The sequence below is a fragment of the Pedobacter sp. genome, assembly GCF_965249885.1.
Lineage (GTDB): Bacteria > Bacteroidota > Bacteroidia > Sphingobacteriales > Sphingobacteriaceae > Pedobacter.
The window spans coordinates 1,211,100-1,441,785 of record NZ_OZ252254.1 but is presented as its reverse complement, the minus strand read 5'-3'; the positions used below and the strand labels follow the sequence as shown (position 1 = coordinate 1,441,785).

General features: G+C 38.7%; 187 protein-coding genes, 2 pseudogenes and 1 riboswitch (2 of these 190 only partly in view). Of the genes and pseudogenes, 95 read left to right on the top strand and 94 right to left on the bottom strand.

Annotated elements, in window-relative coordinates:
• The 4 genes from ACY2A0_RS06100 to ACY2A0_RS06085 form a co-directional block, all read left to right on the top strand.
• A protein-coding gene (locus tag ACY2A0_RS06100; RefSeq protein ID WP_461788679.1) for a protein-disulfide reductase DsbD N-terminal domain-containing protein crosses the window boundary here: on the top strand, nt 1–92 show its 3' portion. The gene continues 358 nt to the left of window position 1, outside the view; 92 of the gene's 450 nt are visible here — the last part of the coding sequence; the start codon falls outside the window, past its left edge; the stop codon is at nt 90–92.
• A 240-nt stretch (nt 93–332) separates the two neighbouring features.
• Nucleotides 333–2,033 (top strand): protein-disulfide reductase DsbD family protein, encoded by a 1,701-nt coding sequence (locus ACY2A0_RS06095; RefSeq protein ID WP_461788678.1) that lies wholly within the window; start codon nt 333–335, stop codon nt 2,031–2,033.
• Nucleotides 2,033–3,016, top strand: a complete 984-nt coding sequence (gene pfkA / locus ACY2A0_RS06090; protein ID WP_461788677.1) for a 6-phosphofructokinase — start codon at nt 2,033–2,035, stop codon at nt 3,014–3,016. Before ACY2A0_RS06095 ends, pfkA begins: the two co-directional genes overlap by 1 nt.
• Before the next feature lie 99 nt (nt 3,017–3,115).
• Nucleotides 3,116–4,654: a YifB family Mg chelatase-like AAA ATPase gene (locus ACY2A0_RS06085; protein ID WP_461791290.1), complete on the top strand. Its 1,539-nt coding sequence runs from the start codon at nt 3,116–3,118 to the stop codon at nt 4,652–4,654.
• A gap of 44 nt (nt 4,655–4,698) precedes the next feature.
• Here ACY2A0_RS06085 and ACY2A0_RS06080 read toward each other — a convergent pair whose 3' ends face one another.
• Genes ACY2A0_RS06080 through ACY2A0_RS06070 form a run of 3 tightly spaced genes read right to left on the bottom strand, consistent with a single transcriptional unit; the run spans nt 4,699 to nt 8,110 of the window.
• On the bottom strand, nt 4,699–4,926 hold the full coding sequence (locus ACY2A0_RS06080; RefSeq protein ID WP_461788658.1) for a hypothetical protein: 228 nt from the start codon (nt 4,924–4,926) through the stop codon (nt 4,699–4,701).
• Nucleotides 4,926–5,183 (bottom strand): hypothetical protein, encoded by a 258-nt coding sequence (locus ACY2A0_RS06075; RefSeq protein WP_461788657.1) that lies wholly within the window; start codon nt 5,181–5,183, stop codon nt 4,926–4,928. The genes ACY2A0_RS06080 and ACY2A0_RS06075 overlap by 1 nt, the downstream gene beginning before the upstream one ends.
• Nucleotides 5,184–5,212: 29 nt before the next feature.
• Nucleotides 5,213–8,110: a DEAD/DEAH box helicase gene (locus ACY2A0_RS06070; RefSeq protein WP_461788656.1), complete on the bottom strand. Its 2,898-nt coding sequence runs from the start codon at nt 8,108–8,110 to the stop codon at nt 5,213–5,215.
• A 729-nt stretch (nt 8,111–8,839) separates the two neighbouring features.
• Here ACY2A0_RS06070 and ACY2A0_RS06065 point away from each other — a divergent pair.
• The 8 genes from ACY2A0_RS06065 (at nt 8,840) to ACY2A0_RS06030 (ending at nt 15,360) form a co-directional block, all read left to right on the top strand.
• On the top strand, nt 8,840–9,511 hold the full coding sequence (locus tag ACY2A0_RS06065) for a GIN domain-containing protein (RefSeq protein ID WP_461788655.1): 672 nt from the start codon (nt 8,840–8,842) through the stop codon (nt 9,509–9,511).
• Nucleotides 9,512–9,621: 110 nt separating this feature from the next.
• On the top strand, nt 9,622–10,221 hold the full coding sequence (locus ACY2A0_RS06060) for a Crp/Fnr family transcriptional regulator (RefSeq protein ID WP_461791289.1): 600 nt from the start codon (nt 9,622–9,624) through the stop codon (nt 10,219–10,221).
• A 60-nt stretch (nt 10,222–10,281) separates the two neighbouring features.
• Nucleotides 10,282–11,466 (top strand): hypothetical protein, encoded by a 1,185-nt coding sequence (locus ACY2A0_RS06055; RefSeq protein ID WP_461788653.1) that lies wholly within the window; start codon nt 10,282–10,284, stop codon nt 11,464–11,466.
• Between the two features lie 245 nt (nt 11,467–11,711).
• A complete protein-coding gene (locus tag ACY2A0_RS06050; protein WP_461788652.1) occupies nt 11,712–12,173 on the top strand; it encodes a hypothetical protein in 462 nt (153 codons plus the stop codon).
• 89 nt (nt 12,174–12,262) lie between these two features.
• Nucleotides 12,263–12,790: a hypothetical protein gene (locus ACY2A0_RS06045; RefSeq protein ID WP_461788651.1), complete on the top strand. Its 528-nt coding sequence runs from the start codon at nt 12,263–12,265 to the stop codon at nt 12,788–12,790.
• 279 nt (nt 12,791–13,069) lie between these two features.
• The gene (locus ACY2A0_RS06040) at nt 13,070–13,423 is read left to right on the top strand and encodes a hypothetical protein (RefSeq protein ID WP_461791288.1); all 354 of its coding nucleotides are present in this window, start codon (nt 13,070–13,072) and stop codon (nt 13,421–13,423) included.
• A gap of 293 nt (nt 13,424–13,716) precedes the next feature.
• Entirely contained in the window at nt 13,717–13,869 is a 153-nt protein-coding gene (locus tag ACY2A0_RS06035; RefSeq protein ID WP_461788650.1) for a hypothetical protein, read from the top strand.
• A gap of 30 nt (nt 13,870–13,899) precedes the next feature.
• Nucleotides 13,900–15,360: an FAD-binding protein gene (locus ACY2A0_RS06030; protein ID WP_461788649.1), complete on the top strand. Its 1,461-nt coding sequence runs from the start codon at nt 13,900–13,902 to the stop codon at nt 15,358–15,360.
• Between the two features lie 74 nt (nt 15,361–15,434).
• On the opposite strand, the gene amaB is transcribed toward ACY2A0_RS06030, so the two are convergent.
• From amaB to ACY2A0_RS06015, 3 genes are all read right to left on the bottom strand, one after another.
• Nucleotides 15,435–16,976: an L-piperidine-6-carboxylate dehydrogenase gene (amaB, locus tag ACY2A0_RS06025; RefSeq protein ID WP_461788648.1), complete on the bottom strand. Its 1,542-nt coding sequence runs from the start codon at nt 16,974–16,976 to the stop codon at nt 15,435–15,437.
• 109 nt (nt 16,977–17,085) lie between these two features.
• Entirely contained in the window at nt 17,086–18,162 is a 1,077-nt protein-coding gene (locus ACY2A0_RS06020; RefSeq protein ID WP_461788647.1) for a nuclease-related domain-containing protein, read from the bottom strand.
• A 52-nt stretch (nt 18,163–18,214) separates the two neighbouring features.
• Entirely contained in the window at nt 18,215–18,676 is a 462-nt protein-coding gene (locus ACY2A0_RS06015; RefSeq protein WP_461788646.1) for a nuclear transport factor 2 family protein, read from the bottom strand.
• A 234-nt stretch (nt 18,677–18,910) separates the two neighbouring features.
• Between ACY2A0_RS06015 and ACY2A0_RS06010 the strand changes: the two genes are divergently transcribed.
• From ACY2A0_RS06010 to ACY2A0_RS05990, 5 genes are all read left to right on the top strand, one after another.
• Nucleotides 18,911–20,314 (top strand): tetratricopeptide repeat protein, encoded by a 1,404-nt coding sequence (locus ACY2A0_RS06010; protein WP_461788645.1) that lies wholly within the window; start codon nt 18,911–18,913, stop codon nt 20,312–20,314.
• Nucleotides 20,315–20,449: 135 nt separating this feature from the next.
• Nucleotides 20,450–21,211, top strand: coding sequence for a phosphosulfolactate synthase (locus ACY2A0_RS06005; protein ID WP_461788644.1), 762 nt, complete (start codon nt 20,450–20,452; stop codon nt 21,209–21,211).
• Nucleotides 21,212–21,322: 111 nt separating this feature from the next.
• The gene (locus ACY2A0_RS06000; protein WP_461788643.1) at nt 21,323–22,072 is read left to right on the top strand and encodes a shikimate dehydrogenase family protein; all 750 of its coding nucleotides are present in this window, start codon (nt 21,323–21,325) and stop codon (nt 22,070–22,072) included.
• 84 nt (nt 22,073–22,156) lie between these two features.
• On the top strand, nt 22,157–22,744 hold the full coding sequence (gene gldD / locus ACY2A0_RS05995; protein WP_461788642.1) for a gliding motility lipoprotein GldD: 588 nt from the start codon (nt 22,157–22,159) through the stop codon (nt 22,742–22,744).
• An 86-nt stretch (nt 22,745–22,830) separates the two neighbouring features.
• Complete coding sequence (locus ACY2A0_RS05990) at nt 22,831–23,472, top strand: MBL fold metallo-hydrolase (protein WP_461788641.1); 642 nt, start codon at nt 22,831–22,833, stop codon at nt 23,470–23,472.
• Between the two features lie 4 nt (nt 23,473–23,476).
• On the opposite strand, the gene ACY2A0_RS05985 is transcribed toward ACY2A0_RS05990, so the two are convergent.
• From ACY2A0_RS05985 to ACY2A0_RS05965, 5 genes and pseudogenes are all read right to left on the bottom strand, one after another.
• Entirely contained in the window at nt 23,477–25,237 is a 1,761-nt protein-coding gene (locus ACY2A0_RS05985; RefSeq protein WP_461791042.1) for a peptidase domain-containing ABC transporter, read from the bottom strand.
• 6 nt (nt 25,238–25,243) lie between these two features.
• Nucleotides 25,244–25,672, bottom strand: a pseudogene (locus ACY2A0_RS05980) (cysteine peptidase family C39 domain-containing protein); the annotation flags it as partial.
• Nucleotides 25,662–26,165: a TlpA family protein disulfide reductase gene (locus tag ACY2A0_RS05975; protein ID WP_461788640.1), complete on the bottom strand. Its 504-nt coding sequence runs from the start codon at nt 26,163–26,165 to the stop codon at nt 25,662–25,664. The pseudogene ACY2A0_RS05980 and the gene ACY2A0_RS05975, both read right to left, overlap by 11 nt.
• 573 nt (nt 26,166–26,738) lie before the next feature.
• Nucleotides 26,739–27,635: a hypothetical protein gene (locus ACY2A0_RS05970; protein WP_461788639.1), complete on the bottom strand. Its 897-nt coding sequence runs from the start codon at nt 27,633–27,635 to the stop codon at nt 26,739–26,741.
• 72 nt (nt 27,636–27,707) lie between these two features.
• Nucleotides 27,708–27,935, bottom strand: a complete 228-nt coding sequence (locus ACY2A0_RS05965) for a hypothetical protein (RefSeq protein ID WP_461788638.1) — start codon at nt 27,933–27,935, stop codon at nt 27,708–27,710.
• Nucleotides 27,936–28,122: 187 nt separating this feature from the next.
• On the opposite strand from ACY2A0_RS05965, the gene ACY2A0_RS05960 reads away from it, so the two are divergent.
• A complete protein-coding gene (locus ACY2A0_RS05960) occupies nt 28,123–29,361 on the top strand; it encodes an FtsX-like permease family protein (RefSeq protein WP_461788637.1) in 1,239 nt (412 codons plus the stop codon).
• 4 nt (nt 29,362–29,365) lie between these two features.
• Nucleotides 29,366–29,746: a hypothetical protein gene (locus ACY2A0_RS05955; RefSeq protein ID WP_461788636.1), complete on the top strand. Its 381-nt coding sequence runs from the start codon at nt 29,366–29,368 to the stop codon at nt 29,744–29,746.
• Nucleotides 29,747–29,752: 6 nt separating this feature from the next.
• Here ACY2A0_RS05955 and ACY2A0_RS05950 read toward each other — a convergent pair whose 3' ends face one another.
• From ACY2A0_RS05950 to ACY2A0_RS05940, 3 genes are all read right to left on the bottom strand, one after another.
• Nucleotides 29,753–30,628: a 1,4-dihydroxy-6-naphthoate synthase gene (locus ACY2A0_RS05950; protein WP_461788635.1), complete on the bottom strand. Its 876-nt coding sequence runs from the start codon at nt 30,626–30,628 to the stop codon at nt 29,753–29,755.
• 79 nt (nt 30,629–30,707) lie between these two features.
• Nucleotides 30,708–31,328, bottom strand: a complete 621-nt coding sequence (gene mqnB / locus ACY2A0_RS05945) for a futalosine hydrolase (protein ID WP_461788634.1) — start codon at nt 31,326–31,328, stop codon at nt 30,708–30,710.
• A gap of 116 nt (nt 31,329–31,444) precedes the next feature.
• Entirely contained in the window at nt 31,445–32,998 is a 1,554-nt protein-coding gene (locus tag ACY2A0_RS05940) for a trypsin-like peptidase domain-containing protein (RefSeq protein ID WP_461788633.1), read from the bottom strand.
• 181 nt (nt 32,999–33,179) lie between these two features.
• Between ACY2A0_RS05940 and dapF the strand changes: the two genes are divergently transcribed.
• From dapF to ACY2A0_RS05895, 9 genes are all read left to right on the top strand, one after another.
• Nucleotides 33,180–33,965, top strand: a complete 786-nt coding sequence (gene dapF / locus ACY2A0_RS05935; RefSeq protein WP_461788632.1) for a diaminopimelate epimerase — start codon at nt 33,180–33,182, stop codon at nt 33,963–33,965.
• Nucleotides 33,966–33,985: 20 nt separating this feature from the next.
• Complete coding sequence (locus tag ACY2A0_RS05930; protein WP_461788631.1) at nt 33,986–34,564, top strand: Crp/Fnr family transcriptional regulator; 579 nt, start codon at nt 33,986–33,988, stop codon at nt 34,562–34,564.
• Between the two features lie 79 nt (nt 34,565–34,643).
• Nucleotides 34,644–35,261, top strand: a complete 618-nt coding sequence (locus ACY2A0_RS05925) for a hypothetical protein (protein ID WP_461788630.1) — start codon at nt 34,644–34,646, stop codon at nt 35,259–35,261.
• Nucleotides 35,262–35,329: 68 nt separating this feature from the next.
• Nucleotides 35,330–35,959, top strand: coding sequence for a hypothetical protein (locus ACY2A0_RS05920; protein WP_461788629.1), 630 nt, complete (start codon nt 35,330–35,332; stop codon nt 35,957–35,959).
• Nucleotides 35,960–36,110: 151 nt separating this feature from the next.
• Nucleotides 36,111–36,494: an MmpS family transport accessory protein gene (locus ACY2A0_RS05915; protein ID WP_461788628.1), complete on the top strand. Its 384-nt coding sequence runs from the start codon at nt 36,111–36,113 to the stop codon at nt 36,492–36,494.
• Between the two features lie 409 nt (nt 36,495–36,903).
• Nucleotides 36,904–37,479 (top strand): TetR/AcrR family transcriptional regulator, encoded by a 576-nt coding sequence (locus tag ACY2A0_RS05910; protein WP_461788627.1) that lies wholly within the window; start codon nt 36,904–36,906, stop codon nt 37,477–37,479.
• 23 nt (nt 37,480–37,502) lie between these two features.
• A complete protein-coding gene (locus ACY2A0_RS05905; RefSeq protein WP_461788626.1) occupies nt 37,503–38,669 on the top strand; it encodes an efflux RND transporter periplasmic adaptor subunit in 1,167 nt (388 codons plus the stop codon).
• A 74-nt stretch (nt 38,670–38,743) separates the two neighbouring features.
• The gene (locus ACY2A0_RS05900) at nt 38,744–41,920 is read left to right on the top strand and encodes an efflux RND transporter permease subunit (protein WP_461788625.1); all 3,177 of its coding nucleotides are present in this window, start codon (nt 38,744–38,746) and stop codon (nt 41,918–41,920) included.
• A 13-nt stretch (nt 41,921–41,933) separates the two neighbouring features.
• The gene (locus ACY2A0_RS05895; protein WP_461788624.1) at nt 41,934–43,343 is read left to right on the top strand and encodes an efflux transporter outer membrane subunit; all 1,410 of its coding nucleotides are present in this window, start codon (nt 41,934–41,936) and stop codon (nt 43,341–43,343) included.
• Nucleotides 43,344–43,568: 225 nt separating this feature from the next.
• Here the strand turns inward: ACY2A0_RS05895 and ACY2A0_RS05890 are convergent, their stop codons facing one another.
• Nucleotides 43,569–45,857: a helix-turn-helix domain-containing protein gene (locus ACY2A0_RS05890; protein WP_461788623.1), complete on the bottom strand. Its 2,289-nt coding sequence runs from the start codon at nt 45,855–45,857 to the stop codon at nt 43,569–43,571.
• 204 nt (nt 45,858–46,061) lie between these two features.
• Here ACY2A0_RS05890 and ACY2A0_RS05885 point away from each other — a divergent pair, with 204 nt between their 5' ends.
• Both ACY2A0_RS05885 and ACY2A0_RS05880 read left to right on the top strand, forming a co-directional pair.
• Nucleotides 46,062–48,851, top strand: a complete 2,790-nt coding sequence (locus ACY2A0_RS05885) for an outer membrane beta-barrel protein (protein ID WP_461788622.1) — start codon at nt 46,062–46,064, stop codon at nt 48,849–48,851.
• 11 nt (nt 48,852–48,862) lie between these two features.
• On the top strand, nt 48,863–49,645 hold the full coding sequence (locus ACY2A0_RS05880) for a GLPGLI family protein (RefSeq protein WP_461788621.1): 783 nt from the start codon (nt 48,863–48,865) through the stop codon (nt 49,643–49,645).
• A 148-nt stretch (nt 49,646–49,793) separates the two neighbouring features.
• Here ACY2A0_RS05880 and ACY2A0_RS05875 read toward each other — a convergent pair whose 3' ends face one another.
• The 3 genes from ACY2A0_RS05875 to ACY2A0_RS05865 all read right to left on the bottom strand — a co-directional run bounded on the left by ACY2A0_RS05875 (nt 49,794) and on the right by ACY2A0_RS05865 (nt 52,891).
• A complete protein-coding gene (locus tag ACY2A0_RS05875) occupies nt 49,794–50,486 on the bottom strand; it encodes a response regulator transcription factor (protein ID WP_461788620.1) in 693 nt (230 codons plus the stop codon).
• 48 nt (nt 50,487–50,534) lie between these two features.
• Complete coding sequence (locus ACY2A0_RS05870; protein WP_461788619.1) at nt 50,535–52,379, bottom strand: sensor histidine kinase; 1,845 nt, start codon at nt 52,377–52,379, stop codon at nt 50,535–50,537.
• 140 nt (nt 52,380–52,519) lie between these two features.
• On the bottom strand, nt 52,520–52,891 hold the full coding sequence (locus ACY2A0_RS05865; RefSeq protein ID WP_461791041.1) for a DUF3127 domain-containing protein: 372 nt from the start codon (nt 52,889–52,891) through the stop codon (nt 52,520–52,522).
• Between the two features lie 66 nt (nt 52,892–52,957).
• On the opposite strand from ACY2A0_RS05865, the gene ACY2A0_RS05860 reads away from it, so the two are divergent.
• The 8 genes from ACY2A0_RS05860 to ACY2A0_RS05825 all read left to right on the top strand — a co-directional run bounded on the left by ACY2A0_RS05860 (nt 52,958) and on the right by ACY2A0_RS05825 (nt 60,654).
• The gene (locus tag ACY2A0_RS05860; RefSeq protein ID WP_461788618.1) at nt 52,958–54,151 is read left to right on the top strand and encodes a THUMP domain-containing class I SAM-dependent RNA methyltransferase; all 1,194 of its coding nucleotides are present in this window, start codon (nt 52,958–52,960) and stop codon (nt 54,149–54,151) included.
• Nucleotides 54,152–54,246: 95 nt separating this feature from the next.
• Entirely contained in the window at nt 54,247–54,483 is a 237-nt protein-coding gene (locus ACY2A0_RS05855; protein ID WP_461788617.1) for a helix-turn-helix domain-containing protein, read from the top strand.
• 115 nt (nt 54,484–54,598) lie between these two features.
• Nucleotides 54,599–55,246 carry an HD domain-containing protein gene (locus tag ACY2A0_RS05850; protein ID WP_461788616.1) on the top strand — a complete coding sequence of 216 codons (648 nt, stop codon included), beginning with the start codon at nt 54,599–54,601 and terminating at the stop codon, nt 55,244–55,246.
• Nucleotides 55,247–55,298: 52 nt separating this feature from the next.
• Complete coding sequence (locus ACY2A0_RS05845) at nt 55,299–56,555, top strand: putative DNA modification/repair radical SAM protein (RefSeq protein ID WP_461788615.1); 1,257 nt, start codon at nt 55,299–55,301, stop codon at nt 56,553–56,555.
• A 72-nt stretch (nt 56,556–56,627) separates the two neighbouring features.
• The gene (locus ACY2A0_RS05840) at nt 56,628–57,383 is read left to right on the top strand and encodes a TIGR03915 family putative DNA repair protein (RefSeq protein ID WP_461788614.1); all 756 of its coding nucleotides are present in this window, start codon (nt 56,628–56,630) and stop codon (nt 57,381–57,383) included.
• A gap of 131 nt (nt 57,384–57,514) precedes the next feature.
• On the top strand, nt 57,515–58,567 hold the full coding sequence (locus ACY2A0_RS05835; RefSeq protein ID WP_461788613.1) for a sensor histidine kinase: 1,053 nt from the start codon (nt 57,515–57,517) through the stop codon (nt 58,565–58,567).
• 146 nt (nt 58,568–58,713) lie between these two features.
• Complete coding sequence (locus tag ACY2A0_RS05830) at nt 58,714–59,355, top strand: DUF47 domain-containing protein (protein WP_461788612.1); 642 nt, start codon at nt 58,714–58,716, stop codon at nt 59,353–59,355.
• 6 nt (nt 59,356–59,361) lie between these two features.
• Nucleotides 59,362–60,654: an inorganic phosphate transporter gene (locus tag ACY2A0_RS05825; protein ID WP_461788611.1), complete on the top strand. Its 1,293-nt coding sequence runs from the start codon at nt 59,362–59,364 to the stop codon at nt 60,652–60,654.
• A gap of 482 nt (nt 60,655–61,136) precedes the next feature.
• Here ACY2A0_RS05825 and ACY2A0_RS05820 read toward each other — a convergent pair whose 3' ends face one another.
• The 3 genes from ACY2A0_RS05820 to ACY2A0_RS05810 all read right to left on the bottom strand — a co-directional run bounded on the left by ACY2A0_RS05820 (nt 61,137) and on the right by ACY2A0_RS05810 (nt 64,101).
• Entirely contained in the window at nt 61,137–61,685 is a 549-nt protein-coding gene (locus tag ACY2A0_RS05820) for an AAA family ATPase (protein WP_461788610.1), read from the bottom strand.
• The gene (gene pnuC, locus ACY2A0_RS05815; protein ID WP_461788609.1) at nt 61,666–62,286 is read right to left on the bottom strand and encodes a nicotinamide riboside transporter PnuC; all 621 of its coding nucleotides are present in this window, start codon (nt 62,284–62,286) and stop codon (nt 61,666–61,668) included. Before pnuC ends, ACY2A0_RS05820 begins: the two co-directional genes overlap by 20 nt.
• Nucleotides 62,287–62,778: 492 nt before the next feature.
• Nucleotides 62,779–64,101 (bottom strand): PQQ-dependent sugar dehydrogenase, encoded by a 1,323-nt coding sequence (locus ACY2A0_RS05810; protein ID WP_461788608.1) that lies wholly within the window; start codon nt 64,099–64,101, stop codon nt 62,779–62,781.
• Between the two features lie 261 nt (nt 64,102–64,362).
• Between ACY2A0_RS05810 and carB the strand changes: the two genes are divergently transcribed.
• On the top strand, nt 64,363–67,260 hold the full coding sequence (gene carB, locus ACY2A0_RS05805; RefSeq protein WP_461788607.1) for a carbamoyl-phosphate synthase large subunit: 2,898 nt from the start codon (nt 64,363–64,365) through the stop codon (nt 67,258–67,260).
• Between the two features lie 463 nt (nt 67,261–67,723).
• Here the strand turns inward: carB and ACY2A0_RS05800 are convergent.
• From ACY2A0_RS05800 to ACY2A0_RS05790, 3 genes and pseudogenes are all read right to left on the bottom strand, one after another.
• Nucleotides 67,724–68,331 (bottom strand): annotated as a pseudogene (locus ACY2A0_RS05800) (DUF3137 domain-containing protein).
• A 301-nt stretch (nt 68,332–68,632) separates the two neighbouring features.
• Nucleotides 68,633–69,565: a DUF3137 domain-containing protein gene (locus ACY2A0_RS05795; RefSeq protein WP_461791287.1), complete on the bottom strand. Its 933-nt coding sequence runs from the start codon at nt 69,563–69,565 to the stop codon at nt 68,633–68,635.
• Complete coding sequence (locus tag ACY2A0_RS05790) at nt 69,565–70,122, bottom strand: LemA family protein (protein ID WP_461788605.1); 558 nt, start codon at nt 70,120–70,122, stop codon at nt 69,565–69,567. Before ACY2A0_RS05790 ends, ACY2A0_RS05795 begins: the two co-directional genes overlap by 1 nt.
• Nucleotides 70,123–70,762: 640 nt before the next feature.
• Between ACY2A0_RS05790 and ACY2A0_RS05785 the strand changes: the two genes are divergently transcribed.
• Nucleotides 70,763–72,343, top strand: a complete 1,581-nt coding sequence (locus tag ACY2A0_RS05785) for a peptide chain release factor 3 (protein ID WP_461788604.1) — start codon at nt 70,763–70,765, stop codon at nt 72,341–72,343.
• A gap of 61 nt (nt 72,344–72,404) precedes the next feature.
• Here ACY2A0_RS05785 and ACY2A0_RS05780 read toward each other — a convergent pair whose 3' ends face one another.
• From ACY2A0_RS05780 to ACY2A0_RS05740, 9 genes are all read right to left on the bottom strand, one after another.
• Nucleotides 72,405–75,848: a hypothetical protein gene (locus ACY2A0_RS05780; RefSeq protein WP_461788603.1), complete on the bottom strand. Its 3,444-nt coding sequence runs from the start codon at nt 75,846–75,848 to the stop codon at nt 72,405–72,407.
• Complete coding sequence (locus tag ACY2A0_RS05775; RefSeq protein ID WP_461791286.1) at nt 75,848–77,743, bottom strand: sensor histidine kinase; 1,896 nt, start codon at nt 77,741–77,743, stop codon at nt 75,848–75,850. Before ACY2A0_RS05775 ends, ACY2A0_RS05780 begins: the two co-directional genes overlap by 1 nt.
• 35 nt (nt 77,744–77,778) lie before the next feature.
• Nucleotides 77,779–79,545 (bottom strand): hypothetical protein, encoded by a 1,767-nt coding sequence (locus ACY2A0_RS05770; protein ID WP_461791285.1) that lies wholly within the window; start codon nt 79,543–79,545, stop codon nt 77,779–77,781.
• A 192-nt stretch (nt 79,546–79,737) separates the two neighbouring features.
• On the bottom strand, nt 79,738–80,622 hold the full coding sequence (fabD, locus tag ACY2A0_RS05765; protein WP_461788601.1) for an ACP S-malonyltransferase: 885 nt from the start codon (nt 80,620–80,622) through the stop codon (nt 79,738–79,740).
• A 188-nt stretch (nt 80,623–80,810) separates the two neighbouring features.
• A complete protein-coding gene (gene folE, locus ACY2A0_RS05760) occupies nt 80,811–81,446 on the bottom strand; it encodes a GTP cyclohydrolase I FolE (RefSeq protein WP_461788600.1) in 636 nt (211 codons plus the stop codon).
• Nucleotides 81,447–81,458: 12 nt separating this feature from the next.
• Complete coding sequence (locus ACY2A0_RS05755) at nt 81,459–81,869, bottom strand: 6-pyruvoyl trahydropterin synthase family protein (RefSeq protein ID WP_461788599.1); 411 nt, start codon at nt 81,867–81,869, stop codon at nt 81,459–81,461.
• Between the two features lie 456 nt (nt 81,870–82,325).
• Complete coding sequence (locus tag ACY2A0_RS05750; RefSeq protein ID WP_461788598.1) at nt 82,326–83,063, bottom strand: DUF4197 domain-containing protein; 738 nt, start codon at nt 83,061–83,063, stop codon at nt 82,326–82,328.
• Between the two features lie 30 nt (nt 83,064–83,093).
• A complete protein-coding gene (locus ACY2A0_RS05745; protein ID WP_461788597.1) occupies nt 83,094–84,998 on the bottom strand; it encodes a vWA domain-containing protein in 1,905 nt (634 codons plus the stop codon).
• Between the two features lie 31 nt (nt 84,999–85,029).
• Nucleotides 85,030–85,887: a DUF4349 domain-containing protein gene (locus ACY2A0_RS05740; protein ID WP_461788596.1), complete on the bottom strand. Its 858-nt coding sequence runs from the start codon at nt 85,885–85,887 to the stop codon at nt 85,030–85,032.
• Between the two features lie 156 nt (nt 85,888–86,043).
• Here ACY2A0_RS05740 and ACY2A0_RS05735 point away from each other — a divergent pair, with 156 nt between their 5' ends.
• The 3 genes from ACY2A0_RS05735 to ACY2A0_RS05725 are packed head-to-tail and all read left to right on the top strand — an operon-like array spanning nt 86,044 to nt 88,497.
• Nucleotides 86,044–86,637, top strand: coding sequence for an RNA polymerase sigma factor (locus tag ACY2A0_RS05735; protein WP_461791040.1), 594 nt, complete (start codon nt 86,044–86,046; stop codon nt 86,635–86,637).
• A complete protein-coding gene (locus ACY2A0_RS05730) occupies nt 86,615–87,883 on the top strand; it encodes a carboxypeptidase-like regulatory domain-containing protein (RefSeq protein WP_461788595.1) in 1,269 nt (422 codons plus the stop codon). Before ACY2A0_RS05735 ends, ACY2A0_RS05730 begins: the two co-directional genes overlap by 23 nt.
• A 2-nt stretch (nt 87,884–87,885) precedes the next feature.
• Nucleotides 87,886–88,497 (top strand): FMN-binding negative transcriptional regulator, encoded by a 612-nt coding sequence (locus tag ACY2A0_RS05725; protein WP_461788594.1) that lies wholly within the window; start codon nt 87,886–87,888, stop codon nt 88,495–88,497.
• 62 nt (nt 88,498–88,559) lie between these two features.
• On the opposite strand, the gene ACY2A0_RS05720 is transcribed toward ACY2A0_RS05725, so the two are convergent.
• Complete coding sequence (locus tag ACY2A0_RS05720; protein WP_461788593.1) at nt 88,560–89,987, bottom strand: L-serine ammonia-lyase; 1,428 nt, start codon at nt 89,985–89,987, stop codon at nt 88,560–88,562.
• A gap of 98 nt (nt 89,988–90,085) precedes the next feature.
• On the opposite strand from ACY2A0_RS05720, the gene ACY2A0_RS05715 reads away from it, so the two are divergent.
• Nucleotides 90,086–90,631 carry an RDD family protein gene (locus tag ACY2A0_RS05715; RefSeq protein ID WP_461788592.1) on the top strand — a complete coding sequence of 182 codons (546 nt, stop codon included), beginning with the start codon at nt 90,086–90,088 and terminating at the stop codon, nt 90,629–90,631.
• Here ACY2A0_RS05715 and ACY2A0_RS05710 read toward each other — a convergent pair.
• The 8 genes from ACY2A0_RS05710 to ACY2A0_RS05675 all read right to left on the bottom strand — a co-directional run bounded on the left by ACY2A0_RS05710 (nt 90,612) and on the right by ACY2A0_RS05675 (nt 99,547).
• Complete coding sequence (locus tag ACY2A0_RS05710; protein WP_461788591.1) at nt 90,612–91,271, bottom strand: MgtC/SapB family protein; 660 nt, start codon at nt 91,269–91,271, stop codon at nt 90,612–90,614. The genes ACY2A0_RS05715 and ACY2A0_RS05710 overlap by 20 nt on opposite strands.
• A gap of 605 nt (nt 91,272–91,876) precedes the next feature.
• Nucleotides 91,877–93,517: a chaperonin GroEL gene (gene groL / locus ACY2A0_RS05705; RefSeq protein WP_461788590.1), complete on the bottom strand. Its 1,641-nt coding sequence runs from the start codon at nt 93,515–93,517 to the stop codon at nt 91,877–91,879.
• A gap of 102 nt (nt 93,518–93,619) precedes the next feature.
• Entirely contained in the window at nt 93,620–93,898 is a 279-nt protein-coding gene (locus ACY2A0_RS05700; RefSeq protein ID WP_113636866.1) for a co-chaperone GroES, read from the bottom strand.
• Nucleotides 93,899–94,335: 437 nt separating this feature from the next.
• Nucleotides 94,336–94,695 carry a preprotein translocase subunit SecG gene (gene secG, locus ACY2A0_RS05695; RefSeq protein WP_461788589.1) on the bottom strand — a complete coding sequence of 120 codons (360 nt, stop codon included), beginning with the start codon at nt 94,693–94,695 and terminating at the stop codon, nt 94,336–94,338.
• A 14-nt stretch (nt 94,696–94,709) separates the two neighbouring features.
• Nucleotides 94,710–96,086 carry a hypothetical protein gene (locus ACY2A0_RS05690; protein WP_461788588.1) on the bottom strand — a complete coding sequence of 459 codons (1,377 nt, stop codon included), beginning with the start codon at nt 96,084–96,086 and terminating at the stop codon, nt 94,710–94,712.
• Nucleotides 96,087–96,117: 31 nt separating this feature from the next.
• Entirely contained in the window at nt 96,118–96,630 is a 513-nt protein-coding gene (locus tag ACY2A0_RS05685; RefSeq protein ID WP_461788587.1) for an LptE family protein, read from the bottom strand.
• 4 nt (nt 96,631–96,634) lie between these two features.
• Entirely contained in the window at nt 96,635–97,870 is a 1,236-nt protein-coding gene (locus tag ACY2A0_RS05680) for a sigma-54 interaction domain-containing protein (RefSeq protein ID WP_461788586.1), read from the bottom strand.
• A gap of 141 nt (nt 97,871–98,011) precedes the next feature.
• Nucleotides 98,012–99,547, bottom strand: coding sequence for a MiaB/RimO family radical SAM methylthiotransferase (locus ACY2A0_RS05675; protein WP_461788585.1), 1,536 nt, complete (start codon nt 99,545–99,547; stop codon nt 98,012–98,014).
• Nucleotides 99,548–99,816: 269 nt separating this feature from the next.
• On the opposite strand from ACY2A0_RS05675, the gene ACY2A0_RS05670 reads away from it, so the two are divergent.
• Nucleotides 99,817–101,526, top strand: coding sequence for an AsmA family protein (locus ACY2A0_RS05670; protein ID WP_461788584.1), 1,710 nt, complete (start codon nt 99,817–99,819; stop codon nt 101,524–101,526).
• Nucleotides 101,527–101,528: 2 nt separating this feature from the next.
• Here ACY2A0_RS05670 and ACY2A0_RS05665 read toward each other — a convergent pair whose 3' ends face one another.
• Nucleotides 101,529–101,831, bottom strand: a complete 303-nt coding sequence (locus ACY2A0_RS05665) for a helix-turn-helix domain-containing protein (RefSeq protein WP_461788583.1) — start codon at nt 101,829–101,831, stop codon at nt 101,529–101,531.
• Nucleotides 101,815–101,946 carry a type II toxin-antitoxin system RelE/ParE family toxin gene (locus ACY2A0_RS05660; RefSeq protein WP_461791039.1) on the bottom strand — a complete coding sequence of 44 codons (132 nt, stop codon included), beginning with the start codon at nt 101,944–101,946 and terminating at the stop codon, nt 101,815–101,817. The genes ACY2A0_RS05665 and ACY2A0_RS05660 overlap by 17 nt, the downstream gene beginning before the upstream one ends.
• Nucleotides 101,947–102,239: 293 nt before the next feature.
• Here ACY2A0_RS05660 and ACY2A0_RS05655 point away from each other — a divergent pair, with 293 nt between their 5' ends.
• Entirely contained in the window at nt 102,240–104,033 is a 1,794-nt protein-coding gene (locus ACY2A0_RS05655) for a hypothetical protein (protein WP_461788582.1), read from the top strand.
• 42 nt (nt 104,034–104,075) lie between these two features.
• Here ACY2A0_RS05655 and ACY2A0_RS05650 read toward each other — a convergent pair whose 3' ends face one another.
• The 4 genes from ACY2A0_RS05650 to ACY2A0_RS05635 form a co-directional block, all read right to left on the bottom strand.
• On the bottom strand, nt 104,076–105,143 hold the full coding sequence (locus tag ACY2A0_RS05650) for a branched-chain amino acid aminotransferase (RefSeq protein ID WP_461788581.1): 1,068 nt from the start codon (nt 105,141–105,143) through the stop codon (nt 104,076–104,078).
• Nucleotides 105,144–105,246: 103 nt separating this feature from the next.
• Nucleotides 105,247–106,212 carry a tryptophan 2,3-dioxygenase family protein gene (locus ACY2A0_RS05645; RefSeq protein WP_461788580.1) on the bottom strand — a complete coding sequence of 322 codons (966 nt, stop codon included), beginning with the start codon at nt 106,210–106,212 and terminating at the stop codon, nt 105,247–105,249.
• Nucleotides 106,213–106,560: 348 nt separating this feature from the next.
• On the bottom strand, nt 106,561–107,859 hold the full coding sequence (locus ACY2A0_RS05640; RefSeq protein ID WP_461788579.1) for an HAD family hydrolase: 1,299 nt from the start codon (nt 107,857–107,859) through the stop codon (nt 106,561–106,563).
• Nucleotides 107,859–108,821: an NAD-dependent epimerase/dehydratase family protein gene (locus ACY2A0_RS05635; protein WP_461788578.1), complete on the bottom strand. Its 963-nt coding sequence runs from the start codon at nt 108,819–108,821 to the stop codon at nt 107,859–107,861. The genes ACY2A0_RS05640 and ACY2A0_RS05635 overlap by 1 nt, the downstream gene beginning before the upstream one ends.
• A gap of 65 nt (nt 108,822–108,886) precedes the next feature.
• On the opposite strand from ACY2A0_RS05635, the gene ACY2A0_RS05630 reads away from it, so the two are divergent.
• Nucleotides 108,887–110,068: a formimidoylglutamase gene (locus tag ACY2A0_RS05630; RefSeq protein WP_461788577.1), complete on the top strand. Its 1,182-nt coding sequence runs from the start codon at nt 108,887–108,889 to the stop codon at nt 110,066–110,068.
• Between the two features lie 111 nt (nt 110,069–110,179).
• The gene (locus tag ACY2A0_RS05625) at nt 110,180–111,331 is read left to right on the top strand and encodes a redoxin domain-containing protein (RefSeq protein ID WP_461788576.1); all 1,152 of its coding nucleotides are present in this window, start codon (nt 110,180–110,182) and stop codon (nt 111,329–111,331) included.
• Nucleotides 111,332–111,384: 53 nt separating this feature from the next.
• Here ACY2A0_RS05625 and ACY2A0_RS05620 read toward each other — a convergent pair whose 3' ends face one another.
• The 7 genes from ACY2A0_RS05620 to ACY2A0_RS05590 form a co-directional block, all read right to left on the bottom strand.
• The gene (locus ACY2A0_RS05620; protein ID WP_461788575.1) at nt 111,385–112,089 is read right to left on the bottom strand and encodes a hypothetical protein; all 705 of its coding nucleotides are present in this window, start codon (nt 112,087–112,089) and stop codon (nt 111,385–111,387) included.
• Nucleotides 112,090–112,272: 183 nt separating this feature from the next.
• Nucleotides 112,273–113,544, bottom strand: coding sequence for a phosphoribosylamine--glycine ligase (gene purD, locus ACY2A0_RS05615; RefSeq protein WP_461788574.1), 1,272 nt, complete (start codon nt 113,542–113,544; stop codon nt 112,273–112,275).
• Between the two features lie 51 nt (nt 113,545–113,595).
• Nucleotides 113,596–114,273 carry a pirin family protein gene (locus ACY2A0_RS05610; protein WP_461788573.1) on the bottom strand — a complete coding sequence of 226 codons (678 nt, stop codon included), beginning with the start codon at nt 114,271–114,273 and terminating at the stop codon, nt 113,596–113,598.
• Nucleotides 114,270–114,779: a hypothetical protein gene (locus ACY2A0_RS05605; RefSeq protein ID WP_461788572.1), complete on the bottom strand. Its 510-nt coding sequence runs from the start codon at nt 114,777–114,779 to the stop codon at nt 114,270–114,272. Before ACY2A0_RS05605 ends, ACY2A0_RS05610 begins: the two co-directional genes overlap by 4 nt.
• A gap of 58 nt (nt 114,780–114,837) precedes the next feature.
• Nucleotides 114,838–115,554, bottom strand: a complete 717-nt coding sequence (locus ACY2A0_RS05600; protein ID WP_461788571.1) for a dioxygenase family protein — start codon at nt 115,552–115,554, stop codon at nt 114,838–114,840.
• A gap of 115 nt (nt 115,555–115,669) precedes the next feature.
• Nucleotides 115,670–116,380 carry a LytR/AlgR family response regulator transcription factor gene (locus ACY2A0_RS05595; RefSeq protein WP_461788570.1) on the bottom strand — a complete coding sequence of 237 codons (711 nt, stop codon included), beginning with the start codon at nt 116,378–116,380 and terminating at the stop codon, nt 115,670–115,672.
• Nucleotides 116,377–117,453 (bottom strand): sensor histidine kinase, encoded by a 1,077-nt coding sequence (locus tag ACY2A0_RS05590; RefSeq protein ID WP_461788569.1) that lies wholly within the window; start codon nt 117,451–117,453, stop codon nt 116,377–116,379. Before ACY2A0_RS05590 ends, ACY2A0_RS05595 begins: the two co-directional genes overlap by 4 nt.
• 154 nt (nt 117,454–117,607) lie before the next feature.
• Here ACY2A0_RS05590 and ACY2A0_RS05585 point away from each other — a divergent pair, with 154 nt between their 5' ends.
• From ACY2A0_RS05585 to ACY2A0_RS05565, 5 genes are all read left to right on the top strand, one after another.
• Nucleotides 117,608–117,910: a hypothetical protein gene (locus ACY2A0_RS05585; protein WP_461788568.1), complete on the top strand. Its 303-nt coding sequence runs from the start codon at nt 117,608–117,610 to the stop codon at nt 117,908–117,910.
• A gap of 231 nt (nt 117,911–118,141) precedes the next feature.
• Nucleotides 118,142–121,447 carry a preprotein translocase subunit SecA gene (gene secA, locus ACY2A0_RS05580; protein WP_461788567.1) on the top strand — a complete coding sequence of 1,102 codons (3,306 nt, stop codon included), beginning with the start codon at nt 118,142–118,144 and terminating at the stop codon, nt 121,445–121,447.
• A 559-nt stretch (nt 121,448–122,006) separates the two neighbouring features.
• Nucleotides 122,007–122,432, top strand: coding sequence for an SPOR domain-containing protein (locus ACY2A0_RS05575; RefSeq protein WP_461788566.1), 426 nt, complete (start codon nt 122,007–122,009; stop codon nt 122,430–122,432).
• A 130-nt stretch (nt 122,433–122,562) separates the two neighbouring features.
• A complete protein-coding gene (locus ACY2A0_RS05570; RefSeq protein WP_461788565.1) occupies nt 122,563–123,747 on the top strand; it encodes a M20 metallopeptidase family protein in 1,185 nt (394 codons plus the stop codon).
• 81 nt (nt 123,748–123,828) lie between these two features.
• Complete coding sequence (locus tag ACY2A0_RS05565) at nt 123,829–124,782, top strand: hypothetical protein (RefSeq protein ID WP_461788564.1); 954 nt, start codon at nt 123,829–123,831, stop codon at nt 124,780–124,782.
• Nucleotides 124,783–124,861: 79 nt separating this feature from the next.
• Here ACY2A0_RS05565 and ACY2A0_RS05560 read toward each other — a convergent pair whose 3' ends face one another.
• Entirely contained in the window at nt 124,862–125,347 is a 486-nt protein-coding gene (locus ACY2A0_RS05560; RefSeq protein WP_461791284.1) for a hypothetical protein, read from the bottom strand.
• 95 nt (nt 125,348–125,442) lie between these two features.
• Here ACY2A0_RS05560 and ACY2A0_RS05555 point away from each other — a divergent pair, with 95 nt between their 5' ends.
• From ACY2A0_RS05555 to ACY2A0_RS05540, 4 genes are all read left to right on the top strand, one after another.
• A complete protein-coding gene (locus ACY2A0_RS05555) occupies nt 125,443–126,099 on the top strand; it encodes an SGNH/GDSL hydrolase family protein (RefSeq protein ID WP_461788562.1) in 657 nt (218 codons plus the stop codon).
• 1,726 nt (nt 126,100–127,825) lie between these two features.
• Nucleotides 127,826–129,781: a DNA primase gene (dnaG, locus tag ACY2A0_RS05550; protein WP_461788561.1), complete on the top strand. Its 1,956-nt coding sequence runs from the start codon at nt 127,826–127,828 to the stop codon at nt 129,779–129,781.
• Nucleotides 129,782–129,872: 91 nt separating this feature from the next.
• Nucleotides 129,873–130,238 carry a YraN family protein gene (locus ACY2A0_RS05545; RefSeq protein ID WP_461788560.1) on the top strand — a complete coding sequence of 122 codons (366 nt, stop codon included), beginning with the start codon at nt 129,873–129,875 and terminating at the stop codon, nt 130,236–130,238.
• Nucleotides 130,216–131,289, top strand: coding sequence for a glutaminyl-peptide cyclotransferase (locus ACY2A0_RS05540; protein ID WP_461791038.1), 1,074 nt, complete (start codon nt 130,216–130,218; stop codon nt 131,287–131,289). The genes ACY2A0_RS05545 and ACY2A0_RS05540 overlap by 23 nt, the downstream gene beginning before the upstream one ends.
• Before the next feature lie 2 nt (nt 131,290–131,291).
• On the opposite strand, the gene ACY2A0_RS05535 is transcribed toward ACY2A0_RS05540, so the two are convergent.
• Both ACY2A0_RS05535 and ACY2A0_RS05530 read right to left on the bottom strand, forming a co-directional pair.
• Complete coding sequence (locus ACY2A0_RS05535) at nt 131,292–132,932, bottom strand: NAD+ synthase (protein WP_461788559.1); 1,641 nt, start codon at nt 132,930–132,932, stop codon at nt 131,292–131,294.
• A gap of 24 nt (nt 132,933–132,956) precedes the next feature.
• A complete protein-coding gene (locus tag ACY2A0_RS05530; protein WP_461788558.1) occupies nt 132,957–133,601 on the bottom strand; it encodes a porin family protein in 645 nt (214 codons plus the stop codon).
• Between the two features lie 144 nt (nt 133,602–133,745).
• Between ACY2A0_RS05530 and gldB the strand changes: the two genes are divergently transcribed.
• Together gldB and ACY2A0_RS05520 are read left to right on the top strand one after the other, a co-directional pair.
• Entirely contained in the window at nt 133,746–134,783 is a 1,038-nt protein-coding gene (gene gldB / locus ACY2A0_RS05525) for a gliding motility lipoprotein GldB (RefSeq protein WP_461791037.1), read from the top strand.
• Between the two features lie 56 nt (nt 134,784–134,839).
• Nucleotides 134,840–135,616 (top strand): patatin-like phospholipase family protein, encoded by a 777-nt coding sequence (locus tag ACY2A0_RS05520; RefSeq protein WP_461788557.1) that lies wholly within the window; start codon nt 134,840–134,842, stop codon nt 135,614–135,616.
• A 7-nt stretch (nt 135,617–135,623) separates the two neighbouring features.
• On the opposite strand, the gene ACY2A0_RS05515 is transcribed toward ACY2A0_RS05520, so the two are convergent.
• Nucleotides 135,624–136,337 carry a 2-phosphosulfolactate phosphatase gene (locus ACY2A0_RS05515; protein ID WP_461788556.1) on the bottom strand — a complete coding sequence of 238 codons (714 nt, stop codon included), beginning with the start codon at nt 136,335–136,337 and terminating at the stop codon, nt 135,624–135,626.
• Between the two features lie 71 nt (nt 136,338–136,408).
• Nucleotides 136,409–137,491: a glycine cleavage system aminomethyltransferase GcvT gene (gene gcvT / locus ACY2A0_RS05510; protein WP_461791036.1), complete on the bottom strand. Its 1,083-nt coding sequence runs from the start codon at nt 137,489–137,491 to the stop codon at nt 136,409–136,411.
• A gap of 357 nt (nt 137,492–137,848) precedes the next feature.
• On the opposite strand from gcvT, the gene ACY2A0_RS05505 reads away from it, so the two are divergent.
• The 5 genes from ACY2A0_RS05505 to thrC all read left to right on the top strand — a co-directional run bounded on the left by ACY2A0_RS05505 (nt 137,849) and on the right by thrC (nt 143,545).
• Complete coding sequence (locus tag ACY2A0_RS05505; protein WP_461788555.1) at nt 137,849–138,301, top strand: GNAT family N-acetyltransferase; 453 nt, start codon at nt 137,849–137,851, stop codon at nt 138,299–138,301.
• Between the two features lie 59 nt (nt 138,302–138,360).
• On the top strand, nt 138,361–138,564 hold the full coding sequence (locus ACY2A0_RS05500) for a hypothetical protein (protein WP_461788554.1): 204 nt from the start codon (nt 138,361–138,363) through the stop codon (nt 138,562–138,564).
• A 71-nt stretch (nt 138,565–138,635) separates the two neighbouring features.
• Nucleotides 138,636–141,083 (top strand): bifunctional aspartate kinase/homoserine dehydrogenase I, encoded by a 2,448-nt coding sequence (thrA, locus tag ACY2A0_RS05495; RefSeq protein ID WP_461788553.1) that lies wholly within the window; start codon nt 138,636–138,638, stop codon nt 141,081–141,083.
• Between the two features lie 93 nt (nt 141,084–141,176).
• Nucleotides 141,177–142,157 carry a homoserine kinase gene (locus tag ACY2A0_RS05490; protein ID WP_461788552.1) on the top strand — a complete coding sequence of 327 codons (981 nt, stop codon included), beginning with the start codon at nt 141,177–141,179 and terminating at the stop codon, nt 142,155–142,157.
• A gap of 83 nt (nt 142,158–142,240) precedes the next feature.
• On the top strand, nt 142,241–143,545 hold the full coding sequence (gene thrC / locus ACY2A0_RS05485) for a threonine synthase (protein ID WP_461788551.1): 1,305 nt from the start codon (nt 142,241–142,243) through the stop codon (nt 143,543–143,545).
• 135 nt (nt 143,546–143,680) lie between these two features.
• Here thrC and ACY2A0_RS05480 read toward each other — a convergent pair whose 3' ends face one another.
• Nucleotides 143,681–144,604: a helix-turn-helix domain-containing protein gene (locus ACY2A0_RS05480; RefSeq protein WP_461788550.1), complete on the bottom strand. Its 924-nt coding sequence runs from the start codon at nt 144,602–144,604 to the stop codon at nt 143,681–143,683.
• A 145-nt stretch (nt 144,605–144,749) separates the two neighbouring features.
• Between ACY2A0_RS05480 and ACY2A0_RS05475 the strand changes: the two genes are divergently transcribed.
• From ACY2A0_RS05475 to ACY2A0_RS05455, 5 genes are all read left to right on the top strand, one after another.
• Nucleotides 144,750–145,985, top strand: coding sequence for an MFS transporter (locus ACY2A0_RS05475; protein ID WP_461788549.1), 1,236 nt, complete (start codon nt 144,750–144,752; stop codon nt 145,983–145,985).
• Between the two features lie 10 nt (nt 145,986–145,995).
• Nucleotides 145,996–147,489: an alpha,alpha-trehalase TreF gene (gene treF / locus ACY2A0_RS05470; protein ID WP_461788548.1), complete on the top strand. Its 1,494-nt coding sequence runs from the start codon at nt 145,996–145,998 to the stop codon at nt 147,487–147,489.
• A gap of 92 nt (nt 147,490–147,581) precedes the next feature.
• The gene (locus ACY2A0_RS05465; protein ID WP_461788547.1) at nt 147,582–150,584 is read left to right on the top strand and encodes a SusC/RagA family TonB-linked outer membrane protein; all 3,003 of its coding nucleotides are present in this window, start codon (nt 147,582–147,584) and stop codon (nt 150,582–150,584) included.
• 20 nt (nt 150,585–150,604) lie between these two features.
• Nucleotides 150,605–152,140: a RagB/SusD family nutrient uptake outer membrane protein gene (locus ACY2A0_RS05460; RefSeq protein ID WP_461788546.1), complete on the top strand. Its 1,536-nt coding sequence runs from the start codon at nt 150,605–150,607 to the stop codon at nt 152,138–152,140.
• A 54-nt stretch (nt 152,141–152,194) separates the two neighbouring features.
• Nucleotides 152,195–154,234, top strand: coding sequence for a glycoside hydrolase family 65 protein (locus tag ACY2A0_RS05455; protein ID WP_461788545.1), 2,040 nt, complete (start codon nt 152,195–152,197; stop codon nt 154,232–154,234).
• Nucleotides 154,235–154,321: 87 nt separating this feature from the next.
• On the opposite strand, the gene ACY2A0_RS05450 is transcribed toward ACY2A0_RS05455, so the two are convergent.
• The 3 genes from ACY2A0_RS05450 to ACY2A0_RS05440 form a co-directional block, all read right to left on the bottom strand.
• Complete coding sequence (locus tag ACY2A0_RS05450; RefSeq protein WP_461788544.1) at nt 154,322–155,812, bottom strand: glycoside hydrolase family 10 protein; 1,491 nt, start codon at nt 155,810–155,812, stop codon at nt 154,322–154,324.
• A 117-nt stretch (nt 155,813–155,929) separates the two neighbouring features.
• Nucleotides 155,930–156,340 (bottom strand): tail fiber domain-containing protein, encoded by a 411-nt coding sequence (locus ACY2A0_RS05445; protein WP_461788543.1) that lies wholly within the window; start codon nt 156,338–156,340, stop codon nt 155,930–155,932.
• Between the two features lie 56 nt (nt 156,341–156,396).
• A complete protein-coding gene (locus ACY2A0_RS05440; protein WP_461788542.1) occupies nt 156,397–156,705 on the bottom strand; it encodes a hypothetical protein in 309 nt (102 codons plus the stop codon).
• Between the two features lie 170 nt (nt 156,706–156,875).
• Between ACY2A0_RS05440 and ACY2A0_RS05435 the strand changes: the two genes are divergently transcribed.
• The 6 genes from ACY2A0_RS05435 (at nt 156,876) to ACY2A0_RS05410 (ending at nt 164,973) form a co-directional block, all read left to right on the top strand.
• Nucleotides 156,876–157,409: an RNA polymerase sigma factor gene (locus ACY2A0_RS05435; RefSeq protein ID WP_461788541.1), complete on the top strand. Its 534-nt coding sequence runs from the start codon at nt 156,876–156,878 to the stop codon at nt 157,407–157,409.
• An 83-nt stretch (nt 157,410–157,492) separates the two neighbouring features.
• Nucleotides 157,493–158,506, top strand: a complete 1,014-nt coding sequence (locus ACY2A0_RS05430; protein WP_461788540.1) for a FecR family protein — start codon at nt 157,493–157,495, stop codon at nt 158,504–158,506.
• A gap of 1 nt (nt 158,507) precedes the next feature.
• On the top strand, nt 158,508–161,771 hold the full coding sequence (locus tag ACY2A0_RS05425) for a SusC/RagA family TonB-linked outer membrane protein (protein ID WP_461788539.1): 3,264 nt from the start codon (nt 158,508–158,510) through the stop codon (nt 161,769–161,771).
• Nucleotides 161,772–161,781: 10 nt separating this feature from the next.
• Nucleotides 161,782–163,215, top strand: a complete 1,434-nt coding sequence (locus ACY2A0_RS05420) for a RagB/SusD family nutrient uptake outer membrane protein (RefSeq protein ID WP_461788538.1) — start codon at nt 161,782–161,784, stop codon at nt 163,213–163,215.
• Between the two features lie 10 nt (nt 163,216–163,225).
• Nucleotides 163,226–163,840 (top strand): hypothetical protein, encoded by a 615-nt coding sequence (locus ACY2A0_RS05415; protein ID WP_461788537.1) that lies wholly within the window; start codon nt 163,226–163,228, stop codon nt 163,838–163,840.
• Between the two features lie 2 nt (nt 163,841–163,842).
• A complete protein-coding gene (locus ACY2A0_RS05410) occupies nt 163,843–164,973 on the top strand; it encodes a cytochrome-c peroxidase (RefSeq protein ID WP_461788536.1) in 1,131 nt (376 codons plus the stop codon).
• Between the two features lie 272 nt (nt 164,974–165,245).
• Here ACY2A0_RS05410 and ACY2A0_RS05405 read toward each other — a convergent pair whose 3' ends face one another.
• The 5 genes from ACY2A0_RS05405 to murQ all read right to left on the bottom strand — a co-directional run bounded on the left by ACY2A0_RS05405 (nt 165,246) and on the right by murQ (nt 172,796).
• The gene (locus ACY2A0_RS05405) at nt 165,246–166,199 is read right to left on the bottom strand and encodes a methylenetetrahydrofolate reductase (protein WP_461788535.1); all 954 of its coding nucleotides are present in this window, start codon (nt 166,197–166,199) and stop codon (nt 165,246–165,248) included.
• Nucleotides 166,200–166,456: 257 nt separating this feature from the next.
• Nucleotides 166,457–170,158, bottom strand: coding sequence for a methionine synthase (gene metH, locus ACY2A0_RS05400; RefSeq protein ID WP_461788534.1), 3,702 nt, complete (start codon nt 170,156–170,158; stop codon nt 166,457–166,459).
• 169 nt (nt 170,159–170,327) lie between these two features.
• Nucleotides 170,328–170,441, bottom strand: a riboswitch (SAM riboswitch).
• A gap of 117 nt (nt 170,442–170,558) precedes the next feature.
• Complete coding sequence (locus ACY2A0_RS05395; RefSeq protein WP_461788533.1) at nt 170,559–171,314, bottom strand: Bax inhibitor-1/YccA family protein; 756 nt, start codon at nt 171,312–171,314, stop codon at nt 170,559–170,561.
• Nucleotides 171,315–171,352: 38 nt separating this feature from the next.
• Nucleotides 171,353–171,925, bottom strand: a complete 573-nt coding sequence (locus ACY2A0_RS05390) for a hypothetical protein (RefSeq protein ID WP_461788532.1) — start codon at nt 171,923–171,925, stop codon at nt 171,353–171,355.
• 67 nt (nt 171,926–171,992) lie between these two features.
• Nucleotides 171,993–172,796, bottom strand: a complete 804-nt coding sequence (gene murQ / locus ACY2A0_RS05385; protein ID WP_461788531.1) for an N-acetylmuramic acid 6-phosphate etherase — start codon at nt 172,794–172,796, stop codon at nt 171,993–171,995.
• Nucleotides 172,797–172,961: 165 nt separating this feature from the next.
• Here murQ and ACY2A0_RS05380 point away from each other — a divergent pair, with 165 nt between their 5' ends.
• Nucleotides 172,962–174,572, top strand: a complete 1,611-nt coding sequence (locus tag ACY2A0_RS05380) for a S41 family peptidase (RefSeq protein ID WP_461788530.1) — start codon at nt 172,962–172,964, stop codon at nt 174,570–174,572.
• A gap of 291 nt (nt 174,573–174,863) precedes the next feature.
• On the opposite strand, the gene ACY2A0_RS05375 is transcribed toward ACY2A0_RS05380, so the two are convergent.
• The gene (locus ACY2A0_RS05375) at nt 174,864–175,784 is read right to left on the bottom strand and encodes an alpha/beta hydrolase (RefSeq protein ID WP_461788529.1); all 921 of its coding nucleotides are present in this window, start codon (nt 175,782–175,784) and stop codon (nt 174,864–174,866) included.
• A gap of 102 nt (nt 175,785–175,886) precedes the next feature.
• A protein-coding gene (prfB, locus tag ACY2A0_RS05370) for a peptide chain release factor 2 (RefSeq protein ID WP_461788528.1) occupies nt 175,887–176,961 on the bottom strand; the annotation gives its coding sequence in 2 pieces (ribosomal slippage) (nt 175,887–176,900 and nt 176,902–176,961; 1,074 coding nt in all).
• 498 nt (nt 176,962–177,459) lie between these two features.
• Between prfB and ACY2A0_RS05365 the strand changes: the two genes are divergently transcribed.
• Nucleotides 177,460–177,909 carry a hypothetical protein gene (locus ACY2A0_RS05365; RefSeq protein ID WP_461788527.1) on the top strand — a complete coding sequence of 150 codons (450 nt, stop codon included), beginning with the start codon at nt 177,460–177,462 and terminating at the stop codon, nt 177,907–177,909.
• Between the two features lie 48 nt (nt 177,910–177,957).
• On the opposite strand, the gene ACY2A0_RS05360 is transcribed toward ACY2A0_RS05365, so the two are convergent.
• Complete coding sequence (locus tag ACY2A0_RS05360) at nt 177,958–179,259, bottom strand: amidohydrolase (protein WP_461788526.1); 1,302 nt, start codon at nt 179,257–179,259, stop codon at nt 177,958–177,960.
• Between the two features lie 150 nt (nt 179,260–179,409).
• Here ACY2A0_RS05360 and pgi point away from each other — a divergent pair, with 150 nt between their 5' ends.
• On the top strand, nt 179,410–181,056 hold the full coding sequence (gene pgi / locus ACY2A0_RS05355; protein ID WP_461788525.1) for a glucose-6-phosphate isomerase: 1,647 nt from the start codon (nt 179,410–179,412) through the stop codon (nt 181,054–181,056).
• A 174-nt stretch (nt 181,057–181,230) separates the two neighbouring features.
• Entirely contained in the window at nt 181,231–181,761 is a 531-nt protein-coding gene (locus ACY2A0_RS05350; protein ID WP_461788524.1) for a DUF4251 domain-containing protein, read from the top strand.
• Between the two features lies 1 nt (nt 181,762).
• Here the strand turns inward: ACY2A0_RS05350 and ACY2A0_RS05345 are convergent, their stop codons facing one another.
• Nucleotides 181,763–182,416 carry a polysaccharide deacetylase family protein gene (locus ACY2A0_RS05345; protein ID WP_461788523.1) on the bottom strand — a complete coding sequence of 218 codons (654 nt, stop codon included), beginning with the start codon at nt 182,414–182,416 and terminating at the stop codon, nt 181,763–181,765.
• A gap of 113 nt (nt 182,417–182,529) precedes the next feature.
• Between ACY2A0_RS05345 and ACY2A0_RS05340 the strand changes: the two genes are divergently transcribed.
• The 4 genes from ACY2A0_RS05340 (at nt 182,530) to ACY2A0_RS05325 (ending at nt 186,913) form a co-directional block, all read left to right on the top strand.
• Nucleotides 182,530–183,957, top strand: coding sequence for a TolC family protein (locus tag ACY2A0_RS05340; RefSeq protein ID WP_461788522.1), 1,428 nt, complete (start codon nt 182,530–182,532; stop codon nt 183,955–183,957).
• A 30-nt stretch (nt 183,958–183,987) separates the two neighbouring features.
• The gene (locus tag ACY2A0_RS05335) at nt 183,988–185,340 is read left to right on the top strand and encodes an efflux RND transporter periplasmic adaptor subunit (RefSeq protein WP_461788521.1); all 1,353 of its coding nucleotides are present in this window, start codon (nt 183,988–183,990) and stop codon (nt 185,338–185,340) included.
• 121 nt (nt 185,341–185,461) lie between these two features.
• Nucleotides 185,462–186,460: an NAD(P)H-dependent glycerol-3-phosphate dehydrogenase gene (locus tag ACY2A0_RS05330; RefSeq protein WP_461788520.1), complete on the top strand. Its 999-nt coding sequence runs from the start codon at nt 185,462–185,464 to the stop codon at nt 186,458–186,460.
• A gap of 117 nt (nt 186,461–186,577) precedes the next feature.
• On the top strand, nt 186,578–186,913 hold the full coding sequence (locus ACY2A0_RS05325) for a hypothetical protein (RefSeq protein WP_461788519.1): 336 nt from the start codon (nt 186,578–186,580) through the stop codon (nt 186,911–186,913).
• A 119-nt stretch (nt 186,914–187,032) separates the two neighbouring features.
• On the opposite strand, the gene ACY2A0_RS05320 is transcribed toward ACY2A0_RS05325, so the two are convergent.
• From ACY2A0_RS05320 to ACY2A0_RS05310, 3 genes are all read right to left on the bottom strand, one after another.
• Nucleotides 187,033–188,985, bottom strand: a complete 1,953-nt coding sequence (locus tag ACY2A0_RS05320; RefSeq protein ID WP_461788518.1) for a DEAD/DEAH box helicase — start codon at nt 188,983–188,985, stop codon at nt 187,033–187,035.
• A gap of 499 nt (nt 188,986–189,484) precedes the next feature.
• Nucleotides 189,485–190,774, bottom strand: a complete 1,290-nt coding sequence (locus tag ACY2A0_RS05315; RefSeq protein ID WP_461788517.1) for a T9SS type A sorting domain-containing protein — start codon at nt 190,772–190,774, stop codon at nt 189,485–189,487.
• Nucleotides 190,775–190,857: 83 nt separating this feature from the next.
• Nucleotides 190,858–191,301, bottom strand: a complete 444-nt coding sequence (locus tag ACY2A0_RS05310; RefSeq protein WP_461788516.1) for a DUF4293 family protein — start codon at nt 191,299–191,301, stop codon at nt 190,858–190,860.
• Between the two features lie 116 nt (nt 191,302–191,417).
• Here ACY2A0_RS05310 and truA point away from each other — a divergent pair, with 116 nt between their 5' ends.
• On the top strand, nt 191,418–192,188 hold the full coding sequence (gene truA, locus ACY2A0_RS05305; RefSeq protein WP_461788515.1) for a tRNA pseudouridine(38-40) synthase TruA: 771 nt from the start codon (nt 191,418–191,420) through the stop codon (nt 192,186–192,188).
• 154 nt (nt 192,189–192,342) lie between these two features.
• Nucleotides 192,343–194,121: an ABC transporter ATP-binding protein gene (locus ACY2A0_RS05300; RefSeq protein WP_461788514.1), complete on the top strand. Its 1,779-nt coding sequence runs from the start codon at nt 192,343–192,345 to the stop codon at nt 194,119–194,121.
• A gap of 316 nt (nt 194,122–194,437) precedes the next feature.
• On the opposite strand, the gene ACY2A0_RS05295 is transcribed toward ACY2A0_RS05300, so the two are convergent.
• On the bottom strand, nt 194,438–194,869 hold the full coding sequence (locus ACY2A0_RS05295; protein WP_461788513.1) for a hypothetical protein: 432 nt from the start codon (nt 194,867–194,869) through the stop codon (nt 194,438–194,440).
• Between the two features lie 143 nt (nt 194,870–195,012).
• Between ACY2A0_RS05295 and dctA the strand changes: the two genes are divergently transcribed.
• Nucleotides 195,013–196,281 (top strand): C4-dicarboxylate transporter DctA, encoded by a 1,269-nt coding sequence (gene dctA / locus ACY2A0_RS05290; RefSeq protein WP_461788512.1) that lies wholly within the window; start codon nt 195,013–195,015, stop codon nt 196,279–196,281.
• Nucleotides 196,282–196,359: 78 nt separating this feature from the next.
• On the opposite strand, the gene ACY2A0_RS05285 is transcribed toward dctA, so the two are convergent.
• On the bottom strand, nt 196,360–197,061 hold the full coding sequence (locus ACY2A0_RS05285) for a 4'-phosphopantetheinyl transferase family protein (protein ID WP_461788511.1): 702 nt from the start codon (nt 197,059–197,061) through the stop codon (nt 196,360–196,362).
• 1,163 nt (nt 197,062–198,224) lie between these two features.
• On the opposite strand from ACY2A0_RS05285, the gene sucD reads away from it, so the two are divergent.
• Both sucD and ACY2A0_RS05275 read left to right on the top strand, forming a co-directional pair.
• Entirely contained in the window at nt 198,225–199,097 is an 873-nt protein-coding gene (gene sucD, locus ACY2A0_RS05280; protein ID WP_461788510.1) for a succinate--CoA ligase subunit alpha, read from the top strand.
• A gap of 148 nt (nt 199,098–199,245) precedes the next feature.
• Nucleotides 199,246–199,764, top strand: coding sequence for a methionine-R-sulfoxide reductase (locus ACY2A0_RS05275; RefSeq protein WP_461788509.1), 519 nt, complete (start codon nt 199,246–199,248; stop codon nt 199,762–199,764).
• A gap of 129 nt (nt 199,765–199,893) precedes the next feature.
• Here ACY2A0_RS05275 and ACY2A0_RS05270 read toward each other — a convergent pair whose 3' ends face one another.
• Nucleotides 199,894–201,051: an MFS transporter gene (locus ACY2A0_RS05270; RefSeq protein ID WP_461788508.1), complete on the bottom strand. Its 1,158-nt coding sequence runs from the start codon at nt 201,049–201,051 to the stop codon at nt 199,894–199,896.
• Nucleotides 201,052–201,758: 707 nt separating this feature from the next.
• On the opposite strand from ACY2A0_RS05270, the gene ACY2A0_RS05265 reads away from it, so the two are divergent.
• Nucleotides 201,759–205,118: a T9SS type A sorting domain-containing protein gene (locus ACY2A0_RS05265; protein ID WP_461788507.1), complete on the top strand. Its 3,360-nt coding sequence runs from the start codon at nt 201,759–201,761 to the stop codon at nt 205,116–205,118.
• A 30-nt stretch (nt 205,119–205,148) separates the two neighbouring features.
• Here ACY2A0_RS05265 and ACY2A0_RS05260 read toward each other — a convergent pair whose 3' ends face one another.
• Both ACY2A0_RS05260 and ACY2A0_RS05255 read right to left on the bottom strand, forming a co-directional pair.
• Nucleotides 205,149–205,328, bottom strand: coding sequence for a hypothetical protein (locus ACY2A0_RS05260; RefSeq protein WP_461788506.1), 180 nt, complete (start codon nt 205,326–205,328; stop codon nt 205,149–205,151).
• A gap of 174 nt (nt 205,329–205,502) precedes the next feature.
• Nucleotides 205,503–206,102: an RNA polymerase sigma factor gene (locus ACY2A0_RS05255; RefSeq protein ID WP_461788505.1), complete on the bottom strand. Its 600-nt coding sequence runs from the start codon at nt 206,100–206,102 to the stop codon at nt 205,503–205,505.
• Between the two features lie 434 nt (nt 206,103–206,536).
• On the opposite strand from ACY2A0_RS05255, the gene uvrA reads away from it, so the two are divergent.
• Complete coding sequence (gene uvrA / locus ACY2A0_RS05250; protein WP_461788504.1) at nt 206,537–209,338, top strand: excinuclease ABC subunit UvrA; 2,802 nt, start codon at nt 206,537–206,539, stop codon at nt 209,336–209,338.
• A gap of 94 nt (nt 209,339–209,432) precedes the next feature.
• Nucleotides 209,433–210,089, top strand: coding sequence for a LysE family transporter (locus tag ACY2A0_RS05245; protein ID WP_461788503.1), 657 nt, complete (start codon nt 209,433–209,435; stop codon nt 210,087–210,089).
• Here the strand turns inward: ACY2A0_RS05245 and ACY2A0_RS05240 are convergent.
• The 10 genes from ACY2A0_RS05240 to ACY2A0_RS05195 form a co-directional block, all read right to left on the bottom strand.
• Complete coding sequence (locus ACY2A0_RS05240) at nt 210,061–210,540, bottom strand: hypothetical protein (protein ID WP_461788502.1); 480 nt, start codon at nt 210,538–210,540, stop codon at nt 210,061–210,063. The two genes, ACY2A0_RS05245 and ACY2A0_RS05240, sit on opposite strands and share 29 nt — an antisense overlap.
• A 21-nt stretch (nt 210,541–210,561) precedes the next feature.
• Nucleotides 210,562–210,954, bottom strand: a complete 393-nt coding sequence (locus ACY2A0_RS05235; protein WP_461788501.1) for a group III truncated hemoglobin — start codon at nt 210,952–210,954, stop codon at nt 210,562–210,564.
• A 140-nt stretch (nt 210,955–211,094) separates the two neighbouring features.
• On the bottom strand, nt 211,095–212,135 hold the full coding sequence (locus ACY2A0_RS05230) for a DUF2157 domain-containing protein (RefSeq protein WP_461788500.1): 1,041 nt from the start codon (nt 212,133–212,135) through the stop codon (nt 211,095–211,097).
• A gap of 42 nt (nt 212,136–212,177) precedes the next feature.
• The gene (locus ACY2A0_RS05225) at nt 212,178–214,403 is read right to left on the bottom strand and encodes a cation:proton antiporter domain-containing protein (RefSeq protein ID WP_461788499.1); all 2,226 of its coding nucleotides are present in this window, start codon (nt 214,401–214,403) and stop codon (nt 212,178–212,180) included.
• A gap of 467 nt (nt 214,404–214,870) precedes the next feature.
• Nucleotides 214,871–215,842, bottom strand: coding sequence for a bifunctional riboflavin kinase/FAD synthetase (locus ACY2A0_RS05220; protein WP_461788498.1), 972 nt, complete (start codon nt 215,840–215,842; stop codon nt 214,871–214,873).
• A 144-nt stretch (nt 215,843–215,986) separates the two neighbouring features.
• Entirely contained in the window at nt 215,987–216,853 is an 867-nt protein-coding gene (locus tag ACY2A0_RS05215; RefSeq protein WP_461788497.1) for a YitT family protein, read from the bottom strand.
• Nucleotides 216,837–217,577 (bottom strand): tRNA pseudouridine(55) synthase TruB, encoded by a 741-nt coding sequence (truB, locus tag ACY2A0_RS05210; RefSeq protein ID WP_461788496.1) that lies wholly within the window; start codon nt 217,575–217,577, stop codon nt 216,837–216,839. Before truB ends, ACY2A0_RS05215 begins: the two co-directional genes overlap by 17 nt.
• A 43-nt stretch (nt 217,578–217,620) precedes the next feature.
• Nucleotides 217,621–218,415: an undecaprenyl-diphosphate phosphatase gene (locus tag ACY2A0_RS05205; RefSeq protein ID WP_461788495.1), complete on the bottom strand. Its 795-nt coding sequence runs from the start codon at nt 218,413–218,415 to the stop codon at nt 217,621–217,623.
• Nucleotides 218,416–218,483: 68 nt separating this feature from the next.
• Complete coding sequence (locus ACY2A0_RS05200) at nt 218,484–218,711, bottom strand: DUF3098 domain-containing protein (RefSeq protein ID WP_461788494.1); 228 nt, start codon at nt 218,709–218,711, stop codon at nt 218,484–218,486.
• Nucleotides 218,711–219,589, bottom strand: coding sequence for a cell division protein FtsX (locus tag ACY2A0_RS05195; RefSeq protein WP_461788493.1), 879 nt, complete (start codon nt 219,587–219,589; stop codon nt 218,711–218,713). Before ACY2A0_RS05195 ends, ACY2A0_RS05200 begins: the two co-directional genes overlap by 1 nt.
• A gap of 320 nt (nt 219,590–219,909) precedes the next feature.
• Here ACY2A0_RS05195 and leuS point away from each other — a divergent pair, with 320 nt between their 5' ends.
• Nucleotides 219,910–222,732, top strand: a complete 2,823-nt coding sequence (leuS, locus tag ACY2A0_RS05190; protein WP_461788492.1) for a leucine--tRNA ligase — start codon at nt 219,910–219,912, stop codon at nt 222,730–222,732.
• Between the two features lie 242 nt (nt 222,733–222,974).
• Complete coding sequence (locus ACY2A0_RS05185; protein WP_461788491.1) at nt 222,975–225,419, top strand: TonB-dependent receptor; 2,445 nt, start codon at nt 222,975–222,977, stop codon at nt 225,417–225,419.
• A 163-nt stretch (nt 225,420–225,582) separates the two neighbouring features.
• Here the strand turns inward: ACY2A0_RS05185 and ACY2A0_RS05180 are convergent, their stop codons facing one another.
• The 3 genes from ACY2A0_RS05180 to ACY2A0_RS05170 are packed head-to-tail and all read right to left on the bottom strand — an operon-like array spanning nt 225,583 to nt 228,788.
• Nucleotides 225,583–226,929, bottom strand: coding sequence for a deoxyguanosinetriphosphate triphosphohydrolase (locus tag ACY2A0_RS05180; protein ID WP_461788490.1), 1,347 nt, complete (start codon nt 226,927–226,929; stop codon nt 225,583–225,585).
• Between the two features lie 36 nt (nt 226,930–226,965).
• Entirely contained in the window at nt 226,966–227,802 is an 837-nt protein-coding gene (locus ACY2A0_RS05175) for a patatin-like phospholipase family protein (protein ID WP_461791283.1), read from the bottom strand.
• Nucleotides 227,802–228,788: an alpha/beta hydrolase gene (locus ACY2A0_RS05170; RefSeq protein ID WP_461788488.1), complete on the bottom strand. Its 987-nt coding sequence runs from the start codon at nt 228,786–228,788 to the stop codon at nt 227,802–227,804. The genes ACY2A0_RS05175 and ACY2A0_RS05170 overlap by 1 nt, the downstream gene beginning before the upstream one ends.
• Nucleotides 228,789–228,915: 127 nt before the next feature.
• Between ACY2A0_RS05170 and ACY2A0_RS05165 the strand changes: the two genes are divergently transcribed.
• Both ACY2A0_RS05165 and ACY2A0_RS05160 read left to right on the top strand, forming a co-directional pair.
• Nucleotides 228,916–229,887, top strand: a complete 972-nt coding sequence (locus ACY2A0_RS05165; protein WP_461788487.1) for a polyprenyl synthetase family protein — start codon at nt 228,916–228,918, stop codon at nt 229,885–229,887.
• Nucleotides 229,887–230,686: the 5' portion of a TerC family protein gene (locus ACY2A0_RS05160; RefSeq protein ID WP_461788486.1), read on the top strand. 253 nt of this gene lie beyond the right edge of the window; 800 of the gene's 1,053 nt are visible here — the first part of the coding sequence; it begins with the start codon at nt 229,887–229,889; its stop codon lies off the right edge, out of view. Before ACY2A0_RS05165 ends, ACY2A0_RS05160 begins: the two co-directional genes overlap by 1 nt.

Sequence of the window (230,686 nt, the reverse complement as noted above, 5' to 3'; positions counted from 1 at the left end):
CTACAGTTAAAGGTAAGGTAGAATTCATGGTGTGTAATGATACCTCTTGCTTGCCACCTAGCGAAGTGAGCTTTAGCATTCCGGTTAAGTAAAAATAGTTGAAGAAAGAAGGGGTGTTTAGCATTCCTTCTTTTTTACATTTAATAACTCACTTTTTCTACAAGTAGTAGATTTTACCAATGTCGCAATATGGTAAATGTTTACTAAAGTAATTCCTTTAAGCTTTTAGTGAGAACAACAACCAAACTTTAGCTAAGCTTCTATGACATAAGTGTGATACGCTGATAATTAGAAAATTATGGCTAATTTCACACCCTCAACACAACACACAAATGAAGAAATTTAACTTATTGATGGTGCTATTACTAGCGCTATTCATGCTATTCAACGTTGGCGAAAGTTACAGCCAACAATCTACTCAAGACACTAGCGCTACATCAACTGATATGGGCGATATCGAGTTTACTACGATAGGCTCAAAAGAGGATAGTTTGGCCAATAGCCAAGTAACTGGGGCAACTGACACCACAGACGCAACAAAAATTGATACTTCGGCAAATAAAGCGGTTACGGCCGTTAAATCAGCTGATGCTAAACCGAATTCGCTTTGGGTAACTTTTGGTTTGGGTTTGTTGGCTGGTTTGGCAGCATTCTTTTTACCTTGTATTTTCCCGATGGTACCTTTAACGGTAGGATTTTTTACCAAACGAGCTGAAAGCAGAGCTAAAGGGATCAGAAGCGCCATAATTTACGGTTTGTCAATTATTTTGATTTACGTGGGCTTAGGCGTAATTATTACATTAATTTGGGGAGCTAGCGCATTGAACCAAATTTCAACGGATGGATTTTTTAACATTTTCATCTTCATTATCCTATTGATTTTTGGAATATCTTTTTTAGGGGCATTCGAAATTATGCTCCCAAGTTCGGTAGTGAATAAGTTGGATGCTAAATCAGACTCAAAAGGTTTGGGAGGTATTTTCTTTATGGCAGCTACTTTAGCGGTAGTTTCATTTTCTTGTACTGGACCGCTTATCGGAACTTCCTTAGTGGCTATCAACACCGACTTGCTTACGCCAATAGTGGTAATGTTCGGTTTCTCTTTATCTTTGGCCTTGATTTTCACCACTTTCGCAATCTTTCCTAGCTTAATGACAGGTTTGCCTAAGTCAGGAGGATGGCTAAACGCAGTGAAAGTGGTATTGGGATTTTTAGAATTGGGATTATCATTAAAGTTTTTATCTACGGCAGATTTAGCTTACCACTGGGGCATTTTAGATAGAGAGATTTTCCTTGCCATTTGGATTGTACTGGCAATTTTATTGGGCGTGTACTTGCTGGGTAAAATCAAGTTTTCGCATGATAGTGATTTGCCTTATGTGTCGGTACCTCGTTTGTTTTTAGCAACTGCTTCTTTTGTTTTTGCGGTTTACTTAATTCCAGGGCTTTGGGGTGCTCCGTTAAAAGCAGTTAGTTCATTGGTTCCGCCTTTATCTACCCAAGATTTTGTAATTGGTGAAGGCAGTGCGGTAAGTTCATCGGCTGATCATTCTGGCAAGAAGAAAAAGTATGCTGATTTTCTGCATATCCCACATGGCATTGATGGCTACTTTGACTATGAAGAAGCATTAGCTTATGCTAAAGAAGTTAAAAAGCCGTTATTTCTAGATTTTACCGGTCACGGATGCGTTAATTGTAGGGAGATGGAAGCCAAAGTTTGGTCGGATAAAAATGTATTAAAGCGATTAAAAGAAGATTATATCGTTGTTTCTTTATATACGGATGATAAAACGGCTTTACCTGAAGCAGAACAATTTTATTCAAAAGTCTTGAAAACTCAAGTGAACACAGTTGGAAAAAAATTCCAACATTTGCAGGCGGAGAGATTTGGAACTGTTGCTCAACCTTATTATGTTTTATTAGATACGAAAGGCGAAGTATTAGTTTCTCCTCCAATAGGTGTAGAATATAATATTGATGCTTACTTAGGTTATCTTGACAAAGGATTATCAGAGTTCGCTAACAGAAAATAATGAGTAAAATACAAAATATAGGAGTACTTACTTCGGGTGGCGACGCTCCCGGGATGAATGCTGCAATTAGAGCAGTAGTTAGGGGTAGTTTGTACTATCAACTGAAAGTAACGGGAATTTTAAGAGGCTACGATGGATTAATAAATGCTGATTTTATTCCAATGGAAGGTAAATCGGTTGCCAACATTATCCAACGTGGAGGCACCATTTTGAAAACGGCTCGTTGCGATGAATTCAGAACAAAAGAAGGAAGGGCTAAAGCTTACAAAAATTTAGTAGACCATCAAATTGATGCTTTAGTTGTAATTGGAGGCGATGGGACTTTCACAGGCGCAAATATCTTTTCACAAGAATATGATTTCCCGATCATCGGTTTGCCCGGCACAATAGATAACGATTTAGAAGGTACCGATTTAACGATAGGTTACGATACTGCCATTAATACAGTAGTAAATGCAGTGGATAAGATCAGAGATACTGCAGAATCACATGATCGTCTGTTTATCGTTGAGGTAATGGGTCGCGACTCGGGGTTGATTGCGTTGAGAAGTGGTATTGGCGTAGGTGCTGAGGCTATTTTAATTCCAGAAGCTAAGATGACTACCGAAGATTTAGTGAATCGTGTAGAGCATGGTCGTAAAGATAAGGCATCAAAAATTATTGTGGTAGCCGAAGGCGATGAAGCAGGAGGTGCCTATAATGTTGGAGAAATTTTAAAGAAAAACTTCCCTCATCACGATATTCGCGTATCCGTACTGGGGCACATTCAACGTGGCGGGAAACCAAGTTGTATGGATAGAGTTTTGGCCAGTCGGTTGGGTGTTGCCGCTATAGAAGGTTTGCTGGAAGGTAAATCCAAAATGATGGTAGGACAAATTAATAAAGAGATTGTTTTTACTCCTTTTGAAAAGGCAATCAAGCACATTGATGCGGCCCAGATTTCACCGGCATGGTTGCGTTTAGCGGAAATTTTATCTTTATAAAAAGTATTTATATTTAGTAGGATAAAGCTGGCATGTTGATGCCGGCTTTTTTTTATTGTTCGAAAAAGCATATATTGAGCATGAAAAACATCTCTATCTATGCTTGTTAAAACCTATGGGAGTGCCGTTTATGGCGTTGATGCCATTACTATTACGATTGAGGTAAACGTTGGCGCTGGCAATAAATATTATATGGTTGGCCTGCCCGATAATGCCGTAAAAGAAAGTCTGTTTAGGGTTGAAAGCGCCATCCGTCTAGCCGGCTATCACATGCCACGGCAAAAAATCCTCGTTAACTTGGCACCAGCCGATATCAGGAAAGAAGGATCTGCCTACGATTTACCTATCGCTATTGGTATTTTAGCGGCCTCCGGGCAAATTGATGGTGCTAAATTAGAAGAATACATTATCATGGGCGAACTGTCTCTCGATGGCGGTTTACAGAGTATTAAGGGTGCCTTGCCTATTGCCATACAAGCTCGCAAAGAAGGTTTTCAAGGATTAGTTATTCCAAAAGTTAACGCCAATGAGGCAGCAATAGTAAATGATTTGGCTGTTTATGGCATGGATACTTTGTCTGAAGTAATTGAGTTTTTTACTGGCAAATCGCAGCCGCAACCCATTAAAGTGGATACCAGAGCCGAGTTTTATAAGCAAATTAACAGCTACGAACAGGATTTTTCGGACGTAAAGGGACAGGAAAATATCAAAAGAGCTTTGGAAATTGCAGCCGCAGGAGGCCATAACGTGATTTTGATTGGTCCGCCGGGAGCTGGTAAAACCATGCTGGCCAAGCGCTTGCCAACCATACTGCCACCATTGAATTTGCAGGAAGCATTAGAAAGCACAAAAATCTATTCGGTAGCAGGTAGGCTCAACACGGCTACTGCTTTGATGACCGAGCGGCCTTATCGTGATCCTCACCATACCATTTCCGATGTGGCATTGGTAGGCGGCGGAATGCACCCTCAGCCAGGAGAAATTTCTTTAGCGCATAATGGCGTTTTGTTTCTCGATGAATTGCCCGAATTTAAGCGGACCGTGCTAGAAGTAATGAGGCAACCTTTGGAAGATAGAAAAGTGAGCATTTCGCGAGCTAAATTTTCTGTGGAATATCCAGCCAGTTTTATGTTGGTAGCTTCTATGAATCCATGTCCTTGCGGCTTTTACAATCATCCTGAAAAAGAATGTCTATGCGGACCTGGCGTAGTGCAAAAGTACTTAAGCAAAATTTCAGGGCCGCTTTTGGATAGGATCGACTTGCATGTAGAAGTTACACCGGTTAATTTCTCAGAGCTTTCTTCTTCACGGCCTGCCGAAAAGAGCAGCTTGATAAGAGAACGAGTAATTAAAGCAAGAGGTCTGCAGGATGTACGTTTTGCAGATGTAGAAGGGATGCATAGCAACGCACAAATGAGCGCAAATATGGTGAGAAGAATATGCGAAGTAGATGAAGTTGGTAGGGGTTTAATTAAGCAAGCGATGGAGAAATTGGGCTTATCAGCAAGGGCTTACGATAGGATATTAAAAGTTTCCCGCACCATCGCTGATTTGGCAGGTAGCGAAAAAATTGAAATAGAACATTTAGCCGAAGCAATACATTATAGAAGCTTGGACAGGGAAAGCTGGGCGGGTTAATGATTATTTCCTTGCCGATGGAATCAATCTAACGGCAAGGAAAATCAGTCTTTTAAAAACTTATCGATGATAATCCCAAGATCCTCTACTTCATCATTATCTTCGATCACAGGTTCGTTGGTTTTATAGTCAATTCGGACCCATTTTTTACCGTTAAGTTTAGTGATGAGCAGGTATTCTTCTTCCATTTTGAAAACGGTAAAACAGTTGTCTTCTTCTACAACTACTTCGTAAATCGAACCTCGAAGTTTAAACTGAAAACTATCTTCCACTAAAATTCCTCCTCCTCTTCCTCTTCGTCTTCAGGATTTTCTTTGTGCCACTCGATTAATTTACCTAGCGCATTTACTTCCTCATCCGGCTCAAAAACAGGAGTGCCAGTTTCGTTATCAAACTTGATCCATTGTTCTCCGTCATCTTTTTGAATTTGAAGATATTCCTTTCCCTCTTTATAAATGGTATAAGTTTCATTCCCCTCGGGAAAAATGGCATAATTGGTATTGTTGTATTCTAAATCAAAAGGCTGCATTTTGTAAAGTAAAAAGTAAAAAAGTAAAATTAACTTAGGAGCTCCCGGATATCATCCTTGCTTAAAGATTTAAAGAAACTTTCTTCCGTAGTGATTAACGAACTTGCTAACGATTTCTTTCTTCGCTGTAAGGCTAGGATCTTTTCCTCAACTGTATCTTTGGAGATAAATTTATAGATGAACACTTTTTTGTCCTGGCCAATACGATGTGTACGGTCAATAGCTTGCTGCTCAATCGCTGGGTTCCACCACGGGTCGAGGATAAATACGTAGTCGGCCTGCGTTAAATTTAAACCCACACCACCCGCTTTTATCGAAATCAAGAATACCCTCACCTGCTCATTTTGCTGGAATTCGGCTACAATTTCGCCCCTGTTTCTGGTGGCGCCGTCTAAATAAGCATAGCTGATATTCTCTCTTTCCATATACTGCTTGAAAATCTCCAAATGCTTTACAAACTGAGAAAAAATCAGCACTTTGTGTCCGCCCTTCAGCACATTATCCAACGTATGAATTACATTTTCAAATTTGCCCGAATCCGAGTGATACTCATCGTCAATCATTACAGGATGATTAGCGAGCTGGCGTAGAGCGGTTAAGCCCTGCAAAATTTGGATCTGCTTTTTAGCGTAAGTTCCGTTGTCCATACTGCTCAGCAAATCGTTACGGTAGGCCGATTTAGTTTTTTCGTAGTATGCCGCTTGGTCTTCGCTCATGTCGCAGTAAAAAATATGCTCTGTTTTAGGGGGCAATTCAGCAGCAACTTGCTCTTTCGTACGTCGTAAAACAAAAGGTTTTATGATAGCCTGCAACTTTCTAGCTTTATCTTCATCCTTCTTCTTTTCAATAGCCTGGACATATTCTTCATTAAAAAAAGATTGTGTGCCAAGCAAGCCCGGGTTGAGGAAAGTGAGCTGTGTCCATAAATCACTTACAGAGTTTTCAATTGGCGTACCGCTCAGCACCAAACGATGTCTAGATTTCAACTGTCGTACTGCTTTGAAAGATTTCGAAGAAGGATTTTTGATGTTTTGACTCTCATCTAAAATGATGTAATTGAAGTAAAAGCCTTGCAGTAAATCGGCATCTACACGAGTTACTCCATAAGTAGTTATTACAACATCATATTTGCTAAAGCGAGAAATTTCCTTGTTCCTGTTGGTGCCAGTATGTGAAAGTATTTTTAACGATGGCGTGAATTTTTTAGCTTCGTTAAGCCAGTTGTAAATTAAAGAAGTTGGCATTATAATTAAAGAGGTGCTATGCTTTTCTTGTTGTGCATCCTCCTCTTTCATTTTTTGCAGCATGGCCAACGTTTGAATGGTTTTACCCAAACCCATATCATCGGCTAGGCAACCTCCAAAATTATATTCGCGTAAGAAGCTAAACCAATTGTAGCCAGCCTTTTGGTAATGCCTTAAATCGCCTTTAAAATTAACCGGCATCGAAAAATCTTCTATTTGCTCAAAGTCGTTTAATTTTTGCAGTTTTCTGTCCAACGCAATGTTGGCGATACTATCCTCGGCTAAATCATTAATTAAACCTACGTGAAACTTTTTAAGCTTTAAGTTTTTGCCTGCATCAGCTAAGCTAAAAAGGCTGCTGTATTGTGTAAACCATTTTTCAGGAATAATGGCAATCTCTCCATCCGGTAAAACAAATTCTCTTTTTTTATGGAGGATATGCTGTTTTAACGATATAAATGGTATAGGATGCACTCCAAAATAAACGATGGCATTGATGTCAAACCAATCATTGTCTTCCTTAATTTCGAAATCAATTTTGTTGCTGCCCAATACAAAACGTTTGGCGCTGTTAGCTTGCTCAATATCGAAATCTTGCTCTTTTAACAGTTCAATATGTTCGTTTACCCAGCTGATGATCGCATAGGCAGGATCTTGATTTTCATTTACGACGGGCAGCTCTAAATGATGAAATAATGCACTCACTTTTTTAAGTCCAAGTGAGGTTAAAGTGCTAAATTTTTGCTGCTCCCATTCGAGGTTTCGTTTTACTCTGGTAAAGGTGTAATTGTCGCCATCTTTATGCAAACGCACCGTTACTTTATGATCGTTTCCCATGGCAAAAGTGTACTGCCCATATTTGAAATAAAGCTGTATTTGCGATATGCCGTTTTCTACGTAAATTACCTTTATCGTTGCTTTAGGCTCGTGTTTTTCGGTTTTAATTTCAAAGCCCTCAGCGTAAACGTGATATTTTTCGATTAATGGCGCTACAAATTTTTCAAAATAAGTGGCTTCGGTAGCTTTGGGGATGGTAATGTAACGTTTGTTGAGGAAAGGAGTGAGCTTTTTACCTTCAAAATCCTGTTCGAAAAAATATAGTACGTCATTTAAAAAAAGCCATGCTGGTTGGTTGCAAATCACCTGCGCTTCTTTAAACATGAAGTCTATCCTTAAGCCTTGGTATTTGATGGTAGGGAAGTACCTAGTTTCTACCTCGTTTCTTCTAAAGTGAAACAAAATGGTAGCAGGTTCGGTAGCCAATTCTATTTTCCTTTCGGCAGGCCAACCATCTTTATCCATCAGATACAAACCTCCCTTAGTTTTTAAAATTTCGAGCACTTCTGCCAAACGCTTTTCAATTTTTGGCCTTACGCTATCGTAAAATTTCTGGTCGTAAAATTTGCTGAAAAACTCAAATGGCCTAATTACCTTTTTGTAGTATTTCTTGATAATGACATCTTGCTCGGTTTCATCTAAAATTTTAATCAGTTTAAAATCTAAATCGCTCAGATGTTTAGCAAACTCTTTTGCCGTGTGGGTAAATAAGCGCTGGTAAGTAAGCGAAAAATCGCCTTGTGGATTTAGCTGAACAATGTGCGGTTCAATTAGATAGCCCAAATAATCATGTTTGCATAATGAATATACAATTTGACACGGGGCTGAACTATTTACTCGCAACATCGATGGTTAATGAAAATTATTAAAAGGTAAGCTGATTAAAATTTTTAAACTTACAGTAAATAGTTGTTTTTTCAAAGAGAAAGCTAAAAACGTTATTTGATTTTTGTAGCGCTTAAATTATCTGAAAAGCAGTTTTAGTGCTGCTGTTCGTTGTTTTCCCGCAACACGCTTTATACCGAACTGGCGTCGGGATGTCCGCTGCTATCGGCTGACAATGTCTGTGAAAGGCTTTGCGTTCTTTGCGTAACTCTTACTTTCTTTGCATTAAAAAAACCGCAAAATTTTGAAAGTTTTCGCAACGAACGCGAAGATGATTTGGCGACATGAGTATTTGTAGCGTAGTTTCAATGGTTTGGTTTTTTTAAATCCTTTCAGATAGCTACCAGTAGAAGTGGAAATACTTTTTGTGTGAGATTGCTTCGTAATAGATTTCTCTCTGCGTTCGAAATGACAGAACAGCGTATAAAAAGATTGTAACGAAAAGGGAGGTGCATTTGCCAATAAACACTAACATTCTTTCCCTAAAACTAAACATCTACACGAAATTCCTTAAAAAAATCGATGCCCGTTGGTCGAAAAATTACAGGCGTTGGTCTAAGCTTAACTACCTGTGGTATAAAACACTAAATGGGCATGCAACCTTTTGTGATTCTGCAAGTCTTATTACCGAAAGCTTTCCAAAATGGACAGCGATAAACAGAAATTTTAACAAATAAAAATATTAAGGTTATGAAAACTTCTATTAAAAATTTATTCTCAGTAGTATTAGGTGTAATCACTATTTCTACTTCGGCTTTTGCAACAGATGGCATCACTAACAATGTAAAAACTACTGCAAGTGTAAAAGCAGTAACCATCCTAAACGAGGTTAAAAACATCAACAAAATTGTAGCTACAGGTAATGTAGAGATTTACTTGGTGCAGGCGCCAACGGAAAGCGTAAAAGTTTACGACAGCTACTATTCAAAAAATGCTTTGGTGCAGCAAAAAGATGGCGTGTTGCGTATCAGTTCCTTCGAGAAAGAGCCATTGGCAGTAACGGTTTATGTACGCAATATTTCGGCTATTGAAGCAAGCGATAATGCAGTGGTGAAAACTTACGGAAAAGTGAATTTCTTGAGCCTAGATGTGCTATTGAAAGATAAAGCTTCGGCAGAAATTGATGCAAAAACGGTAAACCTTTATACTTCGGTAAAAGATGAGGCAAGCTTAAAGTTGAGCGGTAGCACTGAGCAACACTATGCATTAATGGGCACATCAGCAAAAATGAGTACTGGAAACTTTATTGCTGCAAGTGCTGATGTAAAATCAATTGCACCAGCCTACAGGGCACAGGCTAAAGTGGTAGCTAAAACTTTAGAAGCAATTGCGAGTAACGATGAACATTTGTTAGCTAAATAAAAATCCGCTCCCGCAAAGGGATTCCATATAAATGTAAAAGGCAGTTTCTGAATGAGGAACTGCCTTTTTGGTTATGTAATAAAAAGCTAAATTGCTTCAAAATCTGTCTTATGCAAAACTTAAACTTATACCAAAACTTATTTGGAGTATTTGCCGCTATAGGCCCGCTATCTGCTGAACTGAAAAATGCTATCATTGAAAATAGTAGCATCGCAACTTATTCTAAAGGTCGGATATTGTTGTCTGAAGGTGAAAAAAGCGACACCATTTATTTTATCATAAGCGGTGCAGTAAGAATTTACTATCTAAATAGCAATGGTGAAGAAACCAACACATGGTTCTTGTTTGAAAACGAACTGCTAATTTCTGTCTATAGCTTTTTTACTTCGAATCCTAGTTTCGAGTACATGCAAGCAATGGAGGACTGTACGCTGATAGTGGTAAAAAAAGAAAGACTAGATTGGCTCTATAAAAACTTTTTGGAATTTAATATTATTGGACGCAGATTGACGGAACTTTACTACGTACGTAATGAGGCGCAAACAAATGCGCTACGCATGCTTTCAGCGAAGGAACGTTATCAACAACTTATTGTGGCGCAGCCAAAAATATTGCAGAGAGTTTCGTTGACTCACATTGCTTCTTATTTGGGAATTAGCAGAGAGACTTTAAGCCGTATTACAAAAATTAGCACATTTTTCATTTTGTGACATTTGTCAAAAGTTAGCTTTTAGCAGCATGATATCTTTGAAGTACAAAAATCAGATATCATGAAAAAACATTTATTGAAGATTAGCGTGGTAGCGCTATTGCTGGTCGGCAACTGGGGCTGTAGAAAGGACGGGCCTATTTTAGTTACAGATGAGTTAAAGGAACTAAAGAGCTTTTATAACCAAAACAAGCCGGATGCAAGTAGTATTTTCAGGAATACTAGCCCAAACTGGTCGGAGGTCAGTACATTGGGAACGGATGGATTTACGGTTTATGAGGTACATTTAGATAATCCCGATAGGGTTGGATTAATGTCCAATATTTCCAAAACTAAGGAGCCCACTGAATTTGAAAATACACATGGGCTTAAAATGCTGTTCTTTGTGGAGGGGAATGGAAAAGTTGCCAAGGGCTGCTATATGGCTGTCGAGGCAAGTACAACAGCCGAACTAGCAGAAGTGCATTACAAGAATGCTGGAGGACTTAACGGCAACGTAATCTACTATAAGCTGGATGGCACCATGAGCAATGGCATAGCCTATGTCGGAGGAAGAGCCAGGCATCGCATTTCATACCTGCCAGATAGCGAAATGTTTGCAATAAAGAACGGCGATGGCAGTAGGATGGCACATGGCTGTACCATGCGCTACATTGAAACTGGATATTACTACTGTGTATTTACACCCTACAGTGAAAATTGCGGTTGGCAGAGCACTGGTTACTCTGGATTTCCTGTGTGCGATAATAGTGGTGGATATGTAGATAACGATGTTGAACAGGGGTTTGAGGGTGGCAGTGGTGATAATGTAAATAGTAGCTCTAATATTATTCCTTTAAACCCATACCTGCCAGGCTACGATAAATCACCTATAGATCCAAAAAAATACGCAAATTGTTTCAAAAATATTCAAAACGCTGGAGCGACCTATAAAGTTGTTGTACAAGTACAAGAACCAACACCTGGAATACGTTTAAATTATGGTGTCAACGGTGTCGGTCATACTGCTATAACATTGATAAAAAAAGGCAGCAATGGTGTAACAGTTTCACAAACCATCGGGTTTTATCCTTCAGGGAATAAGTTCAGCAGCCCATCAAAAATGGTGGATAATGCTAAAAAATCTGATGAAAATAACAATATAGAATTTACCGTTAGTATGGAATTTGACTTAGCGGGAAATGTACAAGCGTTCAACAAGATATTGGATGGTATTTCGAATCCTCCAGCTGAGTATGAACTTTAGGTATGAATTGCACAGCATTTGTAGTAGGAGTTTGCAACTTAGGAGGAATACTCTTCCTAATGCATTAAACGGCGTGGCTACCTTTTATGATCCATTAAATTTAGTTCAGGCTATGACACCTAGTGAGTTAGGAGCTAGTATGCGAGAGGCTAAAGCAAATGGCGATAGCAGAGTTAAATCAAATCCGGCGCCGACTCAAAATCACGGGCCTTATAATTAATTACGATACCATCATCAGTGAAATTATGATAACAAAACAAATCTCGAAATTGGTTTATATTCTGAACATCGTGATGTTCATCTTCATATTATGGCTTAGTTATAAGCATTATTTAAACAGTCCAGGAAAAGGTATCGATGATTTTCTTTTGGCACTTTCTATCTGTGTTTTGAGTTCGTCATTTGTAGTTAAATCCTTGAACCACAACAACAGCAGACAAATGTTGAACTGGCTAATTGGAGGGTTAATATTTACTTCATTGAGTGGCGCTTTTATATTTTATGAGTTAGATATTTATGTTGCGGCTATTAGCATGACGCAGTCATTATTTATGGTATTTATTATTTTAATTAGATGCAACGTGAAGAAAATAAAAATCTGCAGCACAGTGTATTTAGTTTCAAGTCTCATTATTGCGGTACTACCCTTATGTGCTATTGGTCTCATAGTTTTTGGGACGCTAAAACGTATTTTTCTTGGGGTTTAATCAGATTGTGATGTTGTCAACCTCATTCGTTTTCAATAGGTTGCCTATAGCATTTTAAGTAAGCATCGTAAAAGAATAACATTTTCAATATGAAGAAACTAATTAGTATTTATTTGCTTTTAATTATAGCAACATCCTGTCTTGCTCAGAAAGAGAAATTTACAGTAGACGAAGAAAGATATTATCAAACAGTTGTCTCTTTATTTCAGCAGTTTAAAAACAAACAATATGATACTACTCAAAGAGCTGCTGTATTTAAGCAGTATGTTTATTTTGATAATATATTAGCTGATACTTCAAAAAACACAATTCTACAGAGGATAAAATTTTTTGATGAAGTTTTTCCGCGAATGCTACATTACGTTGATTCTGTAGGCATGGAGAATTTGGATGCCGCACCAACCAGATTATTCAAAGCGGATAAAAATTTCTTTAAACCATTTGAGTCCGAGGAATTAAAGGACCTTCTTCCTTTTACGTTAACCTACTATGATAAAAATACGCCTGAAAAGCCAATTGGAGTATTGTTGTTTGAACCTAAAACTCACAAACTGTTAGCTTGGATTTTGTTAAACCAAGGAGGATATTATTACTTTCTTACATTTAACATGGTTTAATGACAATTTCTTTAAATTGAAACTTAAATACGAAAGTAGAGAGCTGTTCAGTAATAAATTTTACGAACATTATAAGTAATAATATAGGCCCAAAGAAACTCGATATTCTGCTCATTAACTATGAAAAATAAAATACTCTTTTATTTGGTATTCCTACTCCATATTATTACGCCGATACTTTTAATTCAGTTGTATCTATTTAAGGCTTACTGGTTTCCAATATTGCTAATACTGTCAATAATTATATCAATATTTTATTTATGCATCTTTATACGTGGGTTGAATAAAAAAATAAAAAGTTATATCCTATCATTTCCAGTTTATATCATCTCTTTTTTTTGTTTTTTTAAGGTTGTTCAATTTCAAGACGAGAGGAATTTTACAACTGCGAATAAGCTGATTGCCCTGATTGAAGATCATAAAAAGAGTAACTTAAATTATCCTAATGCGTTGTCTGAGCTTGAGGGTAAATACATAAACTGTACTCCTAAAATTTGGAGAGGATTAATGGCGTCAGATTACCTTTATTACTATGATAAAGTCAACCACTCATTTTCACTTACAATAAAATTAGGGAATGCAGGTAAAACTTGGCAGAGTTCTATCGGGAGTTGGGACTATTTTGGAGAATAACTTTTGAGAAATTAAGAATGAAAGAAAAAGTAACGGAAGAAACAGGATGTCTTACGGAGTTTTAATTATTCTTTTGGTTATAGTAAATAATCTCCATCCCTTCAGTTGTGTTTTTGACTATGTTTCTGATGAGAAGCAGTTCGACTACGAATCCATATTGCTTCTTATTTGGGAATTAGCAGAGAGACTTTAAGCCGTATTAGAAAAAAGTGGCTGCATTTTTCATTTTGTGACATTTGTCAAAAGTTAGCTTTTAGCAGCATGATATCTTTGAAGTACAAAAATCAGATATCATGAAAAAACATTTATTAAAAATTAGTGTCATAGCGCCTAAAACTTCTGATAGAATTTTGTATCGCACATTTTGGAAAAATCCTTTTGCTTTTTGGCGCTGGCATACCTATTTCAATGGAGATGAAAGGTACAAGCTGCCGTATAAGTGGTGATCGGATTTTGATAAAACATTCATAGGAAAAATGGCTAAAAAACTTATTTGCATAGTTGGAATACTTGCGATTATTATAGTTTCAATTCCAATTTTGTATCTCTTCAAAACAAAGTGGAAAGAAAATGCTGTAGAAGTAAAAGCACCAAAAGGGTATGCTAATGATGCTAGCCATCTCAACTTAACTAAGATTGATACCATCATTCAAGTCCCAAATGATAAAGGGCAGATTGAGCTTCAACTAAGAGAGATCTTAAAATATGCAAGTCAGAAAAGGTTGAAGATATCCATTGCTGGAGCGCAACATAGCATGGGTGGGCATACGATTTACCCTGGCGGAGTTGTATTGAACATGCTTCCATATAAGCAAATGAAACTCGATCCCACAACTAATATGCTAACGATAGGTGCAGGTGCTCTATGGGAAGATGCGATAAATTATTTAGATGGATATGGGAAATCTATTGCAGTAATGCAATCGTTCAGCTCTTTCTCCATTGGAGGATCTATTAGTGTAAATGGTCATGGATGGCAAAAAGATTCGCCTCCAATATCCTCCAGTGTAATTTCATTTACGCTAATGAAAGCTGATGGAGAGATTGTGAATTGCAGTAGGCAAGAAAATGAGGAGCTCTTTCATTTAGTAATTGGCGGCTATGGCTTATTCGGAATTATTCTAGAAGTTAAACTAAAAGTTGTGGACAATGTGGCGCTTAAATATAAACAGGTCCGTATAAATCCAGATGATTATATAAAGTATTATAATAAGTATATTTTGGGAAACGATAAAGTAAACCTTGTTTTCGGTCGTTTGCGTGTATCTGATAAACATTTTCTTGAGGAAGCTACCTTAAATTTTTTTGAAGAAAGTGAAAGCGACATACCAACGCTTGCGGAGCCAAAAGGCGTAGAGATCAAACGTCTAATTTTTAGGGGAAGTGTTGGTAACGAGTATGGTAAAAAGCTACGATGGGATTTGGAAACTACAGCTAGTAAAGTAATAAAAAATCTAACGTTTTCTCGAAACGAGCTTTTAATTGAAAGAGCTTCGTTAATAGAAAATAAAGATAGTTTGTCTACAGATTTGCTTCAAGAATATTTTATTCCCGAACAAAACTTTAATGATTACATCAAGGCTATTAAGCCGATATTAAAAAGCAGTCAAATAGATCTTTTGAATATCACAATCAGGTCGGTAAAAAGAGATAGTGATGCTTACTTAAATTATGCTAAACAAAATGTTTTTGGTTTTGTGATGTTGTTCAATCAAAAGAAAACGAAGATGCAGGAAGAAGATATGATAACCTTAACGAATAATCTTGTAGATGTTGCAATAAAAAATGGTGGAACGTTTTATCTGCCTTATAGGTTACACATTAACCGTGATAAGATGAGAATAGCTTATCCTCAAGCGGAAATTTTCTTTCAGCTGAAACGCAAGTATGACCCAGACGAGCTATTTAACAATAAGTTTTACCAGCATTACAAGTAAAAGATATAGCCTTACGAAGTTTTTGATACTCCGTAAGGCGTCTTGTTTTTAAGTTTCTTTTAGGGCATTTAGGGTTACAAATCAAACTTAATGCCCTGTGCTAATGGCAAAGTATCAGCGTAGTTAATAGTGTTGGTTTGTCGGCGCATGTAGGCTTTCCAAGCGTCGGAGCCACTTTCTCTACCACCACCGGTTTCTTTTTCTCCGCCAAAAGCACCACCAATTTCAGCGCCTGAAGTACCAATGTTCACATTAGCAATGCCGCAATCAGAACCTTGTGCCGATAGGAATTGTTCCGCCTCACGCAAGTTCAAAGTCATAATAGCAGAAGATAAACCTTGCGGAACTGCATTCTGCAAAGCAATGGCCTCTTCCAAATCGTTATATTTAATGAGGTACAAAATTGGAGCAAAAGTTTCGTGCTGTACAATTTCGTAATGGTTTTCTACCTCGGCAATGCAAGGTTTTACGTAGCAGCCTGAGCTGTAAGCGTCACCTTCCAATACACCGCCTTCTACCACAAATTTGCCGCCTTCAGCTTTGCATTTTTCAATGGAGGTTAAGTAAGCGTTTACTGCATCTTTATCAATTAGTGGACCTACGTGGTTATTTTGATCCAATGGGTTGCCAATGCGCAACTGTCCATAAGCTTTTACCAATTTTGCCTTGAAAGTTTCGTATACACTTTCGTGGATAATCAAACGTCTAGTGGTAGTGCAACGTTGTCCGGCAGTACCTACAGCACCAAACACGGCACCAATTAGCGACATGTCCAAATCAGCATCTTTTGAAATGATGATGGCGTTATTGCCACCTAATTCTAAAATGGTCTTGCCTAAGCGGTTAGCTACTGCCATGGCCACGGCTTTGCCCATCCTGGTTGAACCTGTTGCCGAAACCAAGGGAACACGAGTGTCGTTGCTTAGCAGCTCTCCAATTTCTCTATCGCCGATGATTAGACAAGAGACGCCTTCAGGGATATCGTTTGCAGCAAAAACTTCTTCTGCAATGCGCTGACAGGCGATGGCTGTAATAGGTGTTTTTTCAGATGGTTTCCACACGCACACATTACCACAAACCCAAGCTAAGGCAGCATTCCAACTCCACACGGCAACAGGGAAATTAAATGCTGATATAATACCTACAATTCCTAGCGGGTGCCACTGCTCGTACATGCGGTGGTTTGGGCGTTCGCTGTGCATGGTTAAACCGTATAACTGTCTTGACAAGCCTACGGCGAAATCACAGATATCAATCATTTCCTGCACTTCACCCAAACCTTCTTGCAAGCTTTTGCCCATTTCGTAAGAAACCAAAGTTCCCAAAGCTGTTTTTTGTTTTCTTAAGGCGTCACCAAACTGACGAACAATTTCGCCACGTTTAGGTGCTGGGACTTTGTTCCAATACTTATACGCTTCTTGTGCAGTAGAAATTACATGATCGTACTCTTTCATGGAAGCCGCAAATACGGACGCAATTTTTTCGCCATCAACAGGCGACATGCTATGGATATGGGCGCCATCGGCCGCATGGCTCCACTTGCTACCTGTACTATATGAAGGGTTAAAACCGGCAATGCCAAGTTGTGCTAAAATCGAACTGATATCTGGTTTCATGATTTCTATATTTAAATAAGGATATCTACAAATGAACAAAAAATAAGACAAAATCAGTTATTAAAATGTCTAAAGCTTCTTTGAGATGTATTGATGAACTTGGACTAATTTAGTCTTGTAGCCACAACAACATATCAACTATTTGTTTGATTTCTTGTGAAGAAAAAATAGGTTTAAAATAATTTACATAACCTATAAGCTCGTTAACAGTTAGAATTTTAACATGCTGAAAATCTTCTTTCGGCTTTGCGTTAGTCAAAACAACTAAATTTTTGATTGGTATTTTTTTATTTCCCCAATGGTGATTATTTAATCTTATGTGGTAACTACTCCTTTCATTATTTAAAATGTTGAATATCGCGAAGTTCATTCTCCGAATTTGATCTACAGGGGATCGTAAATTTAAACTTTCTAGGGATTTTTCGCTCCAGTTTTTTGTCTCAATAAGAAATAAACCTGAAGGCCCAACAAGTATATGGTCAATTTGTACAGACTTTATATAATCATTTTCTTGCCTGTTATAAATTGCTGGGGAAAATGAGGCAACAAAATCATTGATTAAATAATAATCGTCAGATAGCTTTTCTAGCGCTTTAACTACTTTATGTTCTCCAATTGCACCGTAAATAGAATTGTTCAAACTATCAATTACTGATTTTTTTCTTTCTAGTTCTAGTAAAATATTTCCGGCGCTCTTTTTTACCGCTTTGTCGAAGTTTGAACCTAAAAAATTTAGTCTGTTACTCTTTTGTTTTTGTTGTTTAGAGAGTTCGCTCACAGAAATATCAACCTCAATCTCTAAACTGTTTTCCTTGCCTTTAATTTTTCTATTGATATTCCAATTAGTGAACCGAGTCTCGACTCTATTAAAGAAATTTGAAGCTATTTTATCCGTATGAGATTTGACTTTTTCCTTTAGAAAGTGAATTTCGGTTAATATTTGTTGCTTCGACTCCTCTCGCTTTATTTCAATAACTTTGGCTAAATTCGAGAGTTCAGCCATAAGCTGACTTTTTTCTTCCTCAATTAATTTTTCATGAACATTTATTAGTTGATTGATTGTTGATTGATAAGAGTTTCGGAAATTTATAATTTCTTTTATCGAACTAAAATCATAAATTTTATTTTGTTCTAAACTTAATTTTATGGTTTTTAAGCAGCCAATTGAATTGTAGATTCTACACATCTTTTGTTCGATATTAGAAATGGAGTTGTTGATTTGACGTCAAGATCAAATCTCAATTACATTTATCTTTTCTTCTGGTATCTATCAAATAAACAATTTTCCATTCATCGTTTACTTTTACTAACTGGAATGAGTTTACGCCACAATGGCTAAATTTATCGACGATATAAAATTGATAATCCGTCCAAACACTTGCCAGGTTATCATCAACTAAAATTCTAGAAAATACAATGCGCTCATCGTAAACTTCCGGATGTGGCTTAGCAATACTTGCAATGAAAGCATTTAAATCGGTTGAACGAACAACGACATTGCCTTCCTTTGTTTTGCCAATAGTTTGCAAAATTGCACCCTGATTAAAAGCACTTTTCACCATGCTGCTATCAGCATTTCGCATGCCGGTAAATAAATTATTAATGGTCTTTTTAATCGCTTCTTCCTCAGCCAAGTTTTGTGCAAATAGCTTTACACTTAAACAACTTAGTAACAAAATGAAAATAGTTAGGTGTTTCATGACTTTGGTGTTACCTTTTTAAAACTAAATATATCGAAATTTGTCATATTAAAGAACCTGCCTGAGGAGAGGCATTCGGTATCCGCACCTTACACAGCCTAAATCATTTATTTATAAACATTTGAGCAGCATATTGTGTGTATGTTGAAAATTATTTTATCGTGTTGATTGATAATTAGTGTAAACTTATGATGAGATAATACATTAGGGCTGTTCTTTTAAATATTCAAAACCATGGAAGAAGAATTTGAATTTGATTTTAATGAAGATGCGCAAAACTCGGTTGAACGCTACGAAGAAATGATTCGTAACGAAGACCAATATTTTTTTGATGCGCAAGCTTTTGAATATATCATAGATAACTACATAGAGAAGAACGACCCCGTAAAGGCATTGGAAGTAATTGACTTTGCATTGAGCCAACATCCGTATGCTGCGGTTTTTTTAATCAAACAAGCACAATTGCTGTTGTTTACCAATCAGGTGGGCAAAGCATTTAATGCACTTGAAAAAGCCGAAATGTTGGAGCCTTCAGAAGCAGATATTTATGTACTGCGAGGAAATATCTACCAAAACATGGATAGGCACTCAGAAGCCCTGGAGAACTATGAAAAGGCATTAACCTTAGCCGAAGTAACAGACGAAATTTTAATCCAAATTGCCTACGTTTACCAAAACATGCAGGATTATGAAAGTGCGGTAATCTATATCAAGCGCAGCTTAGAACAAAATATGGAAAACAAAGATGCGCTTTATGAGTTGGCATTTTGTTACGATATTTTGGATAAGCAGGAAGAAAGCATCCGTTTTTACCAAGAGTATATTGATAGCGATCCTTACTCTTACTCTGCTTGGTACAATTTGGCCAATTCTTACCATAAGTTGGAACTTTATGAAAAAGCGATTGATGCCTACGATTATGCCATTTTAATTAAAGAAAACTTTGCTTCGGCGTACTTTAATAAAGGTAATGCCTTGGTGCAGTTGGATAAATATGAAGAAGCTATAGAGGTTTATAAGCAAACTTTTGAGTATGAGCCGCCAACAGCCGATACCTACTGTGCTATAGGTGAATGCTACGAGAAATTGGAGCAAATGGGCGAGGCTAGGTCATACTACAAAAAGTCGGTAAAAATGGATCCGCAAATGGCCGATGCTTGGTTTGGGATTGGTGTAACGTTAAACTTTGAGGAGCGTTACTTCGAGTCCTTGCATTTTTATAAAAAAGCATTGGATTTGGACGAAGAAAATCCAGATTTCTGGTTTGCGATGGCTGATGCCTATTACAAATTAGGACAGGTAGAAGAGTCGATCGAAGCTTATTATAAGGTAGTGGAATATAATCCTATTGACGTAGAAGCTTGGTTGGATTTTTCGACCGTACTTTACGAACAAGGCAAACTATTGGAGGCTTCTGAGGCGATGTTGGATGCCATCAAAAACAATCCAGATGCGGCAGAATTGTACTACAGAATGGTAGCTTATATGTTTGCTTTAGGTAAAACACAGGAGGGGATCGATTATTTAGAAACTGCACTTCAGATTGATTCTTCTAAACATTATATCCTTTTCGAATATCTCCCTCAATTGTCTAATAATAGCACAATTGTAGCAATCATTAGCAAGTATATCAATTAACATAAACAAAACGTAGCGCTATACCAAAAAAAAGGGATAGTTTTTTAACTTTGCAGCCAGTAAATACATAGGGGTATTTATGCTGCAGTATTGAATCAGCCTGTGGCAAAACCTTGGTAATAGCATAACAATTAAATGAATTATAGTTTAAACAACATTCCTGAACGTACAGCAAAACCACGCCAAAAAGGGTTAACCATGGTAATGGATAAGGGTTTAAGTTTAAGGCAGGTTGAAGATTTTATAGAAGTAGCCGGTGTACATACCGATATCGTAAAATTGGGTTGGGCAACGTCGTTTGTTACCCCAAACCTGACGGAAAAATTAGCGTTATACCGTAGTGCTGGTATCCCTGTTTATTTTGGAGGTACTTTATTTGAAGCTTTCGCAATTAGGAACCAATTTGATGATTACCAAAGAGTACTCGAAAAATATGGGATGGAATATGCTGAAGTTTCTGATGGTTCAATGGACATTGATCACGAAGAAAAATGCAACTACATTGCAAAATTAGCTAAACAGGTTACTGTAATTTCAGAGGTTGGGTCAAAAGATGCAACTAAAATCTTTGCACCTTATAAATGGATCCAGTTGATGAAAGCAGAGATAGAGGCGGGTTCTTGGAAAGTAATTGCTGAAGCCAGAGAAGGTGGTAATGTTGGAATTTATCGTGGTACAGGTGAAGTTAGGGAAGGTTTAGTAGATGAGATTTTAACTCAAATACCTGACGAGCGTATCATTTGGGAAGCGCCCCAAAAAGAACAACAGGTGTGGTTCATTAAGTTAATTGGTACCAATGTTAATTTAGGAAATATTGCCCCTGCCGAAGTTATTCCCCTGGAGACTATACGATTAGGTTTGCGAGGTGATACCTTTGATTATTTCTTGAATAAATAAACACAATATTCATTTTTCATTCCTGCATTTAGGAGGAATCAATTGCTCAGCGGGTAAAAGATCTGCTGCGTTTCAAAAAGAGAGAGCGACTATATTGTCGATAATGATTTTATGAGAACTTTTGGACTAATAGGATTTCCACTTTCTGCTTCTTTTTCTAAGCAGTTTTTTGCAGATAAATTTGCTGCCGAAGGCATTTCAAATTGCAAATATGAACTTCATCCTATTCCGCAAGCTAAGGAAATACTTGATTTAATTGAAGCCGATCCAAAGTTATGTGGCTTAAATGTAACTATACCTCATAAGGTGAGCGTAATGCCATACCTCACCGAAATGGATGATGCTGCTGAAAAAATTGGAGCAGTAAATTGCATCTCCATTGATCAGTCGGGTGCACAACCTGAGTTGAAAGGTTACAATACTGATGTGTATGGTTTTGAAGAGTCCTTGAAACCCTTATTGAAATCTCATCACCGAAAAGCTTTAATATTTGGCGATGGAGGAGCAGCGCAAGCGGTGAAGTATGTGTTTAACCAGCTAGGAATTCCGTTTATATCTGTAGTGAGAAATGCACAACCTAATGCGGTGCTATATTCTAGCGTAACCAAAGACGTGCTTGAAGAGTATACAATCCTGGTGAATACTACTCCTTTGGGAATGTTCCCTAATTTAGAATCGTTTCCTCCAATTCCCTATCAGCATTTATCTGATCAACATTTAGCTTACGATTTGGTTTACAATCCTGAGGAAACTCAGTTTTTAGCAAAAGCAAAAGCACAGGGAGCGGCTATAAAAAACGGTTTAGAAATGCTACATTTACAAGCAGAGCGCTCTTGGGAAATTTGGAACAAGCAGATTTGATAATGAGCAAATGCGATGATTTGACAATGTAATTGGAAGTAAGGGCAACAATCTCGAATTATCAAATCATCATTACATATAATTATGGCATCACTTCGTTTTTTCTGTTTGGTTTTATCTATAGCGCTATTGTCAGCCTGCAGTGGCGAAAAGGTATCAACTCCAAAGCCTAAAGGATATTTCCGTATTAATTTTCCGAAAAAAGAATACCAGATTTTTAATGATGGTTGTGCGTATAGCTTTAGCTATCCAACTTACGCCAAGCTCAGTACAGACACCGATAAAAATGCTCAACCCTGTTGGAAAAATTTAGAATTTCCACAGTTTAATGGCGTATTGCATATCACCTATTATGACGTTTTTTCGCCGAAGACGTATAACGAAATGACGGAGAACGCCCGTACATTGGCCATGAAACATACCATTAAAGCTGATGCGATAGATCAACGTTTAATTAATTTCCCTGATAAAAAAGTTTACGGCATTTACTACAGCATAGAAGGTAATACCGCATCGTCAGTGCAATTTTTTTTAACGGATAGTGTAAACCACTATTTGCGGGGCGCCCTCTATTTTAATGAGCGGCCGCAATATGATTCAATCCAGCCAGTGGTTAAATTTATAAAGAAAGATATCGATCAATTGATTGAGACGTTTCAGTGGAAGAGGTAATTTTTGTTAAAATGTTATAAAGTTGTAAAGTTGTAAAGTTGTAAAGTTGCAACGTTAAACCCTTCCAAATTTAAAAAGGCAGCAAAATGATTAATCTAAAACAGTTTACCTTTAATCCTTACCAAGAAAATACCTACGTTTTGTTCGATGATACGAAAGAATGTGCCATTATTGATCCGGGAATGTATGAAGGTTTTGAGCAAAATGAATTAGTAGATTTTATTAGGAATCAGGGTTTAAAACCAGTGCTGTTGCTTAATACGCATTGCCATATTGATCATGTATTGGGAAATAAATTTGTTTACGATCAATGGGGGTTAAAACCTCAATTTCACGCTGGCGAATTGCCTTTACTTCACCGTGTGGTGAGCTATGCACCACAAATGGGATTTAGATACGAAGTTTCTCCCGAGCCAGAAGTGTTTTTGGGTGAAACCGGCAAGGTTAGCTTTGGCAATAGCGAGCTTGAATTAATGTTCGCTCCGGGTCATTCTCCGGCGCATCTGTGTTTTTATGCTAAGAACGAAAATTTTCTCATAGGTGGCGATGTGCTTTTTTTCCGAAGCATAGGCCGTACAGATTTGCCGGGCGGCAACCATCAACAATTGATAGAAAGCATAAAGAACAACTTGTTTGTGTTGCCAGATGACTGCGAAGTTTTCCCGGGGCATGGTCCAAGCACAACTATTGGGTACGAAAAGGTAAACAATCCTTTTTTAGTGGGATAGTTTATTAAATCGTCGTTTCCGATATCAATTGGCTGAAAAAATTATCGGTCGCTGCCAATTCCGTCGGAGTACCATGTACATTAGTTACACCATTTTCAATCACATAAATACGATCAGCCAATTTCGCAACAGATGCTTTGTGTGTAACCATTAATACCGAAAGACCTTTAATTTGTTCTTTCTTTATGAGATTAAGTATAAAGTTTTCCATGTTTCTATCCATGGCGCTAGTGGCTTCATCTAAGAGCAAAACTTGTGGGTTTTTATAAAGTGCTCGGCATATCGCTATAACCTTCTTTTGCCCACCAGATAAGGTCACCCCTTCTTCTCCGATAATTGTGGTGTAACCTCGAGCGAATTGCATTATGAATGACTCTATACCTAAATCCCGACAAAAGCGTACAACTTTGTTCATCTCTTCTAAAGGATTTAGACCCAGTGCAATATTTTCTATTACAGTGCCGTTAAATAATTTTATTTCTTGTGGGACTACTGCAATGATATTTCGCCATGACGGTGTGTAAAGCTGGTTTAAATCTATTCCGTTAATGGTAATTTTTCCTTGTTCAATTTCATAGAATTTTTCTAAAATAGTCAAAGTCGTACTTTTGCCACATCCGCTTTCGCCAAGCAGCGCAACTATTTCGCCTTTTCTTAGATTAATGCTTACATCTTTTAATATTGGTTTTCGTCCAGCAAACCTGAAAGAGATGTTTTTTGCCTCTAGTTGATTAAACTCTATATGTGCAATTTTTTCTTCAACAAATTCTGGCTGTATAGAGCTGAAATCATACATTCTGTCGAAAGCCACCTTAGCTTCTTGTAACTGCAAGTTAATTTGAGATAATCTTGCCACTGCCGGAATTAAAGATCCTGAGAGCGAAATAACTGCCATCATCTCACCAATTTTGAGTTGCTTATTCAGCACCATAAAAGAAGCAGTGCCTATCAGCACTATGTTTAAGATGATACCAAGTATATCATTTGCCATTGTAAAACGATTACCCGTTTTACCCATAGCCAATGTTTTTTCTTGAAGACTACCATATACGGTTTTTATCTTTTGTGTAAATGTAGTTTCGAGTAGGTGTTGTTTAATAACCGAAATACCATTAAAAGTGTCTATGTAATTACTTTGGTTAATGCCGCCATAAGCCATTACTTCTTGTTGATGTTTTTTAATCGGCTTGCTATAACTCAGTATTAGCAAAACAATTGCAGGAATAAAGCAAAAAGTAATAATCGCAATTGTTTTAGAGTAGGTAATCAAAAAAAATGAAGTAGAAAGTAAGACAATAATATCTATAAAAAATGAGCCGGTAACAAAGCCAATGTTACGCTGAATGCGTGAAGTATCCTGCATTCGCGTAATCATATCTCCCGTTTTTCGGGTGTCAAAAAAAGATTTTGGCAGATAAACCAAAGCATTAAAAAAATTGCCAACTATACGATTGTTAAAATCTTTGCTTTGTAGCAAAAGAAAATGTGTTCTAACATAGCTCATTCCTGTGCGTATTAATAAAACGAAAAATAAAACAATTAGGGAAGTAATTAGTTTAGTTATGTTTCCAGAAGGTATAATTTGGTCTATGAGTTTTTGCGAAAATATGGCAATTGCCAGCCCGAGTATGGTTGAAATAATGCCCAATAGCATCGTCAGACCTAAAATATTTACGTCTGGTTTGATTAATGTTTTAAACCATTGCCATTTTGCTTTATTTGCTTGAGTAGAAAGGATAAAACTTTGATTGGGGCTTAAAGTCAATAAGGCTTTACTTTGCCAAATTTTTTCTAATTCTTTTTCGCTGAGCGTTATGATGCCTTTTGCGGGGTCGCCAATAGTGAACGTTCCTTCTAGGCTACCTAAAGAGGGCGGATTGTAGGAGAAGCAAACAATATAATGTTGTAGGTTGCCTTCGTTTATAACATGTAATATGCAATGCTTCTCAACTAATTTGAGCTGAAGCAGGCCTATTTCGTAGGCATCTGTGTCGAAGCCAATTTTTTGTGCACATTGGTATAAGCCTAGCAAAGTTGTGCCTACAGTGTTAGTACCACTAAGTTCACGGAGTTTTTCAAGATTGCTATTACCTCCATGAAAATTTACCAAGCTAAGTAGACAAGCTACACCGCAATCAGTCTGGTCTTGCTGTAAAACCAAAGCCCTTTTGTATTTTTTTAATATTGACTTATTTGGCATTGATAAATGAGTAGATGTTTTTTGCCGTAGTGCCACCATTGAATTTTTTGACTAGGCGCTTATTTCTTGAATATAAATAAATTGTAGGTATGTTCGCTGGTCCGAAATAATGGGAGAATTGATATTTGCTATCATTTAAAATTTCGTAGTTGATGCCTTTGTTGGCGAGGTATTGATGATAAGCGTTGAGTTGTTGAATGGTTGACGGCGATACGAGCAGAACGTAACAATTGGCAAACCATTGTTTTTGCTTAATTATATCATCCATTTCATCTGTGCAATAATGGCAATCTGTCGAAAAGTAAAGTACTAAATAATATTCTTTTTCTGGTAATTGTCTTTGGGTATATAGCTGGCCATTTAAAGTTTGAAAAGTAAAATTGGGTAATTGCGCTGCATTAGGTTGAGCTTTTATTTTAATAATGATAAAATAAAGTAGTATCGCTGATACACAAATTACAAAGAAACAAAATAGATAGAATTTTTTACTCATGACGGTTGGTTAATTAAATTGATAAACGTCACAATAACAAACCAAGAGAAAAGCCCTAAAAAATAAGTGATAGCCAAAGTACGTCCTAATTTAGAGATTTGATTTTCGGTTAGCTTTTTTGCTATAAATGCTATGGTTAGTATATAAATTACCTCCCAAAGGTTGATGATCTGCATAGGATAAATAAGGTAACTAGGCAAATCTATTGGATGGTATAATTGGTAAAGCGATAGCGAACTAAAATTATGAAGGTAGTACGGTTGGTAGTGTTGTTTGTTATAAATTAGCCAAATCAACTCTGCTAAATATTGCAGCAAGTATATCGTTGTTCCAGCTAGGATAGCCTTAAAAAGAATGCTTTTTCTTAGGCTGATGTTGTTGACTTTTAACGTGGAAAAAAGTAATAGGAATGTAATTGCCGAACTCCAAAAAACCAGAGTGGGAACAATAAATATTTTGTAAGAGAAATGGTATACATTGAAGACGTATAACGAGGCTAGGTAGGAAATGCAAAAAAAGCTTAATGTTAGAAAACCCAAACAGTAAAGGGAAAAACTACGATGCTGAAATATTTTATTCATCGTATGTTAAAATTTTAGCTTGAAATTGGTATTCGGTTTTGCTGTTTAAAAACCATCTTTTACTTCTTGTCGACATAGTTATGCTATAATTATCTTTATTATAAGCCTTCGGAAAAGTGGTTTCAGCGAAATTAGGAATTTGACTGACGTATGAGCCAAACGACTTTACCAATTTGCCGCTATAATATTCTTTATCTAATATTTCAACAACAATAAAAAATCCTTCTTCGGGTAGCTTAATGCCTAAGTGAGATAAATCAATATTAAACCATCGCTTTTTTTTAACATTTTGCAAAATCATCGGTTCCATTAGTTCTAGCCTTGGAAAGGTTTCCCCCAATTCCTTTTTATATAGCCTCAGTCTGAATGGCATTTCTATACCGTTTGAACGGTCAAACATCTTAATATTAACCGCATTGATAAATCCTGTTTGTTTATCCTTATTATTGATGTAAAGTCCAAAACTACTATCGTAATATACACCATTACTGGTAATGCTAAAGGCTTGTGTCCCAACGGTTATTTCCTTTAATTTATTTTTTGACTTTGAAATTTTAACCTCTTTAAGGCCATAACTTACTGGTGTAAGTTCAATTATATGGAGTAAGTTTTTTTTGTTTTGAACAAATAAATTCAATGTTTTAAATCCCATACAGCTAATGAAAATACTATCTCCCTCATTAATACTTTCTAATGGGATGTTTGCAACACCTTGACTATTGATAGGATAGTCAATTTTTCTATTGATTGATATGTTGGCAGTCTCTAATACAACTAAGCTATTGGCATCAACTATTCTCGGTTGCCAAAGAGGATTACCTTTTGTTTGTGCTTGGCAGATAAAACCTAGTGCACAAAGAAATAGAATTAGGAACGAATTGTTTCTCATCTCATAATCATAAATGTTAATCAAACCAATTAAACGTTAGTTTCAACTGGTTTGATTAAATAGAGTTTATTGTTACCAACCTGAAGGACAAGTTCCAAATGCATCTGGTCTATCACCAACTTTTACCCCCAATACATAATATCCACAAGAGTACCAACAAAATTCTTGATAATTACCCCCGCCTACTTCTCCAACTTCATTAATTGAGTAATCGACAACTTTACTGTAATCACAATAAGTTCCCCACCAAGGAAATCCTCCCTCAATTTTTTCCATTTGTTCTAAGTTTAATTTTTTCATGCTTAAAAGGTTTTTAGTTAAACAAAAATTATTTGGCGAAACTTCAAAAAAAAAAACTATAATTCCAAAAATGTGACTTTTTAGCTCACAACTGAAATGTTTAATCGGTTAAATTCATGTTTTATTTCTGTTGTATCTATAGTTTTAACCTTAAACACCCTCCACCTTTTTTCCCTATCTTTACCAAGTGAACACTGCGTTTTATATAGCCCGTAGGTATCTCTTTGCGAAAAAGTCTACCAATGCCATTAATATCATTTCTGCAATTTCAATGTTGGGAGTAATGGTAGGAAGTGCAGCATTGATTATTATTCTATCCGTATTTAATGGTTTTGAGGAAGTGGTGCTAAAGATGTTCAACAGTTTTACTCCGCAAATTGTAATTTCGCCTGCCGAGGGGAAGACTTTCAATCCAAATACTCAATATTTTGGACAGCTAAAAAAAGATCATTCTATTTATTCGTTTAGCGAAGTGCTTGCTCAAAATGTGTTGGTTCGCTATGATGAGAAACAAACACCTGCATTACTCAAAGGTGTAAGTGACGATTTTTTGAAAAACAACAGCTTGGATAGCGTTACCATGGATGGTGTTTTTGTGCTGCACAATAAGATAGGGCAGCCGCAGGCAGTCGTGGGCTCTGCATTGCAAGCTTTTTTGGGCGTTAACCCTGCTGATCCATTTGAGCAGTTACAAATTTTTTCGCCCAAAAAGGGCGCCACGGGTAACACTGTAAATCCCTTAGATGAGTTTACCGCGTTGAGTATATCTCCAGCCGGAGTTTTTCAAGTGCAACAAGATTTCGACGGACAGTTAATAGTGCCGCTTAGCTTTGCAAGAGAATTGTTGGGAGAGCCAGTTAATGTATCAGCTATTGAGATAAATGTAAAGCCAAACATCGATGCTGAAAAATTGAAATTAGACATAGCCGAGCAATTGGGTGCGAAATATGTAGTGAAAAACAGAATCGAACAGAACCAAGCACTATACAATTTGCTAGGATCAGAAAAATGGATGGTTTATATTATTCTCACTTTCATCCTAATAATAGCAATTTTTAATATCATTGGATCGTTAACTATGTTAGTGATAGATAAGCAAAAAGATATTTCGGTACTGATAAGTTTAGGGGCGGGTAAAAGGTTGATTAAAAGAATTTTTTTAGCTGAGGGTATGATGATTACAATCACAGGTTGTATATTTGGCATATTGATAGGATTTGTTTTTTGCCAATTGCAGAAAACTTATGGCATGATAAAAATGGGGGGAGAGGCAGATTTTGCCATTTCTAATGCTTATCCTGTAGCGTTAAATTGGAAGGATTTTGTTTTAGTTTTTATTACAGTTAGCTTTTTTTCGTTTATTGCCGCAGGTTTGGCATCAAATTTAAGCGTGAAGAAAACAGATCATATCAATCAAGATCTTTAAGCATATGTGTACTAGTAAAAAGTTCGTTTTTATATTGTTTGCGTTAGGTTTGTTGTGGGCATGTAGTGGTAACGAAAAATCTCAGGAACAACAAGGTAAAACATTAGTCTTTAAAGGGCTTTATAGTTATGGTCCAGAGGTGAAATCGTTTACCGATTGCGACGAAGGACGTGAATACTGGGTGGCAGATAGTGCAAAAAATCTGGAGCTAGAGTACACTGAGCAAGGTTTCGAAAAGCCTTATACTCCCGTTTATATCGAAGTTGAAGCACATTTAGTTAAATCTGACACTACCACAATTACCGGCGGTTACGACTCGACGATGGTGGTTACCAAAGTGCTTAAATTAACTAAAACCATACCTGAAGGCCCTTGCAACCAGTAATGGTTTTTACTCGCTGACAGAAGAAGAATTCACATATAAGCCTTTCGACAGCTGTGGAATTACCTGTTTTTCGGCGGCAACCTTAAAAAGCGTATTTATTGCTTTTTTCCCTTCAATTCCTAAATCTACAGAGTATTTGTTGACATACAACTCAATATGTTTATACATCACATCTTCCTCCATGGCTTGGGCATGTTGACGTATAAAGGAAAGGGAGGATTTTGGATCCGCGAAAGCAAACTCAACAGACTTTCTAATCAAGCTATTTACTTTTTGTTGAATTTCGATAGGTAGATTTCTATTTACTACAATGCCGCCCAATGGAATAGCACAACCGGAAAATTCTTCCCAATACGTACCTAAATCCGTCACTTTGTGCAAACCTTTTGCCTGATAAGTAAATCTGTTTTCGTGGATAATCAGTCCCAGATCAATTTCATCGTTTACTAAAGCGTCTTCAATAGCTGAAAACACCATTTCAACTTTGTTGGTCAGCTGCGGATATGCTATCCCTAATAAAAAATTCGCTGTGGTATATTTGCCAGGAATTGCAACCCTGAGTTGAGCGGCTCTTTCTCCGTTTTGCAACTCTTTCAGTATATTTTCAGCATTTTCTTTTTTGCAAATTAGTAGCGGTCCAACACCAAAGCCTAAAGCGCTGCCAGCATCTAATAGAGCATATTTTTCTGCCACGTAGGCCAAGGCATGGAAGCTCAATTTAGTGATATCCAGCTCGCCATTTAATGCTTTTTGATTAAGTGTTTCTACATCATCAAAATAAACTTTAAAACTTAAACCTTCGGTATCTATCTTATGATGAATTAAAGCATCGAAAATAAAGGTATCGTTTGGACAGGGAGAAAAGCCGAGTGTAAGTTGCATGTGGTAAAATTACTTGTTCGTTGTAAACTTGCCAATCTTTTTATCGTGTTATGCATTTAACATGACAATTAAATCATGCCTATATTTTTGCTAAGTATTCGATCAGCCAATCGTTCAGGTTTTTAATTGCCAAGCCAATATTCCAGTTAGCCCTATTTCTAGGTTCAACATAATTGGAAATGCTACGCACCTGCAAAACCGGAATGCCCATACGCTGACAAGCGAAAAATACCGCGGCTCCTTCCATGCTTTCAGTTTGCGGTTGGTATAACTCTTCGATTTTGGCAATGCTTGATGCATTCCCGTGTACCTTATTCACGGTTATTCCCTTCACCTTTTTCAAATGAGGTATGTTATTTTGCAAAGAATGAAATGTATTTTCCCCAAACCCTAGCTGAGGCAGACTAATAAAATCTTGATGATCTTCGGCGCCCAATTCTGAAAATGTATCTTCGGTTACGTTCACCAATTCACCTAATGAAATCAATCGGTCGAAGCTTCCAGCAATACCAACGTTAAGTACTACATCATATTTTTTGCTTAGATGCCGCCCTAGCGCAAATGCAGTAGCTACCATTCCTACACCAGTAATTAAGATATCAAACTTTTCGGATTCCATAAAATGATCTCCAGTACAAGAAAATTGGTCAATAGTTAATTCAACTTCATTTTTGGTGGCTGCTACTACTAATGTTTTCATTATGCTAATTAACGAATATTTTGTGTTGACTGGAGTTTGCAAGAAATTCAGCGCTCCGAAAAATAAAAAAAGGATATCCGTTAAACGAATATCCCTTAAATATATATGTTGTGCAATTAGTTTCCGTTGAACGAGAAAGTAAAGGCTCCTTCGTCGCTTACGCCAGCAATGGTGGTTCTTCCATCTCTCGATGTTGGCAATGCTTTTTCGATATCTGCTGCGCTATTTACCTCTTTACCATTAATTTTTGTAATGATTAGGCCTTTTTTAACGCCCCAATAATCGAACATTTGACCAGGAACTACATTAGTTACCACTACGCCATTTTTAACGCCGTATTTAGCTTTTTGTGCTGCAGTAGCCGGTGCAAAGCTTGCGCCCAACTTACTAATGCTAGCGCCTGTAGACTTACTGCTTTCTGTTTTTGCAGCTAAGGCTACTGAGCTTTCACCTTTCAAAGTCACATTGATGTTCTTAGTAGAGCCATCTGCTTTAAGTACGGTTAGAGCTACTTTATCACCAGGACTCATACGACCAATACGCTCTTGCAAATCCGGAGAATCATAGATAGAGATACCTTCTACCTTCTTGATGATATCACCTTCTTTGATGCCTGCAGCTGCCGCAGCACCACCTGGCAATACATCTCTAACGTATAAACCAGTATTCTCTTTGATTTTCAATTCTTCAGCTACATCGGCATCTAAGGCGGTAAAAGTTACCCCAATAAAACCACGTTTAACTGAACCAAATTTTTTGAAATCTTCCAATACCTTTTTAGCCAAATTAATTGGGATAGCAAAGCCATAACCTTCATTTCTGCCGCTTTGAGATGCAATGGCCGCGTTGATGCCAACTAGTTCTCCATTAGCGTTAACCAAGGCACCACCGCTATTCCCCGGATTGATAGCCGCATCGGTTTGAATGAAGGATTCAATTGAGTTGTTTGTTCTTGACGGCTGTTTGCCAGTTCTTCTAAATTCATCGTATTCTTCTTCGGTCATCATCCCGTTATCACGGTTTAAAATACCAATATTACGAGCTTTAGCGCTTACAATACCTGCAGTTACGGTAGTTTGTAAATCCAGCGGGAAGCCAACTGCTAATACCCACTCGCCTACTTGAACGTTATCGGAATTACCCATTTTTACATAAGGTAAATTATCTACGTCTACTTTAATTAGAGCTAAATCAGTATTTGGATCTTTACCAATTACTTTAGCGGTAGCCTTACGGCGGTTAGATAAAATTACTTCGATTTTATCGGCATTATCTACCACGTGGTTATTGGTTACAATATAACCATCAGGCGTTAAAATTACCCCCGAGCCCGATGCTGCTTGTGGTTGGCGAGGGCCACGTTGCATACCACCACCAAAACCAAAAAATTGCTCAAACATATCTGGCATGCCGCTGTCTCTGCTTGATTTACCTTGGTAAGTAGTTTTAATATGCACTACCGCAGGCGAAACAGCAGCGGCAGCCTGTACAAAATCAGGCGCACCAGCTGATGAAATCCCTGATACGTTACTAGCAAACATGGTCTTTTGTCTGTCGGCCAATGTAAAGCTATCATTTGGGCGCTCTATTAATTTATAGGCGCCAATTGCAGCTGCACCACCTATAAAAGAGGCAGCCAAAGCAATTAATCCTATTTTTTTAATTTCCATTGTATGTTAATTTTTAAAATGAAATCTTTTTTAAAGTTGTTTAGTCAAATTTAATACCATATGAACGATATTTGTATCATAATAAGGTCTGATTACATGTTAAAAAATGTTAAAGTAATTAGCTCAAATTTTTATTCATTTTTTGCATATAAAAATATCACCATCTAACTCTAATCGTATAATGAACATCAAATTTTATAAATATCAGGGTGCCGGAAATGATTTTATATTGATAGATCACCGTGAAACTCCCTTAAAAAACATTGATAATAACGTTGTAGCTCAACTTTGCGATCGGAGATTTGGCATTGGAGCTGATGGTTTGATGTTTTTATTGGATAGCAAAGATTATGATTTTGAGATGGTTTACCACAACTCTGACGGAAATGTAGGCAGCATGTGCGGCAATGGAGGAAGATGCATCGTTGCTTTTGCAAAGTATCTAGGAATTTTTGACACGGAGACTAATTTTTTGGCAGTTGATGGTCCTCATTATGCCAAAATTTCAGCGGAAGGAAATTGGGTTGAACTACAAATGATTGATGTAGAGGCTATCCATACCGATGGTGACGCTTTTGTTTTGAATACTGGCTCACCACATTATGTACAAGAGGTAAGCGGCTTGGAAAGCTTAGATGTTTACGAGGCGGGCTATCAAATTAGAAACAACGAGACTTATAAAACCGAAGGTATTAACGTCAACTTTGTAGAGCGTAAACCTTCACATTTGTTTGTAAGAACTTTTGAGCGTGGCGTGGAAGATGAAACCTATGCTTGCGGAACAGGAGTAACAGCCGTAGCGATGGCTATGGCAAAAAAGCAGAACCAAATAGGGCAGGTCGTAACACCAGTAACCGTACTTGGAGGTAATTTGGAAATCAATTTTAGTTACGATGGACAAAAGTTTACCGAGGTGTTTTTATGCGGCCCGGCAGAGAAAGTTTTTGAAGGCGAAATCAATTTATAGTACAAGGTAATTTTACAACAATGGAAGAAATCTTGTTTGATTTTATATCAAAATACATTTCAATTAATGAAGATGAAAAGAATGCTATACTATCGTTAAATCTATTTCACTCCGTTAAGAAAGGGACGATTTTGTTAAAAGAGGGGCAGAGGTCAAGGGATAACTACTTTGTATTAAAAGGATGTATCAGAACCTACTACATCATAGATGGGGAAGAGAAAACAACTGCTTTTTACACTGAACTGGACGCCTTAACACCTCACTGCGTTACCAATAATACCCCGTCCGATTATTTTATCAGCTGTGTGGAAGATAGTATTATTTTAATTTCAGACGCGGATGTTGGAATGGAAATCAACAGCAAATTTCCGAAGTTTGATACCATGTGTAGGATTTTATCCGAAGAGCTATTGGCGAAAGAACGAGTAGACTTTGATGAATTTAAAACTTCTTCACCAGAACAGAGGTATCTCAACCTTATCAAGAATAGGCCTGATCTTATTCAAAGGGTTCCACAGCATCAATTGGCAAGCTATTTAGGCATCAAGCCGCAATCTCTGAGTAGAATACGGGCAAGGATTTTTGAAAAAAAGAACTGACGCTCATTTCTAAACTTAAGTTAACGAGTTATCATATCTCGCCAATCTACTTTTGCATTATCATTAAATCCAAAAAGATATGCAGAAAAATTTACTATGGCTTGCATTTACCGTTCTGATAGCGAGCGCCTCCCCAATTAAAGCACAAAATAGCGTACCAGACAGCACCTCTAAAAAGTGGTTCATCGGAAGCACCCTTTTACTCCTTGGTAATTTCGATAAAACAAACAATCCAGCGTATATTCAATTAAATGCCGGATACAGGATTACTCCTAAAGATGTTGTTCATGTTAGGTTCAAAAGATCGGTTTACGCATGGCCATTAGGTATTCCTTTCGGCCCATCATTTGATGCGCCAGGGCTCAATTATCCTGGAAGTGCCCGTATCATTGCGCCTCAAATAGGTTATCAAAGGTTTTGGTGGAAAGGAATATATACTTCACTTTATGCTTTAAATGCCTTTGAGAAATACATGGACGAGGATAAAAAGAAAATTGGAAACGGGTTCACGTTATATTTAGATTTCTATTTAGGCTACCAATTCAAATTTCTCAAAAACCGATTCTTTTTTGAGCCAGCTATTGGATGCAGTTATTGGCCGCTGCGAACCAATGTACCAGCATCTTTTAAATCAGTAGAGAAAAAATGGCCTAATTATTTTATTCAACCAGGGCTTGATTTTGGGTTTAACTTCTAAAATCCTTTAAAAGAACCTGGGAACCCACCTAATCACTTTAAATTATAGTATAACAATAGGCTAAAAAAATGCAAAAGAGAATTTTATTCCTTGGCTTCATTGTGCTGCTTATAGCAAGTACTTTTCAACTTAAAGCACAATACACCAAAACAGACAGCACATATAAACGCTGGTTCATTGGCAGCACATTATTTCTATTGGGCAATTTGTCTACCACTAATCCCCCTAATTTTGTGCAGCTCAATATAGGTTATCGTATTACAGCAAAAGATGTTATTTCCCTTGAACCAAAAACGTGGAAATATGCTTGGCCAAATGGCATCAATCCTATTTTTAACAAATCGTACGGAAAGGCAGAAGAGAAATTTCCAGGCTATGTGCGTGAGTATGGCATTTCATTAGTTTACCAGCGTTTTTTTTGGCAAGGCATTTATGCTGAACTCAATGTAATGCCTACTTTGCAAGTATTTAAAAACGAACAGGGAAGACAAATTGACAATGGATTTCAGATTTTCAATACCTACCGTTTGGGTTACCATATCAAACTTTTAAAAGATAAATTTTTCATTCAGCCTTCCGTAGCAATTACGCATCGTGCCTATCATACCCAATTGCCTAACGGATTTAAGGAGCTAGACGATAAATGGTCAAAATTTGTATTTGGAGAGCCAGGATTTCATTTCGGATTCAACTTTTAGCCCGAAAATAACCAACGCTGTATTTTATCATATGCCCAAATTAAGATGGACTTGTTAAAATACCAGTTGAACAAGTAGGAATGCTTAAGCCGTGTGCCCCCGTATCATTACCTAAAAAACAATTCAACCCCATTATTTAAATTAAAAATCGATGAAAAAGTTATTATTTACACTTATTGTGCCATTTGCAATTTTAGTTTCTTGCAAGAAGAAAGATCCTGATCAAAACACCTTGTCCCGTAAAATTAGATATGAAATAACCGGGAATTTTACTGGAAAATTTGACGTGATTTATAGCGACAATATTAACGGAGCGACAAGGATTGCCAATGTTGCGTTACCTTGGTCAAAGGAAGTAACCTATGAAAGCAAGGTGTTAAGTGTTGGCATAGGTGCGCAAGCTTCTACCACAGGAGCACCGGCACAAACGGCTACAATCAAAATTTACCGAGATGAAACAGTAGTGAAAACAACCAGTGCCACATCTGGTTCGCTAGGCGAAATGGTACTGCCTACAATCTCCTATATTTTCTAAAGTTCGCAAAGATCCTACATCTACCTATTGCGCTATTCCAGTGCACATTTCAAACTCCTCCAATGTTTGATAAATTACCGAGGGGAAAAAAACACGGTACCATAGAATTTTGTAGGTCGAAATAATTTAAACGCATAAGATTGGTGGTGAGCTATAAATATTGTCTTGATAAAATAATCTCACTTCCATAATCGCATGCAGTACAATCGATAAAATAATACGCTTACTAAATTAAGCTCTTCATTGTAAGTAAAATACAAAACGGATTGCGAATGTCTTCCGATATGGTTCGTGTAACATTTACACGACAAAAATTAATCAAACGATTAAATGAGATTTCCCTGACTTTGCAAATCAAACTCAAAACTAATTTTGGCGTTTAACAATTTTGTTAAACAAAAAAGTCAACATGTTGAGCAAGGAAGAACTGATTAAACAAACCGCCAAGGAGCTTTTTTTTAGTAAAGGCTACCTACATGCTACTACGCAAGAAATTGCCGATGCAGCTGGCGTTAACCGTTCCTTGATCAATTATTATTTCCGCTCCCGCGATTTACTTTTTCAAACCGTTTACAGGGAAGCGGTTGATGGTTTGAAATTACAATTGGATAAGGTGCTTTACGATAAGATACCTTTTAAAGAAAAGCTAAATCTGTTTATTGATGTTTACATGAAAGAACTCATGAAATATCCGTACAGAGAATCGTTTTTGATCACCGAAATATGCAGCAAAAATTTTGCGTTGAAGGAGAAGAAAAAAAGTGCTGCTTTAGCGCATTTTCTACAAGAAATAGCGCAAGAAATGGAAAAAGGAACCATTAAAAAAGGTGATCCAATTCAGTTTATGTTCAACCTCTTCTCATTGATGGCATTTCCGGTGATCATGACACCGCTTTATCAAAAGCTATTAGATATCTCCAAAGAAAAATACAACAAACTTATTGCTGACCGGAAGCAAATTATTTTAGAAAGTATATTCCATTAAACAACCTCAATTACAATACATATATGAAACAATCCTCAATTTATTTATCGCTGATGGGCACAGCCCTATTTTTGGCAGCTTGCAGTTCGGGAAATAAAGATCCGAAGGCGGGTGCACCCACTGGTCCACAGAATTATCCGGTAGTGCAAATTGACGCCATGAATACTACACTGGAAAGCGATTATCCTGCTACGCTAGAAGGACAACAAAATGTAGACATCAGACCAAAAATTGATGGTTTTATTGAGAAAATTTATGTAGATGAAGGTGCAACCGTAAAGCAAGGACAGCCTTTATTTAAAATTAATGCTCCACAATATGAGCAAGCAGTACGTACTGCACAAGCGGCTATTAGCAGTGCCGAAGCAGAAGTAAATGCAGCGCAACTGCAATACAATAAAACTAAGCCACTGGTTGAAAAAGATATCATCAGTAAATTCGACTTAGATAATGCTGCCCTAACCCTTACTGCAAAGAAGGCAAATTTGGCTCAAGCTAAAGCTGCTTTGGTTAATGCAAAGGTAAACTTGGGCTACACTGTGGTGAGCAGTCCTACCAATGGTGTAATTGGCACCATCCCTTACAAAGTGGGAGCTTTGGTAAGCAGCACAAGTCAAGAGCCATTAACAACAGTTTCGAGCATTAGCAAAGTTTATGCTTATTTCTCTTTGAATGAAAAGCAGCTGCTACAAATTGCAAGAAATACTAAAGGGCGTACGCTAGAAGACAAAATCAAGCAAATTCCAAGTGTAACTTTGGTGTTGGCTGATGGTAGCATTTACACAGAAAAAGGAAAGATAGAAACTGTTAGCGGGCAAATCAACACCGCTACTGGTTCATCTAGTTTAAGAGCTACGTTTCCTAATCCTAACGGTTTGCTGCGCTCTGGCTCCAGCGCCTCTATTCGCATCCCACAATATGTGGAAAATGCTTTGTTGGTACCGCAAAAATCGACTACCGATATCCAGGGTAAAAAATTTGTTTACCTAGTGACCGATACCGGTGGCGTTAAATCAACCAACGTGGAAATTATGGAGCTTACCAAAGGCAATTACTATGTGGTTACTAAAGGCTTAAAACCTGGAAATAAAATTGTATTGGAAGGTTTTGCTTCATTAAAAGATGGCGATAAAATTAAGCAACAAGTAAAATCGGCAGACTCTGTATTTGCGGAGGCGAAAAATAAATAAGTTACATTTTTTGTAAAGTAGAAAGGTTGCGAATTTAACAACGTTTCAACTTTCAAACATTCCAACAAAGTCTCATGTTTAAAAAATTTATCGAAAGGCCAGTACTTTCTACCGTAATCTCCATCATCATTTTGATTTTGGGTGTATTGGGTATCATTACTTTGCCTGTTTCACAATATCCAGAAATTGCGCCGCCAACGGTGCAGGTTTCAGCGTCTTACCAAGGTGCCAATGCCGATGTAGTAATGAGTAGTGTGGTAGTACCGCTGGAGGAACAAATTAACGGTGTGGAAGACATGACCTACATGACTTCATCTGCAGGAAACGATGGTTCGGCTACCATTACCGTAAACTTTAAATTGGGCACTAACCCCGATCTAGCTGCCGTAAACGTACAAAACCGTGTGGCTAGGGCTACCAGTTTACTTCCTGCTGAGGTAACTAGAGCTGGTGTGATTACCGCAAAAAGACAATCCAGTAACGTATTGATTTTTGCCCTTAACAGTGAAGATCCAGCTTATGATCAGAAATTTTTGCAGAACTATGCAGAAATCAACATCATTCCTCAAATTAAAAGGGTGACCGGCGTAGGTGATGTAAACGCATTTGGACAGTCAATTTACACCATGCGTTTATGGCTTAAGCCTGATGTGATGGCGGCTTATCGACTAATCCCAAGTGATATTAGTGCTGCGCTTGCGGATCAAAATATTGAAGCCGCTCCCGGACAACTAGGGGAGCAAGGACAGCAATCTTTCCAATACACGTTAAAATATACCGGCCGCTTAAAAGATGAGACCCAATTTGGCGACATCATCATCAGAACTGCAGAAAATGGGCAAGTCCTAAAGCTGAAGGATGTTGCAAGAATTGAATTGGGTGCGCAAAGTTATGCTTCGTCAGTTAAATTAAATGGTAAATCCGCACTAGGTTTTGCCGTGAACCAAACGGCCGGCTCTAATGCAAAAGAGGTAATTGACGGTGCACTAAAGGCCTTGCAAACAGCTGAAGGCAATTTTCCTACTGGTATTAAATATGAAGTGTTAACCAATGTAAACGACTTCTTAGACGCTTCCATTGAGAAAGTACTGCACACTTTAGTGGAAGCTTTTATCTTAGTGTTTATCGTAGTATTTATTTTCTTACAGGATTTTAAATCTACTTTAATTCCGGCTATTTCTGTGCCGGTAGCTATTGTTGGTACGTTCTTTTTCTTGAGTCTGTTTGGATTTACCATTAACCTACTTACTTTATTTGCCTTGGTACTAGCCATTGGTATTGTTGTGGATGATGCCATTGTAGTAGTGGAAGCAGTGCACTCCAAATTGGACAAAGGCTATAAATCGGCACGTAAAGCTACTTTGGACGCCATGGATGAGATTACTGGCGCCATCATCTCCATCACTTTGGTTATGGCAGCGGTATTTGTTCCTGTAAGTTTCATTGCAGGTTCGTCAGGGGTATTCTTTAAACAGTTTGGTTTAACACTGGCCATATCCATCATTTTATCAGCCGTTAACGCCTTAACATTAAGTCCGGCGCTTTGTGCTTTATTGCTTAAACCACATAAAGATGATCACGAGGAGAAAAAAGGGTTCATGAAACGCTTTTATGCGGCATTCAACGCTTCTTTTGAAACCATGACACGCCGTTACAAAGGAGCCGTTTACTTCTTCTCCAAGAAAAAATGGTTGGCCGGATTGGGCTTGTTAGCGTTCGTTGCAGCATTTGTATGGGCATTTAACACTACTCCAAAAGGTTTTGTTCCTAACGAAGATTTAGGTGCAATCATGTCGGATATTTCGTTGCCACCAGGAACATCACAAGAAAGAACCGATCAAGTAGTGAGTAAAATAGATAGTATTGTAAGAACAGTACCTGAAGTGAGATTAACACTGAAAGTGGTGGGCAGAGCAATGATCAGCGGTTCGGGAAGTTCGTACGGAATGGTAATTAGCCGTTTAAAACCTTGGGACGAGCGTAAACGCGATGTGAAAACCATTATTGGAGAACTATTCGCCAAAACGGCCAACATGAAAGAAGCGAAAATCATCTTCTTTGCACCTCCAACCATCCAAGGTTTTGGTACAGGCGGTGGTTTCGAGTTCCAGTTGCAAGACAGAACAGGTGGTACCATCCAAAATTTTGCTCAGGTATCTAATCAGTTTTTAGCAGCCTTAAATCAACGTCCTGAAATTCAGTACGCAGCTACCTCTTTCAACCCTAATTTTCCTCAATATTTAATTACAGCCAATGTTGCCAAAATTAAACAGGCAGGTTTAAATGTGAATGATGTAATGAGCGTAATGCAAGGTTATTATGGTGGTGTTTACGCTTCAAACTTCAATAAATTTGGTAAGCAATATCGTGTAGTTTACCAAGCCGACCCTCAATACAGAGCTAATCTGGAAAGCTTGAACAACGTTTATGTACGTACGCCGAGCGGTGTGATGGCACCGATTACAGGTTTTATTTCTACCGAGCGAGTTTACGGTCCACAGGCAATTTCGAGGTTTAATCTTTATACCTCTATCGCTATTACTGGTAATCCTAAACCTGGCTATAGCTCCGGCGATGCCTTGAAAGCCGTACAAGAAGAAGCAGCTAAAATTTTACCGCAAGGTTATGGCTATGAGTTCTCAGGCTTGTCTAGAGAGGAGCAATCCAGCGGAAACCAAACCGTTTTCATTTTCTTGCTGTGTTTGATTTTCGTTTATTTCTTGCTTTGTGCGCAGTACGAAAGTTATGTACTGCCTTTAGCGGTAATTTTATCCTTGCCGGTAGGTTTGGCAGGTGTATTTATTTTCGATAAAATTTTCGGAATTGATAACAACATCTACACCCAAATTACCTTGATTATGCTGATAGGCTTGTTAGCTAAAAATGCCATTTTAATTGTTGAGTTTGCCGCAGAGCGGAGAAGAAATGGAATGACCATTTTGCAAGCCGCTTTGGAAGGTGCTACCGCTAGGTTACGTCCAATTTTGATGACATCCTTCGCATTCATATTGGGTATTTTACCATTGATGTTGTCATTTGGTGTGGGTGCTGCTGGTAACAATTCAATTGGTACAGGCGCTGTAGGAGGAATGCTTTTTGGTACTGTTTTCGGGATTTTCATTATCCCCGTACTATTTATTGTGTTCCAAACTTTACAGGAAAAAGTGAGCAGCAAATCGCCTTTTGATGATAGCGTTATGGAAAAGCAAACGCATCTAAATTTTGAGCAAACCGGAAATCCAGAGGATTAATTTAACCATCGACATGAAAAGAAATCATAAAATATCGATACTATTTGCAAGCATTTTGATGCTGAGTTTAGGTGCTTGCGTAACACAACAATATAAACGCCCGGCAGAATTAAAATCCGATGCTTTATATCGTGATGTGCAAAGTGCCGACAGTACCAATATTGCCAATTTGCCAACTAGTACTTTATTTACCGACCCTCAATTACAGGTTTTAATTAAAGAGGGGATTGAAAATAATTTAGATTTGAAAAGTGCTATTGAACGCATGAATAGTGCCGCTGCAAATTTAAGATTAAGTAAAGATGCATTTTTGCCTAGTTTAAACTTGGATCTTTCGGCTACCGATAATAAGCAATCAAGAGCTGCCCTAAACTTACCTTCCAACATTGCTATACCATTGGAGACCCAACTTTACAGAGCGCAATTGAGCACTGCTTGGGAACTGGATATTTGGGGTAAGTTAGGAAGTGCCAAACGTTCGGCTTTAGCGTCTTACCTACAAACAGAGGCGGCAAAACGAGCGGTGCAGACACAATTGGTAAGTTCCATTGCAAACAATTATTACACACTACTTGCGCTAGATTTGCAACTGAAAATTACGGAGCAAACCTTAGCAAGCAGGATTAAAAATGTAGAAGCCATCAGAGCATTGAAGGAAGCTGGAATTGTAAATGGTGCTGCGGTTGTGCAAAGTGAAGCTAACAGATATGCGGCTGAAGTGAGCATTCCTGATTTGAAACGTAGCATCAGAGAAACTGAAAACGCACTTAATGTTTTGCTTGGAAAATCGGCTGGACCTATCGCAAGAACCAGCTTTGAAGCACAGCAAGATTACAAGGATTTACAAGTTGGTCTTTCTTCTTTATTGCTGAAAAACCGTCCGGATGTGCAACAGGCAGAATTTGCGTTTAGAACTGCATTTGAGAACACTAACGTGGCTAAAACTTATTTTTATCCGCAGCTTACCTTAACTGCAAACGGGGGTTTGTCTTCGCTTACACTAGAAAACTTCTTCAATAACTCGATATTTTACAGTATTGTTGGCGGCTTAACTCAGCCTATCTTTAACAAAGGGCAAAACAGGGCCAGGTTAGCAACCGCAAAAGCTGCGCAGCAGGAATCTTTCTATAGTTTCCAAAAAACAATGTTAACTGCAGGATCGGAAGTATCAAATGCGCTTTATGCTTACCAAACTGCTGTTGAAAAAGAAAATTCTAGAGCTAATCAAATCGCATCCTTAGAAAAAGCCGTTGACTATACCAAGGAGTTGCTGAAATACAGCTCTGCAACTAATTATACCGATGTATTGACTTCTGAACAAAGTTTATTGACAGCACAACTAAATGCGGTGAATGATAAATTACAGAAACTTCAGGCTGTTGTGAACCTGTACCGTGCATTAGGCGGAGGCTGGAGGGAATAGCGCAAATATTATAATTTTGATAAAGGCTCCGGAGAAATTCGGAGCTTTTTATTTAGGTACCTTCATTGCGATTATAAGCGCTACGTCGTTGCGAGCTTTGCGAAGCAATCTTAATGCAATTGTATGCTATCTAAGTTGTAAGATTGCTTCGTCGTCCCTCCTCGCAATGACGGAACGTTGTTTACAGCGCTGCGCACTCTACCCCTTTGAGAGCGTGGGTCGCATCTATCCCCCTTCCGCTAAATAGGCCGCAATCGCAATTTTGATTTCACCAAAGTCATAAGCTTTACCCACATGGTCGCGTATTTCATTAAGCTTTAAACTTTTCAGTTCCCTTATGGCGTGCAACAAAACCTCTAGTTTATGTTTGGCAATCACCTTATCCGCGCTAATTTGATTTTGGGAGATGTAATGCGCCAAATGCCCTTCAATTGTTCCTTTTGTCATTTTGCGTTCAAAGGCAATTCCACTAGGCGTTTTGCCCTCATTAAATAAAGCTAAAGTAACCTCTTTCGTATCTATCTTTGGCTTTTTCTCCTTTTCTGCTTTTTTTCTGAACCTATTTATTGGTGTACTTTCCTCCCTTTCCAAATGTTCCTTATCTGGCAAGTTACGGGCTTTTTTCATTTGTTCTTCACGCTTAGCCAAGCCAAACAATGCATTTAAGCTTTCTTTGCTCAACTCCTGATTTGACACTTTTGCACTTAGCATTTCTTTAGCTCGCACCACTTTTTTGAACTGTTCGTAGTACATCGCCTCTAGGTCTAGCAGTTCATTTAAATACTCTTTAGTTTGTTTTTGCTGTTTTACCAGCTCAATGTGCTCAAAAATAAGTTCGCTTTGCGAGGTTAAAATCGGCAGAAAATAGTTTGCGCCAGCCTCCACCCGTTCAATTAATTTGCTAAAATCATGGGTTTCGTTCGGTACAAAAAGCTGGTCAAGTTGCCTCAAAAATTTATCAGCATGTACTTTGGCCCCTATCAAATTTTGTTGAAGCTGAGTTGCCCAAAGTAAATGCGTTTGTTTTACCGATCGCTTTTCATCCTTGCTGTAACTAAATACATGCTCATAGACAAAATTGTCCAGCAAGCTAAAATCAAATGCCTGTATTAACGACTGTTTTAAAAATAAATCGGCTTCTTTTACCACCTGCGTTAACAAACTTTCCTGTTGTTCTTTGGTACGTGAATAGTAGGCCACATTCTGATCGGCTTTCATGCCCCGACTGTTCAAATGAGAAGTAAGAATCAAACCGTCTAAAGACCTTAAACGAGAAAGTGCAACGTAAATTTGTCCCGGTGCAAAGGCATCACCAATGTCAACTATAGCTTTATCAAACGTTAACCCTTGGCTTTTGTGCACCGTAATTGCCCAAGCCAATTTTAATGGATATTGGGTAAACGTCCCGATTTCTTCCTCCTCAATCTCATTGGTGTTTTTATTGGTCGTGTATCTGATGTTCTTCCAAATATAGCGCTCCACGTTAATGGGATAGGTGTTCCCTTCGGGCAATACCTCAATGCTATCGCTTTTTAAAGCAGTAACTACAGCCAGTTTGCCATTAAAAAAACGCTGTTCGCCCGTCTGGTCATTTTTAATGAACATCACTTGGGCACCAACTTTTAGTTCCAAAGTTTTCTCCAACGGAAACGCACTCTCTGGAAACTCCTTTTCAATGGTTGACGTATAGCGGTAGGCTCTTCCCTCTAACTCCGCCAAGGCATGTTTGTTCATTGCATCGGCTTTGCTGTTATGTGTTGTTAGGGTAATGTAGTTTTCGTTGATATCTGGCTTAAAATTTTCTCGGTAATGACTTTTAAGCAAAGCGATATCTTTTTCGGTAGGCGTATTATTGCGTAGGTTATTCAGTAGGTCTACAAAAGTTTGGTCAGATTGACGGTAAATTTTATCTAACTCAATATAAATTGGCGGATGACTTTGCAGGCATAAGGCATCAAAGAAAAATGGACTCTGATAAAATTTAGCCAACAGCTCTTGTTCCTGATTTTTAACCACTGGAGGCAGCTGGTACAAATCGCCGATAAACAGCAGCTGAACACCTCCAAAATTTTGGTTGTTTTTGCGCACATACCTAAGCACAAAATCAATGGCATCCAACAAATCAGCACGCAACATACTTACCTCATCGATAATCAGAAGCTCCAAATCGAGTAAAATACGACGCTTAACGGCATTCATGCTTAAATGGCGCACAATACTTTTAGGGGTATTGTATGGCACACCTGATGGCAAATCCTGGTTAGGCACAATACGCGGAACAAAAGCACCAAACGGCAATTGAAATAACGAGTGTATGGTTACACCAGCCGCATTAATAGCAGCAATACCGGTAGGGGCAACAATCACACTGCGCTTGTGCGTACGCGAAATAATTCCACGCAAAAAGGTAGTTTTTCCCGTTCCGGCCTTTCCTGTTAAAAAGATGTGCCGCGATGTTTGATTGATAAATCTCGCTGCAAGTTCGGCAGGCTGAAGCTGTTCGTTTTCTTCCAAGGCTTTTGTTTAAATGGCTCTATGTTGTTTAAAGTACAAATTTAGTGTTAATCAGCAGCTTTTTTGTTAAAAAATCCTGCAACTAAAAGGAGTGAAATAATGGATATAGTACAAAAATCGAATACTTAAATAATGTTAAAATTGTTAAAACACACGTCAACTAACAATTTAGTTTATATATTAGCGATTCATCAAACTAAACAAATGAAGAAAACGTTTCTCTCTCTCATCATCTTATTGCTATTTACTGTGATAGCAAAAGCGCAAAGCAACTCAGTAAAAGGCTTCATTATCGATCTCTCCTCAAACGCAAAATTGCACAACGCTACGGTAAGTGTACTTAATGCAAAAGATTCTACGCTCTACAAATTTACTAGGGCCGCTCAAAATGGTAGCTTTAATTTTGAAAACATTAAAAAAGGAGATTTCATCCTTTTAGTTACTTATCCCGAGTATGCTGATTTTGTCAATAAATTTTCTATCGACTCCGTTAATAACGCTATAGATTTTAACGCCATTGATATGAAGACTAAGGCAAAACTGCTGAACGAAGTGATTATCAAAGGGCAAGCCGCTGCCATAAAGATCAAAGGTGATACCACAGAATTTAATGCCGCAGCGTATAAAATACAACCCAACGACCGGGTGGAAGATTTGCTTAAAAAGTTTCCGGGCGTAACAGTGGATGCACAGGGAAAAATTACTGCACAAGGTAAAACGGTAGAAAAAGTGTTGGTAGATGGCGAAGAGTTTTTTGGAGATGATCCTACTTTAGTCACCAAAAACTTAAGGGCCGATATGGTTGACAAGGTACAGCTGTTTGAGAAATCAAGTGACCAAGCTGCTTTCACTGGCGTGGATGATGGGCAAAAAAAGCAAACCTTAAATATTGTATTGAAGGAAGATAAAAAGCATGGCTACTTCGGTAAAGTAGATGTTGGTTATGGTACCGACGATTTTTATCAGGTGCAGGCCATGATCAATAAGTTCAAAAATAAGGAGAAAATTGCAGCTTACTTTACCTCAAGCAATACTGGGAAAACTGGCTTAGGATGGGAAGATGCCGGAAAATATGGCTCATCAAGTAATGTAGAGATGAACGATGATGGCATGATTTTCATTGGTGGCGGCGATGATTTAGATGAAGGAGGACGTTACTGGGGCGAAGGAATACCACGTGCCAACAACGGCGGTGTACATTACGAAAATAAGTGGAATGATGGTAAGCAAGGCATCAATGCCAACTACAAAGCTGGCGGCTTAAATGTGAAAATCAACAAAAACACCATTAACCAACGGAATTTGCCTAATGCTATCTTTAATACCAATAGCGATGAAGATACCAATAACGATACATTCAGGCAAAAAATTGATGCGACGTATAATGTCAAGATAGACACTACCTCTACTTTAAAAGTTGCGGTAGATGCGACGTTGAAAAACACAGAAAGTAGTGTAATCAATAATTCGATTGGAAGGAGAGGCGATAATACGCTGCTTAATACAGGCAATCGTAACACCACTAATGAAGGCGAGCAGCAATTATTTAACTTAAGTGCACTTTACACCAAAAAACTTAAAAAGCTTGGTCGAAATTATACAGTTAATTTGAGCCAAAATTACAGTAAGTTAAATAGCGAAGGATATCTAAAATCGCTCAATAAATTTTTCGACGAAGATGAAAATGAGAAGTTATCGGAACGTCAAAATATAGATCAGTTAAAAGATAACAACATTACAACTAATAAACTAGCAACAAATATTACCTATAATGAGCCTATCTCCAAGTTTTTTAGTTTATTGGCAAATTACGGGCTTACCTACACTACCAACAGCGCAGATCGTGTGACCTACGATGCAAGTTCACCCGGAGTGTACAATAGATTCAACGACGAATTTAGCAACAACTTTGAAGCTGATCAACTTATCAATCAATTGGGTGCAATTTTTAGTTATAAAAAGGGGAAAAAAGTAGTCACGTTTGGTACCAAAACCAGCTTCATTAATTTTGATCAAACTGAAGTTTACAGTAATAACAACTTCAAAAGAAGCTTCATCAATTGGCTACCTCAGGCGTCTTATCAATATAAATTTTCAGCTCAAAAATCATTTAATATCAATTATAATGGTTCAAATACACAACCTAGTGTTACACAATTACAGCCTGTTAGAACCAATGACGATCCACTGAACATCGTTGAAGGTAATGAAAATTTAAAGCCAGCATACAATAACCGCATTTCGGCAAGGTACAATAGTTACAAGGTCATCAGTAGCCAAAATTTCTATATTAGTGGAAATTTGAATTTTACCAACAACCAGATAGTAAGTAACAATACTACGGATGCCAGTGGTAAAACCATCTACAAATCTGTTAACTTGGAGAACCACACACCTTTTAACTATTATGTTTACAGTGGTTATTCTCGCAAACTTTCTTTTCTGGCAGATATCAATGCTGGTATTGATTTAAGTTCAAACGGATCTAGAGTTTACAACTATGTAAATGGCGAGTTAAATATCACTAATAGTGTTACCTATAGGCCATCTATCAATATGAACAAGTACAATGATAAAGGACAACTTTATCTCTCATTCGGCCCTACATATACCTCCCAGCAAGCTTCTTTACAACAGCAGAACAATAACAAAGGCTGGGGATATAACGGTTACTTAGACTTCAGCATAAAACTGCCGAAAAAGATCTCCATAACATCAAGTTCCGAATACACCTATCAACCAAGCACAGCAACGTTTGACAATAAGTTGGAACGTTTGGTTATAAACGCATCGTTAAGCAAAGCTTTTTTTAAGGAAGAGAAGTTAAAGCTAATGTTAAGTGCTAACGATATCCTTAAGCAAAATGTTGGATTTAGAAGGTCTGTTTCAACCAACTCTATCATCCAAACCACATATAACAATATCAGTCGATACTTTTTATTCTCATTAATTTGGGATTTTAACAAAATGGGCGGCGCCGCAAAAACAAATTAATTCTCCAACCAATGAACGCATTAAAATACATTATCATTACAAGTTTAATTCTCTTAAGCTTTAAATCGAGAGCACAGAACGTACGTTTTGTTACGCAAGGAACCGTAGAGTTCGAGAAACGAGTAAATGCCTATGCTTTAATTAAACAACAAATTAAATTTTGGGGCGACGATTCCTTTTCCGCGTCAGCTTTTGAAAGCTATCAAAAAAACAATCCGCAGTTTAAAGTTGCTAAGAGTAAATTAGTGTTTTCCAATCAGGTTACGGCTTTTTTACCTGAAGAAGATGCCATTGCGCCTTCAAATAATTGGTTTTCCAACATGGTTGAATTTAAACAGTCTAACCACATTCAAACCAACTTAGCGGCAGGTACAAGCAAAACATCAAAGAAAGTTTATGATGAAACTTATTTGGTGACTGACAGCATCAGAAAAATCAACTGGAAAATAACTGACGAGTTCAGAAATATAGCCGGTTATAATTGTCGTCGTGCCAATGCCCTGATAATGGATTCCATTTATGTAGTTGCATTTTACGCAGAAGAAATTGCTGTAAGTGGTGGGCCTGAATCTTTTAGTGGTTTGCCAGGTATGATTTTAGGCTTAGCCTTACCACATGATCACGTTACTTGGTTCGCTACTGCTGTAACAGATGTTCCAGTAACAGAAGATAAGTTGAAAATTCCAACTAAAGGGAAGCCAGTAGACAACAAGCAGCTCTATGATATTTTGAAAAAGGCTTTGAAAAATTGGGGAAAATCTGCCAATCAAACCTTTAAGTGGGCAATGCTTTAAAGTATTGTAATCACATAAAACGGTTAACTGTAAAATTGCGGTTAACCGTTTTTTATTTACTGCACTTTAAAAGATTAAATTTTTTCAATTATAGAAGAAAAGGCGCTAACAAGTCAATAAAACGATTTTGAGAGGCCCCTTAAACTTATCAATTTACCACTAACTTGTAGCCTTTGCCATGTACATTAATAATCTCCACCTTGGGGTCTTCCTTTAGGTATTTGCGTAATTTGCTCAGGAAAACATCCATACTACGCCCATTAAAGTAGTTGTCGTCATGCCAAATACTAATTAGCGCTTCTTCTCTTGTCAATACACTATTTTTCTTTAAACAAAGTAATCTTAACAGTTCCGCTTCTTTAGTAGAAAGCTTTTGTTGGCTTCCATTAAAATGAATTAGCTGCGTAGTATAATCGAAGGTATAACTTCCAATTTCAAACTGTTTTGGTTCTTCTTCTTGCGAAACTTGGGCTGATGAAACTCTTTTCAATAGTGCGTTTATGCGTAGCAAAAGCTCTTCAATCCTAAATGGTTTGGTAATGTAATCGTCGCCGCCTAAGTCGTAAGCTGCGGATTTATCTTCCATCATGGATTTAGCCGTTGCGAAAATAATAGGAACATGTTGGTCTATTTTTCTAATTTCAGCACCCAAAGTGAAACCATCTTTTTTAGGCATCATCACGTCCAATATGCACATGTCAAACTGTTGTTTGGCAAAAGCGGCAAGCCCTTCTTCGCCATCAGCGCAAAGCACAACATCAAAACTACCTTTTATCTGCAGGTAATCTTGCAATAATAATCCTAAATTCGGGTCATCTTCAACCAACAGTATTTTTTTCATTGATATTATTTTTAATGGTCATAAAGCAAATGAGTTGAATGTTCTCTATCAATTGCTTAATTTAAATGGCAGATAAATAGTGAACGTTGTTCCCTTATCTTTTTCGCTGTAAACTTTAATATTGCCGTTCATTTGTTCAACAATATCGCTTACATAGCTCAATCCTAAACCAAAACCTTTTACGTCATGTAAGTTTCCAGTAGGCACTCGGTAAAACTGATCAAATATTCTTTTTGCCTGTTCTTTTGTCATTCCAATACCTTCATCACTTACCTCAATAACAATACCGTTAGCTTGATTTTTGGTTTTGATATTGATCACTGGCGCCTCAGGACTGTATTTGTTTGCATTGTCAACCAAATTATAAATCATATTCGACAAATGGAGCTCATCACCAATTACTAAATCATTGGTAGCATCAAGCTGCAGATTAACCTGAGCTTGTTTCTTTTGCAATTGCAGGCTCATGCTATCCACAACCACTGCAATTAAATCATTCATGTTAACTGGGTTTCGTTCTAATTTAAGTTCTTTTTTATCCAGTTTGGCAACATTAAGTACTCGCTCTATGTGGTTGCCCAAGCGTACATTCTCGTCATAGATGATGCCTGCTAATCGGTTAATTCGAGCCTTGTCGGGAGTTAAATCAGGGTCTTTTAAGGCCTCGCTAGCTATCATAATGGTGGCAACTGGAGTTTTAAATTCATGTGTCATGTTGTTGATGAAATCTGTTTTCATTTCAGACAACTTCTTCTGTCTAATAATGGCATAGATCGTATATGCAAAAATCGAAACCAACACCAATAGCAGTCCAATAGAAGAGGCCAAGGTGGCGAACATGTTGTTAAAGATCAGAGCGTTTTTATTAGGGAAACTTACGTAAAGCATCCCTGGATCTTTAATTAATAAATCGTTGCTAAAAATAACTGTACTGAAAGTGTTTTTAGGCAACATTTGACCGCCAGCTAAAGAAACATTTCTATAAATCACTTTGCCGGTGTGTTGCGAAGGCGTTACCCAATAGTTATAATCTAAATCGATGTTTCGGCTAAGAAGTTCCTTTTTGATAAGTGTATCCACTATTTCCTGGCTAGGCATTCTTTCTATAAGCGGGATATCTTTTGATGCTATTTCCTTTGCAACATCCTGCAAAAGCCTCACATCACTTCTATTGTTAATTAAGCTTACAGTATCTGCATAAAGCCGTTCCAGTTCCATTTTATAACTGTGCTCAGCTTTGGCTTCTTCCATTTTGAATTTGACCTTAAGCTCAGGCTCTATCGTTGGTAAAATGATAAATTGAGGTCTGAAATCCGTTGGATTATAAGCTAAATAAATAATCGAATCGGGAAGTTTATCTAACCTGATAATTGGACGTTTGCGATTAAAATTTGCTGAAACTTTGCGGCCTACGATGATGCCATCTCGTGTTCTAAATTCATCTACCTTGTAGGTTAGTGTACTTTTGTTAGGATTTGGATTAGAAAGTATAGCGTAGTCTTCTTCGCTAATAATCTCAGGCTCCAGATAGTTGGCATGGATAATACTATCCTGCTCATTTAGGTACTTGATGACTTGTTGTTGCTGTTTAAGTGTTCGGCGAACTTTGTTTTCCTTATATCTTTCCTTAAATGCAACTATGCTGTCTGTTTTGCTCCGAATGTTACCTACTTCAAGCTCTTTTAGCTCAATATCTCTTTTGTTGAAGCGGTTGATTACGTTTTTCTTTTGAATTTTGTTGACTACCGCCGTAAGTGCTTGATTAACATTTTGTTCAAAAAGCTGCAATTTTAAATTGTACGATTCCCTGATGTAATACATTTGCATTACAAAAACGCCAAGTAAAGCTAGCGTCATTAAGGCTGTAATTATCCAAAGGCTCTTCTTCTTCATGCCAACATACCAAAGTTAAGTAACGCCAATACAAAACCGACTACGCTTTAACAATTTTTAACACTACAGTTACGTAAAAAAGCCGCTCAGTATATATTACTGAACGGCTTAATATGATGTTTATTCTCTTAAAAAGCGATTTAAAATGGCAAATCGTCGTCTTCGCCAGCTGCAGTATTTACGTCCACTGGAGCCGCATATTGAGGAGCAGCAGCAGGAGCGGCGGCAGTATTTGTCAATGCAGTGATGCGCCAAACTACCAAACTATTAAAATATGAAGTAACTCCATCTTTGTTGGTCCATGGACGGCCACGTAAATTGAACGATACCTCTATGTCATCTCCTTGCTTAAGTGTATCAAACAAAGCGGTTTTATCCTGTAAAGCTTCAAATCTAATATACTCTGGATAAGTAGGATTTTCTGCGTATTCAACAATTAAATCACGTTTTTTGAACGTCTCGCTCACTTGCTGTATGGCACCAATTTCGTGCACCTTCCCTTTAATTTCCATATCTGTACTAATATATTTCTCTTCCTCCCAAATCTCTATATTTTTATTGATAACTTCGCAAATCATATGACACAAGTTTTCCACACTAAGAGTAAGGTAATCATTACCTGTAATAAAAGGCTATCATCTTACCTAGCTAATGAAGTTGAAGAGTTAGGTTATGATATTGTTCGTGTTTTTCCGACAGGGGTTGAACTCAATATTACACTTAACGAATGTATTAAGCTCAACCTCAATCTGCGTTGTGCCAGTCAAATCTTGTATAGCTTAAAAAGTTTCAGCGCCAATAATCCCGATGAGCTCTACGAAGCGCTACGTGCCATGGCATGGGAAGATTTGATAGATTTTTCAGGGTATTTCTCTGTAACTTCCAATGTAGATAACGATTTTATCACAACACCGCTCTTTGCAAATTTAAAGGTTAAAGATGCTATTGTTGATAGAATTAAAGAGAAAAAAGGCATGCGTCCCAATAGCGGCTCTGACGCCAATAAAACTGTAGTTCATTTGTATTGGAAAGGTGCTGATGCGAATATATTTTTAGATACTAGTGGCGAAACTTTAAGCAAGCACAGCTACAGGAAAATCCCTGGGAAAGCGCCAATGTTGGAAGCTTTAGCGGCAAGTGTAATTATGGCAACAAAATGGGACAAAAAATCCCCCTTTATAAATCCGATGTGTGGATCTGGCACCTTAGCTATAGAGGCAGCTTTAATCGCTACTAACCGTAGGCCAGGCTTATTTCGGATGAACTATGGCTTTATGCACATAATAGGCTATGAAGAGGAAGTTTTTTTTGCAGAGCGAAGGATTTTAAAAGATCAAGTAATTAAGGAAGTTGATCTTAAAATTGTAGCGACAGATCTTTCCGAAGACGCAGTTGAAATTAGCCAAAAAAATGCTAAAACAGCAGGTGTTGACCAGTTAATACAATTTAGTGTCTGTGATTTTGCCGATACTCCTGTTCCGGAAAACACGAACGGAGTTGTTGTTTTTAACCCCGAATATGGTGAAAGGCTGGGAACGCACCATAAGTTGGAAATTACCTATAAGCGCATGGGCGATTTTATGAAAAGCCAATGTAAAGGATACTATGGATACATCTTTACAGGAAATCCTGATTTAGCGAAGAAAATAGGGCTGAAAGCTGATAAAAAGATTGAATTTTACAATGGAAAATTAGACTGTAGAATGTTAGAATATGAACTTTATGATGGGAGTCGTCGCCCCGAAAGTGAGAGACCCAAAAAGCACTTGTAAAGCCCTTAAAACTTTATTCCCGCGTTTGCTAATTAACCTAGTTGTGGATTGGCAAAGTTTTTGTAAAATCCTTCCAACATTTAACTACCTACACTATGAAGGAAACTTACAAAAAGGAGATGCAACGCATTGCGCTTCGCATTAGAAAAGTGAGAGAATACAAGAATTATTCTCAGGAGTATTTAGCCAAAAAAATCGGGATCTCACAAAATGCTTATAGCAAAATTGAATTAGGCTACAGCAAAATTACGTTGGACCGACTTTTTCACATTGCTAAATTACTTGATGTGGATACTAATGAACTCCTCACAACTAGACGAAACGCAATTTAAACGGAGTTATCTCTAGCGACCTAAGATATGCTTGCACAAAATGTGAGCATATTTTTTTTGTCCAATCTTTTGCCATACGCGATTTTCTAAAGCAATTATAACCTACCTTTGCGGCATGGAAAATGTCATTGCTCAAACCATTTCCTTTGTGAAGGAAACATTGGCCACTGCCGAAGCTGGTCATGATTGGTTTCATATCGAAAGGGTTTACAAAACAGCGCAAAACATTAATCGAGTTGAAAAAGCAGATGATTTAATTGTAGCGTTGGCCGCATTACTACACGATATTGCAGATAGTAAATTTAATAACGGGGACGAGGAGATTGGCCCACAAAAAGCTGGGGATTTTTTGGAAAAAATTGGGGTAGACCCAAATGTGATTAATGAAGTAAAGTTAATTATCAAAAATTTATCATTTAAAGCAAGCTTGGGTGATGTATCCTATTCCTCGCCAGAGTTAAATGTAGTGCAAGATGCGGACAGGCTTGATGCAATAGGAGCTATCGGTATAGCAAGAGCGTTTACTTACGGAGGTTTTAAAAACAGGGTGTTGTACAACCCAGACGTAAAACCTAATCTTCATATGAGCAAAGAAGAATACAAAAATACAACTGCACCCACCATTAATCACTTTTACGAAAAACTCTTGTTGCTTAAAAGTTTAATGAAAACAGATACTGGCCGAGCTTTAGCCGAAAAACGTCATGACTTTATGCTGGCTTACCTTGACCAGTTTTATGCCGAATGGGAAGGTGAAAAATAATACTAAAATTAATAGCTATTTTTACTATATTTGTTAGTAATAATAGTTTTGTATGTCTGATAGATTAATTGAAAAGTTAAATATACTAGCCGATGCAGCCAAATATGACGTGTCTTGTTCGTCGAGTGGCAGCGATAGAAAAAATACGAACAAAGGGTTAGGTAATGGTCACCACTCGGGAATTTGTCATACCTACACTGAAGATGGCCGTTGTGTATCACTACTGAAAATCTTACTTACCAACCACTGCATTTTCGATTGTGCTTATTGCGTTTCCAGACGTAGTAACGATATAGAAAGGGCGGCGTTTACAGTGGATGAAGTGGTAGAACTGACGATGAATTTTTACCGTCGAAACTATATAGAAGGTTTGTTCTTGAGCTCCGGAATTTTTAAAAATGCCGATTTTACTATGGAGAGGCTGTTGCGGGTAGTGAAAAAGCTCCGACTGGAAGAAAATTATAATGGTTACATTCATTTAAAGACAATTCCTGGTGCAAGCGATGAGCTAATTACCGAGGCTGGCCTTTATGCCGATAGGATGAGCATCAATTTGGAAATGCCCACAGAAACCGGACTTAAGCTACTGGCTCCAGAAAAAAGCCATGACGATGTAGTGAAACCATTGGGCTTTGTAAAAAATCAAATCATCCAATTTAGGGAAGAAAAGAAGCTGATTAAGAGCGTTCCAAAATTTGTTCCAGCCGGGCAAAGTACGCAAATGGTAATTGGAGCCACGCCAGAAACTGATAAGGATATCATGTACACTGCGGCAAAGTTCTACAAAAACTTTTCTTTAAAGAGAGTTTATTACTCTGGCTACATTCCGATAAGCAACGATAGTAGAATGCCAGTTTTAGGTACACAGCCGCCTTTACTTAGAGAAAATAGATTGTATCAAACCGATTGGCTAATGCGATTTTATGGATTTGACGTAAGGGAATTATTGAATGAAGAAAACCCGCATTTGGATACTGATGTTGATCCTAAATTAAGTTGGGCGTTACGAAACTTGCATCATTTCCCTATTGATATTAATACTGCCGATTATCAAATGATTTTGCGGGTTCCGGGCATAGGAGTGGGGTCGGCGCAAAAAATTGTACAAGCTCGTAAGTTTGGAAAGCTTTACATTCATCAACTTAAAAAAATCGGCATTGCCTATAATCGAGCTAAGCATTTCATCACTTGTGCTGATAGCCCTTTTCAATTAAAAGATTTTCAAGGACATCAAATTAAGGGTTTTATTTTAGCTGAAAGTCAAAGTAAATATTTGAAAACCGCTAACAATCAAATGCTATTATTTTAAGTCGTTGCAACGCAATTTGAAGATGGTAGGTGTCATCACCAAAAATTCAATTTCAAAAAAGTTCAAACTAAGATGATTTACATTTATGATGGAAGTTTAGAAGGCTTGCTTACCGCTGTTTTCGAATGGTTTGAGCGAAAGCCAGGAGCGATTAGGCTGATAGCTGAAGATCGATATCAGCCAGATGCTTTTACCAGCTGTTTTACAGTTTTAACGGAAAGAGCCAAGGCAGATAGGGTTTGGAAGGGGTTGGCCCAACGTTTAGACAGAGACTGGATGCGCAAAGCCTATTGCACTTTTCTTTCTGAAATACCAGAAATGCAGCAAGAGCTTTTCCTATTCATTTGCTACATTTTCCAGCATCAGGCAGGTGCCGAAAAAAATTACGGCAATAGCCACGTTTTAAATATTGCGCAAACCGCAAGAAAGGTGGAGCGAGAAAAACACAGAATGGAAGCGTTCATCAGGTTTCAAAAAACTGCTGATGGCATTTTCTATTGCGGCATTGATCCAGATTTTAATGTCATTCCATTAATAGTCAATCATTTTAAAAACAGATATGCAGATCAAAAATGGGTTATCTATGATTTAAAGCGACATTACGGCATTTTTTATGATTTGGATACAGTAGAGGAAATTGAAATGAACGTGGATATTCAGCAATTGAAACACGCTAAACAAACCTTGATGGATCAAAAAGAAGAGCTCTACGCTGATTTGTGGAAAAACTATTTCAAAAGCACCAACATCGTAGCAAGAAAAAACACTAAGCTGCATACACAACATGTGCCTAAACGCTATTGGAAATACCTCACTGAAAAATTATAGCCAGCCATGATGCCATAAAGCGTAGCAATAAGTAAAGAACTCGGCTATCTTAAATTTAATGGTTTTCTTCAGCCAACAAAATTCGGCAAACAGTTAACAATTTCTTAACTTAATAGCTTTAGTTTTGCATTATGAAGTTTAGTGTACTAGTTCTTATAACTGCCTTAGCTGTAGGCTTGTCTATCGGTTTGGTTAATTATCATTTCCAACAAAGCTGGTATTATCTGCTAATTTCATTTGGCGTATCATTTGGCACCAGTTTTTTGGTGTTCTATTATCTTTTAGAGAAATACATTTACAGTAAAATTAAACTCATTTACAAGCTTATCCATAATTTAAAATTAGGTAAAGATTTAAAAGAAGCGCTTGGCGAATATGTAAGTGCTGATCCTATTAACGACGTGCAGCAGGAAGTTGAAGAATGGGCTGGTGCGAAGAAAAAAGAAATTGAGCTGCTCAAAAAGCAAGAACAATTTAGAAGAGAATTTCTTTCCAATGTATCTCATGAATTTAAAACGCCACTTTTTGCAATTCAGGGTTATATCGAAACCTTGCAGGACTGCCTTACCGACGATCCTGAGATGGCGCTTAAGTTCTTGAAAAAGGCCGAAAATAATATCGAGAGACTAAGCTATTTAATTAAGGATTTGGATTCTATTTCCAAACTAGAAACCGGAGAAATACCCATTAACTACACCAAGTTTGATGTTGTTCCTTTAGTGAAAGAGGTATTCGAAATTTTAGAAGACAGGGCCATAAGTACCGGAACTAGACTGATCTTTAAGGACAAATATACCACGCCTACCATTGTACATGCAGATCGTGAAAAAGTGAGGCAAGTAATGATTAATTTAATTCAGAACTCCATAAAATACGGACGTGAGAATGGCTCAACCTCTGTTAAAATATTTGAATTGCACGATCAATATCTGATAGAAGTTACGGATGACGGTATGGGTATTGAAGAAAAACACTTACCTCGCCTATTCGAACGATTTTATCGCATAGACACCCACCGATCAAGAAAAGAAGGTGGTACTGGTTTGGGGCTAGCTATTGTAAAACACATTTTGGAAGCGCACCAGCAAACAATTTCGGTAAGGAGTACCCCAAATATTGGAACTACCTTTGCCTTTACGCTGCAGAAAAGTGTAGAGCCATTGTTACCGTACGGTAAAAAATAAGCACATGCCAATCGTCAATTATTTCAGTTAAAGGCTGATTTTGCAGATTTTCAATTGTTTACAGACTGAGCAACATTTAAAATAGTAGTCAAAGTTAACATTAACTTAACATTGCGGTTTTACTTTTGCATCATATTAAATAAGATATGAATAACATTTTTAGCTTCTTTACACCTAAGGATAAAAAATTTCAGCCATTATTTGAACAAGCTGGAAGTAACGTTAGGAAAATTGCAGAAGCCCTTTTAACGGTAGTAACTGTTAGCGACATTGAAAAAAGAAAAGAAGCCATTAAAGAGGTGGAGCGTCTTGAACACGTTGGCGACGATATTACCCATACCATCTTTATAGAGCTAAGCAAAAACTTTATTACTCCGTTTGACCGCGAAGATATCCATGCTTTAGCAAGTGCTATTGATGATATTGCCGATTATATCCACGCTTCGGCCGGAAACATTGAACTTTATAACGTACAAAACATTGGCGAGCCGATGGTAAAATTAGCTGAATTGCTAGTGGAAATGTGTACTGACTTAGAAAAAGCAATCAAAGAATTAAGAAGCTTTAAAAATATTAGAGTAATTGCTGATGCTTGCGTAAGAATCAACAGTGCTGAAAACCAAGCTGACTACACTTGTAACTTAGCTATTGCACGTTTGTTTGAATTTGAAACTAACGCTATTGAACTAATTAGACAGAAAGAAGTGCTACAAACTTTGGAAATCGCAACAGATAAATGTGAAGATGCAGCCAACGTACTTGAATCTATCTTAGTTAAAAACGCATAATCAATTATGACTATACTATTAACTATTATTGTTTTAGCCCTCATCTTTGATTACATCAACGGTTTTCATGATGCGGCTAATGCAATTGCAACCATTGTAGCTACTAAGGTGCTTACACCTTTTCAAGCGGTAGTATGGGCTGCATTTTTCAACTTCCTGGCGTATTGGGTTTTTGGTTTTGGCGTTGCCGATACCGTAGCTAAAACTGCCAATACCATGGAAATCAACTTGACGGTTATTTTAGCTGGTGTTATTGCAGCAATTATTTGGAACCTACTCACTTGGTGGTTTGGTATACCTTCTAGTTCTTCACACACACTTATTGGTGGTTTTGCTGGTGCAGCAATTGCACACGCTGGCCTAGATGTGGTGAATTGGTACAAAGAAGGTAAGGCGGGAGAACTTCCAACAGGAGTTTTGGTGATTATTGGATTTATTGTGCTTGCGCCACTAATTGGTGCTGTAGTTTCGTACTGTATATCGGTTTGGCTACTGCATTCGGCTAAAAAAAGCATAGGCCCTAAGCTTTTTACGCTTACGCTGATGATTGCTACGGTGGTTTTTGTTTACTATCAGATGGTGCCATATGATAAAATTCATAAACCTAGGTTTGAATCACATTTTTGGAGCGTTGCATTTGAATCTCATAATATTAAATGGTTTTTGGTTGCGTTCATCGTGCTTACCATCAGTTCTTTCTGCTTAATTTTTAGTTTCCTAAGCCATCACCAGTCAACTAAATGGCTTAAAAAAATGCAGCTTTTATCATCTGCAGCATTCAGTTTAGGTCACGGTGGAAATGATTCCCAAAAAGTAATGGGGATTATTGCCGCTGCGGTAGTGGTTTACATTCATCAAAGCGGTTCTACACTTGCGGATATGCCCGAATGGTTAAGGGTGGTTTTACCTTCTAAGGATGCATTAGGAGAAGACATTCCTGGACACATGCCTTCTTGGATTCCATTGGCATGTTATAGCGCTATAGCAGTGGGTACATTAAGCGGTGGCTGGAAAATTGTTAAAACAATGGGTTCTAAAATCACTAAAGTTACACCATTTGAGGGCGTAACTGCTGAAACTGCAGGTGCATTAACCTTATATTTTACAGAACATTTAAAAGTTCCTGTAAGTACTACTCATACTATTACTGGTTCAATTATCGGATCGGGATTAACCAAAGGTACATCAGCTGTTAAATGGGGGGTTACCGTAAAGCTAGTTTGGGCTTGGGTATTAACAATTCCTGTTTCTGCAGCACTTGCCGCTATCATTTACTACATCCTTAAGGTATTCATTTAAACTCAGTTTTTTAAAATAACGAACGGTAGCTAGTATAAAATTAGCTGCCGTTTTTGTTTTATATATTAAGTAATGCTTAAAATTAATTTAATTGTCCGTTATTAGTAATAATCTGCATTTTGTAATTCTTGAAAAGATTAAGAGTCTATTCCCATAGTTGCCGAGTATAGATTCCTTATAACCTCGGAATGATAAAACGCTTAAAACAGTGTGTTGTATTGTAAGAATTACCGTTAGTTTGTCATTTCGAACGCAGTGAAATCTATAACGCTCCATTTAAATGACAGATTCCTCCTAACGTCGGAATGACAGGCGGGACATGACTACCCAAAAAGCGGCTTCGACTAACAAGCTTATGGTTTTGTCATATCGAACGCAGTGAGAAGTCCATAACACGCCATTAAATGACAGATTCCTCCTAACGTCGGAATGACAAAACGCTTAAAAAATAGGCTTATTAGAAATCACGGACATTCAAAAAATTAATTGTCATTTAACAAAAACTCATCAATTGCTGCAATTGCATTTTTTAAACGTTCTTCTCCAAGTCCTGACACCACACTGTATGTAGCACCAAGCTGTTTAAGTTCTTTATGCCAAACCTCCATGAAGTGCTCCCTCTGATTTGGAAAATCTCTCAACGGATCATCTTCCCAGGGCAAATCAATGTCAAGCAATACATAAAAGTCATAAGGATGTTTCGGAAGGGCATCCAGCACTATCTGCGGGGTTTCACCAAAAAATGCGTCACTCCAAATTTTTACCGTTAAAAAAGTGGTATCGCAAATTACGAAGTCAGTTTCGGCCATCACCAAAACAGATTGTTCCAACGCCAGCTGACCGTGAAACATATTTACTTCATCCTGCATGGTGCAGGGGGCTGTCAGCGCCTCGCAGTAATATCTAGAATATTCAGGTACCCAAGGCACTTGGTAATACTTGGCTAAATCTATTGCCATAGTAGATTTGCCAGTACTTTCAGGCCCAACTATAGCTATTTTTTTGATCTGCTTATGAAGATGTTTGTTCACGATATGTTTTTTTCCAATCTAGATATCCAACTATTGCAATGATTACTAAAATCGCATATAAAACAGCATAAAGGTTAAGCTGTTTGTAAATTAACAATGGCACATAACAAATATCAACGAATATCCACAATATCCAGTTTTCTAAAATCTTGCGTGTTAACATGATTTGAGCTACGAAACTAACGGCGGTACAAAACCCATCTTCGTAAGGCACGTTAGTAGGCGTATAACGATCAAGAAAATAACCCAACACTACGGTTAATAACAATATAGCTGCAATTGCGATAGCCCAATGTTTTGCGGCTATAGTGACAATTGGTTTTTCACTTTCTTTTTTCCTTTTTATCCAAAACCACCAACCATAAAATGCAGTAAATAAGAAGTAAAACTGGAGGATAAAATCGCCAAATAGCTGGCTTTGGAAAAAAAGCAATGCGCTAATAACGATGCTTAAAATAGAAACAGCCCAATTCCAAATATTCTCCTTGGCTGCTAAATAAATACATGCGATAGTGCTAAAAAAACCAGCCCACTCTAACCAAGAAGTTTGATTAAGCTGCTTTAGAAGCAATTGCCAAAAGGAAGTGTCGGCTAATAACATTTGCCAAATATAGAGGGTATTTTATTTATTGCAACAAGACCTTTAATTTTTGAAATGTTGTTGGCAAATTACGGGAAGCCCATAAAAAAAGAATTCCGGTAGGACACTCCATCCTACCGGAAAATAAACCAAACAAACTATTTATGAAGAATACCCTCTTGCGAGGATGCTTTTGATCAATTTTTAAATTTTAATTGCTGCTGTCATCAATCTGTTTCAACAACAATTATAAAACTGTATTTGTTTTCCTTTATTGCAACATGTCTGCCAATTATTTCGATTTTTAGTTTTCATGACGCTCTAATGACCTTTAAACTTACAAGTTTTAATTTGGAGCTTATTATGCACGCATAATTTTATTTAAAACTTTAAAATCAAATAGGTAATTGTACATAATACACACCAGCGCCAGCAAAGTATAGTCTATTAAAACAGACAGTGAATAATAAAGTATACACTTGTTAACTGATTTACAATCAAAAAGTTACACTATTATTTAGCTGCAACTCTCCAAATTATGCCACTTACATCATCTGCTATAAGTAGCGAGCCGTCATTTGCAACTGCTACGCCAACAGGTCTGCCGTAAACTTCACTTTTATCGGCATTAGCTATAAAACCGGTTAAAAAATCTTGCATCGGGCCAGTGGGTTTACCATCTTTAAACGGAACAAAGCCAACTTTGTAACCAGCCAACACCGAACGATTCCATGATCCATGCTGCCCTATGAAAGCACCATCTTGGTATTTGGCCGGAAACTTTGAGCCAGTATAAAAAGCCAGGCCTAATGATGCAGTATGAGAACCCACGGCCACATCGGGTTTAATGGTTTTTTTCACTGCTTCTGGGTTGGCATTTTTTAGCCTCGGATCTTCATGCTGTCCGAAATAAGCATAAGGCCAACCATAAAAACCTCCAGGCTTTACACTAGTGATGTAATCAGGAACTAAATCATCTCCCAAGCCATCACGCTCATTAACAGCCGTCCAAAGCATATTGGTAGATGGCGCCCAATCCATCCCAACAGGATTTCTCAAGCCGCTTGCATAGATTTTTTCGCCAGTGCCATCTGGATTTACTTCCAATATTGCCGCCCTGCGCACTTCATGTTCCATCCCGTTTTCACCAACGTTGCTGCCAGAGCCTACAGAAATGTAGATTTTGTCTTTGGCCTTACTTACTAAGAGGTTTCTAGTCCAGTGGTTGTTGTAGCCTCCCGCAGGTAAGGTCACAATTTTTTTCCCTACGGTAGTAATTTTTGTGTCTCCTGATTTGTAAGGAAACATCCAAAGGCCATCGGTATTTGCAACATAAAAGTTATTGCCAATAAATGCCATTCCATAAGGCTGATTTAGGCCAGTTAAAAAAGTTTCGATAAGCTCTGGCTTGCCGTCTTGATTAGCGTCTCGGAATAGCATAATTGTATTTACGCTTTTTCCACCCACTTCCGATTTAGATTTGCCTGAAATAGCATTGGCAATTTTTTCTTTAGTGCTTCTCTCTGAATTAGACAGTGCTACCAAAATATCTCCGTTAGGGGCAATTACAATATTTCTCGGGCTCTTCATTCCGTCGGCAAATCTGGTAACAACAAAACCTTCGGGAGCCATCGGCATTTTTCCTGCGGGCCAATCTATTACCTTGCTGAAATTAGTTTTAGAAGCAGTAGTATCTGGTGCGGGTAAGGTCATGGTATCTACCTCAGTTGTCACGTTATGAACGGTATCTGCAGAATTATCTGATTTGTTGGCACTGTTACAAGCTTCAAAAACAAAAGCTGATAATGCAATGAGTGATAAGTATTTTATTTTCATTTCTATTGAATTTGATTAGACAATACTGAATTAACACCGTAATAAACAAGTTGTTTTCGTCTCGCATTTGCGCCATCACTATGCGGAATATTACGTTGTTTTTGCAAATCAATATATTTTAAAATAATCGTCCAAAAATTGAGCAGCAAATTGTATCTTTGCATCCCGACAGAGATGTTGGGATTTTCATTTTATAGCAAGAGGAATTCTCCCAGCTATCGGTCAGTTAGACTATCACTTTAGACTTTTTAAAAACCCCACATGCCTAAAGACACTTCCATCAATTCAGTATTGATTATCGGATCTGGCCCCATTATTATCGGACAAGCCTGCGAATTTGATTACTCTGGTTCCCAAGCCGCACTTTCTTTGAAAGAGGAAGGAGTTAAAGTTTCGATTATTAACTCTAACCCGGCTACCATCATGACCGACAAGGTAATTGGTGACCATGTTTATTTAAAACCTCTAACACTCGAATCGATTGACGAGATTTTAACTGAACACAGAAACAATCCTAACCTGCCTACTATTGATGCTGTACTTCCAACTATGGGCGGACAAACAGCATTGAATCTTTGTGTAGATGCAGACGAAAGAGGTTTATGGAAAAAACACGACGTTAGAATTATTGGTGTTGATGTAGCAGCAATTGACAAAACGGAGAACAGGGAGTCTTTCCGCCAGTTAATGGTTGACATCGGTGTAGGTGTAGCTACTTCTAAAATTGCAAATTCGTTTTTAGAAGGTAAAGAAGCAGCACAAGAAATTGGCTTCCCGCTAGTTATTCGTCCATCGTACACCCTTGGTGGATACGGCGGTGGTTTTGTGCACAAAAAAGAAGATTTTGACGCTGCCCTTAAACGTGGATTAGAAGCTTCGCCAACCCATGAGGTATTGGTAGAGCAGGCCGTTTTAGGATGGAAAGAATATGAGTTAGAGTTACTAAGAGATAGTAACGACAACGTGATCATCATTTGTTCTATTGAGAACTTTGACCCAATGGGTATCCACACGGGAGATTCCATTACGGTTGCTCCTGCAATGACTTTATCAGATCGTTGCTACCAAGAGATGCGTAACCAAGCGATCAAGATGATGCGTGCCATTGGTAATTTTGCAGGTGGCTGTAACGTACAGTTCTCGGTAAATCCAGAAAATGATGAGATTATCGCGATCGAGATTAATCCTCGTGTATCGCGTTCATCAGCCTTGGCAAGTAAAGCAACAGGTTATCCAATTGCTAAAATTGCTGCTAAATTGGCCATTGGTTACAACTTAGATGAAATTGAAAATCAAATTACAAAAACTACTTCGGCTTACTTTGAGCCAACTTTAGACTATGTAATTGTAAAAATTCCTCGCTTTAACTTTGATAAGTTTAAAGGTGCCAACACGGAACTTGGCTTACAGATGAAGGCTGTAGGTGAAGTAATGGGTATCGGTCGTAGCTTTATCGAGGCGTTGCAAAAAGCTTGTCAAAGTTTAGAGATTGGACGTGCTGGTATTGGTGCAGATGGTCGTCAAAAACGCGACATCGAGGAAATTATGCATGGCTTACAGCATCCAAGCTGGAACCGTGTGTTCTTGATTAAAGATGCCATGAGCATGGGTGTGCCTTTGGAGTCGATCCGTAAAGTAACCAGAATTGACAAGTGGTTCTTAAATCAAATACAAGAGTTAGTATCGTTAGAAACAGAGTTGAAACGTTACTCTCTAAATAATATTCCAAGAGATTTCTTCTTCAACTTGAAGCAAAAAGGTTTCTCCGATGTACAAATTGCTTTCATTTTAGGCAACGTTACGGAAGATGAGGTTTACAACCGCCGTAAAGAGCTTAACATTAGAAGAGTTTACAAAATGGTAGATACTTGCGCTGCAGAATTTGCGGCACAAACGCCTTACTTCTACTCTACTTTTGAAGAAACTCCTCAACAAATTTCTTTGGTAAGCGGAGAAGTCCTGTCTGAAGGCGATGAATTAGGCACTAACGAATCCATCGTGTCCGATAAAAAGAAAGTAATTGTTTTAGGCTCTGGCCCTAACCGTATTGGTCAAGGTATCGAGTTCGATTACTCTTGCGTTCATGGTTTACTTGCCGCAAAAGAAAATGGTTTCGAAGCTATCATGATAAACTGTAACCCAGAAACGGTAAGTACAGACTTTAATATGGCCAACAAGCTTTATTTTGAGCCTGTTTTCTGGGAGCATGTACGTGAAATCATCGATTTGGAAAACCCTTACGGTGTAATTGTTCAGCTAGGTGGTCAAACTGCCTTGAAAATGGCCGAAAAGCTTCACGAAAATAACATCCGAATTATCGGTACTTCGTACGAAGACATGGATATTGCCGAAGATCGTGGTAGTTTCTCAGACTTGCTGAAAGAATTAGATATTCCTTATCCAAAATATGGTGTTGCTGAAAATGCTGAAGAAGCCATTAAAGTAGCTAACGAAGTAGGTTATCCGGTATTGGTTCGCCCTAGTTATGTATTGGGTGGCCAGGGAATGAGCATCGTAATTAATGACGAGGACCTAGAAAATGCTGTAGTTAAACTGTTGGGTGATCTTCCGGGCAACCGTGTATTGATTGACCACTTCTTAGATAGGGCAGAGGAAACAGAATCTGACTCGATTTGCGATGGTGAAGATGTACATATTGTTGGTTTAATGGAGCACATTGAGCCTGCTGGTATCCACTCTGGAGATTCTAGCGCAGTATTACCTCCATTCAGTTTATCTGACAAGGTAATTGCCGATATGGAAAACTACTCTAAGAAAATTGCCAAAGCTTTAAATGTAATTGGTCTATTGAACATCCAGTTTGCAGTTAAAGATGATAAAGTATATGTAATTGAAGCTAACCCACGTGCTTCGCGTACGGTGCCTTTCATCGCCAAAGCTTATGACGTGCCTTACATCAATATTGCGGCTAGAGTAATGCTAGGTGTAAATAAATTGAAAGATTTTAACATCGAGCGTAAGCTTAAGGGATTTGCAATTAAAGAACCTGTTTTCTCTCACAATAAATTCCCTGAGATCACTAAAGAATTAGGCCCAGAAATGAAATCTACAGGTGAAGCGATCCGTTTCATCAAAGATTTGGAAGACCCTTACTTCTTGAAATTGGTAAAAGATAAATCAATGTATTTGTCGAAATAATTAGCTTGTCAGTCTGAGCCCGTCGAAGACAAAAAACAAAGAATATAAAGCCTGGTCCCTTAGCGTAACGTTAAGGGACTTTTTTATTATGTTGTCATTTGCAAGCTAAGAATTTGATTTTTTGAAGAGCAAATTCAGAGCCATGAGTTAATGTCAGTCCTGCTTTACGCTACAATCTTTTTGTTGGCATTGCCATTCATAATTGTCATGCTGAGCTTGTCGAAGCATTCGCTATTAGCCTACAACCCTTCGACAAGCTCAGGGTGACACCAACAAAAAGTATTTCCGCTACAATCAGGTCTATTTAACAAAGGCTTATTCTGAGTGTTTAAAAGACTTATGAAGTTTCCAAAACTTCGTAAGTCTAAAAATAGCACTAGACCTATGTAACCCCTGCAACAACTTTGTCAATCTTATCAGCATCTTTCATATTAAGATTGACGAAGTTACCAGCAAAATGCAATTACTGCTTCGTCCAAATCCTAGTATTCAAATCCAGTTCCTCTACCACATGTCGCATTAAACGTAGCATATTCAAATCTTTCTCTAAAACATCTGCATTAAGTAACGATTTAAAAATTGGAGCTTCGAAATAATTATGGTTTAACGGAAAAGCAATGTAAACATTAGACCAAACAAAAGAAACCGAAATAGTGGAATTGGCATATTGGTTAAGTTCTAGTAGCTTTTCCATCATGGATGGGGTTAAAGTTGATCATTAGCCTGTGTATAGAAAGTATTGTCGAACTCAACATTTTCTAATTTTACTAGATGAGTATTTGCATAAAACTGCTTATTCATCCACTTTTTCACCATTCCTACACGTGTATTCGGCCTTACCAATGTGAGGCCTTCAACATGCTTATTGAAACTTGCACAAAACAAAATTCCTTCAAAGATAGAACCATGCTTTCCGTCCACTAAAAACTGCGCACCTACCTCTGCAAAGTGAATAGTCGTTTCTCCGATCTTTCCGTAAACCAGATCTTCGGTTTTATAAAGATCAGGTCTTTCTGCAAATAAAAAACTAGCTATAAAATCCTTTGGACCTATGCCAGTAGTTGGATCCATTTTAAGGCCAGCACCTTGAGCATCAACAACGCTGGCAACTAATTTTTGTTTAAAATCTAATCGGTATCGCTTTTCCTTTTCTTCAACAAATAAAATAATGGTAAATCCTACAAAGAGGCATAGGAAAAAACAAGTTACTCCAAGCCCTATAAAATTAAAATAGGTAAACGCCAAAGCAGATGGAATACTCATGCACATGAAAGTATAACCTAAAATGTAACGCTTTGCGACACGCTTTCGGGCAGCTTCCAATTCTTGAAGTATTGTTTGCATAGCACTCATTAAATGTGTAAACCTGCAATTACTGCTTCGTCCAAATCCTAGTATTTAAATCCAGCTCCTCTACTACATGCCGCATTAATCTTAAAATATTCAAATCCTTTTCTAACACATCTGCATTAAGTAATGATTTAAAAATTGGTGCCTCGAAATAATTGTGGTTAAGTGGAAATGCGATATAGACGTTAGACCAAACAAAAGAAACTGAAATAGGGGAATTGGCATATTGGTTAAGTTCCAGTAGCTTTTCCATCATTGATGGGGTTAAAATATAACGAGCTTCTACTTGGTCGCCACTTTCGGTGATGAACATTTTATCGAAATCTACATTTTCTAGCTCAACAATACGCTTGTTACCCAGTACGTTTTTAGAAATCCACTTGCCAATACCTATACCAAAACCTTTGGGCCTCACTATGGTTAAGCCATTAAACCGCTTATTAAAATCGGCACAAAAAACAATGCCTTTAAATATGGTATGCCAATTTGTTTGCTTACCATTTGTAGTTTTATATTCGGCATGTACCTCGGCAAAATGGATTTGGGTTTTATCTAGCTTACCATATACCAAATCTTCAGTTTTGTACCGGTCTGGCTTTTGCGAAAACAGGTAACTATCAATAAAATCTCTTTCGCTAATTCCCGAATCTGGTTCAATACGTAAATCTTCCCCAAATTGCTTTAAAGCAGCACCAATCACATTATACTTAAAATCTAGCTTATATTGTGAGGTTTCCTTACTTACCAAGCCGAAGATGACCATGCCTGCCAGTACTCCAATGATTAGAAACGCTAGTCCGATTTCCGGGAAACCAAAAGCGTAACCTGCAAATACACAAGCCACACCAATACCAATACTCCAATATGCCCTTGTATGTTGCTGGGCAATATGCAGTCGAGCCACTTCCAGTTCATTTAGTACTGAAAGCATCTCTGGCCGTTCGTGAATTTGCATTAGTTATTAAATAATTCCTTAGCGCTAATGTTTTTACGTTCTTCGGCGGGAGTTTCTAAAACAGGCATGGTTTGATAACCTAACATACCAGCAAAAATGCTACTTGGGAACATCATTACTGCATTATTATAATCCGTTACCGCGGCATTGTAAGTTCTGCGAGCCGCCGCAATTTGTTCTTCACTTTCGGTCCAAGTACTTTGGAGGTTAAGGAAATTTGTATTAGCCTTTAGCTCAGGGTAGTTTTCTACATTTACCATTACCCCTCTAACCGCTGTACTCAATTGCTGATCTAGTTGCACTTTTTCGGCATCGCTGATATTTCCAGTGGCTGCCTGAGTACGCATTTGAGTAATTTTACTTAGCGTTTCACTTTCATAAGTCATGTATTGCTTAATGGTTTCTACTAAGTTTGGGATAAGATCATAACGCTTTTTAAGCATTACATCTATAGCAGAGAAGGCATTGGTTACTTGGTTCTTCTTTCCGATAAGTGAGTTGTAAATGCCTATCCCGATAAGCAAAATTACGACAGCGATAATTCCTAAAATAATCATAGTAAATTGGTTTTAAACTCTAATATACGAGATTGGTTGATATTTTATTAAACCACCAAGTCACAAAGAACACAAAGTTGAATTGTAAGCACATCTACCGCTCTTGCTGGCTGCCCCACCAACGAGTATAAGCAGACTTATTAAATAGCGAATTAATAAAGTCCTTTGCGAAACTTTGCGAAGACTTATAAAACCTTTGCGGTGAATTAACCGCAAAGAAATAAAGAGGTACGCTAAGACTTTGACCTTCAAATTGTCAGTCTTAATTATGCGACTTAGTAGGAAGTTGCCGAAGTTAACTAGCACAGTCAATCGTTAATTAAACCCGATTGAAGGGAAATACTTTTTGTCAGTATCACCCTGAGCTTGTCGAAGGGTTGTTTACTAATTAGCAGATGCTTCGACAAGCTCAGCATGACAATTATGAATGGCAATACCAACAAAAAGATTGAACTGAAAGCGGGACTTTCGGTACCGAAGAACCACTACAATTGCTTTTCGAAAACAAACATTTATACTCGTTTTTTAGCGTCATGCTTTTTGTGTACCTTTGCAGCTCGATGAAGCATTGCGTAGTTATATTATTCGATTTGAGGTTTTTATAACCTGGATTACGCTATTGCCATAACCCCAAAATTTTATGCTACACCCAGAGATAGAAAAAAGAAAAACCTTTGCTATTATTAGTCACCCCGATGCGGGAAAAACTACCCTTACCGAGAAGTTTCTACTTTTTGGAGGGGCAATTAACACTGCTGGTGCGGTAAAAAGGAATAAAGCTAACCAAAGCAACACCTCGGATTTCATGGAAATTGAGCGCCAACGTGGTATTTCGGTAGCTACATCGGTAATGGGATTTGAGTATAGCGATAAACGTATCAACATTTTAGATACCCCAGGCCACAAGGATTTTGCGGAAGACACTTACCGTACGCTATCGGCAGTTGACAGTGTAATTTTAGTGGTTGACTGCGTTAAGGGTGTGGAGGAACAAACCGAGAAACTGATGTCGGTTTGTAGAATGCGTAACACTCCGGTAATTATTTTCATTAATAAAATGGACCGTGAAGGTAAAGAGGCTTTTGATTTGTTGGATGAAATTGAGGAGAAGCTAAATATTAGCTTGTGCCCGCAAAGCTGGCCAATTGGGCAGGGCCATACCTTCAAAGGTGTTTACAGTATTTACCATAAGCAACTGAACCTTTTCCACTCTGATAAAAGCAAAGTAACCGACTCGGTAGTGAAAGTAAGCGATTTAAATGACGTTGCTTTATTAGACTACCTGCAAGAAAAGGAAGTATCGAGCTTGAAAGACGAAACTGAATTGGTAAACGGAGTTTATGGCGATTTAGACGTTTCGTTGTACAAAGAAGGTTTGTTGGCGCCAGTATTTTTTGGATCAGCAATTAACAATTTTGGTATTAAGGAATTACTTGACACGTTTATTGAAATTGCACCAAGTCCTAGGCATCGCGAAGCTGAAGAGCGTGATGTACTAGTTGACGAAAAAAACTTTAGCGGTTTTGTTTTTAAAATCCATGCCAATTTAGATCCTAAGCATAGGGACAGAATTGCCTTTTTACGAATTTGCTCGGGCAAGTTTGAGCGTAATAAATTTTATTACCATACCCGCCAAGACAAGAAAATGAAGTTTGCCAACCCTATGGACTTTATGGCAAACGAAAAAAGCTTAGTAGAAGAGGCTTGGCCTGGCGATGTGGTTGGTTTGTACGATAGTGGCAACTTTAAAATTGGTGATACGTTGACGGAAGGGGAAAAATTGCAGTTTAAGGGGATCCCTAGTTTTTCGCCGGCTATTTTTAAGGAGGTGGAGAATATGGATCCAATGCGTACTAAACAATTGGAAAAAGGAATTGAGCAGCTAACTGACGAAGGTGTGGCGCAGCTTTTTGTAATGCAGCCGGGTAACCGTAAAGTAATTGGCGCTGTTGGCGAGCTCCAATTTGAGGTAATCAATTTCCGTTTAGAGCACGAGTATGGTGCTAAATGTCGTTTCCGTACTTTAACTTACAGTCGCTCACGTTGGGTAACTTCTGATGATAAGAAAAAACTGGATGAGTTTGTAAAGCGTAAGCAGCAACACATAGGAACGGATAAAGAGGGCAACCCAGTTTATTTATCTGACAATGATTTTATGATTGAGATGACTAAACGTGATTATCCAGATATTAACTTCCACACCACAAGTGAATTTAAATAGTACACGATAGCAAAAGCAGCGAGATCATCGCTGCTTTTTTAGTTGAAGCAAAAAGATATTGCTAAAAATACGCTCTCACCTGCATATTGCCCGTATGCACCACATTTACTTCTGGAGATTTACGGCCTTCGTAACTGATGTTAAGTTGGATGCCATTGCCTACAGTGCGCTGTAAGCCTAAACCCCAAGTGTAGTTATTGCCTGTTTGTAAGCCCGATAGCATTTCGTAGCCGATAGTACTGTTAGCATTTCCATTAAATTTGTTGTTGATGTAGCTTAACCTTCCTGTTAAAACCCCTTTTTTGAGAACATTGTATCTCGTTTCGGTAGTAAAAGTCAAGTTATCATTTTGCTCGCCACCAAATTCATCTGCATTGCTTTGCTTTCCGTAGGCTCCGGCTAAAGTTAATCTCAAATCAGCATTAAATTGATAGTTAAATTCAGGTAAAAGCTCTAAGTAGCTGATTCGGTAATTACGCTGTTGAAATAGTTCGGAATTGTAATTCTTCAGCCCTTGGTTTAATGTCAAATTGATATTTGTGCTTTTGGCTGGAGATGTCCTCAGGCGTAAACCTTTTTCGTTGCGCTTACGGCTATCAAAACCATTACTTAAAAAGCTTTTTCCACCATCAGTGAGGTAATTGAAATCAACGCCAAATTTTGGATTGCTCCTATTAAAGAAAACTGTGTTACGAAGGAAAGAATTCAACGAAATTAAATTGGCCGCATCAATTCCAGTATTGAAAGGATTATATACTTGAAATCCATCGCCTGCTAAAATCTTTCTATCTATTTTATAAGAAAGTTGGTTGCTAAAGCGACTTATCAATTTTTGAATGCCTTTGCCACTTTTCAGGATAGCCGCTGGTGTGATACGTATGCTTTGGTTTACTCCGGTGAAGTTGGTGCGTACATAACTGGTTCCGGCAGTAAATACGCGAATATACTTAGCTTGGTCTGGAAATCTGGAAATTTCAAATTCATTTAACTCTTTAATTCCGTTGCCATTATAGTCGTTCCAAGCGTAAATACCTTGGCCTGGTAACACTTCCAAATACGTAATTTCTCTCCTTGGCTCTTGCCCACTTCCTACTTCATAATACACTGAAGTATTAATAAATCCTTTCATTGCGTTTAGATTGTAATCCAACCTGCCCACAACGTTTTCATCGCTATTAACTGCTGCGAAACCATTTTCGTAATTGGTTTTTCGGTACCCAGCGGTTAAGCTTAAGGTCGAGTTTACATTTTTAGTTAACTCTATGCCAACATCCACATTTTGTGAATTTGAACTATTTAATAAGCTTGTATTGCGAGGTAATTGATCTTGCCGGAAACTGTATGCTATTTTGTACCTATTGCTTTGGTTAGCCAAGCTTTGCAAGTACATTTTATAGATATGGTAGGAGAAGCTGTTTCCATTCAACAAATCAGTTTGTTTATTGGTGGTAGTGTTTTGCTGCTGCTCGAAAATAAAACCCAACTGCATTTTAAAAACTTCCCTGTTAACATCGAGATAATGTTTGAAAAACTCCCCACTGCTTAAGGTAGCGTCCGATTTTAGTAAACTTCCATCATATTTTAGTCCGTACTTTCCTACTTTGTAAAGAGAATTTACTTTATGTAAAAAACCTTGATATTCTCCCTGTCTGGTGAAGGTATTTAGCGAATAGGCAATATTTTGAGCATCGCTTTTATAGAGTTGTAGCGTAGTGGAGAAAAGGTTTTCAGTTGCTGGCGTATTTACAATATCTAAATTAAAATCGCGGTTAAACTCTACGATGCGATACCTTTCAATAGGTTTAAAAGTTTTGCTTACATACTCGTAGTTGGCGGAGGTGTTCAGTTTGAGGCCTTTTTGTCCCAACAAGAATGGGTGCGCAGCCTCTAATCTAAGTCCGTGACCTGTTAAATTGGCGGCTGATTTATCGGCAAAAAGGTTAACATTGTTGTTGCTCACAGCTAGTTCAGCGCTTAAAAGACTAAGTTTTTTAGGTTTAAAATCAGCGGCCAGCGTAATTAGCTGTTGTTGTTTTGGTGTGATGAGTAGCGTAATAGGCTCATAACTTCCTTGCAATACACCAGCTACTGGTTCAACGAACTCGTACACTTTTCCATTGGCTGCGGATTGGCCATTAATGCGATAATTACCGCGACCTTCGCCCACAAATGAAAATCCTACACGGAATTTCGCTAAAGTAGGATCCGTGCTGTAGCGATAATAAGTTGTTCCGGTAGCAGTGGTTAACCGCTCATACAAAATCTCACTTTCACTGAAGGAGACTTCAGTAACGTTGGGGTAATAAGCCTGTGTGATATCACTTCCAAGTGTGGCCATAAATTGCTTTTGCTCATCATTCAGGGTCTGCAAAAACGGCTGATTTCGATTGTCTTTTTCGTTATAATAATTGAAGCGGAAAGCAAGTTTATCTGTCTCGAAGCGTTGGTTTAAAAAGGTAAGCGAACGAGCATAGTTTTTATCAGAATATTCAAATTCCACAGAGATACGTGTGTTTAAATTGATGAGATGCTTTGCCGTAAAGGTAATTTCTGCAGTATTGTAATCAATAACATAATCATTATCTTGGCCTCTCACCAGCGGAACACCGTCAATAAATACTCTTTCTGTTCCGGCTATTACCACCAAATAAGTTTCGCCATTATTTCCCGTTAAGCGGTAGGGGCCTTGATTTCCTTCTTCGCCTAAAAACTGGTTACGTGCCGAACGCCCCTTTGCTACTGCTGCCGCAACGGTAGTGCTAGCACGCATGCCGTTGGTTAGTACAAAGTTATGGCTCAGCATAGCGCCTTGTGTTCGCTTGTAAAAGTTCATAAAATAGCTGTCAGGTCGCTTAAGTTCGTAATCGCCAGCAGTTAGCACCGTGCTGTCCTTTTTCAATTGAACAAACACACGATCAAACTCGTTCAACTGCTGTGTGTTACCTTCAGGCTGAATTGGTAGGTTGTCATCGGATATGGCTGCCAAAATTTCAATATCGTTGCCAATCTTTCCCGACATTTGCAGCACCATGTTAGAGTTGAGCGAAAGATTTTGGTTGTTGCCAAACATGATTCCTCTTGAGATGCTCCCGCTTTTATTGAGCCCCTTCATTGAGAATAGCGCATTTTCTTGCACTACTGGTTTGTAAACATAAAAACTGCTATTGTCAATTGGCAGCTGCTCCAATACCTTAACATCCTTATGGTAGTAACGTTTCGAAAAAAGAATGGGAAAAACCTTGTAGCTTACACTCAAGTTGATCCCAGCTACACCTTTCCATAAAAAAGTAGCTTGAGCAAAATCCACGGAATATAAGCTGGTATCAACAGGTAAATTTGATTCATAACGAACGCTAAGCGATTGCGGTACAATGCTCAAGCTGTCTAGATTGACAATGACATTGGTAGTTGTTATTTTTTTTACCCGCTGGTTTTGATTTAACTGCGCCTTTGATGTAGTTACCAAAATCACTAAAAGCGATATGAGGCGCAACCTAAGCATCATTACACCAACGGAAATGTAAGGTAGAAAATGGTGCCGTTGTTAAGTACAGAAGTAAATTCTACTTTACCTCCAGCGTTTTCAATGGCTTGTTTAACGAAGGCCAGACCGAGCCCTGTACCTGAGGATTTTGTGGTAAAGTTTGCCCTAAATATATTGCCCTGCAAAGATGGGTCAATGCCTTTTCCGTTATCTTCTACCTCCACAAAAGCTTGCTGCTCATCATTAGCTAAATGAACTTTAATTACGCATTTATCTTTTCCATCTGCAGCTTCGATTGCGTTTTTAAACAAGTTATTGAATGAGCGCAACAGTTGATCTTTATCTCCTAGTACTATAATTTCTTTCGTAGCTCGGTTTAGCACATGAATTTCCACGTGATCCATTGAACTGAACACTTCTCTGGCCTGCTCAATGATAGGTAATAGTTGGATGTGTTCCAATTTGGTATCAGGCATTTTTGCAAAATTCGAAAATTCAGAGGCAATAGTTGCCAAACTATCTATTTGCTCAACAAATGATTTATTGAAGCTCGCAAATTTCTTTTCGAAGTTTGGATCCTGCTCTTTCCACGATTTTTCAAGCAACTGCACACCTAACTTTAATGGCGTTAACGGGTTTTTAATTTCATGTGCAACTTGTTTCGCCATCTCACGCCAAGCACTTTCACGCTCACTTCGGGCAAGTTTGTTAGCGCTAATCTCTAACTCGGCAATCATTTTGTTATACTCCTTAATCAGCACGCCAATCTCATCGGCTCTATGCCAAACAATTGGTTGGTTGGTTTGCCCAAATTTAGTACGGCGAATATTTTCTTGTATGAAAGTAAGGGGACTAGTGATTTGGTTTGCTAGGAATACGGCCAAAACACCTATCAATACAAAAACTAAGGCATAAATATTAATTAAAGTGTTGATAAACAAGCCAATTTTCGCCTGATAATCTTCCTCGTTGGCATAATATGGAATACTAATGTAGCCTACGGTTTGGTTGTTACTGTTGCGAATTGGAGCATACGCTGCAGCATAAGTAAATTCACCAATTTTCTCAATAGGATTAATGAATTCCGATTTTTGCTGAACCGCTAATCTCATGTAGGCCATTGGGCCCATTTTGCGGGCGATGATACCCAAGTCGTAAAGCTTAGGGAGTGATGTTAAATACAGATTACCATCTATATCATACAAATTCAGGTAAACCCCATTTACATCTGCAAATTGGTTAAACTCAAACTGTGATTCGCTATCGTTACTGATTGTTCCTGGTAAGGAAATCTGCTTTTCGTAACCCAACTGGATCTTGCGTATCTTTTCCCGTACCTGTTCATTCTGCTGCTCTAAATATTGGTGCTTAATGTTAAAGAAAGTTGCCCATCCAACAATAACTAAGGTAGCTACAACCGACAGCACAATTGAAAGCTGAATGCGGGTTTTGTACAGTATTTTATTGGCATTGATCATCAAATACCTATTGATATTGAACAAACCTCCACGGCTATCGCTGATATTGATGGCTAACCAAGTTACCATGTAGCTTATCAAGCCAAAAATGATAAAGATTAAAAAGAAGAAGGAAAGTGTTGCTAAACGCACCGTGAAATCAACTTTTTCTATGGAGATGATGATTAATCGGTTGCTCAGCGGTTTATATACGGCGTGGCTAAAATTGGCGCCGTCTTGCCGCTCGTTAACAAAGGTAATATTATCTCGTTCTCCTTTAAATTCTGTGTTTATCATCGGATAAACGTATTTTCCCGACTGTCCAAACAGCTGATTTCCTTTATAGAAAGCCAACGAATATTTACTTAGGTCTTCGTCACTTTTCAGCTTGCCATCAATTAGCAAATCAGGGAAAAAGCTATTATAATCGTAAGGCCTTGAAATCAGCTCTACTACCATCGTTCCTAACAAGTTATCACCATCGAAAATTGGGATCAGTCCGAAAAATTTTGGAAGCCAAACGTATCATTAACCCGATAGAAATAATCGCCTTGGGGAGCTTTAACCGCTCCATATTTTACTAAGTTTTTGTATTTGGCAATAGGAAGTCCCTCAGCAAGCTTTAATGACTTGTCGTCCAAGCCATATTCAAAAATTTTATATTCAAATCTCGAGAGGTAGCCGTCCAAATAATTTTTTACAATGTAGTTTTGGAAGTTTGACGTAGGCGTAAGCATCGGCTGTTTGAAATAGCTTACCACCTGACTATCCAAGGTAAGGCCTTGTTCCAAAACTTCAATGGCATTCAGTACTTTAGGGTCATCGTCGTACATCAATTTCCTAGCAATGCCTGCTCTGGTATTCCGTTCCTTTATATCTTCAAATTTAATGTATTTGATAGAAGTGATGGATGCCATACACAGGAATACCACCGCCATCACTGAAATGGAGAATCCTTGCTTTTGTACCTTAACATTGTACCCAATCATAAAAATGAGCAAGGCATAAATAAGGTAAAAAACAGTATAATCTTTGATAAGCATGTATACCGTATAGCCAAAAAGCAGTGCTAGGCCAGTATAAAGTTTTTGTTTTGTAGTAATAACAAATTGAGAGGTAACTACCACTAAAGAACTTACCAATAAGTAGATGTTCAACCAAACCAAACATAAGATGACAATACTTAGCCAGCTTACCCAGCCTAAGTTGATGATGTTGCTAATATTGAAATCTATTTTTGAATAAAAAACTAAGCCAAAGAACAAATCCTCAGTTAAAAAACCAATAACGCCAATAATGGTAGCGAAAACAAGGAGCAATAAATAATTTACCCATCGCTTTGCTGCAGCCCACTTAGGTAATGTGAACTCTTTACGGTGTGCATACACGAATATGAGCACGCAGGTGCAGGAAATTACGTTTAACAACAAATCACCCAACGACGGGAGGAAGTCGCTTTCTGCATAAATAGTAGGGTCAAAAAGTTTAAGATTAAACTGGTGATTGAGCCAAAAGAATTTCAAGTCGGTAAAGCGAACAATAAAGAAATAAACTGCAACCAACATAGTTCCCACCATGGGCTTGCCTTTTTTCGCTAACCATAAACCGCATGAATTTACAAAAAGACTAATAAAAACAACGCCTAGAATCCATAGACACAATTGTAAGTGAGTATAGATATTATCATCGTAGGTATTGCTTAGTTTTACCGTAAACAGGTAATCTTTATTTAAGCTGAAAATTTCAGTAGTTTCTTTATCGTTAAACGAAGCTATTTCTAGCGTTTTTTTATTGAAAAGTCCTGGCCAAATCTCGTTTCTAAGATATTGATTTTCAATAGCATATTTGGATTTTACAGCAATGATGAAAACGAACGTATAATTGCCGACAGTCTTCTTAATTAAGTCGTAATAACCATTGGCCAGCAGTACTAAAGAAGATCCCTCTTTAAGCTTACTTACATTAGTTGGGAAAGCTTTATAACTGCTCCAGTACTCTAAATGCAGGTTTCGATACACAAGTACATTAATTCCCCCAGTACGATAAGTATTGATGAAAATATTGGAAAGCTCCTCGTCAACGCTTAGTCTTTTGAGCTGCTCCAATTTGGCTGGGTTGCCGAAGTACTCGTAGGCTACTCTTTCTTTTGCTAATAAGTTTTCTTGAAGCTGATTTGCCTCATGCTGTAATAAGCTGTTTTTAGTGATTGATTTACGTAAAGAGATTGCCGTAACAATACAGCAAAGCCCTAATAGTAACATCAAAAACCTAATTTTCGAACCCGTATTCAAATTCAACAGCTTTAAAACATAAATATACAGAAATGGGGCTGCCTAAAAAGCAAAATCTTTATTTCCAACACAACAAACGATAATGTATAGCGGTTTTAACGCTTTTTAACTTTTATGCTTGGTTTAAAATGCTTTTTGAGCAACCCCAATAAATTTTTTTTGCTACGCTAAGCTAGCGCTGCTAGTTTGTACTTCTCTGCTTACCTTTTTTACCAAGCCTTGCAACACATTACCAGGGCCAACTTCTACAAACTCATTTCCTCCGTCAGCAATCATATTGGTGGCAGTTTGTGTCCATTTAACTGCACCTGTTAATTGCGCAATTAAATTTTGTTTAATTACTGCTGGGTCGCTAGTAGGTTGTGCATTTACATTTTGGTAAATTGGGCAAATTGGCGCTTTAATTTCTGTAGCCTCAATAGCCGCCTGAAGCTCTACTTTTGCAGGCTCCATTAAAGGAGAATGGAAAGCACCCCCAACATTTAATTTCAATGCTCTTTTTGCGCCTGCAGCGGTTAACTTTTCGCAAGCTTTGTCGATGCCTTCAATACTGCCTGAAATTACCAGTTGACCTGGGCAATTGTAGTTTGCAGGAACAACTACTTCTTCAATTTCGGCACAAATTTGTTCAACAACCTCATCAGCCAAACCTAAAATAGCGGCCATAGTGCTTGGTTGCAATTCGCAAGCTTTTTGCATGGCATTTGCACGGGCAACTACCAGTTTTAAACCATCTTCAAATGACAATGCGTTAGCAGCAACCAGCGCCGAAAATTCACCTAAGGAATGTCCGGCAACCATTTCTGGTTTAAAATCATCTCCCAAAACCTTAGCTAAAATCACCGAATGTAAAAAAATAGCTGGTTGAGTTACGTTTGTTTGTTTCAGTTCCTCATCAGTGCCGCCAAACATGATATCGCTAATACGGAAACCTATAATTTCATTTGCCTTTTCAAAAAGTTCTTTGGCTAGCTCACTGCTTTCATACAAATCCTTGCCCATGCCTACAAATTGGGCGCCTTGCCCCGGAAAAATATATGCTTTCATTTTTTTTAGATTTGAGATATGAGTATTGAGATAGTAAACATCGATTTAACCTCCATATCAAATATAAATTGTTCTATTGTTAGATTGATTATTGTTGTGATTTACAAAACACACTAAAAACCTTCATAATTTCGGCAGTACAAAATCGTACTTCGTTCTCGTACATACGGGATAAAATCGTAAATCTCTTAGTGTAAATTCGCGGTAATCAACCTTAAAAACTCTGCCCTAGTTTTATCATTCTGCAAAAATGCACCTGTAAAGGCCGAGGTTGTAGTTACCGAGTTTTGCTTTTGAACACCACGCATTGCCATACACAAATGCTTGCACTCCATTACTACCGCAACACCCGCTGGGTTTAAAGTGTTCTGGATACAATCTCTAATTTCGTTAGTTAAACGTTCCTGCACTTGCAAGCGGCGAGCAAAAGCATCAACCACACGTGGAATTTTACTTAAGCCAACAATATGTCCATTTGGAATGTATGCTACATGTGCTTTACCAAAAAACGGCAGCATGTGATGCTCACACATCGAGAAAACCTCAATGTCTTTAACCACAACCATTTGGCTATACTCTTCTTCAAACATTGCTGATTTCAGAATTTCATCCGGTTTGATATCGTAGCCATGCGTTAAATACTGCAATGCTTTAGCCACACGCTCAGGTGTTTTTAATAAACCTTCACGCTCTGGGTTTTCGCCTAAACGCTCTAAAATATCTTTGTAGTGAACAGCTACCGAGTTAATTTTATCATCGTCATATCGTTCTATTTTTTGATAGCCCAATATGTAGTCATCATCGTGATCGTGGTTGTGCGCCATAAATAAGATGGATTAGCCGAAGTATTCGACGTAGTTGTTATCGGTTTCGTAAAGTTTGATACAGTGCAAATGTGCACCTCCTTCTGCAATCAGCGGATTTAAGATATTCCAAATTGCAATTGCTAAATTTTCGGTAGAAGCCAAAACTCCTTGCATAAAATCAACATCAAGGTTCAAATTTTTATGATCGATTTTATCAATCACATATTGGTTGATGATTTGCTTCAGCCATTTTAAATCAACTAGAAAACCGGTTTCAGGATTTACATCGCCCTTTACGGTAACAAAAAGCTGATAGTTATGACCATGCCAGTTTGGGTTGGCACACTTGCCAAACACTGCTGTATTCTCATCATCGCTCCAGTCTGGTCTTGCTAGTTTATGTGCTGCGTTAAAACTCTCCCTACGTGTTATATAAATCATTTTGAAAAAAATAAAATGCAAATATACAGATAAACTCAATAGCCGTATGCGCCACCAGCTATATATTACCAAGCAATTACTGAATTGTATAAAAGCACTTTTTTGTTTCGTGGCAAATGTGGCTGTCCTTGCTTCAGCACTCTACTCGTTTCCCTTGTCAGGTGTTCTTACGTGCTGTGGTGCTTGGTTAACAAAAACAATAATTAGATATTAAGCTTGAAACTCCTTTCAACAAAAAAAGCACCCTAATTTAGGATGCTTTTGATAGAATTTTATCTATTTATGCTGTGCCTGCCCTACGCGGATAGCCCACTCACAGGACTTTTTTTGTCATTTTTAAAACGCTTATTGTTTTATGATAACAAGCTAGCAAAAAATTGGTTTTATTCCTTTAAAATTTTATTAACAAATCAACAAAGTTGTAAAAGTCTCTCCTTTGGGGAGATTTAGAGGGGCCTATTTCTTTTTATCAGCATAGCCAAATACTTTTTGTAGCAAGGTAGTTGAGCGGGCACTAATGTTGTCTCTAATTTTTAACTCTTCTTGCGCTACCTGTAAAAACATCCCATCTATCGCTTTTTCTGCAACATACTGCGTTAAGTTGGTGTTTACAGGCTTCACCAGCGGCAATTTGTTATATGCAGCAGCGGCATCGCTCCAATACCTAGTTGCGCCTACCTTGCTTAAGCTGTTGGCAATTACCGGAGAAAATTTTTCCATCAACTGTGCCGTAGTAACCCTTTTAAAGTATTGTGTTGCTGCGTCCTTATTTCCTAGGAGGATATTGGTTGCGTCAGCTATGGTCATCTGTTTAATCGCGTTTACAAAAATAGGTTTTGCCTCTTTCGCTGCGTCTTCTGCGGCACGGTTCAAGCTCAAAATAACATTGTCGGCCAATGAGTTTAAGCCCACACTACGTAAAGTTTTCTCCACCTTTTGTGCTTCAGTTGGGAATAAAATTTTAACCGCCATGTTCCCAAAAAAACCATCTTTAGCCGATAGCCGATCTGCGCCTGCCGAGGTTCCAATTTCCAAAGCCTGTTTTAGGCCATTGCTAATTTCCAAACTTGTTGGTGTGCCGGTTGCTCCAGTAGCCACTTGGCCTAAAATATCGCCTAATTTCCCTTGGCTTTGTGCATCACAGCCGCTAAAGCACAAGGCAGCCGCCGCTAAAAATAATCCTGTTTTTCTCATCAAGTATCGTAATTTTTTTAACGAGCGAGGTTATTTGTCCCCGCCCGTTTCAGCAAAATTACGCAAATCTTTTGCCAAAATTTTTGCCGATTTAGCTATTTTAACATACTCGGTTCTATAGCCTTCCTTATCGCTGCCTTTGGCACTTTCAGCCAGTTCAATGGCGGTATCGAAGCTGCCTTGCTGTACAAACTCAGAATGGCGTAACAACATACCCAACATAGCTACCGATGCAGAGAATTTGAAATTATCGGAAGTTTGTTGTAGTAAGTTGTGTCCTTCGTCAACTACTGGCTTTTGCAGTAATTTACTTTTGTCGCCATCAGGTTGTTTGTATCGCATTTTAACATTTAGAAGCTCGTTACTAGTGTTGTTTGAAGATGATGAGGTTTTTTGATATTTGAGCGCATCAACACTTTTCAGGAACTTGCTTTCTACACCTACTGGGATAATTTCGTAAAGTGCTGTTACGGTATGTCCGGCACCCATTTCTCCTGCATCCTTTTGGTCGTCGTTAAAATCTTCGTTGTTCAGTAGTCTGTTTTCATAGCCAATTAAACGGTAGGCTTGTACTTTGCTGGGGTTAAATTCAACTTGCAGCTTAACGTCTTTAGCAACGGTAAATAGTGTGCCGCCAAATTCGTTAATTAGTACTTTTCTGGCCTCGTTGATATCATCAATGTAAGCGTAATTGCCATTGCCTTTATCTGCTAAAACTTCCATTTTGCTATCTTTGTAGTTTCCCATTCCAAAACCTAGAACGGTTAAAAAAACACCACTTTTTCTCTTTTCCTCGATCAAAGTTTGCATGTCTGCATCACTACTTGCGCCTACGTTAAAATCGCCATCGGTAGCAAGTATAATGCGGTTGTTCCCTCCTTTAATGAAGTTGTCGGTTGCTACTTTGTAGGCCAATTTAATGCCTGCACCACCAGCAGTTGATCCACCTGCTCTTAATTTGCTTAATGCCTCCTTAATTGCCTGTTTGTTATCGCCCGAAGTACTAGGCAACACCAAGCCTGAGCTGCCAGCGTAAACCACGATGGCAACTTTATCTTGGTCGCGTAAATTATCGGTAAGTAAACGTAGGGAGCTAATTAGCAATGGCAGTTTATTTGGGGCTTCCATAGAGCCCGAAACGTCAATCAAAAACACCAAGCTGGAAGGAGGTAGCTTTTCAGTAGGAATATTTTTGGCCTGTAACCCGATATGCACTAAACGATGTTCTTTATTCCAAGGTGCTGCGCTAACTTCAGTTACAATATTTACCGGATCGTTTCCCTTGGGTTGATCATAGTTATAATCGAAATAATTGATCATTTCCTCTACACGTACGGCGTCTTTTGGTGGTAAGTTTCCTCCGTTAATGTACCTTCGGATATTACTGTAGGAAGCCGCATCTACATCGATGGAGAAGGTCGACAGCGGATGATCCGATGCCCGTTTGAAGTTGTTTTCGGAAATTTTGGAGTAGCTCTCCGTATTCATATCGTTCATTACGTGTAAGCCTGCTATACGGCCATTTAAGTAATTAGCATTAGGGCTTGCATTTCCCATTATCACGGTAGAAGATGCTGATACAATTCTTTTTTCATGTGCTGTCCCGTAGCCTACAACTGAAACCTCCGCTAAGGCTTTTACGTCGTCTGCTAAGCTGAAATTAATGACGTTAGCTTTTTTAATGGCTACTTTTTGAGTTTGAAAGCCTAAAAAGCTTACCTCTATGTGCGTATCAGTAACGGGTATTTTGATGCTGTATTTTCCATTAGCATCTGTTTTGGCGGTAGTTTTACTTGGCAAACTTCTAACGTCGGCAGCGGATAGCCCCAAGCCATCATTTATGCTAGTAACTTTGCCCGTAATTTGTCGTGTAGGCGTACTACTGTAGCCTAAAAAAAGCAGTAGCAGCGCTATTGGGGTTAGTAAAAGTTTCATATCGTTAAGGTTTTAAATGAATTGATGATGGTTAATTCCTGTTTTTTCTTTGTTTTATCGACCGTCTTATCATTACATATCCGATAAGAGCTATAGTTAGATACGGCCAAATCCCCAACAGCCACAATGTGAAATTGACAATGGATTGCCAGCCGGAATTGAGCGCTATTTTTATTCGGGTTAAGAAACTACTTTTTGGTTGCTCGATGTAATTTTTTTGCTCGTATAAATTGATATTTAATGTGCTGAAAGAAACTTGATCTGCTAGGTACTTTAATCTGCCTTCCTGACTGTCTATTTCTTCCAAAAGTGTTCTAATGTTTCCTTCTACCGCCAGAATATCTTTTACTGTTGCCGCTTTGGCGAGAATTTGTTTGTATCGCTGTAAATATTCTCGTTTGGTTGCTAAGCGAGTTTCAATATCCACATACTCTTCTGTCACATCTCTAGCTTGTATGTTTTTCGCCTCTATTTCATCTTCACCGCTTTCTAGGTTTGCAATTAATCGCTCAAAATTTACCGCAGGAACGCGTATTTTTAAATTGTATGCCATGCTTTGCTCGTTGTTTTGCAAGTCTTCACTTTCATAATAGGCATCCATTTTTTTTAAGCTTTGGTCAATTGCTTTTTTACTATGTATTACGTTTTTGCTCTTCAAAGTGATGTTGCCATCTTTGATAATTTTCTGTTTGTTGATGATAGTTAGGGGATTTGTAGACTGTGAATTAGCTTTCTGCCGATTATCCTCGTATGCAGAGGAGGGAGCCATTAGCATAACAGATGCTGTACTAGTCATTTTATCTACGTTTTCAACTTCTTTTGCTTGTTTGTTACCGCAAGCACTCAAGGCAACAACTAAGAAATAAGCTATTAAATGGGGTATTTTCATCACCTAAATTTTTTGTCGATTTTTAAAGTCAATCTTTCCAACTAATCACTTCTAAGCTTGTTGACTTTGTAAAGGGTAGATGTGGCTATCCATAATTTTCCATACTCATCTCAGAAAATATTTTTATACTTGGAGAAATTTAGGCATTCCAAGGCGTTGAGGTTTATCAAGAATACATCTAAAAAAGAAGCATATGGCGATACGGCCAATGATGATCTTTCTTTAGTTGCTGCTTACCAGAAAAGCGGCAATCTGGAAGTATTGGGTGAGCTTTATAATAAGTACATGCATTTGGTTTTTGGGGTATGCTTTAACTATTTTAAAGATGAAGAGCAGAGTAAAGATGCCGTAATGCAGATTTTTGAAGAGTTGGTAACCAAGTTGAGAATCCATCAAGTTCAAAACTTTAAAAGCTGGCTACATGTACTCACCCGTAACCATTGCTTGATGGCCTTGCGCAAATCAAGTAAAAATCCAACCGTAACGCTTGACGATAATTTTGTGGAAAATGATGAGTTGGTGCATCTTGATATCGACAACACAAAAGAAACTCAGTTGACCATCATGGAAAAGTGTATGGAAACCCTTTCGGAAGAACAAAGAAAAAGCGTAGATTTATTTTATCTGCAAGAAAAATGCTATAAAGAAGTTGCCGAAATTACGGGTTACGATATGCTCAAAGTTAAAAGCTACATCCAAAATGGAAAACGCAATTTGAAAATTTGTATTGAAAAGAACAGTGGGCAATAACGAATGGTTAGATATTGAAGTATTGGACGACTACCTAGAAGGGAGGTTGGATGCCGGCATGATGCATAAGGTGGAACGCGTTTCGCTTGAAGACCCTTTTGTGGCCCAAGCCTTAGCAGGTTTAACCGAAGCAAAAAAGCGCACTCAAACTTTGTCGTTTTTACAAAAACAGCTGCAAGAACGGGTGGCAGAAAAGCCTGTGGAACGTAAAAAATGGCAGCTTACTTCTCACCGCTTAAGCATTGCGGCTACTGCTGCGGTACTTTTTATTACCGTTGGTGTGTTGTTTATGATGCGTGAAAGCAACCGTCGTGAGCAGGAACAGCTAGCTGCTGCAAAACGTGCCAAAGGAATTGAAGTGAACCTCGAACCAAAAGTGGCAGCTACAACACCAGTAGATACGCTAGCCAATACTGGAAATGCAAATAAGGTTGTGGATAAAAAGGTAACACAAGCTTTAGGTAACGTGTTGGCCAAGAGAAATCGTATAGTTGCTAAAAATAACTCAGCCGATCAAGCAGGCTATTTTGATTCCACATCTCTTGAACTAAGAACTACAAGCGCAGCCTTAAAGAAGAGTACGTTTACGCAGCAAGCCATGGTTGGTGTACCAACAGCTGCTCCAAATGCGCCAATTCAAATGTTAGATGGCAGAGTCGAAGGAATTCAGGCAAAAGTTGATCCTAATTTGAGGTCGGTTAAAGGAACAGTTTACGATATATACGGACGACCGCTTTCAGGTGCTGACGTGAAAATGGTTGGCGATGATATCAGAGCGATTACCAATAGGAGTGGCGAGTTTACACTTCCTGTTGGCAAAGAAGCTGATAAAGTTACGTTGGAAGTCGCTTCGTTGGGGTTTGCAAGAAAAAATATTGAAGCTAAAGTAAATGAGCCACTAAAAGTGAGTTTAGATGAAGATGCAAAAATGTTGAGAGAAGTGGTGGTTGCTAGTGATTCGGAAAAATCGAAAAAAGCTGTTACAAATCCTCTCAGTGCCCCAAAAATTGGTTGGAAAGCATACGAGGAATATCTCCGGAAGAAAAACAAATTATTTGTAGCTGGTTCGCAAATTGTAGTGCTAAGCTTCAGCATTTCAGCCGATGGCAGCCCTATTGATGTTAAAGTAGATAAGTCTTTGGGTAAACTACAGGATGAGGAAGCCATGCGCTTACTTACAAGCGGCAGTAAATGGTCTAATTCTAACGTTGTTGGCTATAGAGCTACACTGACCGTTAAATTCTAATAATGTATAAAGTTGATAGTTTTTTAGAAAAGGATAACAATAAGTTGTTAGCCTTCATGCAGTTACATCCCTTTGCTGTAGTAATTGGCGCAAATCAAAATATTCCTTCTGCTACGCAAATACCTTTGCAAATTAAACAGGAAGGTGACGCTATTAAGTTGATAGGGCATGTGATGAAAAAAACGGATCATTATGAAGCTTTTTTTGCTAATGATAATGTTCTGGCACTTTTTAGTGATGCCCACGCCTATGTTAGCGCTTCAGTTTACGAAAACCCTTCATCGGCTTCCACATGGAATTATAGCGCCGTACAAGCAAAAGGCAAGATTAGGCTTTTGGATAAGGACGAAACTAGAGCAGCAATCAAATCGTTGACCGATCAATACGAAGGGCAAAATAGTCCGGCCGCATTTCATCATTTATCTGATGATTATATTGAAAAGCATTTAAAAGCTATTGAAGGTTTTGAAATTACCGTAACCTCATTGGAAGGTATTTTTAAGTTAAGTCAAAATCATTCGCAAATTAATAGAGAGCGTATTGTCAAGCATCTGTCGCAAAGCGATGACCTGCAAGCGCAGGAAGTTGCGAGGCAGATGAAAGAAAACCTTTAATAATCAGATCGAATATTTTCTGCGGCTACATTGACGCCATAGTTAACGTTAAACGTTTAGTGCTAACATTCTGGTAAACTAATAGGCACTTTAGTAGCTAAACCGCCATCAGAAGTTTCTTTGTATTTTGCGTTCATGTCTAACGCCGTTTCCCACATCGTGTTCACTACGGCATCTAAGCTTACTTTGGCCTTATCTGGATTACTTTGCAATGCCAGTTGACTAGCTGTGATGGCTTTAATTGCACCCATTGTGTTACGCTCAATACAAGGGATCTGCACTAAGCCACCAATTGGGTCGCAGGTTAGGCCTAAATGGTGTTCCATCGCTATTTCTGCAGCCATTAATACCTGTCGTTGCGAACCTCCCAAGCATTCAGTTAATGCAGCGGCAGCCATTGCAGATGATACTCCTATTTCGGCTTGGCATCCACCCATTGCTGCAGAAATGGTAGCCCCTTTTTTAAAAATACTTCCAACTTCACTAGCGCAGGCAATAAATTGAATGATTTTATCGTCAGTGTAACCATCACAAAACGTAATAAAATATTGAAGCACCGCTGGAATTACCCCTGCAGCACCATTGGTAGGTGCAGTTACCACACGACCAAAAGCGGCATTCTCCTCATTAACTGCTAAGGCAAAGCAGCTCACCCAGTCTAGTATATAGTTGAAGCCCATACCGCCATTTCGAATGGCAACAATCCAGCTATTATAATCGTTGTAAGTTTGTTCACCAATTAATCGTTGGTTTAACTTAGCTGCCCTGCGTGCAACTTCCAGTCCTCCTGGTAAGAAACCAGAAGTGTGACAGCCACGGTAAATGCAATCTTTTATTACCTGATAGTGTTGCAAAATGCCCTTTTTAGTTTCCGCTTCTGGTCGCCAAGCGGCTTCGTTTTCCATCACAATTTCGGAAACCTTTAATCCCGTAGTCAAACACCAGTGCAAAAGCTCGCTAGCTTTTTCTATTGGAAATGGTAGGTCTACTTGGTCTTTTTCTGAACTATCTTGCCCTTCCTTTACCACAAAGCCACCGCCTATGCTGTAATAAGTTTCGGAAACGGCTTTTCCGCTATTTAAAAATGCCTGAAAGGTAACCGCATTTGGGTGGAATGGGAGACTTTCGGTAAACAGAAAAATTAAATCGTCCTGATAGGAAAAGTTAATGTTGTTTTTCCCCGCAAGCTTCAGTAGTTGAGTTTCCTTAATTTCTTCCACCGTACTATCAATGGCATTTACATCAAATGTAACTGGGTCGCCGCCTGCTAAACCTAGTAATATGGCAATATCGGTTCCGTGACCCTTGCCTGTTTTGGCTAAAGAGCCATATAATAAAATCTTTACCTGTTCTACTTCTTCTAATACACCCTGCAATGCCAAGCTGTTGGTAAACTGCTGTGCTGCTCGCCAAGGGCCAAGCGTGTGAGAACTAGAAGGACCAATTCCTATTTTGAAGATGTCAAAAACTGATATTTGCTCGTTGGACATAATGCAAAGCTACAATTGTTTTCTGATTTAAAACTAGGAACAAACCGTCAATTTATTATCTTCATATTAATGTTGACAAAAGCTAAAAATTAATGCATATGGAACAAATTAACAGCTATGATGGACTTGATTTAGCGTACTGCCGGGCCAACTCAAATAAACGGTTCCTAAATTATTTAATTGATTTGCTTGCTTTTTATGTAATTGTAATCTTTTTCGGTTTCTTATTCGAGATTGTATTTCCGGGAACTATTCCTTACAATGACATTAATCCTTTCTGGGATCGTGTGCTATCGCTGATTTTTTATGCGATTGTGATGTTTGCGACTGAAGCAGCTTTCCAGGGTAAATCTTTAGGGAAACTGGTTACAGGTACTAGAGCTATCAATGTAAACGGAGAGCCTCCAACATTGATGCAATTGCTAGCTAGGAATTTTATCAGGGCAGTGCCGTTTAACGCATTGAGTGCTTTTGGGAATCCTTGTGCGCCTTGGCACGATAGGTGGTCGGATACTTACGTGGTTGACGAGAAAGTTTTAGCCTTGCAGCAAAGGAAAGATGTGTTTTTTAAAGCGCTTAGGGAAGAAAAATCGGATGTGGTAACTACAAGCGAAGAAGAAAATTCTAAAAATCAAACTCAATAATACTGCTGTCTTGTAGCATTGTTTCTACAAATTCATGATGCTTTGCGGGACTGCCTACGGCGTCCCAAGTACCAGTAATAATGCCGTTAGCTAATTGATGCTTTCCACGGACAGGTTTGAGTTTATGCTGTTTGAAAACTAATTCGTAGTTATCTAAATCTTTGTTCTGATACTTTTTTACAATGCGGTAGGTGCGTTTGGTAAAACGACGATCTGCTACGTTTTCGATATAAGGGAAAATTAACAGCGAAAGTAAAACTACGGCTGTTACACCAATAGCTTGAATGAAATAACCGGATCCTACCGCCATTCCAATAGCTGCTACAATCCAGATAACACAGGCGGTAGTTAAACCCTTTACGCGGTTTTCTTCTTTGAAGATTACACCAGCGCCCAAAAAACCTATGCCAGTAACAATGTTTGAAGCAATCCTATCGTGACTGCTAGCGCCAATTTTTACTGAAAGTACCGTGAAAAGGGCGGCTCCCAGTCCAATCATGATCATGGTTTTTAAGCCTGCAGATTTGCTGCGGTATTCACGCTCGGCACCAATGAGCCCGCAAAGTAAAATGGTCAGTAAAAACTTGTTTACTTCCGCAATGCTAAGGAATTGATTTCTGTCGCCTAATATTTCCCACATGGCTTAAAAGTAGAAAGTAAAAAGTAAAAAGTGAAAAGTTTTTTTGCAAGTTGGGAAGTTAGAAAGTTGGAACGTTGGGAAGTTGGAAAGTTAGAAAGTTGGGGAAGTCCGAAAAGTTAAAGCAGAATCAGCAATAAGGTTGAGTGTAACGAAATCCCGATACTTCAGGAGCCAAGGGACAAAGAAATGGATGCAAGGCTGGCTTTGTTAACTAGCCCGGATGAAGCGGAAATACTTTTTGTTTTCCAGTCTGTTGGTTTTAGTGTCATACTAAGTTTATCAAAGCATGTGTTGCCAATGAACATCCTTCGATAGGCTCAGGATGACAGCGCAGAAACAAAAATATTGTAGCGAAAAGCTTCCGAAGTAAGTTGGGCACAGGTGGACTTTCAGGAAATAGTAGTAGGAGAGGGGCGCTTCTAAATATGAAAGTTATTTAAAAAAAATGATGCAAAATAGACTTTTCCTAACATCGGAATGAAAGGGTGTAAAAGTAAAAATCCCTCAAAACTTTCGCCTTGAGGGATTCTTTTATGTTTAAAGTAGAAAGTTTAAAGCGTTTTGCAACACTTTCAACCTTCAACTTTTTACTTTGGACTTTCAGATTACATCATGCCGCCCATACCGCCGCCCATTGGAGGGTGTGAGTGAGCACCAGCGCCAGCCTCTTCAGGCTCATCAGCTAATACCACTTCGGTAGTTAACAACATTGCTGCAATTGATGCTGCGTTTTCCAAAGCAACACGAGATACTTTAGTTGGGTCAATTACACCTGCACTAATTAAGTTTTCGTAAACATCAGTACGAGCATTATAACCGAAATCAGCAGTGCCTTCTTTAACTTTTTGTACTACGATAGAACCTTCGATACCTGCGTTTTCACAGATTTGACGTAAAGGCTCTTCAATAGCACGTTTCACGATTGCGATACCCGTAGTTTCGTCGTCATTATCACCTTTTAGGTTGGCTAATGCTTCAACCGCACGGATGAAAGCAACACCACCGCCAGCAACAATACCTTCTTCTACAGCAGCACGAGTGGCGTGTAAAGCATCATCAACACGGTCTTTTTTCTCTTTCATTTCAACTTCTGAAGCAGCACCTACGTAAAGTACGGCAACACCACCAGAAAGTTTAGCTAAACGCTCTTGTAATTTTTCTTTATCGTAATCCGAAGTTGTAGTCTCAATTTGAGCTTTGATTTGACCAACACGAGCTTTGATATCTTCAGTTTTACCAGCACCATTGATTACAGTAGTATTGTCTTTATCAACTACTACTTTCTCTGCAGTTCCTAGGTAAGAAAGATCAGCATTTTCTAATTTGTAACCTCTTTCTTCAGAAATTACTGTACCGCCAGTTAAGATAGCGATGTCTTCTAACATTGCTTTTCTTCTGTCACCAAAACCTGGAGCTTTAACAGCAGCCACTTTCAGCGAACCACGGATTTTATTAACTACCAATGTAGCTAAAGCTTCGCCATCTAAATCTTCAGCAATGATTAAAAGCGGTTTACCAGTTTGTACAGTTTTTTCCAATACTGGCAACAATTCTTTCATGTTGCTGATTTTTTTGTCGTAGATCAAGATGAAAGGCGAGTCTAAATCAGCTTCCATTTTATCGGCATTAGTAACAAAGTAAGGAGAAAGGTAACCTCTGTCGAATTGCATACCTTCTACAGTTTTTACCTCTGTTTCAGTACCTTTTGCTTCTTCTACGGTAATTACACCATCTTTACCTACTTTTTGCATTGCCTCTGCAATTAACGAACCAATTACTTCGTCGTTATTTGCTGAAATTGAAGCAACTTGCTTAATTTTATTGTTGTCTTCACCTACAGTTTGTGACTGAGTTCTCAAATTCTCAACCACTGCAGCTACCGCTTTATCGATACCGCGTTTTAAATCCATTGGATTAGCTCCAGCAGCAACGTTTTTAATACCAGCAGTAACAATTGCTTGAGCTAAAACAGTAGCAGTAGTAGTACCATCACCTGCAATATCAGCAGTTTTGCTTGCTACTTCTTTTACCATTTGAGCACCCATGTTTTCAATTGGGTCTTTCAAATCGATTTCTTTAGCTACCGATACACCATCTTTAGTGATTGCTGGTGAGCCAAATTTTTTATCGATGATTACGTTACGTCCTTTTGGACCTAAAGTTACTTTTACTGCATTTGCTAAAGTATCCACACCTTTTTTAAGTGCGTCACGAGCTTCAACGTTATATCTTACTTGTTTTGCCATTTCTTAATTTTGTTTGAAAGTTTTAATGTTTGAAAGCTGAAAAGTTTCAACTCCTAATCGATAAAACATTGCAACATTTTAACGTTACAACATTTCAATTTCCTAGCCAATTACCGCGTAAATATCGCCTTCACGCATAATTAAATATTCTTTCCCTTCGTGTGATACTTCAGTACCAGCGAATTTGCCGTAAAGCACCACGTCACCAACTTTAACAGTCATTGGTTCATCTTTTTTACCAGCACCAACAGCAACTACAGTTCCTTGTTGAGGTTTTTCTTTAGCGGTATCAGGAATATAAATACCCGACGCTGTTTTTTCTTCGGCAGGAGCAGCTTCTACTACAATCCTGTCTCCAATTGGTTTTAAATTTAAAGCCATAACTCTAATAATATTATTGGTTTTATAAATGATTTAATTTTAACTGTTAAGGTTTTATCACTTTTTGTGCCAATAGAGTTGACTTGACAAATTTTCACCGTAATGTCAGTTAAGTAAAAAAAGCGGGATTTTTTGCGTGTCAGAGTGACAGAGTTGTTGTTGCCGATATGCCATGTTGATGGAGCGCAAATCCTGTGTAGCTATGCCATTATAGTCCCGCCATACATTACAAGTCCTCGGCTGCGCTACGCTAGCCTGTGGGCTTTCCATTGCTGTCGGGGCTATTTAGCAACGGGCTCTGAAAAGAAATCGAGAATGGCCAAATTCCATCGTCATTTTTTAAAGTGCTTATAATGATCACATCCAGAAATAACGGTACAAAAAAACTCCCTAGCGGTTAACTAGGGAGCTACATTTATATTCGCTTTAATTAAAGCTTATTTTTTTGTGCTATCAGCTTTTGCAGGTGTAGCAGCCGGAGTTGCAGATTTTGTTGGTAACGCACCGCCAATTGGAGAAGGTGTAGCCGCTTTGTTGATATGATCATCAATTTTTGAGCCTGTACCACCAGTTGAACCTGATTTGCTCATTGCGGTAATTGCTAGTGAAAATACCACAATAAATGCCAATAAAATCCATGTGCCTTTTTCTAGAACATCGCCAGTACGTTGTACGCCAAACATGTTGCTGCTAGCGCCACCAGTAGCTAAACCGCCACCTTTTGGGTTCTGAATCAAAACGAATAGGCCCAGCCCTACGCAAGCAATGACTAATAAAATAATAACTAAGGTTAACATATGTTGCAGTAATTTTAAATTTTCTTTTCTAAAGATTGTATAAGGTCGGCAAAGTAACGGCTTTTTTCTGGGAATTTCAAACTTAATTTTTGATAAGTATCTATCGCCTTGTGATAAAGCATTTGCTCGATATAAATTTGTGCCAAGGTTTCCGATACCAAATCATTGCCATCCTCTGCACTTTTTTTGGCTTTATTTTCTGTATTAATTTGATTTGGTGGTAAGGCTTTTATCTGCGGATCATTTTTAATAAAAGATTCGATGATTTCATTTTCCTTTTTGTTTTTTGGTTCTGCTGGCTTTTCCAGTTCATTTTCTAGCTCAAAAGGTGCTTGTAAATGAAAGATGTTTTCCACGTACTGCTGCTGCAAATGTTGCGCTGGTGCCAAACCTTTAGTGCTCGAAACAAAAGGTCGGAAAATTTGCTCATGATCTTTACGGGTTTTGGCCAACCACCATAAAAAAGTAAATGGCAGTTTGTCGTCATCATATTTGCTGATTACATTTTCTGTAGCCGTTTCTTCTGCCGGAGCAGGTTCCTCAACTTCCGGTTGCTCGTCAGCGGTATTTACATCCTCAGTAACTTGCGCTTCTTCAGTAACTGTGGAGCTTAAATCAAATGCAAAAAAATCAGTTGCAGCAAAAGTTTCTGCACTAAAGCGATCTTCCGCTAATTCTGTTTCTTTATCTGGTTGTGGATTAGTAATGTCTTCAATTTCCGGTTTATCGGCAGCTACAAAATCTTCAGGGATTACGAGCTCATTAATTTCTTCAAAGGTCTCTTGCTCGTCCGACTCCGCTGTAACAGGATCTGCTATCGCCGAAGGAGCTTCACAAACTTTGATGATCTCGCTTTGTAAAGGTTCAATGTTTTCAATCTCCGGGAAAGGAAAATCATTATTAACAGCTGCGGTGTTTGATGTCGTTTCTTCAACCTGCTCCTCAACTTTATTATCAGCAACTTCCGTTGGAATTTCAAACGCAATAGTTTCGTGAGCAAGCGGAGCTAAATTTTCTATTTCAGGCGCATCGTCTATAAAAACATTTTCCGTGCTAGGCGTAACTGGAACATCTTCATTTGAAGCCTTGGCGTACACTTTGGTCCAAGTAGGATATTGGATTACTTCAACATTTTGCTGTATGCTTAGTTGTTGCGGCAAGTGAATCACCCTGTGTAAAATATGGCCGTTATTGTAAAGTGCGGCTTTGGTTAAAGCTTCCTGTTGTTGAGCAGTATCTTTAGAGGCTTTTGCCAGTAATAGATATAGGGGTTGATAGTAGGGATAAGTTGCTATAAGTTCCTGCAACATTGGAATGTCGCTTTGCGTCACCTTTGCTGGCTTGGCAAGTAACTGGTCCAATTGCTGCTTCATCTCTATTTTCAACTCCATTGCGCTAAGTTAACAATTGAAAAATAAAAGTTTACCATTGCGCAAAGGCACGGTTAAAAATATTTTCGGTAAGTTGTTGATTTACCTGTTTGATTAAGGTCTGTTCTTGACTTTGTAAAGTTCCACCAGATAAGGTAAAATCTTTAAAGGCACTAAACGATTCTTTAAAGCTGGTTTTTACTTTCCCAGTATCTAGGTTGTTGGTATAAGTTACCGACACCGTAATGGTTAAACGATTGGCACCAGCTGTAGGTTGACGGTTATCAGTAAAGGCAATAGGCTTAATGTCGTAACCTGTTATTTCACCTTCCATGATGGCGTCGGCTTCGCCAGTAGTAATGCTGAGCCTGCTTTGCGTACGAATACGTTCTTTTAAATCTTCCGTAAAAGTTTGGGCCAAGGCTGGTACTACCAAAGGAGCTCTGTTTTCAAAGAACCTTACATTGATGGTTTTCATAGTTGGAGGAATTGACGCTCCATTAAATTTATAGCTACAGCTAGCAAAAGCCAATACTACCGCTAAAAGCAAAAATATTTTTTTCATCGACCTATAAATTTAGCTCTTTTATTTTCCTGTAAAGTGTACGCTCGGAAATTCCTAACTCCTGCGCCGCAAATTTGCGTTTGCCTTTGTGCTTTTTCAATGCCTTTTTGATCAAGTCAGACTCTTTATCAACTAAAGATAGTGACTCTTCAACCTCTTCGGCATCATGAGCAAAATTATAGTCGTTTGGATTGCTTTGCGAAGGATGTTTGATCGTTAACGTAGGCTCGGCAGAATGATTGTTCGAATCTACTTCTTGATACAGCTGATTGATGAACTGCGGATTGTCGGCAATAACATGAGCCATATTGCCACCGCCATTCTGTATGATTTCTGCCACCAATTTTTTAAGCTCTACCATATCCTTCTTCATGTCAAATAAAACTTTATAAAGGATGTCTCGCTCAGAAAAATCTTCTTTGCTAGAAGTATTTACGGCCATTGGCAGGTTGTTGTTCTGTTCGTTGGGAATGTAGTTTAAAAGCGCTTGTGCAGTTACGTTTCTGTCTTTTTCAAGTACACAAACTTGCTCAGCAATATTTTTTAACTGCCTTACGTTACCCGGCCAACTGTAATTACTTAACATTTGTACAGCATCATTTTCAAGCTGTATGCCAGGGGTGCGGTATTTGTTGCTAAAATCAGATACGAATTTCCTGAATAAGAGATAGATATCGTCTTTGCGTTCTCTAAGCGGTGGAATGCGCAAAGGCACGGTATTTAACCTGTAGTACAAATCTTCACGGAACTTGCCTTTTTTTACGCTGTCATAAACATCAACATTAGTTGCAGCAATAATGCGTACGTCGGTTTTTTGTACTTTCGACGAGCCCACCCGCAAATATTCTCCACTTTCCAAAATCCTAAGTAAACGAGCTTGGGTACCTAAAGGAAGTTCGGCAACTTCGTCTAAGAATATAGTGCCACCATTAGCGACTTCAAAGTAACCTTTTCTAGCTTCATGGGCACCTGTGAAGGACCCTTTTTCGTGGCCAAAAAGTTCTGAATCAATGGTGCCTTCTGGAATGGCACCGCAGTTTACGGCGATAAAAGCACCATGCTTGCGAGCGCTTAACTGATGGATGATTTGCGAGAAAACTTCTTTACCGCTACCGCTTTCGCCCGTAATTAATACTGACATATCGGTAGGTGCAACTTGGCTTGCTGTATCTATAGCTCGGTTTAACAATGGCGAGTTGCCAATGATGCCGAAGCGTTGTTTGATGCTTTGTGTATCCATTATCCTAGATTTACGAATTAGATTTACGACAGTGATGTTGCTTGTAAATCTAAAATCGTGAATTAACTAATGTTTTTATGTCTGTCATTTTTGAATTATGGTTTTAGATATCGGGTTGATACTAAAATCCTAACTCTAAAATCAGACTGCTTTGCCAATTAATGTAGCAGTGGTGCAGCGTTCTACTAAAACATTTGCGTATTCGCCTGGTTTTACAAAATCAGTAACAGGGAAAACAACCATCACATTCTCATCGTTTCGTCCGCGGTATTCCTTATCAGATTTTTTCGAGAACCCTTCCACTAATACTTTCACTGTTTTGCCAACAAAATTTTTGATGTAGGCATGTGAACCTTCCTGTTGTTTCTGGATGATATCATTTAATCTCCGTAGTTTCACTTCCTCTGGAATATCATCCTTGTACCTGCGTGCTGCTAAAGTTCCAGGGCGTTCTGAATAAGCAAACTGATAAGCGAAGCTGTAAGTTACGTAATCCATCATGCTCAAGGTATCTTGGTGTTCTTCTTCGGTTTCAGTACAAAAACCCGTGATGATATCAGTTGAAATGGCACAGCCTGGAATAATTTGCTTGATGGCATCAACACGATTCATATACCACGCTCTATCATATGTGCGGTTCATCAACTTCAATATCCTGCTGTTACCGCTCTGAACAGGTAAGTGGATGTAGTTACAGATATTATCGTATTTAGCAATGGTGTGTAATACTTCGTCGGTAATATCTTTAGGGTGCGATGTAGAGAACCGAACCCTTAATTCGGGACTGATTTCTGCCACCATGGCCATCAGTTGAGCAAAATTTACCGAGCCTTCCAAGTTTTCATGATGATGATCACCACGTTTTTCTGGCAAATCAGTTTTGTTAACTAAAGCTTCTAAAAGCGCATCACCAGTTAAGGTGTTCATGTCATCTTGTAAATCGTCAGCTTTACTTTTTACCTCTTGGCCATCTTTCCAAAAATAGGAATCAACGTTTTGTCCTAACAACGTAACCTCACGGTAACCTTGTTCAAATAACTGACGGGCTTCGTTAAGGATGGTTTGGGGATCTCTGCTGCGCTCACGTCCGCGGGTAAAAGGCACCACACAAAACGAACACATGTTGTCGCAACCACGAGTAATAGAAATGAAAGCACTAATGCCGTTTCCTGTTAAGCGTACTGGACTAATATCTGCGTAGGTTTCTTCACGGGAAAGAATCACATTAACGGCTTTACGGCCATCTTCTACCTCGTTAATTAGCTTTGGTAAATCACGGTAAGCATCGGGGCCTACTACTACATCAACTAACTTTTCTTCTTCTAAAAATTTAGATTTTAAGCGTTCAGCCATGCAGCCTAAAACGCCAACTACCAGCTTCGGATTCTTGCGTTTCTCTTTTCCAAACTGCGATAGCCTGTTGCGTACACGCTGCTCCGCATTTTCTCTGATAGAGCAAGTGTTAATGAAAATAACATCAGCATTTTGGTAATCAGAAGTAGTCTCAAAACCAGTTTCCGAAAGTATAGAAGCCACAATTTCACTATCTGCAAAATTCATTTGGCAGCCGTAGCTTTCGATGTAAAGCTTTTTTCCATCTCCCTTTTTTTCCAGTACTAGTGCTTCACCTTGTCGGCTTTCGTCGTGTGTTTTATCCTGAAGCTTAAAATCAATCATTAATATACATTTTGTGGGGCTCAAAAGTACTAAAATTAAATTAAAAATGACAGAATGGCAGTAATTTTATAATTCGTTAACAATTCACTCACTTGGTCTCTTCGGAAGCTATTAGAATTTCATCGCTGTGTTTTTTAATCGATATCGCTAATCAGTTGAGAAATTATAGATGCGTGTTTTTCATCTTATGTAAAAGACTTGCTGTGTTTTAAGCTTTAAAAAACAATGCCCCATTTTTTTTGTCTTTAAGGTTACAAACAGAAAACCTTATGGGCGAAAATACATTTTACCGCAGGCGCAAGTTCTGGTACTGGCTGGGCGGTATTTTTGGCGTGATCATCATTTTATTGGGAATTGGAGCCCTTATATTAAGTGCAAAATGGAAGCCAATGCTTACTTCAAAAATAAAAGAAGGTGTGCACAACGCTTCCAACGGTTTATACCAAATTAATTTTAAGGATATACACCTTAATGTTTTAACAGGAACTGCCGTATTGGATAGCATTAGTTTAGTGCCAGATACCAATATCTTCAATCAATTAAAAGCCCAAAAGCAAGCGCCAACGCATTTGTTTAGGATAAAGCTAGCACATTTAAAAGTTGCCCGAGTAGGGATTTTAACTGCTTATTTCAAGAAAAAAATTGAGCTAAATGCCATCGTCTTGGATCATCCGTCGATAGATATGGTGTATCATAAGGTGCCTAAGCGTCCCGATACTATAAAAGATGAAAAAACACTTTATCAACAAATTTCTAAATCTTTAAAGTCAATTGCGGTAGCACAAATAAAAGTAATCGATGCCGATTTTGATTATTACAACGGGCAGAAAAAGTTGAACGCCATTAAGCATTTATCGGTTAATGTAAAAGATATTTTAATTGATTCGGCGGCGCAGTTTGATACTACTCGTATTTTTCATAGTAAAAACATTGGATTTGAACTGATTGGTTATCAGTCTGACACTAAAGATAAACTTTACACATTGAAGTTGGATACTTTGAGAGGATCTATTACGGGCAAAGATTTAGAAGTGCGAGGGTTTAAAATGGTGCCTAAATATCCTAAAATTGAGTTCAGTAAGAAGTACAGTGTGCAAAAGGACAGATACGATCTTGATTTTAAAAAAATTAGCATTTCAGGCGTAGATTATGTGGGCTTAAATGCCAACGGGGAACTTCATGTTAAGCAAATTGAACTTGGCCCAGCGGAAGTGAATGTTTTTATGAATAGAGAGCTGCCACCTTCTAGCTTAAATAAGTCGGGCAATTTCCCGCACATGGCTTTAAAACGGTTGCCCATTCCAACTATTGTTGAGCAATTGAAAATAGCTAAGGTAAATGTGGCGTATGGCGAATACAATCCCAAAACAAAAGAAATAGGTACAATTAAACTAGATGGTTTGCATGGTGTGGTAAATAACTTAACTAACGATAGTGCGAGGTTAAGTAAAAAAGGACACGCTTATGCCGACTTGACAACCTATGTAATGGGAGCCGCTAAACTCAACGTAACCATTGACTTTAACTTATTATCTAATAATGGCGCTTTTAGCTACAAAGGAAAGGTAGGCAGCTTCAATTTGCCAGCGTTAAATGCAATTTCAAAACCGTTAGGGCAAATCGCTATTGAAAGTGGAAGGGTAACATCTGCTAGTTTTGACGTATCTGCTAACAGCAGCGGTTCAAAAGGCGTGGTGTATTTCTATTATCAAGATTTAAAAATAAAAATGCTTGGACAAGATGCCGATGGCAATGAAAAGAAAAAGGGATTACTGTCCTTTTTAGCGAATACGTTGCTTATTAAGGATGATAATATCCCAGGAGAAAAAGGACGATTTGCGAATGTCACACACGAGCGCCCTCCTCAAGCATCATTTTTCAATGTAATGTGGAAGACCGTGTTCAAAGGAATGCGTGAAATTGTAGGTATTGGAATTGTACCAATGAAAAAGATGCCGGATCCGAAGAAAAAGAAGTGAGGTTATATTTTTATCGATAGCTCTAATTTTCCACCTAAACCTAGCTCAACAATTTTCTGAATTGTGGAAAGACGCACATCTTTAATATTGTTTTCAACTTTTGAGATGTAACCTTTGTTAGTGCCAATCTTTTCTGCAAGTTGCTCCTGCGTTAAACCCTTTTCTAATCTAGCCTGCTGTATTAAAAAACCTAATTTGAACTCTTCGTAGCCGTTTTCGAACTTAAGCCTCTTTTTAGTTCCCTTTTTGTCATATTGCTCGTCTATAGACTGATCGAGAGATTTTAAATCATTTTTCACTTTCATATTGCATCTTAATTTTATTCGCTTTTTCAATTTCAGACTTGGGCGTTTTCTGGCTCTTTTTCTGAAAACCATTTGCTAGTACAATTAGTTTTCCATCATCAAAAAAGCAAAATATTTTAAAAATATCACTTCCAGATTTTACCCTAATTTCGTAAAGGCCATTAGTGCCTTCAATATGCTATAGGTATTCAGTTGATGTAACGTTTCAATTAATTTTAAAGTCCATGTAATTTTATCTCTAACTTTTTGTTTTTGATTTCGGAAAAAATCAAAAAAGTAATTTTTATACAAGAAAACTTGTCTTACTTTATTCATAGGGTCGTCAAACATATAAAAAGTTGCCTTATAAGACAACTTAATAATTGTAATAAATATGTATATTGGGGTTGATTAATCTCGGTACTGTTAATGAATTTTAAGGCGCTGTTTTATAATAGAAAAAAGTGGAAGTGGGTTTCTGGCGTATTGATTTTTTTTCTGGTACTAACTGGCTTAACGGCTTGGTATGTTTCCTATAAAATTAAGCCTTTTGTTCAGCGTGAGCTAGCTGCCGTGGTAAAAAAGGCTACAAACGGACTGTACGATATCCGTTTCGAGAAAGTAATGGTTAACCCCTTAACTGGCAATGCATCGCTAACAGATGTAAGTTTAATTCCTGATACGCTGGTGTACAAAAAATTGATAACGCAGCGTAAGGCACCAAATAATCTCTATTTCATCAGTTTGCAGAAGTTGCGGATCAAAAGATTTCATCCCTTTAGCATCTACTTCGATAAGAAGCTCGACATTGAACTGCTACTTTTTGATCGCCCTCAAATTACAATGGTGAACAAATCACTATCGTTTAATGAAAGTAAGCCGCCACAACCTGACCAGTCGCCTTATGACTACGTAAAGAAAATTTTCAAATCAGTGCAGGTAGAAACCATCGATTTTAAAAATGCCAGTTTTAAATACATCAACCGCAATGGCGCTGTACCAGAAACTGATACAATTTCGAATATCACCATTACGTTAAAGGATTGGTTAATTGACAGCACCTCAGCTAAGGATAAAAGCCGATTTTATTTGTTGAAAGATGCCTACGTGTATCTCAATAATTACACTTTTGCCACCCCTGATAGCATGTACTACATCAAGGCTAATCAGTTTGAGTTTAGTGCTTCTCAAAAGAAGTTAAACATTAAAGAATTTTCGTTGGAACCTCGTTACTCCGAAAAAGATTTCGCCAAGGTGAATGGTTATGCTAGGGATCGGTATTCTCTTAAACTAAGTAATATCGATTTTTACGGCATCAACTTGTTTGCTTACATCAAAAATAGAGAGCTTATTGCTGATGAAATGGCTGTCGCTGATGGCAGTTTATCCGTATTTAACGATAATTCCTATCCTAAGTTGATGAAGGATAAAACAGGTAAGTTTCCTCATCAGCTCCTTCAAAAAATAGGGATACATACTACAGTAAAAAAAATAAAGCTCAACAAATTGAATATCAGTTATGCTGAGTTTGACCAACAAAGCGGACAAAGAGGGCAGATCAATTTTAAGAATATCTCAGGCATCATCAGTAATGTTACTAACCAGCCAAAAGTAAAGCGGAAAAATCCAATTATTGAGGCCAATTTAGAAAGCTATTTGATGGGGCAAGGCAAACTCAATGTCAATTTTAAGTTTAATGTATTGGCTCCTAAGGCAGATTTTTCTTACAAAGGGCAGTTGGTTAATATGGACGGACGGCAGCTTAACTACATCACAAAACCTTTGGCGATGCTTATCATTAAGAGCTGTTTGATTAGGCGTTTTGCGTTTGATATTTCTGCCAATGAAGATGTAGCTAAAGGAAAAGTGGAGTTTATTTACAACGATTTATCCATTGGATTGATGAAGCGTCACGAAGGTGGTCAGCGGCTCAAGCGCTTAGGCATACTTTCTTTGTTGGCTAATGCTATGGTCATTTATTCCGATAACCCGTCAGATGATGGAAAGCTGACCTTAGCCACCATTAATTATAATCGTAAGCCAACCAATTCCTTTTTTAACTTCATTTGGCGCAGCTTGTTTCAAGGTGTAAAACATAGTGTTGGCTTTAGTGTCCAAAAGGAGCATGAAATCAAAAACTATATCACAAAATTCGAAAACATGAAGGATGACAGGGAGCGAAGAAGGATGCGTAGAGAGTTGAGATTGAAAGCAAATAAATAAGCCCCGAATAAAATCCGAGGCTTCTACTTTATGATCTTCTGATTAAGAAATTACCCAGTTCCATCCAAAAGTATCTGGAGCTAGACCATACTTAATGTCATTTAACTTTTTAGCGATGCCATTTGAAACGTGTCTTGTTTCTACATCAGTTAGCGTGTAAGTTTTACCTTCGTAACCAATTTCGCCAATATGGGTAACGGTAGCAGCTGTACCAGCAGCAAATGCTTCTGTCAACTTGCCATTTTCAATTCCCTCGATGATCTCTTTTACAGATAATCTTCTTTCTTCTACTGTGATGCCCTCAGCTTTAGCTAATTGGATAATGGTATCTCTTGTTACGCCATTTAATACGGTAGTTCTCACTGCAGGAGTAATTAACTTACCATCAATTACGAACATCAAGTTTGCAGTACCAGCCTCTTCAATAAATTCATGAGTTTGAGCATCAGTCCAGATCAATTGGTCAAAACCTTCTTTTCTTGCTTCCTCAAATGGGTATAAAGAGCGAGCGTAGTTACCTGCAGTTTTAGCAAAACCTACACCGCCGTCATCAGCTCTGGTGAATTCGGTCTCTATTTTAACTCGTAATGCTTTGTTGTAGTATTTGCCGGTTGGCGTGGTTAATACTGCAAAAGTATAGCTGTCTGACGGTCTAACGCCTAAATAAGGATCAGTAGCATACATTACAGGTCTAATATAAAGTGCGTAGTCTTCTTGGTTAGGAACCCATTTTTCGTCAACGTTAATTAGGGTAGCCATTCCTTGCATAAAGATTTCTTCTGGCACTTCAGCCATTGCCATTCTTCTAGCCGATTTATTAAAACGAATGAAGTTCTTATCAGCTCTAAAAATGCTGATTTTCCCATCAGGCAGTCGGTAGGCTTTAATACCTTCAAAAATGGCTTGTCCGTAATGCAGCGCAGAAATTGCTGGGCTCATAGGGATTGGACCATAAGGAACTACTCTAGGGTTTTTCCATTCACCATCTTCATAGTCACACAAAAACATGTGGTCGGTAAACACTTTACCGAATGGCAACTGCGAAAAATCAGTAACAGTAAGGCGAGTTTGCTCAGCCTTGGTTACTTTGATGTCTAATGTTTCGGTCATTTTATAGAAATTTATGCGAGCAGCGGCATTTTGTTTATACCGATGCTCTTATTTTGCTGCAAAAGTACTAAAAATCAAGTGTTTTTTAGCTTTTTTAGAAGAATTATTGTTTGTTTTTAAGTGTTTGCAACACACTAAGTACCCAGCCTTTTCCCCATTCTTCCATCTGCTCTTCAGTCCATAAAAACGGGTAGAAAATTCTTTTCTGAAAACGAGGAGGTAAGTATTTTTGCCAGTTTGTACCACCTGTAGCCGCAATGTCTACAGGATCTTTTTCAAGGTAGCGCACTGCAGATTTGTAGTGAGATAAAGGCCATTCGACATTCACGTAAAGATCCAGCTTGCGTAGTTCCTCGGCAAGTTCTTCAACATCTTCGCCTTTAGCTTCCAATTGTTTGTAAAGCGATGCAAAATTGCTATGTTCACGTTCCTTTGCTAACGCTAAAAATTGCGTTGCATACTTGTTAATGAATTGCTTTAACGTTAGGGTTTGCTTTCCGCTAGCCAATTCTGTGGCGCCAAATTTCCAATAAATGTATTCAAATTTTTCCTCGATACTGGCATTGGCTAATTCGTTGCGCTTACTTTTGTCTACCAGTTGGCTAAAGTCGGTGGCTGAAATTTCTATCATCCGGTATTGCCCGCTTTGGAAACCGCTAGCAGGAAGCAATGACATGCGGAATTTTAGGAATTGTTCCTTTTCCATGCCATTTACCATCACCTCAAATGAAGTGGTTAAAGCATTGAAATAAGCATTGATCCTTTTCACCCTTTCAGTGAAAAAATTAGCTGTGAGATTTTCGTTTGTAGCTATTTGTTTGCATTCGTGCAGCGAAAGTTTAAAGTATAGCTCGGTAATTTGGTGGTACATGATGAAAATTTCCTCATCGGGGAAAGGCGTTTTTGGGCTTTGCAAGCTCAGCAAAGTGTCCAAATGTATATAGTCCCAATATGTAAGGAAATCTGCATATAAAAGGCCGTCTAAATAAGAGACCATATCTTGTCCCATGGCTTCGTATTTTTCTTGAAGCAGGGTTAATTTTTCTTTAATCTGTGGAGTTAATTCCATTTTGTATTGTCTTTACAGTTTAACCTGTGTGTTTATCCTAACTAATCCAGAAACAAGTTGAGGATGACGGTCTAGTTTGGGTCATGCTGATTTATAGCGAAGCGGAATGCTGCATAAAATTTAGTTCAGCAACTGTTTGAAAAGACAATAAGCTAGCTTGGCCTATCGATGATAAGCGTGAAGTTGGAGATATGTATTGACGATAGTAAAGTCATGTGGAACTCTTCTTAGTCCGTTTTGTCATTCTGAGCGCAGCGAAGAATCTGAGTCTAAATTACACATCATTAGTAGATTCTTCGCTGCGCTCAGAATGACAGGGGCTTAAACTTAAAAAAGTTTAGTTAAATTTTAATACAACACTCTAAATTTAATAGTATGCTCAATTTTCTTTAAGGATTTGAACAACTGTTTGTCGTACTCGGCATTGATATCGGTAATAGCGTAGCCAATATCACCTTTGGTCATTAGAAATTGGCCAACGATATTAATGTTGTGTTTAGCAAAAATATTATTGATTTGAGCCATAATACCCGGTACGTTCTTATGGATGTGAATCAAACGATGTGATTTATCGATAGCTGGTAACTGTAAATTAGGAAAGTTACTGCTCAAATAAGTAGTGCCTTTGTTCATGAAATCAGCTACACGCTTTGGAATAAATAAGGAGTTCCTTGGGTTGCCTTTAGGATCATCAAATACTACAATGCCCATTTCACTACAAATTTGCAACGAGAATTTGTTTTTTGCACTGCCTAAATAACCTATTGTTTTTAGCTTCACCGCTCTTTTCAATTTCTCATCATCAATTTTTTCGCCGTTGGCCAATAGTAGCATGCCCACATCACCAACGTACTTTTCCTCAAATTCTGTTTTATGGCGAATAGAGAAACCGTCTTTCTTTAAAAAAGCAATACTATCGGCATTTACATCTCCAATAACCAAACACAGAATCCTATTTTTAGGGTAAGATATCGCCCTTGGCAAATTGTTAACGTACAAAAACTCATCAAAACTTGGCGTTACATGGTCGGCTTTGGTAACAATACTTTCACGGGCAATATTTTCTGTGAACGCGTAGAACTTTTTAATCAAGCCACTTTCGCGTAACTGATAGTCAGAATAGCCATCACCAATGCCGTATAGATTACCTTGTAGCTGCAGTTGGTGCATTAATTTTACTTTTCCACCCTCCTCACTTAACGGATTGGCGTGGTCATAATCGATGATCTTGCCATCGCCGGTAGTCACAAAAGTGTTGGCGTAGATATTTTCTTTTTTGATGTGATATTGGCTCACCACTGGCGTGATGAACTCTTTAAATCCTCCCGAAACAATCAATACTTCATCAGCATGTTTTTTGAAAAACTCGGCATTGCGTGAAAAAGATTTTGACACTTTCTTTTTCAAATGCTTGATCAGTTTTTGTAAATGCTCCTCAGTGGCTTCCAATAGTTTTACTCGTTGAGCCAAGCTTTCAGAAAAAGAGAGTTTGCCCTCCATCGCCAAATTGGTGTAATCTTCAATTTTTTGGTAAATGGCTTCTCTATCGGGATGCTTAGCTAATGAGATTCGTGCTAACTCATCTAGCGCTTCTACTTGAGTAAACGTACTGTCGAAATCAATGATATAAAAGTTTTGTTGTTTCATTATTTAAGGGCATTGCAAACTTCAGCGATGCTTTGGTTTAGTGGTTTAAATGTATAATTGAGTGTTTCGGTTACTTTTTGGTTGGTATAATAACTTAAATTAAAGCTGCTGCGGGCGGCATCTTTGGTGAGTGCTGCAGGTTTTCCTGTAAATAGCGAAGCCAATTTTGCAGCTCGCCAAGCTAAACCAAGCATCCAAGGTTTCGCTTCTTTTGCAGGAGCTTTAACGCCGAAGCTTCTCGCAATTTCGGCAAAAAAATCTTTGTAATGTAAATTCCCCGCACTAAGTGTAAATCGTTCTGCGCTAATTTCGCTTTCCATCAATAAAATCATGCATCTGGCTACATCTTCAACATCTACAATGCCAGTAGCGCCATCGGTATAAAAATTTAAACTTTCTTTTACCAGCTTGAAAATGGCTCCGCTGCCATTATAGCCAGCGCTTTTGCCAATAATAACTGCGGGATTTACAATCAATGCGTCTAGTCCTTCGGCTATGCCACGCCAAACCTCCATTTCACCTTGGTATTTAGATATGGCGTAATTGTGTGCCTTGGGGTTGTAATCCCAAAAATGCTTTTCAGAAATAAGCTCGCCAACTTTAGCATCTCCTAATGCCGCAATTGAGCTCACATGTAGTAGGCGCACATTCAAATCCAGGCAAATGTTCACCACATTGGCGGTGCCTTCGATATTGATTTTTTGAAGTTTGGCTTTGTCCTTTGAGTCGAAAGAAACGAATGCAGCGCAGTGGTAAGCCTTGGTTACGCCGTCAAATGCGTCAATCAAGCTCTCGGGTTCGTTAATGTCGGCGGTGTGCCAAGTTACAAGCGGATTGTTTTTAAGTATCGATGGAATTACAGAGCTGCTTCTTTTGATAGCCCGAACTGTTAAATTCTGCTCGGTAAGTTGCTTTACTAACTCTGCTCCTAAAAAACCTGTTGCCCCTGTAACGAGTATCATTTCATTTTTTGTGTTGAAATATGCGCTCAAAAATAGATATTTGAGGGCAAACATTTAGTGGCTTTATGACTTTATCCGATTTTTTTTCACCAATAGATATTGAAAAATTTACACCTAAGCATGGTTTCCTAACCAGCCAACTAGGAATGAAGGTGGAATTTTTTACCGATAGCTTTCCCGAATTGGAAGAAGGGAAGTACGATTTAGCAATTATTGGAGTAAAAGATGATCGAGGAGCCGTGAATAATAATGGATGTGCTTTGGCGCCCGATTATTTTCGAGAACAGTTTTATCTCTTAAATGAAGGGCAAGCTTCAACCAAGATAGTTGATTTAGGAAACATCATTGCAGGGCAAGCAGTTTCTGATACTTATTTTGCCGTAAAAAATGTCGTTTCGGAATTGATCAAGCTGAATATTGTGCCGATTATCATTGGTGGTGGCCAAGATATTACCTATGCGCAATATATGGGTTACGAAAATTTAGAGCAAAAAGTTGATTTGCTGGTGGTAGATAACCGCTTTGATTTAGAGCAGGATGAAACCGAGGATGTTGCGACGACATCCCAGAGTTATCTGAGTAAAATTTTTCTACATCAGCCCAACTACTTGTTCAATTTTAGCAATATGGGCTATCAAACCTATTTCGTAAGTCAGGATAGTTTGCGGGTGATGGATAAACTTTATTTTGATGTACACCGCTTGGGTGAATTTGTTTCGGATTTGTCGGTGTCTGAACCAGTCATTCGTAATGCGAATATGGTAAGTTTCGATATGGGAGCGATTCGTTCTAGCGATGCTTGTGCTAATGCGAACATGGTGCCAAACGGTTTTTACGGAGAGGATGCCTGTCGCATTGCCCGTTATGCGGGTATGAGTGACAAGCTTACATCTATCGGCTTTTACGAATTTAACCCTGTATTTGATAGAAGTAGCCAAACAGCCATGTTGTTATCGCAGGTGGTTTGGTATTTTATGGACGGTTTCTACAATAGAAAAAAGGATTTTCCTTTAACTCCGAAATCCCAATACATTATTTATCGTGCAAGTGTGAATGATGGCGCTACCGAAGTGAATTTCGTGAAAAGCAAGAAATCCGACAGGTGGTGGATGCAAGTGCCTTACCCTGCTAATGGCTCTAAAAATGAGCGGTTTCATTTAGTGCCATGCAAGTACGATGATTATAACACCGCTGTTAATGGAGAAATGCCAGACCTATGGTGGCGCACCTATCAAAAACTAACCTAATAGTTACAAATAATTTAACGGATATCCGTATATTTGATTTACAACTTATATCACTAGATAGATAAGGGCTAAATAATTATGCCCTACATCTTTAAAACAAATTAAAAAACAATGAAAAAAGTAATTCTTTCGGCCCTAATGCTAGCCCCAATGGCATTAATGGCTCAATCAGATTTTACCTTAAAAGGTAGCGCTAAATCTGTAGCCAATGGCAGTAAAATATATTTAGTTTTCGCTGAAAACGGACAGCGTTTAACAGATTCTGCTATAGTGAACAATGGCGCTTTCGAATTTAAAGGTAAAGTGACATCTCCAGTAATGGGTAATGTTTTTAACAAAATAAATCCTTATGTAAAAGGTGCCAATACTAAAAACATGGATTACACGGCTTTATATATCGAGCCTGGTAATATTACTTTGAATAGTGCCGATAGCTTGAAATCTGCTGTTGCAGGTGGCACTGCTGCAAATATCGACAATGCAAAATTAAGCGCCATGCTAAAGTCGTTTACAGACCAAGAGAAGGTACTTAATGATGAATACGCAAAATATACTAAGGAGCAAAAAGAAGACAAGGTGGTTATGGATGCTTTGATTGGTAAGTTTAACGTTATCAGAGATCAAAAAACGCCAATTTATTTAAAGTTTGTAAAGGAAAACCCTAAGTCTTATATCAGCTTGGTTCAATTGAATTCTTTAGCTGGCAATGATAAGGTTGTTGGCGATGTTGAAAAACTTTACGCTACACTTTCGCCTGAACTGAAGGCTACAAAAATTGGACAAGCAATACCTTCAACCATTGAAGCGACTAAGAAAACGGCCGTAGGGGTAATGGCAATGGATTTTGCGCAAAATGATGCTGACGGCAAACCGGTTAAGCTATCTGACTTTAAAGGAAAATACGTGTTAGTTGATTTTTGGGCATCTTGGTGTGGTCCTTGCAGACAGGAAAATCCTAATGTAGTAGAGGCATTCCAAAAGTTTAAAGATAAAAACTTTACGGTTTTAGGGGTTTCTTTAGATGGAGGTAATACCAGAACAACTAAAGAAGCTTGGTTGAAAGCTGTTGAAGCTGATCAATTAACTTGGACTCATGTTTCTGATTTACAGGGATGGAACAATGCAGTTTCTTCTGCGTGGGGAATTAAAAGTATTCCTGCAAATTTCCTAATTGATCCGAACGGTAAAATTATAGCAAAGGATTTAAGAGGAAGTGCTTTACAGAACAAGCTTTCTGAAATTCTCGATAAAAAGACTAAATAAGGTATAAACTATTTTGAATGAGAAGCCTCCTGTTGTAAAAGCAGGGGGCTTTTTTATATTACTAACCCTAGCGTGATAAAAACTACGCCAACAAATGAAATCAAAAATGCTGGCCTTCCAAAGAGCAAGCCTAAAACTACACCAGCAATAATTAAAAAGCAGCCAATCCAAATGTAGCTGATGGAGTTAACTTTTGAGCTATGCGTAAATGTTGCTAGCTCCTTATTGTCTTTTCTAGCTTTAATAGTGGTAATCGTTTTTTCCCCGATTTGTTGCACAGTTTTACTGATGGATATATCATCCGCAGGGGAGATGGAATCAGTTGTTTTGGACGCTGTATTTTGGGTGCTGCCTGCGCCGAATTGCTGATTGGCACTGTTGTCTGTAGGTGCAGGCGCAATTGCCTTAGTTTCTTCTGTAGCTACCGCAGGTTTTTCCGGTTTTGGTTTTACAGTGGTTTTTACTGATTTTTTTTCAGCCTTTATTGTTTCTACGGGAGCTTTTGCAACTGCAACATAGGTGTCGGAAATTGTTTTTTCAGTAGGTTTTGTACTCCTTCTGAAAATTGGTTTGCTAATCGTTTTTGGAAGGTTGTCCGCTGGCACCTGAACTAATTGTTTGTCAGGGCTGATTTCTTTAGCGGTAACAACAACTGATACTCTTTTTGGTGTATCTTGTTGCGAAAAAACAAGCATAGGCGAAATCAGTCCTAAGAAAAGGATGGTGTAAAAAATGGCGCTATGTAATGTTTTTTTCAAGCTACAATAAAAAACTTAAACACTAAAAAAGCATGCCAATTAACCGAATAGGTAGCTGATAAAAAGAAAATCCCAACTAAGCAGTTCGCAAAGTGCTTAGTTGGGAAATGGGTTAATTGCACCTTAAACACAAGGTTACGAAAAATGTTGATAATTGAGAAATAATTTCCTCGAATTGTGGATTTACATTAAATCAAATCCGATATCTTCTCTAAAATATTTGCCGTCAAAGTAGATTCTGGCTGCGTCAGCAGTTGCGCATTGCAAAGCTTCAAATTGCGAATCTTTTAATGAGCTGATCGCAAGTACCCTTCCACCATTAGTTTTTACCAAGCCTCCTTCTGTAGTAGTTCCAGCGTGAAAAGCGAAAGAATCTCTGATGTTATCCAAGCCAGTAATTACCTTGCCTTTTTCGTAATCGCCAGGGTAACCTCCAGCAACAATCATTACGGTAGCAGCGTTTTTTTCGCTGATTTTAATTTGATAGTTACCTAAGTTTTTATTGGCACAAGCCATAAATAATTCTAGCAAATCGTTTTCTATTCGCAGCATCACACTTTCTGTTTCAGGATCGCCCATACGAGCATTATATTCAATCACATAAGGCTCATCGCCCACTTTAATTAAGCCAAAGAAAATAAAGCCAGTGTAATCAATACCTTCGCTTGCTAATCCGTTTACCGTAGGCTTAATGATGCGTTCTTCGATTTTATTTAGAAATTCAGCATTGGCAAATGGCACTGGAGAAACCGATCCCATGCCACCTGTGTTTAAACCTGTGTCTCCTTGTCCAATACGCTTGTAATCCTTCGCTTCGGGCAAAATCACATAGTTTTTTCCATCAGTTAATACGAAAACTGAAAGTTCTATTCCGGTAAGAAACTCTTCTACTACTACGGTCGATCCGGCTTTACCAAACTTGCCATCCAACATCAACCTAAGTTCGTCCTGCGCCTCCTGATGATTGTCGATGATCAGTACGCCCTTTCCAGCCGCCAAACCGTCAGCTTTTAGGACAATTGGCAAACTGTGCTGTGCTAAATAGGCTAATCCCTCCTCTAAATTTTCATTAGTGAACGATTTTGACTTAGCCGTTGGAATATGGTGGCGTTCCATAAACTGCTTGGAGAAATCTTTACTTCCTTCTAAAATAGCACCTTCTTTTTTAGGGCCAATTACTGGGATGTGTGCCAAGGCTTCATCAGCAGCGAAAAAATCATGAATACCTAAAACCAAAGGCTCTTCCGGACCTACCACTAATAAATCTATCTGCTCTTTCAGTGCAAGTGCTTTTACTGCTTCAAAATCGTTAGGGTTGATATTTACATTTTTGCCGTAATTTGCTGTGCCAGCGTTACCCGGAGCAATAAACAAATTTTTGCAATTTTCAGATTGGCTTAATTTCCAGGCAAAAGCACACTCTCTTCCGCCCGAACCGATGAGTAAGATATTCATACCGCAAAGATATTGCTTTCTGCGGATGAGGCAGATAAAATATGAAATAAGCTAAGTTGGCAATTCGACCGTGATGATAGTGGCATGGTTACTCAGTGCTTCCATCTCTACTTTTTCTGTATGCCATAAACAAAGCCCATCCCTATCATGCAATAGCCTGCCCTCAATTTCGAAAGCGCCTGCCAGCACGTATAGGTAAAAGATTCGCTGCTGATTAAGCAGATATTCATTTTCTCCACGACCGCTAAATTGTGCCATGCAGATTTTGAAAGGCGCAGCGCTTGGACTCAGCGTAGCAAAGGTGTTCTGGTTAGATAGGTCGATAGTAAAGAAAACTGGCGAGCTAGGCTCTAATTGTTTTTGTTTGATACCAATAACTAAGTAGCTGATCACTTCTGTGGCATAAGGATTCGTAAGTTTAACAAAAGTGTTGCTTTCCAAAAAAATCATCAGCCCTTCTCCAACTTCTACCTCGGTGTCATTTTCTTTATCATCGAAATAATTGATAGTTCCGGTGATTGGAATTAAGATAAGGAAACCCGGTTGCTCGGTGTAAAACCCGCTGGTTGCGTTGGGTGCCAACATTTCATCGTTAAACAGATATAAACCTGTGACAGCATTACCATTGTTTTTAAAAGGACGAAATGCACTAAATTTCCTTAGTTGTTGATTTTCCACTAAAGTTCGTTGATCTGCGAGAAAAATAGTGCCTGGTGATATGGTCATCATAGTTTAATGTTACAAATGCTCAAGAATGGAGGAATGTTGAACAATTCGGTTTGCATAGCGCCGTTTTCATCTGTTTCGCCATTTACCGTAGTGGTTAGTAGGAAGCTGCCAATTTGATTTAAGAAATAAAGTTCTTCACTAAAAAAGTTAATGGCAACGCTGTGCTTTTCTATATCATTGAAATCGGAGTTGATGATCTCAAATCGGAACGACTTAAACTTTAAAAAAAGCCTGCCTAAATTATTGCTGATATCAGGCATGACGGCGTTAAGCTGGCTGATGTAAGGTGTAACGGCGGCACTGGTTAAAAAATGGAGTTGCTGTGCATTTGGAGCGTGTTGAAGCAACTGCGAAAAAGTGCGAAATTCATTTTTAGCATTATAATACTGTGCCTGCATTTTTAGTTCGGCATACGAGTCTTTAAAAACCAGCTGATCCCAAGGTTTTTCATTGTTGATGTTGATGATTTTACGGTAACACAGAGTAATGATGCTGCTCTTTTCCATATTTCAAACGTTAAAAATGGGCATAGCTAAGTGGCTAACCCATTCATTAAATCTTTTGCTACCCTGGTACGCTTATTTGCATTTTCAGTTCAAAACCTGCGGATAGGCTTCCGGTAACTGTAGCAATTTCAATCCCGGTGGAGTCATCGCTGAAAACATTATCGTTTTTATTGTAGGTGTAGCCACTCATTCCCTTTGAATAACCATTAACCAAAGCCACCGCCGATCCGCTACCTTCGGGGAAAGCAATTTGAGTAATCTTTAACGAGGTGCCAGCTGCGTTATAAACATGTACATGGATATGTGTAGCTCTTCCACTGTACCAGCCAGGGAAAATGGTAGTGAAGGTCACTAACCCGTTGGCATCAGTGGTTTGTCGGCCCCGTAAAAAATGAACCGACTGGTAGTTGGTAGATTGCATTCCTGTGCCACCATATTCCGAGTAGTTACCTTCCGCGTCACAATGCCAGATGTCAACGATGGCGCCGGCTAAGGCATTACAATTATTGTTGCTGTTGCCGATAGTAATTTTGGCTGTTAATTTATAGCCTGATCGGCCGTCGGTGATGTCGCTTCTAACGTAAGAGGCTGGTACCTTCGTTGGAAATGGGCCTTCGGTCTCTGTGGGAGCTACCACGCAATTACTAGTTGATGAGCCGCCGGTGGCAGTGGTAGTAGTTGCTGCTGTATCCGAAGATTTTTTGCAGGCGTCCATAATAACGGGTGTACTAACTGCTCCAATTAATAAACTCCTTAAAAAATTTTTTCTTTCCATGTTCAATAGCTTGGGTGAAACACTTATCGAAGATGGAATTTGGGATTGATCGTAACAAAACTGTGTCGATTATCGCTCGCTTTGTCCCGACAAGCAGCTGCAGTGTTAAGGAATGTTAAAGCCGTCCGTTTTTCCAATCGTTAATAAACGAAACATAAGTGTCGCTTATTGGAAGAGAAAAATTGTTATTGAGGTAAGCTTTGCGGTTGGCTACCTGTTTTACGGCCTTAATAGCAACAACGTAGCTTCTGTGTATGCGTTTGAACTTATCTGCCGGTAGTTTTTCTATCAGTTTTTTTAAGGTAGTTAAGGTCATGATCATTTTGCCATTAATCAAATGGATTTTCACATAATCTTCCAAGCTTTCCAAATACAAAATTTCTTTAACCTCTATTTTAATGAGTTTATATTCGGCATAAACGAATAAATATTCGTCTGGCATTTCAATGCTTTTTTGCGTTTGATATTGATGATAGTCTACCGCTTTTTGCACCGCTTTTTTGAAACGGATATAATCGATAGGCTTCAATAAGTAATCGATAGCGTTTAATTCGAAGCCTTCAAACGCAAAGTTTTTATATGCGGTTGTAAAAATCACCATCGGCTTCACCGTCAAAGATTTGAATAGATCAATTCCAGTGATATCTGGCATATTGATGTCTAAAAAAAGCAGGTCAACAGGAAAATGGTTCAGGTGTTCAGCGGCCGCAATAGCATCTTCGAAAGTTCCTATCAGTTGTAAATGTTCAGTAGCATCAACGTAAGTTTTAATTAACGCTAAGGCTAAAGGTTCATCATCTATGGCAATACACTTGAGTTTTTTCATGAATTAAGATGGATGGTTAGGTTAATCTTAAATACTTTTTGATCATTTGTGACCTCTAATATATGCCGGTTTGGATAAAGGAAGCCTAGCCTTTTTTTAGTGTTTTCCAAGCCAATACCTGTTCGTTTTTCTGCCTTCTTTTCAGGATTTATGGTGTTTTCGCAATAAAGGTTAACAAAAGTTTGCGCTATGAAAAGCTTAATTACCAACTGGTTTTTTTTATGGTTGCTAATCCCGTACTTAAACACATTTTCAACAAAGGCCATCAATGTCAGGGGCGCAATTTTCTTTTGACTGGTATCGCCAGTTACTTCATAAATCAAATTTGTTTTTTGTGTAAGGCGTAACCGCTGTAGGTCAATGTAATCGCTCATGCAGGCAATTTCTTCTTCCAAATCAACCTCGTCAGCGCCGCCCTGATCGGTTAAATATCGCATCATGCTTGATAGTTTCATGATGGATGGCGCAGTGTTTTCATCCTTAATAATGGCTAACGTATAAATGTTATTGAGTATGTTGAAAAGGAAATGGGGATTTACCTGTGCTTTTAAAAACGAAAGTTCGGCATGCGCTTTTTCTGCCTCTGCTTTTAAAGCCCTTTCTGTAGTTAGCCGCAATTCTTTGTTAGTAGCTTTGCTAGTATCTAATATAATGATGATGAAGAAAATAAAAACGCTAATAATATCTATCAGCGGGCCGCCCTGCTTTGGTCCATGCTCATTGCGAAGCGGAGGGTAGTTGAATTTATGAGGTTGGAATGGTGGCGGCGGATTTCCAGACCTGGCCACGAAATAATCAAACGGTCGGATAGCTATAATTACAGCTAAGATTACGATAAGACAAGCAATGTAAGCCAGCAGTTTTTTCTCTGCATAGAGCTTAGGAAACAGAAAATAGGAATGAAAGAAGTAAATGCTGCCAAAAATAAAACAAAATCCAATATATTTTATCAATACAGTAGTGTTAAAGTAATAGCTCTGATTTTGCCCATAAAAAAATAATAATGGGAGCAATAGTAATGACACTGCCGCCAATACTTGTAACACTTGTTGAAGCCTTAATTGGTGTAACATACGCCAAAGCAAGCTAGTAAAAGTTAATTACTTTAAAAAGTATCGTTAATTGGTGATTTTGTATGGATGAAAATTCGAATTTTGTAGTGGAGGTTCGCGGTGCTTTAAATCAAATTTCGGTATATAAAAGATTAAAACTAGATTTGCCCGAATAATGAGGCACCTTGTTACCATATCTTTAGTGTTTTTTAGTCTTTCGCATTTGGCTAAGGTCGATCGTGTAGATGGGCTACGCTATTTAACCGAAAGATATTGTGCGAAAACACAAACAAGCAACGAGCAATCGGTTGTACGAGCAATTCAAGATGCGCAAGACTTACCTCATTTCATTCTTTCTAATAACCAGTTAAGCGCCATAGGTGTTATTTCTGCTAAAAGCTGTTCAAAGTATAGGGTTGTAAACCAGCCAGCGCTTTTTTCGGCAATAGTAGAAAATCCTCGAAACAATAGCCCCTAGTTTAAAAGTCCGATGTCCGATGTCGGAAGTCTGAGAGTTTACCGTTAAAATACTATAAAGTCAAGTTGTCATATGATGATTAATGGCTTGGTTGTTGTGTAAAGTCGGATGTTTGAAAACGATATCGGAAAAGAAATGAGTTTTTGAATCGTAAAAACTAGCGTACACTAATTAAATATATTATCATCTGATTTCGGACATCCGACTTCAGACCAAAAAAACAATCATAACATGTTAGGATTTTTAGCCAAGATATTTGGAAGCAAATCAGAAAGAGACATTAAAGCGCTACAGCCTATTGTAGCTCAAATTAATGAAGAATATGCCAAGTTATCATCATTAACTAATGATGAATTAAGAAATAAGACACTTGAATTTAAAGCGACTATTGCTACTGCTTTAGCTGATATCGATCAAAAAATTAATGATTTGAAAGCAAAAGCGGAGAGCCCTGAGCTTTCTTTGCAGGAGAAAACTAATTTATACGATGAGGTTGATGCGTTAGGTAAAGAGCGTAACGTAGAGTTGGAAAAAGTACTGCATCAAATTTTGCCTCAAGCTTTTGCAGTTGTAAAAGAAACTTCACGCAGGTTAAGTGAAAACGAAAATTTAGAAGTTACTGCTACCGCATTTGATAGGGAGTTGGCCACAAGAAAAAGCAATGTTAAAATTGTGGGCGACAAAGCTTTGTGGGCTAACCGTTGGGATGCGTCGGGTACAGAGGTACTATGGAATATGGTACATTATGATGTACAGTTGATTGGTGGTATGGTGCTAAACAGCGGCAAAATTGCAGAGATGGCCACTGGTGAAGGTAAAACCTTAGTAAGTACTTTGCCTGCCTATTTAAATGCCTTAGCTGGTCAAGGGGTACATATTGTTACCGTGAACGATTATTTAGCTCGTCGTGATAGCGAGTGGAACGGACCTTTGTTCGAGTTCCACGGTTTAAGTGTAGATTGTATCGATAAACACCAACCTAACTCAGAAGAGCGCAGGAAAGCTTATTTAGCGGATATCACTTATGGTACCAATAATGAGTTTGGTTTTGATTACCTGCGTGACAATATGTCGCAAACGCCAGATCAGTTGGTACAACGTAAGTTGCACTTTGCTATGGTGGATGAGGTCGATTCAGTATTGATTGACGATGCTCGTACACCACTGATCATTTCTGGTCCGGTGCCATTTGGCGATCAGCATGAATTCCACGAATTAAAACCTCGTATTGAGCGCTTGGTGAATGCACAAAAAACTTTTGTTCAGTCGGCTTTAAATGCAGCAAAAAATTTAATCAACAGCGGCAATGTAGGTACAGAAGAAGGTGAAGGTGGTTTAGCCTTATTGCGTGCTCACCGTGGTTTGCCTAAAAATAAAGCATTAATTAAGTTTTTGAGTGAAGGCAACAACAAGCAAACTTTGTTGAAAACCGAAAACTACTACATGGCAGATCAATCTAAGAACATGCCTAAGGTTGATGCCGAATTGTATTTCCATATTGACGAGAAAAACAATCAGGTAGAGCTAACTGAAAAAGGGATTGAATTGATTACCCAAACTGGTGAAGATCCAAGTTTCTTCGTATTGCCAGATGTAGGTACTGAAATTGCTGAAATCGAAAAATCGAGCTTAAGCAGCGAAGAGAAAATTGCTCAAAAAGATGCTTTAATGCGTGATTACTCTGTAAAAGCAGAACGCGTACACTCTATCAATCAGTTATTAAAAGCTTATACCTTATTTGAAAAAGATGTTGAATACATCATTGATGAAGGTAAGGTAAAGATTGTTGATGAGCAAACTGGTCGTATCATGGAAGGCCGCCGTTACTCGGATGGTTTGCACCAAGCTATTGAGGCCAAAGAGAATGTGAAAGTAGAAGATGCTTCACAAACTTACGCTACCATTACGTTGCAGAACTACTTCCGTATGTACCACAAACTTTGCGGTATGACGGGTACAGCAACTACAGAGGCTGGCGAGTTTTGGTCGATCTATAAGTTAGATGTGGTAGAAATTCCTACTAACAGAAAAATCTCTAGAATTGATGCGCAAGATTACGTGTATCGTACCGTAAGAGAAAAATACAATGCCGTAGCAGAAGAGATTGTGAAGTTAACGGAAGCAGGCCGTCCAGTATTGGTAGGTACTACATCGGTTGAAATTTCAGAGCTATTAAGCCGCATGTTGAAACTCCGTGGCATCAAACACAATGTGTTAAATGCTAAAATGCACCAAAGAGAGGCTGATATTGTGGCTGAAGCAGGTCAACCAGGTCAGGTAACCATCGCTACTAACATGGCTGGTCGTGGTACGGATATCAAGTTAGGTCCAGGTGTAAAAGAAGCTGGAGGTTTGGCCATTATTGGTACAGAGCGTCACGAGTCTCGTCGTGTAGACAGGCAGTTGCGTGGTCGTGCTGGTCGTCAGGGTGACCCAGGAACTTCTCAGTTCTTCGTATCGTTAGAAGATAACTTAATGCGTTTATTCGGTTCGGAGCGTATCTCTAACATCATGGTGCGTATGGGTATCGAAGAGGGTGAGGTGATCCAACATTCTATGATTACCAACTCTATCGAAAGAGCGCAGAAGAAAGTAGAGGAAAATAACTTCGGTGTACGTAAACGTTTACTAGAGTACGACGATGTAATGAACTCGCAGCGTACAGTAATTTACGCTAAACGTAGAAATGCTTTGTTTGGCGACCGTTTAGATGTTGACATGAACAACATGATTTTCGACGTAGCCGAGGATATTGTGACTGAATACAAAGAGAGCACTAACTACGAAGGCTTCAAGCTGGAAGTGATTAGGAACTTCTCCGTTGATACCGAAATTTCGGAGCAAGAGTTCAACAGCAAAAAAATACACGACTTAACCGATAAATTGTTTGAAGAGGTGACCAATTTCTACATCCGTAAATCGGAAGCGGTGGTTAACCAAGCAATGCCGGTATTAAAACAAGTATTTGCGGATAGGGGTGATGTAATTGAGCAAATTGTAGTGCCATTTACTGATGGCATGCGCCATATTCAAGTGCCAGTTGAGTTGAAGAAAGCGATTGAAAACAATGGTAAGGAAATCACCAAAGCTTTCGAGAAAACCATCATCTTAGCTTTAATTGATGATAGTTGGAAAGAGCATTTACGCGAAATGGATGAGTTGAAGCAATCGGTACAAAATGCGGTTTATGAGCAGAAAGATCCTTTGATCATCTACAAAATGGAAGCATTTAACTTGTTCAAGGGCATGTTAAGCGTGGTGAACAAAGAAGTGGTGAGCTTCTTGTTTAAAGGTGGTATTCCTGTGCAGCAGGAGCCTGAGCATGTAAGAGAAGCGGTGGCGCCAAAGCCTCAGCCTAAGTTGCAAACTACTAAGCAGGAGTACGGCGACCAACATTCCGATTTGGATTTAGTAGGCGACACCCGCGAACCTCAGCCTTTGCAGCCAATTAGAAAAGAAGCAACCATTGGCAGAAATGAACCTTGCCCTTGCGGAAGTGGCAAAAAGTTCAAAAACTGCCACGGTGCAAATGCATAATGCGGAAACTTACGAAGTTTCAAAAACTTCGTAAGTTTAAAATAATCAAGCCCCAGTTGTTTAAAGCAATTGGGGCTTTTTGCTGTCAAGAACACTTATTTAACGCTCCGTTGCGCTTCTGAAGTGCTCGGTTCCGCTTGTTTATCGCTCGGTTCTGCTTCCGGAGCGCAAATTTCCGCTTTTAGACTGCAACTTTGCGCTTCCGAAGCGCAACGTTCTGCTTCCGAAGCGCAACGGAGCATTAAATTAATGCGACGGAGCGTTAACTAAGCCCGTCCGAGCATTAAACTTATTCATCGCATCCTTAAACTAATGCGCTGGATCATTAAAATAACAAAATGAAGCGTTAAAATAGTCGGCTGTAGCGTTAAAGAAGCGTTCCATATCCTTAAAATACTATCAATACAATCCATTTCATCGCTATAAGCGAGTTAGCAGGATATGCTTATCTTCCAAACATTTGCATAGCCCAGCAATAATCCCGATTTTTGCAAACCCAAAGGAAACATTCTCGTTATTATAGAAGCCAATTTGTATATGCCGAGAAATATTTAAGCTAATGAAAGGATTACTTACTATAATTGCTGTTTTGATAAGTTATGCCACTTTTGCACAAACCAAAGGAGAAGTAATCGTGGTAAAAGATCCATTGATTGATAGCCTCATTGCGAAACGCATTGAACTTAATAAAGCCAAGCCAACCGTAAACAACCCTGCTAGCTCCGCCGTTGTGTCTTCCATGGGCTATCGAGTGCAAATTTATTACGGCGCTGATAGACGCGAAGTTTTTGCACAGCAGGCTAATTTCAAGGCCGAATATCCGAAGCTAAATACATATATCACCTATAAAGAGCCCAATTATTTTTTACGGGTAGGTGATTATCGAACTCGCTTGGAGGCACAAAAATTTCTTAATGAATTAAAGGCCAGTTACCCAACCTTGTTTATCTTTAGAGAGAAAATCAACGCACCTATTTTAGAGTAATAAAGAATACTAATGATTGAGTGATTGAATTTTGAATAATCGAATAAGTAACTTTCAACATTCCAACCTTTCAACTTTCCAACTTTTCAACCTTTCAACAACATTCCAACCTTTCAACAACAACCAAAACATGAAACAAAAAGTACAAGCCTTAGCTAATCAAATTTTTAACGAAGTAGTTGGTTTCCGCCAGCATTTACATGCCAATCCGGAGCTTTCCTTTCAGGAATTTGAAACGTCTAAATTTGTGAAGGATAAGCTAAGCGCTTGGGGAATTCCATTTACGGAAATGGCTAACACTGGCGTTGTAGGTCTAATTAAAGGTAGCGGAGATTCTGATCAGGTAATTGCTTTGCGTGGTGATATGGATGCTTTGCCGATAAACGAAGCAAACGATGACAAACCCTATAAATCTAAAAAACCGGGTGTAATGCATGCCTGCGGACATGATGTGCACACTTCTTCATTGTTGGGTACGGCTTACATCCTCAATCAATTGAAAGATGAATTTGCTGGTATTATAAAGCTTATTTTTCAACCTGCCGAAGAAATTTTGCCCGGTGGTGCAAGTATTATGATTAAAGAGGGCGTGCTGCAAAATCCAACTCCACAGGCTATTGTGGGGCAACACGTAATGCCTTTGATAGAAAGCGGAAAAGTGGGTTTCAGATCGGGAATTTACATGGCATCAACGGATGAACTTTACGTAACCGTTACTGGTAAAGGCGGCCACGGTGCGCAGCCGCACCAAAATATCGATCCGGTGTTGATCACTTCGCATATCATTGTCGCTTTACAACAAATAGTGAGCAGAAATGCAGATCCACGTTTGCCTTCGGTACTTTCATTTGGAAAAGTAATTGCCAATGGCGCTACTAATGTAATTCCTAACGAAGTGAAGTTGGAAGGTACCTTTAGAACCTTAAATGAAACTTGGCGTGACGAAGCACATCGTTTGATGAAAAAAATGGCTGAAGGTATTGCAGAAAGCATGGGAGGGAGCTGTCATTTCGATATCCACAGGGGTTATCCTTTTTTAATTAACGAAGAGAAACTTACGGCTAATGCCAGAACTTTTGCTGAAGATTATCTCGGTAAGGATAATGTAGTGGATTTAGATATTTGGATGGCAGCCGAAGATTTTGCGTACTATTCGCAAGTAACTGATGCTTGTTTTTATCGCCTAGGTACGGGTAACGTGAAAAAGGATACCTGTCACTCGGTACACACACCAAATTTTGATATCGATGAAGACGCCCTTAAAACCTCTACTGGGTTAATGGCTTACATCGCCTTGAAACAATTGGGCAATTAAGTGGTTGTTTTGTTATTTAGAAGTTAGTTTTTTGGTACTACCAATTTACAGCTTACCACATTCTTAAGTATCACTTCTATAATGAAGAAATTTAGTTTCGTATTACTGTCAATTTTATTTTTTGTTAGCGCCAACGCTCAGCAAATACCGCGTTTTAATCCAGATACGATAAAAACAATTACCCTCGATTCGGTAGTAAATATTAAGGCGAAACGTTTAAACGTCGAAACATTTATAGATGCCATTATCAACGATACCAGTTTTTATCAGGCATTTCGCAACATGAAAAAGTATACTTTCATTGCTGAAAATAGGGTGTATACTTATGATAAAAAAAACAAAGTTGATGGGAAAATTTATCGAAAAATAAAGCATAATAACGACGGCCCCTATAAAATGGAATATTTGGCGAAGGAAGATAATGGGAAGGTTTACAAGAAGAACGGAAAGTACCAGCTGTATACCGTCGAGATGTTTGATTATATTTTCATGAATGCCTACAATACCGACTTTGTTCCTAATGCTGCGCCATCAAACTCAAAGGAAAAGAAGGGTGGTAACGAAGGGTACAAGGACAAGCTCAAGACCTTGATTTTTAATCCCGGAAGGCCAATTAAGGGGATCCCATTTATTGGAAGTAAAACGGAAATATTTACCGCCAACATGCGCCAATATTACGACTATACATTTTATAGTGGTACTTATCTGGATTCTATTCCGGTTTATCGCTTTAAGGTATCTGTTAAACCAGATTTATCTAGCTGGACAAAAGATGGAATCATGATCAAAGAGTTGGTCACGATATTTGACAAACGCAACTTTGAAATTTTAGGGCGTTATGTAGATATGAAATACAGTAATCTGCTGTTTGATTTTGATGTGCAAATGAACATTGAAATGAGTTACTTCGACGAGGTAAAATTGCCAACAAAAATCACTTATCAAGGTAATTGGGATTATCCCTTAAAGAAAGAGGAAAGAGCAAGTTTTTTGGTGATACATAAAGACTATCAGTTGGGAAAAGGAAAGCAATAGGTTAACCTCAGTTACAACACAAGTCCTTCCATCGCCCTGAATTTAATTGAGGGTCAGTTACGATAGACCGTAAATTTGTTTACTGATTTACGTATTTGCCCAACTTAGCAGAAACACTTTTGTAATCGATTTTTTCTTTATCTGCTCTCATCTTCACTTCTGCGCCATGTATTGCTCCATGTAAAATCATACTCAAAGCAACCACTGCGGTTGTACCACCAACGCCCACCAAAAGTGCTGTATTAGCATCCTCAATAGACTGTGCAGTTACAATAGTTCCTGCCGCTAATGCGCCTGTAGCAATTGCATATCCAATATCTTTATGAGATTTAAATACCTTAATGCTAGTTATATTTGGGTATGCTATATATTTAACAACACTTCTCTTGTCCAACAAAGTCAAAGCAGTATCATTGATGATCGTAATTTGGCCCCTTACCTTTTGCTTATCAAGCATAGTTACAATTGCGTTGTAGCGGGATTTTTTTTGAACTTGAGCAAAGCCGAAATTTATAAAACCTATGGTTAATAAGATGGATAGTAGTAACTTAATTGATAGTTTCATGAACGAGCGGGGGTGTTTTTTAACAAAGATAGAAAATAATTAACCATGTTGATATTTACGGGTAAACAATTAAATTAGCTGTACAAAAATTAAACATGAAAACAACCTTAAAACTATTTGTTGTGGCTTTAGCTGCACTTTCTCTATTTGCTATGAAATCTAACAGAAAACGAGTGATATTTTTTGGCGATTCAATTACTCAAGCGGGTGTACAAGGCAATGGATATATTAATCTGTTAAAAAAACAGGTAGATACTAATAAGTTTGAGCTGATGGGGGCTGGTATAGGAGGCAATAAAGTTTACGACTTGTACTTGCGGTTAGAAGATGATGTATTAGCTAAAAAACCTGATTTAGTGTTTATTTACGTTGGGATAAATGATGTTTGGCATAAATTGGGCGCTGGAACGGGAACTGATTATCCAAAATATATTAAGTTTTATCAGGCTTTAATTGATAAAATAAGAGCGAATGGAAGCAAGTTGGTGCTTTGTACGCCATCGGTTATCGGAGAGAAAAAAGCTAATGCTAATCAGCTTGATGCTGAATTGGATAAATATGCGGAAGGTATTAGGGAATTAGCTGCTAAAAACAATATTCCACTTTGTGATTTAAGAAAGGCATTTGTAGCTTACGAGGAAAAGAACAATGCAGAGGATTTGGAAAAAGGAGTATTAACTTCTGATAAAGTGCATTTGAATGATAAAGGTAATCAGTTTGTAGCGGAGCAGATGGTTTCGTTTATTAAGTAGTATTCTTCGTTCTTTTGGCAGCTATTTTCCTCTGCGGTCTTTCATTCTTTGCGGTCGATAAATAGAATTTTGCAGTGATAGGCACTCTGTCATTCTGAGCGCAGCGAAGAATCTAGTGAACATTCTCCTATACGTGATGAATTCGTGTTGCGTTAACTTTTTAGTTCTTTTACGTTCTTTTGGCTTGAACCAAAAGAACCAAAAGTTCAAGGCTGCTTAGCCTCGTCTTGCTGCGGCTCAATCAGTGCTTGTTTGCGCAAAATGAGCAGCCGCTGCGCTTCTGCATTTTGCTTGTTGGTGCAAGGTTTTCGCAAGTGCTACCGCCCTGATTGGCCTTCGCTTCACGATGCCAAGAGGCCGTGTGCGTTCTTGGGACTGTGATTGCCGATTGTTAGGCTAGTTTGTAGCGGCCTAAAGTGGTTCCTATTTTCCTCTGCGATCTTTCATTCTTTGCGGTTAATTAATGAACTTTTGCATTAACTGGAACTCTGTCATTCTGAGCGCAGCGAAGAATCTAGTAAACATTCTCTTATACGTTGGGAATTCGTGTTGCGTTAACTTTTTAGTTCTTTTACGTTCTTTTGGCTTGAACCAAAAGAACCAAAAGTTCAAGGCTGCTTAGCCTCGTCTTGCTGCGGCTCAATCAGTGCTTGTTTGCGCAAAATGAGCCGCTGCGCTTCTCCATTTTGCTTGTTGGTGCAAGGTTTTCGCAAGTGCTACCGCCCTGATTGGCCTTCGCTTCACGATGCTAAGAGGCCGTGTGCGTTCTTGGGAAGGTTGTTGCCGATTATTAGGCCAGTTTTAAGCGGCCTAACCTGGTTCCTATTTTCCTCTGCGATCTTTCATTCTTTGCGGTTAATAAATAGACTTTTGCAGTGATAGGCACTCTGTCATTCTGAGCGAAGCGAAGAATCTGGTAAACATCCGCTTATACGTTGGGAATTCGTGTTGCGTTAACTTTTTTAGTTCTTTTACGTTCTTTTGGCTTGAACCAAAAGAACCAAAAGTTCAAGGCTGCTTAGCCTCGTCTAGCTGCGGCTCAATCAGTGCTTGTTTGCGCAAAATGAGCCGCTGCGCTTCTCCATTTTGCTTGTTGGTGCAAGGTTTTTGCGAGTGCTACCGCCCTGATCGGCCTTCGCGTCACGATGCCAAGAGGCCGTGTGCGTTATTGGGAATGTTGTTGCCGATTGTTAGGCTAGTTTGTAGCGGCCTAACCTGGTTCCTATTTTCTTCTGCGGTCTTCAATACTTTGCGGTTAATTAATGGACTTGGCATTAACAGCGGACTTTGTCATTCTGAGCGCAGCGAAGAATCTAGTAAACACTCACTTATACGTTGGGAATTCGTGTTGCCTTAGCCTTTTACGTTCTCTTTGCTTGTTTATCTTTGCGGTCTTCATTACTTTGCGGTTAATTAATGAACTTTTGCATTAACTGGAACTTTGTCATTCTGAGCGCAGCGAAGAATCTAGTAAACATTAGCTTATACATTTGGAAATCGTATTACCTTAACTTTTTAAGTTCTTTTTTGCTTGTTTATCTCCGCAATCTTCAATACGTTGCGGTTAATGAATATCCTCAACAAATCTCAAACAAATTTGGAATTGCGCATCATTGCAAGCTAAAATAAACCTCATCGTGCTAACACAGTAACTGAGGTGCTAAATAAATTGCTAAATTTGAATCCTATTTTAGCCTACCGATAGCACGGAAAGATTTAGCGGAATATGATTACAGCCGAGACCATTGAAAAAATTAAGGAAACAGCACGAATTGAGGAGGTGGTGGGCGATTTCGTGCATCTTAAAAAACGTGGTACAAGCTTAATCGGTAACTGCCCTTTTCACGGCGAAAAAACGCCTTCCTTCCACGTTTCTGTAAATAAAGGGATTTATAAGTGCTTTGGTTGTGGCGTAGCTGGTGATTCGGTGCGCTTCGTAATGGATCACGAGAAGTACTCCTATCCAGAGGCACTCAAATATCTTGCGAACAAATACAACATCGAGGTTGAAGAAACGATTGAAAGCAAAGAAAACATTGAGCTAAACAGTGCTCGGGAAAGCCTTTACATCGTTTCACAATTTGCAGCCAATTTTTTCGAAGATCAACTTTGGAATAGCGATGATGGAAAGGCGATTGGCTTGAGCTATTTCAAGGAACGCGGCTTTAGGGAAGATATCATTAAAAAATTCAACCTAGGTTACTCTCCTGATGTTTGGGATGCACTCACTCAACAAGCCATCAAGAATCAGCATGCGGAAGAGTATCTCGAAAAAACTGGCTTAGCTATACGCAACGACAAAGGCAAACTTTACGACAGGTTTAGGGGCAGAGTGATGTTCCCTATCCATAATTTTACTGGGCGAGTAATAGGTTTTGGCGGGCGTACGTTAAAAACTGATAAAAACGTTCCAAAATACGTTAACTCTCCAGAGAGCGATATCTATCACAAGTCTAACGTATTGTATGGTTTGTACCATGCAAAAAAGGCAATCCGAGATCAAGACAATTGTTACTTAGTTGAAGGCTATGCCGATGTGCTGGCTGTACATCAAGCCTACATCGAAAATGTGGTAGCGTCATCGGGTACTTCTTTAACCATCGAGCAAATTAAGCTGATCAGCAGATTTACGCAAAATGTTACCATTTTATACGATGGAGATGCCGCTGGAATAAAAGCTTCGTTACGTGGTTTGGACATGATTTTGGAGGAAGGACTAAACGTAAAAGTAGTTTCTTTCCCCGAAGGTGATGATCCAGATTCTTACATGCACAAAGTGGGGGCGGGTGCTTTCAAAACCTACATTGAAGAGCAGCGTCAGGATTTTATTCTTTACAAAGCCAACATTTTATTGGCAGAGGCGGGTAAAGATCCAATAAAGCGAGCCGGAATTATCAGAGATATTGTTGAAAGTATTGCGAAAATCCCTGATAACATTAAAGCTTCGGTATTTATACGAGAGTGTAGCCACTTGTTGGAGATAGAAGAACGTGTGTTACTTACGGAGCTAAATGCCATCAAAGTTGCTAAAAGTAAAAAGTCGGCACCGGCGCCAAGGACTAGTAGTCAGAGCCATCCTGATATGCCGCCTGATGACCTTTTTGCAGAGGGAGGGCCAGCGCCAGAGGCGGCAATTCCGGTACAACAAGTAAGTTCCGACTTATTGCAAGAGCAGGAGATTATCCGACTATTGTTACTATTTGGACACGAAATGGTGAATTGGGAACAAATCGGTGAAATGCATGTCGGGTCGTTCATTATTCAGAATTTAAGTGATGTGAGCTTCGATAATGAGCTTTGCAAACGCATTGTTGACGATTACATTAGCCAATCGGAACTAGGAGAACTGCCTACGTATAATTATTTTTTAAGACATAAGGATGCAGAAATTTCGAATTTGGCCATCACGTTAACCACATCTCCATATCAGTTGAGCGAAAATTGGCTGCAGAAACATCAGATTTACGTTAAAGATGAGGCGCAGAATATCAAATCGGCAGTATTGGGCGGTTTATACCACCTGAAAAAGCGTAAAGTAGATAAGATGCTCACTGATTTGATGAACCAAATGAAGGAAGAACATGACGAAGTTAATTTGGAGGCGTTGCAAGGCCGATACATGCAGGTAAAGAACATTGAAAGGGTAATATCTAAGTTCTTAGGATCGGTGATTGTGAAATAAGAACGGTGGTTAATCGCGGGAAAGTAAACGGGTTGCCCCTTTTTTCTGGACAATTATCTTTCTACTTTTGACTTTCTACTTTTAACTTATTATGGCAATTCACAATGATATAGGAAAAGCGGGTGAAAGTGCTGCGGTACAATTTCTATTACAACAAGGCTACGAAATTTTAGATGAAAATTGGACTCATGGTAAATGTGAGGTGGACATTATTGCGTTTAAATCAAATACCATTATCTTTATAGAAGTTAAAACACGCAGTTCTGTAGCTTTTGGCATGCCCGAAGATTTTGTGAGTGTAGCTAAGCAAAAACAATTAGAGTTAGCATCGGAAGCTTATATTGAAATTATGGACCATCAGGGGGAAATAAGGTTCGATATTATTGCAGTAATTTTAACCAAAGACAAACAATTTAAAATCAATCACATTGAAGATGCTTTTTGGCCGTACCAGTAAAATTACAATGGCACTATTGCTTACTGTAAGTTTGTTTCAAATCGCCTGCAATAATAAAGTAGCCAATTATGTCACCTTTAAAAATCCTTTGCAGGGCGAGAGTTTTCATGCAGGTAAGTCGGTTAAAATAGAATTAGACATCCCAGAGCAATTAGAAGTAAAAACTGTTAGCTATTTGGTGGATGGTAAGCCATTTGCAGAAAAAAACGGTAAAGATGCCGTGGTGATGGATACGCAACAATTGCCTTTGGGCTATCGTTTAATAACGGCTATTGTTAAAAGCGGAGATAAAATAGATACCATAACTAATAACATTATACTTACCACTGATAAGAAGCCACTAAAGTTAAAATACACTGTGGTAGGTACCTTTCCTCATGATACATCGTCCTATACTCAGGGGTTAAATTTCGTTAATGGGAATTTATTGGAAAGTACCGGCAGAAAAGGTTTTTCGAAGCTCGCTTACGTTAACTTGAATACCGGTAAAGCCATTAAATCGGTTCCGCTAAAACCACAATACTTTGGCGAAGGAAGTGTTCAGGTAGGGAACAAAATTGTTGTACTCACTTGGCAGGATAACGTGGGTTTGGTTTTTGACGCGGCAACCTTAGAGCAACAGGCTACATTTCCTTACCAGAGCAGCAACGAAGGTTGGGGCTTAACTTTTGATGGTAAAAATCTACTAAAGAGTGATGGCACTAACCGTATTTGGAAATTGAATGCCCAAAGCTACAAAGAAGAAAGCTACATTGAGGTTTACGATAACAACGGCCCGGTGGAGAGTTTAAATGAGCTGGAGTATATCGAAGGAAAGATTTACGCCAATGTGTATACTACCAATAAAATTATCCGAATAGATCCGATAAGCGGACTAGTGGAGGCTGAGCTTGACTTAAGCAAGTTAGTACCCAAAAATTTCTTTAAGGATGAGTACGAAATAGGAAATAACGTCTTAAACGGAATTGCCTATGATACCGTAAATAAACGCCTTTTTGTTACCGGCAAAAAATGGCCAAAGCTCTATGAAATTAAGCTGAGCGAAAAATAAGCCTAGTCCATGTACTTGCCAACAATTGGCATACGGCGGCCCATTCCGAAAGCTTTTGGTGAAACTCTTAAGATAGGTGGTGTTTGGTAGCGTTTAAACTCTGCCAGGTTAACCATGCGTAAAATGCGTTTTACCAAAGCTTCATCAAAACCTTGTGCAATAATTTCTTTCGATCCCTTTTTAAGTTCAATGTGTTGGTATAAAATTGCATCCAATTCATCGTATTCAGGTAGCGAATCTGAATCTTTTTGATCAGGCCTTAACTCAGCAGATGGTGGTTTTACTATGGTATTAATTGGGATGATTTCCCCATCTTTATTAAGGTATTTAGCCAGTTTGAATACTTGTGTTTTGTACACATCGCCAATTACGCTAATGGCGCCGCACATGTCGCCGTATAAAGTTCCGTACCCTACGGCGCATTCGCTTTTGTTGGAGGTGTTAAGCAAAATGTAGCCAAATTTGTTCGACATCGCCATTACTACAATGCCCCTACACCTCGCCTGAATGTTTTCTTCAGCTAGGTTAAACGGCAAGCCTTCAAACGGTTTTGCTAACATGCTATCGAAAGCATCTGCAGCTTCCTTAATAGGTATAATTTCGTGTTTACAGCCTATGTTGTTTACTAAATCCAAGGCGTCTTGTACCGAGTGGTCTGTAGAATATTTGGAAGGCATTAATACCGCCATTACATTCTCTGCACCTAGGGCTTTACAGGCCAACGCACAAACTACCGCTGAGTCAATCCCGCCAGAAAGTCCTAACACCGCTTTTTTGAATCCAGATTTAGCAAAGTAGTCTTTTATGCCCAAAACTAGCGCATCGTGGATTTGCTCGATATCGGTGCTCCTATTAGCAGCGGGATACTTGTTTTTTACGTTTTGTACTTCTTCTAAATCAAACACCTGCAAATCTTCCTCAAAGTACTTCATCTCTGCTTTAAGCGATCCTTCTTCATCGAAAACTAAAGAGCCGCCATCAAAAATAATCTCTGTTTGCGCACCCACTTGGTTTACATAAAACAAAGGTAGCTGGTATTTTTTGGCATTATCTGAAAGTACTTTGATACGATCTTCATCATGGCCATAATCAAAAGGGGAAGCAGCAATGTTGATCATCAAATGGGGCTGTTGCTTGATCAACTCGTCCATCGGGCAAGAAACATAAAGCGGATTATCGTTGATGTTCCATAAATCTTCGCAAATTGTTAAAGCAATTTTCTTTCCCTTGTATTCAACACAGTCAAATAACGTATTCGGTTCAAAATATCTGTACTCGTCAAATACATCGTAAGTTGGAAGTAATGCTTTTTTAACTATTTGCTGTACTTTGCCATCCGCAATAAAATAAGCTGCATTATAAAGGTCTTTTCCCTCAACAACTGGGTTTTTAATAGGTAAACCCACAATACAGGCAATGTCTACGCAATGCGTTGCAATATGTTGCGCAGCTTGGTCACAAAGTGAAATAAAATCTTCGAACTCCAAAAAATCACGTGGCGGATAGCCGCAAATAGCTAATTCGGCAAATACTACTATATCTGCTCCCTTGGCTTTCGCTAAATCAATGTTTGATATAATTTTTTGAGTATTGCTTTCGAAATTACCAATGTGATAGTTGAGCTGTGCTAATGCAATTTTCATCTTTGTATCGTGCTAGTAGGTTGCTTAAAAGAAAACGCCAAAATTGATGGCCACGTAATGGTTCTTAATGGTTTGGTCTTTTTTGCCAATGTTAGTTAGTCCGTTGTTATAGGTTAACCCACCCATTAAACTTGTTTTGCCGCTTAGGCGATATTCGGCGCCACCACCAATGATCATTCCCGCCCTAAAAAACTTGGTGTAATCACTAGCGTTAACATTATCGGCAATGGTTTGGTTGGCACGTTGTACATCTTGTTTGGCACTGATTCTAAAATCTGTTGTTAAGCCAAATTGGCCAAACCATTTCATGTCATTTTGTTCGTCGGTTTTAAGCTTAATGCTCAATGGGATTTGAATGTACTGCATTTTAAACTTTACATCGTAATCCGTGGTAGCCGTACCCGTGTGGTAAGGCGCATAGTTGATAATAGCGCCTGAACCGTTGATGGTAGTAATTAAAAGACCTGTAGAGAAACAGTAATTTTCTTCGAACTCGTTATCGCTCATTAATCCGTAGGTAAATCCGGTGCTAATACCATTGCTTTTTCCGTTTTCTACCTTTAAGAAGCCAAAATTTGGATGTGCTGTTAACCCCAAGCGAAGCTGGGCATTGGCATCGCTGAAAATAAAAATGGCCAAGAAAGAGAGTAAGAATAGTGTTTTTTTCATGATTTATGTGTTGTTATTCTCTTGAAAGTGCACACCGTTGGCGGCGCTTTCTGGAGAAAATGATTAATTCTGATACATTGTCAAAAATCAAACCAAAGCATATTGCAAAGGTTTCAGCTTGCTTTTATATATTTGCTATCGATGATGAAATACTTAAAAGCAATCCGCCAAAGTTATTTATTTTTTCTGTGTGCGGTCGTATTTTTTTCCTGTAAGTCGGGCAAAAGACCAGATGTAAGCCAAATTAAAGTAGCTATCAAAATTGAAAGATTTGATAAAGATTTATACGCTGGAAAAGGAAAGGACTTGGCGTACACAGACAGTTTGTTGCACCAAAAATATGGCGCTTTTTATGAGGACTTTATTTTCAAAATGGTGGGTAACGAAAGTTTCACCAGACTGGCAGTGCTAAAAGGGTTGTATGACGACAAAGCGTACACAGATCTTAATCATGAAGTGGATAGTGTTTTTCCGAATTTGACTAAAGTAGAGGCGGACCTGTCGGAAACTTTTAAATACATCAAGTACTACTATCCAAAGACTCAGGTACCACGCTTTATTGGTTTCCTGTCGGGATTTTCTTATCAAACACCAATTGGTGATGATTATGTAGGAATTGGTTTAGATATGTTTTTGGGACAAGACAGCAAGTTTTATGGTGCCTTGGTGCACAGTATTCCGCTGTATTTATCCAGAAGATTTACGCCGGAATATATTGTACCTAGAGCAAGCGAATATTACGTGAGGGAAAATTTATTCAAGGAGCTAGACGAAGACCGAAGCCTGTTATCTAAAATGATTTACAACGGTAAGATTTTATATTTTATGGATCAAATTTTGCCTGAACAAACGCCAGATAGTGTGAAAATTGGTTACACAAATCAGCAGTTAGAATGGTGTAAAACTTATGAGGGCGATATTTGGGGCTACTATTTGGAAAATAACCTACTGTTTGAAACAGATTATCCTAAAATTCAGGTGTATCTTAGCGAAGGGCCATTTACACCTGGACTTGGCGAAAATAGATTGTCTGCACCAAAATTAGGCGTTTGGACTGGCTGGCAGATCGTTAGGAAGTACATGGAGGAAAATCCTAAAGTCACTTTGCAGCAATTGATGAACGAGAGTGATGCGCAAAAAATTCTAACACAATCTAAATACAAACCTAAATTGAAAAGATAATAGGCTAATACCATAATTAGCTAATCATCCCATTTTTAAATCATCATATTAAAGAAATGAAAGTCGGCATTGTATTAAGCGGCGGCGGAATTAGAGGTATTGCTCACTTGGGCATACTTAAAGCACTACAAAAAACGGGCATCAAATTCAGTCATATTGTTGGCACCAGTGCCGGCTCTATTGCTGGCTCATTTTATGCCGCGGGTATAGACCCCGAAGATGCCTTTAATATTTTCATGAAAACCAAACTTCTCAAGTTCGTTCGTCCAGCATTGGGATCGCTTGGCTTAATTAACATCGAACGTACGGGAGATATTTTTAAAGAATATTTGCCTGCACACATTGAGGATTTGAAAATTCCGATGAGCATTTGCACAACAAATTTTAGCCAGGGGATGGTGGAGTATTTCACGAAAGGGCCTTTAGTAAGGGCTATCCACGCATCTTGCTGCATTCCGGGCGTATTTAAACCCATCATGATTCACGGCGAAATGCATGTGGACGGAGGAGTATTAAATAATTTTCCAGTAGAGCCGCTGTTGGGTGAGTGCGATTACATCATCGGATCAACTTGTAACCACCTTAAACCTGTTGAAAAAATTGTGGGTATCACCAGGCTAATGCAAAGAGCAGCGATTATGTCGGTTAATCATGATATGGAGCGTAAATCAAAGTTTTGCAACTTGATGATTGAACCTAAAGGTATGGGCGAAATTAATACCTTTGATACTAAAAAAGCTGAAATTATTTATTGGCTCGCTTATGAAGAGGCATTAAAAACCATCAAAAGTAGCGAGAGTTTTAAGGAATTGTTAAAAGCACAGGGCACTTAGGTTGTTATCAGTGTGATAAAGCAACCAGTTTTTCGCCTTCCAAAACTGGAATGGTGTTGCATATATCCAGCTTTAAGCAAAATTGAACATCATCTTCAATGTTAAGTTTTACTAATCGATGGCTGTGCGATGATTTTTTTAAGTAGCCCCTTAAATCGTTTTTCGCTAATTGATACATGTCCAAAGCTGCCACGCTGGCATCATCTCCTAAGGTGAAACTTTCTTGTAATTGCGCTACAACGGCTCCTGCAAATAGAGTGTCTTCTAAATTAAAGTTGTCTTTCCAGCCGGCACAAAGCAGCAGTGCGTCTTTATTTTCTTTTTGAAGATAAGCACAAATAGCAGCCAGATTAAGGAACGATCCTACAATCACTTTGTGTGCTCTTTCCTGAGCCAAATGCATGGCCTTGGTGCCATTGGTAGTAGTTAAAACCACAGTTTTTCCAGCTACTTTTTCAGCAGTGTAGGAAAACGGAGAGTTACCGAAATCATAGCCTGCTACCACCTCTCCGTTACGCTCTGCAGCTAATAAAAATCCTTTGTCAGCATATTTCAGGCAATCTTCCACGTCCATTACGGGAATGATAGCCTCTGCGCCATTATCAATGCCATAAGTGATAGAAGATGTCGCTCTGAGTATATCAATAACAACAACAATGCTATTTTCTATAGCATACAAATCTAAGAGGGCGGGCGTCAAACAAACTTCTATTTTAGGCATTTTATGGAGTATTGCGTATTGCGTATTGCGCATGCAGAGGTGTCTCTATACGCAATACGCAAATCTCATATTTATTTCTTAAGAAAAGGGAACTTTACCACCTTTGCTTTTACTTTATTGTTTCTAATGTCGATGAAGATTTCAGTGCCTTCTTTCGCAAATTCTTTAGCTACATAAGCCATGCCTATCGCTTTTTGTAAGGATGGCGACTGTGTTCCAGAAGTAACTTTACCAATTTGATTTCCCTCCGCATCTACCACTACATAATCGTGCCGAGGAATGCCTCTGTCTATCATTTCGAAACCTATTAATTTGCAGCTAACGCCAGCTTCTTTCTGTGCAAGTAAAGCCGCCGAGTTGGTGAAATCTTTGGTGAATTTTGTTACCCAACCTAAGCCAGCCTCGATAGGTGAAGTGGTATCATCGATGTCATTTCCGTATAAGCAAAATCCCATTTCCAAGCGCAAAGTATCACGAGCACCCAAGCCAATTGGTTTTATGCCAAACTCAGCTCCTGCTTTAAAAATAGCGTCCCAAATTTGATCAGCGTATTGATTTTCGAAATAAACCTCAAAACCTCCAGCACCAGTATAACCTGTAGCTGATACTAAAACATTATCAACGCCAGCAAACTTTCCTTTTTTGAAAGTGTAATATTCCATTGATGCCAAGTCCATATCGGTTAATGCCTGTAGCGCATCTGCAGCTTTAGGGCCTTGCACAGCTAACAGTGATGTTTGATCGGAGGTGTTGTGCATTTCAACACCCTTATCATTAAATTTTTGGATCCAGTTCCAATCTTTTTCAATGTTGGATGCATTTACTACTAGCATGTAGCTTTTCTCATCAATACGATAAACCAAAAGGTCATCTACAATGCCGCCATCTTCATTTGGTAAGCAAGAATATTGAATTTTGCCGTCGTAAAGCTTTGAAGCATCATTGCTTGTTACACGTTGAATTAAGTCAAGAGCATTTTCTCCTTTTAGGATGAATTCGCCCATGTGACTAACGTCAAAAACACCTACCGCATTACGAACAGTGGCATGTTCAGCATTAATTCCTTCATACTGTACTGGCATATTGTATCCAGCAAAGGGAACCATTTTAGCTCCAAGGGAGATGTGTTTTTCGGTTAAAGCGGTGTTTTTCATCATTTTTATTTTTTGCTTTGTGATGATGCTGTTATGATGTTTAGGATCATATCAAAACATTCATCTTAATAATAAGTCGTTATCAGAGTTACATTGGTTTTGTTGGCGCAAAAGTACTAAGAAAAAGCTAAGTTCCTTTCAACAATTCTTTAAAAGGAAAACGATGTTGAAACAGCTCAACTAAATTTATCACTTGGCTAATACGCCTATCTAATTTTGGCTAAAACAGGTTTTTTGGTTCATTATCATCTTTGGCTGAGATTAAGGTTTGGCGGCGGCAGGCTAAAATTGGCACTAGTCTTAAAATTTAAAATTGATGGTTATTTTAAGTTTATCTTTGGATAAATAATTTAAACCATGACATTCTCCATTAAAAGAACCGATTCTACAGATCCCGACTTCGTTGAATTAGTTAGACATTTGGATGCGGAATTATCTCGGATCAATGGAAGCGATGACGCATTCTATGCACAGTTCAACAAAATCGATAAAATCAACCATGTTGTATTAATTTATGATAATGATAGGCCGATAGCTTGCGGAGCCATTAAGCAGTTTTCGAATACGGCTATGGAAGTAAAGCGGATGTTCACCTTGCCAAATTACCGTGGAAAAGGTACGGCCAGCATGCTGCTAAAAGAGTTGGAAAAATGGGCAAAGGAATTAGATTACAAAAAGTGCGTGTTGGAAACTAGTGCTCGCCAGCCTGATGCTTTAGCGCTTTATCGCAAAAATGGCTACCAAGTAATTTCTAATTACGGACAATACATTGGCGTTGAAAACAGCATTTGTTTCGAGAAAGAAATTTAGATATATGCTATTGCATTAGCCTTTTTTTATCAAAATTATAAGATGAAAGGTATTTTGAGATGAATTTTGTAAATCTAGTTGATAAAAATTTAAATATTTTCACAGGAACATTTGCAATTGTAAAAAATAATATTCTTCTTTGCGGTGTACAAAATACACCAACAATTCAACAATGCACTTTAACCATTCAATTATTACCACAATTATTATTACCGGCGGCAAAGCTATCGGGAGCAACCTTGTGTAACATTGAAAAAAGATAAAAAACACAGAAAGCGTCCCGATAGCAAATCGGGACGCTTTTTTTTTAAATAAACTACATAACCCTAAAACAATGAAAGTCCTAAAATTTGGCGGTACATCCGTAGGTACCACCGAAAACATTAAAACCCTTCTGAAACTAGTACAAGAAGAAAGAAAAAATGCCAACCCGGTAGTTGTATTATCGGCAATGAGCGGAGTGACCAACCTTCTTCTAGAAATGGCAGAACTTGCCGAAAAAGGCGAAAGTTATCAGGAGCAAATTCAAACCATCGAAAAAAAGCACTTTGAAGTGGTAAAGGCTTTATTGCCCGCCGCTGCGCAAAATCCTATCTTAACCAAACTCAAAATACACTTTAATGAATTAGAGGATGCACTACAAGCAGTAGCGAGCTTAAAGGAGCTTAGCTTGCGCACTAAGGATTTTATCGTGAGTTTTGGCGAAAGATGTTCTAATGTGATGGTAGCGCACATTGCTACACAATATTTTGAAAATGCTTTGTATGTTGATGGCTCTAAACTGATTAAAACCGATAGTAATTTTGGTAACGCCAGGGTTGATTTTGATTTTACAGATGCACTGATCAAGGAATTTCACGAACAACACGAAGACAAGGTATTATTTGTCACTGGATTTATCGCTAGCAATAAAGACAACCAAATTACTACCTTAGGACGCGGGGGATCCGACTATACCGCAGCAATTTGGGGAGCTGCTTTAAACGTTTCGGAAATAGAAATTTGGACCGACGTGAACGGTATGATGACCGCCGATCCACGGATCGTTAAAAAAGCTTTTTCATTGGACGAACTGAGCTACATCGAAGCGATGGAATTGAGCTATTTCGGTGCTAAAGTGATTTATCCGCCGACTATGGTTCCGGCTTTTGCCAAGAAGATTCCATTGGTCATCAAAAATACTTTCGAGCCTGAATTTGCTGGAACTTTCATTAGAAGTAATATCAAACCCTCTGAATTACCTATCAAGGGTATATCGTCAATCAACCAAATCAGCATCATCAACTTGAGTGGTAGTGGGATGGTAGGTAAGGCAGGATTTAGCGGTCGTTTGTTTTCGCTATTGTCGCGTGAGCAAATCAATGTTATCTTAATCACACAATCTTCTTCTGAGCATAGCATCACGTTCGCAGTAAATCCATCCGACGCCGCCAAAGCCGTTACATTAATTAATAAAGAATTTGAATTAGAATTAGCGGCAGAAAAGTTGGCTTATCCTGAGGTGGAAGGTGAGTTGGCAGTGCTGGCCATCGTTGGCGAAAATATGAAGCGCACCCCCGGAATGAGTGGTAGGTTATTTAACGCTTTGGGCAGAAATGGCGTCAATGTAAGGGCTATTGCACAAGGTTCGTCGGAGTACAATATTTCTGTCATTATAGGAAAAGATGATTTGGCAAAGTCGTTAAATGCCGTTCACGATGCTTTCTATACTGATTTGAAACGCACCTTGAATGTATATTGTTTAGGTACTGGAAACATTGGCAAAACAATGTTTAAACAAATTAAGGAACAAAGCCAGTTTTTAGCTGAGAAAAACGACTTACAGGTTAAAGTAGTTGGCATTGCCAATACCCGTAAAATGGTTTTTGACGCTAACGGTATTGACCTTAACGACTGGGAAAGCGTTTTAGATGAAAAAGGCGAGCAAGCTAATTTATCAGAATTTGTGTTGCGGATGCAGTCGCTTAATTTGGCCAATAGTGTTTTCGTGGACAATACCGCAAGCGAGGCGCCAATTCCATTTTATAAAGAAATTTTTGAAAGCAGCATTTCCATTGTTGCTTGTAATAAAAAAGGAAACTCAGCGGAGTTTGCACAGTATAAATTATTTAAAGATACCGCAAAAAGGCACGGTGTAGATTTCTATTACGAAACTAACGTGGGAGCTGGCTTGCCGATCATTGGAACGTTAAAAAATCTGATGATGAGCGGCGACAGGATTGATAAAATCGAAGCTATCCTTTCAGGAACGATCTCCTTTATTTTCAATAGCTTTAAAGGAGATAAAGAATTCTATGATATTGTTAAGGAAGCGCAAGATTTAGGTTACACCGAACCCGATCCTCGTGACGATTTGAACGGAATGGATTTCATGCGCAAAATGCTAATTTTAGCTCGTGATGCGGGTTATCCATTGGAATCTACCGATGTAAAAATTGACAATATTTTACCTGACGCCTGTTTAAAAGCGGCAACTGTAGAAGAGTTTTATCAAGAGCTTAAAAACAATAGTGCTTATTTCGAAAACTTAAAAAATACAGCGGCTGGCGATAATAAAGTGTTGCGTTATATTGGCAAGTTAGAAAATGGAAAGGTAGAAATTAGCTTGCAAATGGTGGGTGACGATCATCCTTTCTATGCACTTTCTGGCGCAGATAATATTATCTCCTTCGTAACTGATAGATATAAGTTCCGTCCGATGGTGGTAAAAGGTCCGGGCGCCGGAGCAGAAGTAACCGCAGCAGGTGTTTTTGCAGACATCATTAATGTAGCGACTCCTTAACAAATTCGCCATTGTGAGGAACGAAGCTTGCTTAAAGTTGAAAATTGCCTCCTGCCCCGCAATGGCGGTAATACTATTAAAAAAGAAAACAAAATGTCAAACAATACAGCTACACTTTTGGAACCTAAAAAACAAAAAGTGGATTTAAAGGAAATTCGTGTTTTTGCCCCAGCAACTGTTGCTAATGTGGTTTGCGGATTCGATGTGCTAGGTTTTGCGGTAAATGCTCCCGGTGATGAAGTAGTTATGCGTTTGGTTGAAGAGCCTGGCGTTCGTTTACTGAAAATTACCGGAGATGATGGCAAGCTGCCGTTAAATAGCGATAAAAACACTGTTAGTGCATCAGTTAAGCATTATTTGAGCCATATCAATCGTGAAGATATAGGTGTTGAGATAGAACTACATAAAAAAATGCCCATTGGAAGCGGCTTAGGCTCTAGTTCTGCAAGTACCGTGGCCGGCTTATACGCCATTAACCAATTGATGGGAAATTTACTTACAGCTAAAGAGCTTGTACCTTTTGCCATGAAAGGCGAAGAAATTGCTTGCGGTTATGGCCATGCGGATAATGTAGCCCCAGCAATTATGGGTGGCTTTGTATTAGTCCGCAGCTACGAACCCTTAGATGTGATTTCGCTGCCAGTACCTGACGGCATGTATGCTGCCATTGTTTACCCTGAGGTAGATGTGCCAACTAAAGATGCCCGCCAAATGATCCGCTCCAAAGTAGCGCTTAAAGACGCTGTTACGCAGTGGGGCAATGTGGCAGGTTTGGTGAGCGGTTTATTCTTAAATGATATGGATTTGGTGGGCAGAAGCATGAAAGATGTGCTGGTAGAGCCTACCCGTTCCATCCTTATTCCAGATTTTGAAGTGCTACGCAAATTGGCGATGGAAAACGGTGCTGTAGGGTTCGGGATATCGGGTTCTGGGCCATCGGTTTTTGCTTTAACTAAGGATGAAGAAAGCGCCAAAAAAATTACTAAAGCACAGCAAATGCATTTGCATCAAATTAATATCAAAAGCCAAGCTTACGTGTCTGAAGTGAATACGGAAGGACCAAAAACGTTATAAGTTATATGTATTACGTTATACATTTTATGTGTCGACTACTGATTACGTAAAAAACATATAACGTTAAACCTAATACTCCTAAAATGAAATTCTACTCAACCAATAATAAAGACTTACGCGTTTCTTTTAAAGATGCGGTTTTCAATAGCATGCCTTTAGACAAGGGATTATACATGCCTGAGGAAATTCCTCAATTACCGGCTTCATTTATCGAAAACATTGAGCAGTACACCTTAACCGAGATTGCTTACGAAGTGGCGTTTGCGTTGCTTAAAGATGAAATCCCTGCTGAGGACTTGAAGGCTTTGGTAGAAGAAGCCGCCAATTTTGATGCACCTGCTGTTGCACTAGACGAGAAAACATTCGTTCTGGAACTTTTCCATGGTCCATCACTAGCTTTTAAAGATTTTGGAGCCCGTTTCATGAGTCGCGTAATGGCGTATTACTTGAGGGATGGCGAGCAGCTATTAGATGTTTTGGTAGCTACCTCGGGCGACACAGGTGGCGCTGTAGCCTTAGGCTTTTTAGGCGTAGCCAATACAAGGGTAACTATCCTCTATCCAAAGGGAAAAGTAAGCCCAATACAGGAGCAGCAGCTTACTACCTTAGGACAAAATATTAGGGCCATTGAAATAGACGGAACTTTCGACGATTGCCAAGCTTTGGTAAAGCAAGCTTTCGCTGATGAGGAGCTGAACAAAAAATTCCGTTTAACATCTGCCAATTCTATTAATATTTCCCGTTTAATTCCGCAAACTTTCTATTACTTTAATGCCTATGCACAACTAAAAAGAAAAGGCTTTAAAGATGTAGTTTTCTCGGTACCTAGCGGTAATTTCGGAAACATTGGTGCAGGATTGTTGGCTTACAAGATGGGCTTGCCAGTGAAACAATTTATTGCCGCCACCAATGTAAACGATACGGTTCCTCGTTTTTTGGAAACGGGTGTGTATGAAACTAAGCCATCTGTACAAACCTATGCTAATGCAATGGATGTTGGAGCGCCAAGTAACTGGGTGCGAATCATGAATTTGTTCAGTGAAGATGCTACTTTAGTAAAAGAGAAAGTATGTGCTTACAGGTTTAACGATGAAGAAACGCTGGAAGGTATCAAAACAATCGATTCAAAATATGACTATATCGCTTGCCCACATACGGCAATTGCGTATTTAGCGGTAGCAGCTTACCGAAAAGATTATAGTTATGACGGTGCTGCGGTGTTTTTGTCTACTGCGCATGCTTGTAAATTTCCAGATATTTTTCCTGCTGAGTTAGCCGCTAAAATTGAAATTCCAGCGTCGGTGATAGCATTGGAAGGCCGGACGAAACAAGCAGATGAGTTAGGAGTAGATTTTGAAGGATTTAAAGAATGGCTAATTCAATCCTAACCAAGCTTATATCTTAAAGGTTCATGGTTGCGGAGCACGAAGTAAACTTGAGGCGAGTATCTCAAATACTTTATGCTCCGTAATTTTAATGTAGTAAACCACTATATCTTCTAACATTTACTATCAATTTTTGATTCAGTGTGGTGATGCTGATAAACGATTTTTCGGTAGAATTGTAACCGGTTGCTCGTTCAATAAGACTCTCCCTTTATCTAGCAAATAATATTCGTTTTTAAATTCTGAAGGTGTTTTGCCCATTATTCTTTTAAAAATTTTATTGAAATAAGTGACATTGTTGAAACCACATTCAAAGCAAACACCAGCAATGGTTTTGTCGTCAATTAATAGTACGCAAGCTTTTTGTATCCTGTAGCGATTCACAAACTCTGTAAATGTAATTTGGGTAGTTTTCTTGAAATAGTTACAGAACGATGGCACTGAAATATTTACAAGATCTGCTACATCGCTAATCTCGATTTCATTTTTATAATGCAATTCCACGTAACTAAAGATTTTCTGTAACCTAGACTGGTGCTTATTGACATTATCTACAATTTCTTGATTGTTTAACACTTCGTAATCTGCTGTGGTAGATAAATATCTTAAGATTCTGATGAATTCAATAAGCCTGTCGAATGGTTTCATGTTGATCATGCCAATCAGCATTTTCTTCACTTTTTCTTGGGCCGGCCTTAAAAATCGAATGCCTTTCGTTGATTGTTTTAATAAAGCTGCCAGTTCCTTCATTTCCGGCAAGCCCAAGGTTTCAGAAAGCACATCTGGATGAATCTGCACCACAATTTCAACATGCGGGTCATTGGCGTTCAAGCCAAATCCCGAATGAGGCACATTTGATCCAATAAGTACCAGATCTCCATTTTCGTAGGCGCTCAAATGCGTGCCTACATGTCTAGTGCCTGAACCTTCAAATACACAAACTAATTCATACTCGGGGTGGTAGTGGTATTCCCAAAAATGATCTTTGATAGCCAATTTTTGGTACAGGAATCTAATAGACGAATTGTCGTCTGGCTTTACCAGTTCGTAATGTATTTTCATAGGTAAAGCCAATATATACAATACTATACAAATCACCAAAATATTAATACAGTTAAACAAATTGTGGGTTTAGCATAATTTACTTCGCTAAGTATTGATCAAATTTGTGATAAGCCTAGGCGAACATCTAACCAAACATCTACCTATGAAATTTTTGAAAGTGAAAACTTCCATAGTTATCAACTATTTTCTTTTTGGGATATTGTTGAATAGCGTCGGCACTGTAATCCTGCAAACGCAGCGGTATTATCACATTTCTGCCTCTAAAGTAAGTATTCTTGAAGCCTGTAAAGATTTGTCCATTGCAGCGGTATCATTTATCGTTGCATCTTTTATTACGAAGATTGGCTATAAAAAATCTATGCAGCTGGCGTTGTTTTTTGTAACGGCAATTTGTTTTGTCGTTCCGTCTTTAAAAACCTATTTAGCAATCAAACTATTATTTGTAATTACCGGGGCAAGCTTTGCACTGGTTAAGATTTCGGTTTTTGGTACTATTGGCCTAATTACAAGTAACGAAAAGGAGCACCTCAGTTTGATGAATTTCATCGAAAGCTTCTTTATGATAGGCATCTTATCTGGCTATTTTTTATTCAGTTATTTTATTGAAGATACAAATGCTGCCTCCGATAAATGGTTTAAATTTTATTATCTCATAGGCGCACTTTACGCCTTAGCCTGGTTGCTGCTCACCAGTTCAACCCTCGACGAGTCGGCCGCAAAGGTAGGTGACAGCGACCTAAGGCAATCGCTTTTGCAAATGTTAAAGTTGCTTACTTATCCATTCATTATATCCTTTATCCTTTGTGCTTTTCTTTACGTGCTTGTCGAACAGAGTATCATGAGCTGGCTGCCAACTTTCAACAATAAAGTACTACACTTGCCTTCAACTTACAGCGTATTAATTGCAAGTGTTTTAGCGGCTGCAACTGCTTTCGGCCGGTTTTCGGCCGGTTTTACATTAAAAAGAGCATCCTGGTTGCCTACCTTGATCGTTTGTTTGGCCTCAGCAAGTGCATTGGTTTTAATTGCCATGCCTTGGGCCAATACCACGAGCAACACTACTATCAGTTCTTGGAAAGATATTCCCATGGTAGCCTATATTTTCCCCTTAATCGGTTTTTTTCTAGCCCCAATCTATCCCGTTATCAATTCGCTGGTATTGGCTGCACTTCCCAAAAACCGGCACGGCGCAATGTCAGGTCTCATTGTGGTGTTTTCAGCTTTAGGTGGAACTTTAGGGTCTTTCATCACCGGAAATATTTTCGAAAGCTACGGAGGTACTACCGCTTTTTACTTTTCGCTTCTGCCCATAATTGCATTATGCTTTTCGCTATTTCTCTTTAAAAAGTTTCGTTCTGAAAATCTAATCACTCAATAATGCGTGAGCTATGGAAAAAATGTTTCATTTAGAAGATTTGGCCGAATTGTTTACGGACGTACAAACGCAAAGAGTTTTTCATGATCAAAAGTTTTTTACGGATTGTATCCCTGTTTTGCCGATTGATGAGATTGTAAAAAAGTATAGAGAGCAAAATCAACAACCCACCTTTAATCTGTTACAATTTTTAAAATCTACTTTCTTACTCCCTCAAAAAGTTGAAACCGCCGCTTTAAGTGGCAATAGTTCTATCATCGAACACATTAACAGCCTGTGGGACAAATTAACCCATAAAACAAACACGGTAAATAGCACTTTAATCGATTTGCCTTATCCTTATGTGGTGCCGGGCGGCAGGTTTAGAGAGCTCTTTTACTGGGATAGTTATTTCACCATGTTGGGATTACAGGCGGCTGGAAGAAATGATTTACTGAAAAATGTAGTAGATAATTTCGCTCACCTCATTGAACAATTTGGATTTATACCCAATGCTAATAGAACCTATTTCTTAACTCGCTCTCAACCCCCATATTTCTCACTGATGGTCGACTTGTTGGCTAAAGATGATCCAAATATACAGGTGAAGTATTTGCCACATTTAAAGAACGAGTACGACTTTTGGATGCAGGGTTCATCTATGTTAAGTGATACGAATAACGCCGTTAATCACGTGGTTAGAATTTCTGAAGGAGTGGTTTTAAACCGCTATTGGGACAACTCAGACAAACCTAGGCCGGAAAGTTACTGGGAAGATACCGAGTTGGGTGTTACTACATTGAACACTGCTCAGCTTTACCGAAACATTCGCTCTGCCTGTGCTTCTGGATGGGATTTTTCCTCCCGTTGGTTGGCCAGCGCTTCGAAATTGCAGAGTATAAAAACTACTTCCATTATTCCAATAGATTTAAACTGCCTATTGTGGAATTTGGAAAGAAGAATAGCAGAAATATGTGCCTATACAGGCGATGATGTGACAGCTGAATTTTTCAGGTCTAAAGCCGAAAGTCGTTTTTATGGCATTCAAAAATACCTATGGAATGATGACTTAAAGACATTTATGGACTTCGATCTTGAGCGGAACACTTCATCGGATGTACTGAACGCAGCGATGGTTTATCCGCTTTTTTTTGAGATCGCCACACAACAACAGGCAGAACAGGTAAAGGCTCATTTGGCTGATGGTTTTGTACAGCTCGGCGGCTTGCTAACTACCTTAAGCACTACAGGCCAGCAATGGGACGCACCCAATGGTTGGGCCCCTTTGCAGTGGACAGCCTACCGTGGTTTAAAAAATTATGGCTTTTATCCACTAGCTGATCAAATTGCCAATAACTGGACAAAAAATGTAGAGCGTGTTTTTTACGCTACCGGAAAAATCATGGAGAAATACAACGTAATGGACACCACAATAGCAGCTGGTGGAGGTGAATACCCTAACCAAGACGGCTTTGGCTGGACCAACGGCGTATATCTCAAAATGAAAATGGAAATGGACAACAACTAATGATTAGAAAATGAAAACCAAAACCAAGAAACCACCCTAACTAAGCTTTCAGAAAGCAAATGAATTAATTTTTAAACCAATTATTTAAATCTATGAACAATATTTTACGACACAGCAATTGGCTCGCCGATTTGTACAGCCAAAAATTGTATAATTTAAAAAGGGTCACTCTGTTGCTCTTTTTAACCCTGTCTTTAACCAGCTTTGCCTTCGCACAAAGTGTGGTCAAGGGCACTGTAACGGATACTGATAAATTTCCATTGGCAGGGGTAACGGTACAAGTTGTTAGCGGCACAGCTAAAACGCAAACTGATGCAGATGGTAAATTCACTATTAGTGTTCCTTCGGGTACTGCAAAGTTGACCTTTAGCTACGTAGGCCAAAAAACACAGACCGTTAGCGTGGATAACCGTACAGTAATTGATGTAATCCTCGAATCAACAAATGATTTGGACGGTGTGCAAATTGTTGGTTATGCTACGGTAAAGAAAAATGACCTCACAGGATCTGTAGCGACGGTTTCTGCAAAAGATTTCAACAAAGGACCAGTGGTAGCGCCTGATCAATTGATTCAGGGTAAAGTTTCAGGGGTGATGATGCTGAATAATAGTGGTCAGCCGGGCGGCCCTACAACCGTCCGTATCCGCGGTAACTCGGCTATTACAGGGTCTGGACAACCACTTTATGTACTGGATGGCGTTGCGCTGGATGGCCGAAGTGCTAGGCCAGGTTTTGGTATAGGCGGCTTAGGAGCAACACCCGGAGGTAACCCTTTGAGCTTTATCAACGCAGCGGATATAGAATCTATTGAAGTTTTAAAAGATGCTTCTGCTACAGCAATTTATGGCGCTAGGGCAGCTTATGGTGTAGTGGTGATTACAACCAAAAAAGGTAAAAATAATGCTATCAATACAGATTTAACTGCTTCAACCGGCATAAGTACATTGATGCGTTCCATTGATGTCATGGATGCAGGACAATATAGGGATGCCTTGCGCCTTTATAATGTAAATGGTGCAGATTTTGGAAATGATGTAGATGCGGTAAAAGAGATTACTCGCACGGCGCACAATAAAGATCTTTCTCTTTCAATGAAAGGAGGTACAGATCGCTCTAGATTCCGTTTATCGTTTGGATATCAAGGCATACAGGGCGTGGTAAAGAAATCAGACTTTGATAAATATACCGCAGGTGGTGCTGGAAATTTCCTGTTTCTGGAGAATAAGAAATTGGGATTAGATGTAAATTTGGTTACCAGCCAAGTACGGAACACAAACGCACCGATTTCAAACAACGCCGGTTACCAAGGCAGTGTACTTGGTCAGGCATTGTCATGGAACCCTACCCGTGCATTGTACAACGCAGATGGCAGCGCTTACGTTGGTACTGGAACAATCGTAAATCCTGTTGCTATGCTAGATGCGTATAGCAATAAAACCAAGGAAACTACAGTTTTAGCAAGTTTCTCCCCGTATTATAAAATTGCGAAAGGACTAGAGTATCGAATGATTGCCAGTGTTTTTTATGCCACCGGCGGCTTAAGAGCCTCTATACGCAATTATATTAATCTCGAAGAAATTCAATCTAACGGTGGATTGGGCTACGTTGCTAATAATGAGTTAAGTACGTTTCAAAATACACATACTTTAAACTATAACACACAGCTTGCGCATGATCTTTCTTTGAATGCTATTGTAGGCTTTGAATATATGAAGTATACAAATAAAGGGACTACCAGCTACGCATTTGGCTTTGATAGCACCCCAATTGATTATACCAATATCCTAGGTTACGCACCAACGTCTAGGCGTTTCTTAACCTCTTTTGACGAGCCTAAATCAGAATTGCAATCGCAATTTGCTAGAGCGATATTAAATTATAAGGACAAATATTTGTTTACCGCAACTTTTCGTATAGATGGCTCAACTAAGTTTGGCGATAACAATAAGTATGGATATTTTCCATCATTCTCGGCAGCATGGAATATCAACAGAGAAAATTTCTTTAAAGTTGATGCTATAAATTTGCTTAAACTGAGAGCTGGTTGGGGTAAAACTGGAAATCAAGAGTTCCCAGCCGGTGCCTCTCAGGAACGTTATGCAACTTCTGGCCCTTTGGCGTTTGGTTTAGCTAATAATGCCAACGAAAACTTAAAGTGGCAGGCTGATGAGCAAGTAAACGTGGGCTTGGACTATGCTTTGTTTTCAAACAGAATTACAGGTTCTATAGACTATTTCAGTAAAAAAACCACCGATTTACTATACCCACGTGCGCCATTTTTCCCGTCATCGCCAGCAGCGGCAATTACTTGGGTTAACCTACCAGGTATTATTAAAAATAGTGGTTTAGAATTCTCTTTAAGCGGTAAAATAGCTAAAGCAAGAGATTTTTCATGGGATATGACAGTGAATGCAACTTTCCTGAAAAATAAAGTTAGCGGTATGGAAAACACGATCCTAACTGGCTCGCTTAATGGCCAGGGATTGAGCGGCGTTACAACAGAAGTAATTCAAAACGGCTTGCCATTGTTTGCCATGGTTACTAGAAAATTCGAAGGTCTAGATGCCAATGGTTTTTCCGTTTATACTGATGGAGGATTTACATCATACTATGTAGGTAATCCTAATCCTTCCACTTTGTTAGGCATTAGCTCATCTTTTGGTTATAAAAAGTTCACGTTTACGGCAAATATGAACGGTGCCTTCGGCCAAGATATTTATAACAATACAGCAAATTCAGTAATCTCCATTTCAAATTTAGGAGCTCGAAATATCGCTACCAGTTTGGTTGGAGGTGCGGTTAAAGAATCTTTAGCTAACCCAATTGCAGCGTCATCCAGGTACATCGAAAGAGGAAGTTATCTTAAAATGGCCAATGCTACTTTAAGCTATAAAATTGGTGATGTTGGTAGAGCATTTAAAAATGTAAATGTATCGGTAACAGGTGCGAACTTATTCGTCATTACTAAGTTTACCGGTTTTGATCCAGAAGTAAATGTAGATAAAAACGTAAATGGCGTACCATCAGCAGGCATTGAGTATATCCCATATCCTACGGCACGCACTTTTACTTTCGGAGTTAATTTATCTCTTTAATACATACAAAAAATTAAAGTATGAAAATTTTTAATAGAAAAACATGGTTAGTCTTTCCAGTAGCACTGTTAGCATTTACTGCATGTACAAAGTTGGAAGAAAATTTAAATAGTGAGCTTTCTGGAACACAGGTTAGTGGCGGTGCCACTAATCCAGGCTCTTTATTGACAGGGGTTTATACTTCTTTGCGAAATCCATTTGAAGGGCCTTGGGGCGTATGGTCACTACAAGAAGTAAGTTCAGATGAAGTAATTATACCAACACGTGGAGGTGATTGGGATGACGGTGGCGACTGGCGAGCATTGCACTTGCATAAGTGGACATCCTTTCATCCTCGCATATATAGTACGATGAAAGATTTGACAGGCACAACCTTCGCTGCAACCGATCTTTTACGTTATAACCCCTCTGCTCAACAGGCTGCCGAAGCCCGTTTCCTGAGAGCATTAGCTACATTCTCAATTGTAGATTTGTTTGGGCAAGTACCTTACAGGGAACCAGGAGAGGATTTGACAAAGCCAGCAAAAGTTCGTAGTGCTTCTCAAGCAACCACTTGGATGATCGCCGAGTTAAGCGAAATTATTCCATCATTGCCTAGCGCTACTGCAGCAGGAACTAAACCGTATACTGCAACTAAAGAAGCTGCTAAAGCTTTGTTGATGAAATGCTACTTAAATAAAGGGGTTTTTGCAAACCGCCAGTCGCCAACATTTGATGTGGCCGATATGCAAAAGGTAATTTCACTTGCTGACGAGATCATCGCAACTGGCAAATACTCCTTGGCGGTTAATTACTTCGATAATTTTGCGCCTAGGAACGAGACCTTGTCAACCGAAAATATTTTTACAGGTCATAACATTGGCGGTGGTGACGGTAGCGGTGCTATGAATGGTTTTTCCTTTGCACCTGCACACTACAATATGAACCCGGGAGGCTGGAATGGCTTCTCTACCCTGTCTGATTTTTACAACAAATTTACGGCAGCAGATGCCCGTAGAGGAGGTAATTACACAGGTTTTACCGACGTAGGAGGAATTAAAGCTGGTTTCAACGTAGGGCAGCAGTACAATAAGGATGGGGTTGCACTTAAAGATCGAAGAGGTAATAACTTAGCTTTTACACCAGAAGTTAGTATCATCGAAAAAGATATCAATCATCTAGAAGTGGCTGGTATACGCGTTTGGAAGTACCTTATTGATTACGCTAATATCAATAGTCCAGATAATGATTGGGTATATTTAAGATATGCTGATGTATTGCTAATGAAAGCAGAAGCGTTATTAAGAACTAATAGTCCATCGGCAGCATTAACTATTGTGAATGATCTGAGAACCGTCCGTGGTGCGGCAACACTAGCTGCATTAACAAACGATGTGATGCTTGACGAGCTTGGTCGTGAGTTTTATTGGGAAAGTCATCGTCGTACGGACTTGATCCGTTTTGGAAAGTGGCTAAACGCTTGGCAGGAAAAGCAAGCTAGCGATGTTAAATATCTACTTTATCCAATACCAGATACTCAGTTAAATACAAATCTAAAGCAAAATCCGGGTTACTAAACCGTCAGAGAGTCCATTTAATGGACTCTCTTTTTTATTGCACATTAACTATTGATGATGAATAGAATATTGATCTTTATCGCATTTACCAGCTTTTTCATGTTTGCTAAGGCTCAGGATCCATGGAAAATTACCGTAGATAAAATTGATCCATCTAACTACTACGGCGTAACTGTCGCCAACGGAATGATTGGGGTGGTCTCTTCGCCGCAACCTTTTAAGGTGGCAAATGTCGTATTAGCTGGTGCTTATGACACGTATGGACGTGGTAGGGTGAGCAACTTCATCAATGGATTTGATCTACTAAACATGTATGTTGAAATTGATGGCCAGCGTTTAAATGCAAATAATACCAAAAATATGAGCCAGCAGTTGGATATGCGACATGCATCGTTCACTACCCAACTTGATTACGGTAATAAAGCAAAAGTTACGTATACTTATTATGCGTTGAGGCATTTACCCTACACCGTCCTCACCGACATTAGCATTACGGCATTACAAGATTTCAATTTGACGGCTGCAAGTGTAATGGAAAGTCCAGATGCATTGCGGGAAATGCAGAATTACTATAATGAAATAGATCGGCCACACGTAACTTTGAGCCTGTTAACCTCTACAGCCAAAAGTCCTACAGGCAAATTGCAGTTTTGCGCATCAAATAGTTTTATTTTTAATGAGAAGCATGGTGCCGAGCCAAGAATTATACATGAAATGTGGGATAGTAACCGTCATTTGATGAAATTCAATAAAATTTTAAAACAGGGACAAACTTACACCTTCTCAGTTGTTGGCAGTACTATTACTTCTGCCCAGCATGCCGATCCGTTAAATGAAGCAGAGAGGATGACAATTTTCGCAAAATTAGAAGGCCGCGATCGATTGGTCTCGTTTCATAACAGGGCTTGGGAAGAGATATGGCAATCAGATATTCAAATAGATGGAGATCCACAGTTGCAGCAGGATATCCATAGCATGTTGTATCACCTTACCTCATTTTCAAGAGCTGGTACAGCATACTCAATTTCACCAATGGGCTTGTCAGGACTTGGGTACAATGGCCACGTGTTTTGGGATACCGATTTATGGATGTTTCCAGTACTCTTGGTGCTACATCCTGATATTGCGAAATCGCTCATCGAATATCGTTATCAACGTCTAGATGCCGCTCGTCAAAATGCTTTTGCACACGGTTATAAGGGTGCCATGTTTCCATGGGAAAGCGCCGATACTGGCGTTGAGGAAACACCTGTTTGGGCATTAAGTGGCCCTTTCGAGCATCATATTTCTGCCGATGTTGCGCTTGCAGCATGGAATTATTACTGTGTAACACAGGATAAGGAATGGCTGAAAGAAAAGGGTTGGCCAATTTTATCGGCAACTGCCGATTTTTGGGCAAGCAGAGTAGAACGCAACGGACCGGGTCAGTACGATATCAAAAATGTAGTAGCTGCTGACGAATGGGCGGAAAATGTAGATAATAATGCTTTCACAAATGCAGCTGCAAAGGCAAATTTAAAAAATGCTAATGCTGCAGCTTTAATTCTGGGTCTGCAAAAAAATACAGATTGGGAGTTGGTAGAAAAAAACATTCCAATTTTAAAGTTTGAGGGCGGAGTGACTAGGGAACATGCCACCTATAACGGCGAAGGAATTAAACAAGCGGATGTAAATTTATTAGCTTATCCATTGAAAACTATAACAGATAAATTGCAGATACAAAAAGATTTGGCCTACTATGAAATTCGTATTCCAAACGAAGGAACACCAGCAATGACACATGCCATATTTGCGCTTTTATATGCTAGAACTGGAAACGGTGAGAAAGCGTATCAGTTTTTGAAAGAAGCTTATCAGCCTAATTTAAACTCGCCGTTTAGAGTAATTGCGGAAACAAAAGGGGGCACTAATCCTTACTTTGCAACTGGAGCTGGTGGCGCTTTGCAAGGCGTTTTAATGGGTTTTGGTGGACTGGATATCACAGATAAAGGTATTGTTCAGTTACCTTCGGCGCTACCGAAAAACTGGAAATCGTTGAAAATTACTGGAGTTGGACTAAACAAAAGTGTTTTTACGGTTAACAATAACAAATAGTTCAGCTTTTTTTGACTGAACTATTTGTTAATTACATGCGGGACTGCCTTCTAAAGTTGATCGAACAGGATCTGGGGCAGCCCGTTTTTACAAGGTTATTATCTCACCATCACTTTCGTTGCCAGTTCTATCTATAGCAGTAACTTTTATCGCTTTTAGTGTAGCGGTGGCTTTAGTTTTAGCGTTTACTTCCATTACTTTAGGTACTTGTAAAAAACTGCTCTTCATATTCAATGTACGGTAAGTCCACTTTTCACCATATTGCGTATAAACCACATATTTAAATACATCGCTTGCCTCCTTTGGTGTCCATTTGATATAAAGGTCAGTATTTCTATCCTCCTTGTTTACACTGACTGCTGCCGGCGCTTTTTTGTCTAACCATGGAGATACGGGAATTAAAGCTTCTTCTTTGTAAGGTCCCGCCAACAGATCATTTCTTAAGCTTTCATGTTTGGTTAATGCTCCAATGCTCCAATGCGCTACGCCCGGAGAATTAGGAATGATGCCTCTAGCAATCATGATTTGATTAATGATTTCATCACTGTTTTTTTCTCCGCCACCTATGCCGCTATTTAAACCTGGCCACAAGTGCCTATTTTTGGTGTTCTCCGTTTGCCACCATCCCAATAAAACCGGAAAGCTTAAAGGGATATTGTTAATTTGCCAATACAATTGAGGCATGAAATAATCGATCCAACCTTTGTTAAGCCATAGCTTAGCATCAGCATATAGTTTTTCGTATTGGTCCATTCCTTTAATTGATTCTGGATAGCCTGGCCTCCAAATTCCAAATGGACTGATCCCAAATTTTACGTGTTTTTTCTCCTTTTTGATTTCGCTGTAAACTCGTTTTACAAATTTGTTCACTTGTTCCCTTCTCCAATCTCCCCTCGAAAGCTTGCCGCCACCTTTTTGATAAATAGCAAAACTTTCTTCGTCAGGAAAATCGTTGCCACCATTGTATTCGGCGTAAGGGTAAAAGTAATCGTCAAAATGTACTCCATCAATGTCATAGCGTTTAACAATATCTTTTACTACAGAGGAAGCTAAATCTTGGGTTCCTTTTTTCGAAGGATCAAACCACCAATAGCCCTGTTTCAATTTTACTACCAAGTCAGGGTGCTTTTTTACCACCGAAAACTCGCTTACTTCGCCGCCAGCAATATGGTGCGCTCGGTAGGGATTCAACCAAACATGAAGTTCCATGCCACGTTCGTGAGCAGCATTCACCCAAAATTCAAGCGGATCGTAATAAGGGTTTGGCGCCTGTCCTTGCACACCAGTTAAATAGTACGACCAAGGTTCAATATCACTTTTGTAAAAAGCATCAGCTTGTGGCCTAATTTGAAAAATTACAGCGTTGAAATTATTTTTTTGGAGCATGTCCAATAAAGCTATAGCTTCATCTTGCTGTTGTTGGCTGGTAAGTCCAGGTTTGCTGGGCCAATTGATATTAGCAACACTTGCAACCCAAGCAGCCCTAAATTCTCTTTGTATTTTAGGCTGATTAACAATTTGTGATTTGGCAATAAATGAAGAGCAGATGAATAAAATGAGAAGTAATTTTTTAAACATGATGATTTGATTTATGATCAATAATAAAGATAAATTCTCAAAATACCGCAACTTTCCGCATTAAGCTTCACTAAAGAATATAAAAAATCCCGATTTTTAGTCGGGATTTAAAATTGGTTATTTAGATTTTCTTAAAGCACTGATTTCTTTTTTTAGCGCTTCAATTTGTAGTTGCTGTTCCTTAATACTTCCAACTAAAAGAGGAATTAAAGTTTCATAATCTACCATTGGCACAGTCGCAGTTTTGGTAGCATTTTTTCCAGAGGTGTACGTTTTCTGTTGGTTCACTACCAATTCTGGTGCTACTTTTTCAACCTCTTCTACCGCAAATCCATTTTGTTTTTGCGTGTTTAGCTTAAGTTTGGTAGCCCAATCTTTTTCATAGCTGAAATTTATTGGAGTTAGTTTTAAAACCGTATTTAAAGAATTGTTAATAGAAGTGATTTCTGTTTGTTTAACAGTCTGTGCCGAAGTATGTAGTGCAACGCCAAACATAGCAATAGCACTCAATAAAAGTGATTTTTTCATCTTTTTGAACATTTATAATTGATTAAAAATTTGGTTTTTTGACTAGCGGAAGATCATTAAACTAGATCAGGAGGTGGCGTGTGCAATTGTGTATATGCATCTGGGAGTAAATGAAAAATTTCGCTGCTATAGATAATCGATAGCGGATTTAGAGTCATGAGATGACGCGGTAATTTTTCGGCGAATAAAATAAATTGAGGCCCCTCTTTTGCACTTTCATTTTCCGGAGTGTCGTCTTGTTGACTCACATTTGCCAACTCAATAACTGAATTTTGTTTGTCAACAAAAACATGGGCACTATATACAGCCGCCACTAAAAATAGCAGGGCCAAAAATAATATGCTTCCCAGTTTTTGTTGTTTCATGGAGCAAATATAATCCTTATAAAGAAAGTGTAAATCATTTATCTGTAAAACAACAAATTACTGCATTAAAAGTTCAAATCTCTCCTTATTTTTATGTTACTAAAATAAGCATCTCATTTGTTTAGAATTATTCTAAATAGCATTAGAAGTTGTATATTCGCTTGTTCAACATGCAAATCAACCTTTGGGATAGAATTCGTAGCGGAGATAGCTCGGCAATGAAAAGCTTATATCAAATGAGCTATCAGGAACTGTATGTTTTTGGATTTAAACTAATTGCCGATAGGGAGAAGACAAAAGATGCTATACACGAGTTGTTTTGCGAGTTTTGGGAAAAGCATGACCGTTTGCCTGTGGTGTTACAGCTAATGCCGTATATTAAAATTTGTCTTAGAAATAAGTTGTTAAAACAAATTAAGAATGATGCAGTTTTGTTGACTTTGCCAGAGACCTTTGAAGTAGAAGAAACTATTCAGCAGTCTTACGAAACTTTATTGATTGCTAGCCAAAAAAATGCTGAAAAGAAAAGGCAGCTGGAAATTGGCCTTTCAAAATTGACTAAAATGCAAAAGCAAGTACTTCAACTTCGTTTTTACGATGGGAATAGTTACGAGCAGATTGCACAACTACTTGATTTGAAGGTTCGCACCGTGTACAACCATGTTCACAATGCATTGAGTATTTTAAGAGATCAGCTCTCTTAAACAAGCTTAAGAAAAAAAAGTAAAAATTTTTCTGGTAAAAATAGGCTGGTCGCAACTCTTAGTTGTAAGAACCAACCTAAACTATGCATTATAATTCTTACAAGGCTGCTGATTTCGCTGCCGACGAGTCGTTTGTGGCTTCTTTCCTTAAAAAGGATACGGATGCAATGGCATTTTGGAAACACTGGATTGATACACATCCCGAGAAATTGGATGAGATAAAGGCGGCTGAACGATTACTTAGTCAATTACACCTTCAATTGGATGACATCGAAATTGAAGTTGAGTTTGCAAAATTTGATGAGTTTTTGAACCAAGCTCCGGCGATTATACCTCCAGTTTCTAAGCCGAAGATTTTCAGTTTGTTCAACTATTTTAAGGTGGCAGTAGCCGCTGCTGTAGTGCTATTAGTTTCTTTTCTAGCAATCAACACCTATCAACAAAAGAACGATGAACGAACTTATGTCACCAAGCACAATACTTTTGGGCATAAGAGCATTTTTTTGCTGAGCGATGGCTCCAAAGTGACATTGAACAGCAACAGTACCATCACATTTCAGAAGAATTTTGAAGGTGCAACCAGAAGCGTCGAACTTGTTGGTGAAGCCTTTTTTGAAGTGGCGCACAATCCCAATAAACCATTTATCGTGAAAACGGGAAAACTTTTTACCAAAGTATTGGGTACCAAATTTGATGTATGCGCTTATCCAAATTTAAGTACAATCAAAGTATCGCTCTTGCAGGGAAGCGTTGCATTAAATATCTCAGGTTCAAATAAACAGCTGAAACTAAAACCTGCTCAAATGGCCGTTTTTAACCCTAACGGTAACGGCCTTCTACAAACAACATTTGATGCAAATGCTGCCGTAGCATGGCAAAAAGGGACAATTACTTTCAACAACAGCTCATTCGATGATATTGCCGCCCAACTTTATAATGCTTACGGGGTTACCCTAATTAACAAGTCGGGAGAGCAGCAATGGAATTATACCGGCAGTTTCCAGCGAACAAACTATATCGATATCGTTAAAAGCATCTGCTTTGCAAAAGGACTCAATTATCAACTAGCACAAAAAACCATAACCATAATTAATTAAAATGAAGAAAAACCGAGAGTATCTTTTATCCGCTCTATTAATTTTTCTTTTATCATTTTCAGCTGCGGCACAGCAAAGTAACCCAACGGTTAATCTTAATTTAAGGCAAAAGCCGCTTACGGATGTGATTAGAGAAATAGAAAAACAAACTGGATTTACATTTAACTATGATCAAAAAGAGGTGAACTTATCTCAATTGGCCACTTTAAATGTAAAAGCTAGCTTAAAGGATGTGCTGGAAACGCTATCCGAACAATTTTCGCTCGACTTTAATATTGTTGGTAAAAATATCTCTATAAGAAAAGGAAAGAGGAGAGCCCCCCCGCAAGTAAAAATTATAACAGGAGTGGTGCTAACTGAGGACAGTGAACCTATTCCTGGTGTGAATGTATTTAGAAAGGGTACTAGGCAAGGTGCCATCACCAACAGCAACGGCGAGTTTACTTTACGTTTGGTAGGCGATAATCTTAATGACGTTAGTCTAGAATTCATTTACATAGGAATGCAAACCAAAACGGTAGCATTGGCAGGGCAAACATACCTAAAGGTTAATTTGCAGGCAGATATTTTTGGGATGAACGAGATTGTAGTAACCGGCTCATATACCAAAGAAAAACGTAGGGAAGATGTTGTGGGAAGTATTGCGCAAGTAAGTAGTGTACAGCTGCAAACTTACCGACCAATAGAAAGTTTTGACAAATTATTGGAAGGTTTAGTGGCCGGTGTGCAGGTTGAAACTAATACCGAGCTAAATTCTCCGGTAAAAATCAATATCCGAGGACAGGGCTCGCTACCCAGTTTTGGCGCAAGCCGAGGAACATCTACACAGCCTCTATTTGTGGTGGATGGAGTTCCTATTTACGAACAACAACGAGGAAACGAGTCGACTGTTTTTAACGGTGAAAATTACTTAAACCCACTTTCTAATATCAATCCCGACGATATTAAATCAATTGCCGTACTTAAGGACGCTACGGCTTCAGCGCTTTATGGTGCAAATGCTGCGAACGGCGTAATTATTATCACCACAAAAAGCGGGGCTCCTGGTAAAACATCACTCAATGTTAATTACGATACCGGCGTTTCCAACTTTATTAATGAGTACAAATGGCTAAGCGGCCCACAATATTATAGTTTACTTAGAGAAACTTACATTAACGGAGGAAGATCTGCAACAGAAGCTACGCAATTGGCTGGGAGCAATACCATAAATACCAACTGGTTTGATTTAGCCACCAGAAATGCGACCTATCACAACCTAGGGGTTAATTTTGCGGGCGGTTCGGATCACACTACGTTTAGGTTTTCTTCGGGCTATCGTAGTCAAAAATCTGAATCCTTAGGTAACGACCTACAAAAGGTTTATTTGCGTTTAAGGGTTGATCACAAAATGAGTGACAAAATTAAGTTGGCGCTCAACTTGGCTCCTACTTACACGCAAAGCAACAACTTATCTGCCTACGGCGGGGTATTGTTACCTCCAAATATTTCACCATATGGTCCAGATGGAACATATCCTGATATTTTAGGCGTACCTAACCCATTGGCTATCTTAACACAAAATGAAAATGGCAATAAAGGCATGCAGCTTTTGGGCAACTTCACTGGGTCATATCAAATCACTAAAGAAATTGCTTTATCCGCAACTTTAGGTGCAGAGAACTACCAAAACAAACAAACGCAGTACTTTTCGGCGCTAAATGCTACCGGCAGGAATGCAAATGGGAGGTTGCAAATTTACGATAGAAACTATCTGAGTTACATCGGCTTTATTCAAGCTACTTACGACAAGGTTTTTGATGAAAAGCACACCGTGAATTTTTTGTTAGGGCATCAGCTAGAGAATAAAACAACTGATTTGTTGAGGGGCTCAGGAACTGGCTTCAGTTTCGATAGGTATAGGGTGCTCAACATGGCTTCTATACAAGGTTCGGCATCATCAAAATATTCTGATGCAACCTTATCTTATTATAGTCAGTTAGGCTACGACTTTAAGAAAAAATATTTCGCTAACGTGAATGCTCGCATCGATAAGTCCTCCATTTTTGGAGGCGATAAGCAGGTAGCTTTTAATGGTTCGATAGGTTTAGCTTGGTTGATAAGCAATGAAGATTTCCTGAAAAATAATCGTGTGTTTAACCTAGTGAAATTGCGTACCACTTTTGGCTCCACTGGAAACTCAAGGATAGGAAGTTACGCCGCTCGTGGTTTGTATAGTTTTGGTACATCACTGGGCAGTCGTTACAACAACAACATCATTTCGCTACCTGATAATTCTTCAGCGCCAAACCCTGATTTGGGTTGGGAAAAAAATTTCAAGCTGAACATCGGTTTAGATTTGACTTTGTTTAAGAAATTAAACGTTACCGCAGAGTATTACAACAACACCATCAAAGATTTGATATCATCAGTGGCTGTACCGCAGGAAACAGGTTTCAACACCATCTCCGCTAATACAGGTAGAATGCGTAACCAAGGATTTGAACTTAGCATTAATACTCCTGTAATCGTTAAACAGAATTTCTCTTGGAATACTTCCTTTAATTTTGGAACAAATAAAAACAAACTGATTGCTTTTAACAACGGTTTTGCCGCCCTTTTCTCCTCAGCTGCTGATGCCGCTGGACTTAAAGTGGGCAATAGTACAACGGCTATCTATGGTTACCGCTGGGCTGGTGTAAATCCACAGGACGGAACAGAGCAATTTTATGACAACAATGGCACTTTACGTTCGGCATTTGAAATTAATGCGTTGCCAATTACTTCAACAATGGTATTGGCAGATAGGTTGCCAGATTTTCAGGGAGGTTTCATCAACAATATCAGCATTTATAATTTTGATGTATCATTTAATATCCTCTATAGCTATGGCAATTCTATCATGACCAATTATATTGATGAGGCTGATGGAAGAAACCTGCAAAATAGAAACCAAAGCGTTAACCTTTTGGATAGGTGGCAAAGGCCAGGTGATATCACCGATATTCCTCGATTACTCATCAACAGGTCAGTGGTAGCCAACTCGTCTCGGTATTTATACGATGCCAGTTACCTCAAGCTGTCTAACGTGTCGCTGGCTTACCGCTTTTCTAAAAAACTGTCGGAACGGTTAAGTTTAAATAACGCTAGTATTATCGCCAACGCTACCAACCTACTTTACCTGTATAAAGATGCTGGTACAAAGGGGCGAAACGGTGTAGCAGAAAAGCGATTTGTTTTCCCAGAAACTTCAGCATATACCTTGGGTGTTAGATTTGGATTTTAAAGATTAAATCATGAAAAGATATTATATACTATTACTTACGGCCTTAATCACTTTTTCTTCGTGTGAGAAAATACTTGTTAAAGAGCCTACCGATAAGTTATCCATAGAAGACCTTTTTAAGGATGTTTTAGGCGCTAAAACGGCTTTGGCTGGTTCTTATAGTACACTATTAGATGAATATCACTACCAAAAAAACTTGATGGTGTTCCCTGAAATTTTGGCGGGTAATATCAAATTTAGTAAAACCACTAATTTGAGATTGGAAGATGTGTACGAAATAGCGCTAGATGCAAGAAATTCATCCATGAACGACACTTACATTGGCTTATATAGCGAGCTAAACAACGTAAATAATGTGCTCAAATACACGCCTTCTGCATCGGGTTCATCAACGGAAAAGGCTAAAATTATAGCAGAGGCGAAATGCATAAGGGCTTTGCTGCACTTTGATTTGGTGCGAATATTCGCAAGACCATTCAACTTTACCAGCAACGGCTCTCACTTAGGTGTTGCGTTGGTTATGCAGCCACAGCTTTTTTCAGATCCAGCGCCAAGACGTGCAACTGTAGCAGAAACTTACGCAGCAATTGTACGTGATTTAACTGAAGCTATTGCAGCTTTTGATGCAACCAATGTTGGCGTTCTTGCTAACGGTTACAAGCAAAACTACTTTACACAGGCTTCTGCAAAAGCTTTATTAGCGAAGGTTTATCTTTACCAAAACAAGTGGGACGAGGCTTTTGGCCTTGCAGATGAAATCATCAAAAGTAACCAATATACTTTACTCAGCAATGCCAATTATGTTGCCAGCTGGACAGGTAGGGTACCATCTTCTGAGTCGATATTTGAATTGCCTATCGAAGCTGGATTCACTGGAAACAGTTTAGGTTCGTACTACGACAGTGCAAATGCATCTAACTACCGCATGTATGCCGCAACCAACGACTTACTAGGCCTCTATTCTGCCACAGATATCAGGAATACAAGCAGCCTTTTTACAAGGGTTACCATTAGCGGAACTGATTATCTGTACACTAAAAAATATGCAGCGGGCTCGTTACAGGCAACGCCGATAAAAGTATTGAGATTAACAGAACTGCATTTGATCCGTGCTGAGGCTGCAGTGGAGAAAACGGCACCAGATTTTACGGTAGCCAATGCCGATTTAAACCTGATTCGAAAACGTGGTGACGCTAGTGCGAGTACCTTAAATATCACGGTGAAAAATGATATGATCGATGCAATTTTATTGGAGCGAAGAAAAGAACTAGCCTTTGAAGGAAACCTCTTGTTCGACCTGTTAAGGAAGAAAAAGGACATAACGAGGGTTGATGTAACCGCCACCGTTAAAAATTTGCCCTACACTGATAATAGGGTAATTATGCCTTTGCCAGCTACTACGGTTGACGCAAATAGTAATATGATTCAAAACCCTGGTTATTAAAATAATTGATATGAAAAAGTTATTAATATTGTTTGTATTAACCGCTCTCTTTACCGCTTGTAAAAAAGACGAGCCATTAGCAAAAGAAGATTTATATCCTGCAGAGCCAGTTAGCGTGCCTTCGTCATCGGCTATTGCAGTGTTTCATCAGCCCATTTCGTTCTACCAAATGTATGTTTACCGTTACGATGCTGATACCAAGACTTGGAGTACTAGGATCGCTAGTCACTTCTCCACGGTTTCCACAAGCGATCCGAGTTTCATAGGTTTTACTAATCCTTACGTAGCGGACAGCGGCGTGGCCATGTTTGATATGGTACGTTTGTATAGTGCATACACTGGCACCACCAATATCAAGACGGTAGCTATCAATGCTGATCAAGTGCTACAGTTTTTCCCAGACTTTGTAGGCGCAAAGACGGGCATCGTTAAAATAAAAACACAAGATGTGATTTTAAAAAAATCAACTGGAGGTACCATTGCAATTGGTATGAGTGGTGGCGGTACTTACGACGAGAATACTAAAATTATGGATTTGAATGTGACTTTCAACGAAACTGCCGTTGGAGGTACCACACGCACCATTAAATACAAACTAAGTCCAATTGCATTAACCTTAAACTAATAATGAGAAGAACACTTTTTTTACTAGGCGCTATAGGTATTTTTGTTTGTAGCTCGGCCTTTTTACAGAATAAAGAATACACCGTAGCTCAATTAAGAGAGCTCTACAGCGGCGACCAAGCTAAATGGCCAAAACCTGAATTGCATGATGAAGCTAAAAAAGGCTTTAAGGACATTGGTTATTTAGGCCGTCCTACCTACCCAGTCGAAAATCCTTTTAACGCGGATAAAGAAAAGTTGGGAAAAATTTTATTCTTCGACCCTCGTCTATCTGTTTCGGGACAAATTGCTTGTGCCTCTTGCCATGATCCTGAATTGGGTTGGGGCGATGGAAAACGTGTAGCCTACGGACATAGCAGGCAAACCGGTAAGCGCAATGCCATGACTTTATTAAACGTTGGTTTCTATGAAAAACTTTTCTGGGATGGTCGTGCTATGAGTCTGGAAGATCAGGCTAGATTCCCTGTTGCTGACCACGTAGAGATGAATACCGACCTGAAAGTAATGGTGGAAAACGTAACTAAAGTGGCCGGTTACAAGCCGTTGTTTGCGAAAGCTTTTGGTACCGAAGAAGTAACTTTGGATAAAATTCAGAAGGCGATCGCTACCTTTGAGAGAAGCGTAGTGAGTACCAATAGCCGTTTTGATTCCTTTGTGAAAGGTAATAGCAAGATGCTGAAAGATGATGAGGTAATGGGTTTACACCTTTTCCGTACTAAGGCTGGCTGTATCAATTGCCATAACACGCCTCTGTTTAGTGATAACAAGTTCCATAACGATGGGCAGGCTTTATTAGGTTCTCGAATGGAGGATTTAGGCAGATATAATGTAACCAATAACTTGAAAGATATCGGTTCATTTAAAACACCTTCTTTACGCGAAACTAACATTACTGGTCCATGGATGCACCACGGTAATTTTCCATCGTTGAAAGATGTGATTGAGTTTTATAATCTTGGTAATCCGGTAAGCTATCAGAAGGCGCATGTCATCCCTGATTCGTTGAAAAATCCAAAATCAGCGATGTTAAAAAAATTAAACTTAACTTTAACGGAACAAGCGCAATTGGAAGCATTTTTAAAATCAATAAGCACTCAGGTGCAAAAAATTATGCCTCCTAAATTACCAGAATAAGTTAACGCTTAAAATATGGAAATTTTAGTACCAGAAACAGGATTGCTCATTTGGAATATAGTTTGTCTTGTATTCGTTATAATGATGTTTTACGCCTTATATTTAGCGATAAAATTACTTCGCAAGAAGTTGAGCGAATAATCTCAAAATAAAAAGCATGGACATTAAATCCATGCTTTTTATTTATTGGGGAAAATAATTGTCCATCAATACATTTAGGACAAACTTCTATCTAAATGGCATCGCCAATAGAGCCTTAATTTACACTCATCCTAAAATACCGCCTTGGCAATCTCTTTAGTTTGATCTGGCTTACCCATCGTGTAAAAATGTAATACTGGTGCGCCAAATTCAATTAATTCTTTACACTGCTTAATCATGGCGTGTGTGCCTATTTCCCTCGCTTCGGCATTGTTTTTAGCATGCGATAAAGCTTCTGTTAATTCATCTGGCAAATCAATGTGGAATATCTTAGGCAAAGCATTGATTTGACCCAACGTACTAATTGGCTTTAAACCGGGAATAATTGGAACATTAATTCCGTTATCTCTGCATTTCTGCACAAATTCGAAATACTTTTGGTTATCGAAAAACATCTGCGTTACGATAAATTCGGCTCCCAAGTCTACTTTTTGCTTCAAATATTTGAAATCCGTATTTAAGTTGGGCGCTTCAAAATGTTTCTCTGGATATCCAGCAACGCCGATACAAAAATCGCTTTTAAAGGTTTCTACATCTTCATGCAAAAACTTGCCTTCGTTATGGTTTTTAATGTGCTGAATCAAATCGGTGGCATAAGCGTGGCCTCCCGGTGTAGGCACAAATGAACTATCAGCCTTGCGAGCATCTCCTCTTAGGGCCAATACGTTATCGATACCTAAAAACTGTAAATCGATTAGGGCATTTTCAGTTTCTTCTTTTGTAAATCCGCCGCAAATTAAGTGCGGTACGGCATCAATTTTATATTTATGGATAATGGCTGCGCAAATGGCAATGGTTCCCGGACGTTTGCGGTAGGAAACCTTTTGCAGCAAACCGTTTGGATGTTCCTTATAGATGTAATCCTCCCTTAACGAGGTAACATCTATAAAAGGTGGTTCAAACTCAAGCAAAGGCTCTATTCCGTTGTAAATCCAATCGATACCCTGCCCTTTGATTGGCGGTAGTAACTCGAAAGAGAATAGCGTTTTACCTTTTGCGTTTTTAATATGTTCTGTAATCTTCATTGTTGTTTGGTTTAGCGCTGTCATGCTGAGGAAGAAGCTTCTATCTCTTATTAGCGCTTAATCTTTAGTATGTCATCGTTAAGAAACGTCCAATTTTCATTTCTGTGTCTATTTTTTACGTCATTGCGAGGCACGAAGCAATCTTACAACAAAATATAAACAAAACAATCGCTTTAGGATTGCTTCGTGCCTCGCAATGACGATTTGTTAATCTCTTTTCATCACTAGCGGATAATTCTTTCCACTCTGGGCGACAATTAGTAAGAAAGGTTAGGTGCTAGCCAACGCTCTACTTCTTCTACGCTCAAATTTTTCCTCAAAGCATAATCTTCTATTTGTTCCTTGTCTATTTTTCCCAATCCAAAATAGCGTGACTCCGGATGAGAGAAATAAAAGCCACTCACCGCTGCGGTTGGATACATGGCATAGCTTTCCGTCAATTTCAGTCCAATTTTCTCCTCCGCTTCAAGCAGTGCGAACAAAGTGCCTTTTTCCGTATGTTCAGGGCAAGCTGGATAACCTGGTGCTGGGCGAATACCTGCATATTGCTCTTTAATCAGCTCATCATTGGATAGGTGCTCATCTTTCGCATAACCCCAGTATTCTTTACGCACCAATTCATGTAACTTTTCAGCAAACGCCTCCGCTAAACGATCAGCCAAAGCTTTCACCATAATGCTATTGTAGTCATCGTGGTTTTTTTCATATTCAGCTACTAGCTCATCACAGCCAATGCCTGCTGTTAAAGCAAAACCACCAAAATAATCTTGTTTGCCACTAGCTGCGGGTGCAATAAAATCCGACAGTGCATAATAAGGTTGGCCGTCTACTTTCTCAGCCTGTTGGCGCAACGTATGAATAGTAACCCATTCAGAATTGCCATTTTTAAGCTCTGCGGTTTTTGTTAACTCAGAACTTTGAACCGCTAACTGGATATCATCACCTATAGCTTGTGCCGGCCAAAAACCAAACACCGCTTTTGCTTTCAGTAATTTTTCATCAACAATACGTTTCAATAAAGCTTGCGCATCGTCAAATAACTTAGTGGCTTCAGCACCCACATTTTTGTCCTCAAAAATTCTCGGATAACTTCCTTTCAATTCCCAAGTATGGAAAAAAGGTGTCCAATCGATGTAGGGCAAAAGCTCTGCTAAAGGATAATCATCTAGCACTTTTGTACCGGTAAATGTTGGTGCAGGTGCAATTTGTGATAAGTCAATTTGGAATTTATTCGCCCTAGCTTCTTCCAAAGTTTTGAAACGCTTATCCGAACGCTTGTTTAAATGTGCTTCCCGAGCCTTATCGTATTCGGCCTTAATTTGGTCTACATAGCCCTGTTTAAGTTCGCCGTTCATTAACGTACTGCAAACCGTCACACTCCTTGAAGCATCTAAAACGTGAATTGCCGGACCCGAATAGTGAGGTGCAATTTTAACCGCTGCGTGAATTCTAGAGGTGGTTGCTCCGCCAACAATTAGCGGAATAGTAAAGCCTTCACGTTCCATTTCTTTGGCAAAGTGTACCATCTCATCCAATGATGGCGTAATCAAGCCGCTTAAACCTATAATATCGGCATTAATTTCTTTGGCTTTTTTAATGATTTCTTGCGCAGGAACCATCACGCCCATATCCACAATTTCGAAGTTGTTGCAAGCTAAAACTACACCTACAATGTTCTTTCCAATATCGTGTACATCGCCTTTAACCGTAGCAAGTAGCACTTTCCCAGCTGATGAACTTTGGCCTGCATCCGGATTGGCCCTTTTCTCCTCCTCAATAAATGGTAGGAGATACGCCACAGCTTTTTTCATTACCCTAGCGGATTTTACTACTTGGGGCAAGAACATTTTTCCGGCACCAAACAAATCTCCAACAATATTCATCCCATCCATTAGTGGGCCTTCAATTACCTGTAAAGGTCGGTCGTACTTTTGACGGGCTTCTTCCACATCATCATCTAAAAACTCTACAATGCCCTTCACTAAAGAGTGCGATAGTCTTTCTTCAACTGAGGCCTTTCTCCAAGCTTCATCCTTCACTACCGCTTTGCCTTTATTTTTAACGGTTTCCGCAAACTCCACTAAGCGCTCGGTGGCATCATCCCTACGATTAAGTAGTACGTCTTCTACTTGTTCCAAGAGTTCAGGCTCAATTTCTTCGTAAACTTCCAACATACCAGCGTTTACAATACCCATATCCAAGCCAGCTTTAATAGCATGGTACAAAAATGCGGAGTGCATCGCCTCACGTACTACGTTATTCCCTCTGAAAGAAAATGAAATATTCGAAACACCTCCGCTAACTTTTGCGTGAGGTAAGTTTTGTTTAATCCAGCGGGTAGCTTCAATAAAGTCTACCGCATAATTGTTATGCTCTTCTAGGCCTGTTGCGACCGTTAAAATATTAGGGTCGAAAATAATGTCTTGAGGAGGAAAACCAATCTCGTTAACTAAAATATCGTAACTGCGTTTGCAGATTGCTATACGTCTATCGTAATTGTCAGCTTGCCCTTGCTCATCAAACGCCATTACAACAACTGCGGAGCCATAACGCATAATTTTACGAGCATTGGCTTTAAAAACTTCTTCTCCTTCTTTTAAGGAAATGGAATTCACGATGCCTTTGCCTTGTAAACATTTCAAGCCTGCTTCTATTACGGTCCATTTAGATGAATCCACCATAATTGGCAACTTAGCGATATCAGGTTCTGATGCAATTAAATTCAGAAATTTGGTCATTGCCGCTTCCGAATCAATCATCCCCTCGTCCATGTTTACGTCAATGATTTGCGCACCGCCTTCCACTTGCTGCAATGCCACAGCTAATGCCGCCTCATAGTCATCTCCTAAAATCAATTTAGCAAATTTGGGCGATCCAGTGATATTGGTACGCTCACCAACATTCACGAAAATACTTTCGGGAGTGATGGTTACGGGTTCCAATCCGCTCAAGCGTAAATGAGGTGCGATGGTTGGAATTTTTCTAGGATTGGCTTTTGCTGCTTTTTTAGCGATGCAACCAATATGATCTGGCGTCGTTCCGCAACAACCACCTACAATGTTTACAAAACCAGAAGTGATAAAATCATCTACCAAATGAGCCGTTTCATGTGGCATTTCATCATAAGCGCCAAATTCATTAGGTAAGCCGGCATTTGGATACGCTGAAACATAGCATTCCGCTTTAGCCGCCAGTTCCTCAATGTGAGGTCGCATTTCTTTTGCGCCTAATGCACAGTTAAATCCAATACTTAAAGGTTTTGCATGTGCCACCGAATTTAAAAAAGCTTCTGCTGTTTGACCAGACAAAGTCCTTCCCGAGGCATCGGTAATCGTGCCTGAGATCATAATCTCTAGCTTTTTGCCAACTACTTCTTCATATTGCTTAATGGCTGCAATGGCCACTTTTGCATTCAGCGTGTCGAAGATGGTTTCTATCAATAGTACATCGGCACCACCATCTACCAGGCCTCTTATCTGTTCGTAATATGCATCAAAAAGCTCATCATAGGAGATGGCTCTGAAGCCAGGGTCGTTTACGTCAGGAGAAAGTGAGAGTGTGCGATTGGTGGGGCCAATAGCTCCTGCCACAAAACATTTCCTATCGGGATGCTCGGCCATGAATTCAAAGGTAGCTTCCTTTGCAATTTTAGCACCTTCATAGCTCAGTTCATAGCTCAGTTCTTCCATTTGATAATCGGCCATGGAAATACGCTGCGTACTGAAGGTATTAGTTTCTATGATATCAGCACCTGCTGCTAAATATTCCTTATGGATAGCCTTAATGATATCTGGGCGGGTGATATTTAACAAATCGTTATTTCCCTTTACATCGCAAGGGTGATTAGCAAATCTTTGCCCACGAAAATCTTCTTCCGTTAGGGTGTAACGCTGAATCATGGTGCCCATGGCGCCATCAATAATCAAAATACGTTTTTCTAGTTCTTCTCTAATGCTCATTTGTTTCTAGTAGCAAGTAGCTAGTATCGAGTATCAAGATTTTTAGATAGTTCGACCCAACTTCAGATAGTAAGAGATTAAAGTATAAACAAAATTGTCTTGATACTTGATACTTAATACCTGATACTTAAAAAGCCTACAAAAAAGTCGGAAATAGATATTCCTCATAAACTTATCTTCTCTCGCTCCCGAACATTCGGGACTGGATTAGAAATTAGCACCTTGTTGGCACAGGTTGCTAAGACTTCGTTGGGTCTATTCCCTCCGTCTTTCTTAATAAGCACTGCAAAGGTGCAACATCCGCTTATCATTTCCAAAAATATCAGCAACACAGCCAAATAAAATTACAAAGGCCATGCAAATTTGCACGGCCTTCGGTATAAAATTTTGCGAGATGAGCTTACTTCCTACTTCCAAAAATGCGTAATAAGAAAAGAAAGATATTCAGAAAGTCTAGATATAACGACAATGCAGCTACAATAGCCATCTTTTTGCTCTCTACTTGCAATGCTTGCTCTCCGTTTGTTTCCAAGCCTTCACCTATCCTTTTAATTTTCTGTACATCATAAGCGGTTAAAGCCGTAAACACCGCGATTCCGATAAAGGCCATCACCAAGCTAAATTGTTCACTTTGGATAAACATATTAATCAAACTTGTAATAACGAGGCCAATAACGCCAATCATCAAAATCGGCCCAAACTTACTTAAATCAATATTGGTAGTGTAACCCATAAATGCCATAATGCCAAATATGCCAGCAGCAGCTGCAAAACAACTTACAACAGAACCTGAAGTATATGCCAAAAGGATAAAGCTTAAGCTAACACCTGTAAGTACAGAATATAAGATAAAAATACCTACTAATGCACCATATGACAATCTACTCAGCCCAAACCCCATGGTCAACACTAAACCCAGCGGAGCAAACATAGCGATATATCCTAGAATAGACATGCCGCCTTTGCCCGTTTCCGGATTAAAGGTAATTAAATATTGCATTAAGCCTTCGTTAGTGCTAAATAGATAAGCAGCAATAGTAGATAAGCTTAACGCCACAAACATCCAAGTGAAAACATTAGCGAAGAATTTTTTAGAAACGGAGCGCTCTTTTACAAAAACAGAGTGATCCTGATATTGATAATTTTGTTGTTCCATTATTAATTTAAAATTGGTTAACGGTTAAAAGTACAACTTTAGTTTAACCTTTTAGTCAGTACTTCTTCAACTTTTTTGTAAAACTGCAGTGGCTTAAGCTTTCTCCAGTGCAAATCGTCGAGCTGGCCGCCAAAGTTAATGTAGTAGTCAATGTTGTTGCCCCTAAACTCTCTGATGACATGCTCATTAAAGTTGATTCCGGCAATCCAACCTTCCTCATCATCTACTTCTTGAAACCATTCTTCGTAATAGCTGTCGTCAGAAGCATGAAAATTCAAGATGTTTTCGCCAATTAAGATAAATTTGCTGATACCTTCATCCATCATCAGCTCAATAATCTCTCTCTTCAAGATCATGATGTCGTTGGTGATGGCATCATTCCACTCACCAATAAACTCAATAATGGCGTATTGCCTTTCGTAATCGGCGTAAAGAACCTTAATATAAAGGGTATTCGATCCAAAAGTATCCCACTGGGGGTGGATCAGGTAATTATAGAGTTGCTTATCGTAATAAAATTCCGAATATTCGGTATTGAAAAATGGCGAACGCTCATCCTCAGCGGCAATGTAGTCGTCTCTCCACTGATAATATGGTTCAATTTCGTGCATAAAGCGAAATTACGATTTTACATTTCTATACCTAACAATCGTAATTCTAAAATCGTAATTTGTCAATCTATTTGCTTGCTTCTACAGCTTTGCGTACGCTTCCGTATTTGATCAATAGTTCAGCAGCTTGCTCTTCGCTAATGTTTAACTCTTCCATCACCATGTGCGTGCCTCTGTCTACCAATTTATGGTTAGTGAGCTGCATGTCAACCATTTTATTGCCTTTAACGCGGCCAAGTTGAATCATCACGGTAGTGCTTAACATGTTCAACACTAATTTTTGTGCCGTTCCTGATTTCATGCGGGTTGAGCCAGTAAGAAACTCCGGGCCCACAACTACTTCTACAGGGAAATCTGATTCGGCAACTACGGGGCCACCTTGGTTGCAGATAATACAACCAGTAAGCACACCATGTTTACGAGCGGTATTTAGGCCTCCAACTACATATGGCGTAGTGCCCGATGCGGCTAATCCTACTAAACAATCTTTTTCATTAATTTCATATTCCTGCAAATCTTTCCATGCTTGCTCCGCATCATCTTCAGCAAATTCAACAGCTTTTCTAATGGCAGTATCGCCACCAGCAATTATTCCAACAACCCAGTCAAAAGGAACACCAAAAGTTGGAGGACATTCTGAAGCATCAACTACGCCCAAACGACCACTTGTGCCTGCGCCAATATAAAACAATCTGCCGCCTTGTTTCATGCGTTCTGCAACTGCCGAAGCCAATTGTTCAATTTGTGGCAACGATTTTTCAACTGCTAATGGAACTAACTTATCTTCGTTGTTGATGTTTGCTAAGATTTCCATTACCGACATTTTGTCAATGTCTTTATATTTAGATTCCTGCTCGGTTATTCTTTTCATTGAAAGGTTTAATAGATCAAGTGTTCTTACAAAGTTACAGATAACCGCAATTTCTTGCAAGAGTTTTCAAATATCTGCAAAAGTTTTTAAAAAACTAAATGCTAATTTAAACGTTCTTTTTAATAGACAAAGTAATTTTTGCTAACTTTGCATTACCCAAAACTAATGAAAAAAAGTACTCGCCTCAATATATTAATTGCGTTGGCTTATTGTGTAACGTTAATTGGCGGTATGTATTTGGGTTTCAAATTCTTAAAAGATCAAGGTTTTCAGGTCGATAAAGATGTAAGATACGCTAACACCGAGGAGGGAAAAGTTGACGATATCATACACATCATTAAAAAAAAATACGTAGACGATGTTAATGCAGACAGTTTAAAACATTTGCCAATTGACAGTTTATTGCATCAACTAGATCCTCATAGTGTTTATTTGCCACCAACGGACGCTTTCGAACTGGCTGAAGATTTGGACGGAAATTTTGAAGGGGTTGGCGTAGAATACTATATTTTAAATGACACCTTGTTGGTTACTAATGTGCTTAAAGATGGGCCCGCCTATGCTAGTGGAATTAAGTCTGGCGATAAAATTCTTAAAGTAGATACTAATGTAGTGAGTGGCCGCTTTTTACCAAGATCGGCGATGATGGGTAAAATAAAAGGGAAAAAGGGAACCACAGTACAATTAACCATACAACGCCAGGGAGTAGCTAGTCCGTTACTTTTTAACATTAAAAGAGGTAAGGTAGAGTTAAGTAGTATTGATGCAGCTTACATGATCAATGCCGAAACGGCATACGTAAGAATTGGAAAATTTGGGGCTACCACCGATGCTGATTTTACTAATGCTATTAAATCCTTAAAAGCAAAGGGGATGAGAAAAATGGTGTTGGATTTAAGAGATAACGGTGGCGGATATTTAACTGCCGCTACTGCCTTAGCTAATCAGTTTTTCCCTGAAAATAAACTTGTAGTTTACACGGAAGGTAAACACGATCCACGTACAGAATATTTCACTACCGGCGGTGGTGAGTTTGAGCAGGGCAAACTGGCAGTGCTAATTAATGAAAATTCCGCTTCTGCGAGTGAAATTTTTGCAGGCGCTATACAGGACTTGAAACGAGGTATAATCATTGGTCGCCGTTCTTTTGGCAAAGGATTGGTGCAGGAACAATTTGCTTTCGAAGATGGTTCGGCATTGAATTTAACCATTGCTAGGTATTACACTCCGCTAGGACGTAGCATCCAGAAATCATACAAAAAAGGTTATAAAGCTTACCAGCAAGATATTGAGAACCGCCTTAATAGTGGCGAGCTAACTGCCGAATCGCAAAAAGCAGATAGTTTAATGAACCAAATGCCTTACATCACCAAAGATGGAAGAAAGATTTTTGCAGGCGGTGGGATACAGCCAGATATTTACGTAAAGTTGGATACTTCAGGATACAATGCTTTTTATGCGACGCTGTTGCAGAAGAAGGTTTTCATTGACTTTGTATTTGAAACGCTTGCGGACAGGTATACCGCAGATTATCTCAATAAAAATATGAGTGTTTTTAGCATAACAGATAAGGATTACGTTGATTTCTTAAAATATGCTGAAGCCAAAAAAATTAAAATCGATACTAAGCAGTTAATTGCTGCAAAACCCTTGATTTATAAAAACCTCAAGTTGATGCTCTGCAAATACTATTTGGGAGATGCAGGCTACTACAGGGCACATAATCAAAGCGATCCAATGATTAAGCAGGCAATGAATTATTTGGCTACAAATTAAATTGCATATGCCTGCTCCGTAGGTTTCTTTCAAAGAAAATGCTTTAGCTTATTAACCCCGAGTTCGATTATTAATTCACTGATAATTAGCTGTAAAATACTGTATGTTGTTGTAAGTCAAGTAATTGATATGATTCAGGTTGTTACTGCAACCAGAGTACTGCAAAGCGCTCTAAAACACCATTAAAAACAAACGAAAATTTGTTAGAAAATAAGAACCGAAAACTAGCTGAACGAAGATTTGAAGCGCTATCGCTAGCAAATAGCATGATTCTCTTATTCCGAACTCACGTTAGTTCAAAAATTTATTCGTTTGTAACCAGTTTTTCAAGCGATCAAACCAAATGTCATTGGTCGTTTTGTTGTACAGTCCAAACCCATGGCCCCCAGCTTGGTAGATATGCATTTCAGCAGCTACACCATTCTTTACTAAAGCTTCGTTGTATCTCAAACTATTTTGCACCGGTACTGATTTGTCATCATTAGCATGTACCAAAAACGTCGGCGGAGTTTGGTTGGTCACCTGTCTTTCAGAAGAAAAATATTTACGTTGTACGTCGGTTGGATTTTCTCCTAGTAGCCTAGTCACCGAACCTGCATGGGCATACTGTCCGAAACTAATTACGGGATAAACCAAAATGGAAAAATCTGGTCGTAGGCTGATATTTTCTTGATTTTCAATTTTCATATCAGCAAAGTGGGTACTAGCGCTTGATGCTAAATGTCCTCCAGCCGAAAAACCCATAATTCCAACTTTGTTGACATTAATACCCCAAACCGCGGCATTTTTACGAACTAAATAAATGGCTTGCAGTGCATCTTGTAACGGCCCCAAGGTTTTGTCGTTCATAATTAAATCGCTAGGCAAACGATACTTAAGCACAAAAGCAGTGATGCCCATTTCCTGAAAACGCTTTGCTACTAAAAAGCCCTCTTTTTCTATAGCTAATATGCTATAACCTCCACCCGGACAAATAATTACCGCAGTGCCATTTGGTTTTTCTGGTTTGTAAACATACAATTCAGGTTTTGATACTTTTCCAGTTCGTACCACAGCATCTTTTCCTGTAATTGTTTCCTCAATATAATCAGCAGGAGTGGGTTTAGCACCAGGTACAGCGCTGCCATACAAAGAGATCGCCTGTTGGGCATTTGCGTTCATCGCTAATATCAATAGAAAGGTTAATAGGCCAAAGGCTTTATATTGTTTCATCGCTTAATTATTGTGTAGGTGGCATCAAATCTTAAAAGTCAACATTTATTTATAATTATCAAACTATTTATCTTCATTTCAGATGCCGCTTTGGCGGATAAATTAAAATTCCATCAAGTAAGCCTTTAAAAACTCATTGATCTCACCGTTTAACACGGCATCAGGGTTAGATGTTTGATAATTCGTTCGGTGATCTTTAACTCGTCTATCATCCAGCACGTAACTTCTAATTTGAGATCCCCACTCTATCTTCATTTTGCTACCTTCAATGGCAGCCGTCGCTTCCATGCGTTTGCGCATTTCTATCTCATATAATTGAGATTTTAATAGACGAATGGCATTTTCTTTATTCTGTAGTTGCGATCGCGACTCTTGGTTTTTGATAATAATACCAGAAGGCTTGTGGTACAAACGCACCGCCGTTTCCACCTTATTTACGTTCTGTCCGCCAGCGCCACCAGCTCTAAAGGTTTCAAACTCGATATCTGCAGGATTTACTTCAATGGTAATGGTGTCATCCACTAACGGGTAAACATAAACCGATGCGAAAGAAGTATGACGACGAGCGTTGGAATCAAAAGGTGAAATACGCACCAAACGATGTACCCCATTTTCGCCCTTCAAATAACCGTAAGCAAACTCACCGCTAATCTCTAAAGTAACCGTTTTTACACCTGCTACATCACCCTCCTGATAATCTTGTTCACTCACCTTGTAGCCATTTTTCTCTGCCCACATCAAATACATACGCATCAGCATGCTCGCCCAATCGCAACTTTCGGTGCCTCCTGCGCCAGCAGTAATTTGTAGTACGGCATTTAACTGATCTTCCTTGCTGTTCAGCATGTTTTTCAATTCCAGTTCTTCCACGGTTTTTAACGCCAGTTGATATTGCTCTTCTACTTCTTCTTCGGTCGCATCACCACTTTGCTGGAAATCATAAAGCACAGCGGTATCTTCATAAGCAGCATTGGCCTGCGCAAATCCTTCTGTCCACTTCTTTTTACTGCTAATTTGAGCTAAAACTTGCTCTGCTTTTTTTGGATTGTCCCAAAAATTAGGATCGAGGCTAATTTTTTCTTCCTCGCTTATTTGGTATAAAAGTTCATCGAGGTCAAAGATACCCCCTCAGAGAAGCTAGTCTATCTCTTAAATCTTGTAACTGTTCTTTAGTCATGAGGACAAATATACGTTAATAGGTTGTAATGTTGGAAAGCTGATAGTGGAGAAATCACTATGTTTTCTGAAGCGGAGTGCCAAAGGTTTTGAAAAGCAGTTGCAGTAGTTCTTAGGTACCGATAGTCCCGTCATTCGCTACAATCTTTTTGTTTAATTCCATCCAGGCACTCCGAACGTAGAGAGAAATCTAAGGCTAAGTGATACCAACTAAGATTTCTCCTCCTACCTCGTCGAAATGACGCTACAAAAAGGATTTCCGCTGCTGCCAGGTTTATTTAACAAACAGCATTGCAGCAACTTTGTCAATCCTAATATGTGACTTGCCTAAAAGGATTGACAAAGTCCAATACCAGCTTTGCGTTCTTCTCGTAACTCCCTCGTTTCTTTGCGTTAAAAATTAACCGTAAAGGTTTAAACAAGCTTTCGCAAAGTACCTTTAAAAACTGTATGTTTATATTTATCTTGCTAATCGACGAATGTGATGATATAAGACATTATGTATTGGATATTACTTTTAATTTTAGGTTTGATATTATTTGCCTATGTTCCAGATTTTTTCGCCAAGAAAACAAGTGAAAAATGGGTAAATCCAGATATTGCAATAAAGGACTTTATAAATGTTGTAGCTACTCCCGTTGAGGGTATTGCAAGAAAGAAAACTTCATTAAAGTATGATATAGAAGACATTTTTAAATGTTGGGAAATATACCTTACTGCCCTGACCGCAACGGAATTAAAATCTTTAGAAGCCAGTCTTCGTTTGATTTATACCCAAAAAAATTTTTTTGTTAATGACGATATCGCTGAAAACATCAACAAGATTTATTTAAATCACGAAACTTCACAAGGGCATGTCGAATTAGAGAGTTTTTATAAACAACTTAAAATAAATGAACTTAATGATGAGTTTTCTTCTCTGATACATCGTCTACATAATAATATATAAGTCACCTAGATATAGATTGATCTCGTTCGTTCTTCTAAAATCATTAGACTATTGCCTCTTCATCCCCATATAATCCAGCGTCAAATTACACAAAGCTTTTACCCCCAAATCAAAACTACCTTCATCAATAAAAAAATCCGGCGTATGGTGCGATGGTGCTTTCAGTGGATCTTGTCCCTTAGGCATAGCGCCCAAAAAAAAGAACAGTCCGGGAACCTTTTCCTGATAAAAGGAAAAATCCTCTGCGCCTGTTACTGGTGGTTTTAATTTCACATTATCTGCACCTGCAGTAAATTTTAGCGTAGGCAGCATTTTTTCTGTTAAAGCAATGTCGTTAAACGTAACGGGGTAATGTGCGCTATATGGAATTTTCACTTCAGCAGTAGCTCCAGCAGCTTCAGCGGTTTTAGTGGCAATAGTTTTAATTCGTTCAATAAACATCGCCTCATCTTCATTGGTAAAAGTTCTTACAGTGCCAAGCATCTCCACTTTCTCTGGAATAATGTTCGATCTTACACCACCTTGTATGCTGCCTATTGTCACTACGCCGGGATTTTCAGTTAAGTTCAGGTTCCTACTTACAATGGTTTGTAGGTTGTTTACAATTTGCGCCGAAACTACAATCGGATCAATACTGCTCCAAGGATAAGCACCGTGCGCCTGCCTTCCCATTACCGTAATTTTCATGTCGTTAACGCCAGCCATGGTGCCGCCAGGTTTGTAGGTTAATTGCCCTACAGGCGTTTGTGAGTTAATGTGAAGTCCAAAAATCACATCTACTTTAGGATTTTCCAATACGCCTTCTTTTACCATCAGCTCGGCTCCACCTTCCTCACCAACTGGCGCACCTTCTTCTGCAGGCTGGAAAATAAATTTCACGGTACCTGCCAAATCTTTTTTCATGCCCGCAAGCACTTCGGCAACACCCATCAAAATAGCTACATGCGAATCATGCCCGCAAGCATGCATCACACCCACTTGTTGTCCGTTATATACTGCTTTCACTTTGGAAGCAAAAGGCAAGTTTCCACGTTCTGTAACAGGTAAGGCATCCATGTCTGCCCGTAAAGCCACAACCGGACCAGGTTTAGCACCTTTTAAGATGCCTACCACACCAGTTTTAGCAACTTTCGTTTTTACTTCCAAGCCCAAAGCTTGCAGGTGCTTGGCAATAATTTCAGCAGTTCTGTTTTCGCTGTTTCCAAGTTCTGGGTTTTGATGGAAATCTCTGCGCCAGTCGATAACTTTTTGGGTAATAGTTGCTGTCCGTTTAGCTGCATCAGCTTTTAGGTTGCTTTGGGCTGTTGCAAACAATGGCAAAACGGTGCTCAGTAATAGAAGCTTCTTCATGTTGGTTAGTTAGGTTGATACAAGATAGTTATTTTAGCTATAGATACATCAATGATTTTCATCCTTTGCTAATTATGCTAAAAAATCTATATCTGTGTGTCTGTGGCTTTTTAAATTTGTATTTTTACCACATACTAAAAATATCATCTTATGTTGCCAAAAATCAATTTTACTACTACCAAGGCCTATCAATATTTAGCCGATCATTATATCGATATCAACCAAACCGATATGAAAACGCTTTTTGCGGAAGATCCGGAGCGTTTCAATAAGTTCTCTATTGTGTTTGAAGAGATCCTAGTAGATTACTCTAAAAACAGAATCACCGATGAAACTATGGCACTTTTGGTGCAGTTGGCTAAAGAGTGTAAGTTGGATGAAGCAATTAAAGCCATGTTCAGTGGCGAGAAAATCAACGAAACTGAAGGAAGGGAAGTATTACATATCGCTTTGCGCAACCAAAGTAATTCACCAATTTTTGCTGATGGAAAAGATGTAATGCCAGAGGTAAACGCTGTACTTGCTAAAATGGAGAAATTTAGCAATGCAATTATCTCTGGAGAGTGGAAAGGTTATACCGGTAAAGAAATTACTGATGTGGTAAACATTGGTATTGGCGGTTCTGATTTGGGCCCGGTAATGGTTACTGAGGCTTTAAAACACTACAAAACCCGATTGAACTTGCATTTTGTTTCTAATGTGGATGGTACCCACATTGCCGAAACTTTAAAAGCAGTAAACCCTGAAACTACATTGTTTTTAGTGGCCTCTAAAACTTTCACTACACAGGAAACAATGAGCAATGCCAATACCGCCAGAGAATGGTTTTTGGAACAAGGCGCAAGCGAAGCAGATATCGCCAAACATTTTGCCGCACTTTCTACTAATGCTAAAGATGTTGCTGCCTTTGGTATTGATACCGAAAACATGTTTGAGTTTTGGGATTGGGTTGGCGGTCGTTATTCGTTATGGAGTGCTATCGGATTATCTATTTCGTTAGGCATTGGTTTTGATAATTTCAAACAGTTATTAGCGGGTGCACACGCTACGGACAAGCATTTCGCGGAAACTTCATTTGAACAAAATGTGCCAGTTATTTTGGCGCTTTTAGGCGTTTGGTACATTAATTTCTTTGGTGCCGAAACACAAGCTATTTTGCCTTATGATCAATATTTACATCGCTTTGCGGCATATTTCCAACAAGGTGATATGGAAAGTAACGGGAAATACGTGGATAGGAATGGAGAGATTGTAATGTATGAAACAGGGCCGGTAATTTGGGGTGAGCCAGGAACTAACGGGCAGCATGCTTTCTATCAGCTGATTCACCAAGGTACTAAACTCATCCCGTCTGATTTTATCGCTCCGGCGCAGAGCTTAAATCCAATTGGTGAACATCATCCTATTTTGCTTTCTAACTTTTTTGCACAAACAGAAGCTTTAATGAATGGTAAAGATGAGGAAGAGGTGGTAGCGGAATTGAGTAAAGCTGGTAAAACCCACGAGCAAATATCGAAATTGGCACCTTTTAAAATTTTTGAGGGCAACCGTCCAACCAATTCTATTTTGTTGAAGAAAGTTACACCTTACAGTTTGGGTAGCTTAATTGCCATTTACGAACACAAGATCTTTGTACAAGGGATCATCTGGAATATTTTTAGTTTCGATCAGTGGGGGGTAGAGCTAGGTAAACAATTGGCTCAGAAAATTCAGCCTGAGCTTAAAGATGCTTCTCCGGTAACTTCTCATGATGCATCAACTAATGGATTGATCAATCAATACAAAAATTGGAGATAAGCTGAAGTATTTCCAATAATAGGTGTCACTTTGAGCTTGTCGAAACGTTTTTTGCAGATCGTCGAAAAAGACTTTGGCAAGCTCAGCATTACACTGATTTTCAGGAATCCAAGAAACATTTATGGATTTCGACCGTTTTACACATCATAGCTACAAATAAATTTAAAATTTCAAATGATGAATCAATTTAAAATATTGTACGCTTTTGCAGCGGTTGTTTTCACTTCTATTAGCGCTAATGCACAAACTGATAAAGCTACTACGGCAAAAATTGTGGAAGCTAAATCATACACCTTCGTTGCAAGAACCGCAACACCTTTAAACGTTCAAGATATCAGTTCGGTCTTGGGGCGTATGCCTGGCGCCATGCAAGGTGGTTCTATAAATTTAAATGAATCTTATTATGAGGTTAGGGTTACGCCGGATAGCGTAGTGGCGTTTTTGCCATATTACGGCAGGTCGTTTTCTGCGCCTATCAACCAAACCGAAGGCGGAGTAAAATTTAATTCAAAAAAATTTACTTACACTAGCAAAAAAGGCAAAAAACGTGGCTGGGATATTTTAGTTCAAACTAACGATGCTAAAGAATATTATCGTTTGGCATTTAACATCAGCGACGAAGGTTATGCCTCCTTGTCTTTAAACAGTAACAATAAGCAGTCTATCACTTACCAAGGCTATTTAAAGGAAAACGAAGCGAAATAGGTTAAAGCACTTCAAATTTGAAACCTTTGTCTTTCAAAAAAGCAATGGTTTTAGGAAGTGCATATTCCAACCTGTCCCAAGCTTTTACGCTATCGTGAAATACGATGATTGAGCCATTGCGGATGTTTCTAATCACGTTTTGATAGCATTGTTCTCCTGAAATGCCAGTATCAAAATCGCCGCTCAGAACGTCCCACATTACAATTTGTAGTTCGCTATTCTCAGGTCTTACTTTGCTGTTTGCCATCAGTTGCCAACTTTTAGCTAATTCTCGGATCTGACTTTTCTTGATTCTGCCGTATGGCGGCCTAAATAAATTGGTTTTGGTTAATTCCTGGCATTTCCAAAAATTAGCAATGTAAGTTTCATCATTGGTAGCCCATCCTTTCAGGTGGTTAAACGTATGATTGCCTATTGCGTGACCTTCTTCTTTTACACGTTTAAAAATTTCTGGATGTTTTTGTATGTTATCACCAATACAAAAAAAGGTAGCCTTAATTTGAAAGTTTTTTAGGGTATTTAAAACGAATTCTGTAACATTAGGGATGGGACCGTCGTCAAAGGTCAAGTAAATAATTTTTTCGGTGCTAGCTTTATTCCATAGCAATTTGGGATAAATCCATTTGAGAAAAAAAGGTGGCCTAACAGTGTACATTTGGTAAAAGTAACATTTGTAAGGCGATTTGAAGAATTGATATTGCGCCAGTAATAACGGCCAAAACAAACTATTGGTTACTTAAAGTGCCAAATAAAACCTATAAAAAGTAAATGAGGAAACTGTTATTGAAAAGCTTAAGTTGTGGTTTACTGTTAGCTTTGGCGCAGGTTGCCACCGCCCAAGAAGTGCTTACGCTACAGCAAGCCATTGATAGAACTTTGCAAAACAATTTGCAGGTAAAGCAAGCACAGCTTAGTGTGGCATTAAGCGATGAAAATTATTCGCAATCCAAATATGCATTATTACCAAACGTTAATGCTAGTGCAAGCGGAAATAGAAATTTTGGGCGTAGTATTGACCCCTCAACCAATCAGTACATTAGTCAACAATTTAACTCCGCCAGCGGAAACTTATCAGCGAGTGTAGATTTGTTTGCTGGTCGGCAAAAAATTAATCAAATTAAGCAAAATAAACTGCTCCTAGATGCTGATAAAGCTAGCGTAGAGAAAGTTAAGAATGATTTGATTTTGCAGGTGGTGACATCTTACATGCAAATTTTGTTTAGTAAAGATTTATTGAAAGCTGCGCAAGGACAGTTGGAGGTTGCTAAGCAGCAGCTTAACCAACAACAGCAATTGCTAGATGTAGGAAACAAAACATTGGCTGATGTATCGCAAGCGAAATCGCAGGTAGCTAATTCCGAGTTAGAAGTAACCAATGCTAAAAACAACTTGGCAATCGCTTATTTAACTTTAAACCAGTTGATGGAGATGCCTGCAAATAATCAGTTCGAAATTCAGGTTCCTGTGGTTGATCCGAAGATGTTGCCAAAAAATGATGCAAGCCCTGAAGAAGTGGTAAATACAGCGATGAGAATTTTCCCAGATATCAAGTTGGCTGGATTAAGATCGCAGGCTGCGCAAAAAGGAGTAGACGTGGCTAGAGGAACTTATTACCCAAGGTTGAGTTTTGGTGGCGGTATGGGAACCAATTATTCAAGTGGTAGACAAAGTGTGGTAGCCGTTGTGCCAAACGGATTTAGGGAAATTGGTAGAACAGAAACGGGAAATGACAGAGTGCTTGTTCCTGATTTTATTACCACGCTAGCTAATCAAAGATTCGGATCGCAAATTCAAGATAACTTCAATCAGTTTATCGGTATAAACCTGTCTATTCCTATTTTTAACGGATTTACAGCTAGATCTAACGTACGCCGAGCTAAAATCAACTACCAGAATACGCAAGTACAAGAACAGCTTTCTGTGATAAACCTAAATAAAGTAATTTACCAGGCAGTAGCCGATTTAAGAGCAGCAGAAAGTAAATTCGAATCGACCAGTAATGCATTTGCAGCGCAAAAAGATGCCTTTTATGTAATTGAGCAGCGCTATAATGTTGGCTTGGCTAACTCTGTAGAATATAGTACCGCTTTAACAAATAAAAACAGAGCTGAAATAGACATGATTCAAGCCAAGTACGATTTGTTGTTCAAATCAAAAGTGATTGATTATTATTTAGGGAAGCAAATAGCATTTTAAACATCGCCAAACAGGCATATTAAATATATTATGAAGTTAAAACACATTTTAATAGGCGTAGGAGTAATTTTAGGATTGCTCGTTATCTTAACACTTGCTGGGGTAATAGGTAAAGAAAAGCCCATACAGGTAACCGTAGAAAAAGTAGGCGAAAAAACAGTAACCGAAACCGTTACCGCCAGTGGTAAAATTCAACCTGAAACTGAGGTAAAACTAAGCTCTGAAGTATCAGGTGAGGTAACTGAACTTTTGGTGAAAGAAGGTGACATGGTTAAAAAAGGACAGTTGCTATGTAAAGTACGTCCAGATATTTTGCAATCGGGTTATGAGCGTGCAGTAGCGTCTTACAATTCGCAAAAAGCAAGTGTAGCGGCATCACAGCAGTCTTTAGTACAGTCACAAGCTAATTTTGTTAATGCTGAAGCCACCTACAAAAGAAATGTAGAGCTTTATAACAAAAAGGTAATTTCAGCGGCTGAGTTTGATAATGCGAAAGCAGCTTATTTAACTGCTAAATCAACCCTTCAAAGCGCTAAAGAAAATGTCACCGGAGCTAAATTTGGTTTAGAGCAATCAGCAGCTAATGTGAAAGAGGCGGGCGCAAATTTGGCAAGAACAACCATTTACGCTCCTGTGGATGGTGTAGTTTCAAAGCTTTCTATTGAATTGGGCGACCGTATTTTGGGTACTTCACAAATGGCTGGAACCGAAATTATGCGAATCTCTAACTTGAGCAATATGGAGGTAAATGTTGATGTAAATGAAAACGACATCAACCGTGTAAGCTTAGGCGATAGCGCTACTGTGGAAGTTGACGCTTTTGCTGGGAAAAAATTCAGGGGTGTAGTCACCGAAATTGCTAGCTCTGCCACAAACGTGGGTACTGCGGCTACCGCTTCTGTAGATCAGGTTACCAATTTTTCGGTAAAGGTGAGGCTATTGTCTCAGTCTTACAGCAGTGTTAAAGGTGGCGCAAAGGATTTGCCATCACCTTTTCGTCCGGGTCTTTCGGCTACTGTAGATATCGAAAGTGAAACAGTTAAAGGATTATCTGTTCCTATTCAAGCGGTTTTTACAGAAAATAAATCTGATAGTGATAAGAATGGCGAGGCTCCAGATACAGAAAAGCAAAAGAACAAACTGAGTGATAAAAAAATCAAGCAGTATATCTATCTTTTTGATGCAAAGGCATCTACTGTTAAAAAAGCGGAGATTACTACTGGAATACAGAATGATCAGTATATTATAGTTAAAACAGGTTTAAAAGCTGGTCAACAGATAGTAAATGGTCCGTATACTGCAATACAGAGTAAGTTGAAAGATGGCGTTAAGGTAGAGCAAACCACTAAGGATAAATTGTTTAACGCTACAAACAAAAAGTAGCCGCCACAAGTCATAATATTTAATTATTTTTGCAAAGGTTTAAAGAGATGCGATCATGTATTTCTTTAAACCTTTTGTTTTTACTCGGTTAAGAACATAGCTAGCTTAAAATAAAAATAATATGAGTGCAAAGGTAGCCATGATTGGCGGTGGAAGTTGGGCAACTGCTATCATAAAAATGCTTTCTGATAACGAAACAGAAAAAGAAGTTTTTTGGTGGATGCGTAATGAGGATGCTATCAATCATATCAGGAATTATAAACATAATCCAAGTTACTTAAGTGCGGTTGAAATTAAGCTGAAGCCAGAGAATGTATCTTCAGATATTGCTCAAATTATTGCAGCGGCAGACTTTGTTGTGCTTAACGTTCCAGCTGCTTTTTTGCGAGATAGTTTAAAAGATATCACTCCAGCTCAACTAAAAGGAAAAAAAGTAGTATCAGCAATTAAGGGAATTGTGCCCGAAGATAATTTAATTATTGGCGAGTTCCTGCACCATAAATATGAGCTTCCTTATGAGGATATTTTGGTGATTAGTGGGCCATGCCATGCTGAGGAGGTGGCTTTGGAAAAGCTGTCCTATCTAACTATAGCTTGTACCGAGGTAAATAACGCCAATTACTTTTCGCAATTACTACGCACTAGATACATCAAAACCAATATTTCTGATGATATTTTTGGAACCGAATACGCCGCTGTGCTGAAAAATATTTACGCGGTTGCAAGCGGTATTTGTCATGGCGTTGGTTACGGTGACAATTTTCAAGCAGTACTTATTTCAAATGCAATTAGAGAAATTAAAAGCTTTGTAGACGTGGTACATCCAATAGAGCGAGACATCAATGAATCTGCCTACTTAGGAGATTTAATGGTGACTGCTTATTCGCAATTTAGTAGAAACCGTACTTTTGGTAACATGATTGGAAAAGGGTATACGGTTACATCCGCACAGCTAGAAATGAACATGATTGCTGAAGGTTATTACGCGGCTAATTCTATGCACCGCATCAATGAAAAATACGGAGTGGATATGCCAATTTGCGAAGCTGTTTATCAAATTTTATATGAAAGAAAATCGCCTCATTCAGAAATGAAAATGTTAACGGAGAAATTGAGTTAACGACTATAAGGTTTCGCTAAAATCTATTAGGCATTTAAAACATTGTGTTTTCTTTTAAATAGCTCTTAAAACCAAAGCTGTTTTTTATTTGTTCTCTATTCACTAAATTTTAAAGCAATGAAAAAGAGATATTTATTAGGTTTAGCTGCTATGTTTGCGGCTACCTTATTTACAACAAATGTTAATGCGCAAGAAAAGAAAACCGAAGTTGGTAAGGCGCTCCAAAAAACAGGTAACGCTGTAGAAAAAGGCGCAACTGCGGTAGGTAATAAAACGGCAGAAGTAGCTGTAAAAGGTGGTGCTAAAGTAGTTGATCAAACTTACAAAGGTAAAATGGCGCCAGATGGTTCTAACGTTTATATTGATGGCAAAAACCGCAAGTATTACATCAATAAAAAAGGGGCTAAAATTTATTTGAAAGCTAGCCAAATCAGAACTAGGCCAGTTCAGTAGATCACAGTTTTCAATTGGCAGTCTCTATTTAGGCGCATAAAACTGTAAACTGAAATAAAACAAAAAGTCCCGTTAATTTAACGGGACTTTTTGTTTTTATACTGAAAACTGTGAACTGACTAAGATCTGCGTCTTCTATCGCTACCGCCGTTTCCGCCTTCGCGTCTGCCACTACCGCCGCTTCTTTCTTCACGACTGCGTCCAGAAAAATCTCTGAAACCACCTTCGCTACTTCCGCCTGAACGTTCACCACGATCTCTTCTTCCGCTGCCAGAACGCTCTCCACGCTCTCCACGTTCTCCGCCTCTTCCACCGCCGTAACCGCCACCGCGACGTTCGCCGCCACCGTAACCGCCTCTACGCTCTCCGCCAAATCCACCACGACCTCCACGGTCACCACCGCGACTGCTACTGCGAGGGGCATCACCGCTCATTTCAATTCTAACCTCACGACCGTTGTATTGTACGTCCTTGAAGTTGGCTAGAAGAGATTCTGCTGTGTCGCTTTCTACTTCAACAAAAGAGAAAACACCTTTTAAGTCGATTTTTCCAACCGCTTTACCGCTAATACGGCCGTGGTTACAAACAAAGCTTAATAAATCACCTCTTGTAAAATCATCAACTGATCCTACGTTGATAAACAAACGAGCATAACCAGCTTCAGCACCTCTACCTCTATCGCCACGCTCTCCGCGTTCTCTACTGCCACGCTCACCTCTTTCACCACGCTCACGCTCATCAGCGCTAATGTTTAAATCAGGGGCATTTTGGTAATATTCTAAGAAACGGTTAAACTCCAAAGAAGCGAATTTTTTGATGATTTCCTCTTTGCTCAAATCAGCAAACTCATCATTGATACGAGAAATGTACTGGCCAATTTGCTCTTCATTCACATCTACATTGTGTACACGGTGAATTAAACCGAACAATTGTTTTTCACAAACATCAAAACCTGTAGGCAATTCAGCTTTAGTGAATTTTTTGCCAATAATTTTTTCAATCTGACGAATTTTGCCAACCTCTTTTGAGTTGATGATACAAATAGAAGTACCAGTTTTACCAGCTCTAGCCGTACGACCGCTTCTGTGTGTATAACTCTCAATCTCATCAGGTAAAGCAAAATTAATTACGTGTGTAACGTCATTAACGTCAATACCACGAGCTGCAACGTCAGTAGCAATAAGCAACTGCATGCTTCTCTCGCGGAAACGTTTCATTACCTTATCACGTTGTTGCTGCGAAAGATCACCATGTAAAGCATCGGCATTGTAACCGTCTTTAATCAAGTGCTCAGCAACATCCTGCGTATCCATTTTCGTTTTACAGAAAACTACCCCAAAAATATCTGGGTTGTAATCTACAATACGTTTCAAGGCAGCATATTTATCACGGGCACGTACAACGTAGTACTCGTGTTCAATGTTAGCATTACCTGTGTTTTTGGTACCCATGGTTAACTCTGTAGGGTTTTCCATGTAATTTTTAGCTATGCGGCGCACCTCAGGTGGCATCGTAGCCGAAAATAACCAAGTTTTCTTTTCGTCTGGTGTGGTAGAAAGAATGTCGTTGATGTCTTCTTGGAAGCCCATGTTCAACATTTCATCTGCCTCGTCTAACACTACATATTTAACATTAGAGAAATCAATGGCTTTACGACCAATGATATCTAACATACGGCCGGGCGTGGCCACTACTACTTGTACGCCATTGCGTATTTCGCGTAGTTGTTGCATAATGTTTGCGCCACCGTAAACGGCTACAACGCTAGCATTAGGCTTGTTTTTGGAGAAATTCCTGATGTCGTTTGCAATTTGCAAACAAAGCTCACGTGTAGGACACAAAATTAGTGCCTGTGGCTTATTGCTCTTAAAGTCGATTAATTCTAACAACGGCAAACCAAATGCGGCTGTTTTTCCTGTTCCTGTTTGGGCCAAACCAACAAAGTCGTTACTACCCTCTAACAGTACAGGAATGGCTTGCTCCTGAATAGGCGTAGGATTTTCGAATCCTAGCTCTTTAACGGCATTAACAACGTCATCACTTATCCCCAATTTACTAAATGGGTTTATCATTATAACATTTTTAAATTAAGGCGCAAAGGTACGTTTAATAATTGGTATTTCTTGCACAAATTGGCAAATAGTTTTTTGCTTAATAAATTGTAAATAAGAAAGTTAGCTCGGTCTTGTTTTGGTAGATGTGGGTGTGACGTAGTTAGGAGCGCATTTTTAGTGCTTTCTACCGCTGAAAGTCCCGCTTTCACTTTAAGTTTTTTGTGAAGGTTATTAGCAATACTTCGTAAGTTTTTTAAAACTCACGAAGTATGAAATTGCGATTGTGCAGCAAAAAAGCTTTCCGTTTAATCGGGGCTATTTAACGCAGGAAAGCAGCCTGTTTTAAAGTTTTTTGGTTCAGCGGGAATAATTGCAAGTACCTAATATTTCAGTTGGGCGTTACGAACGTTAAACAGGGAAGCGAAATCTACAACAAAAAAAACAAGGCCAGTTTGAACAACAAACTGGCCTTGACTTTAAGGACTTGCAAAGTTTTAAAACTTTGCAAGTCCCAATATTACTGAATAAATTTCTGCGTTAAAGTTTCTGTTGCCGTAGTTAAAGACGCAATATGTAGTCCATTAGTGCCATTAAATGGAACCGAAACATTTGAATAACCTTTGCTCAAGTTCAATTCCTGTTCAGCCAATTTGCGGCCGTTTAAATCGTAAATCTTGAACGTTGCTTTGCTATCGTTAGCTGCGTAAACCGTTAGCTTAACTGTTCCATTTTGTTTGTTGGCGGCAACTTTGAAGTTATTGGTAGCAACATTTGATTTTACCGCATCAACGTCCGAGAAGGAATATTGTCCATCGAAATCAACCTGTTTTAATTTGTAATAGTTTACGCCAGGAAGTGGATCTTTATCCGTGTAGGCATAACTGCGGTTTTCGGTGCTAGTTCCAGCGCCTTTAACTTCATCTATTTTATTGAAAGTTTTGCCGTCTGCCGAGCGAAGTATTTCAAAATGTGAATTATTTGTTTCAGCTGCGGTATTCCAGGTCAAGTCTACCTGTTGAAGGTTGGCTTTTGCTTTAAAGGAGTGTAGAGCAACTGGAAGTACAGTAGTTTGATCATTTATTACAAAGTTATCAAAGCTAATCGTTGCGTTTTCAGATCCTGTGTCATATCTAAAGAAGAACTGTTCCACTGCTAGATTTGCTGATTGTACGCCTCTGGCAGCCAATATAGGCGTTCCGGTAGGTGTGCCTATGTCATCTACATATAAATCCCATGTGTCATTAGCAAGTGTTTTAGCATCTCCGTTTGGAGCTGAATAGTTCAAAGTGCTTCCGGTATTATTGATTACCCATGTAATTACTTTTGGGGTGTTATAGTAAGGCGTCGCTCCAGTTGGAGCATTCGGACCAGAAATATTATATCCTTGCGCTACATCAAATCCAATAACTAATCTGCTGTGGGTTGTTGAAGAAAGCGTGGGAGCCGCCGAGGTATTTGCGAATCCAGTACCGACATAAAGTTGTGCTTGTGTTGTGTTTGTAGCTGCAATATTAGCAACGTTTAACGTGAAACTAATTTTTAATGCAGTAGGCGGGCCTGGGAATGATGCGTTTCTGCTAAAGTGAGCTGTACCCGCCCCGGTTTTAGTGAAGGTCAATGCTCCGTTAGTAATGCTGGCAATGTTATTTGTTCCGCTTCCTATAGCCGTAAATTTGTTTATTTCTCCTGCAGCGTTAACATAATCAGCCACTATAGAAGTACCGCTAAAGTTTTGCGTGAAGATTTGCCCGTATCCAACAGTAGCAAGTCCACTAATTAGTAAAAAAAAGAGTAAAAGTTTTTTCATATACACTAAGTTAGTTTTAATAATGGCTAAAGGTACGTAAAAATCTACTTTACAGCGCTTTCTGTAACAGTTTTAATGGGATTTTAACGTAGTCTATCTGCTGATCGAATTAACTTCTCGTCATTTTTTACTCCTTTTAGTGCTAAAAGAAGTAGGATAATAGCTACTGGAATTACAAAGACTCCTTCTTCAATGTCGAGTGTTTTTAATCCTGTAACAGATTTACCTAGCAAAAACATCCACAATCCTAAACCAATCAATAATAAAATGTTGATCCAGATTAATCGCATCTGCAATTTTCTATTCCTGAAGTTGAAAATGTTGGCTACGCTAATCAAAGCTGCTGCAACCGTACTAATAAGTAATGGATAATTGGTGCCAGTGTCTAGGGCTTCGTTTTTTAACCCAGCGCCGTTCAAGGTAAAATATCCTTCAGCACCTGCTAATCCAATTATTGGAATAAATAATAACGATACTGCTGCTAAAGCTGCAAGTAAAAGCCAAATAGATTGTATTCTTTGAATCATATCCTGCGAAAATACGTTTAATTGTTTAATTGTTGAACTGTTTGATTGTGGTAAAGTTAAAAGTTATGTAGCTGTATACTGAAAACTTATGGCCTAAAACTTTATTTTTGCACCTATTGGAAACGAAAAGATACTTTGTAGAATTAAGTTACGACGGAACCACCTTTCACGGTTGGCAAATTCAGCCAAATGCCATGTCTGTACAAGAGTGCTTAGACAAAGCTTTGAGTACTTATTTTAGGCAGCAAGTTGCCTCGTTAGGTTGTGGGCGCACCGATACAGGGGTACATGCTACGCAGTTTTTTGCTCATATTGACTTGGTAGGCGTGAGTGAACGACAACTGCTGAACGCTACAACTGGAGTAAACGCCCTACTTCCGTACAGCATTGCGGTTCACAGAATATTTGAGGTAGCTGCCAATGCACATGCCCGTTTTGACGCTACTGCAAGAGCCTATCATTATTATCTGCATTTTCATAAAAATCCTTTTAAAATCAATAGATCATGGTTATACAAAGGAAAGTTGAATGTTGAGCAAATGAACAACGCTGCCGAGCTACTGTTGGGTCAAAAGGACTTTTCATGTTTCAGCAAATCCAATACGCAAACATTTACGAACAACTGTAACATCAGCTATGCTAAATTTGAACAACAGGCTGATGGCTTGGTATTCACTATCAAGGCTGATCGGTTTTTACGCAATATGGTACGTGCGATCATGGGCACTTTAGTGATGGTTGGCGAAGGCGTGATTGATGCGCAGCAGTTAAACAAGATTATTGAAAGTAAAAACAGAAGTAATGCTGGACAATCCGTGCCTGCTTGCGGACTTTTTTTGGTTTCTGTAGTTTATCCGTATGTTGAAAATGAATTATTGATTGAATGAGAGAATGTTGGAGTAAGATTTATGCGCTTAACAAGATTTAATCATTCAACATTGACTCATTAAAAATTAAAACAGAGCATGAGAAAATAACAAATGAGGTTTGCATTAGCAATATTCAATCATTTAAAAATTTACTTATTTAAAATTAGAATAGATGGCTGTAACTGGCGACGCGTTTAATTTCAGTTTATTAAAAAGAGTAATGGCTTACGTAAGGCCTTATCGCGGCGTTTTTTTATGGTCGGTAGCGCTTACGCTTTTATTAGCTGCTATAGCTCCAGCTCGACCGTTATTGGTAGGCTATACGCTTGATCAGCATATTTTGAAAGGGAAGTATAATGGCTTGCTTAACATGACAATTTTGATGTTAGCATTGCTCGTTCTTCAAACCGTTTTTCAGTACGCCCATACGTTACTTACTAACAAACTCGGACAATCGGCAATTAAAGATTTGCGGATCAACGTCTTTAATCACATCACCAAATTGCGATTGAAGTTTTTCGATAAAACTCCAATTGGTCAGTTAATTACGAGGACCGTTTCTGATTTGGAAACCATTGCAGATATCTTTTCTGAAGGATTAATTGCCATGATTGGCGATTTATTACAAGTAATTGTGATCATGGGAATTATGTTTTACTTGGATTGGAAATTAACGTTGATTGTGCTATTGCCCATGCCACTTCTCATTATGGCTACGAGGATTTTCCAGAAGGCTATTAAGGTGGCTTTTCAAGAAGTTAGATCGGAGGTGGCTAACTTAAATACTTTTCTTCAGGAACACATAAGTGGAATTTCTATTATTCAGTACTTCGCTAGAGAAGAACAGGAGTATAAAAAATTTAAAAATATCAACTTACGCTATCGAGATGCCAATATCCGTTCTAACTGGTATTATTCGATTTTCTTTCCCGTAGTTGAGCTAATTTCTGCAATGTCTTTAGGACTGCTAATTTGGTATGGTGCAAAATCGGTGCTTGAGAACCCAAAAATTGAACCAGGGATCATTACCTCGTTTATAATGTTTATCAACATGCTTTTTAGGCCAATTAGGGAGCTTGCAGATAAATTTAATACGTTACAAATGGGTATGGTTGGTGCAGAGCGTGTTTTTAAGGTATTGGATACGCAAGAAATCACCGCCAATACTGGGAATTTTAAGCCAGCAAAAGTAAGAGGTGATATTTCGTTTGAAAATGTGTGGTTTAGCTACGATCAAGATGACGAGCTGGATCCAAAATATGTACTTAAAGATATCTCTTTTGAAGTAAAATCTGGCCAAACAGTGGCGTTAGTTGGTGCTACTGGTGCCGGAAAATCTACTACCATAAATATTCTTAATCGTTTTTACGAGATTCAAAAAGGTAATATTAGCGTGGATGGTGTAGCTATTAAGGATTATGACCTAAACTTCCTTCGTCAGCAGATTGCTACGGTATTGCAGGATGTATTTCTCTTTTCGGATACTATTTATAACAATATTACGCTCAATAATCCAGATATCACTTTTGAGCAAGTGGTTGATGCAGCAAAGCAAGTTGGCGCTCATGAATTCATAGAACGTTTACCTGGCGGCTATCACTATAACGTAATGGAGCGTGGTGCAACACTTTCCGCTGGTCAGGCGCAGCTTATATCGTTTATTAGAGCTTTAGTTTATCAGCCTGCGGTTTTAGTATTAGACGAAGCCACTTCGTCTGTGGATACTGAAACAGAATTACTCATTCAAAATGCCATTGACAAGCTAATGCAGGGGCGTACGTCTATCGTTATTGCGCACCGTTTATCTACAATACAAAAAGCCGATATGATTATTGTGCTAGAAAAGGGCGAGATTAAGGAAAAGGGAACCCATCAACAATTACTGAAACTTGATGGATATTACAAAAAGCTGTATGATTTACAGTTCTCTTCGGTAGGGATTGCGAAATAACTTGAGTTCGGGTTAAGGACTTTTACAACTCTTGAAAAATTTACTTTAAAGGTGTTCTTTTAGCTCGCCGCCACTGGGCTCTTACTTTTTGACCGCAAAAAGTAACAAAAACTCTCGGCTGCTTATTTATTCAGCGTAATTTTATTTTCAATTGTTTTCATGCTTGCTTCGCAGGTTTCTTTCAAAGAAAATGCTTTGGCTTATTGGTGCAACCCGAAAAACAAGAGACCGAAAATTAGCTGAACGAAGATTTGAAGCGCTATCGCTAGCAAATAGCATAATTCTCTTATCCGTAACTCACGTTAAATAACAAGTTCTACTTCCTGAAAATCTGCTCAATTTTATAGTTTGTAGTTACACCATTTACGGTTTCATTACGCTGATGCACCAATTTAAACGAAGAGTTTCTTAAGTATTCAATATGCCAAGTGCTATCTGGCTTGGTAGAAAAGGTAATATTTTCGCCAGCTTGATCGACAGCGAAGTTCACCGTATCTGTTCCTCTAATGTATTTTGAATTGATGTTGAAAATGGCAGTGTCAATAGCCAGATCAATCGTCTCTTTAGCTAAGGTATCTTTACCGTTAAGTTCAAGTTTAACGTATGATTGTATGGGCCATCTGGTAAAAGATGTTCCGGTAAGGTAACGCTCCACGAAAATTTTGCTGTCTACTGGTACTTTTTCACAAGCATAGCAAATTACGGCAATACCAATTAAAACAGCCGGAAGAAATCTTAATCTGCGCATTTTCGATTTTTTTAACAAATATACAAAACAAAACAACCTTATGCTTTTTTAGCTAAACCTTATCTTTTTTTACCTGTTGCATCATTGTGTTGGGCAGTTACTAAAATAGTTTATATATTTCCATCTTCAATCCAAACCTTAAAATGAAGAAATTATTATCAAACTTAACTTTTCAGGTACTTTTTGCTATTGCATTAGGTGTTTTGGTAGGAGTGCAGTTTCCAGGATTTTCGCCAAACGCCGAACTCATTAGCAAAAGTTTTATCAACCTGATCAGCATGTTGATCGCACCAATTATATTCTTTACTATAGTTTTAGGTATAGCTCATATGGGCGATATGAAAAAGGTTGGCGTTGTTGGCGGCAAAGCATTACTGTACTTTGAGCTGGTAACTACATTGGCAATTGTAATTGGTTTATTTGTGGCTAATGTCATTAAGCCGGGAGTTGGAGTTAATGTGCCAGAAGGTGACGTTTCAAAAATAGATGCCTACGCAAAGCAGGCCGGTACTATAAATTGGCTGGAGTTTATCGCACATATCTTCCCGAAGAATATTTTTGATGCTTTTGCAAAAGGTGAAATCTTGCAAATTTTGGTGTTTGCCATTTTATTTGGTTATGGATTAAGTAAGACTGGTAAAACAGGCGAATCGCTGCTAGTTACTTTTGATAAAATTGCCAAAGTGCTTTTCAACATGATGAAAGTGATCATGCGTTTAGCTCCCTTAGGCGCTTTTGGTGGTATGGCCTTTAGCGTAGGGAAATTTGGGCTGCACACTTTACTGCCAATGGCTAAATTAATGGGTGCAGTTTATCTCACTTGTTTTCTTTTCATTTTTGTGGTGCTCAATGCTATTTGTAGATATTACAAGTTTAGTTTGTGGAAGTATCTCAAATATATTCGTCAGGAAATTTTAATTGTTTTGGGAACCTCCTCTTCCGAGTCGGTTTTGCCAAGCATGATGAAAAAAATGGAGGATATCGGTTGCGACAAATCGGTAGTTGGTTTGGTAATTCCTACTGGTTATTCATTTAATCTGGACGGCACTTCAATTTATTTGGCAATGGCCGTGATATTTTTAACACAGGTATTTGGGATTGATTTGAGCATAGGCGAGCAGGTTTCGATTATGCTGGTTTTAATGGTAACTAGTAAAGGTGCCGCTGGTGTAACTGGAAGCGGGTTTATTGTGTTGGCCAGTACGTTAACCGCACTTAAAATTATGCCAGTAGAACATATTGCCATATTATTAGGTGTAGATCGGTTTATGAGCGAAGCCAGGGCCATTACCAATATGATAGGAAATGGAATAGCCGCCATTGTTATTGCTAAAAGTGAAAAAGCTTTTGATGAAGATAAATACCAGAAAGCAACAAGCGCCGTAGCAATTGAAAATGCTGAGGAAATATAAGGCAAGCCAAAGGAGTAAAGTACAATGATTATTCAATTTTATTCATGTCCAAACAACCAATAGACTAAACAACCAGAACTAAATCCAATTCCAGAAAAGTAGTTCTTTTTGTTCGAGTGTGGTTGCGATGCTAGCTACATAGTTTTCCTCAATCATAAAGGTGCGCATTTTGAACACTTTTTTATGATATTCTAAATGCTCGTCAAGGCATTCGATTAAGTGTAGGTTGTCGCTTACGCCCTCGCCACTGGCTTTTAGTAATGCCTCTTTACGTGTCCACATCACGTAGAAGTTAGTAGGATCAATGTCTTTATCGCCAATGTAGTCTATCTCTTTCTTGGAAAAAGTGATGTCTAAAATAGATTTGAAATCGAAGTCTCTATTTAGATGTTCAATATCAATTCCTAATGGAGTAGGACCGATAGCAATTAATACATAGTCGCCTGTATGGCTAATGTTAAACTCGATACCGTTTGCAGTTGGCTTCTTATATTCGTGAAATATAAAGTTAACTTCGTTTGGAGGCACTTGAAGGCATAATCCGAGTATTGTTCTCAAGCAAAACTTACTGACAATGTAACGTTCTTTATCTTTTTGGATAAACATCCGTCCAGCTTTTTCAAGCTCGCGATCTGAAAGCACTTCCTCTACCGCTCGCTTTACTTTTGGAAAATGATGGTCTACAGAGATGCGAAAGATATGCGTTTTATCTGTAGCTAACGTTTGTCCGGCGGTATATGACTTCCATGCAAAATCGTAGCTTAACAGTGTGTCTATCATTTGAAGCTGGTTTTGGTTTAGTACGCTCAGCCGAGCCTGCGGGTAAATATCGGTAAATTTATTTTCCCTCAAAATTTATTTATAAGTAATGGCTTACAGCGATATCAAGTACTTGCGTTATGGATTTAACATTTGAATATGCTTTTATTTAAGGCAGAGGGAAAGAAGCTTTGCAAAGAGCACAAAGGCTTTTTGATAATTAGGATTTAGTTGGCTTTGCGTTCTCTTTATCCTTTGCGGTTGTTTTTCAACGCAAAGGAAAAGAAGCTTTGCTAAGATCGCTAAGGCTCTTTGATGATTAGACTTCCATTACATGGCTTTGCGTTCTCTTTATCTTTGCGGTTTATTTTTAACGCAAAGGGAAAGAAGCTTTGCCAAGAGCGCTAAAGTATTTCCACAAACTTAACTTGCCAGAAGCGGATGGTGACCCAAGAAATATAAATTTCATATTTTCAAACTTGCACTCAGCTTTGACAAACCTATAGCAAGCGGGATAGAGGTTTGTCAAAGCTAACATTAACGCAAAGGGAAATAAGTTTTGTAAAGGGCGCAAAGGTATTTCCGCAAACTTAACTTGCCAGAAGTGGATGGTGACCCCAGAAATATAAACTCCAGATTTTCAAACCTGCACTTAGCTTTGACAAACCTATAGCAAGCGGGATAGAGGTTTGTCAAAGCTAACATTAACGCAAAGGGAAAGAAGCTATGCCAAGAGCGCTAAGGTATTTCCATAAACTTAACTTGCCAGAAGTGGATGGCAACCCCAGAAATGTAAACTCCAGATTTTCAAACCTGCACTCAGCTTTGACAAACCTATACAATGTGGGATGGAGGTTTGTTGAAGCTTGTATTTAGCACGAGTTTTTGTAAAATAAACCTGACTGGCAGAGTTACCCAATAGCCAGCATTATGTTAAATTATAGCAATTGCATTAATGCTATTGGGTTAAGCAGAAGGCAGGACTGCTTTTGGTTTGTTGTACAGCTTTTGCTTTTCTTATAAAGTTAAACCACTTGATAGCGAGATGGATGTAAGAGATTAAGATATGCCCAACACATTTGATACAAGCTAATGCGATAAAAAAACAAACAGTTGAAATAATATGCTTTTGCAGTTGACAATGCGTTGCAATTAACTTAAGTTTGCACAAAAAAATAGATACAATGAGTGTTTTAGTAAATAAAGATTCAAAAGTAATTGTTCAGGGTTTTACCGGCAACGAAGGTACTTACCATGCTGAGCAAATGATAGCTTACGGTACAAACGTTGTTGGCGGGGTAACTCCTGGCAAAGGCGGTCAAGAGCATTTAGGCCGACCTGTTTTTAACACTGTTAAAGATGCGGTTGATAAGGCTGGTGCCGATGTGTCTATTATTTTTGTACCTCCTCCATTTGCTGCTGATGCTATTATGGAAGCCGCTGACGCAGGAATCAAAGTGATTGTTTGTATCACTGAAGGTATTCCAACTAAAGACATGATTGCTGTTAAATCTTACCTTTCAGATAAAGATAGCCGTTTAATTGGCCCTAACTGTCCGGGTATTATTACTGCTGATGAGGCTAAAATTGGTATCATGCCAGGTTTTATTTTCAAAAAAGGTAACGTTGGTGTGGTTTCTAAATCAGGTACTTTAACTTACGAAGCGGTAGATCAGGTAGTAAAAGCAGGTTTAGGTATTACTACAGCTATTGGTATTGGTGGAGATCCAATTATTGGTACGCCAACTAAAGAAGCTGTTGAATTGTTAATGAACGATCCGGAAACTGAAGGTATCATCATGATTGGTGAAATTGGTGGCGGTATGGAAGCTGAAGCTGCCCGTTGGATTAAGGAGCACGGCACTAAGCCAGTAGTTGGTTTCATCGCTGGTCAAACTGCGCCTCCGGGACGTAGAATGGGCCACGCCGGTGCTATTGTAGGTGGTGCTGATGATACTGCTGCTGCTAAAATGAAAATTATGCGTGAGTGTGGTATTACAGTAGTAGAAAGCCCTGCAGAAATTGGTGCTGCCATGGCTGCATTGTTGAAAAAATAGTCTCGACAAATATATTTCCATAAAGCGTTCCAAGTAATTGGGACGCTTTTTTTGTTGCTAAAAACTTACTTGTGTATGAAGAATGCCAAACGTTTAGTGGTTATATTTGTTTAATTGGGATAATGATTCACATATAAAAGGCTAAATAATGAAGTCGATAATTAACCATACGTCGCTAGTTGCTCTGATGATAATTGGCATGAGCTTATCTGCTTGTGCCCAGCGTAGCGAGGAACGTACCGAAGAAACTAAACAAGCCACAGCGCAAACACCATCAAAAACCACACGTAAAATGGAATGGAATAAATTAACTAAAGAAGAAGAGAGAGTAATTGTAGGTAAAGGAACTGAATATCCTGGTACAGGGAAATATGATAAGTTTTTTGAGAAAGGAACTTATATCTGCAAAAGATGCAATGCGCCACTTTATCGTTCGGAAACTAAGTTTGATGCACATTGCGGCTGGCCTGCTTTTGATGACGAAATTAAAGGCGCCGTAAAACGCATTCCAGATGCAGACGGACAACGTACTGAAATAGTTTGTGCGAACTGCGATGCACACTTGGGACACGTTTTTGTAGGCGAATTTTTAACTTCTAAAAATACTCGCCATTGCGTAAACTCTATTTCAATGACTTTTGTGCCCGATAAAAAAGAAGGACAATAAGAGTTTTGTAGTACACCGCGACGAAGAATTTTTGAATGAACTAATGGAGTGAACTTAGCGTTTGCTCCATTTTTGTTGCTAACAGAATTCAATTATTATTTACTTGGTTAGCATAATATCTTTATGGGGTTAGATATTTTGCTTTTTAGAACTTATCAGCCATAAGGCTAGCAAAGCGCCGACAAAAGCCATTGTGGCGCCAACTAAGGATGGATAGTTATAACTTAAGCTGTAAACTAAAGGTAAGCCGCCGAAAAAAGCCCCCAATGCATTTCCGATATTAAAACTCGCTTGACTTGCAGAAGCTGCTATCATTTCCGAGTCTTTGGCGGTTCTGATCATTAACATTTGTATTGGCGCTGCCGATGCAAACGCGATACCTCCAGTTAAGAAAGTAGTAATTAATGCTAAAGCCGGGTGATGAGACACGAAGAAAACGATGATTAAGATCAAACTCATGGATAACAACAAAATAACACAGGCTTTGGCTGGCGAAAATTTATCTGCTAAGTAACCACCTACAAAATTCCCCACTAACATGCCTAAACCTGCCAGCATTAGAATATAAGTTACGCTACTTTCTGCAAAACCAGCCACTACAGTCATTAGAGGAGCAATATAGCTGATCCAACAAAATAGTCCGCCGGTTCCTATAGAAATCATCAGAATAATAATCCAAGCTTCTCGTTTAGCGAAAAAGTTCAATTCAGTTTTAAGATTTCTATCTTTAACTGCAGGCAATTGTGGTAACCAATATTTTAAGCTTATTAACGTGACAATGCCTACTAGCGCTACAATTCCAAAAGAGTATCTCCAAGAATAGTTATGCCCAATGTAAGTGCCAAGTGGTACGCCAAATAAATTGGCAATGGTTAAGCCAGCAAACATTAGTGACACTGCTTGAGCTTGTTTGCCCGGAGGTGCGATGCGGCTCGCAACTACTGAACCTACGCCAAAAAATGCCCCATGTGGTAGTCCAGAAAGAAAACGGGCAAGAAATAAAGTGGTGTAACTTGGGGCAAACGCTGATATGGCGTTAAATAATGTGAACAGCAACATCAATGCGAGCAGAATGCGCTTTGGCGGATATTTTGCTGCGATAATTGCCAATATTGGTGCACCTACAACTACGCCTAAAGCATAGGCTGATATGAGATGTCCGGCTTTGGGGATTGTAATGGAAAGATCCTTGGCAATATCTGGCAAAAGTCCCATCATCACAAATTCTGTAATGCCTATACCGAGACCGCCGAAAGTAAGTGGAATAAGTTTCTTGTTAATTAACATGCTTAGTGTTTGTTTTACACTAAGCAAAGGTAGGGCTTTTGTATTAGGATATTGTCAGTAGTGGGTTAATTAGAAATGCGATAACGAAAATATGTTGTTTTGTAAAAAGGCACGATACGGGTGTTTTCGATTATAAGCTATAAAAGCATGTAAGAAATTTTGTTGTTATTATCAGAAGCGATAAAAGTTGACTTTAGTATTTATTTCGTTTTTAGAATAGACCTATATATAATTTGGTAGAAATCTAACCTTTTCCAATAATTAAAATTTAGATATTGCTTTTGTGATATTTTGTTTTTAATTTTAAGGTATACAATTAATTACGCTTTTAAAATATCTAACATAATATGTGGGCCAGCCCGTAAATCCCATATATTCCTCCGTGGTTTGTCGTCTTGATCTGTTCGAATTGAAATTATCCGTTGCTTTGCATTAGCGCCATTAAAATCAAGACAATTGTTACCTTTTAAATAAAAAGTATAGTGGGCATTTTTTAATGCGTTAATTCTGCTATGTATAGGATTGGCATCGTGAAAATTGCTGAACCTTTAGCAGTGCTTCTACAACTTTTTGGAGTAAAGGTATTCGAATTATCAACTCTAGTAAGAAGGTGTTGATAGACTATCTCAGCGTTGAAGGTACTGGAATGTTAAAAGCGTAAAAAGATGTTTTAGTTAGCTTTTAAAATTAAAAATAAATAATACATCATGAAGAAAACGCTTATTGGCTGCATATTATGCGGCCTATGTCTCATTGGCTTTAGTACAAAAACTAAGGCACAGCAAGAAGTCAGTACCGCCTTCTTTGATCAAATGACGATCATCTTCGGTTCGTTAGAGCCCAACAGGATTCCTTATGGATTATTATTCGATATGGCATTCGAACAGGCACAGTTGCCTAATTACAAGGGTAATGTTTTAGCTGATACTAATTACGTCAATATTGGTGAATTCAATGCCATTCATCAAACGCTCCGTTCTATGCGATTTAACAGTACGGCAGCCACTTTCGTATCTGCTAACGATATCGATAGTTTGGCATTTTTGCAAAGGCAGCCAGGGCGTATTTTGTTGAGTGGATTATTTTTTAAGTATGCCAAAATACGTGAGGATGCATTAACAAATAATTTAATTAGCCAAGTTGGTAGTACTTTATATGATAAGTATATTTCTGGGGTTTGGCAAAATCCTTACCAAACAGAAACGGTTTTTGCTTTAGCTCCTGCTAATGATAAAATACAGGGTTTAGTGCAAGAAATATATTTGCCAAGTGATCTTTGGTTTAGTAATGATTTATCGGGGATTTCTAGCATAGAAATAGATGCAGGTGATGGTTTAGGATATAGAACCTTAGTTCCGGGAACAGCGATTAATATAAGTTATTCCAGTGTAGGTTATAAAACACTCACCTACAAAATTAACTTGATAGCGGGCGGCAGTTTATATTCACACAGTAAAGTATATGTTGAAGAAAGCCCATTTGAGGATGGAGGCCTTTATCGTTCCGCTGTTCCTTTAAATATGGTTCCAACTGCAATTACTGCCACTGATGCTTTTAATGGTAGCTACGCAACTGGTTTTGTTACCATACGTTATGCTAATCCGTCTTTGGGTTTGCGTAAGCCGTTAATTGTTGCAGAAGGTTTTGATCCTGGGCACATCACTAACCCCGAAAGCGCACAAGGAGAAAGTAATATTAACGGGTTCATCAGTGATATAGCGAATGACGATTCAAATCTTCGCACAATTCTTCTTAATAATCCGGATTACGATATCGTATATGTTGATTGGAAACGTGGCACAGATAACATTAAGAAAAACGCTCAGTTGCTAAAGGAAGTAATAAGGTTAGTTAATACGCTGAAGAGCGATGCGGGCAGTACTGCAAAAAACATAATAATAGGGCAGAGTATGGGTGGCTTGGTGGCTCGATGGGCACTTAAGGAGATGGAGAATAATAATGAAGACCATGAAACAAATCTTTTCATTAGCTATGATAGTCCTCATCAAGGGGCGAATGTGCCTTTAGGGTACCAGTATTTAGCAAGACATATTTTTAATCTTTACGTTAAAACAGGTATTACTGCCGGCGCTATTGAAATTATACAGTTTTTAGGCGGGGGAGCTAGCCCTGGCCGGGTACTGAATTTATCTAATACTGACGCGGCCCGTCAGATGTTGATTGAATATGTGAATTCGAATAGTACGGTAGATAATAGTGTGCACAGCACATGGCAAAGTCAATTGCAAACCTTAGGTTATCCACAGGGTTTTTCCGGTAGCCCATTAAGAGTAGTGGCGGTAAGCAATGGGTCTGAATGTGCTGCTCCTCAAATCGCTAGTCCTAATGCATTAGTGCTGAACTATGAAGGTAAGGGAAATACCCGCTTTTTGGCAGATATAGTAAGTGTTATCGGTTTCTCTGTCGCTGCGAAGGTTACTGGGCAGCCCGCATTGGTACTGGGCATCTTGCCAGGTAAAACAGAGATCAACTTCGATGTTAAGATAAACTTGACAAACTACGGCGGGGGCAATAGGGTATACTATAACAAGATTACAATTACCAAAAAAATATTATGGTTGATACCTGTTACATTAACAATTACCAATAAAAGTTACAATGCGCCGAGCAATCAATTGACTTACGATTCTTATCCAGGCGGTGTTTTCAATACAGGCGTAAACCTTTCTAATGATACCTATGAAGATGGGCTTATAAAGTATAATATTACTGCTTCAAGTATTCCTACATTTAATTTTGTGCCTACAACCAGCGCTCTGGATATTGGCAGTGGCGCTGTAAGTCTAACTAACGCCGACTATAATTTCAAGTACATTGGAGCTTCTCCACCTACGGGCACTAAAGCTTCTCCTTTTGTCAATTTTATTACAGAGTTTAACACGCCGTCAACTGCAAATGGGAATCATATTTCTATACATACCAGAAACGCAAACTGGGTTGCTGCTGAAATGTTAGCGGCTAGTACTGGAAGTAGTTATCCTACTTCTCCAAACTGCACCTTTGTATGCTCAAGTCCACCATACTTAACAGGCCCTGTTACCTCCGGTGCAACAAATACTTACACTGTTAATAATTTACCGTCAGGCGCCACTGTAAGGTGGGAGGTAGCTAGTCCGTATGTGATTGTTGGTTCCAACACATCTTCCACTGTTAATATTCAGAGGCCAACATCTACCACTCAATTTAGACAGTTAGCCGCCTTTGTAATAACTCCTTGTGGCGAAATTCCTTATACTACTACGTTAGTTCCTCCAATAGTCACTGCAACACTATCTGGCGGAAATGGAGACCCTTGCGGCTCCGGTTCAGCAACGGTTAATGTTCCTAACGGTGCTAATTTTATCTGGACAGCCGATGGCGATATTAGTATCGAAGGTTTGCCGCCAGGTCAGCCTTACGCTACAACAAGCAACACAGTAAGTATTGTAGGTATGAATGGAAGCATCACCGTGAAATTTCAAAGTTATGGGAACACAGTAACTGCTTATACTTTTTATCAAGCATATCCTATCAATATAAATGTGGCTGCAAATCCGATGTATAACTCAGAACCACTTGTTGCAACTATTAGCGCTTTAGGTTATAATTACAATGCGATAAGGTGGTATCTTGATGGAAATCTGGTAGATACTGGAGTAGAGTCGTACGGAAATTGGAACTTGAGTTGCGGAAATCATAGTGTTACCGTTGAAATTGACTTAGAGTGCGGAGCAACTGTTTCCGGTGGTGTTGATGTGGAAAGAGCTTGTAGTGGTGGCGGATGGTGGCGAACAATGGTAGTTTATCCAAACCCAGCAAGCAGTTATTTGCTAATAGCGCCAGATAATGAGAAACAACAGAAACTTTCAGCGTCGGAAAAGACAAAAGTAAAAGAATACGAAGCCTCTCTATACGATGTTAAGGGCAAGCTCTTGTTGAAGGGACGCAGTAGCGGTTATAAACTACAGTTAGATACAAGGAAACTAAAAGCTGACTATTATTACTTACATATCCGTGTGGATGGAGAAAAAGATGTAATTAAGCAGCAAATAATTGTTAGAAATTAAAAAAAATCCCGGTGCTCACCGGGATTTTTTTTAACGCCTTTTGGCGTAATCTAAGATCTTGGCTATAGTTTCATCTGATGGCTCTCTATGAAGCTCATCAAGTTGAGGTTTTAACTCCCTATAGAATTTTTCCTCAGGTTGAAGTAGCTGTTCAGCAACTTCTTTTTTAGATAAGTTTTTTGGAGGATTTGGAGTAGAGGTTTTTGTCATACGCGTTTATATTTTCGTTTTGATTTTAAACGCAACGCAATCCTCTTTATTTTATAGGTTTAGATATAAAATTAAATTTTTTTAAAAACAAGCTCTTATCTTTCCTAAAAACCTTATTCATTTATCCTTAGTGCAACTTCCATAATTAATGTTTGATTGTAACATTTGTGTTGCTTAATTTCTTCCCAAACTTATCTCCTTCACATTTTCCTTTACATTCATCATTTTACGCAAGTTGCTTAATGCGTAACGCATTCTACCAAGTGCAGTATTAATGCTCACATCTGTGAGTTCAGCAATTTCCTTAAAGCTCAAATCAGCGTAGTGGCGCATAATAAGTACCTCTTTTTGCTCATCTGGCAAAAAATGGATCATCTTTCTTAAATCAGCATGCGTTTGTTCTCTCAGTATACGTTCTTCTGCGCTTTCCTCATGTATTTGGATAAGGTTAAGTACATCGGTGCCGTCTGCACTGGTGATGGTTGGTGTTCTCTTTTCTTTCCTAAAATAATCGATAACCAAATTATGCGCAATACGCATTACCCAAGGTAAAAATTTACCTTCCTCGTTGTACCTTCCAGAGCGCAGGGTGTTAATTACTTTGATAAAAGCATCCTGGAAAATGTCTTCTGCCAGATACTGATCTTTGACCAATAAATAAATTGATGTGAAGATTTTGGATTTGTGCCTACGAAGAAGTTCCTCGATAACGCTTTCGTCGCCACCGATGTATAACTTCACCAAATCCTGATCACTAACCTGTTGTAACCTCATAGGAGTGTGTTTGATTAAACCCATCTTTATTAAATAATAAACACGTAAATTTTTAATCTATAGCTTTTCTCCTTTTAATTTTTAAGTTTTGATTAATGTATTGTTTTTAGTTACAGATTCAAAAGAAACATTTTTTTGTGAGATTCAAAGAATTAAATTATTAATTTTTCTAAAAAATCGAAATTTAAGGGAGTAGTTCTCAATCGATAGTTTAGAAAAAACGCTTTCTAGCGCTCAAATTCACATTTGCATCTTTATCAATAGGTTGTCAAAATTTATACCAATTCTTTTTCATTATCCTATCTAACATCAAGTAATGTTGCTGCGGCGAAAAGGTATGACTTTCAAAGGATATATACGTATTTTATCCTCTTCTCAGCTCCGACTTTTATAGTTATCTTTGTAAATTATACTGTGGCGTTTCAAGATTAGCTATGAGCAAGGAATTAGAAAAAGATCCTCACCAACATATTATCATTAAAGGAGCAAGGGTACATAACTTAAAAAATGTTGATGTAGCCATTCCAAAAAACAAGTTTGTGGTTATTACGGGCATGTCTGGTTCTGGCAAGTCGTCTTTAGCTTTTGATACACTTTATGCCGAAGGCCAACGCAGATATGTAGAAAGTTTATCCGCTTATGCCCGTCAATTTATGGGGCGTATGAACAAACCTGATGTGGATTATATCAAAGGGATTGCTCCAGCCATTGCCATAGAACAGAAAGTAATTACCTCAAATCCTCGTTCTACTGTGGGTACATCTACCGAGATTTATGATTATCTCAAGTTATTGTATTCTAGAATCGGTAGAACTTATTCCCCAATATCGGGTGATGAGGTGAAAAAAGATACCGTAAGTACTGTAGTAGATTTCGTTGCAGGATTGGCAGAGAACGAAGTAGTCACAATTTTCAGTCCTTTGCATCCACAAAACAATCGTACTATTAAAGAGGAATTGGCGGTGCTGCTGCAAAAAGGTTTTTTGAGGGTGTTTTACAAAGATAGCATTCAAAAAATCGAGAATATATTGGAGGATGAGACAGTTGATGACATAGTTTTAAGTACCGACAATACTGTTTTTATTCTTATCGATCGAATTGTTGTTGCCAAAGATGATGAAACCTTAAGCCGTATTGCCGACTCGGCGCAAACTGCTTTTTTTGAAGGTAAAGGAGATTGCTACGTTGAATATAACGGCGAGCGTCGTTTCTTTTGTGATAGATTTGAGTTGGATGATTTAAAGTTTGAGGAACCTACACCAAACTTCTTCAGTTTCAATAACCCTTATGGGGCTTGTAAGCGTTGTGAAGGTTACGGAAATGTAATTGGTATTGACGAGGATTTGGTGATTCCAGATAAAAGTAAGAGCGTTTACGACAGTGCCATTGCGCCTTGGCGGGGAGAAAAGATGGGAGATTGGCTTAAAGCCTTCATCAAAAATGCTGACAAATTTGATTTTCCAATCCATAGGCCTTACAGTGATTTAACTGAGGCACAGCAAAGGTTATTGTGGACGGGCAACAAGTATTTTAGAGGCTTGGATGATTTTTTCAAGGAATTGGAAGAGCAAACCTATAAAATTCAGTATCGTGTAATGCTATCCCGTTACCGTGGTAAAACTACTTGTCCTGATTGTAGAGGAAGCCGTTTGCGTAAAGATGCTTCCTATGTAAAAGTGGGCGGCAAATCTATTATCGAACTGGTGCTTATGCCGCTATCGGCAATATTGCCGTTTTTCGAAAGCTTAGCACTAACTGAAAACGAACAAAAAATAGCTAAGCGCTTATTGTCTGAAATTAGCAGCCGTATTTTATATCTCAACAACGTTGGATTGGGTTATTTAACGTTAAATCGTTTATCCAACACTCTTTCAGGTGGAGAAAGCCAGCGTATTAATTTGGCTACTTCGTTGGGTAGCAGCTTGGTTGGCTCCGTATATGTGTTGGATGAGCCTAGTATCGGCTTGCATCCTCGTGATACGCATCGATTAATTGGCGTTTTAGAATCGCTAAGAAATGTGGGCAATACCGTTTTGGTGGTGGAACATGAAGAGGAGATGATGAAAGCGGCTGACCACTTAATTGATATTGGTCCGGAAGCAGGCACCTTAGGCGGAAATTTAGTTTTCACCGGTACCTATAATCAGATCATCAAAGATAAAAAGTCGTTAACAGGAAAATATTTGTCGGGGGAGGAGCGCATAGAAATTCCTAAAAAGCGAAGGGCTTGGAAAGATCATGTGTTAATTAAAGGTGCTAGAGAAAATAACCTGAAAAATATAGATGTAAAGTTTCCATTAGGCATATTTACTTGCGTTACCGGGGTGTCTGGTTCAGGTAAAACGAGTTTGGTAAAACGAATTTTATATCCAGCCCTACAAAAGGCAATTGGAAACTACGCTGGCGAGCAAACGGGTTCTTACGATGGTATTTTCGGTAATATCGATTTAGTTCACCAAGTGGAAATGGTTGATCAAAATCCTATTGGAAGATCATCACGTTCTAATCCGGTAACTTATGTTAAGGCTTGGGACGATATCCGTACTTTGTACGCTTCGCAAGCTGCTGCAAAGGCAACTGGTTTAAAACCTGCAGCATTTTCTTTTAACGTGGAAGGTGGAAGATGCGATGTTTGTCAGGGTGAGGGCGAAGTTAAAATAGAAATGCAGTTTATGGCAGATATTTATTTGCCATGTGAAGCTTGCGGCGGTAAAAGATTTAAGCAAAATGTACTAGATATCACTTATCAGGATAAAAACGTATCTGATATTTTAGATATGACCATAGACCAAGCGGTCGAATTTTTTGCGAAGGAGCCTAAGGTACTAGCTAAGTTGCAGCCCTTGGTTGATGTAGGTTTGGGTTATGTGCATTTGGGGCAGTCGTCTAATACGTTATCGGGTGGTGAAGCACAGCGAATTAAGTTAGCATCTTTCTTAATTAAGGGGAATAATGCACAAAAAGCTGTATTTATTTTTGATGAACCAACAACTGGTCTGCATTTTCATGATATCAAAAAATTATTAAAGGCTTTAAATACACTTATTGAGCAAGGCAGTACCGTAATTGTGATTGAACATAATATGGATATGATCAAATGTGCGGATTGGGTAATCGATATTGGTCCAGAAGGTGGCGATAAGGGCGGCCAGCTTGTATTTGAGGGCAAACCTGAAGATTTACTGGCAGTGGAAGCATCATATACCGGCAAGTTCCTAAAAGCTCACATGAATTAAGCTATTTAAATCACTTTCAATTTTAAATATCAGCAGTTCGAATTAATAACGCTCCAATAATGGAAAAAACTAACCCAGTAATCGCTACCTACCTATGCTTGCATTAACATTCATTATTGGCCTTTTGCTAAATGCAATGGGATATGTGCCGCCAGGTAATATTAATTTAACACTTGCGCAGCTCACAATTAATCGCGGCATGCGGCAAGCATGGGGTTTTATCTTAGCCTTTTCTTGTATCGAAGTGTTTTTTACTTTTGGGATGATGCGGTTCGCACGTTGGATATCCAGCGATGTGGATATCGATACGATACGGGTTGGTGCATTTCAGTTGAGCTTTTTGGTCGATATTTTCATGGTGGTGTTGCTTTTCACCATGGCAACATTAGCTTGGATAAATAGAAATAAAAGTCCGCAACCTAAAACGGCTACAGATAGCAGAAAAGGAAGTGTGCTATATGGAGTGATATTGGGTGTGCTGAATCCCGTGCAGGTGCCTTTTTGGTTATTTTTTGGTAACTACGTGATTCTACATGAGTGGGTAAATACCGATTACTTATCGCTGGTTGTTTTTAGCTTTGGTTCTGGGTTTGGATCAATGTTGGCTTTGTACGGCTACGCTCATTTTGCACAATACATTCAAGAGAAGTTTGCGCTGAGTAGCCGCTTAATCAACAAGTGCATTTCGATTTTTTTGTACTGCTTAGCACTTTATTTGATTATTAAGCAAGTGCTGATTTATTTGGGGTAGATGTGGTGGCTGCTTCATTTCGTTTCACAGCTTCAAAAAGCCTAACGCCAAACACAAATAATGCAATAAATTTCAAGCCCTCGGCTATCATATAGTAGAAATGTAGATAGGAACTCGGTACCACTTTGCTGTCAATGTACATTTGAGCTCTTGCGTCTAAAGCAGGGAGAAGCCAAATGGTTTGTAGCAGGAGTATAGACAATATACCGATGTAAATCCAGTTCAGTCGACGAGCAATGCGGAATTGGCTAATAAAAATTACAAGCGCTAGTATCCATTCTACCTTGTTCATGGCTGCGAAAACCAATCGGCCAATGCCTAATCCAATGGGAAGGGTAACTCCTGGAGCTCTGAATTTGAGCCAGGCTTCCATAAAGCTAATGGCACAAATAAAACCAATCCATACAAAAGTGCAAATAATTGCTAAGCGCTGTTCGATCTTGATGTTCATTATTGGTATCGATTATTAAGGCTAGAGTAATGGCTTAGCGTTGTTGTTTCGGTAATACTCAATTTTATACATGAACATCTCTGCCATTTTATAGCCTCTCCATTTAGCTTCGCTGGCTTTTTCTCCCGCAAAAAACTCATCTATGGTGCCATTCCAAATTTGTAGCCAAGTATCAAAGTGAAGTGCTTCTACAGGTAGTTTTGCATGTGGCGGAAATGGGCTGCCCGAGTAGGTATGTACTTCAAGCAGCACAGTTTGCCAAAAGCGGTACATCTTTTCCAGATGTTCAGGCCATCGGTTTCCTATGCGCTCATTAAAAATTGGCCCTAGAAGTTCGTTCTCACGAATACGACCGTAAAATGTATTAACTAATAATTGGATATCGTCTAAATTGCTGATGTCTGCGGCTGCCATTTCAAATGATTATGATACAAAGATAGGGCATGTAGTGTTGTAAGTGCTATGACTAACGTCAGGATTTTAGTTAAGCGTTATCAGTTGGCAGTTGTCAGTTAGCAGTTATCAGTTTTCAGTTAGCAATGGTCAACGATCAATTATTTCTTCATGAATTCTAAACTCCATATTTTTTCTGCCTTACGGCCGATAAGTACAAAGGAGACACCTAATACCGTGAAGAAGATAGCCTTATGCCAACTGTCCCAGAAATATTCGAAGTAACGGGTGTACAAATTGATGAAAAGAAAAATGATTCCGAACTCCCTGAGCATAGCATCGTTTTTTTTAAGCCCAATAATGATGGCTATTACACAAAAGGCCGCTGAAATGATTGCCCAATAGAACAAAGAAAGCTGATTGATGGTGTACCATTCATCCAAACTGCCATAGTTGCCAAAAATCGATAATAAAAGCAAGGAAGTGAATAGATATAACAGTCCAGCAAAATAGGATACGTCAAAAAAGTACGATAGCTTTTTGCTTCGGTTAAGGAGTAGTGAGCCAACAGTTACTATCAGGCCAAAGAATACAAAACGAAGTGGATAGTTTAAACCTAAAAAATACCAGTTCCATTTAGATAGGTAGCCAGTTTCGGTGCCAAACCATGCGCCAAAAGCGAGTAACGCAAAAGTCCAAATCAATCTAGATTTGAAGAAATAAGCCAGTGTTAAATACACCAATACTGATAGGAGAATTAAAATGGAGAAGTGATTGCTGCCATTATCAATGGCTTTGCCTAAATAGGCCACCGCATTTGCTGTTAGCATTACACCCGAAAAAATGATGGCTTCGTTGCTGAAAACATTTTGTGGCTTCAATTTTTTCTTACGAAAACCCCATATGTAACATGTGGCCGCTGCAATGGCGGAAATTAAACTAATTACAATATTAGGCGTATTGTAAAGGTTTTTTAGGTAATTAAGTAGGGATTTATCAACCAATAATGCACTCAAAGCAATTACGCCACAGGCCATTGCAATCCAAAAAGAGTATTGCGCTAATCGGCGCCAATCAAACGTTTTGGATTGGTAGCTTGCCTTTAACTTTAGGATATCGGCGTGATCAAGCAGTTTTTCAGATTGCCAGTAATCCAGCATTTCATCCAAAAACTCACTTTTATCCTGATCTATTTTTTTCATAGGTTTTGATAGTTTGACCTAAGTAAATATAGTCTTCTCCATTTATTTTAGCAATTCGGGAATGCGTTTGTTGTTTCCCACAATCCAAACAATATCCTCATTTTCAAATACTAAATTCGAATCGGGATTTAAAATACGTTGGCCATTGCGCTCAATGCCAACTACCAAACCTTGAGTTTTTTCACGTATCCCACTGTTACGAATGGTTTGCCCAAAAATTGGTGACTTGCTGTTGATGACAATTTTTTGCAGCGACATATCCTGCTTCGGGAATGTGTTTTCGTCTTGTGCGGCTAAATGATCGCCTTCGAATAACGGTTTCACGCTAGCCAGTTGATCATCAGTTCCAATAACTAAAACTTTGTCGTTTGGATAAAGTCGTTCGTTTGCTTTAGGTGTGGGAATCATGATTTTGCCACGTTCAATCATGGCAATGTTAATGCCGTATTTTTCGCGAACTGCCAAATCAATTAAGGTTTGCCCCACTAATTTTGATTCGGGCGCCACGGTAAGCTCCAATAAGTGGGTATCCCAAGGCAAAATTTCAGGTTGTTTTTTAGCCGCTTCCCTAGCGTTAAGGTTGTAGAAAAATCGGTTCTCCATGCGCTCGTAGAAATTTTGCAGCTTGCGTGAAAATATCACCATTACCAAAACAATCAATCCAAGTGCAATGCCTGCCGCTACCCAAGTATCGAAAAATCCGTACATTAAAAAGCCTACAAAAAACACACCTAGGGCAATTCTAAACACCTCGATAGCGATAAGTGGACCACGGGTATATTTCTTATTCAGCCATAAGTGCGAATAGGCGGTTTTTTCGATCCTGCGGATGGATAAAGCCCATAAAAATGGCGCCATAATTAGGAACGAAACAATAATGCTAATAATAACACCATTGGTGCCGTTAGTAATGTTTTTCGTAATAAATGGATGCAGATATCTTGTAGTGAGTACGACAATAGCGATAATGATTACCGAGTGGGTAATGGTGTTTACGATATACGATCTTAAAAGTATTTTCCAGTCGCTGAGCGTAGTGATACCTTCTGTACTGTTGCTATATCTGCTAATGGCATCCAACCATTTTTGAGGAAGTATTTTTTTTAATAGGTTGTAGAAGTTTTCCGAGTATTTGATGAGATATGGGGTAGTAAAAGTAGTTACCGCAGATACTGCAACGGTAATTGGATAGAGAAAGTCGCTGGTTGCTTTTAGCGTTAAGCCAAGTGTTGCAATGATGAATGAGAACTCTCCAATTTGGGTTAAACTTAATCCCGTTTGTACGGATGTTTTAAGCGGTTGCCCAGATAAAAGTGCCCCGCTGCCTGTAGTAATTAATTTACCTACAATGGTTACACCTGTGATAATGAGGATTGGTTGCCAGTAAGCTAATAGAATTTTTGGATCGATAAGCATCCCAACAGATACGAAGAATATAGCGCCAAACAAATCCTTTACTGATTTTGTCAAATGCTCTATTTTTTCGGCCTGTGTAGTTTCTGCTAATATGGAGCCCATGATAAATGCGCCCAAGGCCGGAGAAAAACCCACTTTAACCGCTAAAATCACCATCACTAAACACAAAGCGAGTGAAACCACCAACAGCATTTCGTCGTTCATTAATTTTTTTGTGAATTTTAAGAAAGAAGGAATAATGAAAATCCCTCCTAAAAACCAAAGAATTAGAAAGAAGCTGAGTTTCAAAATGGAAACAATCATTTCTGCACCTTCAAATTGCTGACTCACTGCAACGGTGGTTAGCAATACCATGATTAAGATGGCTGCTAGATCTTCTACAATAAGTGCCCCAAATACCAATGTTGCAAATTTTTTGTGCTTCACACCTAGTTCGTCAAAAGCTCTGATGATGATAGTAGTAGAAGAAACCGAAAGAACTGCACCGAGGAAAATACTGTCCATGGTTTTCCAGCCCATCAAACGGCCAACAAAGTAGCCAATTAAGCACATGCCTATAATTTCAACTAATGCCGTGATGGACGAGGAACCGCCAACTTTTACCAGTTTTTTAAAGCTGAACTCCAAGCCCAGACTAAAAAGCAGGAAGATTACTCCAATTTCGGCCCAAATGGTAATATTTGCACTATCGGCAACGGTAGGCATAAATTTAAAATGTGGCCCTACCAAAAGTCCGGCAATGATGTAGCCTAAAACTAAAGGCTGCTTGATTTTTTTGAAAATGATGGTGGTAATTCCACCGGCGGCAAGTATCAGTCCTAAATCTGAAATAAGTACAGGTAAGTGTGTCATCTAGCTAAAAAAATGTAATTGGTGTCGAATGATTCTCTTGTATCGTATTTTACAAAAGAGCTTACCAAAAAGCATGTTTAGGATAAATGTGATTGAAGATAGCTAATTTAGAGATGTTGTTAACGAAGCGATTGTATGCGCTGTTACTGCTTAAAACATCTATTGAAGGAAAGCAGTTAACGTTGAGAAATAGTTTAGGAATAAAGTTTGATATGACCGATAGCCTAGCCTTTTGCTGATGGCGTTTGAATTTTGTTTCAAATAAGTTCTTCTTTTTTGAAATCGGTTTTGAAGCTTCAATAAATGTTGTAGGCGCATCCGAGCCGCTAAAATTAACCTCCTTAGCAGCTATTGACGTACAACATAGGATTAGCCATCCGCAGAACAACAATATCGCCCTCATAGCTCACAAAATACGAAAAAAAGCCGAATTTGACCATTTTACTTTCAAAAAATGGCCATGAGATCTATCTTCCTTCGAAAAAAGCTAAGGTGTTCGCCTTGTCTTGCTGCAATTGCTTGGTAAGTGCCTCTAAACCGGTAAACTTCACATCGTGGCGTAAAAAAGCCAAGAAATTCATTTTGATATTCTGTCCATAAATCTCTCTGTTGAAATCAAAGATATTCACTTCGATATTTCGGGTCATGCCGTTAATGGTAGGTCGCTGACCAATGTAGGCCATACCTTTAAAGGTTGATGGTTTTCCGTTAAAGTCGGTATCGTCACTTTTCGCTTCAGTTTCCAACTCTACAGTGACGGCATAGATGCCATCGCTAGGGATCAGCTTATAAGTTTCAGGAACGAAAATATTAGCCGTTGGGAAACCAATAGTTCTTCCAATTTTATCGCCTTTAATTACCGGTCCGTAAATAGAAAACGCATAGCCCAAATAATCGTTAGCCAAAGCAACATCGCCATCTAGCAACGCTTTTCTGATTTTAGTTGAGCTAACGGCTACGTCATTAATATCCTGCTCTGGAATTTCCTCCACGCTGTAGCCATATTTATCGGTATTTTCTACTAAAGTTTGAATGTTGCCCAATCTATCTTTACCAAATCGGTGGTCGTAGCCAATAATGATCTTCTTAGTGCCTATGGTATCTACCAATATTTTTTTGATGTATTCATCGGCACTTAAATTAGAAAAATCCCTAGTAAAAGGAGTAATGATCAAATGATCTACACCTAAACTAGCTAAAATCTGTGCTTTTTCATCCACTGTGTTGATCATTTTCAGTTCCTGATTTTCAGGGTCAATAATCATCCGCGGATGCGGGAAAAAAGTAAGTAAAACACTTTCACCGCCTGTTGATTTGGCGAGTTCGCAAAGTCGTTTGATGATTTTCTGGTGTCCAAAATGTATACCGTCAAAAGTACCAATGGTGACAACGGCATTCTCCAATTTTTTAAACTCCGAAAGTTGGTTATATATTTTCAAAACGTATAAAGCTTATTGTTTACCACATAGGAACACATTGTTTCTAATTTTACTATTAGATCGAACTTTTTACATTCCTCCACTGTCTATTCGCTATTTCATTACTATTAAATGTGCTATGTGTTGATGTGGTTTCATTTTACATTAATGGAAAGCCTGGCGTTTAACCACACCACCTTTCAAATCTGCTATTTGTTGTTGTACAATAAACGCATTAGGATCAATATCGTTTGCTTTGTCTTGTAACTTACTTAATTCAAGCTTAGTTACTACCGTATAAATAATATCGATATCTTTTTTCTCTAGATATCCGCCCTCTCCTTTATAGATGGTTACGCCACGTTTCATGTCGTTAATGATAAAAGCTTTGATAGCCTCATTCTCTTCAGAAATGATAGTTACTCCAGTATAAGCTTCCAGTCTGTTCACAATAAAATCGATGGTGTTTGTGGCAGATAAGTAGGTAAGTATCGCATACAAAGCAGTATCGATATTGATAAAATAGGCTGCAAATAAGAAGATGATGATGTTTAGGATGAAGATGATATTACCAACCGTCAACTGACTTTTTCTACTGATGTACAGGGCTAAAACTTCTGTGCCATCAATTACACAACCACCACGCATAGCTAAGCCTATACCACCACCCAAAAAGAAGCCACCAAAGAATGCAATCAGTACTTTTTCGTGGGTAATAGGTTGGAAAGGGATGAGAATTAAACAAATGGAAAGCGCCGCAATAGCAATTGATGTTTTAAGGGCGAATACCCTACCAATTTGTTTGTAGCCCAAAATGATAAATGGAATGTTGATAACGATAATAAGGTAGGATAAATTCCATCCTGTTAAGGTGCTCACTAATAGAGAGATACCGGTTACTCCGCCATCAATGAAATGTTCGGGCATTAAAAAGCTCTTTAGACCAAAACATGCGGAAATTACTCCCATGCACATAAAAAGAATTTCTCTGGCTAAACGTTTACCGTCTATTTGACTAGGCTTTTGCGTCATTTTCAATTTTGGTTTTTGCTTGTTCTTTCTTATTGCGAAGATAAGCAATCAAATCCTTGAGCTCAAATGCGTTGCTTAACAAAAAATTACCGCTGCGGGTACGTGTTAATTTAGATAGATAGGCCCCATTATCAAGTGCCTTTCCAAAATCTGAAACCAACGAGCGGATATAAGTTCCTTTACTGCAGACTACCCTAAAATCTATTTCTGGCAAGGCAATTCTTGTGATTTCGAACTCTCTGACCGTAACAAAGCGCTTTTTTAGCTCTACCTCTTCCCCCAAGCGAGCTTTTACATACAGGCGTTCGCCGTTAACTTTCACTGCTGAGTGTGCTGGTGGGTATTGCGAAATATCCCCTTTGAATTGATTGGTTGCTTGGTAAATCTGCTCTTCGGTGATTTTTGAGATGTCGCAGGTTTGATCTACTTCTGTTTCCATATCGTAAGAAGGAGTAGTTGCACCCAGCACTAAAGTTCCAGTGTACTCTTTTTCTTCCGCTTGGAAAGTATCAATTTGTTTGGTAAGTTTTCCGGTGCAGATGATTAACAAGCCTGTAGCTAGCGGATCTAAAGTTCCAGCATGGCCTACTTTTAATTTTTGAGGTTTTAAGGAGTTGCGGATTTTGCCAACTACATCAAAGGATGTCCATTGGTAGGGTTTGTTAATGAGCAATAACTCGCCCTCGGCAAAGTTAAATTCCGGAAATGTTGTGTTTTCTTGCAATGCAATAATTTTTTGCAAAGGTAACAAAATGGGGCAGGAATGATTATAAAATTGTGAGCTCTACACCAGCAAAGTACAATCCTAAAATCAATAATGCTACCACAATTCGATACCAACCAAAAACGCGAAACCCATGCTTCGTTAAGAAACTGATGAAAGATTTAATGGCAATAATGGCAACTACGAACGCAATCACATTTCCGAATAGTAAAATCTTAATGTTTTCGGCATTGAGCAACTCGTAACCTTTAAGTAGTTTATAACCCGTAGCGGCTACCATGGTTGGCACTGCCAAAAAGAATGAAAATTCGGCTGCAGCACTTTTAGTCAGTTTTTGTTGCATGCCGCCAATAATAGTTGCAGCACTTCTGCTTAAACCAGGAAAACATACCGCTAACACTTGATACAAACCAATTTTAAACGCAGTTGCATTGGTGATTTTGCTTTCCTCGTCAATACTCGGGTTTTTAAATACCTTATCAATAAATAGTAATACGATACCTCCAAATAATAATACCACAGCAATGAAAATAGGGCTTCCTAACTTGCTGTCGATAAAATCGTTCAGTAAATAGCCAAAAAATAAAGCTGGAATGACGGCGATAGCCAACTTTACATAGAAGGCAAAACTGTTTAAGTTGACGAACTTTTTCCAGTAAACAACCACTACCGCTAGGATGGCACCCAACTGTATAGCGATGGTGAATAGCTTTACGAAATCATCTTGAGCAATACCCATGATGGAGCTGGCAATAACCATGTGGCCAGTTGATGATACAGGTAGAAACTCTGTTAATCCTTCAATAATGGCAAGGATAAGTGCTTGTAGATAGTTCATTATCTAATTACGATTGTAGATCTGCGATTGTTGACTAATTAGCTTGTCGATTTCGCCTAACGATATTTTTATTTCTTCAGTACGGCATAAACCCCGAACCCGAATCCTGCAAGCACTACTACTGGTGCAATTAAGGTTCTTCTGGTATCGTAAATGTCACCATCAGCGCCCATCATTAAAAGGAAGCCAAGTACAACAATACCTATGCTAATCAATAGCAGCTGATAATTTTTTTTGGTAAAAACCAATTCATCTTTTTGATCCTGCGTTGCAGTTGTATTTTTTTTATCTGCCATTATCTGTATAAGTCGTAAATTTTTAAACGTAAATATTTGCTTACTGCAAACCAAGTGCTAATCGCTGTAATAAAAATTCCAATTGCCACTAGACTAACGAAAACTAATCCAAATTCATTGAAGTTTCTTAAAATCACAATTTCTGGTAATTCTTTTTGTGCATAATAAAGCAAGCCTAACAGAATGATAATTGCAATAAACGAAGCAATAATACCATGTAGCGCCGCTACTAAAATGAAGGGTTTGCGAATGAAGTTTTTGGTAGCGCCTACCAGCTGCATACTTTTGATCAAAAAGCGCTGCGAAAAAATAGCTAAGCGTATGGTGTTGTTAATTAAAGCAATGGCGATTACCAATAAAATGGCAGCAAAACCTAAAACAATTAAGCTGATGGTATTGATGTTTTTGTTCACCATGTCTATCAGCGAGCTTTGATAAACCACTTCTTTAACAATTGGATTTTTTTCGATGTTTTTCTTTAGCGCATCAATGTTTTGGTTGTTGGCATAATCTGCTTTCATGTAAACATCAATGGTAGAAAGTAAAGGGTTGTATCCTAAGAAGTTAACGAAATCCTCCCCTAAATCTTTGGTGAGGTTATGCTGTGCAACTTCTTTGTTGACATATTGCGTTTGCTTTACCGCAACATTGTTATCTAAACTCTTTTTAAAAGCAAGTACTTCAGTTTCTTTAGCGCCTTCATCCACAATAATGTTAAGTACAATGTTCTCTTTCACATAATTGGATAGATTTTTAGCATGTACTAATATCAAACCCAACATGCCTAGCATCAATAGCACCAAAGCAATACTGAAAATAGTAGAAACATATACTGTTTTGGTTTTTTTTGCCGCCTGACTTACTTCAAATTCTTCCATACGAGTTAATTGTTTCTGCGAAAATAAGGAAAGATAACCTAAAACTTAAATTTAATGATGGCTTAATTGCTCAATTGTTTGTGGTTGCTAGCCAGTAAAGTTGTAAAAACCTGAGCTAAATTGGATGTAGTTTAACATTCTTTAACGGTTGGAGTGTTTAGTTGGGAAGACCGGAAGTCAGTAAGACTGGAAGTCCGAAGATCACGGCTGATTCATGCTATCATTCACTCACTCGTTTTATCAATTCCTCATTCAAAATTCAATAATTCTACAATCGTAAATTTCCTTACCTTTGCACTCTATTTACAAACAGCATATCAATGGATTATCAATTTAGAGAGATAGAGCAAAAGTGGCAAAAATATTGGGCAGACAACCAGTCGTTTAAAGCCGAAGCAAATTCAGACAAGCCGAAATATTATGTGTTAGACATGTTTCCGTATCCTTCGGGTGCAGGGCTGCACGTTGGACACCCGCTGGGCTATATCGCTTCTGATATTTTCTCAAGGTACAAACGTTTAAAAGGTTTTAACGTGTTGCATCCAATGGGTTACGACTCATTTGGCTTGCCGGCTGAGCAGTATGCTATTCAAACTGGTCAGCATCCAGCGGTAACCACCGAAACTAATATTAATACTTACCGCAGACAGCTCGATCAAATTGGTTTTTCTTTTGATTGGAGTCGCGAAGTGCGTACCAGCGATCCTGCTTATTACAAATGGACACAGTGGATTTTCATGCAGTTGTTCAACTCGTGGTACAATTTGGAAACCGACAAGGCAGAGCCGATATCCACCCTTATTCATAAATTCAATGAAGCGGGCAGCGCCGATGTAAAGGCTGCTTGTGATGAGGATACCAAAACCTTCTTACCTACCGATTGGGCAACTTTTACCGAAGAGGAAAAACAGGAAGAATTGTTGAAGTACCGCTTAACTTACTTAAAGGAAAGCACGGTGAACTGGTGCCCAGCATTGGGTACGGTGTTAGCTAACGATGAAGTGAAAGATGGCTTTTCAGAGCGTGGCGGTTTCCCTGTAGAGCAGAAGAAAATGATGCAGTGGAGTATGCGAATTACTGCTTACGCCGAGCGTTTGTTGCAAGGTTTAGATACCATCGATTGGCCAGAGCCGATGAAAGAAATGCAACGCAACTGGATCGGCAAGAGCGTTGGTGCCTCTGTTAAGTTTGCAATTGACAATTCTCAGTTTGCAATTGACGGAACTGAAAACTCGAAACTGAGAACTGAAAACTATATAGAAGTTTTCACCACTCGTGTAGATACCATTTTTGGTGTTTCTTATTTGGTATTGGCGCCAGAACACGAATGGGTAGCTGAATTGACAACCCCAGCGCAAAAAGAAGAGGTAGAGGCTTACATTGCCCAAACTAAAAAGAAATCGGAATTAGACCGTATGGCGGATGCTAAAACAGTTTCTGGAGCTTTTACGGGGACTTATGTAATTAATCCGGTAAGTGGCGAGCGTGTACAATTATGGATTGCTGATTATGTGTTGGCAGGTTATGGTACGGGTGCCGTAATGGGCGTGCCAAGTGGCGACCAACGCGATTGGTTATTTGCAACTCACTTTGGCTTGCCGATCATCCAAATTTTAGATAGTCAGAAGGATATCGACCAACAAGCTGATCCTACAAAGGAAGGCAGATACATCAATTCGGGCTTCATCAACGGCATGGAATACAAAGAGGCGGTTGCTTTCTTAAATCAATGGTTGGAAGAGCAAGGTGTGGGTAAAGCTAAGATTAACTACCGTCAACGTGATGCTATTTTTGGTCGCCAGCGTTACTGGGGCGAGCCAATTCCAGTATACTTTAAAGATGGATTGCCTTACTTGTTAAAAGAGGAAGAGTTGCCATTGTTGCTGCCAGAAATTGATAAATATTTGCCAACTGAAACTGGTGAGCCACCATTGGGCAGGGCCGAAGGTTGGAAATATGAAGGTAAATATGAATACGAACTTTCCACCATGCCAGGTTGGGCAGGTAGCAGCTGGTACTGGTACCGTTACATGGATGCGCAAAATGACAAGGCGTTCGCATCAAAAGATGCTGTAGATTACTGGAAAGATGTGGATTTGTATATCGGTGGTTCTGAACATGCTACCGGTCACTTATTATACAGCCGTTTTTGGAACAAATTTTTGAAAGATCTAGGTTTTGTGCAGGAGGAAGAGCCTTTCAAAAAGCTGATTAACCAAGGGATGATCCAAGGTAGAAGTAACTTTGTTTATCGTGTTGTTGATGAAGAAGGAAGAGGAACAAATACTTTGGTATCTGCTGGCTTAAGAAAAGATTACAGAACTATCGCTTTACATGTAGATGTGAATATTGTAGAGAATGATGTTTTAAATATTGAAAAATTTAAAGCTTGGAGAGATGAGTTTGCAAATGCTGAATTTGTCTTAGAAAACGGCAAGTATGTTTGCGGTGTAGAAGTTGAAAAGATGTCTAAATCTAAATTCAACGTTGTTAACCCAGATGTGTTAATTGCACAATACGGTGCAGATACTTTACGCATGTACGAAATGTTCCTAGGTCCTTTAGAGCAAAGTAAACCTTGGAACACCAACGGTATTGAAGGCGTGTTTAAGTTCTTGCGTAAGTTTTGGCGATTGTTCCACAATGAGGCTTGGGAATTTACCGTAAGCGATGCGGAACCAACCAAAGCAGAGCTGAAATCATTGCATAAAATCATCAAAAAAGTACAGGACGATATTGAACGTTTCTCTTTTAATACTTCAGTATCTAGCTTTATGATTGCTGTTAACGAATTAACAGACTTGAAATGCAATAAACGAGCAATTTTGCAGGATTTGGTAGTGGTATTGGCACCATATGCACCTCATATTTGCGAGGAACTGTGGTCGTTGTTAGGCAACAAAGATTTGTCTACAGCGCAATATCCAGTATTTAACCCTAATTATTTGGTGGAAGATGAGTTTGCTTATCCAATATCTATCAATGGCAAAATGAAAATGAATTTGAACCTTAGCTTAACTTTAGAGGCTAAAGATGCAGAGCAAGCGGTGTTGGCTAACGAGCAAGTTCAAGGGTTTTTAAATGGTGCTACACCTAAAAAAATCATCTTCGTAAAAGGAAAGATTGTAAATATTGTGGTTTAATCACGACGAGCAAGACTTACGAAGTTTCGAAAACTTCGTAAGTCTCAAGTTGAAAATCCCAAATGAGTTTAAGGCTTGTTTGGGATTTTTTCATTTTTAGTAACAATCCATTCGCCGCTCAAAAAATACCATTCACCGACGAGTTTCTACTAGCGGTAAAAAAATGCTTTAGTAGCCTTGTAACAAAATATACCTTTGGTAGACTAATACGTACAAACAACACAAAGAAATTATTAACTCTGATGAAAAAACTACTACTAATTTGTGCCGCTTTACTGATGATGATTAATGCGAAGGCTCAATTCCCTATGATGGGAGGCGGGGGCAATGCAGCACCAAAAGTGACAGGGCGTATATCGGCTACCATTTTAGATTCGTTAACCAAGCAACCTGTAGAATACGCTACGGTTTCTTTAGTGAATGCGAAAACTTCCAAAACAGTAAATGGAGCTTTAACAGATAATAAAGGTAAAGTATCTATCCAAAACGTTGCACCTGGAGAGTATAAACTGGTGGTGGGCTTTATCGGCTACACTTCTAAAAATGTGATGGTGAAAACCACTCCGGAAAAACCTGATAACAACATTGGTAACGTGTATTTAGCTGGAACTTCTAATACTTTAAACCAAGTTACTATTGAGGGAAAGAAAAATATCGTAGAGAATAAAATTGACCGTATGGTTTACAACGCAGAAGCCGATGCAACCAATGCAGGTGGCGATGCCACAGATGTAATGCGTAAAGTGCCAATGCTTTCTGTAGATATCAACGGTAATGTACAATTACGTGGAAGTGCGGTTAGGGTTTTAATCAACGGTAAACCATCAGGAACAATGGCTAATAGCGTAGCTGATGCTTTGAAAATGATTCCTGCCGATCAAATCAAAAGTGTAGAGGTGATCACTAATCCATCTGCTAAATATGAAGCAGAAGGTTCAGGCGGTATCATCAACATTATTACTAAAAAGAGTAATGCCGAGGGCGTAAGCGGTTCGGTAAACGCATCTGCTGGTACTCGTCAAAATACGGGTAACTTTAACTTAACTGCAAAATCTGGTCGTTTTAGTGCTAACACCGCTTTAGGGGGTATGTATGCTTATCCTCAAGATTCGAGGGTAGTATTCTTTAACCAACTGCCTCAACGTCAACAAGGAAGCGTTACCGTTCCTGCGTCAGAAGTATTGCAGGATGGAACTTCAGCTTGGAAACGCGAAATGTTTAATGGAAGTTTGGGGTTAGACTACGATTTCAACGCTTACAATAACATTAGTACTAACGCAAAATATAATAGATTTTATAATGGCGGTCCGGGTTCTTCTTTAATAACAACAAGAACTGGTGGTACGGTAACTAATGGTACTAACACTAGTAGCACCGACATGACCAACAACAATCTAGATTGGAACTTAGACTATAGAAAAACTAGTAAAAAACAAGGGGAAGAATTCTCTATAGCTGGACAGCTAACTCAAGGTAGAAATATCAATGATTTTTCCAACAACATTAATGGGAATTCGTTGACAGCAAGTACAAACACTGGTAAAAATAGAGAGTATACTATTCAAACCGACTATGTGTACCCATTTTCTAAAACGGTGACATTTGAAGTTGGAGGTAAAGGGATTTTCAGAAATATCAATAGTGAATATGGACAAGGTTCTGGAAAGATATTCGATTACGATCAAAATGTAGCTGCTGCCTATTCTACCATAGCGTTTGATTTAACTAAGAAAATAAAATTTAAAGGAGGGGTGCGCTCTGAGTACACCGCTATCGAATATAATGACATTAATGGCAATCCGATCAAAGACGATTATCTGAATTTGTTTCCAAATGTAGTTTTGTCACAAACTATTAATGGAATGACTACCATTAAACTAGCATATAACAAAAGGATTCAACGTCCAAGTTTGGCTTATTTAAATCCGTTTAATAACCAATCTAATCCAGTAAATACGTTCCAAGGTAATCCTGATTTAGCTCCTGAGTTAAGCCATAACATAGAGCTTGGTTATTCTACTTTTATTAAAGGTTCTATGATCAATGCATCTTTATTCTACAGAAATACACGTAATGTAATTGAGAACACATTTGATGCAGCAGCTGGAAGTGTTACTTCTACTACGTTTACAAACGTTGGTAATACCAGCAGCTTCGGTGCAAATTTATTTGGCTCCTATAACCCAACACCAAAATGGACATTGATGAGTAATATTGCGGTAAATACTTATGAAATTAGAAACAGACAGAATTTACAAGGTATGAATGAAGGTACTTATATTAACTATAATTTCTTCATGCGCTCTGCTACTGCTTTCAAAGGTGGATGGAATTTAGAATTGTTCGGTGTGGTAAACTCACCTCGCTATACTTTCCAGAGTAAAACAGATCCAATGTTCTTTTACGGAGGTGCCGTTAAAAAAGACATCATGAAAAAACAAGGAACCATTGGGTTGAATTTATTGAATCCGTTCAATAGGGATTTACATATTAAAACTGAATCTCAATCGGCGGCTGCCTTCCAAACACAAAATATCTACTATCCGCTACGTCAAATTGGCTTAAACTTTAGCTACAAGTTTGGTAAGTTGAAGTTTACTGAGAAAAAGAAAATCAAAAACGACGATATTAAGCAAGACCAACAACAAGGCGGCGGTATGGGCGGCGGCATGGGTCAAGGTAGATAAGTAAAAAATAAAAAGTAAAAAATGGTCGGTGCTGATGAAGTACCGACCATTTTTTATACTGCTCGTCCTTGCGAGGTACGAGGCAATCTTAAAGCGAAATGTCTAGATAACTATAGTTGTAAGATTGCTTCGTACCTCGCAATGCGTTTTATTAACGAATGTACTAAGTCACCGATGGAAACGAAATTCCTTTAATCTTTCCATACAACTCCACAGCATACAGGTCAGTCATGCCTGATACAAAATCCAAAACGCTTTGTACCCTCGAATACAGATCTGTTCTCTCGGTATGGAACTGTTTAGGAATTAGTTTTACCAACTTTTTATAATAGTGGGTGTCGTTATTTACTAGTGCGGGAACAAACTCTTCCAACAAACCTGCCATTACTTTATAGCCTGATACCTCTTTGGCAATCACCGACTGGAAATTATATATTTTCTCCACTGAGATTTGCTCAATTTTTTTCCAAGCAGTTGCATAATTTTCAGGTAGAGCATCAGTTAGGCTCTTATTAAATATACCACTAAGTATTTCTTTCTGAGCGGTGTAAAAAATAGTCGAGCACTCGTAAATTAAAGTGCTGATAGCTTTCGCTCTTAATAAACTCACCTTGGCATCATCATCCTCTAAATCATCATTTAGCCGCGTTTCCAACTTGTCGCTATTGCACAAAGGCAGCAATAAGTTTTTAACCTCTTCGAAACTCAAGATCTGCAATCGATGCGCATCTTCCAAATCAATAATTCCATAGCAAATATCATCGGCTGCTTCCACTAAGTAAGTTAAAGGATGACGAAAATATCCCAATGGGCTGTCGTTGTCCTTTATCATTCCCAGTTCATTGGCAATTTTTCTAAAAATCTCTTTTTCCGATTGAAAAAAGCCATACTTTTTACGATGTAGTTTTGATTTATCGCCACCAATAGCAGATTCGCAAGGATATTTGCCAATAGCGGCTAAAGTAGCATAGGTGAGGGCATAAGCGCCATTTCCTTTCCCTTCAAAAGGATGTGTTAGGATACGAATAGCGTTGGCGTTACCTTCAAAATTGGTAAAATCTTTTTTCTGGTGTTCTTCCAACTGATCGAGGTAAAACTTGCCCTCGCCGTTAGTAAAATATCTTGAAATGGCTGCCTCGCCTGAGTGTCCAAACGCGGGATTGCCTAAATCGTGGGCTAGGGCTGCAGCAGCGACAATATTGCCTACCTCACTCATTAAAGGCACTTCGATATCAATATTAGGGTTGTCTTTTTTGGTTTGGTTGTAGAAAATCCGTCCTAATGACCTGCCTACGCTGGCCACCTCGAGGCTATGCGTTAGCCGATTGTGCACAAATACACTGCCTGGTAAAGGAAATACCTGTGTTTTATTTTGTAACCTTCTAAAAGGCGAGGAGAAAATCAGTCTGTCGTAGTCTATTTGAAACTGCGATCTTGCATCGTCATTGTCACGAATTGCTTTGTCTTCGTGTCCCCAACGTTTTGCCGAAAGCAGGCTTTGCCATTCCATCATAAAAAGAAAATTTATACTTGGCGCAAAGGTACATTAATTTGCATTTAGCTTGCGGCTTGTTTTGGCTTTATGGTAAGCCTGTTTTCCCATTTCTATCAATTGTACAGATTTGTGAAAATCAAAAGTTCCGCAAGCATTTCTAGGTACTTCTACAACCAAATCGGGCTGGTAGTGCTCAATAGTAAGTTGTGCCAGCCTATCTTGTGTAAAATCGTATGAAGTGTTCATTAAATCAAAAAAGGATATTTTAGGCGTGTTTTTCCAATAGCGTTGCAACCAGCTTTGATTTTTCTCTTTAATTTCTTCGTTAACCGCTAGTGTGTTTTTTCCATTAATATTTACTGCAACCACAATGGCGTCACTACGTTTTTTGATCACGTTAATAGGTAATGGGTTAAGAACCCCACCGTCTACCAACACACTGTTGTTTTCAATTACTGGTGTAAAAACACCGGGGATGGAAATGGTAGATCGTAGTGCAGCAAACAAATCGCCTGAGGTATAATGTACTTCTTCCATCTGAATCATATCCGTAGCAATGGCGGTGAACGGAATTTTAAGTTTTTCAATTTGTTGGTCGCCAGTAATTTTAGCGATAAGTGTCCAAATTTTTTCGCCTCTTACAAAACCACGGCTATTAAATGTAAAATCAACCAAACTAAAAACATTGCCGCGAGTTAAGCTAGCTAGCCAATTCTTGTATTCGCCTAAAAAGCCAGCACAATATAATCCGCCCACTACCGCTCCCATGGAGCAGCCAACCACTTCGCAAATTTCATAGCCGTCATTTTCTAACTGTTCAATTACGCCAATATGTGCTAAACCTCTGGCGCCGCCGCTCCCTAAAACCAATTGTACTTTTTTCTTCATTAACGTGTTGCTGTTAGTTTTTCTGCAAACTTGCTGATGGCATTTTCAACTCCTTTAACATCTTTAGAGGTAATGTACGATCCTATCACGTGATTTCCGGCGTTCGGTAAGGCGACTTTCTGTTTTTCAGTTGCAGGTGTGCCCAACTCGTCAAACATTTTTAGCATAGCTGATACTTTTACCACGGGATCCTGTTGCTGGTCGTTTTTATAATAGTAGAGAAGTAAAACCGGTTGCTTTACACGCTCAAATGTAGCTTTATTCATGCTACTCTCCAGCATTTCCTGTAACTGCACTACCGACTCCAAGCGGTAATGGCTGTACCAATATCTCTTATAAATCGGCGTTTTTCCTGTTAAAAAGCGTTCGTCGCTCCCAGTTACCAAATGAGCAATTTGCAAACCCCAAGGATTGTTCAATAACCAAGCTTTACTGTCGTTAATGGCAATGTTTGGAGATAGCAAAATCAGACTATTGACATCTGGATAGGCCGCTGCAAGTTGTAGCGCTAGTGTTCCGCCGGTGGATGTGCCTACCAAAATCACCTTTTTACCCAGCTTCTTGCCAATTGCCAGTGCTTCTTTAGCACTTTCCCAAAGACGATCCGCAGTGAGGTATTGCATTGGAGCAATTGTATCAATGCCATGATCTGACAATCTACTGAGATACAGATTGGCGTGAATAGCTTTTGCAAAGGTGAAATGCACAGGATTTCCTTCCTCTTTTGAAGCTGAAAACCCATGTAGGTATACCACCGCATATTCGGTTTGCTGATGTGCGCTATCTGCCCAAACTATTTCAGCTTCATTTCCAGGCTTTATTTGGTGTCTACTTTCTTGATATTTGACGTAGGAAACCAAAGAATCGATGCTCGGAACGTGCGGCATTGAAACATCATATTTTGGTTTGGACGGACTAGGTCCAAGGACATAAATCGCTCCTAAAAGAACGATGATAACAAGGAGTATTTTTAAAATTACTTTCATTGGCCTGAGTTGTTATGTCAGTGAGCGGTATAAATGAATAAATGGAGCGCCTATTTCATGTGAATAGTTGAATTAAAAATACGCTTTTAATAGAAATTCAACTAAGTTTGCAAACACATTTTTGTCAATGTCTCAAATAGATCGAATAAAGCAACCTATTGCAGCAGAAATTGATGCCTTTGAAATAAAATTCAAGGACTCGATGCAAAGCAGTGCGCCTTTGTTGAACCGAATTACTCATTACATTGTAAAGCGTAAGGGAAAGCAAATGCGACCTATGTTCGTTTTTTTTGCTGCAAAACTTTGTGGAGGTATTGTTGAATCAACGCATCGTGGTGCTGCTTTGGTTGAGCTTTTGCACACTGCCACTTTGGTGCACGATGATGTGGTTGATAATGCCTACGAGCGACGAGGTTTTTTTTCCATCAATGCACTTTGGAAAAACAAAATAGCAGTTTTAGTAGGTGATTATTTACTGTCTAAAGGATTGCTACTTTCGGTAAACAACAACGAATTTCAATTGTTGAAGATAGTGTCAGAAGCAGTGCAGCAAATGAGCGAAGGTGAGCTTTTGCAAGTAGAGAAAGTGCGCAGGATGGACATAAGCGAAGAGCTGTATTTCAATGTAATCCGTCAGAAAACCGCCTCTCTTATTGCATCTTGCTGTGCATGTGGGGCTGCCTCAACTGGTGCTTCCGAATCGGACGTAGAAAAAATGCGGTTATTTGGTGAGTTGGTCGGGATTGCATTTCAAATTAAGGATGATACATTTGACTTTGGAACTGATGATGTGGGAAAACCTTTAGGAATTGACATTAAGGAAAAAAAGGTAACCCTACCATTGATTTATGCGCTTAATAGAGTAGAGAAAAGTGAACGTAAAAGAGTTATCAATTTGGTAAAAAACCATAACGATGATCCAAAAAAGATACAAGAGATCATTGATTTTGTAAATGCCAACGAGGGGGTTCATTATGCGAATCAAAAAATGCTCGAATACCAAAATAAAGCCTTCGCTGTCTTAGACTCGTTTCCAGACGGTGATGCCAAAACAGGGTTACAGCAATTGGTAAAATATACAACAGAACGTAAAAAATAATGTCGCACGAATTATTATTCATTGGCGGATTTCTACTTTTCATCGTATTTATCCTAGCCTTAGATTTAGGGCTTTTTAGCAAAAGAGAACATGTAGTAAGCCTAAAACAGGCAGGCATCATGAGTTTTATCATGGTAGTATTTGCTTTGAGTTTTTATTTGCTATTGGTTTTAAAAGGCGATTACTTGCATGGCATTGATAGCATGGCTCGTTTGCAAGAGGTGATAAAGGCGCATAAACATCCTATCAGTATTATCCCGGGTAATTTCGAAGCCAGTTTACAGGTATACCGTCAAAATTTAGGCATCGAATTTTTGACTGGATATGTAGTTGAATATGCCCTTTCGGTTGACAATATCTTTGTTATAGTACTTATTTTCTCTGCATTTTCTGTTCCTGAGAAATATTATCATCGAGTGTTGTTTTGGGGCATATTAGGCGCAATTATTATGCGCTTTATATTCATTTTCGTGGGAGCAGCGTTAATCACACGTTTCGATTGGATATTGTACTTATTTGGTGCCTTTCTAGTTTTTACTGGAGTTAAAATGTTCTTTTCAAAAGAGGAAGATGATAAAATCGATCCTGAAAATCACCCTGTTGTAAAGTTTGCTTCAAGATTTTTTAAGATCCATCCGAAATATGAAGGCAAAAATTTCTTCCATAAAATTCACGGTAAACGATACATTACGCCGTTATTTTTGGTTTTGCTAATCGTTGAGTTTACCGATCTCATTTTTGCAGTAGATTCCATCCCAGCAATTTTTGCGGTAACTAAAGATGCTTACATCGTCTTCTT

What these genes read in the sequence shown, in the direction of transcription:
- ACY2A0_RS05740 (WP_461788596.1), bottom strand. Translation starts at nt 85,887, where the DNA reads ATGAAAATACCCCATTTAATAGCTTATTTCTTAGTTGTTGCCTTGAGT.
- folE (WP_461788600.1), bottom strand. Translation starts at nt 81,446, where the DNA reads ATGGCGCACAACCACGATCACGATGATGACTACATATTGGGCTATCAA.
- ACY2A0_RS05175 (WP_461791283.1), bottom strand. Translation starts at nt 227,802, where the DNA reads ATGAAGAAAAAAGTACAATTGGTTTTAGGGAGCGGCGGCGCCAGAGGT.
- ACY2A0_RS05205 (WP_461788495.1), bottom strand. Translation starts at nt 218,415, where the DNA reads ATGAACTATCTACAAGCACTTATCCTTGCCATTATTGAAGGATTAACA.
- ACY2A0_RS05410 (WP_461788536.1), top strand. Translation starts at nt 163,843, where the DNA reads ATGAGAAGAACACTTTTTTTACTAGGCGCTATAGGTATTTTTGTTTGT.
- groL (WP_461788590.1), bottom strand. Translation starts at nt 93,517, where the DNA reads ATGGCAAAACAAGTAAGATATAACGTTGAAGCTCGTGACGCACTTAAA.
- murQ (WP_461788531.1), bottom strand. Translation starts at nt 172,796, where the DNA reads ATGAAAAGAATAACCGAGCAGGAATCTAAATATAAAGACATTGACAAA.
- ACY2A0_RS05315 (WP_461788517.1), bottom strand. Translation starts at nt 190,774, where the DNA reads ATGAAAAAACTTTTACTCTTTTTTTTACTAATTAGTGGACTTGCTACT.
- ACY2A0_RS06005 (WP_461788644.1), top strand. Translation starts at nt 20,450, where the DNA reads ATGAATTATAGTTTAAACAACATTCCTGAACGTACAGCAAAACCACGC.
- amaB (WP_461788648.1), bottom strand. Translation starts at nt 16,976, where the DNA reads ATGAAACCAGATATCAGTTCGATTTTAGCACAACTTGGCATTGCCGGT.
- ACY2A0_RS05455 (WP_461788545.1), top strand. Translation starts at nt 152,195, where the DNA reads ATGATGAATAGAATATTGATCTTTATCGCATTTACCAGCTTTTTCATG.
- ACY2A0_RS05475 (WP_461788549.1), top strand. Translation starts at nt 144,750, where the DNA reads ATGAAATTTTTGAAAGTGAAAACTTCCATAGTTATCAACTATTTTCTT.
- ACY2A0_RS05535 (WP_461788559.1), bottom strand. Translation starts at nt 132,932, where the DNA reads ATGAAAATTGCATTAGCACAGCTCAACTATCACATTGGTAATTTCGAA.
- ACY2A0_RS05230 (WP_461788500.1), bottom strand. Translation starts at nt 212,135, where the DNA reads ATGAAAAAAATAGATCAGGATAAAAGTGAGTTTTTGGATGAAATGCTG.
- ACY2A0_RS05780 (WP_461788603.1), bottom strand. Translation starts at nt 75,848, where the DNA reads ATGATGCTTAGGTTGCGCCTCATATCGCTTTTAGTGATTTTGGTAACT.
- ACY2A0_RS05500 (WP_461788554.1), top strand. Translation starts at nt 138,361, where the DNA reads ATGAATTTTGTAAATCTAGTTGATAAAAATTTAAATATTTTCACAGGA.
- ACY2A0_RS05870 (WP_461788619.1), bottom strand. Translation starts at nt 52,379, where the DNA reads ATGAAGAAGAAGAGCCTTTGGATAATTACAGCCTTAATGACGCTAGCT.
- ACY2A0_RS05905 (WP_461788626.1), top strand. Translation starts at nt 37,503, where the DNA reads ATGAAACAATCCTCAATTTATTTATCGCTGATGGGCACAGCCCTATTT.
- ACY2A0_RS05570 (WP_461788565.1), top strand. Translation starts at nt 122,563, where the DNA reads ATGAAACAAAAAGTACAAGCCTTAGCTAATCAAATTTTTAACGAAGTA.
- ACY2A0_RS05880 (WP_461788621.1), top strand. Translation starts at nt 48,863, where the DNA reads ATGAACGCATTAAAATACATTATCATTACAAGTTTAATTCTCTTAAGC.
- ACY2A0_RS05605 (WP_461788572.1), bottom strand. Translation starts at nt 114,779, where the DNA reads ATGGAAAAGAGCAGCATCATTACTCTGTGTTACCGTAAAATCATCAAC.
- ACY2A0_RS05420 (WP_461788538.1), top strand. Translation starts at nt 161,782, where the DNA reads ATGAAAAGATATTATATACTATTACTTACGGCCTTAATCACTTTTTCT.
- ACY2A0_RS05675 (WP_461788585.1), bottom strand. Translation starts at nt 99,547, where the DNA reads ATGATTGATTTTAAGCTTCAGGATAAAACACACGACGAAAGCCGACAA.
- pgi (WP_461788525.1), top strand. Translation starts at nt 179,410, where the DNA reads ATGTTGCCAAAAATCAATTTTACTACTACCAAGGCCTATCAATATTTA.
- ACY2A0_RS05665 (WP_461788583.1), bottom strand. Translation starts at nt 101,831, where the DNA reads ATGAAAGTGAAAAATGATTTAAAATCTCTCGATCAGTCTATAGACGAG.
- ACY2A0_RS05595 (WP_461788570.1), bottom strand. Translation starts at nt 116,380, where the DNA reads ATGAAAAAACTCAAGTGTATTGCCATAGATGATGAACCTTTAGCCTTA.
- ACY2A0_RS05940 (WP_461788633.1), bottom strand. Translation starts at nt 32,998, where the DNA reads ATGGAAATTAAAAAAATAGGATTAATTGCTTTGGCTGCCTCTTTTATA.
- ACY2A0_RS05885 (WP_461788622.1), top strand. Translation starts at nt 46,062, where the DNA reads ATGAAGAAAACGTTTCTCTCTCTCATCATCTTATTGCTATTTACTGTG.
- ACY2A0_RS05340 (WP_461788522.1), top strand. Translation starts at nt 182,530, where the DNA reads ATGAGGAAACTGTTATTGAAAAGCTTAAGTTGTGGTTTACTGTTAGCT.
- ACY2A0_RS05700 (WP_113636866.1), bottom strand. Translation starts at nt 93,898, where the DNA reads ATGGCTTTAAATTTAAAACCAATTGGAGACAGGATTGTAGTAGAAGCT.
- ACY2A0_RS05725 (WP_461788594.1), top strand. Translation starts at nt 87,886, where the DNA reads ATGTATAAAGTTGATAGTTTTTTAGAAAAGGATAACAATAAGTTGTTA.
- ACY2A0_RS05365 (WP_461788527.1), top strand. Translation starts at nt 177,460, where the DNA reads ATGTATTGGATATTACTTTTAATTTTAGGTTTGATATTATTTGCCTAT.
- gcvT (WP_461791036.1), bottom strand. Translation starts at nt 137,491, where the DNA reads ATGAAAAACACCGCTTTAACCGAAAAACACATCTCCCTTGGAGCTAAA.
- ACY2A0_RS05275 (WP_461788509.1), top strand. Translation starts at nt 199,246, where the DNA reads ATGAAGTCGATAATTAACCATACGTCGCTAGTTGCTCTGATGATAATT.
- ACY2A0_RS06000 (WP_461788643.1), top strand. Translation starts at nt 21,323, where the DNA reads ATGAGAACTTTTGGACTAATAGGATTTCCACTTTCTGCTTCTTTTTCT.
- ACY2A0_RS05590 (WP_461788569.1), bottom strand. Translation starts at nt 117,453, where the DNA reads ATGTTACACCAATTAAGGCTTCAACAAGTGTTACAAGTATTGGCGGCA.
- ACY2A0_RS05425 (WP_461788539.1), top strand. Translation starts at nt 158,508, where the DNA reads ATGAAGAAAAACCGAGAGTATCTTTTATCCGCTCTATTAATTTTTCTT.
- ACY2A0_RS05975 (WP_461788640.1), bottom strand. Translation starts at nt 26,165, where the DNA reads ATGAGTAAAAAATTCTATCTATTTTGTTTCTTTGTAATTTGTGTATCA.
- ACY2A0_RS05310 (WP_461788516.1), bottom strand. Translation starts at nt 191,301, where the DNA reads ATGATTCAAAGAATACAATCTATTTGGCTTTTACTTGCAGCTTTAGCA.
- pfkA (WP_461788677.1), top strand. Translation starts at nt 2,033, where the DNA reads ATGAGTAAAATACAAAATATAGGAGTACTTACTTCGGGTGGCGACGCT.
- sucD (WP_461788510.1), top strand. Translation starts at nt 198,225, where the DNA reads ATGAGTGTTTTAGTAAATAAAGATTCAAAAGTAATTGTTCAGGGTTTT.
- ACY2A0_RS06010 (WP_461788645.1), top strand. Translation starts at nt 18,911, where the DNA reads ATGGAAGAAGAATTTGAATTTGATTTTAATGAAGATGCGCAAAACTCG.
- ACY2A0_RS06020 (WP_461788647.1), bottom strand. Translation starts at nt 18,162, where the DNA reads ATGTGTAGAATCTACAATTCAATTGGCTGCTTAAAAACCATAAAATTA.
- ACY2A0_RS05240 (WP_461788502.1), bottom strand. Translation starts at nt 210,540, where the DNA reads ATGAACATCAAGATCGAACAGCGCTTAGCAATTATTTGCACTTTTGTA.
- ACY2A0_RS05185 (WP_461788491.1), top strand. Translation starts at nt 222,975, where the DNA reads ATGAAAAAACTACTACTAATTTGTGCCGCTTTACTGATGATGATTAAT.
- gldD (WP_461788642.1), top strand. Translation starts at nt 22,157, where the DNA reads ATGGCATCACTTCGTTTTTTCTGTTTGGTTTTATCTATAGCGCTATTG.
- ACY2A0_RS05195 (WP_461788493.1), bottom strand. Translation starts at nt 219,589, where the DNA reads ATGGAAGAATTTGAAGTAAGTCAGGCGGCAAAAAAAACCAAAACAGTA.
- ACY2A0_RS05360 (WP_461788526.1), bottom strand. Translation starts at nt 179,259, where the DNA reads ATGAAGAAGCTTCTATTACTGAGCACCGTTTTGCCATTGTTTGCAACA.
- ACY2A0_RS06075 (WP_461788657.1), bottom strand. Translation starts at nt 5,183, where the DNA reads ATGCAGCCTTTTGATTTAGAATACAACAATACCAATTATGCCATTTTT.
- ACY2A0_RS05480 (WP_461788550.1), bottom strand. Translation starts at nt 144,604, where the DNA reads ATGAAAATACATTACGAACTGGTAAAGCCAGACGACAATTCGTCTATT.
- gldB (WP_461791037.1), top strand. Translation starts at nt 133,746, where the DNA reads ATGAAATACTTAAAAGCAATCCGCCAAAGTTATTTATTTTTTCTGTGT.
- ACY2A0_RS05270 (WP_461788508.1), bottom strand. Translation starts at nt 201,051, where the DNA reads ATGTTAATTAACAAGAAACTTATTCCACTTACTTTCGGCGGTCTCGGT.
- treF (WP_461788548.1), top strand. Translation starts at nt 145,996, where the DNA reads ATGGAAAAAATGTTTCATTTAGAAGATTTGGCCGAATTGTTTACGGAC.
- ACY2A0_RS05555 (WP_461788562.1), top strand. Translation starts at nt 125,443, where the DNA reads ATGAAAACAACCTTAAAACTATTTGTTGTGGCTTTAGCTGCACTTTCT.
- ACY2A0_RS05445 (WP_461788543.1), bottom strand. Translation starts at nt 156,340, where the DNA reads ATGAAAAAATCACTTTTATTGAGTGCTATTGCTATGTTTGGCGTTGCA.
- ACY2A0_RS05350 (WP_461788524.1), top strand. Translation starts at nt 181,231, where the DNA reads ATGATGAATCAATTTAAAATATTGTACGCTTTTGCAGCGGTTGTTTTC.
- ACY2A0_RS05465 (WP_461788547.1), top strand. Translation starts at nt 147,582, where the DNA reads ATGAACAATATTTTACGACACAGCAATTGGCTCGCCGATTTGTACAGC.
- ACY2A0_RS05910 (WP_461788627.1), top strand. Translation starts at nt 36,904, where the DNA reads ATGTTGAGCAAGGAAGAACTGATTAAACAAACCGCCAAGGAGCTTTTT.
- ACY2A0_RS05260 (WP_461788506.1), bottom strand. Translation starts at nt 205,328, where the DNA reads ATGACAAAAACCTCTACTCCAAATCCTCCAAAAAACTTATCTAAAAAA.
- ACY2A0_RS05255 (WP_461788505.1), bottom strand. Translation starts at nt 206,102, where the DNA reads ATGAGGTTACAACAGGTTAGTGATCAGGATTTGGTGAAGTTATACATC.
- ACY2A0_RS05430 (WP_461788540.1), top strand. Translation starts at nt 157,493, where the DNA reads ATGCATTATAATTCTTACAAGGCTGCTGATTTCGCTGCCGACGAGTCG.
- ACY2A0_RS05375 (WP_461788529.1), bottom strand. Translation starts at nt 175,784, where the DNA reads ATGAAACAATATAAAGCCTTTGGCCTATTAACCTTTCTATTGATATTA.
- ACY2A0_RS05450 (WP_461788544.1), bottom strand. Translation starts at nt 155,812, where the DNA reads ATGTTTAAAAAATTACTTCTCATTTTATTCATCTGCTCTTCATTTATT.
- ACY2A0_RS05460 (WP_461788546.1), top strand. Translation starts at nt 150,605, where the DNA reads ATGAAAATTTTTAATAGAAAAACATGGTTAGTCTTTCCAGTAGCACTG.
- ACY2A0_RS05565 (WP_461788564.1), top strand. Translation starts at nt 123,829, where the DNA reads ATGAAGAAATTTAGTTTCGTATTACTGTCAATTTTATTTTTTGTTAGC.
- ACY2A0_RS05515 (WP_461788556.1), bottom strand. Translation starts at nt 136,337, where the DNA reads ATGCCTAAAATAGAAGTTTGTTTGACGCCCGCCCTCTTAGATTTGTAT.
- ACY2A0_RS06095 (WP_461788678.1), top strand. Translation starts at nt 333, where the DNA reads ATGAAGAAATTTAACTTATTGATGGTGCTATTACTAGCGCTATTCATG.
- ACY2A0_RS05610 (WP_461788573.1), bottom strand. Translation starts at nt 114,273, where the DNA reads ATGATGACCATATCACCAGGCACTATTTTTCTCGCAGATCAACGAACT.
- ACY2A0_RS05575 (WP_461788566.1), top strand. Translation starts at nt 122,007, where the DNA reads ATGAAAGGATTACTTACTATAATTGCTGTTTTGATAAGTTATGCCACT.
- ACY2A0_RS05950 (WP_461788635.1), bottom strand. Translation starts at nt 30,628, where the DNA reads ATGCAACTTACACTCGGCTTTTCTCCCTGTCCAAACGATACCTTTATT.
- uvrA (WP_461788504.1), top strand. Translation starts at nt 206,537, where the DNA reads ATGAGCAAGGAATTAGAAAAAGATCCTCACCAACATATTATCATTAAA.
- ACY2A0_RS05405 (WP_461788535.1), bottom strand. Translation starts at nt 166,199, where the DNA reads ATGAAGATTACAGAACATATTAAAAACGCAAAAGGTAAAACGCTATTC.
- dapF (WP_461788632.1), top strand. Translation starts at nt 33,180, where the DNA reads ATGAACATCAAATTTTATAAATATCAGGGTGCCGGAAATGATTTTATA.
- ACY2A0_RS05380 (WP_461788530.1), top strand. Translation starts at nt 172,962, where the DNA reads ATGAAAAAAAGTACTCGCCTCAATATATTAATTGCGTTGGCTTATTGT.
- ACY2A0_RS05835 (WP_461788613.1), top strand. Translation starts at nt 57,515, where the DNA reads ATGAAGTTTAGTGTACTAGTTCTTATAACTGCCTTAGCTGTAGGCTTG.
- ACY2A0_RS05345 (WP_461788523.1), bottom strand. Translation starts at nt 182,416, where the DNA reads ATGTACACTGTTAGGCCACCTTTTTTTCTCAAATGGATTTATCCCAAA.
- ACY2A0_RS06015 (WP_461788646.1), bottom strand. Translation starts at nt 18,676, where the DNA reads ATGAAACACCTAACTATTTTCATTTTGTTACTAAGTTGTTTAAGTGTA.
- ACY2A0_RS05875 (WP_461788620.1), bottom strand. Translation starts at nt 50,486, where the DNA reads ATGAAAAAAATACTGTTGGTTGAAGATGACCCGAATTTAGGATTATTA.
- ACY2A0_RS06060 (WP_461791289.1), top strand. Translation starts at nt 9,622, where the DNA reads ATGCAAAACTTAAACTTATACCAAAACTTATTTGGAGTATTTGCCGCT.
- ACY2A0_RS06035 (WP_461788650.1), top strand. Translation starts at nt 13,717, where the DNA reads ATGAAAAAACATTTATTAAAAATTAGTGTCATAGCGCCTAAAACTTCT.
- ACY2A0_RS05710 (WP_461788591.1), bottom strand. Translation starts at nt 91,271, where the DNA reads ATGTGGGAAATATTAGGCGACAGAAATCAATTCCTTAGCATTGCGGAA.
- ACY2A0_RS05715 (WP_461788592.1), top strand. Translation starts at nt 90,086, where the DNA reads ATGGAACAAATTAACAGCTATGATGGACTTGATTTAGCGTACTGCCGG.
- ACY2A0_RS05920 (WP_461788629.1), top strand. Translation starts at nt 35,330, where the DNA reads ATGCAAAAGAGAATTTTATTCCTTGGCTTCATTGTGCTGCTTATAGCA.
- ACY2A0_RS05635 (WP_461788578.1), bottom strand. Translation starts at nt 108,821, where the DNA reads ATGATACTCGTTACAGGGGCAACAGGTTTTTTAGGAGCAGAGTTAGTA.
- ACY2A0_RS05320 (WP_461788518.1), bottom strand. Translation starts at nt 188,985, where the DNA reads ATGATAAACCCATTTAGTAAATTGGGGATAAGTGATGACGTTGTTAAT.
- ACY2A0_RS05625 (WP_461788576.1), top strand. Translation starts at nt 110,180, where the DNA reads ATGAAAAAAGTAATTCTTTCGGCCCTAATGCTAGCCCCAATGGCATTA.
- ACY2A0_RS05265 (WP_461788507.1), top strand. Translation starts at nt 201,759, where the DNA reads ATGAAGAAAACGCTTATTGGCTGCATATTATGCGGCCTATGTCTCATT.
- metH (WP_461788534.1), bottom strand. Translation starts at nt 170,158, where the DNA reads ATGAGCATTAGAGAAGAACTAGAAAAACGTATTTTGATTATTGATGGC.
- ACY2A0_RS06070 (WP_461788656.1), bottom strand. Translation starts at nt 8,110, where the DNA reads ATGTTGCGAGTAAATAGTTCAGCCCCGTGTCAAATTGTATATTCATTA.
- ACY2A0_RS05750 (WP_461788598.1), bottom strand. Translation starts at nt 83,063, where the DNA reads ATGAGAAAAACAGGATTATTTTTAGCGGCGGCTGCCTTGTGCTTTAGC.
- ACY2A0_RS05285 (WP_461788511.1), bottom strand. Translation starts at nt 197,061, where the DNA reads ATGATAGACACACTGTTAAGCTACGATTTTGCATGGAAGTCATATACC.
- ACY2A0_RS05810 (WP_461788608.1), bottom strand. Translation starts at nt 64,101, where the DNA reads ATGAAAATAAAATACTTATCACTCATTGCATTATCAGCTTTTGTTTTT.
- ACY2A0_RS05895 (WP_461788624.1), top strand. Translation starts at nt 41,934, where the DNA reads ATGAAAAGAAATCATAAAATATCGATACTATTTGCAAGCATTTTGATG.
- ACY2A0_RS05685 (WP_461788587.1), bottom strand. Translation starts at nt 96,630, where the DNA reads ATGAAAAAAATATTTTTGCTTTTAGCGGTAGTATTGGCTTTTGCTAGC.
- ACY2A0_RS05965 (WP_461788638.1), bottom strand. Translation starts at nt 27,935, where the DNA reads ATGAAAAAATTAAACTTAGAACAAATGGAAAAAATTGAGGGAGGATTT.
- ACY2A0_RS05925 (WP_461788630.1), top strand. Translation starts at nt 34,644, where the DNA reads ATGCAGAAAAATTTACTATGGCTTGCATTTACCGTTCTGATAGCGAGC.
- ACY2A0_RS05970 (WP_461788639.1), bottom strand. Translation starts at nt 27,635, where the DNA reads ATGAGAAACAATTCGTTCCTAATTCTATTTCTTTGTGCACTAGGTTTT.
- ACY2A0_RS05690 (WP_461788588.1), bottom strand. Translation starts at nt 96,086, where the DNA reads ATGGAGTTGAAAATAGAGATGAAGCAGCAATTGGACCAGTTACTTGCC.
- ACY2A0_RS05540 (WP_461791038.1), top strand. Translation starts at nt 130,216, where the DNA reads ATGCTTTTTGGCCGTACCAGTAAAATTACAATGGCACTATTGCTTACT.
- ACY2A0_RS05790 (WP_461788605.1), bottom strand. Translation starts at nt 70,122, where the DNA reads ATGATTATTTTAGGAATTATCGCTGTCGTAATTTTGCTTATCGGGATA.
- ACY2A0_RS05530 (WP_461788558.1), bottom strand. Translation starts at nt 133,601, where the DNA reads ATGAAAAAAACACTATTCTTACTCTCTTTCTTGGCCATTTTTATTTTC.
- ACY2A0_RS05845 (WP_461788615.1), top strand. Translation starts at nt 55,299, where the DNA reads ATGTCTGATAGATTAATTGAAAAGTTAAATATACTAGCCGATGCAGCC.
- ACY2A0_RS05600 (WP_461788571.1), bottom strand. Translation starts at nt 115,554, where the DNA reads ATGGAAAGAAAAAATTTTTTAAGGAGTTTATTAATTGGAGCAGTTAGT.
- thrA (WP_461788553.1), top strand. Translation starts at nt 138,636, where the DNA reads ATGAAAGTCCTAAAATTTGGCGGTACATCCGTAGGTACCACCGAAAAC.
- ACY2A0_RS05330 (WP_461788520.1), top strand. Translation starts at nt 185,462, where the DNA reads ATGAGTGCAAAGGTAGCCATGATTGGCGGTGGAAGTTGGGCAACTGCT.
- ACY2A0_RS05785 (WP_461788604.1), top strand. Translation starts at nt 70,763, where the DNA reads ATGCTACACCCAGAGATAGAAAAAAGAAAAACCTTTGCTATTATTAGT.
- ACY2A0_RS05930 (WP_461788631.1), top strand. Translation starts at nt 33,986, where the DNA reads ATGGAAGAAATCTTGTTTGATTTTATATCAAAATACATTTCAATTAAT.
- ACY2A0_RS05850 (WP_461788616.1), top strand. Translation starts at nt 54,599, where the DNA reads ATGGAAAATGTCATTGCTCAAACCATTTCCTTTGTGAAGGAAACATTG.
- ACY2A0_RS05180 (WP_461788490.1), bottom strand. Translation starts at nt 226,929, where the DNA reads ATGGAATGGCAAAGCCTGCTTTCGGCAAAACGTTGGGGACACGAAGAC.
- ACY2A0_RS05395 (WP_461788533.1), bottom strand. Translation starts at nt 171,314, where the DNA reads ATGGAACAACAAAATTATCAATATCAGGATCACTCTGTTTTTGTAAAA.
- ACY2A0_RS05415 (WP_461788537.1), top strand. Translation starts at nt 163,226, where the DNA reads ATGAAAAAGTTATTAATATTGTTTGTATTAACCGCTCTCTTTACCGCT.
- ACY2A0_RS05335 (WP_461788521.1), top strand. Translation starts at nt 183,988, where the DNA reads ATGAAGTTAAAACACATTTTAATAGGCGTAGGAGTAATTTTAGGATTG.
- leuS (WP_461788492.1), top strand. Translation starts at nt 219,910, where the DNA reads ATGGATTATCAATTTAGAGAGATAGAGCAAAAGTGGCAAAAATATTGG.
- ACY2A0_RS05300 (WP_461788514.1), top strand. Translation starts at nt 192,343, where the DNA reads ATGGCTGTAACTGGCGACGCGTTTAATTTCAGTTTATTAAAAAGAGTA.
- ACY2A0_RS05795 (WP_461791287.1), bottom strand. Translation starts at nt 69,565, where the DNA reads ATGCAAATTCACGAACGGCCAGAGATGCTTTCAGTACTAAATGAACTG.
- ACY2A0_RS05295 (WP_461788513.1), bottom strand. Translation starts at nt 194,869, where the DNA reads ATGCGCAGATTAAGATTTCTTCCGGCTGTTTTAATTGGTATTGCCGTA.
- ACY2A0_RS06050 (WP_461788652.1), top strand. Translation starts at nt 11,712, where the DNA reads ATGATAACAAAACAAATCTCGAAATTGGTTTATATTCTGAACATCGTG.
- ACY2A0_RS05200 (WP_461788494.1), bottom strand. Translation starts at nt 218,711, where the DNA reads ATGGCAGATAAAAAAAATACAACTGCAACGCAGGATCAAAAAGATGAA.
- ACY2A0_RS05440 (WP_461788542.1), bottom strand. Translation starts at nt 156,705, where the DNA reads ATGAAACAACAAAAACTGGGAAGCATATTATTTTTGGCCCTGCTATTT.
- ACY2A0_RS05645 (WP_461788580.1), bottom strand. Translation starts at nt 106,212, where the DNA reads ATGGAATTAACTCCACAGATTAAAGAAAAATTAACCCTGCTTCAAGAA.
- ACY2A0_RS05770 (WP_461791285.1), bottom strand. Translation starts at nt 79,545, where the DNA reads ATGTTACTATTAGGGCTTTGCTGTATTGTTACGGCAATCTCTTTACGT.
- carB (WP_461788607.1), top strand. Translation starts at nt 64,363, where the DNA reads ATGCCTAAAGACACTTCCATCAATTCAGTATTGATTATCGGATCTGGC.
- ACY2A0_RS05585 (WP_461788568.1), top strand. Translation starts at nt 117,608, where the DNA reads ATGAGGCACCTTGTTACCATATCTTTAGTGTTTTTTAGTCTTTCGCAT.
- ACY2A0_RS05170 (WP_461788488.1), bottom strand. Translation starts at nt 228,788, where the DNA reads ATGAAAGTAATTTTAAAAATACTCCTTGTTATCATCGTTCTTTTAGGA.
- ACY2A0_RS05165 (WP_461788487.1), top strand. Translation starts at nt 228,916, where the DNA reads ATGTCTCAAATAGATCGAATAAAGCAACCTATTGCAGCAGAAATTGAT.
- ACY2A0_RS05490 (WP_461788552.1), top strand. Translation starts at nt 141,177, where the DNA reads ATGTCAAACAATACAGCTACACTTTTGGAACCTAAAAAACAAAAAGTG.
- ACY2A0_RS06065 (WP_461788655.1), top strand. Translation starts at nt 8,840, where the DNA reads ATGAAAACTTCTATTAAAAATTTATTCTCAGTAGTATTAGGTGTAATC.
- ACY2A0_RS06045 (WP_461788651.1), top strand. Translation starts at nt 12,263, where the DNA reads ATGAAGAAACTAATTAGTATTTATTTGCTTTTAATTATAGCAACATCC.
- mqnB (WP_461788634.1), bottom strand. Translation starts at nt 31,328, where the DNA reads ATGAAAACATTAGTAGTAGCAGCCACCAAAAATGAAGTTGAATTAACT.
- ACY2A0_RS05865 (WP_461791041.1), bottom strand. Translation starts at nt 52,891, where the DNA reads ATGGAAATTAAAGGGAAGGTGCACGAAATTGGTGCCATACAGCAAGTG.
- ACY2A0_RS05720 (WP_461788593.1), bottom strand. Translation starts at nt 89,987, where the DNA reads ATGTCCAACGAGCAAATATCAGTTTTTGACATCTTCAAAATAGGAATT.
- ACY2A0_RS05825 (WP_461788611.1), top strand. Translation starts at nt 59,362, where the DNA reads ATGACTATACTATTAACTATTATTGTTTTAGCCCTCATCTTTGATTAC.
- ACY2A0_RS05545 (WP_461788560.1), top strand. Translation starts at nt 129,873, where the DNA reads ATGGCAATTCACAATGATATAGGAAAAGCGGGTGAAAGTGCTGCGGTA.
- ACY2A0_RS05755 (WP_461788599.1), bottom strand. Translation starts at nt 81,869, where the DNA reads ATGATTTATATAACACGTAGGGAGAGTTTTAACGCAGCACATAAACTA.
- ACY2A0_RS05775 (WP_461791286.1), bottom strand. Translation starts at nt 77,743, where the DNA reads ATGGTAGTAGAGCTGATTTCAAGGCCTTACGATTATAATAGCTTTTTC.
- ACY2A0_RS05915 (WP_461788628.1), top strand. Translation starts at nt 36,111, where the DNA reads ATGAAAAAGTTATTATTTACACTTATTGTGCCATTTGCAATTTTAGTT.
- ACY2A0_RS05840 (WP_461788614.1), top strand. Translation starts at nt 56,628, where the DNA reads ATGATTTACATTTATGATGGAAGTTTAGAAGGCTTGCTTACCGCTGTT.
- ACY2A0_RS05435 (WP_461788541.1), top strand. Translation starts at nt 156,876, where the DNA reads ATGCAAATCAACCTTTGGGATAGAATTCGTAGCGGAGATAGCTCGGCA.
- ACY2A0_RS05225 (WP_461788499.1), bottom strand. Translation starts at nt 214,403, where the DNA reads ATGACACACTTACCTGTACTTATTTCAGATTTAGGACTGATACTTGCC.
- dnaG (WP_461788561.1), top strand. Translation starts at nt 127,826, where the DNA reads ATGATTACAGCCGAGACCATTGAAAAAATTAAGGAAACAGCACGAATT.
- ACY2A0_RS05630 (WP_461788577.1), top strand. Translation starts at nt 108,887, where the DNA reads ATGACTTTATCCGATTTTTTTTCACCAATAGATATTGAAAAATTTACA.
- ACY2A0_RS05830 (WP_461788612.1), top strand. Translation starts at nt 58,714, where the DNA reads ATGAATAACATTTTTAGCTTCTTTACACCTAAGGATAAAAAATTTCAG.
- ACY2A0_RS05390 (WP_461788532.1), bottom strand. Translation starts at nt 171,925, where the DNA reads ATGCACGAAATTGAACCATATTATCAGTGGAGAGACGACTACATTGCC.
- ACY2A0_RS05990 (WP_461788641.1), top strand. Translation starts at nt 22,831, where the DNA reads ATGATTAATCTAAAACAGTTTACCTTTAATCCTTACCAAGAAAATACC.
- ACY2A0_RS05235 (WP_461788501.1), bottom strand. Translation starts at nt 210,954, where the DNA reads ATGGCAGCCGCAGACATCAGCAATTTAGACGATATCCAATTATTAGTT.
- ACY2A0_RS05745 (WP_461788597.1), bottom strand. Translation starts at nt 84,998, where the DNA reads ATGAAACTTTTACTAACCCCAATAGCGCTGCTACTGCTTTTTTTAGGC.
- ACY2A0_RS05215 (WP_461788497.1), bottom strand. Translation starts at nt 216,853, where the DNA reads ATGACGCAAAAGCCTAGTCAAATAGACGGTAAACGTTTAGCCAGAGAA.
- ACY2A0_RS05655 (WP_461788582.1), top strand. Translation starts at nt 102,240, where the DNA reads ATGAATTTTAAGGCGCTGTTTTATAATAGAAAAAAGTGGAAGTGGGTT.
- secA (WP_461788567.1), top strand. Translation starts at nt 118,142, where the DNA reads ATGTTAGGATTTTTAGCCAAGATATTTGGAAGCAAATCAGAAAGAGAC.
- ACY2A0_RS05505 (WP_461788555.1), top strand. Translation starts at nt 137,849, where the DNA reads ATGACATTCTCCATTAAAAGAACCGATTCTACAGATCCCGACTTCGTT.
- ACY2A0_RS06030 (WP_461788649.1), top strand. Translation starts at nt 13,900, where the DNA reads ATGGCTAAAAAACTTATTTGCATAGTTGGAATACTTGCGATTATTATA.
- fabD (WP_461788601.1), bottom strand. Translation starts at nt 80,622, where the DNA reads ATGAAAGCATATATTTTTCCGGGGCAAGGCGCCCAATTTGTAGGCATG.
- ACY2A0_RS05680 (WP_461788586.1), bottom strand. Translation starts at nt 97,870, where the DNA reads ATGGATACACAAAGCATCAAACAACGCTTCGGCATCATTGGCAACTCG.
- ACY2A0_RS05855 (WP_461788617.1), top strand. Translation starts at nt 54,247, where the DNA reads ATGAAGGAAACTTACAAAAAGGAGATGCAACGCATTGCGCTTCGCATT.
- ACY2A0_RS05955 (WP_461788636.1), top strand. Translation starts at nt 29,366, where the DNA reads ATGTGTACTAGTAAAAAGTTCGTTTTTATATTGTTTGCGTTAGGTTTG.
- ACY2A0_RS05640 (WP_461788579.1), bottom strand. Translation starts at nt 107,859, where the DNA reads ATGAAACAACAAAACTTTTATATCATTGATTTCGACAGTACGTTTACT.
- thrC (WP_461788551.1), top strand. Translation starts at nt 142,241, where the DNA reads ATGAAATTCTACTCAACCAATAATAAAGACTTACGCGTTTCTTTTAAA.
- ACY2A0_RS05650 (WP_461788581.1), bottom strand. Translation starts at nt 105,143, where the DNA reads ATGACCGAAACATTAGACATCAAAGTAACCAAGGCTGAGCAAACTCGC.
- ACY2A0_RS05900 (WP_461788625.1), top strand. Translation starts at nt 38,744, where the DNA reads ATGTTTAAAAAATTTATCGAAAGGCCAGTACTTTCTACCGTAATCTCC.
- ACY2A0_RS05560 (WP_461791284.1), bottom strand. Translation starts at nt 125,347, where the DNA reads ATGAAACTATCAATTAAGTTACTACTATCCATCTTATTAACCATAGGT.
- dctA (WP_461788512.1), top strand. Translation starts at nt 195,013, where the DNA reads ATGAAGAAATTATTATCAAACTTAACTTTTCAGGTACTTTTTGCTATT.
- ACY2A0_RS05325 (WP_461788519.1), top strand. Translation starts at nt 186,578, where the DNA reads ATGAAAAAGAGATATTTATTAGGTTTAGCTGCTATGTTTGCGGCTACC.
- ACY2A0_RS05860 (WP_461788618.1), top strand. Translation starts at nt 52,958, where the DNA reads ATGACACAAGTTTTCCACACTAAGAGTAAGGTAATCATTACCTGTAAT.
- ACY2A0_RS05670 (WP_461788584.1), top strand. Translation starts at nt 99,817, where the DNA reads ATGGGCGAAAATACATTTTACCGCAGGCGCAAGTTCTGGTACTGGCTG.
- ACY2A0_RS05520 (WP_461788557.1), top strand. Translation starts at nt 134,840, where the DNA reads ATGAAAGTCGGCATTGTATTAAGCGGCGGCGGAATTAGAGGTATTGCT.
- ACY2A0_RS06085 (WP_461791290.1), top strand. Translation starts at nt 3,116, where the DNA reads ATGCTTGTTAAAACCTATGGGAGTGCCGTTTATGGCGTTGATGCCATT.
- ACY2A0_RS06055 (WP_461788653.1), top strand. Translation starts at nt 10,282, where the DNA reads ATGAAAAAACATTTATTGAAGATTAGCGTGGTAGCGCTATTGCTGGTC.
- ACY2A0_RS05245 (WP_461788503.1), top strand. Translation starts at nt 209,433, where the DNA reads ATGCTTGCATTAACATTCATTATTGGCCTTTTGCTAAATGCAATGGGA.
- pnuC (WP_461788609.1), bottom strand. Translation starts at nt 62,286, where the DNA reads ATGTTATTAGCCGACACTTCCTTTTGGCAATTGCTTCTAAAGCAGCTT.
- purD (WP_461788574.1), bottom strand. Translation starts at nt 113,544, where the DNA reads ATGAATATCTTACTCATCGGTTCGGGCGGAAGAGAGTGTGCTTTTGCC.
- secG (WP_461788589.1), bottom strand. Translation starts at nt 94,695, where the DNA reads ATGTTAACCTTAGTTATTATTTTATTAGTCATTGCTTGCGTAGGGCTG.